Here is a 230,686-nt window from a genome sequence, read left to right on the forward strand (position 1 = left end):
ACAAAGATTAGATTCTCGAACTCATATTCTTCCTGTTCGTTCATCTCGGGACGATGGCTGTAGAGCCATCCACCAATGGTGTCCCACTCATCTGCATCCAGGCTGGACATAAACATGTCGTTCACCTTTGATAAGGAAACCTTGCCATCCATAATGACATAGTTCTCATTGATGACTTGGATATCTTCCACTTCGTCTGCGTCGAACTCGTCGCGGATCTCACCAACAATCTGCTCAAGCACATCCTCAATGGTTACAATTCCGGAAGTTCCGCCATATTCGTCGACTAGTACGGCGATATGTACGCCATCCTTCTGCATTTTCTTGAGCAAGTCCTTCACAGGAGTTGTTTCGTGAACAGCCGATACAGGCTGAATCAGGGAGGACAGATCGACAGGTTCATCGTTTCCGTAAAGCTCCAGGAAGAATTGCTTCGTATTAATGATTCCGATGATATCGTCTTTACTCTCATTGACTACCGGAAAACGGGTATATTGTTCTTCACGAATGATCTCCAGGTTTTCCTCGTTCGTTCTATTCACATAAAGGCAGACCATATCGGTCCGGGGTACCATGATTTCTTTGGCTAACATCTCATCAAAAGCAAAGATACGGCTTACATAACCGAACTCGGCTTGGTTGATTTTACCACTTTCAAAGCTTTCATTAATAATGATCTGCAACTCTTCTTCGGAGTGTGCATCTTCATGTTCAGAAGCAGGTTTGATTCCGAACAGTTTCACCAGTTGGTTCGCTGAGCCGTTTAACAGCCAGATAAAAGGATACATAATTCGGTTAAACCAGATGATAGGTGTAGACGTCAACAGTGCGACAGTCTCGGCTTTCCGGATTGCAATCGTTTTTGGAGCGAGTTCACCAACCACAACATGCAGATACGTGATGGAAGCAAACGCGATAACAAATGATAAGAATGAAGAAACCGCCTCAGGAATTTGCATGCTTTCGAACACAGGGTGGAGAATCTTCTCTACCGTTGGTTCACCCAGCCAGCCCAGTCCCAGAGATGTGATCGTGATTCCAAGCTGGCAGGCGGACAAATATCCGTCCAGATTGGCAACGGCCTGTTTAACAGCCAGCGCACGCTTGTTTCCTTCTGCAATCATTTGATCGATCCGGCTCGGACGAACCCGTACCAGCGCGAACTCCACTGCAACAAAAAACGCCGAAAGTCCTATCAAAAACGCAACCAATACTAAATTTAACGCATACCTCTCACTTTCCATTCACTGCTCTTCTCCTTTAGGTAATAAGTTTTTAACGAGTATTATATCTAATTTTACGTAAGAAGACCACCTTCTCATGAAGAAAAGAGGAAGAGTCTGGAAGGGGAACGGAGCAGATTGGCGTCACAATGCGGTTCTGCTTCGTGATAATTCTGATATGTAGAAGGTAACACAGTCAGAATATACAATCGATGCGCAGAAATTCGGATTACCAGAATCAAGTACTCCACGTGCTTATGTAAAGTTTTATCTAAGCAAACGTTACGAACAGGGGCTACATTGGGTATCTATGATTAGCTGCAGGCTTAATCGTCAAAGCTGTGTAAGTGAGAGAACGGCAAGGTCATGAAGCTTGCCACTTGAGGAGGAAGCCGAATGTTTTGGCTGGTCATTATATTAGTCGTATTTATTTTTCAGGCAGCCACGATTCTTTTGCTGGAATTTCGGAATCCGGCCAAAGCTGTGGCTTGGCTGTTTATTTTGTTCTGCGTGCCGCTGGTCGGTTTTGTGGTGTACTATTTCGTGGCCCAGGACTATAACAAACGCAAAAAACTTCGCAAAGGTGGATCACGGATCTTCCGGGAAATGAGGGAAACGATCTGGGAACAAGCCCACATCATTGGAGATGTTGAACAGATGCCTGGCAATCGTTACAACCACCAGCATCGATTGTTTAACCTGTTGTCTCATCTGTCGGAGAGCCCCATCACAGGTTGTAATCACAGCACGGTGCTCACGAACGGGGAAGAGGCATTCACTGCAATGTTGAAGGAGATGGAAAAGGCGAAGCATCATCTGCATGTGGAGTTTTACATCTTCCGGGACGATGTGATCAGTACGAAGTTTCAGGATGTCATGATTCGCAAGGCACAGGAGGGCGTGAAGGTTCGGTTTATCTGTGACGGTCTCGGCAGTCACAAGATGAGCTGGAGATTTATCCGCAAACTGCAGGATGCAGGTGTGGAGTTTCATTATTTTCTGCCGCCACTAATTGCAACGATTGACCGAAGAGTTAACTACCGGAATCACCGCAAAATTGTCGTTGTGGATGGACAGGTTGGCTTCGTGGGTGGCATTAATGTAGGTGATGATTATCTTGGGAAGTATCCGGAGATCGGTTTCTGGCGGGATACACATGTACAGATCGAGGGAGATGCCGTGTATTTCCTGCAAAGTACGTTCCTGAACGACTGGAAATTGGCTTCGGGTGAGCGAATTACTGAACCCCAGCTTGCGGAGTTGTTTCCACCTCATATCTGTAGCGGAGAAGAACGAATTCAGATTCTGGCCAGTGGGCCGGATCAGGACTGGGATGCCATTCAGGAAATGTGTTTTGGCGCCATTTCGGTAGCCTGTGACCGGATTTACATTACCACACCTTATTTTATCCCTGATCCTGCCCTGTACGAGGCACTCAAAACAGCTGCTGTCAGTGGGGTCGATGTGAAAATTATCATTCCTTATCAATCCGATTCCAAGCTTGTTCATCTGGCGTCACTTTCATACGTGGAGGAGCTGTTGCGAGCAGGTGTGCAGTTCTTCCAATATCGCAAAGGTTTTGTACATGCCAAAGTGATGATTGTGGATGAGTTGCTTGCAACGGTAGGCACGGCCAATATGGACATGCGCAGTTTTTTCTGTAATTTCGAGATGACGGCCGTATTGTTCGAGACCTCCCCGATTCATCGATTGGTTGCTGATTTTGAACGTGATCTCAAGGAATGCAGCAAGATCGACCTAAAGGTTTTTCAGGGGCGTTCAAGAGGACAAAAAGGCGCAGAAATGCTTTCTCGGATGCTTTCTCCGCTTCTTTAGCCGATTTAGGGCAGATTTCTGAAGATAAGTTCACTTTTTGTGAATTTATCTTCTTTTTGCTAAGTATTTTGCTCAAATTTGATCTTTTATGATATAATAGATATATAAATCATGTCTTGGCGAAGGAGGGGAGTCTGCGGGAAAACAGGCTCCCTTTTGCTCTCTTTTGAAAGTGTAAACCGGAATTAAGACAATCTTGAATCCATTTCATATAGCCTTTAGATGCTTGTGCTCGTACTGACAGGGTACGTATAGAATCGATCTTTGTGAACACGCACTTCTATATGTAGGTTCCCCCGTGGAGTATTTAAATGATTTATGAAATGGATTCACATACTGATCCAACGGGGGGGATACCATGTCCAATGTAACGGTTAAAGAACTGACATCCAAGCCTGACCGGGGCGTCAAAAGCTCGGTGTTTACATTAAAGCTGCTGCAACGTATTGTGATGATTCTGATCGGTGCTGCACTGATGGCTGTATCGCTTGAAGTGTTTCTCGTGCCAAATGGTGTTATTGATGGTGGGATTACAGGTATTTCAATTATGGTGTCGGAGCTTACACATCTGCCACTGGGAATATTCCTGACTTTGCTCAACTTGCCTTTCCTGATTCTGGGTTACAAGCAGATTGGTAAAACGTTCGCGTTATCCACGCTGCTGGGGATCGTGGTCATGTCCATCGGGACTTCATTATTGCACCATGTTCCTGCATTGACACCAGGGGAGCCATTGCTCGGAGCTGTATTCGGCGGATTGATCCTGGGTGTGGGGGTTGGACTCGTTATCCGGTCTGGTGGTTCACTGGACGGTACGGAGATTGTGGCCATCCTGCTTAGTGAGAAATCACCGTTGTCTGTAGGACAGATCGTATTGTTCATTAACGTATTTATTTTCGCGGGTGCAGGATTTGTGTTCGGCTGGCCGAATGCCCTGTATTCCATGATTGCATATTATATTGCGATGAAGATGATTGATATTGTGAATGAAGGACTTGACCAGTCCAAATCGGTATGGATCATCAGTGAGAAATATCGTGATATTGGTTCAGCTCTGACAGACCGTCTTGGCCGTGGTGTCACTTTCCTGGATGGAGAGGGTGGATTCAGCGGGGATGAGAAGAAGATCATCTTTGTCGTAATCACCCGTCTGGAAGAAGCGAAACTGAAGACCATCGTTGAAGATTGGGACCCGCAAGCCTTTGTGGCTATCGGTAACATCCATGATGTGAAGGGCGGACGTTTCAAGAAAAAAGGTATCCATTAGCGATTTATATACGCATGAATGATAATAGCCGACACCCTTGTAATGAGGGAGTCGGCTATTTTTTCTTCAAGTGCTTGAGAATGAGCTCCACCGGTTGGGGCTCAACGGCTGCGATCAGGTCACCGGTATCATTCAGGCGTTCAACAATGTTCATCAGATGGTAATCCTGGATGGAAACGTTGTTTCGAACCTCATCCCAGGTCAGTGGAGTAGAGACGGTGGCGCCTGATTTGGCACGTGGTGTATAGGGAGCTGCAAGGGTTTTGCCGCCGTAATGCTGGAGGTAGTCAAAATAAATACGGTCTCCACGGTCCTTTTTGAGTCGTTCCAGTGTGAACAGATTCGGGTGCTTCTGAGTGACATATTTACCAACAAAATAACCGATATCTCGCAATTCATCAAAGGTTATCCCTTGAATAATCGGAACGATGATCTGAACCCCTGTTGCGCCTGAAGTTTTGGGGATGGACCTCAGACCAAGGGAAGTCAGGGTTTCGCCAACGATGAGTGCAGCTTGCATGATCCGTGGTTCATGCTCCTGAGAGGGGTCCAGATCAATCATCCATTCACAGGGCAGATGGCTTCCCACGGTATGCAGAGAAGGGTGAAATTCAAGTGCAGCAAGATTGCCAAGCCATAACAATTCGGGGAGTCCATTCATGACCACATAGCGGATGCCGTCGTGTACTTCTGTCCGAACATAATCAGGGACAGGTTCAGGGGCATTTTTTTGATAGAAAAATGTTCCTCCAGCCCCGTGGGGATACCTTATGGTGGTGAGCAATCGATTACTTGTATATGTGAGCAGATAGGGAGCCAGAGCGGCCAGCTTTTGCAGATAGATGGCTTTGGTAACACCCGCATCCGGCCATAACAGCTTGTCCGGGTTCGTGACCGTTAGCTCGGTGCCTTCTATTATGATGGTTCCTTGGATCTTGGGGGCCATACGGAACACCTCCTATATGTCTAATCAATCGTTGAAATCAGGGGTTAAAACACGCTTGCAGCGATCTTTTCATCATTGAAGAAGCTGGTTCGCCAGGCAATCCTCGCGTGTTACATCCGCGAAGGTTTGAATACTGGGATGGCGTAGAGTGCGATGATGAGTCAGTTCCATATACTGCACTTTGACTCCTATTCGTGGTTCCACCCATGTGGTCTCTGCACTGCGCTCGGGTACATTGTGGAACGGTCTATCCTGCCTGATCAGAGGCTCCACTTGATGTGTGAGCTCCCGCCAGGTATTGGAGTTCAGCTTGCCCGTCCCGACATGACCAATATAGACAAAGTTAGGCCCGTCATATACACCAATCGCCACGGCATTCACAATACCACTTCGGTACGTGACTCCCCCGATCATGGCATATACATCATGCATGATTTTGACCTTCTGCCAGCGCTGGTCCTTGCCCTGAATGCCGTAGCTGCTGGTGAGATCCTTGCAGACGATGCCTTCCATCTGGTGTTCTCTCATGACCGTAAGCAGGGAAGCAGCATCAAGCGTATTGGTGACCTCCTGAACATGGGGAGCAGTGTTAAGAACCTCGTGCAGCAGGCGCTGTCGATCTGCCAATGGCTGATCTGTCACCCATTTCCCCTCATAGTACAGGATATCAAATACCATATATGTGATCGGAATCTGATGTATGGCCTGAGCGATGCCTTCGGGCCTACTCATACGATCCCGCCGTAGAACGTGATAAAACGAAGGTTTTCCGGTGTCCGGGTCCAGCGCAATCACTTCTCCATCCAAAATATAGGAGGAACCGGAGCACAGATTACGTGGTGTTACTAGTTCAGGATATTGTGCGGTTCGTTCATGTAATCTGCGATTCACCAGACGCAGCTCCTGCCCGTCCTCATAGGCAAGCATACGAACTCCATCCCATTTGACCTGGGCAATCCATTGCGGTCCTGTGGGCAGGGTATCCCGAGATATGGGTTCGAACGGAATCAACGGTTTGAACATGGAGAACTCCTTTCTCGTTCCAACCCGTTGGCACAGGTTAATTCGGAAGTTTGTTATATTTTTGGAAACGGGACTTCATGTGATGCACCAGTATGAGCAATAACGGAAGCGCTATACCGCAGGTCAGATCCCAGTCAATCCAATAGGGAATGATGACCTTGAGGTAAAAGTTCTCGTTCGGAGAGATCAGAATGGACATGGCGAGAATAAGCATCGAGCCCGGCAGGATCAGAGAACGGTGACTGGACAAGCGAAACAGGTGAGCGACGCCCAAGACAAAACTGTAAAAGAACAGTGCTGCTTTGAAGAAAACGGCAATAATCCAGACCGATGCCATGAAGGCTTCAATCCGTTGTATAAAGTTTCCGATATTGATCTGCTGTGAAAGGTTGAATGAGGCAAACCAGTGATGCTGGGTCATGAAGGGTCCCATGACGAGCAGACACATGCTCAGCGTCAGTGTAAGTAACAATCCACCAATGATCCCTGATAGCAGGATGTCCTTTTCCAGATGGGGCTCCTTTTTCGTATAGGGAAAGAGCATCATGAAGATGCACAGCTCGCAATAAGGATATGTGAGTACAGCAACAAAACCTTTGAGTGGACCAAGAAATCCCTGTGCAAGCACAGGTTGGATGTTGTTCAAATGGACTTGGGGGATGAGACACACCGTCAGAACAAGCAGAAACAAAACAATCAGAGGAAGAAAGACCTCAGCACCCTTACCGATGCTCTCCAGACCTGACAGAAGCCCCCAGACAAGCGCACATATAAAAACCAAATGCAAAATCATTAGTGGAGATTCCGGCAAGATCTGGGTAGACATAAAATCGCCAATTTCCCTAATGAACGTTGAGGTGCTGATCAGGAAATAAAAGAGATAAAAAGAGCTAAATAAGGCCCCAATCCAGGGTCCCAGTGTTTGAAGAGCGTTCTGTATCAGATTCAACCGGGGATGCAGTTTATAGGCAACAAGCATAATGAAGAGTATGCCGGAGCCGCCTGCGACTCCCAACAAGGCGGATAACCAGGCATCTTGCTGAGCGTAGGATGTAATCATGGAAGGAAAGACCAGAATTTGCTCCCCAATCGTGCACAGGAACATTAGTGAAGCGAGCTGCCTAACGGTCAAGCGCCCCTTTTCAATCATAGGTATCTCCTTAATGTATCTTGTCTGTGTATATGGATAGGATGCGCCAATTGTTCCAGTTTTATAAATAGGCAACCAAAAAGCCCGAGTAGATGACCTCTCTGTGATGTAGAGAACTCAGTTACCCGGGCTTGCTCATGTGACTTATGAGAGATTGAAATCGAATAATGCAAAATGCTGGATGTTAGGTAGAAATATACTTTAACGTGCAAACAAAATCAGTTTGCAGTGGTCAGACGGATACGGATATTCTGTGGATCTATTGTAAACCAGGTATCCTCCACTTGTGTAACGGCTGCGCCGGATCGACGCAATTGTTCAAGTGCCTGTTGTACTTCCTCCTTCGTGGCGTAAACAATGGTGAAGTAGTCAATTCCTGTAGCGTTATCCGGGTTAACAGGTGCGTTCACTCCCGCCCAGATATTGAGTCCCAGATGGTGATGATAGCCGCCGGCAGAAACAAATAGTGCAGACATGTTGGCGAAGTTACCTACGATATCAAAACCGAGTATGCCGGTGTAGAAGTTGCGAGCTTCTTCCAGGCTGCGGACGTGGAAATGCACGTGACCAATGACTGTGCCAGCAGGCAGACCCTGCCAAGGTTCATTCTCCGATATGGCAAAGAGACTTTCCACATCAACAGGATCACTTGCCATCACGTAATTATTGTCGCTATCCCGTTTCCAGGTGTCACGCGCTCGGTCAGCATAGATCTCAATCCCGTTCAGATCGGGATCGGAGATGTAGAAGGCTTCACTGACCAGATGATCTCCTTGGCCGATATCAATACCAGATGCAGCCAGATTACGCAGAGCAAGACCCAGGGACTTACGGTCAGGCAGCAGGATGGCAAAATGATACAAGCCTGCGTGTGAGCGTTCAGGCAGAGTAATTCCATCCGTCAGTTCTTCCAATCGCAGCAGAGACTGTTTTCCGTCCGCTGTTAACGTAGCCACTTTGCCAGTTCGCTCCAGCAACTTCAGTCCGACTACATCAGTATAGAACTGGATCGAACGGTCGAGATTCTTGATTCGTAGACTCACTTCACCCAGATGGGTTGTGGCAGGGATTTGATACGTTGTATTCATATTTATATCCTCCTGATAATGTGATTATAGATAATAGGGCTTAGCGTTTGATTGCATGTACGCGTTGAATCGAATTATTGGATTGCACTCGGTTGAAGCGAAAGTGCAACTTAACTGTATATTCATAAATAAGTTACTTTTCATAAGTTAATATAAAATATAAATCACCTTTCGTCAATCGTATTTTACGATTATAGCTGGAGTTTTATTGGCATGAATTGTTCCGATAGTTCTGTAAAAACAAAAAAATCCGACTGTAAAGCCGGACCTAAGTTGAATTCAATACATGAGGCAAAGCTTATAACGAAATCGTTCTTGCTTGGGCGACAATCAAACCTTTGGTTTGGGCGTGGCCTTTTTTCTTTTGGCTGGAGCAGGTGCGTCCGATTCTCCCCCGGCAACAGCTTGAGCAGACGTTTTTCGTGGTGCACGTTTCTTGGGCGTGGCCGTTGTTGTCCCAGGGTCAGCAGGAATGGGCTTCACGGCCTCGATGCTTGCCTGCAAGGCAGCCATCAAATCCATCACATTGGCTTCCGGTTTGGCTGGAGCAATCTTGATTTCTTCGCCTGCCACTTTGTGCTGGATAAGATCCAGCAGTTTGCTGCGATAGTCATCGGTGTATTTAGCGGGTTCAAAAGGGGTAGACAGTTGATCAATCAGCAGCTTTGCCATCGTGAGTTCCTTCTCATTCACGTTCTGCACTTCTGGCAAGTTGGGCACCTGGGAGACAGGACGAATCTCGTCGGGATAGAAAATCGTCTCCATGGAGAGGCAATCTTCCAGTACACGTATGGCAGCCAGACTGCTCTTCGAGCGGATGGAAATTTTGGCGATGCCAATCTTGCCGGTATCCCGCATCGCGTTCATCAACAGCTGGTAGGCATTACCCCCAGCCTGATCGGGCGAAAGGTAATATGTTTTCTGAAAATAGATCGGATCAATCTCAGTCAAGTCGACAAAATCCAGTATGGTAATGGTTTTGCTGGTGGAGTCATTAAGAGCTTCCAATTCATCTTTCTCAAAAAGTACGAATTTTCCCTTTTCATATTCATAGCCTTTGGTGATCTCTTCCCACTTCACGTCGACTTCACAGGATGGACATTGACGAACATAAGCGAGCGGGCTGCCGCAGACTTTATGGATGTAACGCATGGAGATGTCTTTGTCTTCGGTAGCCGAGAACATTTTGACAGGGACATGCACAAGGCCAAAACTGATTGCGCCTTTCCAGACGGTATGCATAGGTCGGCTCCTTTCAAAAGGGTACATTTTTATTCAATAGTATGGGCATCTGGTGCGAGGGATAATCGTCTTATGGACGAATGAATTCGTATGGTTCGGCGAGACTCGGGGATGATAACAGAAGTGATTTCGCAATGATTAAGCCGGGAGGTGCCGAAATGAGTAACAGACGGGATGAAGAGGAAGCGCATAAGCATGCTTTTACTCCGTATCCTCTTGCTGATGCCGAAAGCGCTGAAGAATTTTATACACCAGCTACAGCTGTGAATTGGGAAGCAGTCACTTCGGAAGAATTACCCCTTGACCGGGAGTCGTTCATGCTCGACATTGACCGGATGGTGAATGAAGGGTTAGGCGGGGGACAGGTTACGGAAGATAACGGTCATATTGGTGAAAGTACAACAGATAGCATGGTTCGTGAGTCACATGATGATCCGGAAGGGGAGTATGAATAAGATGATGGATGCAAAGCGCGCCAAAGCGATCTATGATTCCAAGGATACCATTGCTGTAACATTGGAAGGGGATCCGGTGTGGATTGAGAATGTGGATGAAGCCAATGGCATGGCGACCGTTCAGGTTGGCAGCAGGCCGGGAAATACCCAAACGGTACGTGTGGATCGGTTGGAGGAGTAGATACAGATAGAGCGTAGTGCTTGAGGAATTGGTGTGAAAAAAAGCTGGAATATGTACGTAAGATGGCCGGTACCGGGAGGTGCCGGTTTTTTGTTTTTCTAGAGGATGTCTGCAAACTCCGAAGGAAGCGAGTTTGTAGACATGGCCTAATAATGGACGTTTATATTTCCGCTTGTTTCCTTCGATGTTGCGGGGGAAGAAAGGGACCGATATAATAAGGTTCAAAGTGAACTCAGGCGGCTGGACCGCCAAAGGTGGGGCGAATATTGAATCAAACGCACGAGCAGTGGGTGTATGAATCCCATGGCATTGCAGATACAGAAGCGCTCGCGTCCGCACTCGCCAGACAGGCAAACGCCGGCATGGTGATTGCTTTGGATGGTGATCTGGGCGCGGGAAAAACGGCATTTTCACAAAAATTTGCCTGGCATTTGGGTGTACGTGATGTGGTGAGCAGTCCCACATTTACGCTAATCAAGGAGTACGAAGGGCGCCTGCCCTTGTATCACATGGATGTATATCGCATTTCGCTGGAAGAAGCGGATGAGCTTGGACTTGATGAATATTTCTATGGAGCCGGAGTCAGTCTGGTGGAGTGGTCAAGCATCATCCCCGAATTGCTGCCGCAAGAGCACTTGCATGTGCAGATTGAAACAACGGGCCTGGAGGATCGAACGATTACACTGGATGGGTACGGCGAGACTTATGCAGCCATGTGCCGACAGTTCAGACAGAATGGAGTCAAATGATGATGGAAGATTTACAAAAAGAGCCGCGTCAGCGGTTTTTGGCGTTGGATACATCCACCGCAGTGATGGCAGCTGCGATGATGGAGGATCATGCGCTTTTGGAAGAACGCAATGAACGGGCCGAGCGCAACCATTCGGTACACGTTGTACCGGTGATGGAGCAGCTGCTGGCCGCCAGCAGCACACAGCCTGGCCAGCTGGACGGCATCGCCGTTGGCGTTGGCCCAGGCTCGTACACGGGCATCCGCATTGCGGTGACCGCGGCGAAGACACTGGCCTGGGCGTGGGACATCCCCGTAGCCGGGGTGTCCAGCCTTCAGGCCCTCGCCTGGGGCGGCTGGCACAGCGGCCTCGCCGCCAAGGCAGAAGCTGCGGCAGAGGATGCCGCAGCAGGGGCTGGCGGAACGCCATCCGCGGACCAGGGCAGCACAGGTGCTGCCCCTGTCCACTGGATCGTTCCGCTTGTGGATGCACGGCGCGGTCAAGCGTGCACCGCGCTGTTTGCCTCCGCCGGGAGCGATGCGCCCCGGCGTCTGGCGCCTGATGCCATCCGCAAGATGGACGGATGGCTGGAAGCCCTCGCCGCCCGCATGGCGGAGGCGGCGCCGGAAGAGCGGCCCGCAGCCGTCTGGTTCGTCGGCGAGACGGGCCCTCATGCTGCGGCAGCGGCGGAGCTTCGCTGCCCCGCAGGAACGGCGCTCCAGCTCGTACCTTATGAGCTGGAAGGCCGCTGGGTTGGGCGCCTAGGCGCCGCCGCGCTGCTTGCAGGTCAGCGTGATGACGTGCATGCGCTGGTGCCGAACTACACCAAGCTGTCTGAAGCGGAAGCCAATCTGCTGCGCAAAGGCTAAAGGGGGAGGGGAAGCAGATGGACAACGTGGCGAATAATAAGCAGGAAGCAGCGCTTCAGTTCAGGTTCATGACACTCGCGGATATTCCCGATGTGATGGAGATTGAACATGAGGCCTTTACCCTGCCCTGGACAGAAGAAGCATTTCAAAATGAATTGACACATAATCATTTTGCTAAATATATGGTGATGGAATTGGAAGGCAAAGCCATTGGCTATGCCGGAATGTGGACGATCATGGATGAAGCCCATATTACCAATATTGCAGTCAGAGGTGCGTATCGTGGACGCAAGCTTGGTGAAAAGTTGCTGGACGAATTAATGAGTACGGCAGCTTATCTCGGGATGGAACGGATGACGCTGGAGGTCAGAGTCTCGAACAGCATTGCCCAGCGTTTATATCAGAAAAAAGGGTTTGAATCGGCGGGTCTTCGTAAAGGGTATTACTCCGATAATGGGGAAGATGCGATGATTATGTGGGCGAACTTGCCGTCTGCAGGCCGGAGCGGCGAAGAGGAAGGAAGCGTACTGGATTCATGAACGAACTCAATGAAAAAATAAATGCTGCACCCTCCTATATTTTGGCGGTGGAGACAAGCTGTGATGAAACATCGGTAGCTGTAGTCAAGGATGGACGGGAAGTGCTGTCCAATCTGATCTCAAGTCAGATCGAGACCCATAAGGCATTCGGCGGCGTTGTACCTGAAGTGGCTTCACGCAAACATGTCGAAGTGATTACGTTGATGCTGGAACAGGCCATAGAACAGTCCGGCATTCGTCCGCGTGATCTGAGTGCGATTGCTGTGACGCAAGGTCCGGGACTGGTCGGGGCATTGCTGGTAGGAATTGTTGCAGCCAAAACGCTGGCGATGGCATTGGGCAAACCGCTCATTGGCACACATCATATTGCCGGGCATATCTATGCCAACCGACTTACCCATGAGCTGCAATATCCGGCGATGGCACTGGTCGTATCCGGTGGACATACAGAACTCGTGCATATGGAATCCGAGGGCAAATTCAAACTGATTGGCCGTACGCGTGATGATGCCGTAGGCGAAGCGTATGACAAAGTAGCCCGTGCATTGGGCTGTCCTTATCCGGGAGGTCCGCATGTGGACCGGATGGCATATGAAGCGGAGGATGTGGTGCCATTACCGCGGGTATGGCTGGAAGCAGGTTCGTATGATTTCAGTCTCAGTGGTCTGAAGTCTGCTGTACTGAATGCGCTCAATCAGGCCAAAATGCGCGGCGAAACGTTGGAGCCATCTGCGGTTGCCCGTGGTTTCCAGGAAGCTGTCGTAGAAGTGTTGGTGGAGAAAGCCGTAAGAGCAGTTCGTGAATATGGTTCACGTCAACTGTTATTATGCGGTGGTGTTGCAGCTAACCGGGGGTTGCGCTCGGCGTTACAAGAGCGTTGTGCGAAGGAAGGGCTTGAACTATTAATACCGCCGATGGAATATTGTACGGATAATGCGGCCATGATTGGAGCGGCTGCGTATCTGAAATGGCAACGGGGAGAAATCTCTGAGTTTGATGCCAAAGCAGACCCTGGACTTTCTCTGGAGGAATGGTCCGTTCAGTCCTTATAGAGGTTGTTCAAAAAGCCCGCTTTTGATTACGAATGATGCCTAGCGGCATCATCAGCATCGAATATGGGATTCAGCCCAAATAAGCGGGAGGCTTACGAAGTATGTTTCCTTTGGAAACATTGTGGTTGCTCACGTAGTTTACCCTACGCTCCGCTACTCCATTTCTAGCTTCATCCCATCTTCTCGGTACTGAAAACCGATCTTTTTGAACACGCACTTTTAGTTTATATAAACAGGCAGTTTGAGATTAAGAGTTGACAGCCTGGATGTGAAGAATGTATATTAGTTACAAATTTAAACAGGAATTTATCTTCCTGAACTGATAAACGCAATGAACAGGAATAGTAAGGTCATTCCCGGTCTTAGAGAGCTGCGGTATGGTGCAACGCAGTCGAAGGAAACCTGAAACTCACCTGGAAGCGGAACGATGGAACACGGTGACTCCCCGGGAGAATCCGAAGGCCGATCATGGCCCAAAGTACATGGTTACGGGTTGCCTCCGTGAATGGGCCGTTGTCGGTAGGACCGTTATTATAAGGATCAACTGACGATAACTGAGGGGGCTTTCAGGCTGCTTCAAGTGATCCGGATATGCGAAAGCATTCAGGGTTGTCTTGAATGAACAGGAAGGAAGTCAACAAGAGTGGTACCGCGAAGGTGAACAGCCTGTCGTCTCTTGCATTATTGCATGAGGTGGCAGGCTTTTTTTGATTTTCAAAATAAGGATGAATGAAGTTAGGTCATATGATAAATGTGATGAACGGGAGCAGTAGAACGATAAAGCGCTCAGAGAGCTGCGGGGTGGTGCGACGCAGTGGCTGGAATCCTTCGAATCTCGCCCGGGAACGGAGTTGTGGAAGTGTGGGGACGATATCAATCGCCCAGTTGTCCTGATGGACAACGACATGTGTTACACAGCAACGGTTAACCCCCGTTATAGGGTGTTTCTCCGAATTCCAGTGGTGTCGTGCGTGCATGCACAATCCAGCGGATCTCGGGGACGACGAGGTGGATGGAGTCCGGCGCAAGCCTGGCCCATCAAGCGAGAGTGGTACCGCGGAGGGGATAATAACCCGCCGTCTCTTATATGAGATGGCGGGTTATTTGTGTTTGCTGCCGGCAGCAGGGTGGGCATGGGAAGAACCATATGGAGATTGAAAAGTGAGAAAGACAGGGTGTAAGTCGACGTACACCCTGTCACAAGCAAGCAGGATCAGCAACGACTAATGGACATCGTACATCAGGTATAGCCATTAGATATCCAGAAGGCACTATGGAGACCAAGACCAAGGACTAAGCAACAAACGACATACGAGTTACAAACAAAATATATAACAACAGTGATGGAGAACAACTGATGTTCTATCCTCGTGGATCGTAACAAAAAAGGATTATAAAATTTGATGGAGGTTGATGGATATGACAACAACTAATAACAAACGCATGATTGAAATTTTTGATACGACGCTGCGCGATGGAGAACAGGCACCGGGAGCGAGTCTGCAACCTGAGCAAAAGATCGAACTGGCACACCAACTGGCTTCTCTGGGCATCGACGTCATTGAGCCTGGATTCCCGATCTCCAGTCCAGGTGAGTTCGCGGCGGTTCAGGCGATTTCGAGACAGTTGCAGAACGTGGAAATCTGTGGATTTGCGCGTGCAGTCAAAGGTGATATTGATGCGGCCGTTCAAGCAACAGCGGATGCTGCACGACGCCGAATTCACCTGTTTATCTCTTCTTCGGATATTCATATTGAGCATCAACTGCGCCGCCCGCGTAGCGAAGTGGTGGCTACCGCTCGTGAAATGGTATCATATGCACGCCAGTTCACGGACATTGTAGAGTTTACCGCGATGGATGCGGCTCGGACGAAGATGGATGATCTGATCGAGATGGTCGAAGTAGCGATTGAAGCAGGGGCCAGCATTATCAACCTGCCGGATACCGTGGGTTATGCTCTGCCACATGAGTATGGCGAGATGTTCCGCCGGGTACGTGAGGGTGCAAGAGGCGGCGATCAGGTTCGCTATAGTGCTCACTGTCATAATGATCTGGGCCTGGCTGTAGCCAATAGCTTGGCTGCGATTGCCAATGGTGCTTCCCAGATTGAAGTGACCATCAATGGGATCGGAGAGCGGACGGGCAACTGTGCACTGGAAGAGCTGATTATGGCGCTGGAGACTCGGGGAGATGCGATTGGGGCGACATCCAACATCAAGCTGAACCAACTGTATGAGACCTCGCGTCAGATTAGTCGTGCGATGCACTTCCCGATTGCATACAACAAGCCGGTGGTGGGACGTAATGCATTCCAGCATGAATCCGGCATCCATCAGGATGGTCTTCTCAAGAACCGGAGCACCTATGAGATTATGGACCCGGAAGCGCTGGGTATCCCACGCAGCATGATTATTCTGGGCAAACACTCCGGTCGTCACGCCCTGAAGGATCGGGTTCGCAAATACGGTTTTGAGCCGGATGAGCAACAGATGGAGCAATTGTATGAGGTGTTCAAAGAAACCGCAGACCAGCAAAAGGTGGTCAGTGACGACCAGTTATTGCAGATGGTTAGCCAGACCATGAATATTCCTGCACAGGATTATGAACTGGTTGAATTGCAGGTGACGGCGGGTAGCATGACGGACCGAATGGCCGCCGTTCGCATTCGCACAAGCGCTGGAGAACAGTCCTACTCTGCCGTTGGCGGAGGACCCGTGGATGCAACCATTCGTGCAATTGGTCAGAGCATTTCCGATGATATTGCATTTGTTGATATGGAGATGCATGCCTTGAGTGGGGGAGAGGGTGCAAGTGCCGAAGCTGTAGTTACCGTGGAGCGTGCAGGACGTGAGTTCCGGGGAACGGCAACACATAATGATATCGTTATGGCTGCCGGTCTTGCTTATGTAGCGGCGTGTAATGCTGCCGGGCTGAAGGCCGAGTCTTCCGAACATAATGAACAAGAAGCACATGCGTAAAGCATCTTTGCCAGATCGCATCTACAGCGGCAATAGTAGCAATTGCAATTCGATGTAAATAGGCATGGCATATAGGTAATAAATGACGGGCAGGCCTTGAACGACAAAGGTCTGCTTTTGTCTTATTATGGAGGAACATTGAGGAGCGGGAGAATGCATTTGTCAAGGTGTGACTATAGTTATCCACATATCCAGTGTAATTTGTGGGTAACTACCGCAAAGTCAAACCAGTATAGTTTTCGAAACGAAAAGGGTTTAGGGGATAGAATGACTCCTTACTATCCACAAAGTTGTGGATAAAGTGGATAACTTGGTGGATAAATATGGTTTTTGTGTGTAAAAGGCTATTCTACCGCTGTATAATTAAGCTTATTAATGTGCTTGCTATCTTGCTTTCTTGTGGATAAGTGTGAGGAAAAGGGGGATAAAAATATTTCTCTTCATTCGAGTAAATTTGACAAAAGTCAAAACAGCTCCCGCTAACCTCCGTATGTTAGGTTCAATCTCAAGGAACATAAAGAACATAAGGATCGAAATATGCCTAGCTTCAATACTCATCCTCAACACACAAAAAGCTGATCCCAATAAGGAATCAGCCGGTGGTACAACTATACTTGTATGGACGCGATCAAGTCATGGTCTGAGTCTCTACTATTCGTACTATTCCATGGCTAGTTCTTCCCATTCTTCGTACGCTTTGGTAAGTTGTGCCTTGTGTTCATCCGACTGTTGCTGGAGTTCTTGAAGCTTCATATAATCCTGATAGATTTCAGGCAGAGCCATCTGCTCCTCAAGTTCTGTAATCTTCGTTTCCAACTCCGCAATCTGCTGTTCCAGAGCTTCCTGCTTGCGTTGACGGTTACGCTCTTCACGCTTCGCCTGTTTTTCCGCTTCGAATGAAGCAGCTCCAGATTTTTCGGTTGTGGATGTACTCAGATCGGATTTGGACGAGTTCTTGGACGAAGCCTGACGTGCCTCAGCAGCTTCGCGTGCGATGTCCTCAAGCTCCTGTTTCTTCTCCACATAATCATCATAATTTCCGAGATAGTGTTCCGTTCCACCTGGATGAAGCTCGACAATGCGTTCAGCCATTTTGTTGAGGAAGTACCGGTCATGGGAGATGAACAGCAGGGTGCCTTCATAATCCATTAATGCGGCTTCCAGCACTTCTTTGGCAAACAGGTCGAGATGGTTCGTAGGCTCATCCAGAATGAGCATGTTGGCTTCCTTCAGCATCAACTTGGAGAGAGAGACACGTGCTTTCTCACCGCCGCTGAGGGAGGAGATTTTCTTAAGCACATCGTCACCGCTGAACAAGAAGTTCCCCAGTACGGTCCGAATACGTGCTTCTTCCATCCCGGGATAGGCACTCCACAGTTCTTCCAGAACCGTGTTGGACGGAGTGAGCCCCGTCTGTTCCTGATCATAATAGCCAATCTGCACTTTTGTTCCCCATTGGATATCCCCGGTTACCGGACGTAAACTTCCGGTGAGACACTTCAGCATGGTGGATTTACCAATACCGTTTGGACCAATTAGGGCAACGGTTTCCCCGCGCCGCAGATCGAAGGATACGTTGCGGAACAATGGAGAAGCCTCGTCATAAGCGACGGACAGCTGATCCACTCGAAGCACTTCCTTGCCTGACATAACGGCGGTTTCGAAGGAAAAATGGGCTTTTTTCAAATCTCCCATCGGTTTATCAAGGCGCTCCATTTTGTCGAGGGCCTTGCGGCGGCTTTGCGCCCGCTTGGTCGTCGAGGCACGTACAATGTTTTTCTGAACAAAATCCTCCATCTTGGAGATTTCACCTTGCTGTTTCTCATATTGCTTCATCTGAGTTTCATACTCGGCAGCTTTGAGTTCCATATAACGGCTGTAATTGCCCGTGTATTTTTTGGAGCGGTGACGTTCGATCTCCACGATGGTGGTTACGAGTCGATCAAGGAAGTACCGGTCATGGGATACCACGAGCAGTGCGCCTGAATAACCTCTCAGATAATCTTCCAACCAAGTAAGGGTGGCGATATCGAGATAGTTGGTAGGCTCGTCCAGCATGAGCAGATCGGGTGCCTGAAGCAAAATACGAGCAAGCGCAAGACGTGTCTTCTGCCCGCCGCTCAGAGTAGCAATGGGGGTGTCTGGCGAAAATTCGCCGAATCCCATCCCGTGCAGTACGCTGCGAATGCGGGTTTCCATCTCATAACCGCCATGGTCCTTGAACCAATCGGAGCGTTTCGCATAACGTTCCAGCAGGTCAGCATACTTTTTCTCGTCTTCCATCTGGGCAGGGTCGGCAATATCGCGTTCCATCTGACGCAAATCGGCTTCAGCCTGTGTCAGGTGAGTGAAGACGTTCATCATTTCTTCCCAAATGCTGCGGTTGGATTGCAGCCCGCTGTTCTGAGCCAGGTAACCGAGCGTCGTTTCTTTGGATTTGAAAATCTGTCCTCCGTCATAAGACATTTCACCCGCCACGATTTTGAGCAAAGTGGATTTCCCTGCACCGTTTACACCAACGAGGCCGATGCGTTCACGTTCTAATATTTGTAAGTTCACGCCGTCCAGGATTGGATCGACACCAAAACGTTTGATAATTCCGGATACTTGCAGCAGCATAAAATTAAGTTCCTCCATAGGTCCAGTTCTTGATATGACAACTATATCCCAGTTTACATGAAATACAGAGCAATTGCACCGATTGGGAACGCATGGGGCATGTAGTCTTTTTGATCAATCAATGATAAACTGAAAGAAGGCATGTTATTACATGAGGATTTTGCAGAAAATGAATCATTTTAACCATTTCAACAAGATGACATCTGGTCATAACATATAAAATGTTTTTAATGAGAGCTTTTTTCTACCTTCCCTATCAACAGGAGGTTATTCAAGGATATGCAGGATCATGCGGAACTGAAAAGCCAGCTTCGATCCAGACTGAGACAGAGCCGCGACTTGATGGATGCGAGCATGCGTCAGCAGGCAATGACTAAGATTAATGCTGGAATGAAGCGGGAGTTGGAGCGCCTGAGACAGGCCAAGCGGAAGGTCGTGAACAGACCACTCGTTATATTCAGTTATTTGTCCTATGGAAGCGAAGCATCCACAGCGTTTCTGTTTCAAGAGGGCTGGAATCATGGAGATGTGATGTTAGCACCGAAGGTATTGGCGAATCCACCCCGAATGGAACTGAGGCAAGTAACCGGAGAACAGGATTTGGAGCCAGGCATATGGGGCATACCAGAACCCAAGGATGCCTGTGAAGTTCTTTCACCTGAAGATTGGCCGGATATCGATCTCGTTCTGGTACCTGGGCTTGGTTATGATCTACATGGAGGGCGCATTGGTTATGGCGGCGGTTATTATGACCGTTTTGCCGAGACGCTTGCAGCACAATGTGCGATGACGGACAAGAAACCGTTGATGGCTGCAATGGTATTGCCGGGTCAGCTACAGGATGAGATTCCGATGGACCTGCTCGATCTGCGGATTGATCTGTTGATAACAACCGAAGGTATATTACATATCGAATAAAGGGTTGTGATGTGATTGAGTTCAGAAGCGAATAACGGCCAGGCTTCCGGTGGCAAACTGACCCATTTTAATGAGCAGGGGCGGGCCCGGATGGTTGATATTTCGGGTAAGGAAATTACCGTACGTACGGCTGTGGCCGTAACGAAAGTGACGATGAATCCAGATACACTGGAAGCGATTCGGGAGGGCCGAATCGGCAAAGGTGACGTTCTGGCTGTGGCTCAGATTGCCGGGATTCAAGGCGCAAAGAAAACGTCGGACTGGATTCCGATGTGCCATCCCTTGGCACTGACGGGTGTGGATATTCGTTTTCATGATAACGGAGTGGATGAATTACACATTGAAGTCACTGTCAAAACGGAAGGTAAAACGGGTGTTGAAATGGAGGCGCTCACGGCTGCCTCGGCTGCAGCACTGACGGTCTATGACATGTGCAAGGCGATGCAAAAAGATATGATTATCGGTCCAACCATGCTGAATTCCAAGAGTGGTGGCAAAAACGGCGATTACAGCCGATAAGCAATATTTATTTTCATAGAGGAGAAGGGTGATCTTTATGGTGTGGAGAACAGCAATCCTGACAGCCAGCGACAAAGGAGCCCGCGGGGAACGTGAGGATACGAGTGCACAAGTCATTCGGGAACTGGTGGAAGAAGAGCTGGGTGGTCAAATCGTGGAGTATCGCATCGTTCCGGATGAACCCGATGAGATTATTGCGGCTTTGATTGAGATGACGGATTATTTTCACGCCGATCTGGTGCTGACTACCGGTGGTACGGAGCTGGCCATTCGTGATATTACTCCGGAGGCGACCCGTCGCGTGATTGAACGGGAAGTTCCTGGGATGGCAGAGGCCATGCGTTACAGTGTAATGAGCAAAAACCGTTCTGCCATGCTGTTCCGTGGTGTATGTGGTATTCGTGGACGCACGCTGATTGTCAATCTGCCAGGTACACCAAAGGGTGTGCATGAACATCTGGCTGCCATTATGGATCAGCTTCCGGAAGCGCTGCTCATGGTTACGGGGCAGTTCAAGCAATAAGCGGGTACGGACTCTTAGGCATTATATTTGACTAGACATAAATCGTTGTTGGTTGGAAAATGTGATATCTCTTATTTGTGAATATTGCGGGTTATGTAAGTGGTTACATCTGTGGTATGATGGGCTTAATTTAAGAACGCAGCAGAGACATCTATGACCGTATGGCCGAATATGCGCATCTTTGAACCTTGAAGACGAGGAGGAATATCAATGTTTAGTTCCATTGGACCAACGGGTTTTATTTTGCTGGCCGTGATTGCATTGTTGTTGTTTGGACCCAACAAACTTCCGGAACTGGGACGTGCAGTTGGGCGTACCTTCCGTGAATTCAAAGAGGGCGCTCGTGAGATTATCTCTGAGGATGACGCCTCCAATCGCAAAGAGCAGGAGAAAGCGAAACCGCTGGCGGCTGAGAGCACACCTGCAGACAAGCCTGCTGATAAACGCCTGCCGGAATAATCTTGACGGCAATGAAAGAGAAATCCCTTCCTGCCGGAAGGGTTTTGTATTTTAAGCTGGCAATAATGGGGGGCAGGCATGACGCAGCAAATGGAAGAAATGTCGATTACGGAACATCTGAGCGAGCTGCGGAAGCGGCTGATCTACGTATTAAGCATTTTTGTGCTGGGACTGATTGCAGGATTTTTCGTGGCGGACCCGGTATATCAATATCTGACCAAGTCAGAGTCGGCTAAAGGTTTTGTATTGCATGCTTTCTCGTTCTGGGACGGGATTGGCATCTACATGAAGATTGCTGGTTTGTTTTCACTTATCATTACGCTGCCGTTTACGGTGTATCAAATCTGGAAGTTTGTTAGTCCAGGGCTAAAGCCGCGCGAGCGAAAAGCAACGCTGAAGTATGTGCCCTATGTGTTTCTGTTATTTCTTATAGGTATGGCTTTCTCGTATTATGTCATATTTCCGATGGCACTCGCATTCACAACAGCGATTACGGAGAAGATGGGGCTTGTGGAGACCTACGGGATGAAACAGTATTTCAGCTTCCTGTTTGGCATTGTGTTGCCTGTGTCCCTGTTATTTGAGCTTCCTTTACTTATTATGTTTCTGACAGGACTGCGGATTCTGAATCCAATTCGTCTTCGCAAGATGCGTAGAGTCGCTTATTTTGTCTTGATCTTCATTGCAGTGGTTATTACACCGCCAGACTTCATATCCGATCTTCTGGTGATGATTCCCTTACTCCTGTTATATGAGATCAGTGTGCTTTTATCTGCAATCGTATATCGCAAGCAGCTTGCGGCCGATCAAGAGATTGAATCCCGCTACGTTCGTGCTGAGGATAAGAAGCATGCAGGCTGAATGAGGCTGATCTGCAATGTGCCCGGAAAAGACGGTCTGTTCTTATCCGGGCTATTTTTGTAGACTGTCCACACAAGGCAGGACAAGCAGGCATAATATGTTCAGCAATGGATACAATGGGAAAGGGACTGTCTGCTAACGTTGCAGAGGGGCTTAAGAATTTCGTAGAATAAGAGTAGCGAGTTGCAACATTTATCCAGGCACACCGGGTGTTATTTGGTTGTGTTGGTGTAAATTCAACGTAAATTCTCGCAGGAATTCGTCAAAAGGACTTGAAATCATGCTTCAAGTTGAGTATCATAAAGTTGGTTGTTAGCACTAAACACTGTCGAGTGCTAATACATATGGCTACAACCTACAATGTAACGTTATATAATTTCAAAAGGAGGCTATTTTTCATGATCAGACCTTTAGGTGAACGCGTATTGGTAGAACCACTGGAGCAAGAGCAAACAACTTCTTTCGGGATCGTACTCCCGGACTCCGCCAAAGAAAAACCGCAAGAGGGTAGAATCATTGCAGTTGGTGCAGGAGTATTGAAAGACGGCGTACGTGTGGCTCTGGAAGTGAAAGAAGGAGATCGCGTTATTTTCTCCAAATATGCCGGTACAGAAATTAAATTCGAAGGTAAAGAATATTTGATTATGAAAGAAAGCGATATTCACGCGATTCTCGACTAATTCAAATTTAATCGGATAACCGAACCATATAGCAGTACCATTTTCCAACAAAAACTAGGGAGGTTTTCTTAACATGGCTAAAGACATTAAATTCAGTGAAGACGCTCGTCGCTCCATGCTTCGTGGTGTGGACGCATTGGCTAATGCAGTAAAAGTAACACTCGGTCCTAAAGGCCGTAACGTGGTTCTGGAGAAAAAATTCGGAAGCCCGCTCATCACTAACGATGGTGTAACCATTGCTAAAGAAATCGAACTGGAAGATGCATTCGAGAACATGGGTGCACAACTGGTTAAAGAAGTAGCAACGAAAACCAACGATGTTGCCGGTGACGGTACTACAACAGCAACTGTATTGGCGCAAGCGCTGATCACAGAAGGTCTGAAAAACGTAACTGCAGGCGCTAGCCCAATTGGTATCCGCAAAGGTATCGACAAAGCGGTTAAAGCTGCGGTTGCTGAATTGCAATCCATCTCCAAACCGGTTGAAACCAAACAATCCATCGCACAAGTTGCAGCAATCTCTGCAGCTGACGAAGAAGTAGGCGAACTGATCGCTGAAGCTATGGAAAAAGTAGGTAAAGACGGTGTTATCACTGTAGAAGAATCCCGTGGATTCGCTACTGAGCTTGAAGTGGTTGAAGGTATGCAATTCGACCGTGGATACATCTCTCCTTACATGATCACAGATACGGACAAAATGGAAGCTGTTTTGGACAATCCGTATATCCTGATCACAGACAAAAAAATCTCCAGCACACAGGACATCCTGCCATTGCTTGAGAAAATCGTTCAACAAGGCAAACCGCTGGTATTGATCGCTGAAGATATCGAAGGCGAAGCACTGGCTATGCTGGTTGTGAACAAATTGCGTGGTACATTCAATGCTGTAGCTGTTAAAGCTCCAGGATTCGGTGACCGTCGTAAAGCAATGCTGCAAGATATCGCTGCCCTCACTGGTGGCCAATTGATCACGGAAGAACTGGGTCTGGACCTGAAATCCGCTGTTGTGGAACAACTGGGTACAGCTCGTCAAATCCGTGTAACAAAAGAAAACACAATCATCGTTGACGGTGCTGGTAACAAATCCGATATCGATGCACGTGTTAGCCAAATCCGTACACAACTGGAAGAAACAACTTCCGAGTTCGACAAAGAGAAACTGCAAGAGCGTCTGGCTAAATTGTCCGGCGGTGTAGCAGTAATCAAAGTCGGTGCGGCTACTGAAACAGAATTGAAAGAACGCAAACTTCGCATCGAAGATGCCCTGAACGCAACTCGCGCTGCGGTTGAAGAAGGTATCGTATCCGGTGGTGGTACAGCGCTCATGAACGTATATAGCGCGGTTGCGGCTGTAGCTCTGTCCGGTGACGAGCAAACAGGCGTAAACATCGTCCTGCGTGCTCTGGAAGCACCAATCCGCACAATCGCAGCTAACGCTGGCGAAGAAGGTTCCGTAATCGTGGAACGTCTGAAAAAAGAACAAACAGGCATCGGCTTCAACGCTGCAACTGGCGAGTGGGTTAACATGATCGAAGCTGGTATCGTTGACCCTGCGAAAGTAACTCGTTATGCATTGCAAAACGCTGCTTCCGTAGCAGCAATGTTCTTGACTACTGAAGCAGTTATCGCTGACAAACCAGAACCAGCAGGTGCTGGTGGCGGAATGCCTGACATGGGCGGTATGGGTGGAATGGGCGGCATGATGTAATAAAGGTGTAAAAACCTTTAAAGCATTATGTGCCTGGCAGAGTGAATTCTTGTTACGATGTGACGAGGATTTATGAAGCAGTCACTGATACAAACTATAATTATTACAAAAACCACTTCTTAATATCTATTAAGGAGTGGTTTTTTGTGTTGTTGAATATTCTTATAATCAAAGTCACTGATGTGGAGGATTTCTCATTTTCACTTTCGTAGTTTTGCGTTATCTATTGCATAGGGAATATTTGCAGTTGTATGATGAAGGTTAGTATTAAGAGATATGGAGGCATTATATCATGAAACATATTCAAAAAATGATAGTGGCAGTTTTAGTGTCTGCTGCTGTTATTATCTTTATTTATAATTTCACTTCCAATTCTGAAGGAAGATTTGTAAAAGCAAATGAACCGAGAAGTACTCCATCAACGACATTAACAGTAATTAATAATGAGGATTTTGCAGGTACAGCTAGCACGCATCGGTTTGATATTCCAGCAGGATTTGGATATGTAAAAGCAAGTTTTAAAAACACGGGTTCGAAACACTTCACGTTTACGATTAATGAAGGATCTACAAGTGGGACCACAATAACGTCTGGCATTGTCCCAGCAGATGGAGAAGAGCATACATATTTTATTGACAAAGCGTTGTCGACTGGTGGGTATTATGTGAACACCTCTTCTGCACAAGGGATGTCGGGCATACTGGATGTTTCTCTTGGAATTGATGTTAATTAAAGATTAGGGAATTCTTTCTAAATGCAGATTTGAAGCCCTGAGATTGAAACCTTGTTTCTATCATTTCGTATGTACAGTGATACATAGAAGGTTTATTAGGAACTATTTGAGGAGGAAATGATTTGAGAAAGGGTACGAAGTGGGTATTATGGATTCTGGGCTTGATGCTCGCTGCAATTTTTATCAACTTCTTTATGAATCTATATAGCTTCGCTTATGCACTAATTACCGTGCTTTTACTTGCCTTTATGGGGTGGGGATTCTTAGCAAAGTTAAAGAACGACGTTCGTCAGCATGAAGATCATCATAGAAGAGAGCATCAGTCTGCGAACGATGACATCGATAGATACACCAGGTAATAACTAACGAACGAACGAACGAACGAACAAACATATCATACTTAGCATCAAAGTTAAGTTACATGCAACCTACGCTGCAATAAGTAATGGCTCCCGTGAGGGAGTCTTTTTAATATTAATTTTTTTGAAAAAAGTACTGATATTTGCATCTATTGCTAAACAGACAGTTGTTAAGTAAAATAATCATATGAATGAGTGTTCATATATTTATACATAAATGATATTGGAGATGAGACATATGTATGATGTATTGGTTATCGGAGTTGGGCAAGCAGGCTTGGCAACAGGTTACTATCTCCAACAGTCGGGGTTAACCTTTTTAATCGTTGACGCTGCCTCATCTGTCGGAGAATCTTGGCGTAAACGATACGATTCCTTGCGTCTTTTTACCCCACGAATGTATGATGGCTTACCGGGAATGCCTCTTAGTGGTAATAAAAATAGCTTGCCAAGCAAAGATGAAATTGCAGATTATTTGGAAAGTTACGCCAAGCAAATGCATCTTCCTATAAAGTTAAACTGTTCAATCTTTCGTCTATCGAAGCAAGATGAGGTGTACTATGCCGAAACCAATGATGGAATGATCGAAGCGCGCAATATTATCGTTGCGACGGGACCTTTCCAGACCAAGAATGTCCCACCTTTTGCAAAGTCATTATCCGAGAGTGTAATTCAGCTTCATTCTTCAGAGTATAAAAATATCTCTCAATTGCTTCCTGGAACAACAGGAGTTGTAGGTGGAGGCAATTCAGGTGCCCAAATCGCCGTAGAATTAGCATCAGATGATAAACAGACCGTATACATATCCATAGCTCGAAATATAACCTTTAGGCCTGTGCATATCATGAAACGAAGTATATTCTGGTATTTTGAAAAGCTCGGAATATTACGTGCAAGTGCAGATCGTAAGGTTGGAAAATGGTTGCGAAATCAGCCTGAGTACGTATATGGCTATGAGTTAAAAGAATTGATGACCCAGGGAAAAGTTAACCTGCGCCCACGTGCCATTAATGCAATAGATGACCGCATCCTATATGAGGATGGTAGTGAGACACAAATAGACAATATTATCTGGGCGACTGGGTTTAAGCGAAATGACGGTTGGATCGATATCAATGCTGCTTTTGATTCCCAAGGTGTAATTATACACGAGAGAGGCGTATCACCGGTTGCTGGACTGTACTTTGTAGGACTACCTTGGCAAACATCCCGAGGTTCTGCATTGTTGGGATGGGTCATGTACGATGCTCAGAGAATCGTTAGCCATATCAAAGGTAAGTCACATTAAACTATATAAAGTGATTGAAAGGTTATTCTGTCATCGTAGTGTCTGTGTAAATAACTTTAGTTCAACTTATATAGATTAGATATCTGGAATGATTAGCAAATATCATAACTCACATTTTTGGGTATATTCCTAAAAGGAGGGATTTGATGAAATTATTTAAACTGCCAATGATTCTTTGTGTTATAGTGCTTATATCTATTGTCTCAGCTTGTGGTGCGGATGATATAATCCGCGGAAAGAGCGATAACTGGAATATATCTCTTCAGAGATCGACAGGGATCTATACTATAACCTACATCGGTGATGAAAAGCGTATAAAGGATTTTGTGTTTGACCTTACTGGCAACAATTTATCACAACAGGGGAAATCACTTGAAGAAGAAGGGGTACCGTTCACGATGTCGGGAACAATTACGGAGACGGAGAAAATCAAAAATCCGATTACCTTTAAAATGAGTTGGAACAATCAAAGCGAGATTGTAACTTTTGAATAACTCTCGCATGGTGGAGGTGTTCATCATTGGTTTGGTGGCAACTACATTCCTATAGTACATATCACACGTAAGGCCGTTCCTTCATAGAGCGGCCTTTTTACAATTGAGCCTCACTTCGCAACAGTTATTACAAAAGTAGAGTGCTCAGAATCCTGTACGCTGAAGCGATATTCCAATCCATTTCGAACTGTCGCCCCATCGAAATCACGCTGATTCACATCGCGATCCAATATACCGATATCCTGGATGACATTTTGTGCATCGTTATACGTGTATTCACTATTGGTTGTGAGAATTAGCGTGGCGATAGAAGTCAAAAGAATTCCACCCGTTGGTTCGCTCGTATCACCAGTTGCATATAACCTGACTTCCTGTATGCTCACATCTGCATTCACTGCACCAACCAAGTGCAATTCGTCATTGAATACATACTCGAAAGTGCCAGTGCCCTGCCCGGAAGAGTCTTTCATATCCAAGCGGGTAATACTCAAACCATTCAGTCGATATTTGCCAACGGCGCCATTAAACTTGTTTTTAAATTCATCGGTAGTCATATGGAGGCCAGAAAGTTTAATCTGGGGTGAAGAAGGCTGATCCATTTCAGGCTGAGTTGAGTTTGAAGATAAAGTCAGCATGCCATACAGCCCTATTGAAGCAATCGCAAAACAGGCCGTCGTTAGAAAAATGTATCTGATCGGCAACCTATTACCTTTGCGAATAGATAAGATCATCAGAACAAGAAATCCCAAGAAAGAAAGTAAGCCAAGAATAAAGATGACTGTAAAAAGGTATTGCACATGCTCACCTCGTAGTAGACGGGTATTTGGAATAGTACTGTATCAAATGCTTAATGGGTGTGTCTCAACATCTGTAGCTCAAAAGGATATATGTAAAATTGGGCCTATTCAGCTGGCACAATTCAATTTGTGCCCCATTCATTATAATGGTTCCATCAAAAAGTTCAAACTTCCAATATTCACTGCCCCAACAAAAAAAGCACTGCCGGCGTACTGCCAGCAGTGCTTGCTTGATGTTATACAGGTCTTACCGTAAAGGTGAAGTGATACGCGCGATTGGCTGGCAAGGTGTATTCAGCATGTGTGCGAGCACCCCAGCTGTCATCTCCACCGACACCCATTTGTTTGTAATTGATGCGTGCCACAGTCTGTTTGCTTTGAGGTAATTTGTACACATGGTCGTTTGCTTCCAATTCCTCAGGTGTCCACGGCAACGCATTGATCTCAAATGGTATGTTGGCTTCAACGTGTAAGCCACTTTGACCATCCGCTGACGTAATTTCAGCGTAGCGTACATCGGTTTTGTTACCACACTCCTGTGGTTTCAGATATGGAACAAATTGATCACGAACCGCACCCGTGTAATAGCCGAGACGTGCACTAGTTAGACGGTCTGCATAGTTGTCGTGTGGCCCTCTGCCGTACCAAGAAATGGTATCCAAGCTTTTATTCAGTTGCAGCAGCATACCGAATTCCGGTAGATCGGGAAGGCCTTCGCCTGGAATAAGGGTTTGACTGATATTCAATACACCGTCCGGATCGATTCGGTACGAGATGGACAGCGTACATCCCGGATGTTGATCCCACGTGTAATCGGTCGTCACGAGAATGCCTTGTTCGTCTACATGGTGCTCGAAGCGAATTAGTCTGCTGGTAGCATGAGCATCTCTCCAGAAGGCAGAACGCTCATTCAGTCTGTTCCCCATATCATTATCTGTCATGGCTCTCCAGAAATTCGGGCGGACAGGTGCGAGCAATTGCTCCTGATTGTTGATCTGATAGGACGTGAGCGTGCCAGTAGCTGGATTGAAGCTCAACGTGACTTGGTCTGTAGTCACTTTCAATTCATCTTGCAGGTCCTGTACCTGCGGTGCATTGTTTTGTCCTTGACGCATCGGTTGAATTGGACGCAATCGTGGAGATACCACGAACTGATCCCAGGCAATCTCATGACCTACTCCTGCCCATTTGGTTGCAACTTTCGTAACCAGAGATACAGTCAGCACCGCTTCCTTGAACAAATCGGACGATGGCGTGTATGGAATACGGACTTCAACCGATTCGCCAGGAGGTACTGCGATATCGAGCGTGCCGTTCTCTACGGATACACCATCGTGTGTCACTGTCCACACGAGTGAATATTCGCTCAGATCCGTGAACAGGAACTGGTTTCGGATGCGCAGCAGGCCATCTTTTATATCAATAGCTTCCATACGAACGTTTTGATAACATTTCTTCACTTCTTCCAGCTTCGGCGTAACCGTCTTATCGGCCAGAATCAGTCCGTTTCCGCAGAAATTGCCATCATGAGGGGATTCACCGAAATCACCGCCATAAGCGAAATATTCGACACCGTCTGCCGTAGTGGTACGAATGGACTGATCGACCCAGTCCCAGATGAATGCACCCTGCAACACATCATATTTATCGAACAAATCCCAATACAGATGCAGACCACCGCAGGAGTTACCCATGGCATGGCTGTATTCGCAGATAATATAAGGTTTCTTCGGTCCTTGCATGCGAGCATAATTCTCCACATTTTCAGGACTGATATACATCGTCGATTCAATGTCGCTTGCCGAATCGGAAGGGCGATAGTGGAAAGTCCCTTCATAATGAACCAGACGGGTTGGATCGACTTGTTTCAGATAATCGTACATGGCGATGAAGTTATCGCCGCCGAAGGACTCATTACCCAGAGACCAGATAATAACGGATGCATGGTTTTTGTCCCGCTGGAACATCGAGTTACAGCGATCGATTACGTTATTACGCCATTCCGGCTTGCTCGCGGGAATGTTATTCTCGTTCATTTCCTTTTGCCCATAGTACCACGTACCGTGGGTCTCCAAATTCGTTTCGTCAATGACATAGAGGCCATATTCATCACACAGTTCGTACCAGAGTGACTGATTCGGATAATGGGATGTGCGCACGGCGTTAACGTTATAGGACTTCATCAGTTCGATGTCACGGATCATGTCTTCCCGCCCAATGGCTCGACCGGTATCCGGGGAAAATTCATGACGATTCACACCTTTGAACACAATGCGTTTGCCGTTGATTTGCATCAGGCCGTCTTTCAATTCAAACTTGCGGAATCCAATGCGGCTGCGAACAGCCTCCAGCGTTTCGCCTGATTCGTTCTGAATGGACAGCACAAGTGTATATAGATGAGGGGACTCAGCGCTCCATAGAAGCGGTTGGATAACCTCTGCTGACAACTTAAATGAAAGTTCATCCTCGCCCTGGAACGTAACGGCCGCAGTAAGTGGCTGTTTCAATATAGTCTGTTGCTGTGCATCATAGAGCTGTGCATGAACGGACAATACGGCAGTGGTCTGCGCGGCATTATGATTAAATAATTTCATATCCAGCAGTAGCTCCGCATCCTGATACGCATCATCCAGTTCGGTACGAACAAAGAAATCGGCGATCTGAACTGGTGAAGGTGAATGCAGGTATACACCACGGAATATGCCGCTTAACCGCCAGAAATCCTGATTCTCCAGCCAGCTCGCATCACACCAGCGGTATACCTCTACAGCCAGCTTGTTCTCACCTTCCGTTAGATACGGAGTGATATCAAACTCAGCGGGTGTGAACGTGTCCTCGCTATAACCGACCAATTCCCCGTTGACCCATACATAGAAGGCAGATTCAACGCCCTCAAAGTGTAGCAGGACAGGCCGGTCTTTCCAGTCACCAGGAACCGTAAACGTACGGATGTACGAACCCACCGGATTATAAGTTGTTGGTGCAAATGGTGGCTTCAGTTCAGGCTCACGCTCGACCCACGGATACGTCATATTCGTATATTGGGGATAATCGTAACCTTGTAGCTGCCAGTTGGAAGGAACGGCGATCTCGTCCCAGTCAGTGGCATCATAGTTGTTCTCATAAAAGGATGAAATCCGTTGCTCCGGAGTCTCCGCAAAGGCAAACTTCCACAGACCATTCAGCGATTCGTACCACGGTGATGCACTGGATTCATTGGATAAGGCTTCTTCCACAGATGGAAACGCTACCATAGACGCATGTGCGGGTAGACGGCCTACTTGAAAAGTTTCGGGATTGTTGTTCCATTCCGGGTATCCATTCGCCGGAGGGGTATGTATTAGTTTCTTTCGCATAACAGCAACTCCTTCTGAAATGTTATAATATTGTCATTATAGAATTGAATTGATACTTAGAAAATAAAGAATATTGCCCATATATATCACAATATGAAACTAACGACGGAGAGAGTGGTGTACTGGATGGATACCCGGATTTTTTTTGGTAAAACAGAAGAAGCTGCTCGCCTGCCGATCTATATGACTACGGTTGGATACTGGGAACACCAATATGAAACTGAGCGTCCAGAGGGATTCCCGGATTATCAGATCCACCAGATCATTCATGGTCAGGGGAGACTAATTATACAAGACGAAGAGTACATCGTCGGACCAGGTGACGTTTTCGTGCTGTACCCTGATGTCCCGCATCGATATATGCCCATCAGTGACCGCTGGGAGCTGGCTTGGGTCTCGTTTCAGGGGAGAGAGGCCAGTCAGCTATTATCTTATGCGGGTATTACCGGTTCACGCGTGTGCAGACTCCGGACAGCCACACTGCTGCATGGACTGGAGCAACTTCTGGTTAGAGGTGAGAATGGCAGTGATACGGATTACGCAGATTACGATGTGGAGTGTTCCAAACAATTATATGCTCTGTTGCTGGATCTGAAGCCACTACTCATCGTATCTGCCAACTATAATGATGAACTGGAGCGCTTGAAGCCTGTGCTGCGTTATATCGCAGAGCATCTGGATCGTTCACTGTCGCTGAAGGAACTGGCCGATGTGGCGGTGGTGTCTCCTCAATATTTGTGCAGACTGTTTCAGAAGGCGCTCCATACCAGACCTGTATTTTACGTGAACCAGGAACGGATCAATCGGAGCAAACAGCTCATGTTCAGTGAGAGAGAGCTCCGAATCTATGAAGTTGCTGATCGGGTGGGCTACGAGAATGCCAGTTATTTCTGTGCGATGTTCAAAAGGCATACAGGCATGAGTCCGGAGCGTTTCCGCAAACTGCACGGACTGAATTGATGAAGTTACAATTTCAATGCTCCACTTGCGGTAGGAGCAACAGAGTACACCTCACTTAAATGACATGCCAGATACACCTTCATCCAACCCTCGGAATCGTTCAGATCAACACCTAGAATCTCTTCTATTTTGCGCAGACGCAGGTACAGCGTATTAGTATGAATATGCAGACGTTCGGCTGTGGTTTGCACAGAACGATTCGCGGCAATATAGGTTTTGAGTGTGAGTTCAAGTTCTCCTGACTTTTGCTGTTGAAGAGGAGACAGAATTTCGTGAATGTAGTTCTCGATATCGGACGGTTCCTGATTCAGAAACAGCCGATTGATCCCGATTTCTTCGTAGAGCATCAGGCCCGCTTTGTTTTGTTTCAGCAAAAAGGACAACGAGCGTGTAGCCTCGTCATTGCTTTTGGACACATATTCAAGCCCTTGATATAGCCCACCAATGCCAATGGATAGGGCAGGAGTCTTGGAGGTGGTCCATTTCTCCACGGCCGTTTCCAGCCTGTTGATGATCCAGTGTCTGACCTTTGGCTCGGATGCAGCAGCCAGAATCGTAATTTTGTGATGTGCACTGAACAATAGATGTTCGCGGGTGCCCAGCTCCTTTTCGATAAATCCAATCAACTTGCGCACCCAATTTTCAGTTGTTTTCATATCGGGATGGTCCCCATAGAGCTGCAATTGAGCGACGAACAAGGACTGATGGGCTGGCAACTGAAAGCTGGAAAGTCGGGCCTCCAACTGCTGAGGTTCTCTATACTGCACCAGATCGCTGAAGAAATCATGGTTTTTCCGATAGGACATCTCGGTGAGTGAGTAGGTATTCACCATCTCCAGCATCACAATAGCTCCGCCTTGTTCCAAAATCACATGATCCAACTGGCCTAAAGGATGATCTAATTGGATGGCAAAACAGCCAAGCACCAGAGATCCATTCACAATCGGATACAGGTAATAATCGCTATGATCCGCTTCACCGGATAAGGTGATAGGGTTAAACTGACTGTCCAGAACGGTATAGATATCGAGCTCACTTAGCAAGACACTTTCCGGGATGATCGGGTACCAGTCATTTCTCGCCATGTCCACATAATAGGTGGGGAGCTTCAGCATCGATCCAACCGTCTCAATGATATGTCCAAGGCTCACATGTTCAATGGAAAGTGCCGTGAATTGATTATGGATTTCATTGCGGCTAACGAGATATCGGTTCGTTTCCAGCAGTTCTGAATACATGGTGGCGTTGGAGATGGCAATGGCTGCCTGATCCGCAAACCCCTGCATTACATTCAGATCATGTGGGGCAAATCGTCTGTTTTGTTCAAATTGGTATACCAGCATTACACCGATTTTGTGAGTATTCATTGTCACGGGGACGGCGATAAGTCCTTTTGCCATAATACCGTCAGGCAGTGAACTTACAATGATATCTGCATTCTCCTGACTGACATTGCCCATATCTTTAAAGGCATCATCCGGCGAGCTATACATTCGGCCAATGCCTTCCTCGTATACTTTTCCCGTAATGCCCTCATCCAGCTCGCCCTGATATTGATACACACTATCCTGAAAACCGACCTTGGCTCTAGGAATCATCTTGCCAGAGTCCGGATCAACCATCATGAACAGTCCGCAGGAAAGGGAGGGGATGACATGCAACGCATTCTCCATGATTTTGAGTAACAAGTCGTTCAGCTCCAGGGAACAGGTCAGCTCCCGCAGTCCGGTCAACCATCGATCATTGTGCGCACGTTCCATCTCAATCTGCTGCTTCAGCAGTCCTTCCCGAATCAAAGACTCCAGACGTTCACTCTGTAGCAGAGTAAGTTGCTTCTGGGTATCGATAACCACACGAATGTTGATATTGGACAAAAAAACAAACGTATACCTGAGAATCTTCCAGGAAGACTCGATCTGCTCTTGATCTGTATATTCAGGTACCTCTCCTTCACGCAGCCAGTTATTCCACTGGAAATCATATTCATCCTTAATCCAGATTCCGTACGGAGCAGATCCAAAGACCTGAACCATAAATGAGCGAACCGCATCATGAATCATAGCAAACGTACCCCTTTCGTGTTCACATGGCAAAATGCTTACATATATAACATGATCTTCACTATGCTGTGTAATTTATATTCTATATTGTGTATATCAACATAATTGATATCAGAATGCTGTTGCTATCAACAATGACATTATACATTTGCAACTTATATAATGTCATTAACTTTAACACGATACAATTTCATCGTAGTACAACAGTAGAGAGGTGGAGTACAGATGAGTCAAATTACTGCTTTTGTAGGTGCATTGTTGATTGATGGACAAGGTGGAGAACCTGTTTCCGATAGTGTGGTTCTGGTTGAGAACGGGAAATTCATAGCTGCGGGCGCGAAGGCAACCGTTCCAATTCCGGAACATGCCGAGCTTGTTGATGTAACAGGCAAAACGGTAATGCCCGGATTAATTGATGCTCATGTCCATGTACACGGGGCCAAAAATCTGAATATGGCTGCGGTGGCGCTGGAAGCCAATGAACTTCAGATGGGGAGAGCACTTCAGGATCTGCCGAAGCTAATCAACGCGGGCTTTACAACCGTCAGGGATGTCGGTAGCCATGTTGCTGTATACATTCGCGATCTGATCAAGGAAGGTGTGGTGAAAGGGCCACGGATTAAAACTTCCCGTCATATGCTCTCTCAGACGGGTGGGCATGCAGATATCCATATGATTCCAACGGAACTGAATATCTTCACCGTGTGTGACGGCGTTCCGGAAGTCATTAAGGCAACACGCACGCAGTTCCGTGAAGGGGCGGATTTTATTAAAGTGTGCTCCACAGGCGGGGTACTTTCGGAGAAAGATGACCCTCGCTGGTCGCAATTCCGCATGGATGAGCTGAAGGCAATCGTGTATGAAGCGGAAGCGGTACAGTCTTATGTGGCTGCACATGCGCAAGGTGCACAGGGGATCAAAAATGCGCTGGAAGCGGGCGTACGCACCATTGAACACGGGATCTACATTGATGAAGAAGGCATTGGCATGATGCTGGATCAAAAGGCGGTTCTGGTTCCAACGCTGGCCATTGTACATCGGATCATCAAAGAAGGGCATAAATACGGTGTTCCCGAATTTGGCATCCGCAAAGCCAAAAGTGTATATCAGGAGCATATTGAGAACATGATTATCGCGCGTAAGGCAGGCGTAACCATTGCAGTAGGTACAGATTTCTGCACGTGTGCACCTGTTGAGCATGGCGGGAATGCGCTCGAACTTCGATTGCTTGTTGAAGATGTTGGATTTACGCCGATGGAAGCGATCGTAGCTGCAACGAGAGATGCGGCGAGAGCGATGCAGATGGAAGCGGAGATCGGTACGATTGAGCCTGGCAAAGCTGCTGATCTGCTGGTACTGAATGTGAACCCGTTGACGGATATTGGACTGCTCGAAAACACAGAGAATATCGAACAGGTCTATTTATCAGGTGAACGCTTGAAATAAAATAGATGGTTCTAGTGTACTGAACTGCACTGACAACATAGAGAATGGGGAGAAGCCACCATGTTTAGTCAACCGATATATATCGCCACAGTATTACTTGTTATTTTAGCTATAGGGGAACTGGTTTCGATCTGGTCCAAAGCGCGAATTCCTTCCTTGCTTGTTATTCTGATCGGATATTTGCTGCTGAACTGGGCGGGTTTATTTCCCAAAGGAGTGGTCTCCAGCTCTGCTCTGACGGCGTTCGGGGCTCTCATGGTGGCTCCGCTGATTGTACACATGGGGACATTAATACCGCTGAAATTAATACGTTCCCAATATAAAGCAATACTGATCTCATTGTTTGCATCACTCACGGCGACAGGTCTCATTTTGTTAATCGTATCACCGTTCTATGGTTATCCTACGGCTGTTGCCGGATCAAGTCCGGTTGTCGGTGGCATTATCTCTTATCTGATCACAACCACGAAGTTGCAGGAGATGAACCTGGGTCATCTGATTACAATTCCGGCTGTTATTCTGGGGATTCATTCCCTCGTGGGGATGCCGATTGCAACGAATATGTTGCGCAGATACGCGATAAAATTGCAGAAGCAGGGCGCTTTTGAGAACAAGGTTGCAGGAGAAGGCCAGGTAAACATTAAAGAAGCGAATGCCAAAACATTCCTTCCACAGCGTTTCCAGACCGCACCTATTCTGCTGTTGCTCTTGTTCATTATGGGCAGTCTCTCCATTTATCTGGGCAATGTAACCGGTCTTAGCTACAGTATCTGGGCTCTGTTACTTGGGGTTCTAGGACATCTGATCGGACTGTTCCCATCTCGTATTCTGGATAAAGCAAGTACATCGGGAATTGCGATGATAGGTCTGATCGTAGTCGTTATGACAAGTATGGAGTCGATCACTTTCGATGCGGTGGTGAGTTCCATTATTCCAGTGTTGTTCATTATCGCAATCGGTGTAATTGGGGTGCTGATCGGTGGATTTGTTGGCTCCAAGCTGTTCAAATGGGACCCGCTCAAAGGTCTGCCTGTAGCATTGACTGCACTATTCGGCTTTCCGGGGGACTACATTATCTGTGAGGAAGTAAGCCGTTCGGTTGGACGTGATGAAAATGAACGCAAAGCCATCCTCGATGAGATTTTAACGCCGATGCTGGTAGGTGGATTCACAACGGTCACAACAGCATCCGTGTTGATTGCGTCCATACTAATCAAGACACTTTAGAAAAATTGATGTTCTTTTCATCCCAATTTCAGTTTCCATTAAGGTTGTGAAGGTAAGATAAGTCTTGTAAACCCCTTCTCGTGTTAAATAGATGTGTGACTGGCCCTATCGGATTGTCCTCCGGTAGGGCACTTTTTTTCTTCATTTCTACTGTTGATGGTATGATAGATGAATACATAATGTGTAACCAACTCTAGTGATCGGAGGAGGAATTGTGGATCACAGCCTGCACCCGTTGTTTAAGCCTATTCAGATAAATGGAACGTATCCTAACAGTTATTATGTTGAGAAAATACCTGCTGCCAGCTTGATGGCTTATGTGGCCTGTTATTGGGAATCAGGAACTCTTCCGAACACGCATGCAGATGTTATTTGGGGAGATGGTCGAGAGCCATCAGTGACGAGTGTTCCTGCACGGGTATTGCCGGATGGTTGCACGGATATGCTGATTACATACGACCCGGTCTGTTCAGAGCACTCCTATGCTTACTGCGGCAATTATACACAGCCGTTCGCTGTACCTGAGCGATCCGATGATGGTTCGCCTGCTGGAGATTACACCTTCGGTGTCCGATTCTTTCCAGGTGGAGCGCATGTCTTTCATGGCATGCCTCTGGAATGGTTTACGGATAAGCGAATTGCCCTTCAGGATTGTTGGCCGGAGAAGCTAAACGAGCTTCAGGAGCGGATGGCCGAAACGAATCGTTTTGCAGAGCGGGTAGAGGTTATGAACGCGTACTTGAGTCCATTGTCTGTGCAGGCAAGCACATCTGAGAACGATCTGATGAAAAACGTGCTGCACCGCATCTTTATGGATGGGGGACGTATGACTGTCCAGGAGCTGGCGATGCGTGAAGTGATCAGTGAACGGCAGCTGCATCGCAAGTTCTCGGAGTGGGTCGGAATCAGTCCCAAACGATTCAGTGAGGTGGTTCGGTTTCATCGTGTGCTGAGCGATATTCATCAGGGGAACACGGTAGACTGGGCAATGCTTGCCCAGAATCACGGATTTTTTGACCAAGCCCATTTGATTCGGCAATTTCGCAAGTTTTATGGAGAGACTCCGTTGACGGCAGCCAGAGAGCATGGCAGGATGTTGTCCGATTTGTACAATAGATCTGTAGAACCGTCGGTTATACTTAAATCGTGAGAATAAAAGGTAAGGGAGACATCATATATGAATGGAACATTGCAGATTCGGGATCATTTGTTAAATGAGTTGGAAACAGGCGTACGGACGGGGGCTTCGTTAATTCGCTTGATCCGTTCGGAGGATTGGTCGTATCGTCCACAGGAGAATATGCGTTCATTGGTGGAGCTTGTGCATCACTTTATCCAGATCACGGCATCGGATCTTGCCATTATGCAGGAGAAAGGTGAAGCAGAGGTTGGTCTGGTGGAGAACAGCCTGTCCGGAATCGAGGATATCGAGAAGCTGGAAGCAACGTTGTGGAGCAATTTCGAATCCTACAAAGCATATATCACGGGATTGAGTGAAGAAGATTATTTAAACCGCTCTACCAAAGCTTTCTATATGGAACATGGTCATTTGCAGGCACAATGGCAGATTGAAACGTTAACGCATGTGTTCCATCACCGTTCGCAGCTGTATAACTACCTCAAGCAGCAGGGTCATGAACTGAACTTTTTCATGCTGTATGCCTAATTAAACCTGTAATATTAAAGTAAGCTTAGTTGGCTCCACCGGATGGTCCGGTGGGGCTTTTTTTGCGTACATTCGTCTATCAATCTATGGAGTCTATCAAAATTGGACATTATGACACTGGTAATTCACCGTTGCTTTAATAGATTTCAAGCATAGAATACCGTATCAAAGCAAAAGGAGGTGATTTCAATGGCCGTCCTTTTACCATTACAGTATTACAATCTTCCAGCTGGCGTAGGTAAGTCCTACTACGAAAACTTGGCTGGAGGCACGAATGCCAGCGCTACAGTGAACAACTTTGGACCTTTCCCGGTATCTCTCGTAATAACACGTGTTAATGAACCTGTAGTCACTTACGTTATTCCTGTAAACAGCAGCCTTACCATTTCTGCAGGTGGAGTTCTGGTTTTTGCATTATTAGCAAACCTTGGAGGCGCAGCTTCCGGAACAATTCAATTCGCCGTAGCAGATTTCTAATTGGTGTAATACAGTAGATTAGCCCCTGCCGGACCTGATGTCGGTAGGGGTTATTCTTTTTTTTGGTGGGATCATCTGGATTGAAAGTGATATTATACTAGGGTCTTTATACATATTTGTTTACCCTGCCGGTCATTCGATTAATTTAAGGTATAGGCGGCACGCAGACTTGTGTTGGCATACAGGAGGTTAGTGGATGATGAACAGAACAATCTTATTTGAAACCGAACGGTTGGAATGTGCGACGTGGAACGAAGGGGATCGTGCGCTGGCGTTTGCATTGTGGGGCGATCATGAAGTTGCCAAGTGGATTAGCAGCAAGGGATTTCTGAGCGAGGACGAAGTAGAAGCACGATTAACACAGGAGATTCAAAGGCAGAAGGAAGCGGGTGTGCAATATTGGCCCCTTTTTGAGAAAGAGTCGGAGGTATTTGTCGGTTGCTGTGGCCTCCGTCCATATTCACCAGAAGAGGATATCTATGAACTGGGATTTCATCTAACCCGGGATCACTGGGGGAAAGGGTATGCCCAGGAAGCAGCGCGGGCGGTGATTGAGTATGCCTTTGACGAAATGAACGTGAAGGCACTGTTTGCCGGACATCATCCGGATAACGAAGTATCACGTCACATTCTGATCAAGCTGGGATTTGAGTATACAGGTGACGAACGGTATGAACCGACTGGTAAGATGCATCCATCCTATGCGCTGCAAAGTCCTTAAATATCCTTCCAATATGGACAGGCTTAACATAACAACTTAACGTGAATCCGATCCAAAAGAGGTACGCGGTCCATACTGGATCAGCTCGCTTTTCATGCTTTTTTTATTTCGCTTTCAGCTTCTATTAAGGTAGCAGAGGTATGATAACTCTTGTAAACCCCTTCTCGTGTTAAATAGATGTGTGACTGACCCCGCCGGGCGCCGGTGGGGTATTTTTTTGTTTTATTTTCAAATAAACAAAACTAAACAAAAATAAATAAAAGTTTATTTCTGTGTTTATTATTGACTACCAAAGATAAACAAAGGTATAATGAATGTGAAAAAAGGAACTTACTATGTACGTGGCAAGCCATATTATTTTCAATATAAGGAGAGATTGATTATGAACGTGACCCTTACCAATGAAACAACGCAGGTTGCAGGTTTCCATATCCCATTTGTCCGTGAGATGGCCGAGATTACACAACATATGTGGAAAAATGGCTGGGATGAGCGTAATGGTGGTAATGTCAGCTATCTGCTGGAGGAAGAGGAAGTTGCCCAATATATCGATATCCATCATGTGATTCGCAAGATCAAACCGGCATTTTCGGTGCAGGAGCTGGCAGGCAAGTATTTTATCGTGACGGCATCGGGCAAATATTTCAAAAATGTACTCGCTGATCCCGAGAGCAATCTGGGGGTGCTGCGTGTATCGCAAGATGGACAGGAGTTGGAAGTGCTCTGGGGATTGAAGTCGGGGGCCAACCCAACAAGTGAGTTGCCTACGCATTTCATGAGCCATATTGAACGTTTGAGATTGGATCCCAACCACCGTGTTGTCATGCACAACCACGCCACTCATGTATTGGCGATGACGTTTATCCACGAATTGGATGAAGCAAAATTCACCAAGACCCTCTGGCAGATGTGCACGGAGTGTGTAGTTGTATTCCCGGATGGGATTGGCATTATTCCATGGATGATTCCTGGATCGAATGAGATTGGCCGCGAAACGGCTGAGAAAATGAAAGAATACCACGCGGTCATCTGGCCGCAGCATGGCATCTTCGGAACAGGTACAACGATTGACGAAGCATTTGGTCTGATCGAGACGATTGAGAAGGCAGCTCAAGTGTATATGTTGGTTGCTGGTCACGAGATCCGGCAGAGAATTACGGATGAGCAGCTGACCACACTGGCGCAAGCGTTTGGTGTCACCCCTCGTCCCGGCATTCTGGGCAGTTAAGGGAATCTGGATTGTTTTATAGTCAACGCATAGATCAAGGAAGTGGTCTTTGGTTCATTGAACCGAAGGCCATTTCCTTTTTTTTGACGAACAATCGTCATTTTGGTTCAAAAAAGTTCAAATTGCTGAACAAGAATGGCTTTGTTATCGATTATTGAATCGTAGAATGCATTATCACGCGCTGGCGAAATTCGGGTGAAATGACGTATTGTCAACGGCTCTGCGATTTTGCATAATAACAATGCTTCACAGATGAGAGACGGAAGGAAGTTATGATCATGCTTGGCAAAATGAAGAGAATCTTAATAGGCAAGCCAATGAAATCGGCTGAACTGGATGGAGAAAAATTGGGGAAATGGAAGGCACTCGCCATCCTGTCCTCGGATGCCCTATCGTCCGTTGCCTACGGTACGGAACAGATTTTGCTGGTGCTTGTTGCGGCCGGATTCGCCGCCCTGTGGTACTCTGTTCCGATTTCCATCGCCGTGCTGGGATTACTCGTCATTTTAATTTTTTCCTATCGCCAGACGATATTTGCTTATCCAACAGGGGGCGGCGCTTATATCGTAGCCAAGGATAACCTGGGTACAACATCCAGTCTGATTGCCGGAGGTTCTCTGCTGGTCGATTATATTCTGACCGTTGCGGTAAGTTCGTCCGCAGGCACGGATGCGATTACGTCGGCTTTTCCTATGCTGCATGACTACAGTGTTGTGATTGCACTCATTATGATTGTTTTTCTAACGATTATGAATTTGCGGGGAGTGACGGAGTCAGCGTCTGTGCTGGCGATCCCCATCTATCTATTTATCTTCTCGATTGCGGTTCTGATTATCTCAGGCGGAATCAAATTTCTTGCCGGGGGGATGGACGCAGCTGCACCTGAATTCGGAACAAGTCTATCCCATGTGAGTATCTTTTTGTTACTAAAAGCATTTAGCTCCGGATGTTCTGCGTTGACTGGCGTGGAGGCGGTAAGTAACGCGATCCCGAACTTCAAGCAACCTGCCGAGAAAAATGCTGCCGGTACGCTACTGCTCATGGGTTGTATATTGGGAGCCATGTTCATTGGCATCACGTTGCTGGCTTTCGGTTATGGGGTGAAACCTGATCCCCATGCCACGGTTATTTCCCAGATTGCCGAAGCCACATTTGGCAGAGGGTGGATGTATTTTATCATCCAGGGTGTGACGGCACTGATCCTGTTCCTGGCAGCCAATACGGCGTATTCGGCCTTCCCGTTGTTGTCCTTCATGATGGCCAAAGACAAATATATGCCCCATATGTTCATGGTCAGAGGTGACCGTCTTGGCTTCTCGAACGGGATTATTTTTCTCAGTGTGATGTCTGCGCTGCTGGTGGTCGGGTTCAAAGGGAATACGGAAAGCCTGATTCCGCTCTATGCGGTAGGGGTGTTCATTCCATTTACTCTGTCACAGCTTGGCATGATGATTCGCTGGATCAAAGTCAAACCATCAGGCTGGCAGATGAAACTACTCGTTAATACAGTCGGTATGCTGACTACATTATCGATTACCCTGATCTTTATTTTCACCAAGTTCACGCAGACATGGGTCATCTTTATCTTTTTGCCGCTCGTGGTCTATGTGTTCCTGCGCATTCACCGTCACTATTGCAACATTGCCGATGAGCTGCGGATTGATATTCAGGTCGATAAGCCAGCCAAAAAAGGCAATACCATTGTCATTCCTGTTGCAGGCATTACCCGGGTCGTCATGAATACGATCAGTTACGCCCAGACGATGTCGGATCACGTGGTCGCACTGTACATTGGATTCGATGATGAGGCCATACGCAAAATGGAGCAGAAGTGGGAAGAATGGAATCCAGGCGTTCGTCTGGTTGTGATCAAATCGAGGTACCGTAGCATTATGGGGCCGCTCAAGAAATTCATTGATACCGTAGAGTGGAAAACGGCCGAGACCGATCATATCACCATTCTGATTCCGCAATTCATCACCAAGCACTGGTGGCAAAATGTACTGCACAACCAGACCAGCTTCATGATCCGGGCTTATCTGATTAATTACAAAGACGTGATTGTCACCACGGTGCCATATCATCTTAATCGTTAACTCGAAGGATTAATCGCTTCACCTCGTTTGGAAGATTTACAGATTAATGTAAAATGAGTTACTTTCATTAATAGATAAACGTTCATATTCCATTTACACATAGAACCGCAGGGACATCTCCAAACAGGGGAGTTCTTGCGGTTTTTTGTCGTGAAATCCGATTTGGATTTCGCTTTCAAATTGATGCGCATTTGCGTAAAGCCCCTTGTCCATGATTAACGTTACGTTGATTCAGAACGGATTTTGCTGTGACATTCGACTCTTACACTAGATAACGTGGTGCTGAAGTGGATGTAACATTTCACACACTGAATGCGTGAAACAAGGGGGAAGAAAATCCGATGAGTGAGCTTGATAACCGGATCAGCTTGCCCGCCGCCAAACGGCGCGTATCCGGTACGAGTGAGCGCCGGACAGTCTCGCTGCGTGTGCAGCGAATGCGGGAGAATATGCTGGCCTATGGTTTCCTGGCACCATCGCTGCTTTTGTTTGCAGTGTTTCTGTTTTACCCGATGTTTAAGTCCGTGTACCTCAGTCTGCATTCCACAGATCCGACGGGGCAGATTGCGGCTTACGTGGGACTGGATAACTTCAAGGCGGTGTTCCAGTCGGGACTGTTTATGCAAGGGATGAAAGTGACTTTGCTATTTGTCCTGTTTACAGTGCCTACGGGTATGCTGGCTGCTCTGATTCTGGCTGCACTGACCCACAACCGATTCAAGGGAATGCGTGTGTTCCAATTTGTATTCTCTCTGCCGGTGGTGTTATCCGTCGGTTCGTCAGCGGTCATCTGGAAGTTCCTTTTCCATCCGACCCTGGGCATGCTGAATTATCTGCTTGGCAAAGTAGGCATCGATCCAATTCCTTGGCTTACCAGCCCGGATTGGGCATTGATCTCGATCTCCATCATGACGATCTGGATGAATCTTGGATTCAACTACATTATTCTATCCAGTGGTTTGGCGGGCATCCCGGATGAGATCTACGAGAGCGCCAAGATTGACGGCGCAGGACCATTACTTACGTTTCGCAAAATCTCGATGCCGCTACTGTCACCAACGTTATTCTTTGTTACGGTCGTATCGATCATTGGCGCTTTTCAATCGTTCGGTCAGATCAACATTCTAACCCGGGGTGGCCCGATGGACAGTACGAATGTTTTCGTCTATTCCATCTATCAGGAAGCCTTCGTTAATTTCCGCTTTGGTACAGGTAGTGCGCAGGCACTGATCCTGTTCGTGGTGATTATGCTGCTGACCCTGATCCAGTTCAAATGGGTAGAAAGGAAAGTGCATTACCAATGAGTGCGACATGGACCAAAACGCTGTTGTATGTATTACTGACGATCTGTGCAGCACTTGTGCTGTATCCGGTGATGTACACCTTTTTCATGGCCGTGATGACGCCGGAAGATGCGAGCGCTTATCCGCCGCATATCATTCCGAATTCAATCGATTTGTCCAACTTTAGCGAAGTATTCGATATTGTTCCGATCGGTCGATTTATCGGCAATACCTTTCTTGTCGCAGGACTGACGACGCTTGGTCAATTGATTACAGCGAGTATGGCAGCTTATGCGTTTGCGAAAATGCAGTTCAAAGGCAAAAACGTCATCTTCAGCATGTTTGTCGCAACGATGATGATTCCTTGGGAAGTAACCATGATCCCAAATTACCTCACGGTTCGCAGCTGGGGTTGGCTGGATAGTTATCAAGGGCTTACGGTGCCGTTTCTGGCAACGGCGTTTGGTACATTCCTGTTGAGACAGTTCTTCATGCAACTACCCAAGGAATTGTTCGAGGCTGCGAGGATCGACGGTTGTGGTCATATTCGCTATTTCATATCGCACGTCTTGCCATTGTCCCGTCCGGCACTTGGAACACTGGCAATCTATTCATTCCTAAGCATGTACAATTCGTATCTCTGGCCGCTGCTGGTGACAAATACACCGGAAATGAGAACCGCACAGATCGGAATCTCGATGCTGGAGTTCCAGGAATCCACAGCGTGGAATCTGGTATTTGCCGGAACAGCGATGGTCATTCTACCATCCTTACTGCTATTGATTTTCGGTTTGAAACAGCTTGTCCGCGGAATGGCCGCAGGCGCGCTGAAGGGGTGAGGAGAGAAAGCTTTACAAGTGTTTAAGTGAATGGAAGTGGAAGTTTAAAAGGTTTTGAATTAAACCTTGTATCTTCGAACAAGGTCTAAGGTTTGGATACCAGGAGCGAATAAACAAGGCTCGCCTATCAATAAGTCTTTGCAGAGCTGCAAAAGCAGTGAAGGAGAAGAATCGATTCTGAAGAAGCGAAGCTACAAGCTTTCTGCAAGAAAGCTACTTCGTAAGCATTAACTCGCCTTTATCACCGGATTTTCCCCTTTGAAAGGGAGAATGAAAAAAATCCGGGGGTAACAGCGATCAAAAGAACGATTCATATCCGGAACGGCCACCTTGTAGCACCCAAAGCACTTATGTTGAAGCGAGCCATATAAAAGGAGAGCGATTTCGTTTGAAAAAAAGAGGAACATTTGCATTCATGCTGGCTGCACTCATGTTGGTCATCTCCGCTTGCGGAACGAAAGCAGAAACAAGTAGCCCGGCAAGTGGCGCACCAGCAGAAGCGGCTGCAGCTGAAACAACACAATTGACGTGGTGGCACTCCATGTCTGGAGCAGGGGAGAAAGCCATTAATCAACTCGCTTCCGACTTTAACGCTAGCCATCCAGAGATTCAGGTGAAGCCCATCTATCAAGGGAAGTATGATGAAAGTCTGAACAAACTCAAAGCATCCATGGGCTCAGACAGCGGTCCAGACATTATCCAGGTCTACGAGATCGGTAGCAAGTTCATGATCGATTCGGGCATGATTACGCCAGTACAACAGTTCATCGACAAGGATCAGTTCGACCTGTCCCAACTGGAGCCAAACATCATCCGATACTACACGATCGATGGCAAATTGAACGCGATGCCGTTTAACACATCGAACCCGATTCTGTACTACAACAAGGATATGTTCAAAGCAGCAGGTTTGGACCCGGAGAACCCGCCGAAGACGTATGAAGAGTTTGAACAAGCAGCAAAAGCACTGGCGAAAGACGGTAAGCCAGGAGCATCCATGGCGATCTACGGCTGGTTCATGGAACAGTTCTTTGCGAACCAGAATGCAGATTATGTAAACAATGGAAACGGAAGAACCGAAGCAGCTACAGAGTCAATGTTGAACTCCGAAGCTGGAGTGAAGACATTAACGTGGTGGAAAAAGATGATTGACGAGAAAACCCTCTCCAATCTGGGACGTAGCACAGACGATACGACAGCAGCATTTACCGCACAGCAAATCGGTATGACCCTCGATTCCACGGCTGGCCTGCGCAAAATCGTAGAAGGTTCAGGTGGCAAGTTTGAACTGGGAACAGGCTTCCTGCCTCGTCCAGCGGATGCCAAAGAAGGCGGCGTTGTAGTGGGTGGAGCAAGCTTGTACATCATGAATAACAAATCCGAAGCACAACAGCAAGCGGCATGGGAGTTCATCAAGTACTTGGCTACACCAGAGGTACAAGCGAACTGGAGCGTTGCGACAGGATACTTCCCTATTACGACAGCAGCCTACAATGAGCAAGTATTAAAAGATAATATGGCGAAGTACCCGCAATTCCAGACAGCAGTCGACCAATTGCACGCTTCCGCGGATTCGACAGCAACATCCGGGGCATTAATGGGTGTATTCCCAGAAGCCAGACAACTTGTCGAAGGAGCAATTGAAACGGTCTTGAATGGACAAGGTACACCACAGGAAGCATTGGATGCCGCAGCCAAACAAATTACAGACAAGATTGCGCAATATAACAGTACGGTGAAGAAATAATTGTAAGGTAATTTCAAAATAAAGATGCGGCGATCAATCCTGATCGTCGCATGTTTGTGATTATGGTTATTTTAATTTGTAAGACTTAAGTTTGATTTTTTATCATGAATGGAGTCATAGGTGTTATCACAAAATGTCGAAAGAAGATATAGTACACACCATTAGTGTTAGTTTAACTAACATTAATTAGTTGTTTGTGCACAGGTATGGGAGATATAAGGTTCAAAAAGTCGCATTTAGGACCTATTATTAGTCCTATTTGAAAGAAAATGATATGATTTAGTTTATTTTTGTAATGTTTATGTTCTATTTTCTTTCATAACGAAGAAATATTGTTTACACCAGTCTGTTATTCAGTTATCTTATATTTGAACTAATGTACAAGCTGGCTGAACAAATGATTGCCAAGTTGAAAACATGGGGGTAGGACGAATGAACAACAAGCAAGTGAAACGTTGGGCACAAGGGTTTCTGGTTTTCGTTCTTGTCGTTACAGGTGCAGCACCAATAGGTGGATTAAGTAGCACCGTATATGCTGATGAGGAAAGTGTAGTAACGGAACAGCCGCAAACAAGTGATCAGGAGACCTCCACACCGGATGCTGTCCCAACCGAAGAATCGCCAGACCTGGAGGGGACAGAGTCACCGAGTAACGAAGATGATCATTTGGATGGAACTGAAAGTGAGGAACCAGCTGAGACGGATAACTCAGAAGTGCAGGAAGCAGACGGGAATGGAATCATATCCATTGCTGATGCGCGAGTCCTTGCACCAAATACAAATGTAGCCGTTTCAGGTGTCGTAACGTACAGTGAACTCTCCGGAGAATTCACGAATTATTATATTCAGGACGAAGAAGCTGGCATTGTAGTCCGAGCGAAGAATCAAGTTGACGTGGGGGATCGCATTGAAGTGTATGGTCCAATTACCCACTACAGCGGACTCGTCCAGATCGAGAAGGATAAGTCAGGTTTTACCGAAGGATACATGAAGGTAATTGAGCAAAATGTAACACTCCCCGGACCCAAAAATATGGTGTCCACAGACTTTGTCAGACCAGCAGATCAAAGTAACAAAGGTCCGGGCGAAAAGTATGAGGGAATGTTTGTCGAAGTAAGAGATATTCAGGTAACACGGGGCAGTAGTTCGACGTTCTACGCTACGGATAGTCATGGTGCTGAGATGACGATTTATGCCAAAAACTCTCCTACCGCGCTAACTGTCGGCAAAACCTACGAATATGTGCAAGGTGTTCTCACGTTCCATACAAACTATGGTTTGGAACTGATTCCGCGAACAGCAGCGGATGTTGTAGAAAATAGCCTGTCTGTGATGGCAAGTGTTCCATCCGGCGGGATTCCCCGTAACAATGAAGTCACATTAACCTCTCCAGCCAAGGGTGCGATTGTACATTTCACAACGGATAATACAGAGCCTACTTCTTCTTCCACCGTGTATAGTAGTCCATTAGTGATTGATCAAGACATTGTAATCAAGGCTGTTGCCATTCTTAATGGACAATCCAGTGCAGTGTACACCTTTACGTATCAAGTACTTCCTGATAAAGAAAACTTGCGTATCCATGATATTCAGGGCGCAGGACATACCTCTGTTTTTAACGGATACGATGTTAAGGATATCGAAGGTATTGTTACTTCCGTCAGTACAAGCAGTTTTTACATGCAAGAGCTTCCAGGTGAGATTGACGATGATGTTCGAACCTCCGAAGCCATTCAGGTATATAAACCGAGTCATGGGGTTATCGTTGGCAACCAGGTGAAGGTATCCGGCAAAGTTACGGAATATGGGGCGGTTAACGAATTAACCACCACGCAAATTACGGCAAATACCATTGTAAAAGTGCTAGATAAAGTTGACCTACCTGCACCCGTGAAGTTGGGTGTCAATGGACGTATCATTCCAACAGTCATTGACTCGGACTCTTTTGCAGAATTTAATCCCGAGACGGATGCGATAGACTTTTATGAAAGCCTGGAAGGCATGCGTGTTGAACTGGAAAAGCCTGAAATTATAGGTCCTTACTCCAGTCAACCGGGTCTGGCTGTTGTTGTGGACAATGGTGAGAACAATCCACTTCGCACACCTAATGGTGGTGTTATTCTGACTGATAACAAGAAAGATATGAATGAGAGTGATCTCAATCCACAGCGTCTGTTTATCAGCAAGAAACCTTCCAAAGCAGTAAAAACAGGTGACAAATTGGATGGTAATGTAATCGGAGTGATGACATACTCTGGCGGTAATTTCAAGGTGAGTCCTGAAGGGAATTTGCCAGCAGTCATCCTTGGAGAAACGAAACAAGCGACTACTTCCATTGAACTAGCGGCAGATAAACTGACTATTGCCACGTTTAATGTGGAGAACTTCAGCAAAAAAGATGCAACGCGAGCCAATAAAATCGGCAAGATCGTCGTGGATAATCTGAAAACGCCAGACATCATTGGCATTATGGAAGTTCAGGATAACGATGGCGATGCCGACACAGGTACAACAGCAGCTAATGAGAGTTTTCAGACGCTAATTGATGCAATTAAAGCAAACAACGGACCAACATATCGATATAGTGAGATCTCTCCGGAAAATAACAAGGATGGCGGAGCACCAGGTGCCAATATTCGTGTAGGGTTTCTGTATCAACCGAATCGTGTATCCTTGGCTACTGGTATCGGAAAAGGAAATGCTACGACAGCGATCACAGTCAAAGCTGACGGCAGTCTCTCCAATAATCCGGGGCGTATTGCACCAGGTGACGAGGCGTTCGCCAGCTCACGCAAACCGCTTGCCGCTGAATTTGAATTCAATGGTGAACGTGTAGTGGTGATTGCCAACCACTTCAATTCCAAAGGTGGAGACCTGAAACCTTTTGGAAGCATACAGCCTGCGATTCGAAGCAGTGAAGTTCAACGTGCGAAGCAAGCTGCGTTAGTGAATGGGTTTGTGAAGGAGTTACTGAACAAAGACCCTGAGGTCAATGTCGCTGTTCTCGGCGATTTCAATGATTTCCAATTCTCGAATACCTTGAACATTGTTGAAGGTAATGAGCTGGATAATTTGGTAAACGAACTGCCAGAAAATCAGCGGTATTCCTACATCTATGATGGAAACTCTCAGACACTGGATCACATTTTGGTGAGTAAAAACCTGACTGAGACGGCAGCCATTGAAGTGGTACATGTGAATGCCGATTTTGAGACAGCAGATGGACGAGTGAGCGACCATGATCCACTGCTTGCACAATTGAGTATTGGAGATCCAGTGGAAGAAGGGGACTTCAACCTGCGCGTACTACACACGAATGATACGCATGCACATCTGGATAACATCCCGCGCCGAGTAACGGCAATTAAGGAAGCACGCAATGATAATACCCTGGTGCTGGATGCAGGGGACGTATTCTCTGGTACATTGTACTTCAATCTGTTTAATGGTTTGGCTGATCTGGAGTTCATGAACATGATCGGATATGATGCGATGACCTTTGGTAACCATGAGTTTGATAAAGGTCCAAGCGTACTGAAAGCATTTATTGAAAAAGCAGAGTTCCCGTTTGTAAGTGCTAATATTGATTATTCAAAGGATGCGAGCTTGAGTGGTTTGTACAACAATAGCATCGGTGATCCGGGTGAGAAAGCCGAAATCTATCCGGCGATTATTACGGCAGTGAATGGCGAGCGAGTCGGTATTTTCGGACTGACGACACCGGACACGGTATCTCTTTCTTCACCGGGAGATGACTTGAAGTTTCTCGATTATAAGGCAAGTGCACAAGCAACTGTACAGATGCTGCAAAATGAAGGTATCAATAAAATCATTGCTTTGACTCACCTTGGCTACTCAGAGGATCTCAAATTAGCTGAAGCCGTGGAAGGGATCGATATTGTAGTAGGTGGTCATTCACACACCATTCTGAAGGAACCGATTGTTGTGGGCAGCCAAGATGAGCCAACATTGGTTGTGCAAACTGGGGAATATGACGTTTCTCTTGGTCAATTGGATGTTACGTTTGATGAAGCAGGTATATTGAAGAAGTGGAACGGCAAATTGTTGAGTCTGGATGCGAAAGATGCTGCCAACCAATTCATCTATGCTGATGACGTGGAAGCCGCAAACAAGCTGAAAGAATATGCTCCTCAGTTGGAACAGTTCAAGAAAACGATTATCGGTAAAACGAATGTCTTCCTGGATGGAGAACGTAGCACTGTACGGAAACAGGAAACCAATTTAGGAAACCTGATGACAGACGGTATGCTGGAGAAAGTGAAATCTATTGTGAAGGAAAAAGACGTCAAAGGATATGTCGCTATCCAAAACGGTGGAGGTATTCGGGCTTCACTCCAAAAAGGAGACATTACTCTGGAAAACCTGCTGAATGTTTTGTCATTCGGTAATAACCTGTCTGCTTTGAAAATGACAGGCAAGGAAATCACAGCAGCGCTGGAAAATGGCGTTAGTGGTGTGGAAACGGGAGAAGGGCGCTTCCCGCAAGTGGCAGGCATGCGTTTCTATTACGATTCCACGAAACCAGGCGAAAAAATTGATGCAACGACCAATACCGTGACCCAAGTGGGTCAACGTGTGGTCAAAGTTCAGATTAAGAATGCAGATGGTACGTACTCGGATATCGATCCGAACGGATACTATATCGTCGCTACCAATTCATTCATGGCTAACGGTGGAGACTTCTATCGTGCTATGAGAACGGCAAAAGATGATAATCGATTCTACGAATTGAATCTGGTCGATTATGAAATCTTCCATGAACATCTGGACCGTGTAGGTACAGTTGATCAAAAGACGGAAGGACGTAGTACGGATCTGAAGGGCACGACACTTCCGGGGGACGGAAATGGAAGCACTCCTGGTAATGGTGGCGGCAATAATGGAAGTAATCCGGGCAGTGGTAACAGTGGTGGAGGTTCTACAACACCTACTCCACCTGTAACTCCGACTACACCAACCAACCCTACAAACCCAACTACGCCAAGCGTTCCGGGTAATGGAGGAAATCCTAATCCAACCACACCGGTTGTAGACATGAAGGACATCGGAAATCACTGGGCAGCTGCTGCCATTGAGCAGGCCATTTCCCGGGGAATTGTGAACGGGTATCAGGATGGTAATTTCCGTCCGAATGCACCAGCCACACGCGCCGAATTCATTGTGATGTTGGGCAGAGCATTTGAACTTCCAGCCAGCAACAAGGCATTGACGTTTAAGGATGCTGCTGGGATACCTGCATGGGCGCAATCCTTTATTGCTCAGGCAGTGGATCAAGGCATCATTAGTGGATATACGGATGATACGTTCCGTTCATCAGGCAAAGTATCGCGGGTAGAGATGACAGTTATGCTCGTCAGAGCACTCGGTCTCCCAGTACAGTCGAATCCGGCACTGAGTTTCGCGGACGCCGATAAAGTACCGGCGTGGGCTGTTCCATATATCGCTGCTGCATATGATGCAGGACTGGTGAAGGGAACAGGGAAGAATATGTTTAATCCACTCGCCGAAGCAACCCGTGCTGAAGTGGTGACTATGCTATTGTCGGCAAGCGAATTACAAAAGCAATAAAACGTATAATACAGACGAAACAGAACAGCTTGCAGACTTCCATCTGCAAGCTGTTTTTTTCTAGGGCGTTTCTGAAAACTCCGAAGGAAGTAGATTTTGCCGAATTTTCGTTCCAAGCAAGGAAGTTTTCTGCAGGCGTGCCGGGGCACGTCAAGGGAAAGTGACGCAGCAGGGGGCGAAAAGGCGGTGAAAGATGCACTTCAGCGAGTTTTGAGATACGCCCAATTAATGCCTGTTAATTTTCGCCAAGTGAAGGTATAGTAGACAGGATTATATTGAAGGAGTGTTGACGTAATGCAAGAACAACCTGTTTTAATCGCACTATTTGCCATAGCGGCAGGGATTTTTAGTTTGCTCGGAGGAATCAACAACTGGGACTGGTTTATGAAGAGCTTTAGAGCAGGAATTTTTGTGAAGACTATTGGACGACAGGGCGCAAGAGTGGTGTATGGTATTCTCGGTGTTGTCATGATTGTCATTGGTGTACTACTGTTGCTGATCGGATAGTTGTTGGAAATAAACGAACTCACCAAGTATCATCTACATACGATGTTCATGAGCGAAGGCAAAGTAAGAGGATATGTGAGAAGAATCAAATGGAAAAAGCGTTTGAATGCTTAAGGTAGCCGTATGACCAAGATTAAATACGAAATCAAATTAGCATGTCTGAAAAAAATCATAGCCATAAGAAAAAGACCACCGAAAAATTTCGGTGGTCTTTTTTTTACCAAATTCAGGTTTATCCATCTCAATCTGGTTTAATTATCTTTTAAATCTTCAACAGAGTTGATATCCATGTAAGTTGGAACAACCAGACCTTGTTTGACTCCGGTCATACTTACAGCAATATCTTCAATCTGGTCTCCATACGTCTCCCAGTAGTCCCCATGTGTAAGCGGGAGCCAAACGGCTGGAGAAGCATCGATATCACCTGCTGCCAAGCCTGCCCACATGGGACCAGCTTCGACTTGTAGGGCTTTGACGGTGTAACCCAGATCCGTCTCAAGCACATACTTCATCAGGTTTGTACTCGCAATTTCCGAGTCCCATGCAACATAACCGAGACGTAAATTGTCACCTTTAACCGGGGTTAAACCCTTGGTCCATTCTTCAATTTGGTCCGGATGCTTTTCTGCATAAGACTTGGCAGCTTCTTCAGGCGAAACGCCCTTTTGAATGTCTACCATAATTTCACTCATTTGATCAGCAGTCCAGTTAAAACGAGAGAAGAACTCATAGGCAACGGGATGATCTTCCTTGATCCCCTTACGTCCAACCGTGTGAACTTCCTCTGCGTCACCGAAAATTAAGTCGGGATCGTCCAGATACTTCAGATCATACTGATTGAACATCCAGTGGGGTGTCCAACCCGTAACGATGATGGGCTCCTCATTTTTATAAGCTTTGTCCAGCGATGCAGTCATCGCGGCTCCAGAGCCTTCGATTAGATTCCAGTTAGACAATTCATAATGCTCAATCGCATTTGCCGTAGCTTTCATCAGACCTGCACCCGGGTCAATACCAACGATTTGGTGATTCACCTCTTCGCCGACATTAGCACTTGCCGATGGAGTAGAAGAAGTGGAACCTGTTTCCAGATCTGCAATCGAGTTTACTTCAGTCATGTAACTAGGAACCACGAGTCCTGTACGTACACCCGTCATGTTGGCACCCAGGTCGTCCACCTGGTCTTTGTAACGTTCCCAGTAGTCAGCGTGTGTCAATGGCAGCCAAGCTGCTGGAGAGGCATCTACGTCGCCTGAGGCAACACCCGTCCACATCGGTCCGGCTTCGACTTGCAGAGCGTTAACCTTATAACCAAGGTCGTTTTCCATCACATATTTCAGCAAGTTGGTACTTGCGATTTCGGAATCCCAAGCCACATAGCTCAGTTTGAACGCATCACCGTTCACTGGAGTCAGACCTTTGGTCCACTCAGCAATCTGATCGGCATGTTTTTCGGCATAAGCTTTCGCTGCTTCTTCCGGGGATGTGCCATCCTGGATGGCAGTCATCATTTCACCCATTTCATCCGATGTCCATTGGAAACGGGATAGGAATTCAAACGCAACAGGGTGATCTTCTTTCAGACCTTTACGGGCAATGGTGTGAATTTCTTCAGCATCACCGAAAGATTTCTCAGGGTCTTCCAGATATTTCAGATCATATTTGTTGAACATCCAGTGCGGAGTCCATCCTGTAATGATGATTGGGTCTTCATTTTTGATGGCTTTGTCCAATGTAGCCGTCATGGCTGCACCAGAACCTTCAATGAGGGTCCAATCAGTTAGTTTATAGTCTTCGATCGCTTTAGCTGTGGACTTCATGATACCAGCCCCGGGATCGATACCAATAATCTGATAGTTCACTTCTTGACCTATAGCATTGGCTGCTGAATTGTTGCCACCAGCGGAAGTCGTGCCACCAACGAAGTATTGTGAGAAACCAGCGACTAACACAAGGAATGTTGCCGCAGCAGTGATCCATGCTTTTTGCTTCGTTGTAATGCGTGAGGTCTTTTTGCGACCTGGCATAAACAGATTTTGTGTAAAACGGTCCAGCACAATCGCGAGTACGACAACAGCGAGACCAGCTTCGAAACCTTTACCGATTTGCAGCTGTGTTACCGCACGATATACTTCCGCACCAATACCCTGTGCACCGATCATGGATGCAATAACAACCATGGACAGCGACAGCATGATGGTCTGGTTAATACCGGACATCACGGTAGGCAAAGCGAGTGGAAGTTGTACTTTGAACAACTTTTGCATGGAAGTTGAACCGAATGCGTCGGCTGCTTCGACCAATTCGCCAGATACCTGTTTGATACCCAGGTGAGTCAGACGAATCGTTGGTGGAATCGCGAATATAACCGATGCGATAACACCTGGAACGACACCGAGGCTAAAGAATGTAACCGCAGGCAGCAAGTAGACAAATGCAGGCATTGTCTGCATGAAGTCAAGCAGCGGTGTGACGATACGCGCCGCAGTTTTACTGTATGCGAGCCAGATTCCGACAGGCACACCAAGCAGAATCGAAACCAATCCTGAAGTGATAACCAGGCCGAGTGTGTCCATGGATTGGGACCAGTACCCCAAGTTATCTACGAGCAAGAACCCGATAACCGTGAATAGTGTCAGTGGGAGTCGACCTACGAGGAACGCAAGAACACCCAATATCGCAATGAACAGGAGTGGATGTGGCAACATGAACAGCCCGGAGAAGAATCCGACCACTTCCTGAATAACAACAGAGATAACTTTAAACAATCCGGAGAGCGAGGAGCTCATCCAGTCAACGATGGATTCAATCCACGATGCGAGTGGTATTTTGGGAATCATTCACAAGTTCCTCCTTTACTGCAACTTCACCGCTAAGTGCACCCAGCAGGGCACCGCGGACGATAACACCTTGCAGACGGCCATTCTCACCAACAACAGCGAGCGGCACATGGGCAGAACTTACGATTTCGAACAATTCATGAATCAGGGTCTCAGGCGACACCGTCGGCCCGTCCGTGATCAGAATGTCGTTCAATACTTTGTTTTCGCGCATGGCACGAGTTGCATCTTCAGCTGTAATAACACCAAGCAATTTTTTCGAACGGTCAATGACAAACAGGTTGGAAATACCACGTTCGCGCATTAATTCGAGGGCAACACGAGGACCACGGTCAAGCGTAATTGTTTCAGGGCGACGCATTACGTGAGATGCTGTAAGGACCTTGGACAGATCCACGTCTTCGACGAAGCGGGCCACATATGAGTTGGCCGGTTGAATCATGATTTCTTCCGGTGTACCGATCTGCACGACTGCGCCGTCTTTCATGAGGGCAATACGATCGCCGATGCGCAGCGCTTCGTCCAAGTCATGGGTAATGAAAATAATGGTCTTTTTCATTTTATCCTGAAGCTCGATCAACTCATCTTGCATATCACGACGAATCAATGGATCAAGTGCACTGAAGGCTTCATCCATTAGTAGAACTTCCGGGTCATTGGCAAGTGCACGGGCCAAGCCGACACGTTGCTGCATCCCGCCACTGAGTTCATCTGGCATTTTGTCTTCCCAGCCTTTAAGGCCAACCAGCTCAAGTGAGGTTTTCGCCTTCTCACGGCGTACTTCCTTATCCACTTTTTGTATTTCCAGTCCATACTCGACATTATCAAGAACGGTACGGTGCGGGAATAACGCAAACTTCTGGAAGACCATGCTGATCGTTTTCCGGCGCACTTCGCGCAATTGTTCTTTGTTCATCTTACGTAGATCCTTACCATGGACCAAAATTTCTCCGGATGTTGGTTCAATCAGACGATTGAACATCCGAACCAGTGTGGATTTACCACTCCCGGACAGTCCCATAATAACGAAAATCTCGCCTTCCTTAATGTCCATGTTGACCCGGTTGACACCAACCGTTATCTGTTTTTCTTTGGCCAACTTTTCTTTACCCCAACCTTGCTCCAGTAATTGCAGACCTTGCTCGGTTTGGGGGCCAAACAATTTACTTACGTTTTTCACTTCAAGTATGGTCATGTTTTCACCCCTTCTGATGTGTTGTGCACTTCGAACGGCTTTCAGCATCCATAAGCCCATACACTTATGCGCCCAGCCACGAAATCCGGTAGTTGTTGCTTCGCTTCCCGTCTTTCTGGGTAACGTTTTGTATTCTAACAATACTTACCCCGTATAGCAACCGAATAAACAGTACATAATGTTTGTACAGTAAAAACTGTACAAAGTTTTCCTTCCATATGCTCCGTCATTCTCCTTATTCTGTCTAATAAGGTTCCTTTACATTTGATATCGCTTTTCCTACAATAGAAAATGAGCTGAATTGAAGCTGAATTTTTTGGTTAAAAGATAGTCATAGGCAAATGTAGCCTGGTAAAGTTCCCATTTTCATACATTGGGTGAAAGAAAGCCCTCTGGCATATAGGATGTCCGGCCGGATGCTTTCCCATGTAAGCAGGACTTTTAAAGTGTTGCAATTATTTTGCCAAGACTGTGGAATGTTCAGAATGGAGGTTGCAAGCATGGGCTTGGACCATTTACAAGAGGAACAGCAGGCAACCGTGCTGAGGATTCGTAAACGCGTTATTGAAGCCATTGGACGTAATATGGATCTTTACGGGGTTACGCTGTCTACGGGACACTTATATGGATTGCTATTTTTTGCAGACAAGCCAATGACCCTTGACGATATGGGACGGGAAATGGAAATGAGCAAAACGAGTATGAGTACAGGTGTACGAACACTGCTGGATTTGAAAATGGTAAACAAAGTATGGAGCAAAGGCTCCAGGAAAGACCTATATGAAGTAGAGTATGACTGGCACCAGACATTTACGGATTATTTTGCGATTAAGTGGAGAAAAGCCGTGGAGAGTAACCTTCAGATTCTGCGCAAATCGATTGAAGAACTGAATCGATTACTCGAAGATCTGGATGAGCAGGCAGATGCTGAACTTATCCACATTCTGATGGAAGACAAACATAAGGTTTTGCAAGCGGAAGCATACTACAAATGGTTGGATCGGTTGATTGATACCATGGAAGATGAAGAGATATACAAGCTGGTTCCGAAGGAAGAGATTAAGGAACATTCATAATTACATGTAAAGGGCCCTTTCCGTTATAGGAGAGGGCCCTTTGGCCTGTGCAATATCTTATTTAATTATAATGAAGGAATACGATGGGAAAAATAACACTGCACACCGGTCACTTCGTTGGATCTAATATTCACATCTAGTGTCCGATCAGTTCTGCCTGAGGAAAGACAACAGACTGCTGAGCAATCTGTTCCAGTTCGTTCATAATCTGCAGACGACCAGCCGGAGTCCAGCATAACAGATGCCAATTCGAGATATCATGAACGTTACCATGCAGCACGGCAGGTGATCGATGCCATGATGCCGTTTGCTTCATGCGTCGGAATACCTTTTCACTGGCAGGCTGAAGCGAAGTACGATGGATCAACAGATAATCCGTATCCAGCACAGGGATATTATCCGCAACATACTCATTTCTGGAACTTTCGGGAGACACAAGCTGGGCAGGATGGAGTTCCAATTCGGCATACAACAAGTGATTTAATGGATGCTCGCCATTCCCCTGTAATCGGATGAACTGATTCGTAATCTCCATCAGAGCCAACCGTTTTTGTCTGAAATAAGGCTGGAGGTTCAGTCCGGCTTCAAGTTTGCGGAACGCAAGTTCCTTGAAATTCAGCAACGCTTGCTTCTCGCGTCCGACTAGTTCGGCTATGCGAATATGGTTCTCTTTCCAGTCGTCAGTGGACTCCAAAATGATGGTGGGTGCAATACTTTTCAGGCGATCATAATAAGGCTTATGGTAAAAGTCACCGATGATCAAGTCTGGCTTCGCCTGCCGAAGTTGATCGAATTGTCTGGTTAATCGGCGTTCTTGTTCATAATCATCCGATTCTCGGTCAAGAACTCCTTCCAGCACAGCTACAGGGCGCAGTCCGAGCGAAGCCAGATTCTCGTGGAATCCCATGATGGATGCCGTAGCTACGCGAAGTTGATCTCTTTTCATATATACGCTGGGAGCAATGCCCAAGGTTTGTTTGAATTTACGGCTAAAATAATACTCATTGCCATACCCGACAGATATCGCGACGTCTTTGAGGACACATGTTTCCGCGGTCAGCTGTTTTTTGGCTTCGTCTATACGTAAACGATTCAGATAATCGGTCGGTGACATGCCCTTAGCTTTCTTGAAACTGCGAGAGTAGGAGCTGGGTGTGAGGCCAGCAATCTTGGCAAGCTGATCCATGCTGATTCCTTCACTCATGAAGCGTCGCATATACATAATGCTGCGCTCCAAGGCAGGGTCCACTTTCTCATGATTGGCTTCCAGTCGGTTCTCCGAGAGAAACTGCAGCAGTTCATGCAGCTGGCTATGTATGCTGATAAAGTGGTCTGGTTGAAGACCGCGATAGGTTTCATACAGTTGTTCCATACGTGATACAGCCTGCTGCTCGTGACGAACCAGCAATCTGCCTGTCTGCCAATCCAGCGGGAAGGCGGGTGAAGAGGTCATTTTCCATTCACCTCGCACTTGCTGCAATTGAACCGTATCCATGCTTAGCAATACAAATTCGGTCACATTCGAGCGTGCAGCGGCCTCGATGGTTGTACCTGACTTCAACACGAACAAGCTGCCCGCTTGCGCCGTATAGACTGTATCATTCAGGACCAGAACACCGTCTCCTTGCAAAATAAGACAGAGCATGGGCCGGGACACCGTCTTGCCTTGCACACGGAAATTCTCCCCACGACGCACACGGCACATGGAGGAGAGGAGCGGTAGAGATGAGGTTTCAGCAATGAAGGGAAACTGTTCAGTCATACGGACCATCCTTTTGTCTTATTTTCTTAATGATAACAATTATCATTCTCATATGGAAGATATTTTTGAAAAATAGTTTTCGACAACCAAAAAAGGACTACCAAGAGCCCGTAGGGCTCTTGGTAGTCCTTTTTTTTATGGACAAGTCCGATGAATAGGCTACACGCTTGATTCAACAGGATATGTTAGTACGGTGTCACCAATAGAATATTGTCGAGGAAAACGTCACTCATTACTTTTTTCCCTGTTCCACCCGTTTGCACGTGATACAAGCGATACTGATCTTTGGCATTGATGTAGAACAGGCCGGCAACATCATCTCTGATATGGAATGCATCCCATTCGTCACTGGTAAGTTTCGTTACCTTGAGAGCTGTATTGACCGAATAGAGACCGTTGTTGCCCGAGATGTATGCAGCCGTAGCTGTACCATTGGTCAATTGATTTGCAACATACGTTACATTGTTCAGGTTCAGGTTGGCGGACTTGGTCACTTTGTTGCCGGAGACCGTTTTGGCATAAGCCTTCTTGTCTGCATCAATAAGGACAACCTTGTCTGTACCTAAGGCACTTACTTCCCGGACGCTCTTGTTATGAAGCTGAAGCGTTTTGGCTGAAGTTGTTAACGCGAACGCTTTGCCTTTGGCATAATTGTAATCCTTATTAATGTCGAGATCGATTCCTTTGTTATACACGTAAAGATTATTTCCCCAACCACCGGAATATACAGCATTCACATCCAGTTTGGCTTTGGGATTAACAGCAGTTGCCTTGCCAGTGTTGTAGTTCACTTTATACATGACAACAGCATTGGTGGAATAGAAGTCCTCGTAGGGGTCTGTATTTACCATCAGTTGCAGTTCGTTTTTGGCTTGATTCGTAAAATAACGTCCTTCCACTGCGCCTGCGGCAATCCGCTGAACAGCTCCAGAACCGTTGGACGTTTTGGACACGATCCACGTGTTTCCATTAACCAGCGCATTATAGTAAGCACGCCCTTTGGCTACCAGGAGAAATGGAAAATCGGTATCGGCTTTGTCAGCAATCTTGGTGACAGCTGAAGCGTCACTATTGCCATTAGCGCGATAAATTGTACCTGTAGCATCCAGATAATAGATGAATCCGTTATCCGTGTAATAGCTCAGTACATCTGTAGCAAATGTTTCTGCCGCATCGCTGGACCCGTCATTCGGAACTCGAAGCAATGTTGTGGAAGAAGCGGTCTGAGTGTAGTAAAGATAAGAGCCTGCCGCGTGCAAGTCCACCCCTTGGAAATCAATTAATACTTCTGTCGTATTGCTGCCATCAGCAGATACTTTGTACAGGACGCCATCGGACTCATAATACACTGTGGATTGACTGAGTGAAGCTGCTTGGGCTGCGGTTCCGCCTCCCAATGTTACTGCTGCAATGAGTGTAAATAACAGTAATGTACAGATGGTGCGTTGTAAGTATGTATATCCTGTTTTCATTCTTTCATCGTCCCCTTCGTTCTATATGTATGTAATTAACGCCTTATGTTATATCGGTAAACTATGGAAGATATGTTAGATCTCGAACATGAAAAAAAGAAGAGAATGAAATTGAATTTCATACATTTTCAAACCTGAAATCGAATTGCGCATGATGCTGCCAATCCCGCCCCAAAGCATTCTCCGCCTGACTTGATCGTGATAACATTACACTCAACCAGAGCAGAGGAGTGAGCGATCATGATATTGAATATGGCGATCATCGGATTCGGAAACGCAGTGGTGAATTATCATTTACCTTATCTGGACAAGAAAGAAAATATCAAGGTGAAGACGATATACCGTCGGGAGGAAGATCGGGTTGGCGATACAGAGCGTGAATTACTCTATCCCGAGATTACTTTTTCGACGAATATCGAAGACATATTGCAGGATAATGAGATTGAATTGATTGTTGTTGCCACCCATGTGGATAGCCATGTAGAGTACGCCAAGCTGGCATTGGAACACGGGAAACATGTGGTGGTGGAGAAACCTTTTGCCTCTACTTCTGCGGAAGCCAAAGATATCTTTGAACTAGCCAATCGTAAACATCTCATCGCCATGGCGAATCAAAATCGCAGATTTGATGGTGACTTTCTGACATTGAAAAAAGTGATTGAGAGCGGCAAACTGGGGAATATTGTTGAAATCCAGTCCCACTATGATTATTTTCACCCACAGTACGCCAGAAGCGGATTTGGATTGCTGCATGGGTTGGCCGTGCATACCATCGATCAGTTAATCTCCATATATGGTGTAGCAGACCGAATTGATTATGATGTTCGGAGTTTGATCGCGCCGGGTGAATCTGATGATTATATCGATATTGATTTTCGTTATGGACGAATGAAGGCCACAATCAAATGCAGCCTGCTGGTGAAGATCGAGCATCCGAAATTCATTGTGCACGGGGATCGGGGAAGCTTCGTTAAATATAGCAGTGGGCACCAAACGAAAAGTGGAGATGGACGAACCAAAATATCCATTGAAGCTGATTCAGAGGATAACTGGGGTACGATTAGTTATGTGGACGATGAGGGAACATCACATACGGAGAAAGTTCCTTCGGAAGCAACGGACTATGGCATTTTATATGATCGACTGCTTCATGCCATTCGACATAACGGTGATAAACCGGTCAAGGATGAAGAGGTTTTATATGTATTGGATATTTTACATGACGGAATCGAAGCGGCGAAGAAAGCCAACTGATAAATCAACGACAGGAGCGAAACAATATGATGAATATAGCAACGATTGGTACAGGGTCCATTGTGGATGCCATTTTGTCCGCGATAAATGAACTTGAAGATGTTACGTGTACAGCGATGTACTCCCGGAAGAGAGAAACAGCACAGGAGCTTGCGGGTAAATATGGGGTAAGTACAATCTATACAGACCTGGACTCCCTATTTTCAGATGTGAATGTAGATCTCGTATATATTGCTTCACCGAACAGTATGCACTACGAACAGGCCTATCAGGCACTTCAACATGGCAAGCATGTCGTCTGTGAAAAACCGTTCACATCCACGCTTCAGGAAGCAGAGTCGCTGATTGCACTTGCGAAGGAAAAGAATTTGTTGCTGTTTGAAGCGATCTCCAACATTCATTTGCCGAATATTAAAGTTATACAGGAGCAGCTACCGAAGCTTGGCCCGATCAAACTCATCCAGTGTAACTACAGTCAATACTCGCGCAAATACAATGATTTGCTTGCAGGGCAAACACCGAATGTATTTAATCCACAATTCTCTGGTGGAGCGCTGATGGATATCAATATTTATAATCTTCATTTGGTTATGAATCTGTTCGGTAGTCCGAATGCTGTATCGTATACTGCCAACCAGCATGCCAATGGCATTGATACGTCAGGAGTTGTGGTTCTCAAATATCCGGAATTTATTGCGGAATGTGTAGGTGCCAAAGACACGAGCAGCATGAACTTTGTGCTCATTCAGGGAGAGAATGGTTATCTTCAGATTGTGGGAGGAGCAAACGGTTGCCGGGAGATCAAGCTTCAGATCGGGAATGAGCCTGCTGAGGAATATAATGCGCAGACCAAATCCAATTGGCTGTATTATGAGTGGGAAGCGTTCAGGGACATCCATGCAAGTGGTGACCACAAACGGTGTTACGAACTGCTCGAACACAGCCAGTCTGTGATGAGTGTACTCATGAGTGCGCGTAAGGATGCCGGGATTGTATTTGCAGCGGACCAGCGTTAATCGTTAATATGTATCGCTAATGCTGCTCATGTACAACATGTCGAAAATATAAAGTACGGAGACCATTGAAGACATTTTGGACAGTCTTAACTGTTCATTGTATCCATAAGCCAGCAGCGTTTCATCACAATGTCTGGACAGGGTTGAATGGTTGTTGCCTGTAACCGCGATGACTTTCATCTGTTTGCTACTGAGCACTTTGGCAGCTTCAATCATGGATTGATTCTCGCCTGTGTGCGAGATAACAAAAGACAGCGTCAGGCTGTTGGGATTCATCGTGTTCAAGTAATGCATGTTGGGACTATTGTGAGCAATCGCAGATATGCCGAGTTCATTCCACTTGGCACAAGCCTGTTGAGCCAGATAATAATTCATATCACTGCCATAGATATCGATACGTCCGGATTCTTTGACCCAATTAGCGATTCGTAGCAAAACAGGAGCATTTAACATCCGGCGCGTATCATCCAGCGCCTGCTGATACAGGTAAGGAACCGAGTCGATGGCAGCCAGCACGTTGCCTTGTTCTGCAATTGCATGATCCTGCGTCTGCAACGCGGAAGGTATCTGTTGGTATTCAAGAGCAAGCTTGAGCTGAAAGTCTGGGTACCCCTTGGTACCCAGCTTTTTGCATAGGCGAACAATGGTAGATGAGCTTGTATAGGTCTGCTGAGCCAGTTCATGGGCTGTAGAATCAAATACAACTTCGGGGTTGTTCAGGATATAGTTCACAATATGCTTCTCCTGTGCCGTTAATTGGGAAGCATATTTTAATTTTTGAAGTAGTTTGGATTCCATGCTGTTGTTCCATTCCTCTCTATAATCATCCCAATATACATGTCTCCACATCATAACCTGCGTTTGTTTATTTCTCAATCTGTTGAATTTCCTCGCTAAACTCCACATCATTCAGATCTGACTTTCCGCCAGTGGTTGATGACTATTCCATAGTGTGACGAGACGAAGCAGAACCAAACTTCAAAGGCATGACGAAAAAAGATGTATCTCTCCGTCAATAGTCCCGGATGGAGGGTGCACACTTCCCATCAATTCCACTTCAAATCGGGTCTATGGTTTGTTTTCACTATGGCCTGTACGATGTATCCTTATTTTAAGGGTAGAACATCCGTTTCATTGCTCTTCATAACGTGGTAATGAAAGATAAGGCCTTACGTCTCATGAATGTCTGAAATATTCATCTAACGCCGGTCTTGGTTATCCAGGGCCGGCTTGACGTGATGTTTTGGCGTACCTGTCACAGGAATGTCTGTTTTTAACGATTACATAATAAATTCGTCTAACACATCCATATGAATACATCGTATGGGTACATATTGTGTTTGGACGTAGAGGAAGGTGAGTGAGTCATGACAGCATCCAATGAATATCGTTTTCAAGTGAACCTGAGTGGTATGATCCAGATTTTATCCAATCATCTATATAGCAGTCCGAAAGTGTTCTTGCGCGAGCTGATGCAGAATGCGACTGATGCGATTACCGCAAGAACGGAGGCGGAGCCAGGGTATCAGGGTGAAGTGCGTGTGGAACTTACAGGAACAGGGGAGCAACTGACCATGATGGTGGAGGACAACGGCATCGGCTTGACTGAAGCTGATATCCATGAATTCCTGGCCATGATTGGACAATCCTCGAAACGAGGGCAGCAAGCGCTGCTGGATGGAGAGACTTCGTTTATCGGACGTTTCGGGATCGGGTTGTTATCCTGTTTCATGGTGAGTCATGAAATCGTCATGCTGACGCAATCCGCGAAGGGCGGACCTTCAATGGAGTGGCGGGGCAAGCCGGATGGCACCTATACGATTCGGCAGTTGGACACGCAGCTGTCCCTAGGCACCAAAGTATATCTGCGCTGCACACCAGACGCGGCTCACTACTTTGAAGCGGATTATGTGAAAGAGGCCTTGTTCTATTACGGAGCGTTATTGCCGTATCCGGTCACGCTGCATCATGACGGTGTGCAACATGTGGTAAATAGCGAGACGCCGATCTGGCTGATGGACCCTGCACTCGCACGTTCACGCAGAGCAGAAGTGTTGGCTTTTGGTGAACGTCTGCTTGGGGAGAAGTTCCAGGACTTCATTCCGTTGACGACGGCTTCAGGCCGTACTGGAGGTATTGCTTTTGTCCTGCCACACGCAGTTAATCTGAATGCCAAGCGTTCTCACCGGGTGTACCTGAAGCGAATGCTGATTTCCGAGAAAGCAGAGAACATTTTGCCAGAGTGGGCTTTCTTCGTGAAATGTCTAATTTGGACAGATGAGCTTCAACCGACGGCATCACGGGAACATTTTTATGAAAATGAAAAGCTGGAGGAAGTTCGCTCCGAACTCGGAGACGCACTTCGCAAGGGACTGGCTGACATGGCCGAGAGCCAGACGGAACGGCTACAGAAGCTGATTCGCCTGCATGCCTTGTCCATGAAGGCACTGGCTGTACAGGATCAAGCATTCTACGCGATGATTCACCGCTGGCTGCCATTTGAGAGCACGAGAGGCCACCGGGAGCTGGGTGAGCTGATCGATGAAGGAGAGACATTGTATTTCACGTCCTCTGTCGATGAGTACCGTCAGATTCATCATGTGGCATCGGCACAATCGATGCTGGTTATTAACGGTGGCTACATCTATGACAGTGAGTTGATGGCGACACTGCCGATGGCTGTGCATAATGTACGCACGGAACGGCTAGAGCCGGATCAGGTCTCGATGAGCTTCACGGATGTGCCACCGGCTGAGCGTAATCAGTATTATGATGCGTTGCGACTCGCCGATTCGGCTCTGCAGCGCTTCCGTTGTCGAGCAGAGGTGAAAGGTTTCAAGCCATCGGATCTGCCGGTGTTGTTCACTCTTTCGCAGGAATCCTCAACACTCCGTGCGCTGGAAAAAGCAAGCGAAGAGAGCACGGAATTGTTCTCATCCATCCTTGGCTCCTTATCCTCTGGAATCAGTTCGGCGGGATATTCAACTTTGTACCTGAATGTGAACAATCCGATTATTCAGCGTGTGCTAACGTCACCGGATGACCAAATGACGCCGATTGCCATTGAGATGTTGTATGTTAATGCATTGATGATGGGGCATTATGCGATGAACCGGCAGGAGTTGGAAGTGCTGAATCAGGGCATCGTTCGTTTTATTGATTGGGGTTTGCGTGCGAATACAGATCGTAAGGGGGATGTCTGATGAAGACAGAGATGGATTTTGAGGAATTGATGGACGAGGCCTACGGCTTGCCTAATGGTCCAGCAAAGCTGGGTATGCTGGAGGAAGCAGCAAGAGTCGCCGATGTGAACGGCATGGAAGAAGAAGCATATGAAGCAAGATCGGAGATTGTGGAGACAGCAACATTCTGCGGTTATCCGATGAAGGCACTGATTGCTTTTTCCTGGCAGCTGGGCAAGTTCGACCAACAGCCGGAAGAATATGATGAAGAAACGTTAATGTGGTCGTATAAATGGATTCTAGGCAAACTATCCAGTTTCCCGGAAGTATCACGCGATAAAATAATGGAGTTGCTTGAGGACTTCGGACAGCGTTTCAAGTCATTTGGCTACAGCGAACGTTCGTATTGGTATTATCGATTCCGCATCTCCATGGATCTGGGGGAGCTGGAGGAGGCAGGAAGCAGTTATGCCAAGTTCAGAACGATGGATCGAGACTTTATGAGTGACTGTGAAGCCTGTGAACAGGACGAGATGATGCGTTATTTTATTCTTACCGGTGACGACGAGAAGGTGCTTGAAATGGCAAAACCTATCCTGAAAGGCCGGATGAGCTGCGCGGAGATTCCACATCTTACGTTGTCGGAGATCTTGATGCCACTCTACCGTTTGGGGCGGACTGCGGAAGCAGACAAGCATCAACAAAAGGGCTACCGGTTAATCAAGGGTCAAAATGATTTTGTGAGAAGCTTTGCCGAGCAGATGGATTATCTTGCACGCACCAATCCGGCGAAGGGGATTGATGTGCTGGAAGAAAGTCTGGTGTTCGCGATGGATAATGAAGATCCATTTGCCAAAATGTTGTTTTACGCCAGAACGGCACCATTGTTACGCCGCTGGGCGGACGAATCCCCGGAATACCGATTACGTCTGCCTGCGTTCTTCCCGTATGAAGGAGATCCAGGAGATTTGCGTAAACTGGCGGATTATTTTGCGGGATATGCCCAAGCAGCGGCAGACAAGTACGACCAGCGTAATGGCAATCGTCATGTCTCTTCGTTGCTCGGATAGGAACGGATGTAACCCCGTAACAGATAGAATTATAAGTTAAGAAAAGTACAGAAATAGGCTTGTTCGAGAAGGATCTTACCCTTCCGAACAAGCCTGTTTGTTTTACATCATGAGCATGATAGATCTAATCGGTATGAAGATGTTTTATTTTTATTGTGCTGATGCTGGAGAAGGGACTGTCGCTGGTACAGGAACCGGCGCAGTTTCAGATGTCTCATCTGCAGGCTCAGCTCCTTCAGCAGGTTCTGCTTGTGGTTGCTGAGCCGCCATCAGTTCAGCGACGATTTGATCAGTTGGTTGTGTAAGCAGTGCATACATAATCGCAGCCTCTTCCTGACGAATCAGAGGTTTGCGGGAAAGGAAATCAACAGAACCATCCTCCAGTACCTTCACCTCAGGTCCGTGGATACCGAGCGTATACATCATCTGAATGGCTGGTACAGCCCATGTATCTGTGTGCCCCGCAAGTTTCACATCATTGAACAGTTCGCTAGGATATTGCAGTTGCATAACTCTCCACATCATGACCATTGCTTCCTGCCGGATAATCACTTGATCTGGCTTAAACTGCTGTTCGTCCGTGCCAGTAATCATACCTATTTCATATCCAAGTTGAATATATCCGGCTGCTGCATGGTCTGCCCAGTCGGTGCCAGCAGGAGGCGTAGTTTTGCTGGGTTTCAATCCACTCAGTTTAAGAGTGTTTTCAATAAATTCAGCTCGTGTCACAGCTGTTTTTGGTTGGAAAGACTTACTAGCATCATTCTCATAATATCCAAGAGATTGTATGGCATAGATTGCTTCAGCATAAGGACTGTTCTCACGAACATCCCGGAAGCCCATAGGTTGTTGTCCTTTTTTCTCATAGCCCATAGGGTTGAGGTAAGGTTCTTTCATGTATGTGGTGCCATCTGCATATTCTTTGAATGCTGTGAATTGACCAGTCAATTCATCCTTGAAGAGATTATCTTCCACTTGAATCAGGTTGCGTTGACCCAGGAATACATCGTTAATGCTCAGTTGTCCTGGCTTATCCCCGCCACCTTTCAAGGAACTTACAATCGTGCTAAGTCGAAGATCGGCGTACAATCCGGTAAAGCGTTGCAGCTCAGCTGCGGATTGCGGCGTGTATTCCTTAAACTGTACAGGCTCTGCATATTGTGGGAAGAAATTTTGTATGAATGCCGGGTAGAACAGATTACGAAGTGCTCCATTCTGATTATACGTCAGGAAGACGCCTGTATTTTGCTCAGGAATAAGGAAGAGATAAGAGCTGAATCCGGTCAGGTCGCCTGCTTTCGTAATAATTTTTGGACTACTTCCTGCTCCGGGAAGCTGAAATGCAGCTTCGAATCCATATGTGGTGTTCGGTAACAGTGGATGAATGGAGGAACGGTATTGTTCCATGCTTTTCACTGTGGATTCTTTGAGAATTCGCTCGTTGTCCTTCACGCCATCATTCAGGAACGCAATCATGAACTTCCCAATGTCCTCAGCGGTAGACAACATGCCACCTTGAGGCATTGGCGTTGGAGCGATGGTGTACAGATCAAGCGGGTTGTGTGTCGCATCGTAGCCTGTAGCTAGCTGCTTTTGGAACTTTTCGTCCAGCATGAAACTGCTGTTATCCATTCCAAGCGGTTTGAAGATATGTTGTTGCATATAGGATTCAAAGGGCTCACCGCTTACGTTCTCGACAATCATGCCGAGTAGCAAAAACGAGAAGTTATCGTACATGTAGGCGCTACCAGGCTCTCGAACGACAGGAGGCATGTGTTGCTGGGCGTAATCCTCCATCGCTATGTATTTGTCGAAATCAGTATGGATGTCTTCCTGCTGGGGATCACGGATCTCGAATCCGGTCGTGTGTGTGAGCAGGTTCTCCACAGTTACAGGTTTGTCATAGGGATTATCAAATTCGAGCCCTTTCACATAGGTCTGAAAATCAGCTTGCAGATCAACCTTACCTTGCTCCACCAGCTGCATTACAGCTGCTGATGTGAACGTTTTGGAGACAGAGGCTACACGGAAAGCAGTTTTTTTCGGATCGATAGCAGTTTTGCTCTCCACATCGGAGAAGCCATATCCTTTTTCTGCCAGAACTTTACCATCTTTCACAACAACAACGGAGGCTCCAACATAATGGGCCTTTGCCTCAGGTGAATCGAAGAATGAATCCAGAAAAGCTGTAGCCGATTCGGTTGTCAGCGCTTTCGACTTTCCTTGTTCAGCAGCTACTGGAGTTGGTGTCTCCGCTTGAACCGCGGGTACCCACAGACTAAGTGACAGAACCACAGTCATGAAGGCTCCTGTTAGGGAGGTAAACCTGAAGCGGGTGTTTCGTTTGGATAAATGCATGCAAACACTCCTTTATAAACATATTTACAAAATAGTTACTTGAATCAATTTCATAACTCACTAAAAATGGAATTTTGTAACTAGATATAGACAAAAAATCAACCGTTTTGATCTATATCTAGCCTTCATTGAAGCAGCTAAAGGTATTATGAAATTGATTCACTTACCCATGTATTACTGGTTACTCGCACGATAGGTTTCACGATAATAGATTCCGATGTTGGCAATCCAGATAATAGAGAGCATTACGATTGGGAATGGAGCGAAGGTAAATAGAACCGAATACAGCACCATGGACAACATGCCGACACCAAGCAATAGGTTCATCATTTGGAAAGAACGATAGGCTGCGCGATAGACGATCCATTTCTCACCTTCATCAAGTTTCTCGAAATGATCTTTCTTCATATTGCGCGAGTTCAGATCCAGTGCACGATCAGGGAAATAACGGTTATATCTTTTGAGCGTCAGACTTTGCAGTATCACGACGAGGAAAATGGAGATACATGCACCAATGAGATTCACGAGGTTAAACAGTTCTGGGAAATTCGGCATGTTTCTGTTGGATGCGTACAAGGACAAGGCCAGTGCTGCCCAGGTAAACGCAACAATAACACTGAATCCGCTTAGTATCATCGCTTTTCCAAGGGAACGCTCCGCGGGTGAGATTAGTGAATCAGACTCTCCATAAGTATCTTCCTCCATCGGAGGAACAGATGGCGTGTGGGAGAGACTGAATATGTTCCACAACATCATAATCACCACCGCAGCAGCTAGTAGCGCAAATAAAAGATCATAGTCATAATACACAGACAGCGTCCAGTTCAGGTCAGAAGGGACTTTGCGGACCCCGCTAGCTCCGATAAAACCAACTACAGCGCCACCTGCTGCATACAAGGGAAGACGCAACCGCTTCTTAATGGATGAGGATGATGAATGTTTCAATCTAATCTCCACCTTTCAATTCAAAGATTTTTTCGACTGGTTCACGAAAGACGTGGGCTATTTTTAATGCCAGGACCACGGATGGAGAATAATCTCCGCGTTCAATCAGGGCAATGGTTTGACGGGATGCGCCAATGAGCTTGGCTAGTTCCGCTTGGGACAGCCGATCTCTGGCTCGTAACTCCCGAACGTGATTGTGCAATTCTTCCACTTACTCACCTCCATGAACCTAATGTACATGATATTTAACTAAATGTAAACTATAATATACAAAATGTTTATGATAATTTACTTTTTAATAATGAAAATGGGCATAAAAAAGAGAGCCTGCTGGGCTCCCTTACATGATTATTTTGTTGCAGGAAAAGTGAAATCAAGATGCATCTGCACATGGTAGATGTTCATTCTGTTGCTCTGTGTTTCGAAGTAACATTCGGAAAAAGACGAGTGCTCCAAGCCCCATGAGTACATACAGACCAGCCATCGCATATGAAGGCAGAAAGGCTCCTATGGTTAGCCCAAGACTTCCGAGGAGGGCGGCTGCGTTATAGCTTAACCCGTCAGCAGCCATGTAGGCAGCACGGTCCGAATCGGGAATCATACCCGCGAGCATGACCTGACGAACAGGGGCGTACATCAATTCTCCAATGGTCAGCAGTATAGCGGAGAAGATAAGTAACCAGGCCCAGTTGCTGAAAGCAAGTACGGTGAAGCCTGCGGTATAGAGGAGCATGCCGACAGTCATGATAGATCGGGACGGGAAGCGACCGATCCATCTGGAGAATGGAATGGCAACCAAGGCGACCAGTACAGTGTTGATGACCATGATCAGGCTGAACATATGCAGACCTGAGATATCTGAGCCGAACAGATGAGCGGTGAATTCATTTTTTAGACGAACAGCGATGTATTTATCCAACTGAAATTCCAGGGAGACCGCAAGTACAGTGGCTGTGAAAAATATCATAAAACGTTTGTCCTGAAAGACCGCCCAGTACGTTTTCAGTATGTTTCTCTGGATTGGAGTATTGGCTTCCATTAGTCTGTTGGATGGATCTGAATCCTTGAATTGAGCGGTAGCACTGTTAGCGCGTTTATACATTGTTTCACGAATCATAAAAACCAAAATAAACAGGGTAGCCATACTTTCTAGACATACCAGACTAAACAATAGAAAACGAAATGACTCGAAAAATAGTCCGCCCATCAGTGCGCCAAAGGTTACAGCTACGTTTGTTGTCCAATATTGCAATCCATATACATAATGACGTTCATGTTCACTGCTTACATCGACAATCATGGCATTAGCAATAGGGACGGTGATCCCTGAACTGAGACTGCTGAGCAGAAACATGACACAACTGACGAAGATCGAATCCATCCACGGCGAGTTGGCGATGGCCAAGCATAGTAGAGCCACGACCTGGAGACTTTGTGCGATCACCATTAACTTCTTTCGTCCAATCCGGTCAGACCAATATCCTGCCCCCAATCCCACGATCATGGAAGCCACAATATTGACCGTCAGCAATAAGCCCGCCAAGCCTGCGCCAATCTGAACACTCAGATAGATTGCCATGAATGGAATGATGGACTTCTGGGTCAGATCGGTGAAAAAATCAGTAATGATTCGTATCCTGATGTTCGGGTGCAAATCGGCGTATTTCATAAGTTGTTCTTCTTCCTTCCCGCTGGTCATGTTGATGTTACTGAGTATAATGGAGGAAAACCTGAAGAAAAACTGTAGAAGAAACCGAATGGATTTCGTATTTTAGTAGATGGAGCTAAGTAGTTGAAAGATAGAATTTAGAACATAGAAGAAGTGAGGGCATAAATGGACGTATCAGAACATTACATTCAATTGCGATTGAAGTTTCTGCATGTGCATGATGAACAAGAAATACATACAACGGTAGGTGAACTCGCCCATCATTTGTGCTGCACCATGCGCAATATGAACCTCATTATGAACAAATTCAAGGAGAACGGATGGGTCATGTGGAACCCGCAGCGTGGTAGAGGCAAAAAATCGATACTTGTCTTTTGCGTCCCGCTGCTTGACGTGGCTCGTGAACGGTTTGACCATCTCCTGAATGGCAACAGGATCGAGGACGCCTATGAACTTGCCTTCACCTTACCAATTACGATGCGAGAACATCTGGTGCAGCAAATGCAGCATCAATTCGGTCTGCGTTCGAACGAGGGAGCCAGAGGGCGAATGGATACATTACGGATTCCGCAGAATACACCGTTTAAGACACTGGACCCAACCCAGACGGCGATGTGGGGAGAAGTTTTCATCATTGCAGAGGTGTTCGATCGTTTGGTTCGCTATAATGCTGAACGCCAAGTCTGCGAGCCAAGTCTGGCTATGGCATGGGAGAGTCATGCGGATGGAAGGGAATGGACCTTTTATCTGCACAAAGGCATACCTTTTCATCATGGAAAGATTCTGGATGCAGAGGACGTCAAGTTTACCTTTGATCGCATTATCTCTGACAGGAGTAATCCTTGCAGGGCGCTGTTTGACTCGATTGAGAGCATAGAGGCTTATGACCAGTTGACTGTACGTTTTGTGTTGAATAAGCCAAATTTCATGTTCCCGGATCTGATGAGCAGTATGTGTGCATCTATCCTGCCTAGAGATGTGGAGATGAACCCGCTTCATCCGATTGGAACAGGACCCTATCGATTGACTCGTCATGATTCGAAGCTGCTTGTGCTTGAGGTGTTCCTTGCCTATTTCAGAGGCCGGGCTTATGTGGATCGCGTTGAAGTGTGGCAGCTTCCCCACTCGGTAGAGGCAGAGTCCATCATCAAACATGATTTATTTCCGGATGCGCAACCTCGTGCCGTACAGCATGAGATGCAGGGCGGTGTGTATATGACGTTTAATATGCGAAAGGAAGGGCCGCAGCATGATGTGAATTTTCGCCGGGCTGTTCAACAGTTATTGAATGCGCATGAGTTGTCGGAAGCGCTCGGGAGCACGAACACGCAGGCTGCCTATAGTCTGATTCGAGGACGAGTTCAGAACCAGCATCTAATGGAGAGTCTGCATCAAGGGGAGCCGTGGAAAAAACGATCAGAAAGATTGGATCAACTAGAAGGTTCCCCCAAATCAGCAACTTTAATAGAGTCTTCACTGGCGCAGGCCTCAGCATTATTAAGCCGTAGCTCTTACCAGGGGCAGATATTAGATCTGTGGGTGGAAGAAGGAGAGAAGATGGAGGCGGACATGATCTGGTTTGCAGAGAGATGTGAACAGATTGGCCTACATATATGCATTATTCCGGGAGACCCGGTCCATGCAGTCTATCAAGATGGATTTAGCGATTGTGATCTGATCTATACAGGAGAAGTGTTCGATGATCATGTCGTGCTGAGTCTGTTGACGATGTATACATTCCAGAACACGTTATTCCTGATTGCGATGAATGATTACTGGAGACATGAACTGGAACAGGAATGCGGACTAGTGGTCATGATCCAGGAACCAGCGGAGCGGTTGAATAGATTGATTCGACTGGAAGATCGATTGATTCAGGAGGCGCTGCTTCTGCCCACCTACAGCTTCAAGGAAGAACATGCCCATCATTCTTCTCTGCGTGGTTATCATGTTGCGGGGCATGGACTGCCTGATCTGCGCCGATTGTGGGTGAAGAGAAGACCTGGTACCGCTGAAGAGGATACGAGTTATCCAGTGTATATTCCGTTGTGGTAGGTAGGATTGGCTACCACAACGGAATGAATCAGGTGTTCATTTACGAAACTCTGGTAAATTCAATAGGCTTCGTACCCGGCTCAAGCAGCAAAGGAATGGAGATGGATTGAGCGACGCCTGATAATTCATTCAGGGTGAACGTATATATGACCTTCAGACCGAATAACACGAATTCGACCGAAAACGTATCTTTTCCGGTGTATTCCATAAGCATTTCGATGGCGTTAAAGGTTGCCTGCAACCCGTTCGTTGTTTCCTGAATGGACATTTCGCCATAACCAGGATGCGTGTAAATACCCGCATAAGCACTGAGAGCACGATCATACGGAGCGACTGGAGGTTCTTCAACGTTTTCCTCAACAGCAGTTTCTGGGTGAATAGATAATTCCGAAGAATTCTCCGGATTACTCTCTGGTTCTGCCGGTTCTTTCCCCATCAATTTGCTCATTCTGGAACTCCAATTGACGGGTTCCAATCCAAGTAGTCGGTCCATGATATGAAAAGCAACCGTATACGGAATTATACTTCCGTGGGTATTGCTCAATACTACGATCCCGATCTGCTCCTCTGGCAAAAAGGCAACCTGTGATGCGAAGCCATCAATAGCCCCACCATGATGAATCATGGCATGCCCACGATACGGCTCAATCATCCAGCCCAGACCATATGTACTCACAGGCAGCTCTTTGCTGTTGAATGATGAATCACAAGCCATCTGAGGACTGTGCATAACCTTCATCTGTTCCTTGGAGATCAATGATTGTCCTTTCCACTCTCCTGAATGCAATTGGAACTGAAGCCATGCGATCATGTCGACCAGATTACTGTTAATGGAGCCGGCAGGGCCAACAGCGTCAATAGCTCGAAATGTATTCTTGTATACTGACCATCCTGTTCCATATAAGGACAGGCATAGTCAGGCTGAAGCTGCATCTCATCGACAGAGAACAGGCTTGAGTTCATACCTAGGGGGTCAAATAGAGACTTTTGAACAACCTCTTCCCACGAATTTTCTTTCAATTGTCCAACCAGATAACCTGCCGTCATGTACATCATGTTCTGATACTGCCATTTGTTTCGGAAATCTTGATTCGGCTCCAGATACTGTAATGTACGAACAAGTTCTTCTCTTGTACGTGGGGAGTTGTACCATACCAACTCATGTCTTGGAAGACCGGAACGATGACACAGCATGTCGCGAATGGTGAGACGTTCTGTTGCCACCGGATCGAACATCCGGAAATCTTTCATATAGGTCTTCACAGGTGCATCCCAGTCCAGTATCCCCTGATCCACAAGCAGAGCAGCAGTTGCTGCGGTAAAGGCTTTAGTACTTGAACCGATGGCAAACAGCGTATTGGAGGTAACTTCAAGTTTGGAATCCAGATCACGGTAACCGTAGCCTTTTTGCCAGATGACTTCATCCTTATGGATTACAGCCACCGCTGTGCCGACACCTTTCCATAGTTGAAGTTGATCGTCGATGAATTCATCCAGTCCTTCCAGTGATGCGCGAAGCTGAGTTGTCGTCATACCTTCCCCTCCCGATATTCAATGAAATGGATCGTTTCCTACAATCCACTATGCCTTTTCTGGATAAAGTTAACATCCTACCCGAGACTGATTTTGCGTAGCAATGCCGTATTAACTGACTTCACTGAATGCTTGTCAAACTAGTCCGCATATATCGAACAAGTCCCTCATAGACATGTACTAATCAAGTAGGGGTTCTGCTGCAAGCAAAATCCTGAAGTGAAAACATGTGCTAAAGGGGATGATGTCATGCGCCGAATATCATGGATGCTTGCCATGGTATTGGTCTTATCGGCCTTACTTGCCGCCTGCGGGAAGAAGGATGCGGCAGCTGTGGTCAAAGATCTGAACGAAGTCGTAGGAGAGATGGAAAGTTACCAGGGGGCAGGCGTGATGACGCTGCATACCGGAGATACGCCGCAGCAGTACAAGGTCGAGGTATGGCATCAGAAGCCTTCCTATTATCGTATTGCGTTAACCAATGCCAAAAAGGATGTAACGCAGATTGTACTGCGTAATGATGAGGGTGTGTTTGTTCTGACGCCTAGCCAGAATAAAAGCTTCCGTTTCCAGAGCAACTGGCCAGATAACCAAGGACAGGTATATCTCTATGAAACATTGATTCGGAGCATTACGGGGGATACAACCCGTCAGTTTGCGGACGAGAAGGAGAGCTATGTTTTTGATGTAGCTGCCAATTATAATACACATGCACTCGTCAGACAGAAGATCTGGCTGAACAAAAGTGATTACGCACCGAAACAGGTTGAGGTATCCGACTCCAATGCCAATGTGGTTGTGGATGTGAAGTTTGATTCCTTCAAATTCGGTGCTGCATTTGAGAAAGACGCCTTTGACATGCAGCGTAACATGACAGCCAATACAGAAGAAGGCGGCAAAACAGGAACGGACTCTGGTGTGGCTCCTGCGGAGCAAACAGGTAATGAGGGCGGTAAAGAACCTGCCAATCCTCAGACGGCGCCAGAACCAGACGGAGCTGTCACTGATGGACAGTCAGGTATAGGTGGTGACACAGAGCAACAAGGTACAGAGGGTGCTGCAACAGGTCAGGAAGGCGAAGAGCCGACACTTGCAGAACCGGAAGGGGCAGACAGCTTCGGCGTGATTCAGCCGACCTATGCGCCGGAAGGCGTGCAGCTCAAGGATGATCAGATTCTGGAAGAAGCGGGAGACTATTCGGTTATGCTTCGTTATGAAGGAACATATAATTACACGATATTCGAAGCCAGACCACAGGATCGAGCCGTATCGCTTGCTCCATCCAGTGTAGTGGATCTTGGATTCACACTGGGGATGATCAGCGGAGATGCATTGCAGACTCTGACATGGATGACAGATGGCATAGAATATCGAATCACCAGTGCCGACCTGCCTCAGAACGAAATGGTACGCATTGCAACATCGATGCAGGAAGAGTCAGGCAAATGATTTTTGAACAAATGAACGAATAGTAGCATAAACATAAGGAATGCTAAGAAGCATCGGAGACCCGTTCTCCGGTGCTTTGCTTTGATGTGAGACATGTGTACATCTGGGACCGTTTTTTCTTACTCCGAGCACCCAATAATGCAAAACGCGCTTCTACACATAGGGAACCGGGTAAATAATCGATATAAGCAGATTTTTGCTGGGGTGGAGATTGAAATTTTGCCCTGCCAATCTCGCTTATCGGTCTTCTTCTATGTTCGCATTTGTTCCTCAAACGGCGCACCTTGCATCTGTTTTTGAATGCGAAACTTCGGTTCATTTGACAGTCACATGCTGGAGCATTACGATGGAGTCTGACGTGAGCCGGATTAAGATGATTAGAGAAGGTGACTTAACGTGCAAGGACAATATCGGCCGACCCAAGCGGACATCAATTTGGATCATTTGTGTACTAACGTAGAAGCTTTCCGCGAGGCATTGCCTCAGGGCATGAAATTCCTCGCCTGTGTGAAGGCCAATGCCTATGGACACGGAGCGGTGGAGACGGCTAGAGAACTGGAACGAGTGGGTGTGGATTACTTAAGTGTTGCTTTTCTTGACGAAGCTCTGGAACTGCGACAACATGGGATTACGATTCCAATTCTGGTATTGGGTTATACGCCGCCGGAAGGAATCGCTGTTGCTTGGAAACATGATGTGACCATCACGCTGTTCAGCAGGGAAGTGCTTGATGCCATTCGACATCTGGATGCGAGCACATTCGCTAACCAACTGAAGGTTCATATTAAAATCGACAGCGGCATGGGCCGATTAGGTCTGTTGCCTGGCGATGAGGCATTGGCTTTCATACAGGAAGTGGCCTCCCTCGATCAGGTGATGCTGGAAGGTATGTTTACCCATTTTGCCAAAGCGGATGAAGAAGACAAAACCTATACACTGGAGCAGTATCGACGGTTCCAAAGCGTGGTTCATGCGCTCAGGGATCAGGGATGTGTCATCCCGATTATACATACGGCGAACAGCGCCGCTGCCATTGATACACCGGAATTATCCTATGACATGGTACGTGTAGGAATCAGCCTGTACGGATTGTATCCTTCGGCTCAGGTGAATCATCAGGTGGTGAAGCTGTCCCCGGTATTGACGCTGAAGACGAAGGCGGTTCTGGTTAAAACACTGCCACCCCATTGGGGGATCAGTTACGGAACCCGTTATGTTACACAAGGGCACGAACGAATAGCGACCCTGCCGATCGGCTATGCAGACGGATTCTCAAGAATGCTGACAGGTAAAGCACAAGTGCTTGTGCGCGGCCGCCGCGTTCCTGTCGTCGGTACGATCTGCATGGATCAGTGTATGGTGTCGTTACAATCTTTCGCGGAAGAAGCGGAAGAAATTCAAGTCGGCGAAGAGGTTGTCCTCATCGGTCATCAGTCTGGTGGCGTTATAACCGCAGACGAGGTGGCAATCCAGCTCGGTACGATTGCTTATGAAGTGATCTGCATGATGGCGCACCGCATTCCACGGGTCTACACCCGTGGGGGAGCAGAAGTCGCCAGAATCAATCCACTTTTGACATCCTGACAGGTAAACTGGACGTCATTACCAATAAACTTTTTTTCAGAACAGAAGGAAAACTGTCGGAGCATCTCGAATTATGTATGACGATAAGGATTTAAATCCTGAAATGAGATGTTTGGTCTGTACGAATATTGTTCCCCGTGTTTATAATGGAGTACAGCATACTTGATATACTCGGGGCATATATATTCCTTTGTATAAAAGTTCTGGAAAAACGTAATACTGGTTCACAATGGCGAAAGGTTTGTGGGGGTGGAAGAAAGGTGGCCAACTTGCAGAACACCAAGCGGATCATGATCAGTTTACCTGATTATCTTTTGCAGGAAGTGGATGGCATCGTAGCGCTGGAGAATTCCAACCGCAGCGAATTGATTAGGCAGGCTATGAAGCTGTATTTGACGGAGCGTAAGAAACGTTACATCCGTGAAACGATGCAGCGCGGATACATGGAGATGGCAAAAATTAATCTGACCATGGCATCCGAAGCCTTTCATGCGGAGGAAGATGCGGACAGCACTCTGGACCGCTTAGTTAGCGGGGTGTAGACATTGATCGTAAAACGTGGTGACGTTTTTTTTGCGGATCTTTCTCCCGTTGTCGGTTCCGAGCAAGGTGGAGTCAGGCCGGTTCTGGTGATCCAGAACGATATCGGCAACCGGTTCAGTCCAACTTGTATTGTGGCGGCTATCACCGCCCAGATCCAGAAGGCAAAGCTGCCAACGCATGTGGAAATTGATGCGGCGGCACACGGCTTTGACCGGGACTCGGTTATTTTGCTCGAACAAATACGGACGATTGATAAGCAAAGGCTGACTGACAAGATTACCCATCTGGACGAGGAGACCATGAAATTGGTCAACGAAGCCTTACAGATCAGCCTGGGTTTAATCGATTTTTAAGGCAGCAACCAGCGTCTTGTACGCTGTCCTGCCGTCCGTTGGCAATGGATGTTCCTGTGAGGGAACACACTAATTTCAGACTGTAACCAAAAGAGCGTATGACATCCTTCGGGCTGTTGTACGCTCTTTTGATTAAAGCTTGATGAAAGCGTAGAACATTGGCGATCTTTTCGTTATAATGGAACCTGAGAAACCGTTTACCCGAAAGACCTATATATAGAGGTGGAGGAGACATATGAGCATTTACATCAATCAAGAGAAACTTCAGTTTCATTTACAAACCCGTGAGGCCAGTTACGTATTTCAGGTACTGCCTTCAGGATATTTGGTGCATTTGTATTATGGCAAAAAATTGCGCAATACCGATCTGAGCTGGTTGCATGTTCGTACTGAACGAGCATCCTTTAGCCCTAACCCGGTTCCGGAGGATCGTACGATCTCGTTCGATACGTTGCCAGTGGAATTGCCAGTGTACGGCACGAGTGATTTCCGTAATCCTGCAATCCAACTGGAACTTGAGAATGGCTCAACGGTTTCGGAGTTTACGTATACAGGCCATCGATTGGTCAAAGGAAAGACAGCGCTTACTGGATTGCCAGCAACGTATGTTGAATCCGATGAAGAAGCAGAGACGCTGGTTATTGAGTTGGAAGACCACGTTGCAGGCATCAAAATCGAGCTTTCCTATACAGCCTTTACGGCATTTAATGCGATTACACGCTCCATGCGTATCGTTAATGAGAGCGCTACCTCAGTGAATGTGGTGCGTGCGCTCAGTTCTTCTGTTGATTTCCCGCATGCAGATTATGAATTATTGCAATTGTCAGGAGCTTGGACACGGGAACGTGATATCGTACGCAGACCGCTTGCTTCAGGCCTGCAAGGAATTGAGAGCCGTCGTGGTTCAAGCAGTCACCAGCAGAATCCATTTATTGCGCTGATGACACCAGGCACGGATGAAGATCAGGGTGAAGTCTACGGATTCAGTCTCGTCTATAGCGGTAGCTTCACTGCACAGGCTGAAGTGGATCAGTTCCACACCACCCGTGTATCGCTTGGGATCAACCCGTTCGAGTTCAGCTGGAAGCTGGAGCCACAGGAAGCGTTCCAGACACCTGAGACGGTTATGGTATATTCGGATGCAGGTCTGGATGGTATGTCTCAGTCGTACCATGAACTGTACCGGGAACGTCTTGCACGTGGTAAGTTCCGCAATGCAGAGCGTCCGGTGTTGGTCAATAACTGGGAAGCGACTTATTTTGGATTCAATGCGGACAAGATTGAACAGATCGCTCGCGCCGGACAGAAGCTGGGTATTGAGTTGTTTGTCTTGGATGATGGCTGGTTTGGACACCGGGACAGCGACAATTCCTCGTTGGGCGACTGGATTGTAGATAAGAACAAATTGCCACAGGGTCTGGATGATCTGGCTAACCGGGTAACAGGTCTGGACATGCAGTTCGGATTGTGGTTTGAGCCTGAGATGATCTCACCAGACAGTGAGCTGTACCGTGCGCACCCAGACTGGTGTCTGCATGTGCCAGATCGTCGCCGGACAGAAGGACGTCAGCAACTGGTCCTCGACTTCTCTCGTCAGGATGTACGTGATGAGATTGTACGCATGTTAACAGACGTACTTGGTTCTGCACCAATCACTTATGTGAAATGGGATATGAACCGGAATATGACGGAAGTGGGTTCTGCATTGCTTCCGGCAGACAGACAGCGTGAGACCGCGCATCGTTACATGCTGGGGTTGTATGACGTCATGGAACGAATCACTTCGGCATTCCCGAACATTCTGTTCGAGAGCTGTTCAGGTGGTGGTGGCCGCTTCGATCCAGGGATGCTGTATTACATGCCACAGACATGGACAAGTGACAACACCGATGCGATCTCCCGTCTGCGGATTCAATATGGTACGAGTCTTGTGTACCCGGTGAGCGCCATGGGATCACATATCTCAGCGGTACCGAATCATCAGGTGAACCGGATCACTTCTCTTGAGATTCGGGGACATGTTGCGATGTCGGGCAACTTCGGGTACGAGCTGGATCTGACGAAATTCACGGAGGAAGAGAACGAAATCGTGAAAGCGCAGGTTGAGCTGTACAAAGAGATCCGTGGAACGGTTCAATATGGAACATTCCGTCGCTTGCTCAGTCCGTTTGAAGGCAATGAGACCGCGTGGATGTTTATTGCACCAGACGGAAGCGAAGCGGTTGTATTCTACTTCCGCGTGCTCTCTGAGCCTAATGCGCCACTTCAGCGCCTGAAGCTGAAAGGATTGGACCCTAATGCGGATTACCGTCTGAAAGGCGGCTCGGAGACCTTTACCGGCGATGCCTTGATGTATGGCGGTATATCGGTGGGCAGTGCATCAGGAGACTATCTGAGCGAAATGTTCCGGTTCGAGCGCGTCTAGATAAGTGAACTACATTTTATTTACACGGATACTACGATGACAGAACAACCTTCCAATCGCTGTTATCCCCAGATTTTTTTGATTCCGTTTTCTCAAAGGGAAAATCCGGGGATAGCGTATGCTTCCGATGTAGCTTTCTTTCAGAAAGCTTTTAGGCGAAGTGTATGCTTTCGAAGTAGCTTTCTGCAGAAAGCTTGTAGCTTCGCTTTTTCAGGCTTTTTCTGTCCTCTCCGTCATCGTGTAAATGAGCAGTTTCACTTATTAGATTGCTATTGTATTTAAAGTTTTGAATAAGGAAAGACCGAGGAGCGTTGTGTTGACGTTTTTCGGTCTTTTTTTGCCGTAATGGGGAAGGCTGGAGGATGACATCATTCTGTCAGAACTTGTATGCTTGCGGATTGATGGAAATCTGGACGGGATTTTGTGATAATATAGGGTAGAGTGGAAGAAACAAATGGTTTAACAATACTGTAATTACAGCAGCAAAGCTGCCCTGAAATGATTGTAACGAACGATTCAGGAAGGAAAGAGGGATTTATTTTGTCTGAACAGGAAACGGTTCTGGAACCCAATGAAGAAACAATAAAGGCAGAACGCCATGAACGAATCATCAAACAGGTAGCCAAGGAACTGTCACTGTCCTTGAAGCAGGTCCGCACAACGTCGGAGCTTCTGGACGAAGGCAATACGATTCCATTTATCGCCCGCTACCGTAAAGAAATGACTGGAGAGCTGGATGAGAACCAGCTGCGATCGATTGAAGAACGCATTGTCTATCTGCGCAATCTTGAGGATCGCAAATTGGAAGTCATCCGTATTATAGAGGAACAGGGCAAGCTGACTGGAGAACTGAAGAAATCCATCACCCAGGCTGTAAAGCTGCAGGAAGTGGAAGACTTGTATCGTCCTTACCGTCAGAAGCGGAAAACGCGTGCCAGCGTGGCAAAAGAAAAAGGTCTTGAACCCCTTGCTGTTTGGATCTGGGGTCAACCGAAACAAGGAGATGTACTCCAGGAAGCTGCGCAGTATATCAATGCTGAACTGGGTGTAGAAGATGCGGAGTCGGCGCTTCAGGGAGCCAAAGACATTCTCGCGGAGAACATCGCAGACGATGCTGCCATTCGTGCCTGGATTCGTCGGTACACCTTGGATCATGGCATGCTGACTTCGGAAGCGAAAGATGCTCAAGAGGAGTCCGTGTACGAGAATTATTATGATTACCGCGAATTAGCCAAAAAGATGCCTCCACACCGTATTCTCGCGATTAATCGCGGTGAACGTGAGAGTATTCTGAAAGTCGGTTTGGACGTACAGGCAGAACCGGCCCATCGCCACATGGAAGGACAGATCATTCGTGGTGCTTCTGCCGTGCAGGATATCCTGCGTGATGTGATAGAAGATGCCTACAAGCGGCTGATTGCGCCTTCCATCGAGCGTGAAGTTCGTGGAGAGCTCACGGAAAAAGGTGAAAATCAGGCCATTTCAGTATTCTCGGCCAATCTGCGTAACCTGTTGCTTCAACCGCCGATTCATGGCAAACGTGTGTTAGGGGTCGATCCGGCCTACCGTACAGGTTGTAAACTGGCTGTAGTAGATGATACGGGCAAGTTGCTGGAAGTGGCTGTGACCTACCCAACGCCACCACACAACAAGAAACGTGAAGCTGCGGAAGTATTCCACCGGATGATTAAGCAATATGATATTGGACTGATCGTTATCGGTAACGGTACGGGATCGCGTGAAACGGAGCAGTTTGTTGCCGAGATTATTCAGGAGAACGGTGATGAAAGTCTCGTATATCTGATTGTTAACGAAGCAGGTGCAAGTGTGTATTCTGCATCCAAGCTGGCGCAAGAAGAGTTCCCAGATCTGGATGTAGCCGAGCGCAGTGCAGCTTCCATTGCTCGCCGGGTACAAGATCCGCTGGCGGAACTGGTTAAAATTGATCCGAAAGCTATTGGCGTGGGTCAATATCAGCATGACGTATCCCAGAAGATTCTGGAAGAAAGCCTGAAGGCTGTCGTTGAATCCGCAGTTAACCATGTGGGTGTTGACGTGAATACGGCATCGCCATCGTTGTTGTCCTATGTTGCCGGAGTTAACGCTACGATTGCCAAAAACATTGTGAAGTACCGTGAAGAGAACGGCCGGTTCACGAACCGCCGTCAGCTTCAGAAGGTACCGCGTCTGGGTGCCAAAACCTATGAGCAGTGCGTGGGCTTCATGCGTATTGGCGAGGGCGAGAATCCATTGGATCGTACACCGATTCACCCTGAGTCCTACAAGGTGGTTGATCAGCTGTTCAAGGAGCTTCAGGTTGCACTGGACAAGCTGGGCAGCAAGGAACTGTCAGTGTTACTGTCGGAGCAGCAACCAGAGCAACTGGCCGTGAAACTGGACGTAGGTGTGCCTACATTGCGTGATATTTTGGACAGCTTGCAGCGTCCGGGTCGTGACCCACGTGAAGAGATGCCATTGCCAATCTTCCGTACGGATGTATTGAAGATCGAGGATCTGGTGGAAGGCATGGAGTTGCAAGGAACAGTTCGGAACGTAATTGATTTCGGTGCTTTTGTTGATATTGGAATTAAGAGTGATGGGCTTGTCCATATCTCACAGCTCAGCAACGGGTATGTTAAACATCCGATGGACGTTGTGTCTGTTGGGGATAATGTAACAGTCTGGGTTATGAATGTGGATACCAAAAAAGGCCGTGTCGGCCTTACGATGAAGAAGCCTGCGTCTGCGCAACAGTCTTCCTAAGTAATAGGATTGGAGAACAGCCTTCCCTGACCGGGAAGGCTGTTTGTGTCGACAATAATGGTCCCGTTATCCGTTCCAATTCCTCTGGTAAGTACGATGGCTATGATCATGGGCTTTTGCTTAAAGTTCGTGTTCAAAAGTGGACTTTTTGAACAACCTCTTAAAGTTCGTTCTCCGCGCTGCGCGGTGTGCCATTTGCTGGTTTGTTGCGATAAAAGAACCAGCATTCGTTCAGCAACTTGATTTGCCGGCTGTCCTTTTTGTGAAATGCACGCATCAGTTGATTGCAAAGCCATTGAGGCAAGGGTATCTCCTCCTCTTGCATAATTCATCTGTACGTTAGCATATGTGGCAATAGCCTGGACTGTGCGGGTTAAGTGAAGGACACTGGCAAATCAATATTAATACCAAAAAGCACAAATCCCAATTCAGGGAGATGCGCTTTTCGTTTCTTGTCATTTTAAAATGAGATCTGGAGTGGATTAGAGAGCTTCCATCTCTTCTTCATACCATTGTTCCAATTGGGCCTGAAGCGCCCGGATTTCGGTAAGCAGAGAAATCAAAGGATAATGGCTTTCACGCAGTGCTGCAAAAGATTCTTCAAGCGCATTGATATAATCAAGGCCGCCGATAATGGAAAGATTTTCGTTCAGGAGATCCAGGTTGTCACATTCGGCAATCGCCCAAGGCAGAACAGGGACATCTGCTGCAGTGAGTTTATCTATCTCCTTGTGCAGGCGCAGATTGAGCGCACTGAGTTGATAGGCGTAATCCGCCGGCATTTCCACAAACTGCAATTGTTGTTCCTGCTGCAAGATGACATAGCGCATTGTAGGCATAACGAGTAATAATCTCCCCTCATACATTCTACTTGACAGTGTAGCCTACGAAACGGTTAAAATTCAAGTATTATGCGGGAAAAACAAATGCTCCGAGGGGGTGCAAGGAGAGGATACCGATGGAAAATGAGGAATTGCAACAATGGATTGAACAGGTATCACTGGATCATTTTGGAGTGCCGTTCACCCATGAAGCGTTGTTTAACGGTCGCCTGACCACTACAGGTGGACGATATATGCTCAAAAGTCACCGGATTGAGATCAATCCGCATCAACTCGAAGCCTACGGGCGGGATGAGGTTGAGAAAATTATCAAGCATGAGCTGTGCCACTATCATCTGCATATACGTGGACGCGGCTATCAGCATCGTGACCCGGAATTCAAGGCTTTACTGCAGAAAGTGGGCGGTTCGCGCTATTGCCAATCTCTGCCTGATGGCAAAGGCAGAAAACCTCTGCCCTATCGTTATAAGCTGGTGTGCAAGAGCTGTGGTACGGAATATTTGCGCAAGCGGAAAATAGATCCGAATCGTTACCGCTGTGGTCGTTGTGCGGGAAAACTGGGTCTTCAGAACATCTGATGTGTGCTTCATTCAATACGCTAAAGAAAGTGATGGAAGGCATGTTGACTTGGATTATTAATCATGATAAATTAAGTTAATCAAGATTAATTTTCCCTGATAGCTCAGTTGGTAGAGCACTCGACTGTTAATCGAGTTGTCACAGGTTCGAGCCCTGTTCGGGGAGCCATTTCTTGGAGAGATACCCAAGTGGCTATAAGGGGACCCTCTGCTAAGGGGTTAGACTGCGTAAGCGGTGCGAGGGTTCGAATCCCTCTCTCTCCGTTCTGAATTAAACTTCTCTGCAAAGGGATGAGAACCCTAAAGGTTCGTCGGAGCATAAGCTTCGTTAGCAATACTTCGCAGTCTCGAACGAAGTGAGAGTATCCCTCTCTCTCCGTTCTGAAACACCAAAAAAATCCTCTTCACTTTAGACCAGTTGACGGTCAGTGTGAAGGGGATTTTTTGCGTTCTCATCCTTGGTTGTCCCTCGTAGACGCTTCTGCTTAAAGTGAAATGCCCAACACCTCGTATAAACCTTTCTTGCCAGCTTCTGTTACTTCGACAGAGCGACTTCCTGTTTTTTGACGAATCCAGTCCAGTTCCAATAATCGATGTCTGAGTTGTTCCCCAAACATACCTGAAAGATGATGACGGCGTTCGCTCCAATCCAGACATTTACGAGCGATGGCCCGGCGTGACCCAGGCTTCACTTGAAGTTCAATGCCGAACGTAGTGAACCACTGCGTTCCTTTCTCTGTAATTTGATAATTCTTGCTGTGTGCCTCTGCGGGCTCTGAAAGATAACCCTTCTGTACCAAGGCCTCACAGAGCAAAATTCCTAATTTCCCGGCAAGATGACTATAACAAGTCCGTGCATAACTCAGTTGTTTGAGCTGATCGGATTGTTTGAGAGAGCGTATCTGTACAGGCGGGGCAATACTGGCCATGGTTTCAATCAGATTAGCAATTTCTTTACTTGCCAGACGGTAGTATCGGTGGCGTCCTTGTTGTTCGACTTCGAGTAATCCTCCCTCTACGAGTTTAGCGAGATGGCTGCTTGCCGTCTGGGGAGTGACGCCTGCCATATGAGCAAGCTCTCCTGCGGGCAACGCCCGCCCATCCAGCAAAGATGACAGAAAAATAGCGCGGCTTGGATCAGCGATTAACGATGCAATAACGGTAATATTCGGATATACATTCATACTTCGATCATATCTGAACTATTACTGTATTACAATTTTGTTCTATCGTCCTATACGGGTCAGATCAAGGTTATAAACTAATGGAATTGGAACAGGAGAGGTACAGGATATGAAAAAGATAACGAAACAGGACTTTGCTATAGAGCAGTTGTCCGAGAGTTCAGAAGTGATTCAACATGAAACGCTTAATCCCAGTGTTTTATATTATGGTACGCCCGTACTGCTGTTAAGCACATTAAACGAGGATGGGTCAACCAACCTGTCTCCACTGTCTTCATCTTGGGCGCTGGGGGATTGTTTGGTTCTTGGTCTAGGTATACAGGGCAAAGCCTATGAAAATCTGAGTCGACACCCTGAGTGCGTGATTAATTTGCCAGATGCATCTATGTGGAAACAGGTTGAGGCATTGGGTCGTTATACGGGAGTTACCCCGGTTCCTGAGGAGAAAAGGCGGATGGGTTATACGTTTTGCCACGATAAATTCACCGTAGCTGGACTGACATCTGAATCATCGGTTCAGGTGGCTCCAGATAAAATAGCTGAATGTCCGCTCCAGATTGAAGCGGCTGTACAACACATACGTATTCCTGAACACACACCGTTCATGGCGATTGTGGAAGTGAAAGCGGTGAAGGTGCACGCGCACACAAGACTAATATCTGGACCGAACAAAATCAATCCGGAGGAATGGCATCCGCTGATATATAATTTCAGACATTATTACGGATTGGGAGAGAGACAAGGTGGCAATTTTCGGGCAGAGAATTGACCAGAGTAGAGGTTTTTTATTAGTCAGGGAAAGATTGGGTAATAGTAAAGATAGACACATGTAAGCATATACATAATGAAAGAGGTGATGTGCATGGAAGTGGAATACTTGATGCGTGTACTCATAGCTGGAATATGTGGTGTGCTAATCGGATATGAGCGCAAGAATCGAATGAAAGAGGCGGGAATTCGTACTCATTTTGTGGTCGCCGTCGGTGCTGCCCTGATGATGATTGTGTCGAAGTACGGATTTCAGGATCAGGCCGGTTGGGACAATCTGTCCCTTGATCCATCAAGGATTGCTGCACAGGTTGTTAGCGGTGTGGGGTTCATTGGCGCTGGCATGATCTTCACGCAGCGGCATACGGTCAGAGGATTGACCACAGCGGCTGGCATATGGGCTACGGCAGGCATGGGACTTGCGGTGGGTTCAGGTCTGTATTGGACAGGTGCAGGCGTGACGCTGCTTATTGTAGTCGCACAGATGTTATTGCATAGACCCACACGCTGGCTGGTATCCGCCCGAACAGAGACATTAACCATCCACCTGCAAACGGAGGGAGAGGCTCTGAAGAGTGTTTTGGCACTGCTGGGACAGGAAAAGATCTCGGTCATCGGATTTAAAACAGAACAGCAAAAAAGCACAGACTCCGAAGAAGAGACTGTGCTTGAGTTCACATTGCAACTGCCCGGCTCATACCGGGGCGAGCAACTGATTATTTTGTTACAGGATGTGCCCCACGTTCGATCAGCTGAGTTGAAATGAATTGAACCAGCTTGGATCAAAAGACGACCAAGCTGGTTCAATGATTAATTCCGGGACGGGTTCGATTACTGCCCTTCTCCGACAATCGTTTCCGGACGGGACACCGGTTTGCCTTCAAGCAGGCACTCAATGGCATGTGCTACACCGTGCTCCACATTAGTCAACGTTATGGCTTTGGCTAATGCCTGAATTTCGGGTTCGCCATTCCCCATGGCGATGCCGAGTCCTGCCATTTTTAACATGGATACATCGTTGAAGTTATCTCCGATCGCTGCTGTATCTTCCATGGAGATGTTCAGGTGAGCCGCCAATTTGGTGAGGGCATTACCTTTGGATACGTCCGGGTGCTGCATTTCGAAGTTATGCTCAAAAGATACAACCATGGCTACATCGGATCGGGAAGCGAAGTGTTCTCGTCCTGCCTTTACTTTGTCCGGATTCATGGAGAAGGCCATAATATTGTAGATGCAGGCTTCTGCCGGAATTTCGAGATGGTTGTTTACGCGGTGGTAGTCTTTTTTGTCATAGTGCTTCTTGATGGCCCGAATCATGCGCGCAATGTCCTCACCAGGGTTCGAACCAAGAACACGTTCCATCTCGGCGAGCAAGGTTTCGTGACTGCTAAGCGGAGCATAGATACCTTGCTGCGTTGAGGCCTCATAATAGAAATCATGATCTTCCAGCCACTGCATGACGGAAGCTGCTGTGTCACGCTCAAGTGGAAGATGGAATAGACGTTCACCGTCGGCATCATGAATCGTCGCTCCGTTGGAGCCGATAATTGGGGTTTTGATTCCGCCTTCGCGGCTGATGGTCACCACATCGGAGTAAACACGCCCTGTAGCGATTGTAACCTTCATACCGGATTGCTGTGCTTTTTGAATGGCTGCTGCATTCTCCGGGCTAATCTGGCTGTCTCTGTTCAATAAAGTTCCATCTAAATCTGTGGCAAATAATTTCATATATTTACAACTCCTTATCATCTGTGGGTTCAGGAATGAGAATCTCAACCTGTTGTTCGGCTAGAAAAACAAGCCATTCTTTGGTTGGCCATTGATCCGTAATCAATACATCCACCAATGACCAGTCGGCAAAACGATAACCATAACGTCTATCAAACTTGGATTGATCGGCAAGAACAACGACTTTTTTGGCTGCCTTCATCATTTGGTGTTTAATTTTCCCTTCCTCTTCGGAAGCACTGAAGCCATCCATGGTGATACCGCCAATTCCGATAAAGGCTTTATCTACATAATAGTGGGAGAGAGTCTCGATAACAGAGGTACCGTAGACATAACGTTGTTCCTTATCCACTTTGCCGCCGAGTAAACGAATCTGGACAGCCGTGTGATTGGAGAGAAGATCAGCGGAATGAATCGAATTGGTAATGACGGTACAGGATTTGCCGTTCAAGTTCTCGGCACAGGCCTGCACGGTCGTGGAAGAATCCAGAATAATGATCTCGCCTTGTCTTACAATGGCCGCAGCGAGTTTGCCGATGGCTCTTTTTTCCTCAGATACATCGAGTAAACGGTCTTTGTAGGATCTGAATTCTTGTGGAGGAGGGGGGAGAATCGCACCGCCACGTGTTCGAATAATGGCATCCTGTTCCTCAAGCTTGATCAGATCCCTGCGTGCAGTATCCCGTGATACATCAAACAAGGTGACAATATCATCGGCTGAGATGCGATTGTGTTTGCGTAGATGTTCAACAATGAGCTGCATTCGTTCTTCTTGAAACAAACATGTCACCTCCGGTTGTATGGATGACCGTACTTATACTGATACTTTAATTATAAGTATTCTTAATGCGCTTTGCAATATTATAAGTGAACATAAGTTTTTGTAAGTGTTTTAATGGATGATTTACATTTTTCCTGCACAGTGATGACATTGGCATGAATAGGGGATATGGAGATTAACGGGTCTCTGAAGAGCAGTATCAACAGGTAAAAAAGGCTTGGGAAATAAATTTTAAAAAAAGTGTTGCAAGTTTAAAATGTCCTGTGGTATACTCATTCTTGTCGCCAAGAAAGACAACTTGTTATTAAGGCCCGTTGGTCAAGGGGTTAAGACACCTCCCTTTCACGGAGGTAACAGGGGTTCGAATCCCCTACGGGTCATATCTTCACCACCTCATGAGATCTATATTTTCGATGAGAAATCCTCAAAGTCATTGCTCTTAGAGACAAAAATGAAGCGTGGCACATCCGGTGAAGTTTACAGCAAGAGCCATTAGCTCAGTTGGTAGAGCACCTGACTTTTAATCAGGGTGTCGAAGGTTCGAGCCCTTCATGGCTCACCATTTTTACAATTGAATATGCGGTCGTGGTGGAATGGCAGACACGCTATCTTGAGGGGGTAGTGGGTGTATACCCGTGGAGGTTCGAGTCCTCTCGACCGCATCACAGCAACAACGTTATAAGATAGACTCTCATGATCATTCGTGGGAGTCTATCTTTGTGTTATTCGATATACCTCATTATATTCCGGGGATTTAAAGGCTGAGCATTCAGGAATAATGTGGTATAATTCAAGCAGATGAGTTGATTATTACGGTTGGAAGGCGGTTCTTGTATGCAGTCGATCTATGAGCGAATTGAACACCTGATTGCCGAACGAGGAATGACCAAGAAGGCTTTCTGCCAACAGCTGAAGATTAGCACAGGCAATCTGGGTGATTGGAAACGTGGCAAGTCTATTCCGAGTACGAATAAGTTAATTGAAATTGCTTCGTTTTTTGATGTGAGCCTCGACTGGCTCATGATTGGGCGTCCATCGAAGGAAGCGATGGTGCGGGAAAAACGGGAGGATTATTTTTTTGACGTGTTGCGGCAATTGAATTGCCAGGAAAGCGAATTATCGACTGTGGAACAGTCTTTTATCAGTGAATATATCGAGTTTACCCGTTACCGCAAATCCAAGGAAAGCAAAGATGCAGGCGACTATCGCTATAAGGCTGAGAACAAATCAGAGAACAATTCTGAGGAAAATGAAGCGTAAGTGGTATGAGCAACATCCATAGACTGAATATACAAAAACCTCTAGACTAATCCGAACATACTCGGAGATAGTTCAGAGGTTTTTTGTATTAATCATGTATGCTTCATGGGGTCAGTCCACATGCCTTTATTTACGAAAGACAAGAGTTTCTTTGCCCAGCAGATGGGGGCGGAGTGTGTTCCAGATCTGAAGACATTGCTCCTGAAGCTCCCAAGCTGCCATGCCAAGGAGTCGAACACCGATGCCTCCGGTTGCCAGCAAACTTGCACCTGCGAGCATCCGTCCATCTGGTGGCAGAGTGGATCTGACTTGTTCCAACTCCGCAGTACCCAGTCCCGGGGCAATCATCCACAATGCAGCCGTGTGAGTATAGTGAAGGAGAGACGCTGAGTGCTTGGGGTTATCGGTTTCCGGTGCAAGTCCGAAGCGATCCCAGACAGCCAGTTCCTCACCTTGCCATATCTCCGTCAAGCTGCGGTAACGCTCGAATTGGAACGCTTCTCCCCGATGAATCCGTCCGGCAGACCAGATATCTGCATAGGCCAGGATTGCCTGTTCTTCCAGCTCGAAGGTTACAGCGAGCGAAGAAGAACTGCCCTTGAAAGGAATGACGCATTCAGGAAAGTATTCCAGCGTGGCCCCTTTTCCCAACCGAAAGTGATGATTAACGGATGAGGGAATGGAAGGTGTAGGATGAAGTCTGGTAGCAGATGTGCTGCTCAGCATGACATGGGTGCCTTCACCTAATTCCCACTCGGAATGATAATGATCCCCGTTAAGGACTCCTGGAGAGACGTCTGACGTGTACACACATAATTCGTTTCCTCCTCCGGGAGGTCGAAAGGATCGGCTAAACCGGAGAGGTGCGCTGTAATAACGATCAGTCATGACAGTGCGCTCGCCTTGAAAGGCAAAGGTGGCCCGAAGCTCGCTGCGGCGCGTGACGGGCTCACCTGCACTTTCATTCCGATTCATCTCTGTTCCCGTGGGGACAGAAGATGGATTAATGTGAGTGAGTGCCATGCTCATGGCTGTGTGAATGCAGATGTGCAGCGGAAGCATCGTCATCCATGTATTGATGTTCAAGCCAGTGGACAATCTCGGATACACCTTCACCGCTCATTAGGTTAGACATGACATAAGGGCGGCCTTCGCGTACCCGCTCGGTATCATTTTTCATCACTTCCAGGCTTGCTCCAACGTAAGGGGCGAGGTCGGTTTTGTTGATTAACAGCAGATCTGAGCGGGTGATGCCGGGACCGCCTTTGCGAGGAAGTTTCTCCCCTTGGGCAACGTCGATAATGTAGATGAATACATCAGCGAGTTCCGGACTGAATGCAGCAGAGAGATTGTCGCCGCCACTCTCGATAAAGATCAGTTGCAGATCCGGGAAACGTTCAATCAACTCGTCAACCGCTTCGAAATTCATGGAGGCATCCTCACGAATAGCGGTGTGCGGGCATCCGCCTGTCTCGACACCGATAATGCGCTCTGGTGCCAGTGCATTCTGACGCAGCAAGATTTCGGCATCTTCCTTGGTATAAATGTCATTCGTGATGACAGCAAGGCTGTAACGTGTACGCAGTGCCTTGGACAGCTTCTCCACAAGGGCTGTTTTACCTGAACCTACCGGTCCACCAATTCCGATTCGCATCGGACGACTCCGATCAAATGCCTTGCGTTCCCACTCCGGATGATGCGTATGATTATCTCCTCCACACATAACAATTCCTCCTAGTTAGATAAAAGTTGTAGTTAAGACATAAACAGCCGCGCGGGTAAGGTCTCGTGCCGCATGGCGTAGATTTCCTGGGCGATTCCGAAGCTGTGCATGTCTTCCGGGTCATTTTCCCGAATGAGAGCCCATTCCGCTTCAATATCATCAAGCAGTTTCTGAATCAACATCTGCGCTTCGGTTTGTCCGATGGGCAGCAGGCGAAGTGCGCTGTTCACATAAGCGTTCACTGAGGTATACAGGTGCCCTGTAACGGCTTCGTCCAATCCGATCTCCAATTGATAGTTGATATAACCGTGAATGGTCGTGATGCCGCAATATGCGCCGTATTCCTGTATGGCCTTATCAATCAGGGAAAAGTCCATCCATGGATAGAGTGAACGGGCGAGCTTGAGTAGTCGCTTTCCCATTTTGTGTCCGCTTTCCCTGAGTTCCCGAGGGGAGCGCTGGACGTGGACACGTTTGTCATACAGAGCAAGTAGAGCGGCATCTTGTTGTTTTATGGCTTGATAGACGCCTTTGATGGCAAGACCATCTAGTCGTACGAGACTGGAATGAAGCTGGTTGCGAATAAACTGTTCAAGCTGCGCGGTATTCCGTACGGTACCATCGTGCGTGTAGGCTTCCAAGCCAAAGGAATGAGAGAAGCCACCGATGGGCAGGGCCGAATCCAGCAGCTGAACGTAACGGAGTAGCTTCGTGCCACTGTTCATCATGAGTGCCCCCTTATCAGCTAATCCGTATTCCTATCAAAACATAAAGTACCGCTGTGCCATAGGCAACTCGTCTGCGGGTTCGCAGGTGAGAAGCTCGCCGTCGGCGCGCACCTCATAGGTTTCGGGATCGACTTCGATGACAGGGGTTACGTCGTTATGAATCATGTCTTTTTTGCTGACCGAGCGGCAGCCTTTGACGGGTTCAACCCGTTTTTTCAGACCCAATGACTCTTTGATCCCCGCATCTGCCGCGGCTTGGGAGACAAAGGTGATTGATCCGCTGGCGATGGCGCTGCCATAGGCTCCAAACATCGGTCTGCCAAATACGGGCTGAGGTGTCGGGATGGACGCATTGGGATCACCCATCTGGGCGAACGTAATCATGCCACCTTTAATGACGATCTCTGGTTTAACACCGAAGTAAGCTGGTTTCCATATGATTAGATCTGCCAGCTTTCCAACTTCCACCGAACCGACGAGGTGTCCGATTCCATGAGCGATAGCGGGATTGATAGTGTATTTGGCGACATATCTCTTGATCCGATCGTTATCGGAAGGTGAGTTCGGGTTGAGTTCGAGTTTGCCGCGCTGTTTTTTCATTTTGTCGGCTGTCTGCCAGGTGCGAATAATGACTTCGCCCACTCGGCCCATGGCTTGTGAGTCGGAACTGATGATGCTGAACACGCCAAGATCGTGCAAAATGTCTTCGGCCGCAATCGTCTCGGGACGAATCCGGGAATCGGCGAAAGCTACATCTTCGGGGATGGATGGGTCCAGATGGTGACACACCATCAACATATCAAGGTGCTCTTCTACAGTGTTGCGTGTGTACGGTCGTGTTGGATTAGTTGATGAAGGGATGACGTATGACTCCCCAGCGGCCCGGATAATATCAGGAGCGTGTCCGCCACCAGCGCCTTCCGTGTGGTACGTGTGGATCGTCCGGCCGTTGATCGCAGCCAGTGTATTTTCGAGAAATCCGGTTTCATTCAGTGTATCGGTATGGATTGCGACTTGAACATCATGTTCTCCGGCGGCAGTCAGACATGCATCGATCGCGCTCGGGGTAGTGCCCCAATCCTCATGCAGCTTCAGGCCGATTACACCCGCTTCAATCTGTTCGACTAAAGGTGCGGTGGTGGAGCTGTTGCCTTTACCAAGATAACCAATGTTCATGGGAAAAGCTTCTGCGGACTCCAGCATCCGGTGGATGTGCCAGGCTCCTGGTGTGCAGGTGGTGGCTTTGGTTCCTGTTGCCGGTCCTGTTCCGCCGCCGATCATGGTCGTGACACCGGAGGATAATGCAGTCTGAATCTGCTGTGGGCAGATGAAATGAATATGGGTATCAATGCCGCCAGCAGTTACAATCATGCCTTCACCAGCGATGATTTCGGTGGAAGCACCGATGACCAGTGCGGGATGAACACCATCCATTGTATCCGGGTTACCGGATTTGCCAATGGCGCAGATGTGACCATCACGAATGCCGATATCAGCTTTTACAATGCCCCAATGATCGATAATGATGGCGTTGGTTATAACGGTATCAGGAGTGCCGTCACTTCGCAGAGCAGAGGTGGACTGGCCCATCCCGTCGCGGATAACCTTGCCACCCCCGAATTTGCTCTCATCTCCGTAGACGGCATAATCATGTTCAATCTCTGCCCATAGTTCGGTATCCGCAAGTCTGACAGCATCACCGGTTGTGGGTCCGAACATCGACGCGTATTGCTCACGGCTCATTCGTTTCATGAAGGTTCACCTCCATCTTGCATGGGAGGAGAGAACGTCTTCAGGAATGTCTCCAATTTCTGTGGATCGGGTGCTTGATCCGCAGAACCTTCGGTTAATCCGTTGAACCCGTGAATCTGGCGTTTTCCGCCAAAGGTCGTGAGTTCGACTGGCTTCTCTTCACCGGGTTCGAAGCGGACTGCTGTACCTGCCGGAATGTGCAGGCGATGTCCAAAAGCTGACGTGCGATCAAAGTCCAGTGCTGCATTAACTTCATAGAAGTGAACGTGAGAGCCGACCTGGACGGGGCGGTCGCCGCGGTTGAGGACAATGAGGCGTAGGGTTGAACGATCCGGATGACAGATGATGTCGTCATCTGGCTTCAAGCGATATTCACCAGGAATCATGGTTTCTCCTGCCTTTCTCAGCGTATAGGTTCATGTACGGTAACCAGTTTCGTACCGTCAGGAAATGTGGCTTCTACCTGTACTTCAGGAATCATATCGGCAACGCCATCCATACAGTCTTCGCGTGTCAGGATGGTGCCTCCGTATCTCATTAATTCGGCAACGCTCATTCCATCCCGTGCTCGTTCCATAAGTTCGGAGGTCAACAAGGCGATGGCTTCGGGAACATTCAACTTGAGTCCGCGTGCTCTTCGTTCACGGGCGAGGTTAGCGGCCACGGTAATCAGGAGTTTTTCCTTTTCCTGCTCAGTCCAGTGCAAGGCAATCCGACCTTTCGCTTATAATGTCTGACATGTTCATGGATCATGTTATATGTTAAATATACTCACACAGGGTGAATCCTTTGTCAATAAGCTTCAAAGCTTATTAGCAGTATGCATGAAACGAGTAGGCATGAAATAAAATTATGTAAGCTATATTGACATGAAGAGTGTAACACTCCATAATTTGGATCAACGAACATTTCGGACATAAATGACCTTAATGTTCGTCAATAGACTAAAAAAAGGGAGTGTAGGCTATTGAAGAAGAGGTCGGTCAAGTTATGGAGTATTTTGCTCGGTGCGGTCATTGTGATGACAGGATGTGTGGATGGCGCTGCGCCGCCTGAAGCTTCGGGTTCAGGTGGTACAGGAGAGCCGGCTGCATCCGGGGATACGATTAAAGTTGGCATTCTGCATTCCCTGAGCGGAACGATGGCAATCAGTGAGGTATCCGTTAAGGATGCCGAGATGCTTGCTATTGAAGAGATCAACGCCGCGGGCGGAGTTCTGGGTAAACAGATCGAGCCTGTAGTTGAGGATGGCGCTTCGGATTGGCCTACTTTTGCGGAGAAGGCTGGGAAGCTACTACAACAAGATAAGGTCGCTGCGGTATTTGGCGGGTGGACCTCTGCGAGTCGGAAGGCTATGCTCCCGGTGTTCGAACAGAACAAAGGTCTATTGTTTTATCCGGTGCAATATGAAGGATTGGAATCATCCCCAAACATTTTTTATACAGGAGCCACAACGAATCAGCAGATCGTTCCATCCGTAACCTGGTTACTGGAGAACAGGGGCAAGACATTTTATCTGCTCGGTTCAGATTATGTATTCCCGAAGACGGCCAATCAGGTCATTAAGGCGCAACTCGCGGCTGAAGGCGGCGAAGTGGTGGGTGAGGAATATACACCGCTGGGACATACCGATTACAGTACCATCATTAGCAAAATCAAGGCTGCAAAGCCGGATATTGTATACAATACGCTGAACGGAGACAGTAATGTAGCCTTCTTCAAACAATTGAAGGATGCTGGAATTTCCTCGGATCAGATGACAACACTGTCGGTGAGTGTGGCGGAGGAAGAAATCCGTGGCATCGGCGCAGACGTATTGAAGGGACATCTGGCTTCATGGAATTATTATCAGACAACGGATACACCTGAGAATGCGACATTTGTTGCCAAGTATAAAGAAAAATATGGTGCTGATCGAGTGACAGCAGATCCAATTGAAGCGGGATATGTAGCGGTTTATCTCTGGAAGGCGGCGGTGGAAAAAGCAGGATCAACCGACGTGGAGAAGGTGAAAGCGGCTGCCAAGGGTCTGGAGTTTGATGCTCCGGAAGGTAAGGTAACCGTGGATGGAGAGAATCAGCATATCTACAAAACGGTACGGATCGGTGAGGTGCAGGAAGACGGGCAGTTCAAGGAATTATGGAATTCTGGTTCGCCTGTCAAGCCGGATCCTTATCTGAAAACGTATGAATGGGGAGCTTCCCTCAGCGCTAAATAACATAGAAACCTCGATAACATAGAACCTCGCAATAAAACAGGCAACTCGCTTCAAAGCAGCCAATTCATAGACGAGGGTGTGACAACACATCCTCTCACCGCATTGCGGTAAAGCGTTACTGTGATGTGTTGCTGCCGCTAATGGATATCATGTGAAATATCGAGAGTCACGGTATGGAGGAGGGGATAGCGATGGATATGTTTATCCTGCAGATGTTTAACGGTCTGAGTATCAGTTCGATTCTGTTGTTGATTGCATTGGGGCTTGCTGTAACATTTGGGCTGATGAATGTGATCAATATGGCTCATGGTGAGCTGATCATGATCGGTGCGTATGCAACGTATGTAACACAAAATCTGTTTATGTCCTATGCTCCAGCGGCGTGGTTCGGTGCCTACTTTGTTGTGGCTCTGCCGATTGCGTTCATTGTAGCGGCTCTGATTGGCTGGTTGCTTGAAGTGGTGTTGATCAGGCATCTGTATGGCAGGCCGTTGGACAGTCTGCTTGCGACATGGGGTGTAGGCATGATGCTGCAACAACTGGCCCGTACAATATTCGGAGCGCCGAATGTGGGGGTATCCAGTCCAGCCTGGCTCAATGGGGGATTGGCAATCTCGGATGGCATTGTATTTCCGTATAAACGAATTTTCATTATCGCACTGGTTGCGGTTGTGCTGCTGTGCATGTACCTCTATATCTATCGAACATCTTCCGGAAGACGAATGAGGGCTGTAATGCAGAATCGGAGCATGGCGGGGTGTCTTGGGATTTCGACCCGGCGGGTGGATGGCATGACCTTTGCGATTGGTTCGGGAATCGCTGGAATCGCTGGTTGTGCGTTAACGCTCATTGGTCCGATTGGTCCTTCGCTTGGTACGTATTATATTGTGGATGCGTTCATGGTGGTTGTCCTGGGTGGTGTAGGGAAATTGGTCGGAACCGTGTTCGGTGCACTGGGGATCGGTATGTTCAACACGTTGTTCGAAACCTATACCTCGGCTTCCATTGGAAAGGTGCTCGTGTTCGTATGTATCGTTGCTTTTCTGCAATGGAAACCACGCGGATTGGTCGCGATGCGCACACGGAGTCTCGATTAACATGAAAAAAGGGGGTTAGTTCATGTCAGCATTACTCAAGACTGGCAGTCTGAAAATGAAGATCATCTGGGCGGTTGTACTGATCATGATGTGTCTCGCTCCACTGATCTCCACGGAGTTTCGTCTGAGTCTGTTAGCCAAGTTTTTGGCGCTGGCGATCCTGGCCATCGGTCTCGATCTGATCTGGGGTTATGGGGGTGTGCTGAGTCTTGGACATGGTGTGTTCTTCGGTCTGGGCGGGTACGCGATGGCGATGTATCTGAAGCTTCAGGCTAGCGGAGCAACACTTCCGGACTTCATGGGATGGAGTGGTCTCAGTGGTCTGCCATGGTTCTGGGAACCGTTTCGCTCTTTCCCGGTGGCACTGCTATTGGGGATAGCCCTCCCCGCATTGCTCGCCTTTGCTCTGGGCTGGTTTACATTCCGTAACCGGATTACCGGTGTATATTTTACCATTCTGACGCAAGCCCTGGTTCTCATTACGGTGACATTGTTTGTGGGCAAACAGGAATGGACGGGCGGAACGAATGGCATAACCGGGTATAATTCGATCTTTGGGTTTACACTTCATTCGGCAGGAACGACGATTGCTCTTTACTATATTACCTTGGCTGTTCTGGTGATCGCCTATGTCCTGTGTCGTCGAATGGTAAACAGCCGGTTCGGTCAGGTGCTGGAAGCTGCGCGGGATGGAGAGAATCGGGTGCGGTTCCTCGGATATGATCCGGCAGGATATAAAACGCTGGCTTTTGCTTTTTCAGGTGCGCTTGCAGGCATCGCGGGTATGTTGTTTGTTCTTCAGGTCGGTATTATCTCGCCATCGATGATGGGGATTGTGCCTTCCATTGAGATGGTCTTGTGGGTTGCGCTGGGTGGCCGCGGTACGCTTATTGGAGCGGTCATCGGAGCAGTGGTGCTGAATGCGGCCAAAACAGGCATAAGTGAGGCTTACCCTGAAGGGTGGCTGTTCGTTATTGGTGGGCTCTTTGTAACAGTAGTCTTGTTCATGCCAAACGGAATTGTAGGTGTGTATCGTCATATCGTTCGTTTGCTGAAGCGGAGAGGAGAGAGTGCGCATGTCCAAGTCACTCGGGAAAAACCTAAAGTCTACTGAGGAATCAGAGGTACTGGTAGCTGAGGATATTACGGTAGCCTTTGGTGGGTTCGTTGCTGTCAAAGGCATGAATCTGAAGCTGCATGAACATGATCTGCATTTTCTGATTGGACCGAATGGTGCGGGGAAAACGACGATGCTGGATGTGATATGCGGCAAAACCAAACCCATGTCCGGCTCGGTAAAGATGGCGGATGGTACGGAATTAACAAGACTGAAGGAGCACCAGATAGTTCGCAAAGGGGTGGGACGCAAATTCCAGGCGCCATCGATCTTCGCGGGTCTGACGGTGCAGGAGAATCTGACGCTGGCGGCGGAGACTCGCCGTTCTCCTCTAAAGGCCATCGGTATTCGTCGATATGGAAAAATGAGTGCTGCCATGGAGCATGTTACCCTCCAGATTGCTCTGCAAGACCGCATTAACGCCCGTGCAGGAGCATTATCCCACGGGGAGAAGCAGTGGCTGGAGATCGGCATGTTGCTTTTGCAGGAGCCACGTGTGTTGTTGCTGGACGAACCAGCGGCGGGCATGACGGATGAAGAGACACACAAGACAGGACGACTTCTGCAAGAGATTGCGCGTGAGCGCTCGGTTGTGGTGGTAGAGCATGATATGGAGTTTGTACGAGAGTTTGCAGCCAAGGTGACCGTGATGCATGAAGGGAAACTGCTGAAGGAAGGTACGATGGCGGAGGTACAGGCGGATCCGAAAGTGGCAGAAGTGTATCTGGGCAAAAGGAGGGATGACCATGCTGTCGCTGCAACGAATTGAATCCGGCTACGGGGAAAGCAATGTGCTTCGGGGTGTGAGCTTGGACGTACAGCCTGGGCAGGTGGTGTGTTTGATGGGCCGTAACGGTGTAGGCAAAACGACGTTGATGAAAACATTGATGGGGCTTCTCAAAACACGCAAGGGCAATATTCAGTGGCAAAATCAGGAGTTATCCACGTTGGATACAGCCAAGCGTGCAAGGGCGGGGATCGGTTATGTACCGCAGGGGCGGGAGATTTTCCCGCAGCTTACGGTGAAAGAGAATTTGTTGCTTGGTCTGGAGACAAGTGCACCAGGTGTGAAAATGTTCCCGGAGGATGTGCTGGCGATGTTCCCTGTGCTTGCTACGATGTATGGGCGGCAGGGCGGGGATCTGAGTGGTGGACAGCAGCAACAGTTGGCATTTGCCCGAGCGTTGGCTTCGCGTCCGGGGTTGTTGCTACTTGATGAGCCGACAGAAGGCATTCAGCCTTCCATCGTGGAGGACATTCGGCAGGTTATTTTACAGCTCAAGGCAAAGGGGAACCTCTCGGTTCTGCTGGTAGAGCAGAGTATTGATTTTGTGCGCAGTGCCGCAGATTATATCTATATCCTGGACAAAGGTACCATTACCCTGCATGGGACACCGCAAGAACTGGATATGTCCCAGTTTGAACATCATCTGTCCGTGTAGCTGAAAGTGAGTGTGTGGAGGGAAGAGAAGGTCAGGGTTCAGGAGCGCTTGTCCAGGATATTCGAGTATTTCGGATATAACCGCCGGATGCATTCCGGGCAGATGTCATGGGTGAATTCGGCGTGGGTATGCTTCTCCAGATAACTCTCGACGGAGTTCCAATGTTCCTCTTCGTCCTTGATTTGTTTGCAGACAGCGCAAATAGGCAGTAATCCGCGCAAGGTGCGCACGTCAGACAGAGCCTTCTTCAATTGGCGTTCTGTCTTTTTCTGTTCGGTAATATCCATGTGGGCAATCAAAGCGAGATCGGTATCCAGGTTTGGATTAGCATGAGCTAGAGGGGTGAGTTCCGCACGAAACCACCTCTCTTCGTTGTATACCGTATACACGCAGAGGTCATATGTATGATTTCGATGAAAGGGTGTTCCGCGTTCTTTCAAATTCTGTGCGACAAGTGCCATATTGGCGTTCTTGCCTCGTAATGCCCAGGCTTCCAACAGATGCAGGTAATGTCTATGAATGCTGTTCGCATCCGGGTTCGGTAATAGTTGACCGAGTTCCTGTTCCCAGGCGCGGTTACAACTGTGGATAATCCAATCGTGATCAACGATGATGAGCTGGTGAGTTATGGACTGGAACGACAGCCTCTCCAGATCGGATGTAACATGTCTCATGGATGGGGTCCTCCTTTGGCAGAAATCTTATCTCAGTTCATCTGGGATATCCAAAATATCAGCGACCAGGTGTCTGAATCTAGTTGCTTTGCGTGTGCCGTGAATGAGATTGGACAAGCGATAGGGTGGGATGTCGTGTTGTTCACAAAAGGTCTTCTGGTCCACTTGAAGTTCGGTTAGCCGTCGTTTGATGGCCCATCCGAACGGAGTCACTGGCTTTTTCTTGTTCAAAAGGGTTCACCCCTGGTTAGAATGTAGTATTCAGTCGCCCTTTCTTCATGTAGAATATATAGAAATGCGAGCTGTATATTTTATTATATACGTAAATCCGTCATCTAACAATTAAAAAAGACGGAAAAAAGTGTATTTTGTGATGTAAAATGGCGTAAATACGTTAAATAAACCAATAAAATGACAAAAAACACGTCGGCAAGGAGGTTGCCGCGTGTTTTTTTTGTTTGTCTGAATGAAGGGGACAGGTGTAGGAGGAAAAGGATTAGGCTCTGTAGGCATGAAGTCCAGCTCCAAGCATATGGAAACTGGGGAAAAACGATTTCATGGACATCGAGGTTGGCTGTGCCAGTCCATCCGCAGCCGAGGCGCTGACGGTATTCCATTCATTCTCCAGATCTGCGGCCAGGCGGACCATCAGATCCTTGGTGGTATCGGTGTTCAGGGGAATGACTTTGGAGGCTTCGGTTATGCAGGCATTCATGGCTGAATGCAGATAACCAAGAACCGCCTCCGGGGCCGGGATATCGAGGTGGTGGTTAATCCAGGCATGAACAGTGGAGAGGCAGCCAACCGAATCGTATTTGGCGAAGATCTGTTCGAGCTGACTGAAATCAATCCAGGGGTGCAGAGCGCGTGCGAGTCTGATCAATCGTTTACCCATGGTAGCAGCTTGTTCTCTGAGATCTCCAGGAGTTCGCTGAACATGGACGAGCTTGTCGATCAGAGCTATCCGCCAAGTGTCCTTTTGATCTGCTGCGGTATAGATGCCTTTGATGGCCATACCTTCAAGACGAACGATGCTGGGATGCAACTGACAACGCATGAATGATTCGAGATCTTCAGCATTACGAATGGTACCCTCCTTGATATGGATATCCATGCCGAAGGAATGGGTGAACCCTCCAACCTGAATAGAGGAATCAAGCAGTTTGACATAATCGAGCAGCTTATTCCCACGGTTCACAATCATTCGCCTCCTGTGTTCGTTAAATGTCACTTTAAGTAACATTTATATTTCTTTTTGTTTGCTTTATGTTTAAAAATCCGAATTATATGATAGTTATCATCCCATAAACGTCCGCTTTTTGTCAATAGTATGATTTATATTCAATGTATTAAATCTTTTATTCAATATTTGTGTTATTTTATATAACATTTAAAGTTAAATATTTGTGAAATATAGGGAGGACTATATATAAATGAATCAATAAGATCGGCTCTAGCAGGAAAGAGGGGATCGAATCTAATAATATGCAGTTCATGGGTAAAGATGACGAGAATATGCGATTTTTGATGAAAATGCCTAGTTGAAAAAGAAGTATTAAAAAACACTTTACTTTTAGAACAGAACCCGGTATAATCAATTCTGTTGCCAATTATTTACGACATGCGGTCGTGGTGGAATGGCAGACACGCTATCTTGAGGGGGTAGTGGGCGTATGCCCGTGGAGGTTCGAGTCCTCTCGACCGCATCATACGAACGATGAAGAAGAAGCTTTCCGTTATTGGAAGGCTTCTTTTTTTGTCTTTTTTGAACAGTCTGACATCGGGGTTGAAAAAAAGGCCATCCATTATCGGAGGTAATGGAGCTCTACCTTTCCGGCTACGGGTGGCCTGTGTATTATTTTTGGAGTAAGTTCTTGATATCTTCTTCAATCTTGTCAGGTGTTGTTTTGGGAGCATAACGTTTCAGTACCTGGCCGTTCTGATCTACGAGGAATTTGGTGAAATTCCATTTGATTGCTTTGGAGCCGAGCAGGCCAGGAGCTTCTTTGCTAAGGTGTTGAAAGAGAGGGTGAGCGCTTGAGCCGTTCACATCAATTTTCTCAAACATGGGGAAGCTCACGCCATAATTCATCTGACAGAACTCGGCAATATCGTCGGAAGAACCTTTTTCCTGTGCAAACTGGTTGCTTGGAAAACCAAGAACTTCAAATGGAGCATCTTGAAACTTGTCTTGCAGTTCTTGCAGACCTTTGAATTGAGGGGTAAGTCCGCAGGAGCTTGCCGTATTCACAATCAGTAGCACTTTGTCACGGTAGTCGGACATTTCAACTTCTTGACCGCGAAGGGTATTCACTTTGTAATCGTAGACTGTCATCTAAATCGCCTCCATTGGTATACTCTTATATCTTCTATTATATTGGTTGCAATTAAATAATGCAAAACTAATGTGGTGTTAAAAGAATCAAAACAGGCAAGTTGTGCAGAATACGTGAATGAATTGCGAAGTGATTTTCGTCAGAGTGAGAATTAGATAGCCTTGGAGAGATGGATAGAGTAAAACATTGTTGTAAGCGTTATTATGAATGAGTATTGGCAGAAATCTGCCGATTCGGTGATCTGTGCGGACTTTACACCGTCTTAACGCGGGTGTATGATTCATAACGTAATTTCAATTTAAACTAAATTGTACTTGAAAAACGAAACAAACGATAATATCGCTCGATCTTACTTTAAGATATACGAACGATGTTTTAATCGCTGAGTTTCCATTCATTGATGAGTGGGAAACGGGGGAACCAACGGAATGCACTGTCCAGGACAGTAGGCATTCATGGGGTGAATTTTCCGGTGACAGCCGGAAATAGGGCGACTCTCGCGCCCGAATCCGTCAGCTAACCTCGTAAGCGTTAAAGGGAGAGGCAACAAGCCGTACGCTGGTTCATGGTGTTTTCGCCATGGGTTATTTAAGAAGCGTTCGGGAGGCCTTGGTCCCCCACGCTTCTTTTTTGTTGTCTTTTCACGCCAAGGGAGGAACGAATGATGGATACTGAGATGATCTTAGTGACTGCTCCAAATGAAGCAGGACGTAAATTTATCAAATTGCTGATGTACAAAAAAATGCCGTTTGCCGTTCTAACCAACAGTGCAGGGGAAGAGCGGAGACTCCGCAGAATTGGGGTAGAGCATGTCATTCGCATGAATACGGCTGCAGCTCAAAAATGGTTTTTGCCGCAGGGTAGCGTAGGCAATGTGTTTATTTTCGAGAACAGCCTGAATCTGACCTGTCGTTATTTGCAGATCTGCCGTTCATGGACATCGAAATCCCTGTGCGTCATCACGGAGCAGAGTCATCCAAAGGGTATCTATCGCGGGATGGGCGCAGACCGGATTGTATATTCGCTCAATGGGGAAGTCGGCTTTCTCCTCAATGGTTAATGCCATAGCTTGTGATTGCTCAGGTGTAAGGTGCCTGTTATAATTGACTGTATTAGAATCAATTTCAGAATTCACTCCAGGTATTATGAGATTGATTCATCGATAAACGGAAATTTGAGGAGACTCATGCAGGATGGTGAGTCTTCTTTTTTATGCTTACAAGGAGGAATTGGCGTGCCGGATGTGAGTGGGTTAAAGTGGTTATTTTTTGATGTTGGAGATACGCTGGTGGATGAATGGGAGCCGGTTGATGATATTATCGGACAGTTCGTCCGTGAAGCTTGTGCTTTAGGGTATCCAGTGAAAATTGAGGCGGTACGCGAACTGTTCGCGAGCTGTTACCGGAAATATGAGCAATGGCCCATGAGAGTGGCTATTCGCACATTCATTGAAGACGAAGGCCACCGGAAACAGATTCAGGACAAGCTGAAGTTTCAAAAAGATCTTGAACGTCCTTTTCCTTCAGCGGATTCCGTTCTTCAGCAATTGTCACGGTATTATCGTATTGGCATTATTGCCAATCAGAGTCCCGGAACAGAAGAGAGACTGGAGAGTTACGGATTACGGAAGTATGTTGACGTTCTGGCCTGTTCGGCTGAAGAAGGGGTATCCAAGCCAGACCCTGAGTTATACGCTGTAGCCTTGAAACAGGCAGGCTGTGAACCGGAGGAAGCCGTCATGGTTGGGGATCGGATCGATAACGACATTATACCTGCCCGGAAGCTGGGCATGCGTACGATTCGAATTATGCAGGGTTACGGAAGATTCCAGCCAGACCGATCGGATGACGAACGTGCGGATTGGACCGTTGATTCATTGGATGAACTCCTGCCGTTACTGGTGCCCAATCAGGATTAGATAATTGTTTATTGGAGTTTAGCGTTTTACTATAAAAGGAAACACGTTGCTGTACTGCAACAATAAAGGCTGATCAACTTGGTATTGAATACCGGAGTTGATCAGCCTTTTTAGTATTTGGTCGATAAGAACGAGATTAGAATAACCGAATCGTCTGAATGATCAGATATACATTCAGCACAACAATAACAGCGGCAATGACCCATGAGATGATTTTTAGCCACAATTTGTTGGCGAATGCACCCATGCTCTTTTTATCACTCGTGAACATCACCAGGGGAATTACAGCAAAAGGTAATTGAAGAGAAAGCACGACCTGGCTCAAAATCAGCAGTTCTTCTGTGCCGTGTTCTCCTGCAATGGCTGTGACAATCACCGCCGGGATGATGGCGATCAGACGTGTGACCAATCTGCGCAGCCAAGCCGGAATACGAATGTTCAGGAAACCTTCCATGACAATCTGCCCAGCGAGTGTACCTGTAAGGGTAGAGTTCTGACCTGATGCTAACAGCGCGACACCGAACAGGATACTTGCAACCGTAGTACCCAATAGAGGGGTCAGCAGATGATAGGCATCAGCGATCTCGGCAACCTGTGTCATACCAGCACTGTGAAATACAGCGGCAGATACAATCAGGATAGCCGCATTGATGAACAGGGCAAGTGTCAGTGCGATTGTCGAGTCCATGGTCGAGTACCGAATGGCTTCTTTTTTACCCTGTGGTGTCTGTTCGATCTGACGGGTCTGCACAATGGAAGAATGCAGGTACAGATTATGCGGCATCACGGTCGCTCCTATAATACCAATGGCGATATAGAGCATAGCCGGGTTTTGCAGAATCTCGACATTCGGTACAAAACCATGGAGCACACCGCCCATATCGGGTTTCGCCAAGAACAGGTCGATCCCGAAGCAGAGGGCAATGGTTGCCATCAGCACAATGACGAGTGTCTCCAAAGCGCGGAAGCCTTTGTTTTGCAGGACGAGTATCAGGAGTACATCAACTGCGGTGATGATCACGCCGTATAACATGGGGATGTTAAATAGCAACTTCAACGCGATGGCAGAACCTATGACTTCAGCCAAATCAGTGGCTGCAATGGCAAGCTCACACAGAATCCATAACATCATGACGACGGGCATGCTAAAACGTTCGCGACAGGCTTGAGCCAGATCCCGTCCAGTGACGATTCCGAGCTTGCCAGCCAGCGATTGAAGTACAACGGCCATCAGATTTGAGAGCAGGATGACGGATAGCAAGGTATACCCAAACTGCGAGCCGCCTGCAATATCTGTTGCCCAGTTGCCGGGGTCCATGTAACCTACGGCAACGAGGTATCCGGGGCCTACAAAGGCGAGGAATTTCTTCCACCATGCAGCATTCTGCGGAACTTTCATGGAACTATGTGCTTCTCCAAGGGAAGGGGCCATGCCCGCAGTAGATAATGATTCTCTTGAAGGAGCGTTGAATGGATTTTTTTTACTCATACGATAATCACCTGACTTTGAAATATTGATGCGGAATGAACCGCTTATGATATATCTAAATTTTTATGTTTATTGTTACATTGTACTCCTTCAAATGTTTTTGTCTAGTGCAACTTTTATGTATCAGCACAAAATTCCGATTGCAGCTTGAAGATGCCCCTTCGTATATTACCCAACCTTAGAGAAAATACAGCCATGAAGTTGAAATGCATGAAAATAATAAAGATGTAAAAGCTGATAAAGATCCAAAATACGTTTCAAAATGAGCCAGAAGTTTAAATTGAAAGGAAGACAGTTAAAAATTATATTGATGAGGGAGAGATTCTTAATGGAAGCTTTATATACAGCAGTAGCGACAGTTAAAGGTGGACGTACAGGTTCAGTGACTTCTTCGGATGGTGTGCTCAAGCATGATCTGAAAATGCCCAAAGAGCTTGGTGGTTCCGGTGGTGAAGGTACCAACCCTGAGCAACTCTTTGCGGCTGGATATGGCGCCTGTTATGAAAGTGCTCTTGCCAATGTAGCACGCAAAGCGGGTGTGAAATTGGAGAATGTGGTGGTTACAAGTAACGTATCCATTGGTAAAGACCCTGCGGATGACGGTTTCCAGCTGTCTGTTCGTCTGGACGTTAGTATGCCTGGCGTGGATCACAGTCAAGCAGAGGATCTCGCCCGCAAGGCGCATGATTTCTGTCCCTATTCCAAAGCAACACGCGGTAACATTGATGTTGTGTTAAACGTGGTCTAAGATCTGACTCCCGGAAAGTAACGGGGAACATATAGAGCAGGGTATCCTGGATACCTGATGTTCAAGTACAAAGCCCTGCTGGCATTCGGCAGGGTTTTGTGTTGATTATAATATATGGACATGATGCAGGAGATTAGATGCCAGATCGCGTACTATTTTACATAATTGCACTCCCACTTCATGCTACACATTCCATAAAGGGGGAACGAAGATGAGTATTGAAGAGATGATCGAGCGGCGATTTGTGTGCACAAAATGCAGAGGCACGGATTGTAACATTAAGGAAGTTTCCATGTCAGGAGCAGGTCTGAGCAAGGTGTTCGATATTCAGCATAACCACTACCTGTTTGTGGGCTGTGCTTCCTGCGGGTATGTTGAAGTTTTTGATCCGGATGTGTTGAAAGGGAAAAAACAGGGGCAAGTCGGGACGATTCTGGATATTCTGTTTGGCGGGTAGACATGCGCGAGTTGACATTGATCTGAATTTTCTTTAATATAACTTAGTACTGAGTAGTGTCATTGCATGAACCAAATTTGAATTAAACAGGTGATATCCATGTCTTATAGACCGCGTATTGCAGATTTAGAATTAGCTTATGGTAACAAGGAAGACGGATTGTATGAATTCAAAATGAATTTGGTAGACGGTACAAAATGCCGTGTATTCTACACCCGTTCCCCGGAATGGAAGATGACCAATATCAGCCGTCTGCAGAAAACCCCTTGTCCAGTATGTCGCAAAGATTTCATTTGCAAATGTATGGACCAGTGGGCAAGTGACCTGCATCAACAGATGATCGATGACCAATGGATGGAAAAGGCAGTTACGGAGTAATTGTCGGACAGATACGAGCGTGGGCACAATGCCTGCGCTCTTTTTCTTTATATTTCCGATTAATGCTTGTTCAAAAAGAGCGGTGTTCAGTCTTTTTGAACTACCTCTAGAAATAAATTTAGAATTGGTGAACAAAGTGACTCAGATTGGGTAAGTTACTCTAACCGCAACAATAGGAGGCAGCCAATATGACAGCAAATCAAACAGATGTGCATCAGGGACATCCCATCGTACTGGTGGATGGCGTCTGTCACTTCTGCCAGGGCTTAACCAAGTGGATTATTAAGCGTGACCCGGAAGGGAAATATCATTTTGCTTCTCTTCAATCCGATGTAGCCAAGGAATTGCTGGAGAAAGGCAATTTGTCGACAGATAGTATGGACACCTTTGTTCTGATTGAAAATGGAAATTACTATACACGTTCGACCGCTGCGCTACGATTGGCGAAAGGTCTGAAGTTTCCTTATCCATTGTTATATGTGTTCATGATCATACCGAAATTTATTCGTAATGCAGTCTATAACTGGGTTGCGCGCAACCGTTATCGTTGGTTTGGCAAGGATGAAGCGTGCATGTTGCCTACACCGGAGATCAAAGATCGGTTTTTGTGATTAATAACGGGAATTGTTGGGTAATCACTACAGATCATATCTATTTTGGGAGGACAACAACTTGAAGAAGTGGACTACAATATTTATCGGGGCATTATTAGCAGTGAGCTTGGCAGCATGCGGTAACGACACAGATAATACGGCAACGCCGCCAGCGACTAACAACGAAACGTCTAACGAGGGCAATACACCTGCGGAGCAGGAAACAAAGATCCCTACCCTGGACGAGTTGATTACCAAAACCAATGCAGCTACCAAAGAAATGAAGAGCTTCACAACCGAAGCAAACATTGATCAGAATCTGAAACTGGATGCTGGTGAACAGTCCCAGGATCAACAGGTTAAAACATCGCTCAAGATGGATATTATTAAAGATCCAATGATGATCTATCAAGAAATGAATATGGAAATGTCCGGCCAGGAAGCACAGAACGTGAAGCAATATATCACTTCGGATAAAATCTACTCCCAAGTTGGGGATCAATGGGTTGCAATTCCTGAAGCTCAAACGAGTGAACTGATCGAGCAGATGAAAGCAAGCATGAATCCCGAAGGTGAATTGGAGCAATTCAAAAAGATCGAAGAAGATACTGAAGTGACCGAAGAAGGCGACAATTATGTAATTAACGCTGACGTATCCGGTGATAATGTGAAGGAACTGGCCAAAGCCGTGATGGAGCAAAATGGATCGGATGCCCAGATGCAAGCCATGCTTGATCAGATGAATATCACCAGCATGAAGATGAAATATATGATCAACAAAGAAACCTACCTGCCTGCAGGTACGGACGTAAACATGGTCATGGAGATGGAACAGAATGGACAGAAAATGACGATGGACATGAAGATGACGAGTACATTTTCTAACCACGATCAAGTGGAAGAGATCAAGATTCCACAAGAAGCATTGGATAGCGCTAAATAAATGGGCTATGCCCATTGATATGCTGAAGATCATTTAATGTGGCAAGCGAGCATCACTGTATGCCGTTTGCAGGGCACCTCTGAACTAGATCTGTGTAAGCCGAGAGGTTTACCCGATTGAATTCAGGGGTGTTTTTCTTTTTAACGGAGATTATGGTCAGGGTTCAAGGTGTTATAGTATAGTCATATTTAATTAGAGAGGGGGATATAAAAGATGATTGAATATGCACACATCCACCATGTTAGTCTGGCTGTACGTGATCTGGAAATCGCGAAGAAGTTCTATTCGGGTTTACTGGGCATGCAGGAGATTGAACGCCCAGCCTTCCGCTCTACGGGTACATGGTACGCTATCGGAAATCAGCAGCTTCATCTGCTTCAGCACCCGGAGGGTCACACGCTGCGCGAGGCTGGTATTGATACAACAGACGGTCACTTTGCGATCTGGGTCACCAGTTATTCAGGGACTATAGCCTGGCTGGAGCAGCAGGGGATTGAGTATGAAGCGAGACCTGACAGTGTGGCTGGATTCGCACAGATTTTTGTACTTGATCCTGACCGTAACATTATTGAGTTTGATTCACCCTATCAATCCTAAGGGAAAGGGTTAGAATAAATCCCTTGCTCCACCAGAAATTGTATGCTATATTATCCATACATTCATAGCACGTGACGGAAGCACCGTCCATATACTGCATACTTATGCGGTTATTGGACGGTGCTTTTTTGTGCTTTTTGACAGGGAGGGAAGGAGAAATTGATTGTACTGAAGGCAGTGCTGGTATCCAAAGACAGAGATTACATTAGTGCCTGGCTTGATTATGTGCAGGGAAATTCGTCTGGTCACCATGTGCGTTTCACGGCGTTCTCCCAATGGGATTCGTTCAGGGATCACATGAATGAGCAAGAGGGTCGGGAATTGCCGGATTTGGTTATTGCAGAACCGGAATTTCTGGATAACTGGCTACGCAACGGCGGAGAGGCATCGGGTGTACCTTGGTTGATGCTTAGTGAAGGGATGGATGAGGTGGATGAGGCCAAGCGGCTGATGAAATTCCAACCTTTGCCCACTTTGCTGGAGGCCGTGATGCATGCTTGTCGGCAGCCACGCCGCAAGAAGATGCATCGCCCGGGACAGGAGACTCTCTCTATCGGTGTAGTATCCGCTTCGGGTGGAAGTGGCAAAACGTCAGTGGCCCTGCATATGGCGAAGCAGTTGGGGCTCGCAGGTTATGCTGTTCTCTATCTAAATCTGGAGACGCTGGATAGCACGCTCCCGTTTCTGGAGAAGGGACTTTCCAGAAGTGGGCAGCATCACCCGGATGCGGAGACGGGGCTGTCACGTCTGCTATACGATCTGAGGGTAGGCAGAAAGGAATCTGGCAAGCAGCTACAGGTGCAAGCGAAGGCTGTGGATGGATATGTGATCCGGCATGAAGCGCTGAAATCCGATGTATTCTGGCCATTATCGAATCGGAAAGAACTGTTGCAGATGACTCGTGAGGATACGTTGAATCTGCTACGTTATTTGATTGAATGTGGACAATATGATGTGCTGATTCTGGATGGGGATTCCGGATGGGATGGGCGCAGTGAAGGGGTGCTGGATGCAGCAGATGCGCTCGTCTGGCTGGTTGAAGATGATATAGCTGCCATGCATCGATGGGGACAATGGTTACAGCATGCTGAGCGTACGAAGCCAGATCTGTACGAAGGTGTGCTGGACCGTTCACGCTTTGTGGTTAACAAATATCGGGACAATGTCGTCAATTCACTTCCACGGCCTGATCTGCATCTGGATGCAGTTTTACCCTATATTCCTTCATGGAAGCAGCTTAGTCAGGAGGAGGTCATGCTTAGTTCTCCAATCTTCCAACGCGAAGTGAAAAGATTATGTGCCCTACTGGTACAAGATGGCGAAGAAGAATTGAAGCAGACGGGGCGAATTCAGAAGCAGGATCGGTGGGCGTTATGACGGAGTCAGCCAATCGAATATTGGATCGTGAAGAACATTTTCAGATCATGCGCAGGGAGGTCAGGGCAGGCCTGGATTTAACCTCTTCCGCTGGGGATGATGAACTGTGGCAGGGGATAGAACGCAAAGTTCTCACTGACCCGAAGCTGGATGATTTGACCTCCGGAGAGCGTCATACACTGGTACAGCGATTGTTTGATTCCTTTCGTGGATTGGATATTTTGCAGCCGCTTGTGGATCATCCTGATATTACGGAGATTATGATCAACAGTCACAAGGAGATTTTTGTGGAGCAGGAAGGTGAAGTCAGCCAGATCACTCTAGAATTTGAGTCCAGGGAACGGCTCGAGGATATTATTCAGATGATTGTGTCCGGGGTAAACCGGATTGTGAATGAGTCTTCTCCGATCGTGGATGCCCGGTTAAAGGATGGATCGCGGGTCAATATCGTGTTGCCGCCCATTGCCTTGAAAGGTCCTACGATGACGATTCGTAAATTTCCGAGTGAGCCGATGAAGATGTCTGATCTGATTGCTAAGGGAGCCTTGCATGAAGAAGCCGCAGAACTGTTGCAACAGTTGGTACGGAGCAAATATAACATTTTCATTGGAGGTGGAACTGGATCGGGAAAAACGACCTTTCTGAACGCCTTATCTCAATTCATTCCTGCCGATGAGCGGATTATAACGATTGAGGATTCGGCTGAGTTACAGATTGTAACGGTACCGAATCTGGTATCGCTGGAAACTCGAAATGCCAATACCGAAGGCAAAGGGCAGATATCTATTCGAGATCTGATCAAGTCCTCCTTACGGATGCGACCGAACCGGATTGTCATTGGAGAAGTCAGGGGCGCAGAAGCTTTGGATATGTTGCAGGCTATGAACACAGGACACGATGGATCGTTATCAACTGGGCACGCAAACACGATCTCCGACATGATCAGCAGACTTGAAACGATGGTGCTGAGTGGTGCGGATCTTCCGATTGCGGTTGTACGACAACAGATTAGTTCGGCAATCGATATTTTCGTGCATCTGTCCCGGCTGCGAGACCGCTCACGGCGGGTGACGGAGATCAGCGAAGTGATTGGCATACAGGACGGTGAGGTCCTGCTGAATCCGTTGTTTCGTTTCCAGGAACAAGAAGAGCGTGAAGGCAAAATTATTGGTGGGTTAGTACAGGTTGGAAAGTTGAATCAGGTGGATAAAATTCAGATGGCGGGGCTTGGGGAATGGCTGGATGAATACATAGAACAATATAGTGTTGAATTAAATTCATCAGATAACAACGTGAATTGAAGTTATTGGAAGGTGATTAATGTTGGGTGAAGCCAGACAGATGTTGACGGATTACACCGTATATACGCTTTCCCGGAGACAACGAATGGTCTGTATGCTGATTAGTGGTCTGCTGTTCTTTGGAATCGGAATTCTGTTCTACCATCACTGGTTGGCTGGAGCAATTCTGGCTGCGGGCTGCATATGGGTACCAAAACATTGGACTAAGGTACTGCTGGAACGAAGAAGAATGACACTCAGTTTACATTTTAAGCAAGCGTTATATGCATTATCTTCGGCACTGGCCGCAGGTAAATCGGTGGAAAATGGATTCAAGGAATCGGTAGAGGATTTGCGGATGTTGAACCCGGAAGTGGATACCGACCTGATTCGTGAGTTCACGATATTGCGGACACGGATGGAGTATGGACAACCGATTGAAGAGGCGCTACAGGATTTCTCGGATCGGGCGCAGATTGAGGATATTACGAATTTTGCAGACGTGTTCATTACGTGCAAACGAACTGGCGGAGATCTGGTTGAGGTCGTCCGTCGTACATCTGCGGTAATTGGTGAGAAGCTGGACATTCAGCAGGATATTATGGTCGCGGTATCGCAGAAAAAGTTCGAATCGAAGGTGATGTTTGCCGCTCCATTTATTTTTCTGATATTTCTCAATCTGACCGCCAAGGATTTTATGGAGCCGCTATATAGCGGGATGGGATATCTCATCTCTAGTGGTGCATTGGCAGTACTGGCCTACTGTTATCTGTGGGTTACTCGAATTATGGATATCAAAGTATAAGGAGCTGAAACGATGCTGTTTCCCGTTATAGTCGTAGGGATGCTCGGAGCGGGATGGCTTGTGCTGGATCGAACCCGGGGACAGACCTACCGGCATCTGCGCAAGCTGGATATGGAAGGATTACGACTGAAGAAACTGCATGGTCCTTTCCTGTTTATATTGGACAAGTTCGAGATTGGACGCAGATTGCCTGTGCTCATGTTTCGGATGCAACATGCCATTCAGAAAATGTATGGCATACAGCACAGTGGAGAGAAAACGATGCTCTATTGCGCAGAAATGTTGACCTATACGTGGCTCATGTTGCTGGTAGGTTGTCTGTTAACACTCGTTGGAGATATGGGCATTGGAGGCATGGTAGGTGGACTTGCGTTGGGTATCGCGTTACCCTTTGCACTCTATAAAGACCTCCATACGAAGGTCCAGCGGAGAGATCAGGACATCCTCATGGAGCTGCCCGAGCTGTTGAACCGAATTGTTCTGCTGGTGGGCGCTGGGGAGACCGTTCAGCGTGCCATCGTTCACTGTGTGACAAGCCAGGGAGAACGGGCTCATCCGCTGTACAACGAACTCAGAAAGACCGTGGGGGATTGGAATAACGGTTATTCGTTTCAACAATCTTTTGAACAGTTCAGCCGCCGCTGTGGCGTGCAGGAAGTGACGATTTTCACGACGACGGTGCTGCTGAATTTCCGACGTGGAGGAGGTGACTTTGTATTGGCGCTGCGGGATCTGTCACATGTGTTGTGGGAGAAACGCAAGGCTATCAGTCGGGCGAAGGGAGAACAGGCTTCTTCCAAACTGGTGTTTCCGATGGTACTGATCTTTTTTACGATTGTGGTCATGATCGGTGCACCTGCTTTTATGATGATGAATATGTAGGAGGAATTGGGATGATGGAAGTGTTAAAAAACAAGGTAAGCGCATTTTGGAAAGAAGAGGACGGGCTCGGCACGTTGGAGCTTATTCTGATTATCGGGGTTATTATCATTATTGCTTTGATTTTTAAAGACCAAATAACGGCACTAATCAAGTCTCTTCTTAGCAAAGTGGATACAAAAAGTAATGAATTTTTCCCGGGTTAAGAGGCTGAAGAAGGAAGAAGGGAGCTTCACCGTTGAAGCCTCCCTGATCTTCCCTGTCGTGCTGTTTATTCTTGTGTTGTTGCTCTTCTTTACCATGTACATGTATCAAAAGACATTCCTGAATCAACACGCCTATGCAGCTTCCGAACGTGCAGCTTATAGCTGGGACAACAGCCGTAAGCAGGCGATGACGGGTGAATTTGTCGCTGGAGAACATGACAATCTGTACTGGAGATTGACGGATGATCGTATGCTTGGCGCACTGTTTGGCTGGGTGGGAGCGGATAATCAGGCTAGCGTTTCTATACCTGCTGGTGAAGGGGGTAGTCTCTCGGAACAGAAATTAGCACAAGCGGTGCAACATATGCCTTCAGCTATGAAAGGAACGATTGAGTATCAGAATTCTCTGATTCAGCGGAAGGTAACAACTAAGCTGGACCAGGTAATTTCTCTGCCTCTTCCTTCTTTTTTGTTGGATTCAGGTAACCGTGTTCTGACCCAGGGATCATCCGCCGTTGTTGAACCGGTTGAATTCATTCGAACGGTCGATCTGGTCCGTTACTACGCAGCCAAGTTTAAAGGTAAAGGCGGAGAAGCCACGAGTACTGCTGCGGAAGCAGGGCAGGTTGTGCAGCATTTTGGCAAAAGCAAAAAGTGAGAAAAGGAGGAGGGCGGAGCTGTTTAGAAAAAAAGACGGTGAGTCGGGAGCCGTAACCCTTTTTTTAATATTAATACTAGCCGGAGTCTATATGTTTGTAGCTATATTTATTGATTACGCTCGGATTGCTGCATTCAAGGTGCAGACCGAACGGATGACACATGCTGCGATGAGATCCGTCATGTCAGCCTATGACACATCACTCCGGGAGTATGGTTTATTCGGGTATGGCGATAGCAGTGGGGATGCCATTATGGCTAAAGTGTTGAATGATAGCGTGAAGCCTTCATCGGTAAAAGATGGATTTCCCATTCTGGATATTCAGTGGGATACCACTACGCTGAGCATGGAGCGTGAACTGGGCAGATACGATATATTTAATCGCCAGATTCAGGAGGAGATGAAATATCGGGCTCCGGTTGATTTTACCCTTGAAGTGATCAATCGGTTCAAACCGATGTCGGATGAGATGAAGGAAGCTGCACACACGGTAGACTTGCTGAAAAAATTACAGAAGTTATATGACAAACGTGAGGAATTACTGGATGAAGCCATTGCCAATCAGACGGAATCCGCAGAGAAACTGAAGAATCTTCCGAAGTTGATCATGGACCCGCCTTCACAGGCCATCTATGAAGAGATGCTGGAAGATACACCAGAGACAGCTGCGGAGGCAGCGGCACGTTATGCAGATTATCTGAACAAGAAACAGGCGGATGAGGGACTGCCGTTCAGAGAGCAACAATACATATTGGAATTGGCTCGTTATCGGACTGGTGTTAGTAATGTGGTGACAGGCATCAGTATGATCATACAACCGGCGTTACAGGCCCATCAAACAAAGCTGGATCAAGCACATTCTAAGATCGAAGAAGCGCGCAAGATTAATGAGGAAATGAAACGTGTGATCGCGGAGGGGGAGAACCGTTCACAGAATGCCAGCTATGACAACGTGGGCAACTCGAATCTGCCTGGAACGAGTCCTGCATCTACTGGATCAGGCAGTGAAGCCAAAAGCACGCGCTCCCTCGCCTCAGAGCTTGTGAGGGCAGATAGCCTATTTGATCAGTTGAAGGCACGAGTGGTTTCACAGAATACGGACTTCGACAACGTCAGAAGAGACAATATGGAATTGAATACACAGCTTCGTAGTGTCACAGGCATGAGTGGGGTTCCGATTAAACCGGCGGTCAGACAGGCAAGTCAGATTACCGAACGATACATGGACAGCTACGTACGCAACGGTCCTGCCAACCTCATTCAACAGAGTAAGCAGCAGCTGGAGAGTGGTCGTGGGTCGGATGCCCAGCGGAAAGCGAATGACAAAGAATCCAAAGGGAAATTGAAGGAAGTCAAACGAATCTTGTCGCAGATTCAGAATGGAAGTTCCGGTTCCATGGACGCTTTCAAGCAGTTGGAGGAATATTACAACGCTAATATTGCTTTTAACGAGGCTAGTCGTGAGGATGCCAAAAAGGCAGAGATTGCGGGTGATCCCTATGAATCTGGTGGCGACGCCATGAAGGGAATGGACAGTTTGTTTGGCGGGATGTCGGGTCTGCTGGACAGTCTTGGTGACGAATTATTTCAGAATGAATATGCTTTATCCTATTTCAACTCCATGGACTTTGGGCAGCTATTAACCTGGACTGAAGGTGGTGGAGATGCTGGTGATGTTTTCAAACTGGAGAATCAGGAACTGGAGTATATCGTCTACGGGTTTCATAACCCTTCGGGCAACATTGCTGCGGCATATGCGGAGATCTTTGGGATGCGACTGGCTATTCGGACGGCAGAAGGGTTAATTGAGCACAGTAAGCTGGGAAATCCTCTTCTTGTGTTATCGGCGGCGATCTTATACGGAATTACAAACGCCATTGCGGATATGGTGAAACTAGCGAAAGAGGGCAGTGTGGAGTTGTCCAAGTATATCAAAGTCAAACTGACGTACAGGGACCATCTCCGATTGTTTCTCCTGATGCATAGCAACAATGAACGCAAAATGTCCAGAATGCTGGCTCTGATCCGATTAAATACCGGTGTGAACCCGGATGAGAAACAGACGTATGCTTCGGGTAACATGCGCAGTAGCATCAAGTTGTGGTTTTTGCCTGGGGTGGTTAGAAGCATAGGTGCAGTTATGGGGAGTGCGGATCAGGTTGAAGATGGGCGATTTTTCATTGAGCGGAAGGCGGATTATTCCTATTGAATGATCGGGATCGTTTCGGTGGAGGGATTATGGATAAGCAGCAACAATATGAAAAAGAATGCGCACAATTACAGATTCGTTTAACACGAATAATCAGATTGCAACGTTTGAAGTCTCTGAATAAGCAGATATGTTCTCCGAAAAAGGAACAAGGCAGCATGGTTCTGGAAGCTTCACTGGTGTTACCTGTCTTTCTATTCTTTATCATGTTTCTCATCTTCATAGTGCAAATGACTCTAATCTCCACAGCGTTACAGAGCACGGCGGGTGAAGCGGTGAAGCAGTTTTCAACGAAAATATATCCCGTTTCCCTGGCATTCACACCTTCTGATTCTGCCGGCGGAGAAGGTTCTGGAGGGGGTTGGAAGATACCAGAGTTATCTCTGACGGAATGGGCAGAAGGTTATGCTTCTTCTCTACCCGAGCCATTAAGTGATTGGGTACGTTCAGCAGCGGCCAGTGGTGAACAGCCGCTACAGGAGATCAAGACATCGGTCTTCGAAACGGTGCTTGATCCGACGATCAAACCGTTGCTTCAACCATTTATCGAACCAACGCTGCTGAATATGGAACGTGTTCATGTGAATGGTATTTCGATACCTGATCTCAAAAACAAAACAAATCCATATTTCCGACTTGAACTGAGTTATGAATTGCCGGTAAAAGTCCCCTTTCTCAGTAAACCGCTACGGATTCAGGCTGCTGCGGCAGAACGGGTATGGATTGGAGATACCGGAGAAGGATCAGATGGTAGCGGAGGGGACGAGGATACTGCGGGTTCAGCAACGGTATTATCGAAGCCTGACCCGGCTTACATAGGTAACAATGCAACGATCAAGGTGAAGGTAGAACCAGGAGCGACAGCCAACTTAACGATATTTTACAAGTCAGGTGAAAGTTCTGCAAAGCACATCGGTTGGGCGACCGCAGATGAGAATGGAATTATTGAATGGAACTGGTTTGTTGGTACTCGGACAACAGAAGGAACATGGAGTTTTGTTGTCGAGACAGGGGACGGTGCCAAGACGGAGACTACGTTTAACGTGGCCTCCAGAAAATAAGTGAGGAGATGATGGAGGTGGAGTGGTTTTACATTGCCTGTGGCATCTACGTTATTGCAGCTTTTATTACAGATATTCGTTCCATGAAAATTCCCAATCGATTGACTTTACCCGTGACTGCCGCTGGCATACTGGCCCATATTATATGGGGAGGATGGGATGGATTCTTGTTCTCAGCTGCCGGATTTGCAGCAGGTTTTGGTATCTTGTTCCTGATGTATGCAATTGGAGCGGTGGGGGCAGGAGATGTGAAACTGTTTGGTGGGATTGGCGCATGGACCGGACTCGCTTTTGGCATGCATGTCATTGTTTATTCCGTTTTGTATGCGGGAGCAATTGGTCTAGTAATACTTCTATTCCGTAAAGATTCAGCCAAACGAATTCGAGGCATGGCAGGTAGTCTTGCAGGCTTTTTCATGCTCGGTTCTCTCAAGCTGGTAAACAAAGAGAAGACATTGAAGTTTCCGTTTATGCTGGCGGTGTTACCTGGATTTATCACGGTGCTTATCTCAGGAATTTTCCCTTAAGTGAAGGAGTCGAGAAATTTGGAGAATAACAGCGATCTGAACCTATATAGCAATGGAAAGAGAGGATTGGCATGTATGGACTAACGAGAGATTTTATCCGTAATGGCGGGGCTTTCATGGTTTTGGAGAAAGCAGACGGGTTACGAATGGAGGAATTGAGCCGCGTACAGATGGGGATGTTGTCCTCCAATCAGATTCCGCGACTTCTTCCTGTTCATGTTCGTGAAGTAGACCGAAATGTCACTTTGCAGTATGACATATCAGGCTACAAGATGTTATCCCAGATGTTAAAGTCAAGCAAAATCAAGTTGCGTGTTCTATATGGTCTTTTGTTCCAACTGGCCGATGCCTTCACGGAATGCCGACAATATATGCTGGAGCCTCGTAAATTATGGATTCATGAGGAGTACTTGTTTATCAATGGTTCATTTGAACAAGGTGAACTTGGAATGGTATATGTACCGATCATGGATACGGTTGAAGTCGATTCGACGCCTCAGCAATTCCGTGAACTGGTGATCAGGCTGATGGCCCATGTACAGGAACTGCAGGGAGAAGGCATTCAACGTGTTCTGCAACTATGCGACAATGAACACTGGGATATCAGACAGTTGAGAGAGCTTTTGCTGGAGTTGTACGCTGATGAGCAAGAGAGTGGAGGAAGCGCAGCATTCCTCTCGTCCAGAACGTCGGAAATGGGCGATGCTCCAAGAGCAAGAGGTGCTTCGCATTCGTCCATAACTGAGCGGGATAACATGCGAGCTACTGGTCATTCTCGACCATATCAACCCAGTGCTCCTGATCAAAATGATTCTGTAGAGCCGCAGCTACATTTACGTCAGCCGCAGAAAATGAGTGCTTCTGAGGTTGAAGACATTCCGGAGAGATCCCGAACCTTTCCAGGCAGACGCTCATCTGGACAATCTTCATTGGAGAGCTCTAACGCTATGGATAAGGGACTGAGTAACCCATATGATTCGCTAGAGCGTGTTGATATGGAAGTGGAGGAAAAGTCCGGATCGTCCAAAGTAACGTATATCATATTAGGCTGCATGGTGACTATGGCATTGGTATGGAGATTCATATACATGGAGCAACCTGGACAGACGCAGATGATTCTATCGGCGGTACTAAGCCTTGGTTTACTTGGTGTGGCAGGATGGACGTGGAAGCACAGCAGGAGGAACCCTGATATTGACAAAGAGACTAAGCGGTCGTTTTCATTCAGCCTAGGTAAGAACAAAGGCAAGCAAACGGAAGATGAAGAGGAACTATTTCAGGAGAGTTGGCGCTGGAATACAGCTGATCGGTCTGAGGAACGTGTAAACCAAGCGGTGGAATCAGCTTCAGAAGGTAGTGCGCATTCCCGTTTTCAAAATCTGCATATGACCACTGAACATTCAAAACCATTATTAGTTCAGCACCAGGATAGAACAATAGCTTCAACTTCGGAGTCGATCCGACATAATGCAGTTGCGGAAGCAACCGTAAACTTGCAGAATCTGGCTGGAGGTAATGTTATAACGGGAGGCCCAGTAGTACCTTCATTCTATCTAGAACGAAGATCCGGAAGCGGTGACCAACATGAACGGATGGATGTGCAGGGAGCGTCTTTTGTAATCGGAAGATCAGTGGACATGGTTCAGTGGGTGGATACAGCGACCGGTGTGTCCCGTGCTCATGTGGAATTGAGCCGGAACAAATCGGGCTATGTGATTAAGGATCTGGGTTCCGTCAATGGAACCATTCTTCAAGGCAATATTCTTGCTCCTTACAAGGAGTATCCATTGGCGGATGGAGATACATTTACCCTGGCTGAATCTGTTTACACCTATCGGTCGGTTAGGTAAGCAATGGGTCATTCCCGTAGTGCAATCAGTCCGATAAGCCACGGTGCTTCAGATCTTCAAGGGCCTGGGTTAATGTTGGGAAGGTGAACTGGAATCCGTGGTCGAGTGCTTTTTGCGGAATGACTCTCTGCCCTTGAAGCACGACAACGGATAGTTCTCCCACCAAGGTTTTTATCAGGAAGCTGGGTACGGGGAACCAGTGAGGGCGATGATACACCTTACCCACCGTGCGACCAAATTCATCATTGGTAACAGGGTTTGGTGAGGAAGCATTGACCGGACCCGATACTTGTTTATTTTGAATGCTAAAATCAATAAGTCTGACGATATCCATAATGTGTATCCAGCTTGTCCACTGCTTGCCACTACCGATCTTACCGCCAACACCCAGCATATAAGGCAGTTTCATTAATGGAAATGCACCTTTTTTATGTCCGAGTACCAAGCTAACCCGAATCTTAACGAGTCTTACATTTTTGATCGCATCTGCAGCAACTTCCCATTGCTCGGAGACCCGGGACGGGAAATTCATGGACTTTTGCGGACTATTCTCATCAAAGGTTTCGGTAGGGGAGGTACCATAGATGGCCATGGCAGAAGCTTGAACGACCACTTCCGGTTTTTGCTCCAGTGACTCCACCAATCGGGCTACCCGGGCCACGGTCGTTACTCTGGATTCAACAATCTCCAGCTTCGCCTTGGTTGTCCAGCGTTGGTTCAACGTTTCTCCGGCAAGGTTAACTAGCGCATCCACACCTTCTATCAATTGAGGTTGTTCTTCGACTTGTTCCCACGATATATATGTAAGATTCTTACTTGGATTATGCAAGTCAGGCAGTTTGCGTGTAATGACTTTCACATGGTGTCCGGCTTGCAGCCAGTAATCCACAAGTGCTCCTCCCACAAACCCGGTACCTCCACAAATGGCAATTTTCATATCGAACATCCTCTCTGTATTTTCACTGCGCTGACGTATACTCTCGAATCGACAAACAGCCCCGGACGGTAAGCAATGCCTGTTGGGAACGACTTACCTGACGGAGCATATCTGTATCTAATTAACCAAATCCATATATGGCTTAACTCATCTTTGTAATTTATTTAATCAAATGTTGATAAGGGGAATAATCAATTTTGTTTTTCTCCAAAAATTTTACTAAAAACTTATTATCCCGCTTCGGTGTGGCAATAATGTATCCTTTGATGCAATGATCTCTCGAGACTTCCGTGGCGTTGTCCTCAACTGCAATTTTACCAATCTCTGCAGCAATGGAATGTTTGGCGATGTCACGAAACGGCCCAGGCACAGGCTCCACAAGTTGATCCAAAAAAGCTTTGGCTTCATCGGTCCATAAGTGACGGCTGGCTTCAACCCAATAATTCTGCCAATCCAGTTTGGATCTTCCGTCCGCTTTTGGTAGCACTTTCAAAAACTTGCGCATCATAAAAAATCCACCGATACACATGCTGCCAAGCAATAAAAAAGTCCAGAATGCGATCGTATTCATAAACCAATTGCTGGGGGAACTGCTGGTCAGTATCATCGCGTAGGAGTCGAAAATCATTGCGGAGTCACCTCGGTTCATTGATTTTCACGGAAAGACGGATTACGCCCACCATGTTCCACATATTAGCTGCCAAAAATAGCCTCTATCCCGAATTATAGCGCATTTCTAGATTTATTTCGATAATCGCGTTAGAATAAGGGATAATTCAGATTAAGGGGGATCAATAATGCTGAAAATCGGCTCCCACGTGTCCTTTTCGGACAAGGGATTATTGAGTGCAACGAAGGAAGCGTCCTCGTACGGTTCCAGTTCGTTTATGATATATACGGGTGCACCACAGAATACACGTCGCAAGCCAATTGAGTCCATGTATATTGAAGAAGGCAAGGTTGCCATGCAAGAGGGTGGGATGGAAGATATCGTTGTCCATGCACCGTACATTATTAATCTTGGCTCGTACAAAGATAACACGTTTAGACTGGCTGTAGATTTCCTGCAGGAAGAGATTCGTCGGACACATGCCATTGGTGTGAAAAACATCGTATTGCATCCCGGCGCATTTACAGACAAAGATGCCCACTATGGGATCGGACGGATCGCAGAAGGGTTGAATGAAGTGCTGGAGGGTGTGAAAGAGACGGATGTGAACATCGCTCTGGAGACCATGGCTGGCAAAGGTACGGAGATGGGTCGCAGTTTCGAAGAGATCGCCCAGATTATCGAGAAAGTAACATATAACGAGCGTCTGACTGTGTGTATGGATACATGTCACATTCATGATGCCGGATATGATATCGTTAATGATTTTGACGGTGTACTGGAACAATTCGATCGCACGGTAGGACTTGACCGCATTGCCGTAATGCATATTAATGATAGTAAGAATGCTGTGGGTGCGCACAAGGACCGTCATACACCGATTGGCTCTGGCTGGATCGGGTTTGAGGCGATTAACCGCATCGTGAACCATGAGAAGCTTCAAGGACGTCCATTTATTCTGGAGACACCTTGGATTGGTAAAGAGGCCAAGACACAGCGTCCAATGTATGAAGTGGAGATTGCGCTGCTGCGTGGGGATGTTGCCGGTCGATTTGGCCAGGAATTCCTGACAGAAGTAGAACAGCTGCAACACTTTTTCAAAGCTAAAGAGATTGAGTCTCGTTCGTATATTCTGGATGTATGGACATTGCTCAAAAATGATGCCAAAGCCAAAAAGGCAGATCCGCGCGAGCCACTGGAACGCCTTTATGACATGGTGACTGAAGCTGCACTGTTCCCGCATTTGAATGAAGAACAACTGAATCATCGCTTGATTGCCTGGCTTGCGGGTTAACCCCCGCAGGTCATGGCTTAATTGAAGGAGGAAGAATAACCCGATGGAGATCCATGCTAAACAAGTACGCCCTGATTCTAAAAACCGCGCCGATCGTGCGCGCATGCTCATTTCCTGTCCAGATGGTCCAGGAATTGTTGCTGCCGTATCTCATTTCCTGCACCAGCATGGTGCAAATATTGTTCAGTCGGACCAATATACAATGGACCCTGCTGGCGGCATGTTCTTTATGCGAATCGAGTTCGATCTTCCGCAGTTGTTGATCAATCTACCGAAACTGGAAGCCGATTTTGCAGAAGTGGCAAGCCGTTTCCAAATGGAATGGACGCTATCTGCGGTTAGCCGCAAGAAGAAACTGGCTATCTTTGTATCCAAAGAAGATCACTGTCTGGTTGAATTGTTATGGCAATGGCAGGCAGGCGACTTGGATGCAGATATTGCTCTCGTGGTCAGCAACCATCTGGACATGAAGGACTATGTAGAATCATTTGGCATTCCATATCATCATATTCCGGTTACAGCAGATACGAAGAAAGAAGCAGAACAGCGTCAACTTGACGTCATCGGCAATGATGTGGATGTGATCATTCTGGCTCGTTACATGCAGATCATCTCTCCAATGTTCATTGAGCACTACCGCAATCGAATCATTAACATCCATCATTCATTCCTGCCAGCCTTCGTGGGCGGTAAACCGTATGCTCAAGCGTACAACCGCGGTGTCAAAATTATCGGTGCGACAGCGCACTATGTTACGGAAGAACTGGATGGCGGCCCGATTATTGAACAGGACGTGCAGCGTGTAAGCCACGGTGATGATGTAACCGAACTGAAACGTATTGGACGTACCATTGAGCGTGTTGTGCTAGCACGTGCCGTGAAATGGCATGTCGAAGATCGAGTTCTTGTTCATGAAAATAAAACCGTCGTATTTTAAACTCATGCTTTAATACTGCGCAAGGTTGATTCGGAACCACGTAATAGACTAACAAAAAGGCGACCCCAATTCGTTTACGAAGTGGGAGTCGCTTTTTTCGCATTGATATACTTTCCGCACAAGCCAAGCACAATGCCAAACAGCAGATGTCCAATAACCCAGTAGAGCATGGCTGCCACATCGTACAGGTCTGGCACACGTGAAGATAGTTGAGAGAGTGGGATATAGAGTAGAGACGAAACAGCACCAAGCAAGATTCCTTTGAACATGGGGCGGCCTGACCGTTGTACCCACCACAAATAGAAGATGGCGATGGCAACGGACACGATTAGGTGTAAAGAAAACTCAATGAACTCGGGTAAAGTTGGCGGAAGGCCAGGCATAAAATCGATATTCAGAAGCAGAGTATATACTTGTTCATCAGTGTAGGCCTGAATCATTTTAAGGAAAAATCCCAGGACAACTCCAGATAGAATACCGGTTAAAATACCGAATATCCAGGGTAATGAGTGCTTTAATGATGGGGATGGGTTAGCAGCAGGATCTGGCATGATCGCGACCTCCTATAGATTTTCGAATCCATATTCAGGAATATTATATGTGAATTACGGATGGATATCTAAAAAATGCATGGTTTTCGGCTTAGAGGTTATACTTCATGCGATGGATTTGCGAGGTTCCTTAAGTCTGCTTTTGGAATTTAGTACCTTGTACAGTACGATTTTTGCTTGATAGGCCAAGGATTTTTCATCACAAACAACCGACTTTTCCCGAACTTCTAAAAGAAGGTTATGGAAAAGCTTCACGCCAAGTGATACAATACAAAAGTGAATAAGTCAAAATGAAACACTCAAGCGGATTCACTTATTGTGAAATTCGGTTTGCTTGGTTGATGAGAGGGATTCGCTTGCGCACCCGACTTATCTAAAGACATGAGGAGGACAAACCATGACTGACAAGAACGAAGCGATTCAAAAAGACGAGAATACTACAATCGACAACCTGTCGATTACGACCGTACGTACTTTGGCGATTGATGCAATTGAGAAGGCAAATTCCGGACATCCGGGTATGCCTATGGGCTCCGCTCCAATGGGGTACCAACTTTTTGCAAAAACGATGACTCATAACCCGGACCACCCAACTTGGGTTAACCGGGACCGTTTTGTCCTGTCTGCAGGACATGGCTCCATGTTGCTGTACAGCTTGCTGCACCTGAGCGGTTATGATCTTCCAATGGAAGAACTGAAACAGTTCCGTCAATGGGGAAGCAAAACTCCGGGTCACCCGGAATTCGGACATACTGCAGGTGTTGATGCAACTACCGGCCCACTGGGTCAAGGTATTGCAATGGCTGTAGGTATGGCGATGGCTGAAGCTCAACTGGGCGCAACATACAATAAAGACAAATTCAACGTAGTTGACCACTACACTTACGCAATCTGTGGTGATGGTGACTTGATGGAAGGCGTATCCCATGAATCAGCTTCTCTGGCTGGACGTTTGCACCTGGGCAAACTGATCATGTTGTTCGACTCCAATGACATCACGTTGGATGGTAAATTGGATCTGTCTTCTTCCGAAAGCATCGCGAAGCGTTTTGAAGCTTATGGCTGGCAAGTGCTGCGCGTTGAAGATGGTAACGATCTGCCTGCAATCGAAAAAGCAATTCAGGAAGGTCAAGCAGATACGCTGCGTCCTACACTTATCGAAGTTAAAACGGTTATCGGTTACGGTAGCCCGAACAAACAAGGTAAAGGCGGCCACGGCGGTACTCACGGATCTCCACTGGGTGCAGACGAAGCTAAATTGACTAAAGAGTATTACAAATGGGTTTATGAAGAAAACTTCCACGTACCAGCTGAAGTTCGCGATCACTTTGCACAAGTGAAAGATCGTGGTATCTCTGCTAATAAAGCTTGGGACGAGAAATTTGCCGAGTACAAAAAAGCATTCCCTGAGCTGGCAGCTCAATTCGAAACAGCGATTAACGGCGACCTTCCAGAAGGTTGGGACCGTGATCTTCCTAAATATGCAGCAACAGACAAAGCGCTTTCCACTCGTGTAGCATCCGGTAACGCTCTGAACGGTCTGGCGCACAACGTGCCACAACTGACAGGCGGATCTGCTGACTTGGAAAGCTCCACAATGACTCACTTGAACAACCTGGAGAACTTCACACCTGAAGATTACTCCGGCCGTAACATCTACTTCGGTATCCGTGAATTCGGTATGGCTGGAGCAATGAACGGTATGGCACTGCACAGCGGTGTGAAAGTATTCGGCGGTACGTTCTTCGTATTTACCGATTACCTGCGTCCGGCTGTTCGTCTGGCTGCCCTGATGGGATTGCCTGTAACGTACGTTCTGACTCACGACAGTATCGCTGTTGGTGAAGATGGTCCTACGCACGAACCGATCGAGCAATTGGCATCCCTGCGTATCATTCCTAACCTGACGGTTATTCGTCCAGCTGACGGTAATGAAACTTCGGCTGCTTGGGCTTACGCGCTTGAGAACAAGAGCAACCCGGTTGCACTCGTACTCACTCGTCAAAACCTGCCGATTCTGGAAGGTACGGTTGAAGGTTCGCGTGAGAACGTGAAACGTGGTGCTTATGTTGTGTCTGATGCAAAAGATGGCAAAGCGGTAGCACAAATCATCGCTACAGGTTCTGAAGTGCAATTGGCTGTTAAAGCTCAAGCAGCACTTGCAGAACAAGGCATCCAAGTTCGCGTAATCAGCATGCCAAGCTGGGATCTGTTCGAGAAACAAGACAAAGCTTACAGAGAGTCCGTTCTTCTTCCGGATGTTAAAGCTCGTCTTGCAATTGAAATGGCTTATCCAATGGGCTGGGAGAAATATGTTGGAGATCAAGGTGACATTCTCGGAATCAGCACTTTCGGTGCATCCGCGCCTGGCGACCGTGTTATCCAAGAGTATGGCTTTACAGTGGACAACGTGGTTAGCCGCGTAAAAGCATTGCTGTAATAGCTTCATAAGCGCTGCTATGGTCGGGAGGGCATCATGCTGTCCTGATCCATGGCAGTAAGTTATTTCCGCAGAGATGGGCGGTAACTCGTTATGGCCCTGATCTGTTTTGCCTTTTGTTTTCATTAACTTCAGGGGAGCGGGTACGCATGTCACAATTCGATCAAGTCAGTGTAGTGAAAGAGGCCAACATTTATTATGATGGTCAGGTAACCAGCAGAACGGTTATTTTGGGGGATGGCAGCAAAGTGACTCTGGGCATCATGCTTCCAGGCAGTTATGAATTCGGTACGGATTCCCGTGAAATTATGGAGATTCTGTCCGGAGATCTGAAAGTATTGCTTCCCGGAGAAGAAGAGTGGCAAGAGATTCAAGGTCAAGCTACGTTCCACGTGCCTGCCGAATCCAAATTCAAACTGGAGATACGCAGCGTTACTGACTACGTCTGCTCGTACCCGGCGGAATAACATAAGAAGGGTAAGCAGAACCGCAACCCGCGGATTCGGTTTACCCTTTTTGCTTCTTGAATTCTAACGACAAAGTTCGAGTAGCAAGCTTGTCAGCCCCGTGGATTTGAAGTATCCTTAAGGCAAGTTGTTTAGAATGGAACACGCAGTATAACCGAAATCAGGAGGTTTTTGAGATCATGGCAAAAAAAGTGACATTTGACTATAGCACGGCATTGCAATTTGTAAATCAGCACGAAGTGGATTATTTCGCAGAACCGATTCGTCTCGCTCACGAGCAACTTCACAACGGAACAGGAACAGGCTCCGATTATCTGGGCTGGATTGACCTGCCAACGGCTTATGACAAAGAAGAGTTCGCACGCATTCAAAAAGCAGCTGCCAAAATCCAAAGCGACTCCGAAGTACTGATCGTTATCGGTATCGGTGGATCATATCTGGGTGCACGTGCAGCGATTGAAATGCTGACTCACTCTTTCTATAACAATCTGCCAAAAGACAAACGCAAAACGCCTGAAATCTATTTTGCAGGAAACAATATCAGTTCCACATATGTAACTCATTTGCTGGATCTGGTTGAAGGCAAAGATTTCTCCGTCAACGTAATCTCCAAATCCGGTACAACAACAGAGCCGGCAATTGCTTTCCGTATCTTCCGTGCAGCACTGGAAGAAAAATATGGTAAAGAAGAAGCACGCAAACGCATATATGCTACAACAGACAAAGCGCGCGGTGCACTGAAAGAACTGGCAAATGCTGAAGGGTACGAATCCTTCATTATCCCGGATGATGTTGGTGGACGTTACTCCGTTCTGACAGCTGTAGGTTTGCTGCCAATAGCAGCAGCTGGTATCAGCATCGAAGAAATGATGCAAGGTGCGGCTGATGCATCCAAGGAATACAGCAACCCGAACGTAGCTGAGAACGAAGCATATCAATATGCAGCTGTTCGTAACGCATTGTATCGCAAAGGCAAAGGCACTGAGATCCTTGTAAACTATGAGCCATCCTTGCACTTCGTATCCGAGTGGTGGAAACAGTTGTTCGGAGAGAGCGAAGGTAAAGACTATAAAGGGATCTATCCTGCATCTGTTGATTTCTCTACAGACTTGCACTCCATGGGTCAATTCATCCAGGAAGGTAGCCGGAATATCTTCGAAACTGTTATTCAGGTTACTGAAGTTGCGGAGCATATCTCAATCAAATCCGATCCGGACGATCTGGATGGTTTGAACTTCCTTGAAGGCAAAACCATGGATTTTGTTAACAAAAAAGCATTCCAAGGAACACTGCTAGCACATACGGATGGTCAAGTACCAAACCTGATTGTGAACATTCCAGATATGACTCCATATTCTTTCGGATATCTGGTATACTTCTTTGAAAAAGCATGCGGCATCAGTGGCTACCTGCTGGGCGTCAATCCATTTGACCAACCAGGTGTGGAAGCTTACAAGAAAAATATGTTCGCATTGTTGGGCAAACCAGGCTTTGAAGAAGAGAAAGCAGCGCTCGAAGCGAGACTTTCCGAATAATTCATCGGTCTGCTCATATAGTTAAATAAGGTAAAGTAACTCTATCCGGGAATCACTGTTTATGTAAGATGCAGGATTCCCAGATGTAGATAACCAGGGCAGTTCGTCCGCGTTCGCGCGGGGAACTGCTTTCTTGCAAAATGGAGTTGGACTCAGGAAAAGATCAGAAAGTTGGATTCGGAATGATTGAACGTTATCGCACGGTTCGAGGACCGGGCAATCTGGAAATTGTAATCAAGAAGTCGCGATTTATCGGTCATATTATGCCGGTCACGACAGAGGAAGAGGCGGTTGCCTTTATCGATGAGATCAAGAAAAAACATTGGAATGCGACTCATAACTGCTCTGCGTACATGATTGGGGAGCGCGATGAGATCCAGAAGCAATCCGATGACGGGGAACCAAGCGGAACAGCAGGGAAACCCATTCTTGAAGTAATCAAAAATCAGAAATTAAAAAATGTAGCAATTGTGGTTACGCGATACTTCGGGGGAATTATGCTTGGAGCTGGTGGGTTAATTCGTGCTTATACGGATGGAGCTGTAGCAGCCATTGAAGCCGGAGAAGCCATTACCAACGTGCTGCATCGTGAAGTGTTTGTTGAACTGGATTATACGTGGTTGGGTAAAGTGGAAAATGAGTTAAGGAGCCGGGAAGTCCGTACAGGTGAAACTGGATTCACCGATAAGGTTACGTTGACTTGTCTTCCGCCGGATAGTGAAACCGAGGCTTTTGTAGCCTGGATCACGGATTTGACGCAAGGGCAATCCCGGATCACGGAGGGACAGCGGCTTTATTTTATTGAAGGGGAATAAAATATATGGCTAGAAGAGCAGTCGAACAGGAGTTGTCGAGGGAGCGGATACTGGAGGCGGCGAGGCACCTTTTTATTACCAAAGGATACCGCGCCATTTCGATGCGAAGCATCGGCCAGCATCTGGGCTATAGTCATGGGTCGCTGTATTATCACTTTAAGGAAAAGGCAGAGCTGTTCTATGCCATCGTGGTTGAAGATTTTAATCATTTGGGGCATTTACTGCTGCAAGCTATGGTCAGGCCGGTTCGTGATGATGTGAGCAAGGTAGAGCACATTATGATGGAGTTTATTCGCTTTGGTCTGGAGAACCCATACCAATACGAAATTATGTTTATGATCAGGGACGAAGAACTGTTGTCTTATTGTCGTACCGAACAGGGACGCTGCTTCGAATTGTTCGCATCGATTATAAGGCAGTACATGAATGAAGAGAATTGTACAGAAGAGGACATTCAAAGGGTACCGCGTACGCTATTTTTGGCTATGCACGGATTCATTTCTTATTACATTCAGGACCGTTTAACGTTTGTGGAGATTGAATCGTCTGCGCTGTCTCATGTCAAAGTGCTGTGCCGCAATCTGGGTCAGCAGCCTGGCGTCCAATAATGGCGCTATTGTTGCACCCCTACACTTCAGGGCGGTGATTTGTCATAACTTTAATTCTTTATAACGTTGTCTCGCGAAAGTTTATATGCGCAGCAGACCAAGTCAGGCGGCTCCGACCCGAAATGAGGGTGGACCGCCTGTTTGTGTTTGCAAAATTGAACGAGTGGGTGGCAGGCCTGTTGGGCCGAATCTAACCTTCCATTATTTTGAGGAAGTACTCCCGCTCACGAGGTCCATCGAATTCGCAAAAGTAAATGCCTTGCCATCGGCCAAGCAGCAGTCTGCCTTCATGAATAATTACCGTCTGTGATGGCCCTGTTGTGATCGATTTGAGGTGAGAGGCTGTATTACCTTCGGCATGTCGATATTCGGGATGCTCCCAGGGATACACTTCGTCCAGGCGCAACAATACATCGTGTTTCACATCCGGGTCTGCATTTTCGTTGATGGCGATACCCGCCGTCGTATGTGGACAGTAGATAAGCACCGTCCCGTTCTGCACGCCGCTATTCTGGACAACCTGCTTTACGTCCCGTGTGATATCCTTCATTTCATCTCGTGTGGAAGTGGATATATTCTTCGTATATAACATGTTAAATCACTCCTTAGGATCTCATTTCTTACCCTCGATTGTACCTTAACCACTACATACCAAACAAACCACATATCAAGGTGAAAAAAGCAATTCGTATGATAACGGAGAGGGCAGAAATAACCTGAAGAAGCATAAGCTTCGCCTTTATCACCGGATTTCCCCTTAATAAAAGGGGATCAAAGAAATCTGGGGATAACAGTGATCGGAAGGTTGTTCTGGCCGCGCAGTGTGCAGTGCGATTTTAATTAATTGATCTCATATGTGGCCCAATTATATTCAATAAAAGCATTGACGATTAGCACTGCAAACTGGTAAAGTATCAGAAAAGCAAAACCAAGTAGACTAATGGGAATAATGTTAAAGTAATATAATCCAACTTAGGAAAATGTCGTACCGAAGCAGGGAGACTGCCGACCGGAACTTAAGCCGGAGGCTGGGAGGGAACGCAGCAATGAATACCGTTCTTCGTCATAAGGGATGGACTTGGGGATTCCGCAGTACCGTATTATTATATTTTATCGTACTTATTGTACTTCCAATCATCGGTGTGTACGTCAACTCCTTCTCGGAAGGATGGAGCAACTTCGCCCAGAGTATCATGGACCCGATCGCGTGGAAAGCCGTGCTGCTGACGATTCGGCTGGCCGTAATTGCAACGCTGATTAACGTGGTTCTTGGCACGATGATCGCCTGGGTGTTGACAAGGTATCGCTTTGTGGGCCGATCATTTCTCAACAGTTTGGTCGATCTTCCGTTTGCACTGCCAACAGCGGTGGGCGGCTTGATGATTATGCTGCTTTTGGGTCCGGTCAGTGCCATCGGGAAACTGGCAGAATCCATGGGATTCGAGATTGTGTTTCACCAGCCCGCAATTGTTATAGCGATGACCTTTGTCACATTTCCATTTGTGATCCGTGCGGTGCAGCCTTTGCTGGAAGAGATTGATCCTTCCGAGGAAGAGGCCTCCTACACGATGGGTGCTTCCAAGGCTCGCACATTCATGCAGGTGATTCTGCCTTCCATGGCACCTGGCATGATCAGTGGGGGGATGTTGGCTTTCTCCAGAGGACTGGCTGAATTCGGGGCTGTCGTGCTGGTGGCTGGTAACATTCCGGGAAGAACACTGACCGCTTCCGTATTTATCTACGGGGAGATTGAAAGTGATAATCCAACGGGAGCCGCTGCTGTATCCGTGTTGCTCCTGACGCTCTCCTTCCTGATCCTCTGGCTGATCAATCTGGTGCAGATGCGGGGGAGAAGACGATGAGACGACTCTTAATCGGACTGACGTTTGCGGTATTTATTGTACTGTTGATCATCCCGCTTGGACGCATTTTTATTGGCGCATTTGAAGACGGGGCAGGTGGATTCCTGAAAGGGTTAATGCGCCCTGAGGCGTTACATGCCTTGATGATGACCGGACTGGTTGTTCTGGTGGTCACCCTGTTAAATACATTGTTTGGCATCATGATGGCTCTGTATCTGGTTCGTGCCGGATGGCTGAGTGAACGGATAAAAGGGCTGCTGAACAGCATTGTAGACCTGCCTTATGCCGTATCTCCTGTCATTGGGGGCTTGATGATTGTATTGATGCTGGGACCTAACAGCATTATGGGCGCTTTTTTTGAAGGAATCGGATTCAATGTGGTCTATGCCTTCCCAGGTATGGTGATCGCAACGTTATTTGTTACCTTTCCACTGATGGTCAGAGAAGTTATGCCTGTTCTGCAGGAACTCGGTTCACAGCAAGAGGAGGCCGCATCTACACTGGGCGCCTACGGCTGGAGAACGTTCTGGAGTGTGACCTGGCCTTCAATCCGCTGGGCAGTGGTATACGGTCTTGTCTTGACGGTTGCGCGCTCGCTTGGGGAATTCGGTGCAGTGCTGGTCGTATCCGGTAATATTATGAACAAAACGCAGACAGCAACAACACTGGTATATCAGGATGTTGAAAATTTTAATGTAGCTGCCGCAAATGGTGTGGCATTGGTGCTGGTTACCTTCTCCGTCGGGCTGCTGCTCATGATGGAATGGGCCAAGAAGCGAAAGGAAGTGCATTGATATGCATGTAGAAGTCCGTGATCTGAACAAACATTTCGGTGATTTTCATGCGGTAAAAGATGTCTCATTCGATATTGCCAAAGGCCATCTGATCGGTCTGCTTGGACCCAGCGGAGGCGGGAAAACGTCCATTCTGCGTATGCTTGCGGGTCTGGAGAATCCGGGTTCCGGAGAGATTCGCTTTCACGGAAAAGTGGTGAATCATCTGCCTCCACAGGAGCGGGGCATCGGATTTGTATTCCAGAACTATGCCTTGTTCAAACATATGACGGTATTTGAGAATATTGCTTTTGGACTCAAGGTCAAAAAGACGCCAAAAGCCCAGATCCGTGATCGGGTTATGGAACTCGTTGAATTGACCGGGTTAAAAGGTTTCGAACAGCGCTATCCCCATCAGTTGTCTGGTGGGCAGCGTCAGCGTGTTGCTTTTGCCAGAGCACTCGCCCCTGAACCGCAGCTGTTATTGCTGGACGAACCGTTCGCGGCCATTGATGCCAAGATCCGTCAGGAACTGCGTTCATGGTTGCGGGAGCTAATCGAGCGGGTAGGAATCACTTCGATATTTGTAACGCATGACCAGGATGAAGCGATTGAAGTGGCGGATGAAATCATGATTATCAGTCAAGGTCGTCTGGAACAGAAGGGCACACCTTGGGATATTTACAAAAACCCGCAGACACCTTTTGTCGCTACATTTATCGGGGAGTCTACGGTTGTGGAGGATGCTTCACAGCTGAAAGGCTTCGAACATGCGGTTGAGGGTGAAGGTACACGAGCGCTGATCCGACCGGAGTACATTGAGATCGGTTTGAAAAACGAGTTCACCATGCTGTCTGCTACGGAAAAAGGTACAGTCAAACATCTTCATTTCCGCGGCAGTGAATGGATGGTAGAGGTGGAAGTACAGGGTCACAAGTTAATCACGTATCGTTCCCTGGAGAAAACGACATTGGAGATCGGTCAACAGATTAGAGTCCTTGTACACCGTGCATACTTGTTCAATGATTCCAACAGTTGGGTGGTTGAGAACCGACTGAAGGAAGATCCAATGCCGGTGATGATTTAGATCAAGTGGAAGAAAGGGGCTGCCCATGCAGACGAGGAAGAAGAAAGTCACACTTTTATATGTTGCCCTCATGCTTCTGCTCGTCTGCATGACCGCTGGATGCAGCAAGCAGGAGGAGTCAAGCGAACAGAACGAGCCCGCTGGTAACGATTCGTCCAATACGCTGGTGATCGGTGCTTATAGTGTAGCGAAAGACGCTGTAGGCGAGTTGCTACCCAAGTTCCAGGAGGAGTGGAAGGCGAAGACTGGACAGACAATTAACTTCCAGGAATCTTATGAAGCTTCAGGTACACAGGCAAGAGCCATCGTTGGTGGATTCGAGGCTGATGTGGCCCTGCTCGCGATGGAGAGTGATATCGATAAGCTGGTCAAAGCCGACTTGGTTAGCTCCGATTGGAAACAGACCCCTAATGAAGGCATGATTACTCGTTCGATTGTTGTTCTGGGAACAAGATCAGGCAACCCGCTGGGGATTCGTGATTTTCAGGATTTAACGAAGCCAGGCGTGAAGGTATTGTACCCCAATCCAAAGACATCCGGGGGCGCACAATGGGATATTAATGCCATCTACGGTGCAGGATTGAAACTGTCGGAGGAGCAAGAGGGTAAGAAAGACCCTGCCGCAGCCAAGGCTTTTCTCGAACAAGTGCATCGCAACGTTGAATCATTGGACAAGAGTGGTCGCTCTTCGATGGCGGCATTCGAGTATGGTGTGGGTGATGTAATCGTCACGTATGAAAATGAATTACTTGCCCGGATCGCCAAAGGTGTAGATTATGACATCGTCGTTCCGAAGAATACGATCTTGATCGAGAACCCCGCAGTCGTGGTGAATAAATATGCTGACAAACACGGGAATCGTGAACTGGCAGAAGCCTTTGTCGCCTATCTGCGTACACCAGAAGCACAGCGTATTTTTGCCAAGCATGGTTTTCGTTCAGTAGATCCGGATGTATTTGCACAGACGGAGTCCACATTCCCAACGCCAGAAGGACTATTTGATATCAATTATCTAGGGGGATGGGACGAAGTTCGCAGTACGTTGTACTCCAAGCGCGGCGTGTGGTATCAGGTGCTCGCGGGGCTGTAGTGGAATCGTACAGCATTGAAATGGCCTCTCCATGGTTAGATCATGTCTAACCATGGGGAGGCCATTTACGTGAACGGGAGTTAAAGCAAAAATGCTCTGGATTTATTCTTACAGCACTATTATTGCTGTTCTGGATTTAAGTCCATAAAATACAATTCAGCTTGAGTACTATCCTTGTCATATTCCATGCGAGTAAAGGTGAGATTATCTCCGAAATTATAAATAGGTGTATAGCTTCCTTCTTTTTTAATTACTCGTTGCTTATTGCCTGTGGCTAAATCTACAGCCATAATATAGGGGGATTGTTTGTAGATAAGCTGATTTTCAAATAAAAAAGGCGAGTATCCACCGAGCAGTGAGCTGTCGTGAGTAATGGAATAAATCAGTTTTTTTGTTTTTCGATCTAAGATTTCAGTAGTACTCTCCGCTGTTAATACAATCCATTGCTCATTTGCTGTGAAATCATAAATGTCTTCACGATCTTTAACAATAACTTCAGGTTCGGAATGATCTTTAGGATACAAAAGAATGTCAAAGCGTTTTACATTGTTTGCACCTTTATTTTCGAAAACCGTTTGTTGTATCAATAATCCCTCATCAATAGGCCTTTGTACATCAAGGAAAACACCATCTCTGTTCTTTTTATCTTGTTCATTTAGCAATTGTGTGGTTACCTTGGTCTTGATACTGCTTTTTACATTATAAATAAATGCTTCATTTTTAACGATGTGATTGGTGATCTTCTTCTCTATCCAGCTAATTTCATCTTGATAGGTTCTTAATACAGGGACGGCCATTTGATCTTCGCTAATGCCTTCGGCAAAAACGACAGGCATTGCCTTAAGATCATCTCGCTTCATCCGTAGAATTTGCCATGGTGTATTATTATCCGTTGCGTTAGCTGTGTTCTCTATCCAAAATAAGTCGTCTCCAACAGACACTAGAGTATTAATAATGATGCCTTTCGCAGCGCGGTAGCGAGAAGTATACGTATTCTTTTTCGTGTCAAACTGGATGATCTCCATCTCGGTTAATTCAGTTGTAGAAAAATCTCTGCTAAAAATGACACTGTCGTTGTCATCTTTGTAGCTAGCCACGACGGTATTACGATCTAAAACATCATTTTTGATGGTCACTGAATCCATTGTGAAGGGGAGTTTGAATGCAACGTCGGATTTAACCTCTGGCAGTTCTGGTGCAGTTTGATCATGAGATGAGTCTAGTAAATTGGTTTCAGGTGCAGTTTCCAATGTAGTAGATGACTTTTTAGGTATGTGCTGATCTGTAGTTGGATTGGCTGGAGTTGAATTGGTACATGCTGTGAGCAATAATGTAAGCATTAATGTGATATGAATAGATTTACGTCCATATTTCATATTTATGTTAGAGCCCCCTGTAGAGTAGTGAAGCAGGGAAGTAACCTTCCCTGCTTCTAGTCAATCTTTTATCTTACCATATTATTGCTTGTCTAAAGTGGTTTTGATTAGCCTGCCATACTTTTTCAAGACTGTACCACTTATTACCATGCGTTTTCCCTCTATTTCCTTGGTCGTAAGGGTCTGTGAGTCTTACTTTAGCATCATTTGTTCTAAAATCATAACCTGAGACATTTATTATATGACCGCTTACAGTTCCTATGTAATTTTCTAATTCATTTCCAGTTATTTTTAAATCTAATACAGCTGGATGGTAGTTATCGGATGAATACATGATGGCATACTTCCATGATTCAATTGGAAGTGACGTAGAGTAAGAATAAGTATATTTCGATTGTAGATTATTTAGAACATTGTCAACCACTGTAAAGTCAGTGCCATCTCTCGTAGTTCCTAATTTTTGGGCGTAGTAGGATTGTGATTCTGAACTGCCATTTAAGTAATTTAATACTTGCTTCGTTGTAGCAGGCCCGCACCAATAGGTCGTTTCTTGTTTGAATGGGGTAACACCCACCGTTCTTAAGTCACCAAGAGCCATGATGTGGTATTTGCTTTCAGCTCTTTCCTTATGAATCTGTAATTCTTTTAACTTTTTTGAAAGTTCTTGTTGTTGTTTTACCGTTGGAATGTCTTTCGTAGGTGTCGGATCATCACCGGTACCAGCTGCTAAAACACTCGATGCTAGCAACCCAGTGAAAATCAGGGTGAAAGTAGTGCTTTTTAAAATTTTTCCTAATTTCATGAAAAAACCTCCCTTAACAATGTGATTTTTTGAACTAAGTCCGGACAACTATATATTAGATTAATTTGTATATTATGTAAATATTTTTATTTTGTTCTATTAAAATATGATATTCACTTTTTCAAGACAATGAAATGAAACTTGAGATCTGAAGCTCACCCTTCATTTCAATGGAAGTAGAGATGGAGGTTTTTTTACTGCCAAAGGGATATAATAGAGTTATACTAGATCATGATGGTTACATAGTATCTGCAGGAAGGTGTGAGTTGAATGAGTTCAGAGATCAAATTATCCCAAAGTACAGCGATTCGACTGGAGCAGGCCCGCGGTAAGGGGATGCCTGAAGAAGAACTTTTAAAAGCCATTCAAGCGAAAGACGTTTCCGCTTTTGACGCCGTGTCTGAAGAGGAATACCGATATAACGAATTTTTCTCGTATGCGGACGAGCATGGTGAAAATTTGGAGGCAGCAGTGAAAGACGGGTACCGGATTACTTTTAACACGCGTGGTGGACTCGGAATCTGGTTGGAGAAGGCCTTTAAGGTGCAACCAGAGAAAGACTTCACAGTGGGTGAAGGAATCGTCACCGGATTGCAGTTGAAACCGGAACAGGCAGATGTGCTGGCGGAGCGACTTGCGGCAAACTGGGTCATTACAGACTCGAAGGAAGTACCTGCAGGTCGGGAACTGACATTGAAGCTGCGGGCACTGGTGTAGTTCCAGAGCTGGGTTAATGTGACTTAAATCAATCGGGTCATGGCCTGTGAAAAATGGTAAGGCCTGATCTTCATGCGGATGACCCAGCTGTGATGGGGCGCACCAGATGTGGATGAGCGCAAGCTCCCAATGGAGCGAAGCATGGAGATGAAGTCTGACGTTGAACGGTCAGACTACGGACTATCCCGAATTGCAGTGGAGAACTGCAGCGGGATGGTCTTTTTTTTGCAAAAACAAAGGTGTACGATTACAATCTACATATCATTAATTCAGGGGGAATGCGGATTGAATCAGCTAACATTTCTGGGCACTGGCGATGCGATGGGCGTTCCACGTGTGTATTGCGATTGCGACGTATGTACAGAGGCGAGGCTTACGGGAGAAAATAGACGGAAACGCTCTGCTGTTCTGATTGACAGTGGCGATGGTGCTAGCGAAGGATTCATGATTGACTGCGGGCCGGACTGGAGATCACAGATGGAGGATCAGGGATTGCGTATGGTGCATACGCTGCTCATCACGCATGCCCATTTTGACCATATTGGAGGATTGCCGGAATGGGCAGATGCGTGCCGCTGGCTTGGTGTAAAGGGACGTTTGTATGCACCACGTGAAGTGATTGCGACCATTCAGGGACAGTTTCCCTGGTTGGGGCGTCACATGGACTTTCTGGAAACGGATGATGATATTGAACTCGGCGGCTGGACGGTGCATTCCTGGAAAGTGTGCCATGGACATAACGGGTATTCGTACGCATATCGGCTGGATCGGGGCGGGTATAGCTGGGCGTATTGTTCAGACGCCATTGACCTGAAGCCATCCGAAAAAGAGCCGTTGCAGGGACTGGATCTGCTGGTGCTTGGAACAAGCTTTGTGCATGAGCTTGCGGAATTCTCGACACGTTCCGTGTATGATATGCGTGAGGCACAGGAGCTACTGCGCGAACTGAAACCGGGTCATACCTATTTTACACATATGTCCCATGACGTTGATGTACGGCAGAATTACAAGCTGGATCAAGGCATTACGATTGCTCTTACCGGGATGAAGGTGCCGCTTGGAACCTTATAGCTGGAAACGAATGCGTGACTCAACTTAATGAGCGTAACAAAAATAAATTCAGAAGAGCGTATCCTTTGGAGGAGGTTCTTCGTTTACATAGTGTAAGTCAAAATCAATCAGGAACCAGCAAAGGGGGGCCCCCAAGATGGCCTTTGTGAAGTCCGTGGATTGCAGAATCAACAGACCACATGATGATGGTAAAAAAGATAAATCCGATATTGAATCCGGTGGTAACGCCGGAAAAAATCAATTGAACCAAAGTATCCATGCCGTATTACCCGACCTGATGGGTTCGTTGTATGCGTATTGTTTATCGCTGACGAAATCAGTTCCAGACACGGAAGATCTGGTTCAGGAGACTTGTCTCAAAGTATTGTCGTCGAGTGTCGTTGGAACTTCCGGGATGAATAAAGATATAAACTGGGAAGCTTATCTGATCCGTATTGCACGCAACAGCTGGATTGATATCTTACGTCAGCGTGAGAGATTAGCATATAAACTGGATAGCTTGAAGCCGCTTCTGCACGAGATGGAGGAGGAAAGACGATTCGAGGAGTTGGAGTCTGCTGTTCAACTTCTTGTAGATAAACTACCACCGTGGCAGCGAGTGATCTATGTATTACGTGAATTAATGGGTTATAAGGCGGCAGAGACTGCGGAAATGCTGGATACGACAGAAGGCGCTGTGAAAGCGGCGTTAAGTCGTGCCCGATATGCCATAGCTGAAGTGAGGCACAGATTGGAACAATCGGACGCTGAATTGCAGTGTGAAGCAGGCACAGTGGAAAACAATCGGGAGGAACTGCGCAGCTATCTGCTGGCATTTCGTAATGGAGATACAGCTCGAATCATTGATCTGTGCCTGAATCGGACTGATGATCCGATGGCTGTGGCGGGTACTATTTTGCAGCAGACTTTGCCGTCTCCATCCATGCAGCCAATGATGTACGGGTACTCCACTTCTGGTATGAACTCGATGTCGTATGGAGGTGGGTACACGGTCAACATGGTTGCCTAAACCGAGGAGGCGACACATATGAATGTAGTGCCCTATGTGGTGGAACAGACAGCTCGCGGCGAACGGAGCTATGATATTTACTCCCGTTTGCTCAAAGACCGAATTATTATGGTGTCCGGAGAGATTGAGGATCAGATGGCAAATGCCATTGTGGCTCAGTTATTGTTTTTGACTGCAGAGGATCCAGAGAAGGACATCCAGATGTACATCAACAGCCCTGGTGGGTCGGTGACTGCGGGGTTCTCGATCTATGATACGATGCAATTTGTGAAGCCGGATATCTCCACGATCTGTACAGGTATGGCGGCAAGCTTTGGCACGATATTACTGGTGGGTGGAACAAAAGGCAAGCGTATGGCGCTGCCCAACAGTGAGATTATGATCCATCAGCCACATGGCGGTACGCGGGGGCAGGCGTCGGATATGCTGATTCATGCTAACCGCATCATTCAACACCGTCAGCGTCTTAACAAGCTGTTAGCCGATCATACAGGGCAGTCGATTGAGCGGATTGAGAAGGACTCGGATCGAGATTATTTCCTGACCGCTGCTGAAGCCGTCGAATATGGATTGGTGGATAAGGTCATATCCAGCACATAACAGTAGCCCGGAAGGTCATGTGACCTTTCGGACTTGATTAACCAAGAGGACGAACAGGAAACTGACGTCCTCTTTTTGACGTCCAGATTATTTAGCTAGCCGGTGTCTATGGATCGAATCAGAATAAGAAAAAATTAAATAAAAATTGACTAAGAGTAGGTATAGTGTATATATTATATATATACACTATACCTACTGAAAACTATGTAACATCATTGAGGTGAGAAAAGATTAACATTTTAATATCCAATGCATCAAGCGATCCGATCTATATGCAGATTTTAACTCAGATTAGGCAAAGCATTTTGAGCGGAGAATTGGTTGCTGGAGATAGTCTTCCCTCCATTCGGCAGCTCGCCAAGGATCTGCAAGTGAGTGTCATTACAACCAAACGTGTCTATGAAGAGCTGGAGAAAGAGAAACTGATCGATTCGGTTGTAGGCAAAGGGAGCTTTGTATCCGGAGCTAATCAGGACTTTATTCGGGAGCGGCGGATGAAACAATTGGAAGAGAAGATACTTGAAGTGATTCGTGAGAGCAAAGAACTGGGCATGAGTTCACAGGATGTAATCCATCATCTTACATTGTTGTATGAGGAGGAATAAGCATAATGAACGCTATCGAATTACGTAATGTAACCAAAATCTATCCCTTATTTAAAGTAGATAATGTATCTCTAGATGTGAAAAAAGGATATATCACGGGACTTATTGGTCCGAATGGGGCGGGAAAGAGTACATTGATCAAAATGATTACGGGCCTGATCCATCCCGATAAGGGGAGCCTCAAGACATTGGGCAGTGAGATGCCCAATCAGGAAGTTGACATCAAGCAACGCCTTGGCATTGTGTCCGATGAATGTTTTTACTATGAGCATCTAACGATCCGGGAGATGACACGAATGATCGCTCCTTTTTACACGAAATGGGACGATAAAGCGTTCAATGATTACCTGGATCAGTTCGAACTGTCTCCCAAAAAGAAGATCCAGGACCTTTCCAAAGGCATGAAGATAAAGTATTCTCTCGCCGTAGCTTTGTCACATGAAGCGGATCTGCTGATTATGGATGAACCGACATCTGGGCTTGATCCAGTGTTTCGGCGGGAACTGCTCGATCTGCTTGCGGACATGATACAGGACGAAACAAGATCCATTATTTTCTCGACGCATATTACGACGGATCTGGAACGTATTGCAGACTACATTACGTTTATTCATCAAGGAAAACTGGTGTTCAATGAAGCTAAAGATGATGTGCTAGAAAGGTATACGATTGTAAAAGGGGATATGGATCTGCTTGATTCCGATGTTCGGAAGCATTTCATCGGAATACGCGAGACAGCCGTTGGTTTTGAAGCATTGTCGGATCATAAGGCAGAGGCAGAACAGTTATTTGGCAGGCTTGCTCTTTTACAAAGACCTACGTTGGAAGACCTCATTTATTTTACGGCGAAGGGAGGACGCAAATATGCTTAACCTGCTTCGTAAAGACTTCATTGTGCTGAAAAGTTCATTGTGGACGATTGGATTATACCTGGCGGTATTTAGTCTCGCCTTTATACCACAGAGTGAAATGTCGATGTATTTTGTAGGCATCTACACAGCCTTTGGTTCGGTTATGCTAGCAACTATGATTGATATCAAGAACCATAATCATAATTTCCTGGTCACGCTCCCGGTTAGCCGCAAACAGATTGTGAAGGCCAAGTACCTCTCTGCTATAGTCTATGCATTTTTCGGGGTGCTCGCGTCGTACGGAATTCACGAGCTTGTGAACCTGAATTATCCTGAACTGAACAAACCGAATTATTCACTTATGGATATTGCCATTTCCGTAGGCATGGTGCTTGTGCTAGTCTCCATATACATGCCTCTATTCTACGGACTTAGCAAAAAAGGGGCAGGTATCATCAATGCGATATTCATGGTCTGCATGATTATACTGGCGCAACCCGTTGCGTACCTCATGAGTATGGTCAACGAGAACGGTATGATTACCACAACGACAATGGGATTGGTTTCCGTAGGCATTATAGGTTTGTTTTTAGTGTCCTATCTCATTACCATTCGCTTGTTTGCAAGAAAAGACCTCTAAGCACAGAGCAGGTGCAGGTAAAGAGTATAGAACACCAAAAGTAAAGTCGCCACAAGGCGACTTTTTTGATGTAGCAGGGTGAGAGGCCAATTGCACTTGATATTCTTCGGAGAGAAGTCAGTTCCAGTAAACCCAAACCCTATATTTCTTTCGCCAGCGTAATGAGCCTGCTCATGCCTTCCCGAATCTGCTGCTCATGGGCATAAGAGAAGGACAAACGCAGCTTGCGGTTAGCTGAATCGTCCGAAGAATCGAATACGGTTCCGGGGACAAAGGCAACGGATTGCTCCATGCATCGGTGAAGCAGTCGTCCTGTATCCACACCCTCAGGAAGCTCAACCCAAAAGTTGAGTCCACCCTCGGGGCGGGTCCACGTCCAGTTCGTTTCTAAAAGACATTGTTCCATCACTTCCATACGTAGCTGGATGGCGGTCCGCAGCTTGGACAGATGCTGATGCATGCGTTCTGACTGAAAATAACGTAGAAAAAGCTTCTGGTTCAGAAGTGCTGTTCCGTTATCTGTCAGTGATTTTACAGCCTGTAGTCCTGGCATGAATCGTTGACGGCATATGATGGCTGCAATTCGCAGCCCGGGTGCAACATACTTGCTGTAACTCCGAATATACAGGGTATGTTCGGTGGTGTCGTAGGTGAAAATGGGTGCAGGAGGTTTCTCCTTAAAATAGATATCATAGGTGCTGTCGTCTTCGAGCAGGAAACATCCATACTGTTCTGCAAGTTCCGGTAACTGCTTGCGTTGTTCTACTGGGACATTAACACCAGTCGGATTATGAAAGGTTGGTGTCGTATAGAATAAGCGTGGTTTCTCCGTTTTCATCAGATGCTCAATCTGCTCCAGATCATACCCATCTGGGTGAATATCCGTAAAGATGAGACGAGCACCTTGCTTGCGAAAAATTTCCATCGCAGGGCCATACGTGGGCCTATCCATCAGAACACGATCACCGGGTCTGACCAGACTGCGAGAGATTACGTCGATGGCCTGTTGGGCCCCCGAAGTAATGAGCACTTCGTCTGCGGAGAGATAGAAGCGTTCTTTTTTCGTTAGATGGCTTGCCAGCGCACTTCGCAATTCCAGATCTCCCTGAATTGTGGAATACGTTCCGAGCAAACGGGGATATTGATCGAGCAGATCACGCATCAGTTCTCCCCAATATCGGTTGGGCAGAAGAGAGGGATCGATTAATGATTTGGAAAACTGGTATTCTGCTTCAAGGGACTGTACCCGCGCTAGTGAATCCCAATGCAGCCAGGCAGACACAGCGGGATCATCCGCCTGATCCGTTACAGAAAAAGGGGTTGCTGGACTGACATAATAGCCAGACTTGTCCTTTACATAAACATTCCCACGTTCTTTTAACTCCTGATACGCTTTGAAAACGGTCAAGCGATGTACGCCGAGTAGCTCGGACAGGCTTCGTACAGATGGCAGTTTTTCATGTTCAGCCCACTCCCCCGCTTCTATACGCACAACGAGATAATGGATGACTTGCTCATATAGTTTCAGGCTGTTATCTGTCATCATCATGGTTTTGCCCACCCGGCTCACGCTCCTTTTGAACTCTATTGTAACAGCAAACGGAAGATAACTGTTCTGTTTTATTCATTCTGTTCTGTAGAGAGTGCTATATGATGGAGAACAGATGAAGGAGGGGCTAGCATGGTTGGGATCGCATTTACCGTAATGTGTCTTATTTTTGGAACAACGTTTCTGGCAATTAAAATTGGAGTGGAAGCAGGCATGCCGCCTTTTCTGTCAGCCGGACTCCGTTTTATTGTTGCAGGGGCTTTGATGTTTGCGTGGATGTGGATGAAAGGGAAGGTCAATATTTCCCTGCTGTGGCGTAAAGAAATGCTCATTACAGGTGCAGGACTGACGTTTGGTACGTTTGCGACCTTATATTGGGCTGAACAATATGTGAGTTCGGGCGTTGGTGCAATTTTGTCAGCTACAGGTCCACTTATGATTATGCTGATGCAGACAGCTTTGTTGCGACAAAAAACATCTGCACGCATGATTACGGGATGTCTGATCGGCTTTGCCGGAGTCGTGCTTGTCGTTCTGCCGGGTGTATCCATTGGTGGAAGTCCACTATGGCTATGGGGGTGTATTGCCGTTCTGGTGGGCGAAGTGTGTTATTCGGCAGGGGCAATATACTCCAAGAAGGTTATTAATCAGTTCAAAGAAACGAACCCCGTAGCAATCAATGCAGTACAGATGATGTATGGGGGGCTATTGTTAAGTTTGCTCTCAGCGGTGACAGAATCGTGGAATATGTCAGCTCTGGACTGGGTGCCTGCTGTCTCGTCGGTGATCTATCTGACCGTCGTTGGCTCGATGGTTGGTCATAGCCTGTTCTACTGGATCATGTCTCGTACGAATCCGCTGTTCCCGGCGACCTGGCTGTACATCTCCCCGCCGATTGCGGTTGGTCTGGGTGCCGTTGTCTATAATGAACATGTCAGCTGGATTACGTGGATCGGTGTGGCACTGGTGGTTGCAGGTCTCTTGGCAATGAATGAAAAAGTGATGGGTTGGTTAAAACGAGGTGGGCGCACAAATCCGTTGGTTCAGACTTCCAAAACTGTGGTAAAATAGGTTGCGTGTAATTCCGAACGGGGATGAGGAAGAAACCATGGATAACAGACAAAAACTTGGAGCAATATTGTTGTTTGCAGGTATTCTACTGTATGGTGCAATTCATATTGCGACCGTTATACACATGCCGAGCGTGATGGTTTGGTCTGATACGTGGGGGCAGTATTTTGCAGCCGTCTCTGAGACACATGGCTGGGTTGGTTATGCCTTGGCCATCCTGTTATTTCTCGTGGGGACTTTGTTGTTGTTGACTATTTTCTTTTCTGAACTTCCTAAGAGTACGATGATGCAAGAGATCAGGGAACGTGATCAGGAATTCGAAGAGAAGTACAGGAATGGAAGGCACTAGGCGAAAGTGATTGCAAAATAGTATCGGGTGGCATATTGATTGGTCTGATCATAATAACAGCCCTACACAAGCGAATTATCGCTGTGCAGGGCTGTTTATTTTGTGTTTTGTTCAAAACACATGTTAATGCAAAATGCACTTTTCTAAAATGCTTACTCTGCGTTCAATACAAACTTCTCGATAACCTCTTTTACGCCATCTTCGTTATTGCTCGCCGTAATGTAATCAGCCAGCTCTTTAAGAGCAGGGATGGCGTTACCCATTGCTACACCAAGTCCTGCAACTTCCAGCATCTCATGGTCATTCCAAGAGTCGCCAATGGCAATGCACTCGCTCAATTGGTGACCAAAGTGGTCTGCGAGGAATGTAAGAGCATGGCCTTTAGTTCCCTCATTGTGCATGATCTCGAGGAAGTAAGGTTTGGACTTTGTGATATGCACTTGTGGTCCAAGCAACTCACGCAGGTCAACGGCAACCTTATCCAAGTAATCCGGCTCATCGATGATCAGCAGTTTCGGCGTTTTTTGTTCAATTACTTTGATGAAATCAGATTCGATGTAATATTGTGTGCCGTTCAATTTGGCATAATCACGCAGTTTGTCGTTTTCTTCACGAGCATACAGCTTGTCATCAATGTACGTTTGAAGGTGAAGATTATTTTCCAGGCAATAATCGTACAGTTTGCGGGAAGCCTCCTGTGGAACGTAGCGCTCGTAGAGTACTTTTCCGTCTAGCAAGTTCTTCACCAATGCGCCTTGATACGTAATGATCGGCACATTAAGTCCGGTCTGACGAGCAAGCGCTTGTGCGGAAGCATAAGCACGGCCAGTCGCCAGCGTTACAGTTACACCATGGGCAACCGCTTGTTCCAGCGCCGTTTGCGTGGCAGGGGTTACTTCCTTGTTGTCGTTGATCAGAGTGTCATCAATATCGATTGCGATTAATTTGTAGGTCATCTGAGTTTCTCTCCTTTTTTATCTGTATCTATCTGGTATCTATACCCGACTTAATCTATATCAGTTCAACTAAACGTTTTACACGAGAACGGAGAGGACAGAAAAAACCTGAAGAAGCGGAGCGTTCGCCTGAAAGTTTTCTGAAAGAAAGCTACATCGGAAGCATAAGCTATCACCGGATTTTCCCTTTGAAGAAGGGAATCAAAAAAAATCTGGGGATAACAGCGATCGGAAGGTTATTCAGTCATCGGAGTGGCAGGTGTAAACATTCTTGAGTTGAACTTATATACCTACTCTTCCAGAAAAACAAGGCCGATAAAGTCTTCCAGCTCAAGGTTGCCGAAGTAGTGTTTTACATCCAGCCCCTCAAGTGCAGTACGCACCTCGGATTCCTCATAACGCTTGCCACGCAGCATATCTTCGATATCCGCCACATCGCCTACGCCGAAGAAGTCGCCGAAGATTTTGATATCTTCGATTCGTCCATCTTTGATGTTCATGCGCAGGTCAATAATGCCGACAGGGAATTTGCGGGTATGCTTCACATTGCTTTCCGGAGACAGACCATAGTTCCAGTCCCAGTTGCTATAACGCTCGGCAGAGATTTCCTTGATCTTGTCCCAGTCTTTCTCTGTGAGTGTATATTGCGGGACGTCTTGCGGCTCCATCCGGAAAATGTGACGCAACAGCTCATCGCGGAACTGTTCAATCGTGAGGTTGCTGTCGATCAGATCACGAATGTTGGCAACCCGGCTGCGCACGGATTTGGTACTCTTGGATTTGAATTTCTCGGGATTTACGTTCAGGGATGCTTGAACATGATCCAGATTCAGGTTAAACATCAACGTGCCGTGACTGAACATGCGTCCACGCGTGGAGAATTGGGCATTGCCTGAAATTTTCTTTTCTCCTACTTGCAGATCGTTACGTCCAGTTAGCTCGGCATTGACTCCAAGTTCCTGCAAGGCTTCAACCACAGGCTGGGTGAATTTGCGGAAGTTGTGGAAGGATTGACCGTCATCGGCTGTAATAAAACTAAAATTTAGGTTGCCGAGATCATGATATACCGCTCCGCCTCCCGAGAGACGACGGACAACCTGCACACCGTTATCCTGCACGTATTCGATATTAATTTCTTCAATGGTATTCTGGTGCTTTCCGATAATAATGGACGGGCGATTGATGTAGAACAGCAGATAACTGTCATCCTCCATTGGCAGATGCTTCAGAATATACTCCTCAATCGCGAGGTTTACAGACGGATCTGTAATGCCCTGGTTATCAACAAACAGCATGGTCATTCCTCCATTAATGTATGTGAGGGATCAAGATCCCTTATGTAGTGAACCTTGTAAAACAAACGAAACCGAAATTCCTCTTCTATTGTAAACGAATTGTGGTTGGGACACAAAGGAATTAGAAGGGGTACCGAAGGGTCGCCACGAACGAGCAACATACAGCCTCGCAGAAAGACTTTCAAAACGGGATTGACCCGTACCTCCCACGCCATCCATAATAAAAAGGACATGTAGAAAGGGTGACGGAAGTATGACCGGTTATATTGAAGTTTTCGGACATGGCGGTGACGTGGAGACGGCCGCATCCCGGTTTGGAGGGAACGCTGCGGATTTCCTCGATTATAGTGCTAACATCAATCCGTTGGGCCCGCCAAAGGAAGTGTTGGAGGCGTTGGAGCAAGGATTGATGTCGGTACTTCGTTATCCTGATCCGGGCCATCGAGGGTTCAAATCATTACTCAGTGAACGTTTGGGTGTGCAACAGGACCATATTTCGGTAGGCAATGGTGCTGCTGAAAGCATGGCTTTGATCTTGCTCGGACTTGCTCCGCAGAAGGTCGGCACCGTGGAACCCGGATTTTCAGAATATCGTTCTTTAGCGCGACAATTCGGTGCGGAAGTCCAGCATGTGGAGGGACGAGAGGAGCTGGAGTGGCGTGCTGAACCTGAGAACATTGAACGACTGATGGAACAGGTAGACCTGCTGTTTCTTGGTCAGCCCAACAATCCGAATGGCGTACAATATCCGGTAGAGATACTGCATCGTCTGGCTCGCAAAGCAGAGAAAATAGGTACTGTCCTGGTCATCGATGAGGCATTTATGGATTTCATACCTGAATCAAGACGACAATCTCTTGCACCCAGACTGGACGAATACTCACAGGTGATCATCATTCGATCAATGACGAAGTTTTACGCTATTCCGGGTCTACGTCTGGGGTATGCCTTGGGACGTCCGGAATGGATTCGTGCGATGACGGAGAAACAGGTGACCTGGAGTGTGAATGGACTGGCATTGATTGCAGGTGAAGCCTGTCTGCGCAGTGGAGAACGGTTCGAACAGGACACACTGGCACAGATTGCACGGGAACGCGCGCGTTTAACGGAAGGCTTGGAGTCATATGATTGTGTGGTAACACCGGGGGAAGCGAATTTTATTTTGGTGGGACTGCCAGAACCTTGGACTGCGGCATCCATGCAGGCAGCGCTGGGCAAGCGTGGCATTCTGATCCGTAGCTGTGCGATGTATCCGGGACTTGGTGAGCGACATGTACGCTTGGCAGTAAAAGATGAAGAGGCCAATGAGCGATTACTCGAAGTGTTAGGAAGTGTAATGGAGCAGCCACACCATAAGCGACAAATGATCGGAGCAGGGGGAACGTGCGATGACACTGGCGTTTTATAATTACTACAAGAATGCACAGGCAGACGAGAACGAATATTGTTCCTCTTCGTGGCCCGGGCTGAAGATTACGGCACACGATCAACATATTAGAGCTGCGAGTCCTGATGTTGCAAGTGCACTTTCCAGTGCGGTGTATGGTGGCGGGATGCTCGAACTGGATCGAATATTTAACATCTATGTGGACCGACATTATCGCTGTGATGATCCTCCTCGAGATATCGAACGTTCTCTGCATGAATGGAAGGAGCAGCTTGATCAATGTGCGGGACTGTTGACTGCGGTTCGACTGGAGCATACTTCCATTCAGGAATACACAAGTGAGGAATTCGGAATTTTGTGTTGTACAACAGCCGGGGTGTCCAATGCTGCGCGAGCAGGTTCCGCAAGAACTGTATTTGATACGGAGGGAAACGAGACTGTTGCCGTAGAGCCTTTAAAATCTACAATTAAATCTCAATTCATGAAGCCATATATCCCCGGCACGATTAATGTCATGTTATGGTTCAACGGACGAATGACATCGGGTGCGATGGTGAATGCGATTCAGACTGCGGTGGAAGCCAAAGCGGCGGCGCTGGCTGATTTTGGTGTTACGGATTCAGAAAATGGATTGCTGGCCACTGGAACGACTACGGATGCCATTGTACTTGCGGTGAGTCAGGTGCACGAGCACAAGCCGCTAATTGCTTATGCGGGAACGGCTACGGTTATTGGTGCGGCTATTGGCAGGTTGGTGTATGACACGATCACGGAAAGCCTGCAAGCGGGATAGCAGTGGAAAGAGAGGAACAGGGTGAAATGACATTTCAGATAGGGCAACTGGCCTCCTGGCCGTTCTGGACGGGAATGGCAGGTGCCTGGATTATTATAGGGGCATACATACTTGATCGATGCATCGGTGATCCGCGTTGGATTCCTCATCCGGTGATCGGCATGGGGAAGGCAATCTCTGCGCTAGAGCGTAGCATTCGTTCCCATGTGAGCACGGATTCCGGGCTGAAGAGGGCTGGTTTATTATTTCCGCTGCTGATTGCAGGTGGGGCGTTTGTAATTACCTGGGGGTTCGTATATGTGGTGGGTCTCATTCATCCCGTCGTAGCAGCAGTGGCTGAGGTAGTGCTTATTGCGACCACAATTGCTTCCAAAGGGTTGAAGGATGCAGGCATGGAGGTATATCACCATCTGATTCAGAAGGATTGGCCTACTGCAAGACGTTCACTTGGCATGATTGTTGGACGTGATACAGCTCATCTGGATGAACCGGAGGTCGTGCGAGGAACGGTGGAGACGGTAGCGGAGAATATTGTGGATGCCATCGTGTCCCCTTTGTTCTATGCGTTAATAGGTGGCGCACCACTTGCGATGGCCTATCGTGCCGTGAATACATTGGATTCCATGGTTGGTTATAAAAATGAGAAGTACTTGCATCTCGGCTGGGCTTCCGCCCGTTTGGACGATTGGGCAAACTGGATTCCCGCACGGCTCACCGCCATCCTGCTGATCGTAGGCGCATGGGTCATGAAACTGGATGCGAAAGGCGCAGCACGTATGGTGACCCGGGATGCCAGATTGCATCCAAGTCCGAATAGCGGTTTTCCTGAATCGGCGGTGGCCGGAGCACTGGGGATCAGACTTGGTGGACATAATGTGTACCATGGCGTAGCTTCTTTTCGTGCCTATATGGGTGAGGCAACACGTCCGATGGCAGCAGAGGATATTGTGCGAACGACACGTCTCATGTTCTGGTCAGCGGGTTCTTTTGTAATCCTGTGTACACTGGTAACGCTCGGAATATGGCTCGCTGGAGGTACGTTGTTATGGAAGTAACTGCAGGGCAGAATGGATCACAGCAACGAAATATCCTGTTTGTACGTCATGGCACAACCGCATGGAATGTGGAAAAAAAATATTTGGGGCATACCGATATCGCTTTGCTGCCGGATGCAGAAAGAGAACTGGCTTCGCTACGCGAGCAATTGAGCAACGTCTCGTGGGACTCGGTATACTGCAGTGATCTGCTCCGTTGTCAGCAGACGCTGGCAATAATCGGGCCTTATCCATTGGGACAGGTCAAGCTGGACCCGCGTTTGCGAGAGGTCGATTTTGGTCAATGGGAAGGGTCGACGTATGATCAACTCAAGGATAACCAACAGTACCGGGACTGGATCGATGCTCCGCAGGACGTCACCCCGCCCGAGGGGGAGTCATGGCATTCGTTCACTGCACGTATCGATTCATTTCTGCAAGAGTGCATAGGGTCGGATTGTCCGTCCATGCTCTCTCTTGAGTCAGGCGTGCCCACCATTATTGTGGTCACCCACGGCGGTGTAATCCGGTATGTATTATCTCGTCTCATTGCCAATCTGGAATTCTGGGATACGCAGGTGATTCCGGGGCAAGCGATACAGGTGCGGCTGGAACAACATAGAGATCAGTGGGTTGGCACGAGGGTGACTTTTCCGGGAATCGGGTTGTAAGGATGTGCAATATAACCTATAATCACAACAGAAGTGTGACATCAGCACCTGCAGTTACGTGTGACAGGCGATAATGCCTGAACATGAATGCAGATGGCTCACTTGAATGGGTTAATCCATATCAGCGACCAAGGGTCCCGCGTGCATGCAGTAATGGTTCATGGCTATATCCAGTCATGGATGGCATACGGGTGAAATAGGGAAGCCGGTGCAAGTCCGGCACGGTCCCGCCACTGTAAATCAGGAACAATTCCTGTAAGTCAGGTTACCTGCCCTGGACGTTCAAACCGGTGTTCCTTCGAGGAAAGGACAGCGTTTCGGGCAGTTCTATGTGCATGCACAACAATACGTTGAACATGCCATATCGCCATATGCGAGACGTCATCCCTGATCCTAGACGTAAGGATTAGGGATTTTTTATTGTTCATATAAGATGAACCAGACATTTACACGTTAACGAAGAGTGCAGAACCGATCTGAAGAAACGAAGTGTTCGCTTAAAGCTTTCTACAAGAAAGCTACATCGGAAGATGGTACTGCAATCGGAGTGGGCTTGTGTAACATGGATGGGTTTAACTTGTATAGGAACACCAAGGCATGGGTAGTAGAAGTTCGAGCACGATGCAACAAAATAGTACAAATAGAGAAGGGGAGAATAACAGAATGAATTTCAAAAATTGGAAAAGCGTAGCGTCTCTGCTGAGTGCAGCGGCACTGGCACTGGCTTTGGCCGGATGTGGCAATGCAACAACGAACGAGGGTACAGGTACCTCACAACAACCGGCACAGGAGCAGTCCCAGGGCCAGGCGCAGACGGATCTCAAAACACAATATCCACTTACCGTTACCGATGCAACGGGTGAGTCGTTCACATTTGAAAAGGCACCAGCCAAAATCGTATCTGTGTCTCCAGCTGAGACCGAAACACTATTCGCACTTGGATTGGACGAGCAGATTGTAGGGGTATCCGACTATGATGATTATCCTGAAGCGGCAACAACCAAAGCGAAAATGGGTGGTGTAACCAAGCCAAATGAAGAGTCCATCATTGCGGCTGAAGCTGATATTGTATTCACAGGTATCTCCATGAGCGAAGATGCAGTGAAGAAACTGCGTGAACTGGGCATTACCATTTTCAAAACGGATCCAAAGTCCATCGATGATGTGATGAACAATATTGAAACATTCGGTAAAATCACGGATCATCAAGAAAAAGCTCAGGAGATCATCACACAGATGAAACAGGATGTGACGGATGTAACTGAAGCAGTGAAGGCAGTTAAACCGGAAGAGAAGAAAAATGTATACGTTGAATTCTCCCCAGGCTGGACTGTGGGTAAAGGCGAATTTATGGATGAACTCATTACTGTAGCCGGTGGTAGCAATATTGCTTCGGACAAAGAGGGCTGGTATGAAATTAATGAAGAGAACGTAATTGCCTCCAACCCGGATGTGATTCTGTATGCCAACGATGTGATTGATGAGAACTCCAAAACACTGGATCAGATCATTAAAGCTCGCAGTGGCTGGGATCAAATCACGGCTGTGAAGAACGATGCAGTCATCGGCCTAGATGCCAATCTGCTCAGCCGTCCAGGCCCACGTGTAACCGAAGGTCTGAAAGAAGTAGCCAAAGCGATCTATCCTGACCTGTTCCAATGAGTAAAAAACTGGCCGTGTACGCATCGGCAGGGATCGCGCTGCTTGTGTTAACCGTGCTCATCTGCACGGGCATCGGTTCGGTTTCCTTGCCTATTCGTGACATTGCAGGTATTCTGCTTCATCACTTGCCATGGGTCGGAGACTGGATCACGCCGGACTGGAGTGCAGCAGCCGAACAGATTATCTGGAAAGTCAGATTTCCACGAGTACTGCTTGCTGTGCTCGTGGGCGCATCGCTGGCGATTGCCGGTGCGGGATTCCAGGGGGTTCTTCGGAACCCGCTGGCAGACCCGTTCACTCTGGGCGTATCATCTGGTGCTTCGGTGGGTGCAGCCTTCCTGATTTTCTTCGGATTGCAGTATGCACTGATCGGAATCTGGACGTTGCCATTGGTAGCTTTTTTGACGGGCGTACTAACTTTGTGGTTTGTTATGTCCCTGGCTCGTGAAGGGCGCAAAATACCAACACACAGTCTGATTCTGGCTGGTGTAGTGATGCAAAGTTTCTTGGGAGCGGTGGTTTCCTTCCTGTCGACCATGTCGAAACAGACCATTAATGAAATTATATACTGGACGATGGGAAGTCTGGCTCTGCGTGGGTGGTCGTATACGGCCATCCTTTTCCCGTATTTTCTGTTAGGGCTGATCTTTCTCTGGAGCCGTGCACGTTCCTTGAATGTTCTTGCGCTCGGAGAACGTCAAGCTGCGCATATCGGGGTTGGCGTCGATCGGCTGAAGTTGTCCGTGCTTGCTGTGGGAACACTTCTTACGGCAGGAGCGGTCTCCGTATCCGGTGTTATTGGCTTCGTTGGATTGGTGATTCCGCATATGCTTCGGCTGCTTGTGGGGCCTGACTATCGATTGCTGGTGCCTCTGTCTGCCATTGGTGGCGCCATCTTCATGGTATGGGCAGACACCATTGCCCGATCCTTACTGGCGCCAACCGAAATACCGCTTGGTGTGGTGACGGCCTTTGTAGGTGCACCATTCTTCGCTTATCTGTTACACCGGAACAAAAAACTGCAGAAGGGGATGATGCCATGAGTATTGATTCGGACGAACCGCTATTTGCAGTTACCGGGGCTGGTAAAATGTATGGCAGTCATCAAGCCCTGGATGCGGTGGACTGGCAGGTTACGGAGGGGGACTGGTGGGGTGTCGTTGGTCCAAATGGCAGTGGTAAGTCTACCCTGCTCCAGCTCCTTGCTGGAACGGAGCAGTCAAGCGCAGGCAGTATACGTATGGATGGCCGGGATATCACCTCATACAGTCGGAAAGATCTATCACGCATGATTGCCGTATTACAACAGGATGGTCTGCCTGCAATTTCCTATCCTGTGAGGGATGTCGTGGAGATGGGGCGTTATCCATACCAGAATTGGCTTGGGCGAGAATCAGCAGATGGAGCGGCTGTGGTTGACCGGGTGCTGGAAGAGCTGGGATTGACCGATATGGCTGAAAGGCCTTTGGATGCACTTAGTGGAGGACAGCGTCAGCGGGTGGCACTCGCCAAGGTCATGGCACAGGAACCACGGTTATTATTGCTGGATGAACCCACTACGTTTCTGGATATCAAATATCAATTGCAATTTATGGAGTTATTATCGACATGGCGGCAAAAAAACAGCATTACGATTGTGGCTGTGCTGCACGATCTGAATCTGGCTGCGCAGTTCTGTGACCACATTCTGGCGCTGCGAGAAGGCAAAGTGGTGGGGAATGGAACGCCACATACCTTGATGACTGAAGACAACATTCAGGACATCTTTCGCGTTAAACCTGCGATGGTGAATCATCCTGACAATGGAATCCCTCAGCTCTTGCTGCGGCGGGAGAAGGAATGAACGAAGCGGGGCAACCCATATTTTGATGAAGGAAGTGCTGGCTGTATGAATAATGAACAGGTGTTGGAACAGTTACTGGGTCGGATCGTGGGTCCTAATGAAGAAATTGCGGCAGAAGCCTCCGCACATGTGGATGCATTGACGAAACCACCCGGCAGTCTGGGTAAGCTGGAACAGCTGGTTATTCGTCTTGCGGGAATCACTGGCAAGGCTCGTCCGCGTTTGGATCGCAGAGCCGTCATTGTCATGGCCGCAGATCACGGCGTGGTGGCGGAAGGTATTAGTGCTTTCCCAGCCGAGGTAACGCCGCAGATGGTCCTTAATTTCCTGGCTGGAGGGGCTGCTGTCAACGTACTTGCCCGCCACGCCGGAGCCGATGTAATCTGTGTGGATATCGGGGTTAATGCCGATCTGGAACATCCTGACCTGCTCTCCCGCAAAGTACGTAAAGGTACGGCCAACATGGCAAAGGGTGCAGCAATGACTCGCGATGAAGCAATTCAGGCCATTCTTGCAGGAGTCGACGTGGTATCGGCAGAGGTAGCAAAGGGAACGCAGTTGTTCGTTACCGGGGAAATGGGGATTGGTAATACAACCGCAAGTGCAGCGGTGATGTGTGCATTAACCGGAACTGCACCTGCTTCAGCGGTTGGGCGAGGAACAGGGATTGATGATGCGGGATTGCAGCGTAAAGCCGCCGTGGTTAGCCAGGCACTGAGCGTGAATTCCCCAAATCGGGAAGATGCACTGGACGTACTTTGTAAAGTGGGTGGCCTGGAGATTGCCGGACTGACGGGTGTCATTCTTGCTGCAGCTGCGAACGGATGTCCTGTTGTCGTGGATGGATTCATCTCGACTGCGGCCGCATTAATTGCAAGACAGCTTGCTCCCGTGAGCACGGATTATATGATTGCTTCTCATACTTCACATGAAAGTGGACATGCAGCTCTGCTTCGTGAACTTGATCTGAAACCGATGCTGGATCTGGACATGCGGCTTGGCGAAGGAACCGGAGGTGTGCTCAGTCTTCATCTGATTGATGCAGCCTGTCTCCTCTTGAATGAGATGGCGACCTTTGCAAGTGCAGGGGTGTCCGATGGAACGAACAAGGTTTCGGATGCCGATGTGAGTGCAAGTGAGGGTGATGTAGCGGACTCTGATGTTACAGGTGCTTCGTCGGTTCAAGGAGAGGTCACGCTATGAGTGTGTTGGTGACGGGTGGAGCGCGCAGTGGGAAAAGTTCGTTTGCCGAGCGCTTATGTATGCAGCGTTCCTCAGAGGCTTGGTATGTAGCTACGGCTCAGGCGTATGATGATGAGATGCGCGAGCGTATAAGTCTGCACCAGAATCAGCGCGAGGCATCAGGTTATCTATGGCATACGTTGGAGGAACCACTTGCATTACCGGCACTCATTACACGTATGGGAGAAGACCATACGGGGACGTCTGCACCGACGATTCTGGTCGATTGTCTAACACTCTGGTTGACCAATGTTCTGCTCGCACATGAACACGAAGATGAGCAGGTTTTGCAAAATCATATGGATGCTCTGGTAGAAGCAATCAGGTCGTACCCGGGTCTGCTTGTGCTTGTCACGAATGAAGTGGGCGATGGTATTGTGCCGGAGTATGCGCTTGGCAGAAAATATCGGGATCTGGCGGGCATATTGAATCAGCGAATTGCAGCCATATGTCGTGAAGTGTTCCTGGTGACTGTAGGTATTGCGATTGAGCTGAAAAGCAAGGAGTATCGTTTATGACAGATCGCACTCATCCTCGTAAACATGCGGCTGCGGCCGCTTTTCAATTTTTATCCCGTTTTCCGGTAAAAATGCAGATTGATTTCGTCCCGCCATTACTGCGGGAAAGTGTCGTGTATTACCCGCTGGTGGGTGCTGCGATTGGACTATGCGTGTGGCTCGCAGGGGCCTTAACAGGTGTGGTACTTCCAGCCTTTCCTGCTGCCGTATTAACCTTAACGTTATGGGTATGGCTCACAGGCGGACTACATCTGGATGGCTGGATGGATACGGCGGATGGATTGCTCAGCTATCGTACCCGTGAGCGGATGTTGGAAATTATGAAGGACAGCCGTGTAGGCGCTATGGGTGTGATCGCCTGCGTCCTCCTGCTGATGATGAAAGCGGCTTTGATCGCCGATTTTATCGCACGTGGCAACTGGATCTATGGTGCGCTGTTGATCCTGCCCATGATCTGGAGTCGTTGGTTCATGGTGTATGCCATCTCAGCCTGGCCGAATGCACGTGGAGATGATGGTTTGGCAGTCTTATTCAAGGGATTGGGTGAGCGTAAGGAAGTCCAGCGTGCACGCAGCTCTGCGGTCGGACTGACTCTTCTTGCAGGTGTAATTACGTTTGCTGCCGTATGGATCTTCCGACCGGATATGGGTACTGCCGATGCCATGATGAGCAGCCTAGGAACATTGCCATGGTGGTTGTATCCTGTGTCGGCTGTCATTGTCGTACCTTTTGCGTGTTACATCATCGGTAAATTCGTTGCTGCACGCATCAGTGAAAGGCTGGGCGGACTTACAGGAGATACGTATGGAGCGATGAATGAGCTGTTGGAAGCGGCTTTGCTAACGGTGCTGAGTGTGCTTCAGGGACTCTTTTGGCTGTGAAAAACGAACGGAATGAGTAATGTGAGACATAACACGGAGACTGAGGTGAGGGTACGTGGAAGATACACCTGTGCAACAATTACAACAACCAGCGGCAGTACTCATGCTGCAAGGAACGGCATCGGATGTGGGAAAAAGCGTGATTACGACGGCGCTGTGCCGTATATTCAAGCAGGACGGCTTCAAGCCTGCCCCGTTCAAGTCACAGAACATGGCACTGAATTCTTACGTAACAGAAGACGGTAAGGAGATTGGCCGTGCCCAAGGCGCGCAGGCCGAAGCCTGTGGTATTGAAGCGACGACGGATATGAATCCGATCCTGATCAAGCCTGTGCGGGACATGCATTCGCAGATCGTGGTACACGGTGTACCTTTTGCCCAGATGAGTGCATCAGATTATCGCCAGAAGTTCCTGCCTGAAGCGAAGCAGACGGTGATGGATGCGCTGAACCGGCTACGGGATACCTATGATATTGTGCTGATGGAAGGAGCGGGCAGTCCTGCGGAGATTAATCTGAAAGACCGGGATATCGTCAACATGAATCTGGCAGGTTGGGCCGATGCTCCAGTCATTCTGATCTCTGATATTGATCGGGGCGGCGTATTTGCTTCTATTGTCGGCACTCTGGAGCTGCTAGAGCCACATGAGGTGGAGCGTGTGAAAGGTTTTATCATCAACAAGTTTCGCGGCGATCTGTCCCTGTTGCAGCCCGGACTAGACTGGCTCGAAGAACGGACAGGCATTCCAGTATTGGGTGTATTGCCTTACATAAGAGATATTCAGATTGAAGCAGAGGATTCAGTGGTGCTGGACTCGATGCGTCATGGTAAATCCGGAAAGACAGAGCTGGATCTGGCGGTGATCCGATATCCCCGAATTTCCAACTTTACAGACTTCGATGCCCTTTCCCGTGAACCGGATGTGAATGTGCGTTACGTGACCTCGCCAGAGGAATTGGGAAGTCCTGATGCTATTCTTCTGCCGGGTACGAAGGATACGATAGGGGATCTGGCGTTCCTGCGTGAGTCTGGACTGGAGCAAGCGATTGCCAGCCAGACTGAACGTAATAACGTTCAGCTCGTAGGGATATGTGGTGGATACCAGATGCTTGGAAGACATCTGAAGGACCCGTTTGCAGTGGAGGCGAATCAGATCCAGGAAGCGAAGGGACTTGGCTGGCTTCCGCTATCGACAACATTTCTTCAGGAAAAGCAGACAGTCAGGGCTTCCGGACGGGTGCAACCTCAGAATCCGATTCGTCTGTATGGTGAACCAGATGTGGAAACATCTCCACTACCTATTCATGGATATGAGATCCATATGGGTGTTACCGAGTGCCACGAGCCTGAACGTGTAACTGCACTATTTGAAATATCCCATCCAGGTGGTGAAGCATTCCATGAAGGCTGGGGCACAGTGGATGGCAGTGTGTGGGGAACTTATCTGCATGGTTTGTTTGAAAGTGATCAATTCCGACGTTCGTGGCTTAATGGGTTGCGTGAAGCAAAGGGACTAGCCCCACTTCAGGAGACATATAGTGCGCATGAACGTAAGGAGATGGAGTTCGATCGGGTAGCCGAATCGTTGCGGTCCTCATTGGATATGAAGCGTGTGTACGAGATAATGGGTGTCCAAGCACCCGAGTGAGCTGTTATACAAGAATACCCCCATGTCCGACAAACCGTTTTCTAGAAACGGAATGTTAGCGGCATGGGGGTATTGTATATCCTATGATTAAATGGCGTTTAAAACAGAGATTGATAGGTTAATGGTTAACCTGTTAGTTTATTTTGAAATTCTTCATGGCGGATTGCAGCTCTACAGCTTGTTCATGCAGATGCCGTACCGTATTCGAATGTGAATCCATCTCGCTGAGCTGAAGATCTGCTGTTGAAGCAATCTGTAGCATACTCTCACGGGATTTGGACGTAATCTGTGCCGTTTCTTCGACAGACGCACTCACTTCTTCTGCACCAGCGGATACTTGCTCTGTAGAAGCAGAGACAGTCTGGATGGTCAGATTGACGTTCTGGATCAGTTCATTCAGTTGTTGGAAAGCTGAACCTGCCTGTTGAACGACAGTTGTGCCTGAACCAATCTCTTTGGTTACACGATTCATGGCTTCAACCGAGCGTTCAGCGTCTTCACGAATGGTGCCCAGATAATCCGAAATTTCCTCAGTGGCTGTCTTGGATTGCTCGGCCAGTTTGCGAACTTCTCCGGCAACGACAGCGAATCCGCGCCCGTGCTCACCGGCACGCGCTGCTTCAATGGAGGCGTTGAGTGACAGCATGTTAATCTGTTTGGTGATTTCAAAAATGGAAGCAACAATGGTGCCGATGGCTACCGAACGTTCATTCATGGTCTCAACATACCGCAACGATTCGTTTGCTGTCTGACCTACACGTTCCATCTGCTCAACGGCATTCTGAGCCAGTCGGTTACCATTAACCGCCTCATTGGCTGCTTCGCCAATTTGCTCAGACACTTCAGCAGAAGAAGAAGCGATATGCATGATACCCTGCGTAATTTCTTCCATGGCTCTGGCGTTCTCGGATGCACTGGAGGCGATACTGATGCTGCCTTTTTCTGCATCTTCTGCGGAGCGGCTGGAGTTTCGAACCATACCAGACATCGATTCAACCCGCTGAAGCAGGTCGTTGGAGCCTGACACAACTTCATCGGATGTGGACAAGGCACGGCTAATCATTTCTTTCAGGTTATGCGTCATCGTTTGGAAGCTTGCGGCAAGCTGGGCAATTTCATCTTTGCCATTAATCTGGAGTTCGGCGGTCAGATCACCTTGAGATATTTGCTTGCTATGTTGGACGAGCTTGATGATTGGTTTAGTTACTCTTTTGATCATACTAGTAGAGATAAGCCAGCCGAGCACGAAGACTAATGCTGTAATTCCAAGACATAACCAGAAGACTTGGGTAATCTTGTCTTGAATGAACTGAGCGTCCATGCTTACAGCCATAATCATGTTACTTCCTGCGATTGGCATAAAGGCTGCTTTATGTACACCAAAGGAATCGGAGTAGACCTCACTGATTACCATTTCTTTGTTCTCGATCGCTACAGTCATTGTGGGTTCTACACTAATCTCATCCTGGGCTTTCATGCCTGAGGAAGAGTTGGCAACCACCACTTTGGCTGATCCATCTTGAATGGCAACAATGTATGCGGCATCCAGATTGTGCTCTTTTGCTTTGTCGGCCAGATACGATTCTACGGTCATTGCAGCACCTTCAGAACCGGCTCCGCCACTCTGTACCTGTAGAATTTTGGATGCAGAGGTATTCTTGTATATATCCTGAATGGACGTGTTAAGGACTTTGTCAAACTGCGGGAGCACGTAACTTTGAATAATATTCATCGATACGGCATAAAAACTGATACTGAACAACAGGGAAGCAACCAGCAGAACGAGGAACAGGGTGCCTCTGATTTTACCGGCAACGGTGCGATTACGAAACATATGATCATCCTTTCACGTCATGTTCACTAACATTGTCGCTTTTCCGTAATCATAAGACCTATCTACCAATGAAGAAAGACCTAAATTATACGTTGAGAAAACTTGGGAATAAGCGGATATACCTATATTACAAAATTAACCGGAGGTTGAATAGAACAATTTTCACGATTTGGTGTATTTTTTTCAGAAATAGATGAATCTGTTACATGCATATTACATAATATCAATTAATACCTACCAGAATAGTTTGTTATATGGTATATTGTAAAATGTCTTGTTGGTCGTATAAAAAATAGAAGAGAAAATCGGATAAGTTCCGGTTACACATGTTGAGGAGGATTTATAGTAATGGATACTTTTCTAGTCATTTTGAATGTAGTGATCATGCTGGCATTTCTGGGTGTGCTCTACTGGATGCAGAAGAAACACATTTCCTTTACGAAACGCGTATTTGCGGGTTTGGGTATGGGGGTTGTATACGGTGTAATTCTTCAACTGGTCTACGCGTCTGGCTCTGATGTCATCACGAAGTCAGTCGATTGGTTCAATCTGGTTGGTTCAGGATATGTTCGTTTGTTACAAATGGTCGTGATTCCATTGATTATGGTATCGATCATCTCAGCCATCATGAATCTGAAAGGCAAGCAAAACCTCGGTAAGATGAGTGTTTCGATTATTGCGATCCTGTTGATCACAACGGCGATTGCCGCAGGGGTCAGCATTGTAACGAGCCTCAGCTTCAACCTGACTTCGATTGAGATCGAGGGTGGAGATCGGGAGCTTGCACAAGGACAACGTATGGAGGAACGTCTTGTTGATGTACAGGATCAGACGATTCCACAGCAAGTGCTGGAATTCATTCCTTCGAATCCATTTGCGGATATGACAGGAGAACGTCGTACATCTACACTTGCGGTTGTTATTTTCTCCGCTTTCATCGGTGTGGCTGTACTTGGATTGGATCGCAAAAAACCACAGCAGGCGGAAACATTCCGAGGCATGGTTAATGCGGTCTATGCGGTAGTTATGCGGATTGTAACGTTAGTACTTCGATTGACGCCATACGGTATCTTGGCCCTGATTACGAAGGTAACGGCGACCACGAATCCAGACGAGATTCTGAAGCTGATCAAATTCGTTGTCGCATCCTATGTAGCGTTGCTCGTTATGTTCATCATTCACTTGATTATCATTGCGCTGTCTGGCTTCAACCCACTGACGTATCTGAAAAAGGTTCTGCCAACACTGGTATTTGCCTTTACGTCCCGTTCAAGTGCGGCAGCCATTCCGCTGAATGTAGAGACACAGACGAAGAAATTGGGCGTATCGGACGGGATTGCGAACCTGTCTGCAAGCTTTGGTGCTACAATTGGACAAAACGGCTGCGCCGGGATCTATCCGGCCATGCTGGCGGTGATGATTGCTCCAACGGTCGGCATCGATCCGCTGAGCTGGGACTTCATTGTGACTTTGATCCTCGTAGTTATGATCAGTTCGTTTGGTGTCGCTGGAGTAGGCGGCGGGGCAACCTTCGCTTCCCTGATCGTATTGTCCACCATGAACCTGCCAGTAGCTTTGGCAGGATTGCTGATCTCCGTTGAACCGCTGATCGACATGGGTCGTACAGCATTGAACGTGAACGGGTCCATGACTTCAGGACTTGTTACCAGCAAAATTTTGAAAGAAAATGATCAAGACACATTCAATGATCAGAGCCGTGAACTGGATTCAGCTGTTCAGGCGTAATACAGAATGGACTTGGTAGAGGCTCATATAAGAGCCAAAGCCATCTGCAGTTCAAACAAGTAAAGCCGCCCTTCGGAGAAATCCGGAAGGCGGTTTTTTTTGGCTGCAAATGCATTTTGCTGTGCATGGTATGCGAAGGCTTCTCCTTTTTAATACATGGGCCAAGATGCGTGGAGGTAGGAAAAACCGAGTATGGTCGAGAGGGACATAGGCGGAATATAGTAGAGATCGTAGTCTTCCAATCGGACTTGGGCTTATTTAGTGCTGTTCAAGGGACGGGAAATATGATAGAGTATTCATGTTTTGGCCCTGAGCCAAACCGCGGTTCGTAACCATCCCGCGTAATCAAAACTAGGAAGGCAGTGTATGTATTTATGTTTAACTTAGGGTGGGGAGCGGTATTCGTTCTCGTAACTTATGGATTTTTCCTGTTGTGTTACCGCTTGTTCGGTAAAAAAGGTCTCTATGCCTGGATTGGTGTGGCTACGGTTATAGCCAACATTCAGGTGACCAAAACGATAGATATTATGGGAATCGTACTGACGTTAGGCAACACGATGTATGTCAGCATGTATCTGACCAGTGACCTTCTCAATGAGAAGTATGGATCGGGTGAAGCGCGGAAGGCCGTATGGTTCGGATTTTTCACGTTGATCATGACGACGGTTCTGATGCAGATGGTGTTGTTCTTTGATCCGGCACCGACGGACTTTGCACAGGATTCGATGAAAACATTGTTCGGTCTGCTGCCACGTCTGGCACTTGGAAGTCTGACTGCTTATTTCATCAGTCAGTTCCTGGATGTGCGACTGTTCAGCTGGTTACGCAAGGTAGCACCTGGACGTAATCAATTGTGGATTCGTACCAATGGTAGTTCGATCATTAGCTCATTTGTAGATACACTGGTATTCTGCACGATCGCTTTTGCGTTCATCTACCCTTGGGATATCTGGTTGGAAATCTTCCTGACCACGTATGTCATCAAATTCGTACTGACTGCGGTTGGAACGCCGTTTCTGTATGCTGCACGTAGCTTTAAGTTTAAGGATGAAGCCTAGACCATATTCAAAGAGTATCCCTTAAAATCCCCCTCTGCACAGTCAATTGTAATTCGGACTCTGCAAGGGGATTTTTTATAGAAAACACATTTCCCCGAAACAAGAAAAATCCTTTTTACATTTTTATGAAAAAGTTATAATATAAGCGACCTGTCGTTATGAGCGTGTATCTTTAGCCAACGATGATTTCATACAAAGGGGAATCGCACATGTACTCTACACTGCGTTATACACTGGAAAGCAATGGCACAACCTACGAAAATGATAACATTAATGCCTCGTTATTGGTGGAGTTGATCACCAATCTGGAATTGCAGGAATACGTAGTACTTGGACCTTCGGAGCTGGTGGAGGGAAGTATGTATATGCAGGCTGCTGCGCTTGAGGAACCAGGGCAGATGGTGGCGGAGATTCGTTTGCAGGAAGGTGAGGACGGTTTCCGGCATTACAGCTACAGCACGGCAGATACGACTGTGATTATTCAATGGTTTCTAGATTACTGGGGGAAGCAACAGCTGCCACAGCTGGAATCCTGGCATGATATCACGCATGAGTTTGATTAACGGTAAATGAGTGAGCAGGAATAAGATCACGTAGAATGCAGACGGAGTAATGTAGGATATGCTTCGTATTAATTAAAATCCCGCAACCCATGATATTATGGGTTTGCGGGATTTTGTTTTTGACATAGATCCAATTGGATTAGTCGGTAAGGATTTGCAGCTCTTTAGGATATGTTGTCAGAACTTCGACACCCGTCTCGGTTACAATTACATCATCCTCGATACGAACGCCGCCTGCTGCGGTATATATGCCCGGTTCAATCGTGAATACGGTACCTTCATTCAGGATGTCCATGTTTTCTCCATGAAGGGAAGGATACTCATGCACGTCGATACCCAATCCGTGGCCTACTCTGTGCATGAAGCGCTCGCCATATCCCGCTTCTTCCGTGACCTGGCGTGCTGCACGATCCACTTCGGCGCAGGTGATGCCTGGCTTGACCACTTGGATGGCTGCTTCGTTCGCTGCGAGCACGGTGTTATAGATGGTTTTGAGTTCGGGTGAGATGTCACCAAAGGCGAATGTGCGTGTGATATCCGAGGCATATCCTCCAGCATAGACACCCATGTCGAACATCAACAGGTCACCATGTTGCAGTTTCCGTTCACCCGGTGTACCGTGTGGCAGACCAGTTTTGGGTCCCGTGAGCACCATGGTATCAAAGGAAGGGCCATCAGCACCCAGTTTCTTCATCTGATACTCCATCTCGGCGACAAGCTCGATCTCGGTTACGCCTGTGCGAACATGAGAGAGGCCTTGACGCAAAGTTTCTTCAATTAGATGAATGGCGTGACGAATGCGGGTTACTTCATCAGGTGTTTTTTTCACACGCAATGTGCGAAGTAAGGGGCCAACATCTTCAAAGCTGGCACCACCTAGCGCGGCGGTTAATTGCTCATAACGTGAGACGGTCACGTATTCTTTTTCGAGACCTACTCGGCCCAGACGGCCCTGATAACGTTCAAACAAAGCGTACGGATTATCCGTATCCGTGTGAGTGGCAATGTTGGATACCGAGGAAGCGGCTGCGGCGGCTTCAGCGTCGAGCGCAGGTACAATCAATAATGGTTCTTCGCCACGTGCGAGAACCAGACCAAGGAAACGTTCATGCGGATTGCTCGCAAAGCCAGTTAAATAGTAGATATGTTTCGGATCTGTGATCAGCATGGCGTCCAATCCTTGCCCGGACAGATCGGCTTCAAGACGAGATAAAGGGTTTTGATTCATGAGTGTATATGTCCACCTTTCCATTCATACTATCCTTCTATTATAAAAGATTATGGTGGAATTCCAAACTGCAGTGATTTCATGGCTCTCGATTCCCTTGAATTCGCCGTTTAAGTGGCTGGTATGAAGGGTAATACAGGGCGAAACCGCTTTACAGAATAATAATAGCACCACAACTATAGAGAATAAAAAACGATATGCGAAGGGAGATGTAATCATGAATAATCGAGTAACCGTTCCGCTGTATGCTTCATTATTAAGTGTGGCACTGTTAACAGCATCATGCTCTTCGGGCGATCCCTCTTCAGGAGGAGTGGAGCAGACGTCTCAGGGGCAGGGAACAGGTCAGGGACAGACAGCCAATGGAGGCAATGGTAGTGCGAGTGGAAACGAGAGTGGAGCGCAGGGAGAGGCGGTTATTCCGTATCAGGCTTCCGTTCTGGTTGAAGGACTGAATGCACCATGGGACATTGTGAGTGTGCCTGATGGTCGGATGTTTGTAACGGAGCGCCCTGGTGCAATTCGCATCATTGAGGATGGAAAACTTGCCCCTGAACCACTCATTGAATTCTCAGCTCCGTTTAATGAAGAAGGCGAAGGAGGCCTGTTGGGTCTTGCAGCAGATCCGGACTTTGAGGAGAATGGTTACTTGTATGCGTACCACTCCTATCTGGAAGGCGACGATATTGCCAATCGGGTGTTACGCCTCAAGGTGAATGGTGGCAAAGCCGTCATAGATCAAGAGTTACTTGGTAACATTCCAGGCGGAACGAATCATAATGGTGGGCGGATCAAGATCGGCCCAGACAAGCTGCTTTATATCACGACAGGTGAGCGCTATGAACCGGAACTGTCACAGGACGAAGATAGCCTTGGGGGTAAAATATTGCGGATTGGTCTCGATGGATCGATCCCTGCAGACAACCCATGGCCGAATTCGCCTGTATATAGTATGGGACACCGGAACGCACAGGGGCTGGCCTGGAACCCGGACAACGGTTATCTCTATTCGACTGAACATGGTCAGCGGAATCATGATGAGATTAACCGGATTGTGGCTGGTGAGAATTATGGCTGGCCCGAGGTGGAGGGAGACGACGATGACAACGGCGCATATCAGGCTCCGCTCGCACACAGTGGGAATGACACATGGGCTCCGTCCGGTGTAGCTTTTGTTGAAGAAGGACCATGGGCCGGATCGCTGATTGCTGCGAATCTGCGTGGAGAGCAATTGCTGAAGGTTACTCTTTCGGAAGATGGCACACAGGTGGAGAAGGTGGAACCGATCTTCGAAGATGAATGGGGTCGAATTCGTAATGTGAGTGCTGGTGAGGACGGGAATTTATATGTGCTTACTAACAATCGGGATGGACGAGGATCACCACGAGATGGGGATGACAAGCTGATAGTGCTTACTCCGGAGAGTTAAGTAGTGAGTCAAGTGAGATGAATCGGTGTTGAAGGACGGCTCGAACCGAATTGGTTTCCCCGTATGGTAGTGGATGGAGATAAGTTTAGAACTAACGGATTCCGCTTAACTTGAGTTTAAGTCCTGAATCGCGCTCTATTCTTTTTCTAACGAACCTGACACACCTTATATGAACGTTTAGAGGTCGATGAAGAATGTAATGAACCCAGCCACGTTATATCACCAAAATTCACTTGAAACCTGCGGAAAAACCAGTGAAACTCGTGAATAAGATTTCTGGAGTTCGTTAGAAAATCTTAATGCTCAAAATATAGCATATAGCGTGTCTCGGATTCGTTAGAGGATACTGTGGACATGTCGTGGTGCAATAGAAGATAGTGTGCACATACCGTGCGCAGTATAGGATAGCGTACGCACATCAGTGCAGAAGTAGAAATAGATGGATAATAATTAAAGGAGCTGTCCCCGTCAAGTTCATGACATTTGGGACAGCTCCTTGATTGTAATGTATGTGTCATCCTAATCTTGAATGAGCTACAACGCGAAGTGCCGTACTAAAAGAAACAGCGTTAATAGAATGCTTGTGTCATTCCAAAAAGACTCACAAGTCCGCGTTCTTTACTTACTCTGCGCTTTCCCCTGCCAGTGCGGCAATGCGTTGAGCCGGATCATTCGTGTACTCTCCACCGTGATAACAGAGAACCTTATTGAGCTTAAGGTCGGTCAGTTTCTTCAGGCTTCGCAGCGCTTCAGGCATGTCCGGTGTTGCGGGTGGCGCAGGACCAACCAGTTCATCATCGACCACACGAAGTTCATCGGCAGCGAGCAAGAACTGCTGCTCCCCGAAATACAAGCAGATATGACCTGGCGTATGTCCCGGTGTATGAATGACCCGTGTACCGCCTTGAAGGGGTAATAAGTCTCCGTCTGTCAGAGTTCTGCTAATGTTCACTTCAGGCAGTTGCAAGAGCAGTTGGTCTGCCAAAGCCAGAACAGGAGCAGGTAGCAGAGCACGACGTTCAGGCGTGAACTTGATCAAAGGTTTCTCACCGGTTACATACGGGATTTCATCGGCATGTGCCCAGATCTCTAGGTCGGGAATAGCATCCAGAAGAGCGCCTAGGTTACCGATATGATCGATGTCCTGATGGGTAATAATCACACGTTTGACGTCCGAGAGCTGAACGCCCTCTTGTTCCAATGCGGATTGAAGTTCGGCAAATTGTCCAATCATGCCCGTATCCACCAAGGTAACGCCATCTTCGTCACGAAGCATGACGGGAAATATGGGGCTGTTCCCGGAAGGTGTGGGAATCTGGAGATTTAGCACAGTAATCGAAGTTGTTGGATGGCTCATGGTTATCCGGACCGTAGTCCGGTACACCTCCTTTTCTTTTTTAGCGATGATCGTTGTTATTCAGGGCGATTGTATTTTAAATGTTTTCTATATTTTTTTACCGTATGGAGTAGTGCTTCAAACGTTTCTTCTTCATTACTACCATCCTTAACGATGGACACAAACGAGAAGTTATCATGAACGAGCTTGTTTCTCGTCTGAAACACCAGACTGAGGGCCTCAGCAAAATGTTCCTTTTCGGATTCCAGGGTAATGAATTCTTTACTCAATTCGGCCTGAATAATCTCCATATTGGAGCGTGCACGGTAGGCAGGAGTTTTCATCAGCTGGGTCGAATTAAACTTTTTCTGATATACGTCTCTGTACAGTTGATGTAACATTTGTTCAGTAATGGCACATAGTTCGATGACCAGTGAAGCATATCTTCGGTTTTTGCGTTTTCGGGTGAGCTCACGTGTTTCTTCATGGTCCAATATACCGTATTTTTCATACAGCGTAGAGTCATCTTTCTGCAAGATCTCCTGATATTCCTGTTCGAGTAGTGCGACTTCAAGTTTGGCTTGTTTTTTAACTTTTTTAAAATCTTCTTTTGTCAGCATACTTGTCCTCCCATGGAAACCGAGATGTGATCCTATCATTATCTCATATTGTCCGTCGTTGCGCCTCTAATTTCGGAACCTCAGGTTCAGAAGGGAAGTACCTCATGTCCAATCAGACAGCAATTGTAACAGGAGCCAACTCAGGTATGGGGTTGGCAACCACCATTGAACTTGCAAGACAAGGATATCACGTAATCATGGCATGCCGCAGTGAGAAGCGCGGACAGGAGGCTCTTCAGGAAGCTGTGCGTCAGTCCGGCTCTTCTGCGATTGAATTGATGCTGTGTGACCTGGGGTCACTCGAAAGTATACGCCAGTTTGCCCGCGCATTCCGCGAGCGTCATGATCGCCTTGACGTTCTGGTTAATAATGCGGGGGTAGTGATGGTCAAGCGGAAGGAAACCTCAGATGGGTTCGAACAAAGTATCGGTATTAACCATCTGGGGCATTTCCTGCTGACCTTACTTTTGATAGAACCTCTGAAAGCTGCGAAGCAGGGACGGGTGGTGAACGTTTCGTCAGGTGCGTACAAGGCTGGTAAAATTCACTTCGAAGATCCACATCTGCATAAAGGTTATAATCCGATCAAAAGCTACGCCCAATCCAAATTGGCTAACGTGCTGTTCACTCGTGTATTGGCCCGCAAAATGTCGGGTACGTCTGTGACGGTGAACTGTCTCCACCCTGGTGCGGTGGGAACGAGTATTGGCGTAGATCGCAATACCGGATTCGGCACACGCATTATGGCTTTTGTAGGCAAGCTTCCATTCTTTCTGTCCCCAGCAGAAGGGGCGAGAACGGCTGTTTATCTGGCCACAAGCCCTGAAGTTGTCGGAATCACCGGGCGTTACTACTATCAACAGAAAGAACAGCAGCTGAAGAAACATGCCGTAGATGATGCTTCAGCTGAGCGTTTCTGGACCTGGAGCGAAGAACAGGTGGGGCTAAAGCCTGACGAGAAGTTGTAATTTAACGCAAGCGATTGACTATAGAGTAGAGCCGCTAATTTTTTAGACTTTTGCCTTCACCGCTTGTTGGATCATTTCAATAAAAGCTTCAATACGTTGAATGCCTTGATCTCCCTGACCGTATGCACGGACAGAGGCGGATGAGGCATTTTTCTCATTCTCCCCAAGTACGAGTGAATAAGGCACTTTTTCCATCTGGGCTTCACGGATTTTGTACCCGAGCTTCTCACTGCGTAGATCTGTTTCTACCCGAATGCCCGCAGCCCGGAGCTGACTCTGTACTTGGAGCGCATAGTCGGCGTAATGATCTGATACAGGCAGCAGCTTCACTTGCACAGGTGCGAGCCAGAGTGGGAACGCTCCTGCATAGTGCTCAGTCAGGATGCCGATGAAACGATCGATGGAACCGTATATGGCACGGTGGATTACGACCGGACGGTGTTTCAGGCTATCCTCGCCAATGTAAGTGAGGTCGAATTTCTCCGGCATTTGAAAATCAAGCTGGATTGTTCCGCACTGCCAGCTGCGCTTCAGCGCATCGAGGATATGAAAGTCAATTTTCGGTCCATAAAAGGCACCGTCTCCTTCGTTAATGCGATATTCCACGCCTCGACGATCCAGTACATTTTGCAATGCACGTTCCGCCTGATCCCACAGCTCTTCTGATCCCATGGAATCTTCCGGACGAGTGGACAACTCAATCTTATATTCGAATCCAAAGATATCGTACATACGTCCGATCAGTGAGATCGCCTGATTGATCTCGTCCTCGATCTGCTCTGGCATGACATAGAGATGGGCATCATCCTGGCAGAATGTCCGCACACGCATCATGCCGTTCAGGGCACCTGAGAATTCATGACGGTGAACCTGACCAAATTCCATCATGCGAATCGGTAATTCTCGATAGGAATGGAGTGTATTTTTGAAGATCAGCATGTGCCCGGGACAATTCATCGGTTTCAGTGCAAAAGTCGCATCGTCCACTTCCGAGAAATACATATTGTCCTTGTAATGCTCCCAGTGGCCGGATTGCTCCCACAGCCGGTTGTTCATCATAAGAGGAGTCCGAACCTCCTGATACCCTTCCTGCAATTGCAGCTCACGGGAGAATTGCTCCAGTTCAGTACGAACAGTCATACCTTTGGGCAGATAGAAGGGCATGCCGGGAGCTTCCTCGGAGAACATGAACAGTTCAAGCTCTTTACCAAGTTTACGATGATCCCGTTTCTTCGCTTCTTCGAGCATGTGCAGATGTTCATCCAGCTGGGCTTTGTTCGGGAAAGCAGTGCCGTAAATGCGTTGCAGCATCTTATTATCCGAGTTCCCCCGCCAGTACGCACCAGCGACATTCAGCAGTTTGAACGCTTTGATCCGACCAGTGGATGGAAGATGGGGACCACGACACAGATCGAAGAACTCTCCTTGATCATAGATCGAAAGCTCAGCGTCCTCTGGCAAATCCCGAATGAGTTCAAGCTTGTATGGGTCTTGGATTTCTCCAAAGATGCGGAGGGCTTCCTCCCGGCTCACCACCCGGCGACTGATCTTTTCATTTTCCTGAATGATTTTGTTCATTTCCCGCTCAATGCCAGCCAGATCACTGATGGATAAGGCATGCTCCAGATCAACATCGTAATAAAAACCGTCTTCGATTACGGGTCCAATGCCCAGTTTCACTTGTTCCGCACCGTAGATGCGTTTGAGCGCCTGTGCCAGCACATGTGCTGCGCTGTGACGATAACGATACAGACCTTCCGCGCTATCCAAAGTAACGATGACGAGTTCGCAATTTTGCTCAAGCACCCAATCAAGATCGACATTCTGACCATCTACAATACCGCCAATGGCCTGTTTTCCAAGACTTGTGCTGATGGATGAGGCGACCGCCCCTACAGTGATGCCTGCTTCGTAAGAACGTACCGCGCCACCTTGCAGACGGACCTCAATGGAATGACTGGATTGTTGCAGATCATTTGCTTGGCTGTTTATTTCGTTACCTGATTTGTTGCTTGCTGAGTTACTGTTTTCTTGTTTGCTCATGTGAACCACTCTCCATTTCTTAAAATGAAAGCGCAAAAAACACCCGTCCCGGAAAAGGGACGAGTGCGCTTGGCTCGTGGTTCCACCCTAATTTGGTTATGGTGCACCCTGATCTCGACCAGCCGTCGTGAACAGGAAACAACATAACCCTCATTGGAATCCGTTATCGGGGATCAGACGGTGGACTCTACTGGCAGCATGCCGAACATCGGAGGGACGTCCGAAATGCTGAGGTTCGAGGTCACGGCTGCAGAGGGGTAATTCCGGTCCGTTCGCTGAAGAAGGTTTCACCAATCCCCTCTCTCTCTGGGCAGCACGCAAACGAAATCATGTCTCTGGTCATCGCCAAATATGTTAGATCAACTCATTAAAATTATCCTGAAATGTGTTGCATTCAATATCAATATATTGGAACAGGTGTTATTGAGTGTCGATTATATAGACTGAAAATGGAAAGGTCAAGCGGAACATTTTAATTGGTTTCGGATGGGTCATCCCATATTAAGCGAATGATCGTTCCTTCACCAGGCGTGGACTGTACCTCAATACGGCCTTTCATGGCTTCAATCAACCCTTTGGTTACGGCCATGCCCAGGCCTGATCCAACATCCGACGTGCCTGTATCTGTACCGCGATAGTATCGTTCAAATAACTTCCATACCGTCTCAGGATCCATACCTCTTCCGTTATCGGCAAATTGAATGCTGAACTCATCTGCCTGTTTACCTGAATGAACACTGACGATTAGGGTGGACTCGGGCGGATTATGGAGAAGGGCATTAGCGGTCAGATTATCCACGATTCGTTCAAACGATGGTATATGGACAAGCCCATATACAGGCACTTCGGAAGGTTGGAACAGGATGCGACCTTCGCCATATGCAGGATTCCGTTCCGCGCGCTGGATCAGATCATGAAGTAACGCATTTACGTCAGTTTCTTCCGTTACAGGTTGATATCCTCCACTACGTAATCGATAGGTCATGGCAAGGTCATTGACAAGCCTGTCCATATACATGGACTTATCAAGCATTATGCCTGCGAATTCCCTGACTTCTTCCTCTGTCCAGCTATACTTATCTGCCTCAAGCATATGGGCATAACCCTGGATGGAGGATAGGGGCGTCTTCAGATCATGTGTTATGCCGGCGATCCATTCCTCCCGTAAAGAATCCGTCTGTTTCCGAAGTTCTTCATCTTGCTTCAAAGTGTGAGACAGGGCCTGCATGGAGCGAAGCACTTCAGCATACACGTTGTATTTTCGCTTCCACTTTCCGTTACGACGCTGACTGCGAGGCACTCCAAAGGCTTCGGTAGGTTCCTCGTAATGTCCTCGTTCCAGACGCTGTAACCATTGGAGCATATGCAGCATGGGCGAGCCGAATCGATTGGCATACCAGAAGGCAAGCAAGATGAGCAGAATGATGATGGACACAATCAATACAACCAATGCCGGTTCCAGAATAAAACGGTAGGGATTCTGATCACCGCTCGCTGCTGGATCACCAGGGATGCTAATCAGCCAAGTGGTTTCATTCTGTTCGTCGTACCACGTGGCAATAGACTTCCCTGATCGACTTGGATAGCGAATTTGCAGAACCAATTCCTGAATGCTGTATTCGCTTGGTACACCCACAGTTGGTTTGTTAAAGGAGGAGAGTTCGCGTCCCGACGCATCCAATACTTGAAGATAGGCATTGGCAGCGCGAAGGGCTTCCTGTTGGCCCGGTTGAAGATTAAACTTCCCGTTGGTGAGAGTGAGATCCGAACGAATGTTATTCATTAAGGATTTGGCAGGGTTACTCTCGCCATACAACAAAGTGAAATTCTTCCCGTTCTTCTCCCGGATGAGCATGACAATCTGATAAGGGAAGGGCTTTTGATTTTCCCAGTATGCAATCAATTCCCCCGGTTTATAGTGAGTAGGGACATCGGCGGGAGTGCGGTAGTCATCAATGGCGTAGCCTTGTTCATCCAGCACTTGGAGCCAGCCTTGATATTTATCTACTTGCTTCAGCAATTCGGGGTCATACCGGATCGTATTATCCGGCAGGATCTCTGCTGTATTAATCAATTGGTCCAGACCGTTAAGGGCAAAATCATCGACCAGATTCACTTCATTTACCTTTTGCACGACCCAGTAGGTGGCTACAGACCCAAGCAGGATGATAAGAACGACTGCACCAGCAAGCATCCCGATAAACCGGGTCATTAACCTGCGACGAATACTCATGGACGTGACACATGTTCCGGCTGAATCAGTTTGTAACCCAGACCCCGAACATTGACGAGAAACACTGGATTGGAAGGATCGGCTTCAATGCGCTCCCGAATACGGTGAATATGCACCATAACGGTATTGTCATCACTAATGGCTTCAGAGCCCCAGACTCGCTCATATAGATCTGATTTGGTGAAAATGCGATTGGGATGTTTGCAGAAAAAGAGCAGCAGTTGGAACACGAGTGCCGGACAGGATACGGATTCTCCTTCAACCCGAAGCTCACCAGCCCATTCCAGCACCTGGAATCGTCCAAAGTCGTACACGCCTTCCGATGTGCTGAGAGATGACGTATTTACGTTAGTTGAGGCGTGGTCCGAGATCACTGCGGTTTTAGAAGGTAAATAACGCTTCAGTAATGATTTAATTCGAGCAACGACTTCCAACGGATTAAAGGGTTTAGCAACATAATCGTCGCCGCCGACGGCGAACCCGGTTAATTTGTCATAATCGGTTGTTTTGGCCGTCAGAAACAGGATGGGAGCATCGGTGACCTGGCGTAGGAAAGGACAGATTTCCAGTCCACTTTTGCCAGGAAGCATGATGTCGAGCACGATGCAATGGTACGTTTTGTTGTTGCAGGCCTCTATGGCAGCTTCGCCTGTTGTAACGGTATCAATATCAAGAAACTGCTCTTTGAGCAGAACGGTTTTGAGCATATGCAGAATAGCCTGTTCATCATCCACAAGCAGTAATGAGACGTTATCCATAGTTTAAAAATGACCTCCTGAGACTTCCGTTGTGTTTATTGCTAATCATACCATCCAAGAGGGCTGTATAGCGTATGAGCTATCTTAACGGAATCTTAATTATGCAGCGTCAGAAGGCATGGCAAGTTTAACTACATGTAAGATGGGGTTAGACGAAGGATAAGACTCATTCTGTACACTTAACTGGAACGTATAACGATTAACTGAAGGGATGTTGAGAATGAATAGAGAAGGTCATGTGAAATCAGAACAAAATACACATTCGAAATTACAGAATAGAAGAGGTTGGAAGGTGCTTGCGATTACCCTTGGAGCTTGTGTGATATTGTCTGCTTGCGGCAACAGCAACTCGATTACTTCCGACGAGGCGGAGCAACAGTCAGCCGAACAAACGTCCAATAATGAAGCGAGCGAGAACTCCAATCAGGAGCAGAACTCAAGTTCAGAGGTGAGCACGATGGTTACACCAGACAATTTCATAGATACGTTGATGAACGGTTCAAAGGATGCAATCTATAGTCAGTTTTCTCCGGAATTGAAGGGAACGTTAACGTTGGAACAATTCAAGGAAGCTGCTAACCAGTTTCTGGAGGGTGTGGAATCTTGGGAGCTAGTGGTAGATGCCGAAATGAATCAAATAACCGAGCATAGCTGGAAGGATCAAACTGGAACGAAAGGTGTTCAAGTTTATTTTTCTGAAGAAAATCAGATTGAGGGTCTCTTAATTCAGCCGCTGGAAGCTTATGAGGACACGGATGCCAAATTCACCAAAACAGAGTTCCAATTCCCCATGAAGGGGGAATGGTATGTATTCTGGGGAGGCAATGATGTGTTGTCCAACTATCATTATGCGCATGAAACCCAGCGCTACGCCCTGGATATTATTCGTACACAGAATAATTCAAGTTATCAAGGTGAGGCAACGGCAAACGAAAACTACTATGCTTTTGGTGAACCACTCTATGCTGCTGCGGACGGAACAGTCGTCGAAATCAAAAACGATATTCAGGACAATGTACCGGGTGTTATGAATCCGGAAGAGCCGGCGGGTAACTATGTAGTCATCGATCATGGAAATGGTGAATACAGCATCACAGGACATATCAAGGAAGGCAGTGTTTCGGTCAAAAAAGGAGATAAGCTCAAGCAGGGAGACCCTATCGGTGAGCTTGGAAATTCGGGGAACTCCAGTGAAGCCCATCTGCATTTCCAGGTATCGGACGGCCCGGATCTGTTCACATCTCATTCCATTAACATTCGTTGGGCAGACCAGAGCCAACAAATTACTCGTGGGAACACAATTCAAGGACTTCCAGAGTAATGCTATATATAAGTTAAAGCATTGAATTTACACTGGACCACTACGCGGTCAGAACCATCTTCCGATCGCTGTTATCCCCAGATTTTATTGATTCCCTTATATAAAGGGGAAAATCCGGGGATAAAGGCGCAGTGTATGCTTCCGAAGTAACTTTCTTGCAGAAAGCTTTTAGCTTCGCTTCTTCTGATTGGTTCTGTCCTCTCCGTTATCGTGTAAATATTTACTTAAACATATACAGATTTCTCTGTCAGAATGTTAGAGGTGACGAAAACTTCGCTTCTCCGTTATAATATCCTCTATGATAATAGTACGATCTGGAATGATGGAGGAGTAGCGATGAAGCTGGAAGATGTGCAGATTGAATATGCGCGCCTGGAGGACTTGCCGAGGATTGTGGAAATTTATAATTCCACCATTGAGAGCCGCATGGTGACAGCGGATTTGGAGCCGGTGACGGTGGAGCAACGTGTTCCGTGGTTCGAGGAACATTCACCGGATCATCGTCCGCTTTGGGTGATGAAGCAGGCAGGACAGGTAGTAGCTTGGGCAAGTCTCAGCTCGTTCTATGGACGCCCTGCGTATAATGGAACGGTGGAAGTTAGTGTATACGTGGATCAGCAATGCCGCGGGATTGGGGCTGGCGGACGTTTGCTCGAAACTGTATTTGCGGCGTGTCCTGCGCTTGGAATTACGACGATTCTCGGATTTGTCTTTGGTCATAATGAACCGAGTCTGGGGTTATTGCGCAAGCATGGTTTTGAACAGTGGGGGTATTATCCCGAAGTGGCTGTGCTGGATGGTGTGAATAGAGATTTGGCGATTTTGGGCAGAAAAATATAAGTGCTATGCTTATTTGTGAGATAAGAACGCTGAAAACCTCCAACCTAAATTAATAGGATTGGAGGTTTTTTGTCGTACATATATTCGTCGCTATGTGAAAGTGGAGGTTGGGTTTATACGCCAAGCTGATGCTTAATTCCTTGAATCTGTCCCAGATGGCGTTCCTCATGATAACTTGCAAAGTCAATCCATTGGGTAAGATCCATCTCACCGAATACGGGATGAGAAAAGGACTTGCTGCGTAGCAGGTCAGGGTCATGGTCCAATGCAAAGTTGTTTAGCGCTTGGTGGGATTCGTCCAGATCACTGCGTACGTCTGTGAGTGCTTCGGGCGCTGCTGGAGGCTGAAGATGGGGCGGTGCCTCAATGGAGCGGCTACGGTCCAATGTTAGTTCATAAGGTTTTTTGTCCACAGATACAGTTTGTTCCTTCTCCAGCGCAAGACGCGCTTGTTTCCCAATGACATGTTCCATCAGATTCAGATGACGCAGTACTTGCATGATACTCCATTGTTCGGGTGAAGGTTTTCGGTTCAGTTGTTCTTCTTCGAGTCCCGAGACGCTTTCCCAGATTTGGTTGCGTATATCGTCATTGCGAGTAAACATCGTGCAATCCTCTCCTTATATGGGTTCTATGATGCTAATAGTCTGTGTATGTCCATTACCCAAAATGTGGATGCTTATTCTATAAGCATAAAGAATGAGATGGGTAAATGCGAACAGTAGGCATGATTAACCTTGTTAGATGTAATTTGTGCAAAATAAAAAAAGCCGTTCTCCATGAACGGTTTATTTCAATAATTGCCAAGTCCAAAAAAAGATTGACGGGCAGACCCCGGCAAACTATAATCGGTAACAAGTAACTTGATATGTGAGGAGTCCTGACATGATATGTTAGTAATCGATGAGGTGTATCACCATACAGCATTGCAAATATCATCGTCCGATTTATTGTACCTTATCGAACGACTGAAGGTCAAAAAAGAAAGTGAGATCCAAACGCTCAAGCAGAAGATCGAACAGTTCGAACAAAAGCGTCGAGCGGAAGAGGTCGCTTATCAATCGTTGTCAACCGTACGCAAATGGTTCGCGGGACGCCCCGCATCCCATCATCAGGCGGTGGAATATATGGTTCAGGTGAAGGAACGTTTTCGCAAGATGGAACAGATTCGCAGACGCATACGTGAATTGGATCAGATCGCAGAACGAATTAAGCATCCGGACAGCATTGAGCGGGACGAGATTGAGCTTGCGCCCGATACAATCCGTGAACTCAGACAGCTTAGTGAAACGGAGGATGTACAAGCATGACTTTGGAGACGTTGAGCACCGGGATCGATACGGTCTGGGTCGTACTGAGTGCAGCGATGATTTTATTGATGGAGGGTGGATTCGCCCTGCTTGAGGCTGGCTTTGTGCGTTATAAAAATAGTGTGAACATTATTATGAAGGTTTTTGCTGATATTACGATCGGAACGTTGCTGTTCTATGCGATCGGTTTTGGACTGATGTATGGTTCGGACGTTGGCGGTTTTGCCGGAGTAACGGGCTTTTTCCTGAACGGGGATTTGTCACATCTGGATGTACCGGTATCTCTTGAGACATTCTGGTTGTTCCAGGCTGCCTTTACCATTGCCGTTATTTCCATCGTTTCAGGAGCAGTGGCAGAGCGGATCAACTTCCGTGCTTACCTCCTGTATATCATATTGATGACGGCGATCATCTATCCGATTGGTGGACACTGGGCATGGGGCGGCGGCTGGCTTAGTCAGCTGGGGATGCAGGACTTTGCCGGTTCGGCTGTCATCCATGCATTAGGGGGATTCTCAGCACTGGCTGCTGCAATTATCATTGGTCCGCGTAAAGGAAAGTACACGCCACTTGGCGTAAGTGCCATTGCGCTTCCGAGTAATCTGCCGCTCGCATCTGTAGGTGCATTTCTGTTATGGTTCGGCTGGTTTGGCTTTAATGCCGGCAGTACGCTGAGTGCGACGGATGTAAGAATCGGTCACATTGCGATTGTTACGATGTTATCTGCGGCTTCGGGTGGTGCGGTTACGTTACTGTACACCTTGTTCCGCTTCAATCGCTCGGATGCGCCATCGGTTATTAACGGTTCACTTGCGGGACTGGTCGGAATTACGGCAGGATGTGCTTTTGTTGGCGATGTAGCAGCCATATTCATTGGGGCAGTATCCGGTTTATTGATGATGGCTGCCACCAACTGGCTGGACCGTCGGCAGATTGATGATCCGGTCGGTGCATTCCCGGTGCATGCCGCATCGGGAATGTGGGGAACGATTGCTGTAGGTTTGTTTGCCACGGATGGTGGATTATTCATGGGCGGCGGCTGGAGGTTGCTGGGAGTTCAGGCACTTGGACTTACAGCTCTAGTCATCTGGGGATTCGCCATGACTTGGATCGGATTAAAGCTGATTGGCAAAATTGTACCTGTACGTTCGACGGAAGAAGAGGAAGACCTGGGTCTGGATATTAGCTATCATGGTGTGATGGCAGCCCACCAGGCCCATGAATTCCTGGATGGTGAGGAGCATGTGCGTGCTTACCAGGAAAAGTCTTCTGATCCAAATCGTTAAATGGAATATAGGATAAGGAAGTAGACTGACAAGGAGTGTCAGTCTCTTTTTTCTATATAAATTGAACTACATATTTACACGAGAACGTAGAGGACAGAAAAGAACCTGAAGAAGCGAAGCTAAAGCTTTCTGAAAGAAAGCTACTTCGGAAGCATACACTTCGCCTTTATCCCCGGATTTTTACCTTTGCAAAGGTGAATCTAAAAAATTCTGGGGATAACAGCGATCGGAAGGTTGTTCTGTCATCGGAGTGGTAAGTGTAAAATATTCTTAAGTTCAATTTATATAGAAGCAGGGAAAGACGTCCGGACGGAAGAATATACAGGTGTGAACCTGAATATGTCTCAGCATAGGTGTATTGTCAAAAGGGGAGGATCTATATGATTAAGCCAGAACAATGTGAACGTCTAACCAGAAAAGCCCGTAAAACACTTGAGGAATATGGTTTGGGAGTCGCTGCCGATCTGTTGTTATCTTCAAGCCGCTGGGGAATTCGCCTCGATGTATCCACAATGGACGAATATCGCAGAACAGGAAACTCACGTGTAGGTGGACATCCGGATTTGCCGAGTCGTATGGCGTGGCCGGTAACACAAGAAGGGGTTCCGATGACTTTCCTAGCCCAGTTGAACCTGGTGGATTTGTCACCGTATACGCCGAATGATGGACGCGGGACTTTGCCAGAACGGGGAATGTTATACTTTTTCGTTGGTACGGATGAATCGGCCTGTCCCATTGAACATCGTGTGATTTTTGAGCCAAGTGCCCATAACCTGATAAGGCGAGAGCCAGAAGGGGATACCGCGCTGGATGGAGCCCCATTTGTCGCACATTCGGTGACCGTACTGCCTAATCTTGAGTTTCCTACATATGCATATATCGACGCCAACGCGCTGAACGAGCTCTCACCTCCGCGGCAGGAGACCGATGAGACTGAGGCAGAAGTGGATCTGTATGACCGATACCTTGAATTCGAATCGAGTTGGAATCATCCGAGTACGCTGAATTGGGGTGGGATGTTTGGATATCCTGACGGGCAGCATCCGGATGCTGAGCATCGGGCCTTGTTACAGATTACGCTGGGAGAAGAGTACAGTTATAACGAGCAGGAATGTGAGAAGAAGCTGACCAAGCATTACGGCGGAGATGAGGATCGGACATGGCAGGAACTATCCGATACGCTGCTGCTGTTGAAGATAGATACGCATGATGCCATTGGTTTCCAATGGTGGGATTGCGGGGAACTGCAATTTTTCATTCGCAAGTCTGACTTGGAGGCTGGACGATTCGAGCAAACGTATTGTTCGTTATACTCAAGTTGAGCGAAGATTTGAAATTAAATAGGCAACAAAATGTCCTGAATCCCGTCTATATGAAGGAGGAAGGACTTTTTTGTTCGTAAATTGTTAGATTTGGTGTGTAGTTTGTTTATATATAAAGGAGGAATATCTTGGTTGATAACCGATCATATGTTCTGTATAATGGGATAAAAAGGAAGTGTATCTGTTGATTCAATCTGCGTTCAAACATATTGATGTGGCAGTAACATCGTTAATTGATATATGTGATCAGCTGTCTGAAGAAGATTTGGCTTTGACGCCAATTGAGGGCAAACGGCCTGTTGGTGAACTGCTGTCCCATCTGTCTGTGATCTGCCGAGCGGATGTCTATATTTCCGAAGGTGCATCGGAAGAAGAGATGGCTTTATTTTATGAGGAGAACCAGGTGAATTCGCTCGGTGAGATCAAACAGGCTTTGATCGATAACCAGATGTATCTGTACCAAAGATACAGGCAGTATAACACCGAAGAATTGCTGCATGTCACAGACTCGTACTGGGGAGCTTCCTATAGTCGGCTGGAGTGGTTGCTTGAGATTATGGGACATGTGTATCATCACAGGGGACAATTGTATACGATGCTAACCCTGACGGGCAAGGAGCCCAAATCAGTGCTTTTTAAATAGAAAGGTATTAATCACTACGAGACATACGATAATGATAGGAACGGATAGAATACATATAAGTACGTGTTCAAAAAGAACGGTTTTCAGTCCAACAATACTACAAGCTATACATAAAACATCAGAGAATTCCAGGGTCTTCTGTGGTATGAATTCAGCAGATGAGGCCGAAAGAGATACACGGGATGATGATCAAGTTTGAACGTGTCCGTGAGGATCAGGATATTTTCGCAGACGTATACCTCGGTGGTATAATTCGAGCAGGTAAGGAATTGTGGAAGAGAGAGGAATAATGCCGTGGCACAGCCAGCAACCATTCTGCTTGTGGATGACGAGCAGGAGATTATTAAACTGATGGAAATCTATTTTGGCAACGAGGGTTATCGGATTCTCACTGCGAATGATGGTCTTGAAGCGTTGGAACAATTGAAGAAAGAACCGATCGATCTCATTATTCTGGATGTCATGATGCCGAATATGGACGGAATCGAAGCTTGTATGAAAATTCGGGAAGAGCAGAAAATGCCAATCATCATGCTGTCCGCCAAAAGTATGGATATGGATAAAATCACAGGGCTAAGCATCGGTGCTGATGATTATGTAACCAAGCCGTTTAACCCGCTTGAACTTGTCGCACGGGCGAAATCCCAGCTGCGCAGGTATCATACCTTCAATGAAGGGCGGGAAAATAAAGAGCACGAATGGGTTATTGATGATCTGGTCATTAATACCGATACACATGAAGTTTGGGTAGATGAGCAACCGGTTCGTCTGACTCCGCGTGAATTTGCTGTTCTCGAATTACTGGCTCGTCACCAAGGTTCAGTACTCAGTATGGAACAGATCTATCGTCAGGTCTGGAAAGAAGAATTCATGGAGTCGAACAATACCGTTATGGTGCATATTCGCAAGATTCGTGAGAAGATTGAGCTCGACAGCAAACATCCCAAGTTCATTCAGACGGTATGGGGTGTGGGCTACAAGATGATCAAACCGCAATGAGCATGAATCTTCATGCATGCATACTCATTAGGATTTCATGTGACATGAACAACACAGGCAGGGAGTTTCTACAATGAATGCTAAGTTGATTAATACAGTCCGATGGAAATTTATCTATGCATTTCTGCTGAGCGGCATGTTAACTGCAGTTATTTTGTACGGGGGCAGTCAGGTGGGACAGACTATCCTCGAAGCTCAGACGTATCCGGATTATTCAATACCGGCCCAAGGAATCAGGTGGTTGGTGAACAACATCGGTTCGGTGCCTTTGATGATTGTGGTAGGTGTGCTCGGTTTTGTGCTGTTTTTTTTCCTGTTTTCTCGCAAGGTAATGCGGGTTCTGGATGAAATTACGGCAGGAATTCAGGAAGTTGCCAAAGGAGAGCTATCCCATCGCATCGAAGTGAAGACCTCGGATGAATTCGGAGTGGTTGCTGCAAGCATTAATCAGATGGCTGAACAATTGCAGTTGTCGCTTCAGGAGGAGCGTAATGCGGTCGCTGCCAAAAATGATCTGATTACCGGTATATCGCATGATCTGAGGACGCCACTCACTTCTATTTTGGGATTTCTGGAGTACATCGAGAAGGATCGGTACCAGGATGAGATTGAGATGCGCTATTATGTTAGCATTGCCTATGAGAAATCCCTGACTCTTCGCAAGCTGATCGATGACTTGTTCGAATATACGCGTGTAAGTGGTGGGAGCCTTCCGTTGTCTTTGCAAGCGTTGAACTTGAATTCGTTTCTGATGCAACTGGCTGAAGAGTTTGCTCCCATGCTGGAGGAAGCGGGTATGGAGTATAAGATCATCGGTGGGCAAGAACCACTATGGATTCAGGCGGCTCCAGGGGAGCTTGTACGAGCGTATGAGAATCTGTTCAGCAATGCGATCCGGTATGGTTCGCAAGGTAAACTAATGGAGATTGGGCTGGCCCTTGAAGGTGAAGAGGCCGTCGTTCGCATTAGTAATTATGGCGAACCGATTCCGGCACAGGATCTGCCGCATCTATTTGATCGATTCTATCGTGTGGATAAATCCCGTTCCCGGGATACGGGTGGCACTGGTCTTGGTCTGGCAATTGCCAAATCGATGATTGAATTGCATCGAGGAAGTATCGTTGCCTACAGTGAAAACGGCAGAACGGATTTTGTTACCCGATTCCCTATGATTGCTGCTCCGCCAAGTCATTATTCAGAGAAGTAAAAATTAAGAATTTGGTAAGAAGTTAACTACTTCTTCATTAAGAAATATTCGGTATTCTACCTCTATTACCTATGTATAGAGGAGGATGCCGAATATGAAGTCTCGATTCAATACCGTAAGACTCAGATACATATACATTGGAGGAGCAAGCGCGTTACTCAGCGCAGCGCTCCTGTTTGTCGTTTATCACGTGCTACGGTTTGCCCACAATCACGTCCTTCCAGATGCAGGATGGATCACTCGTATGATGAACTGGGGAATAAACCACATCGGCACAAGGCCGCTCTTTATCTTCATTGGTGGAGCCTTGTTTGCGATCTTTTTCTGGATTCGCTCCCAGAAGATTGCGGAGGATCTCAGTCAACTTGCGCGCGGATCAGCCAAACTTGCAAAGGGGCAGATTCCTTACCGTATTGATGTATTGAGTGGTGGTGAACTACGACTAATTGCTGACAACCTGAATGCGATTGCGTTTCTTATGAATAAGGAAAGGTTGAATGCATCAGACCCAGAAGATGGGTGGACAGAGACGGGGGAAGTGTCAACTGAGGATAATCGATCTGGCCTTACGCTACGTATAGAAGAAAATTTGGAAAATGATCCGTCCCAACTGACATCCACCCGATCCATTTTGCCAATAAAACTTACTCTCTACGGTATTCAAGCTTCTCTGGATGAGATCATCCAAGGGCGCTGCCGGGACGAGGTTGAGGTTCAGCACTGGGTCAAGTTGGCCTATGAACAGACATTGCTGCTCCAACATGCGCTGGAGAATACAGAACGTACAGAACGGGAACGTGGAGTTTCCATTGAACGGGTTCGTAGGGATGCCGAATGTTGAAACACAGGGGCAAGCGGTGGATTTATACCGTTTTTGATGCAGCGGTGTTTGTAGTTCTGATGTTGACCGTCTTCTATCTCTATCTGTTTTCTTATGGCGAACGAATGCTTCGCAATCATCCAGAGGCCATGCAGGTGGTCTCTTCCACCATTATTACGAATGCAGAGGGGAGAGAAATATCGAGGTTGCATACGCAGACCAAAGGGTATTCCGAATATGCAGACCTGAACGCGATGCCGGATATGTTGAAAATGGCTTTTTTGGTTACAGAAGATCGACGTTTCTACAACCATGATGGACTGGATTATATCGGACTCGGGAGAGCTATCGTGCAAGATATCATACATATGGATCTGAGTCAGGGAGGAAGCACCATCACGCAGCAATTGGCAAGAAATCTGTACTTGAACGGGGATAAGACATTAACCCGAAAGGTGAATGAGATATCGATTGCGATGGCTCTGGAGAAAAAGTTCAATAAGGATGAAATTCTAGAAATGTATCTGAATCAGATCTACATGGGACGTCAGCAGTATGGGGTAAAGGCGGCAGCTTGGCGATATTTCGGAATTAAGGATATGCACCAGTTGGAACTATGGCAGATCGCTACATTGGCGGGTATGCCCAAAGGTCCATCCATATACAATCCGGTAGATCATCAGGACCTTTCCAAACAGAGGCGTGCCGTGATCCTTGGCCTAATGCATGAACAGGGACTAATTACGCGAAAACAGATGCTCGAAGCCCGAAACGTCGATTACACGCCTCCTGACACTGTGTTGAGCGTAACAGCTACACCGGGCTTGAGCGAACCCGCATATGTGTCTGCCGTGGATGCTGTGATTCAGGAGGCTTCTCGGCTCACAGGCAAGAGTGAAGCAGAGATTCAAGCGGCAGGCTGGGTTATTCAAACCGGGTTGGCTCGTCAGGCACAACTTGGAATGGAAGAAACATTTGCAGACTCTACACGATTTCCCGACGATCGCCAAGACGAGCAGGTTCAGGCGAGTATGGTCATTATCGACCAGCATAACGGTGAAGTGAAAGCGATGATGGGGGGACGTAATCCCTTAAAAGGGGACATTAACCGGGCGATTATGGATGCAAGGCAGCCGGGTTCTTCTTTTAAACCGATTATTGCATATGGTCCTGCATTGGAGTCGGGGAAGTTCAAGCCAGAGAGTATACTACCGGATAAACGTATGCAATATGGCAGCTATCAGCCCAGCAATCTAGGTGGGCGTTACAGCGGTTCAGTATCCCTGTCCCTAGCGCTGCAAAAGTCCATCAATACGCCAGCCGTATGGCTGCTTCAAGAGACCGGACTGAACTACGCACATCAATTTGCCGCAAGGCTCGGTATAGAACTAGGGAAAGAAGACCTGAACCTCTCGATTGCCTTGGGAGGTGTTTATCAAGGGGTGTCACTAATGAAGATGGCCCAGGCCTACACCGTGTTTGCGAATAACGGTAAGCTGAATACAGCCCATCTGATACGCAAGATTACAGATTCCCATGGACGAACAATATATGCTCATAAATCAGAAAATAAGCAGGTAATCTCCCCAAGCACGGCGAATGCCATGACCAGAATGCTGCAAAATGTAGTCAGTCAGGGAACGGGAAGTCGTGCACAACTGGGTCAGCACAAGGTAGCGGGCAAAACTGGAACAACACAGGCTGCATTACCTGGTGTGGGTAGAGATGCCAATCGGGACTTATGGTTTGTTGGCTATACGGGTAACTGGACTGCGGCAGTCTGGATGGGATTTGATCACACGGATGCAGAACATCATATGAGGTCAGGAAGCGGTGTTGCAGCGGAATTGTTCGCAACGGTAATGAAACGCGCGATGCAATAGACGTCTAAGCAAGGGAGATCAAAGGACAGACGCCCCGTTCATCTTCTAAAATACACATATTCTAGATTTTAATGTATAATATGTTTTTTTATCTCGTGTAAAAGGAGGATGAAATGGGCCGTAAATACAGTAACTCGGATACAGATACGGATATGAACTCGCTGCAACCCAAAACCGGGATCAGACCGGAACGGCCTGGTATCTCCGGATTGGGTGGATGGCTTATTTTAATCCAGATCAGTCTTTGGCTTGCGCTAGTGTTTCTCATCTCGGATGTATCGCAGGTGAATGTCGTCATGGACCCTGCCAGATGGGAAGAAGGCCGTGGTGTCGATCCTCAGATCTACGCGGAGATGATCCGTCCACTCTTGTGGTTTGGCTTCATAAGCAGCAGCATTCTATTGATGATCGTTATCGTGAATCTCGTTCTTTTATATAAACGGAAGAGACAGTTTCCACGCATGATGATGGTGATGTATGTGATGAACGTGATTGTAAGCATCGTAACCTGGATTCTGATTGCGCGTAATGAGATCCCAAGAGAACAGCATGTGCTTGATGCAACTCCGGCTTTTCATCTGATCGTACGATCAATTCTGGTGTGCTGTATCTTCATTCCGTACTTCCTGAAGTCTATTCGGGTAAAGAATACGTTTGTGAAGTAACTGGCTTCAACCGTGACCTGGTAAAATTCAAACGAAAAGGCCCATGACATACCAAGCATTAAGCTTGTATACCGTGGGCCTTTTTGCAACCAAGATAGGGAATATAGTTGGAAGGTTCATTTGGATGATGATTTTGTCCGTAGTGATCCGGGAATTCGGCGTATCATCTGGTTCAATACCTCGGACAACACAAGGCCTACGGCAATGGCGCCGGATAACATGAGTGCCTTGGCGGCCATCTCCATGGCGGCACCGTAATCATTTTGCACAAAACTACGCATTGCATTATACGCCAGTCCACCAGGAACCAGAGGAATGATGCCTGCGACGCTGAAGATGATAACGGGTGCACGAAACATGCGAGAGAATACCTGGCTGATGACACCAACGGCTATGGTCGCTGCGAGTGTAGCAGGAACCGCATCCGCTGCATATTCGAGCACGATATAGATAATCCAGCCGATCATGCCGACGAATCCACCGTGGAGCAGCATGCGCCGTGGTGCGTTGAAGATGATCCCAAACGCGGCTGATGCGACAAAACTGGTCAAGGCTTGTTCAATAAAATGGAGCATATCCTGCATTCCTCCGTCTTACATAAAAAGTGAAAATACAACTGCAATGCCAGTACCTATGGCAAAGGCGGTCAGAAATGCCTCAGCTCCTTTGGATAATCCGGATACGAGATGTCCGGCCATCAGGTCGCGTACAGCGTTGGTAATCAGTAGCCCCGGAACCAGCGGCATAACCGAACCAATAATGATTTTGTCCCGTTCATGACCTACTCCCATGTAGATGAGGAAAAAAGCGAGTAGGCCAATGACGAAGGATGCCGTAAGCTCCGCAAAGAATTTGACCCGTACCAATCGGTGAAAGGCAATAACTGCTGCATAACCTATACCACCACAGATCAGCGCCGGAAGAAAGTCGCTCCAGCCCCCGCCAAACATAATGGTAAAACATCCACTGGATAACGCCGCAGCCGCAAGCTGCACAGCCGTTGAATAGGAGGAGGGCTTGCCTTCGATCTGTACCAACAGATCATGGGCTTCCTGAACAGTGAGTTCCCCTTGTCCGATGCGGCGGGAGACTGCGTTCACCTCGGATACCTTGTCCAGATCCGTCGTACGCTCGGAGATGCGAATCAGCTTGGCAGGTTCGGTTGCATCGACAGAGAAGAAGATACCTGTTGGCACAACGTAACTGTGCGAATGGGGTAAACCCAGCGCTGCGGCCATGCGTTTCATCGTATCTTCCACACGGTAGGTTTCACCACCGCTTTGCAGCATGATTTTGCCTGCGAGCAGACAGATTGCAATCACGCGGGATTGTTCAGTAGGGTTGTTGCCAATCATACCCGTCTCGGTCTGAGATACGGGTGATGAATCATGACGTATGTATTCCAACCGGATCAAGCTCCGTTTCATATGAGATAAGGCGTGGTGCCGACACCATTGTATCATATTTCACACGCCCGCAAGGAATCATACCGCACTGACGCTATGACGATAAAAAAGCTTCGCTCCCAAGACCTGAAGGTCACAGGAGCGAAGCTTCTTGAAGCGGGTTCGGATATAGACGCATAATACCAGCTACATCAACAGTGTAATAACCAACAATTCATACAGCACAAGTGGTAAAATCGTCGGTCCAAACAAGGCGCGCGGTTCAGGGTATCCATGCATCGGGGTAACCTGGAGATACAAAATTCCCCGGTCTGCACTGATGATGACTCCTTCCCATACCTGCCCATCAATATTCTGGACTTGCACCTTCTTGCCTACATGCTGCCGGGCTGTATGATGAAGCATATTCCGCACACTTTGCACGGATTGAAGCATCGGTTGATTGGCTTGATACACGACACGTGTGGATGGCGTGGATGTGGATTCAGACATGATGCACAACCCTTCCTCAAAATAAGTTCATACTTCAAGGTATGCATCTGCCTACAAAAGGTGATTACACAAACGCCATCTCCAGGTTCCCGCGTCCATTTTCATAAGTCACTTTGCCTAGTGCTCCATTCACAAAGGTTAACTGGGGCGGAATATGGCCGAGATCCACATCGTACAGTACTGGGACATCCAGATCCCCAAGCGCGGAGGATAGGGCATCGGTGAAATTGAAATCCGCTGTATCGGAATAACCCGCAGGTCGGCCGATCATGAAACCTTTCACACCTGCAAACCAGCCAGCCTGTTTCATTTGCCACAGATGACGGTAGATATCCCCCGCATTCATCTCACAGCTTTCCAGATACCAGATCGTTCCTTCGTCTGCGCAGTACTGATCCAGATACGATTGGACGGGTGCATACGGCGTACCAATCAGACTAGAGATTGTATCCATACAGCCGCCGATCAGCCGACCCGAGAACGACACAGAGGTATCTGCATCTTCCGAGTGGCCGAGCTGTTTCCAACGCGAAGGTGTATCCAGGTTAAATCCCGGTAGTTCCGGTTTCCAAGCTGATTGATAATGTGTGGAAGACGATTGTGTGATCTGTCCGCCGTATTCGGCCTGCAAAACATTAATCCAGCGTGCAGTCACCGGATCGAGGGCACTTGATCTTAAATCAACATAATTGGTGCCATGCGCTGTTGCTGTTCCGGTGAGCAGAGTGTAGGCAAACAGGAAGGTACTGATATCCGAATAACCCATGACCCATTTTGGCGGCAACGATTTTAAGGCTTCCCAATCCAGCAGGGGCAGGATATCCATCAGGAACTCTCCACCCCATGGAGGGATAATGGCCTGAATATTTGAATTGCGGAAAAATTCATTCATCTCTTCGGCGCGTTCCTCTTTGGAGGCACTCACACATTTGGTGTTGTGGCGGAGCGATGGGCTTTCCAACACGCCAAAACCAAGGCGCTCCATATTGCGTTTGCTTTCCTCAAGATAATGGTGCAGGGATTCGCCAACACCGCTGGAGGGTGCTGCCACACCGATGGTATTTCCCGGAGCGAGTGGCTGCGGATAACGGATGGAACGTTGATTCATGTCTAACCACACCTTCCCTATTAACATCTTTGTTTGTTTTAAAATGAATGTTTCCATTATATAGAATATTTAAGATAAACACAGCCTGCTGACGTAAGATTATGGGTTCACCGGAATATCCAATGTGAAAGGGGACTTCACTTTCATTGGATAGGTGGAGATGTGCATTTGAATTTCCCCCAGCATCTTCGCTCCATTTTCGATAGTAGAAGAAACAATCGTATGACTGTCATCCGTCCCATCGCCACTACTCCAACTGGAGCCAGTAACCTCAAATGACTTCCCTGCACTGTCTGTAACATTATCGAAACCTAGAACGAATCCGCCGTTCATACTACCAGCAACAGAAAAGTCGATAATTAGATCTTTGCCTTCAACCTTGCTGCCAACCATCTTCAATCCAGGTGGTCCACCTGTAATCTGGTGTGACTTCAGATCAAGGGAAAAATCCAGATCCTTTTTATCCAATCCGGAGAAGCCAGATCCTTGTAAGGTCAGCTTTTTCGGTATGGAGAAGTACATGCTTTCGAAGTAAATGGAGCGTTCATCTCCACCTGTCGAGGTATCTGTTCTCCACGCGCGACCTTGTTCGTCGACCAGTTGAAGATCGCTCAGGCCAAATACCTTCTTGGTATTCTTTGGATCAAAATTCACATCCAACACAAGACGGGTTGGATACAGAGTAGCCTCTTTCACATCAATACGCTGCCCATCCACCGTTAACGTCTGATTCACAGGAATAACTTTTTTCATGCCTTTGGTAAGATTCTTGTCTACCGGGAACGTCACTTTCCACTTTTCAGCACTCGCTGTATCTCTTGGCTTAAATACAACACTCAGCTCTTCGGGCGGAGAGGCTCCATCCGTGAAGATCACATCAATCATATTCTCATACACATTCTCGTCTGAAGTCGGCTTAGGTGAAGAGTAACCAAATGCAACAGGAAGATCTTTACCGTTCTCATCCAGCAAATCAATGTCGTAGTTGAATTTCTCAGGGTCTTTCATGCCTTTCATCGTGTAAAAAATAACCATACGTGACTCGTCTGTGATAATGCCTTCAACGGTCACGGAAGCACCATCATGCTCGTCGGTTACCCCGACTTTCTGTAAGAGGGACTTATCGATCGCCATCATTAATCCTTTGTCCTGGCGAATCATGCTCACAATGCCTTCCATGCCAGGCAATTGCTCGACGAAGGACGCAAAAGCGGGAGAGACACGGATACATCCCGTAAATAGCAGGATGAGGGCAGCTGCTGAGATGGAGCTCATATACCAACGCAGCCGGGACTTGCGCTTACGGGCAGCCTGGCGGATTCCGGACTGCACAGCCTGATATGCGGCGGCATCGGGTACAGGCATGGTTTCGTACTCCGTCTTGCGAGCATTCAGACGTTCTTCCAATGTCTCGAATGATTTTTGTTCATCCGTCATGAGGATGCATCTCCTTTCGTTTCAAGTTGATCACGGAGCTGTCCGAGTGCCCGATGTAATCGGGATTTTACGGTTCCGGTTGGGATTTCGAGAATATCGGCAACTTCAGTTAAGGAGAAACCTTCGAAATAACTCAGAATAATAATCTGTTTGCAATCCCGGTCAAGAGTGGATACGGCGGCAGCAAGGTCGGGGTCCGCAGGACGATCCCAACTGCTGGATTCATGAATCTCGGTGACGGGACTGAACCGACTTTTGCGTTTGCGTTCGTCCGCACAGTAGTTGAGCAGTATGCGGATGAGCCAAGTGCCGAAGTAAGAGGGCTCTTTTAATTTTCTGAGTTTGCGGAACGCCCTGAAGGTTGATTCCTGAATCGCTTCCAGCGCATCACCTTCGTTGTGCAGATACGCATAGGCGATACGGTACAGTCGGCTCTGATGCAATTCCATTAAGGCTGCAAAAGCCTCGGCATCCCCTTTTTGTGCGGCGATGGTGAGCTGAGTAGGGGTCACATGGCTCCTCCTTTCATGGATATGTTGAGTATTAGACCGCGTAAGGCGTCAAACGGTTCTTATTTCCTGAAAAAAATATGTAATCGAACAAGAAATAACCGTCAGACCTTCTTTTTGTACTCCAAAAAGAGTCCTGACGGTTATTCAAGGTATTGCTCACGTTATCTAATCATTGTTGCTGCTGCGCTACAGTGGCTGCTTGCAGACATGAAGCTGTAGACGTGTTACCACGTTCAAGTGCAATGTCCAATGCAGTTTGACCTGATGAGTTCAGTACACTCGGATCGGCACCATGCTGGAGTAACACCTCGATGAGTTCAGTTTGATCCGTATGAAATGCTGCGGAGTGCAACGCATATTGTCCATCGCTGTCCAGAATACTCGTGGATGCCCCATGTTCGAGTAAAAGTTGGATAACTTCTGGCGAACGTTCTCCGGCAAGTGCGGCATGTAGTGCAGTATTGGATGGAATAAAGGAAATCTTGGAATGAGAAAGGGCGTTAACATCTGCTCCATGCTCCAGAAGAAGACGAACTACTCCTGCTTGTCCATAATGAGAGGCATATCCCAGCGGAGTTAACCCATCCTGATTTTCAGTATTGGCGAATTCCGGGTCAGCATCAAGCAGTGACTTCAGTTTCTCAACGTGGCCGTCCTGTACCGCCTGGAATAGATCATTCATCTGTTCTGCATGATTCATAGCGAATACCTCCATCCGATGGAATATTAGAATTACAGGGATTCATTATATAGCTTCTTCACAGCTTCCAGCCCAGGTACGGCAAAGCAGGCGAGTGGAGAGGGCAGATCATGGAGTGGGAACCAGCCGATCTCACCAATGGCGCCGCCTTCTTCCAGATTACGAGCATGACCGCTAATCACCTTGGTGGAATAGAGAACAGATATCCAATGTTCCTTCTGCTCTGGCTGGATTGTCTCCGCCGTGCAGAGCAGACTGTCGATGGCGATATCCAGATCCACTTCTTCCTTGATTTCACGGATAACGGCGGTTTCCAGTGATTCATAGGGATCGACTTTCCCGCCGGGAATACTCCAGGTATGCTGTTCGGGCTGACGATTCCGCCAAGCGAGAAGCACTTCGCCCCGTTCATTCAGAATGACTGCGCCTACGCCAATGCGAGGCGAAACTTCAGATTCACCTTTTGGATCTAAGCGTAACTCCGAGATGGATAGCGCAGCTTGTTCGGTCGCATGACGCTGCGAGAAACCACCCGCTGTCATTTCCCCAGATTCAGAAGTACGAGTGGACTGGAATGACAATGGAAGCCGAGACTGTGCTGACCATTCTTCCGCAAGGATGCTCATCGAGATCAGGTCATAATGCATGCCATCCCGCAAAACTGCAGAACGCTGGCGACCCTCTTCCCGAAATCCGGCTTTTAGGTACGCACGTCTAGCCGCTTCATTGTACTCGATGACTTCCAGCGCAATTCGGTTCAGGTTCAATTCGTGGAAGCCATACCGAAGAATTAGAGCCAGGGCATCACTGCCGTATCCTTTACCCCGATCATTTTCTTCACCGATACCAATCGCCAGACGAGCAGACCGATTGTTCCATTCGATCCGATAGAGCGCGGTGAAGCCAATGAATCGATTCCCATCCAGTGTACGTAATGCAAATTCAAAACCGTTGTCTCGGCGGACAGACGAAGAACCCGTTTCATCCGGCGTTAACGGAATAGCGATATCAGTATCCATGTTGCGCAAATATTCATAATCATCCGTAAAGCGGGAGAGACGCATGCAATCTTCCGGGCATGGAGCCGCGAGCCTCACTTTGGAACCTTGAAAACCATTTAAATGACGTGGAGCCATGTTGCACCTCTTTTGTTCGATATGAAATCAATCGTTTCTCCCCATTATACTACGAACAGGAGCGGATACCGAAAAATGGCACCAAACGAGCTACACTCAGGGGAAAAGACCATAAAAAAAAGCAGCCATCGCGGGCTGCTGTACATTCATTATTTCAAATCATTCAGTAAATTTTTCATTTTTTTGTAGTGTCCACTGACCCGATCGACCATGTAGTTATACATGAGCTGATTCTCCGAAAGATTCGCCATTTCCTTGTCAATGTCAACGTTATTGTTGTTATTATTCATGGCTGTTTCGTTGTTCTCGACAATTCGGTACTGTACGATGGAAGAATTGGGATCACTGATAGGAAAGTGTTTGTCATGAGTCCGTTTCATGGCGAGCTGATCTGTTTTGCCATTTTCAACGATACGTCTAAGCTCTTCCTGAAACTCTACCGTTTTCTTTTTGTAGTTAGGCGTGTCTGCATTGGCAATGTTATTGGTGATGGCATTGTGTTGTGCAGTCAGTGCTTGTAACAGTGATTCATTACGTCTTGTCGTATTCGTTTCGATCACGGGCTCAGTCTCCTTCACTGTAGATTGATACAGTTACTTCTATAATAAGAAATAAAGTTGCACACTGTCAACATAACAAAGAAAAAGACAAGCCCATGCCGGAGGTCCCGTGAATAAAAGAACCCTGCCTTCATGATATCTTGTCTTAAACTTTGGCCTTATGAATCAGCCATTAAACAGCTGCTTAAGAGGGACGATTGATGTTTTTGCCGTAATAGATCTCATCCATCTCCAGCTTCAGCCACTCGGTGATTTCCTGTTGTTCCTTCTTGCTCAGCTTATCCTTGGTGTACCCAAACAGATAATTGTCGAGATCGAATTCCCTCAGTTTACACTTGGTGTGAAAAATATTCTCCTGATAGACGTTCACGTCAATCATGTCGAAGCTGCTCTTGATCTCATCCGGAATATAATTCTGAATCGAGCCGATCTCATGGTCAATGAACAGCTTGCGTCCGCTCGTATCCCGCGTGAAACCACGTACCCGGTAATCCATCGTCATAATGTCCGTATCGAAGGAGTGGATCAGATAATTCAGCGCCTTGAGCGGTGAGATTTCACCGCAGGTGGAGACATCAATGTCCGCACGGAAGGTACTGATACCTTCACTGGGGTGGAACTCAGGATAGGTGTGCACAGTGATATGGCTTTTATCCAGCTGCATAACAACGTTATCGGGCAGAGGGCCGGGAGATTCATCGAGTGATTCCTCGGGGATCTCCACGATTGGACCTTCCGAGACCAGCATCGTCACACTCGCACCTTGAGGCACGTAATCCTGCTGGGCAACATTAAGAACGTGGGCTCCGATGATATCGGAAACGTTGTTTAGAATTTTACTCAGCCGGGCGGCGTTATACTGTTCATCAATATATTCAATGTAAGCTTCGCGTTCGTCTTTGGTTTTGGTATAACAGATATCGTACATATTGAAGCTGAGCGACTTGGTCAGGTTGTTAAATCCATGCAGTTGAATGCGCTGCTCTGGCGTAATTGTCATGGTTGCAGTTCCCCTTATCCCATACGACATATCATCGCAGTTATAATACTACTTATACCCAACCTGCCTCGAAAAAAAACATATGTACGTCATTCAAAATACGATTCCCCTCTGATGAAAGCTATGCATGAATGGACTTCAGATGATCTACATTTTTTCAGAATGAAGAATCGTCAAAGTCGGCAATATCGTTCATACGCTCATCCTCAGCTACCGATTGAATATCCTCCGAAGTGACACTGATGATCGTATAATCCTCATTCTGCTGTTTCTTCACGGCTTTTTCCTTGACAAAACGGGGACTGCCTTCCCCGGCATCTTCGTCATAGACGAGCAGAAGCCCGTCGCTTTTGCGCAGCAACAGGTCATCCCGTGCAGTGAACTGCCACGGCCCGATATAAGGTTGATTGCTAATCGCACCGTAATAGTCCACACCCGAGAGGATGGAACGGTAATACTCCTGCTTGTCTTCTTTCCATTGTTCCTCCGGGTTCTGAAAGGCGGTGATGATCGACAGTTTCAGATGCGGATATGTCTTCTTCAGATCAATGACCACTTCGCAGGCCCACAAGTCCACACCGTATTGTCCCGGCGTCAACACCCATTCCAGACCCTCCTCGACAAGGGGAGTGAGGCGGGAGGAGATGGCCTTTTTGATAAAAGGAATACCTTCATGCTTCTGTCCAAAAATCTGCAATTCATGTGCCCGGTAACCGGTGATTAACAGGTTTTTCAGTGTCCGTTCCTCCTTTCAGGCAAGATCCATGGATCAGTGAATTTTCTATATACACACACTAAAGGTGCGGTTACTTCGCGGGTGGCGCATCTGTACGGAACGGATACAGGAATGGCTTCGGAATATCCGTCTCGAATGACATCAGCTCATCGGTTGTGGGATGAATAAATGAGAGTAAACGTGCATGAAGACCGAGACGGCCGAGGTCTCTTGTACGTGCTCCGTATTTTCTGTCACCGGCAATCGGATGTCCGAGATCTTCCATATGCACACGAATCTGATTTTTGCGACCTGTCTCCAGGCGCACTTCCAGCAGAGAGAACTCCCGGTTCGACTTCAGACGTTTATAGTGTGTAATCGCATGTTGTCCGTCATTTGGACGCGAGCTGGAGTACATTTTCAGCGTTTTGGTCTCTTTCAACCAGGAAGATATGGTTCCTTCTTCTTTGGCTACTGTTCCTTCAACAAGGGCAACGTAGACGCGGTCCTGCACGTTTTCTTTCCAGTTGTTTTGCAGCTTCTGTTGTACCTCTTCACTCTTGGCAAACATCATGACACCCGACGTATCCCGATCCAGACGATGGACGACAAAAATCCGGTTCAGCGGATTGGTGCGGCGAACATGCTCTGTCAGTTGGCGATAAGCCGTCAGGTCATCTGTCTTGTCAGTGGCAATGGACAACAGTCCGGCTTCCTTACGGATCACAATGATATCATCGTCTTCATGCAAAATGTTAATGCCTGTCAAGGACGGAGCAGCGACTGCACCTTCTTTTCTAATATATACAATCTGACCTGGCGTTAGCGCCTCATTAAACTTGGTTACGACCTTCTGATCCACGGATACCTGTCCACGACCCAGAATGGATTTTACCGCATTACGTCCCGACTTCAGATGTTGCAGCAAGAAATTCAGCAATTCATCCGGTTCGGTTACTTTGTACTGGCGTGGTGGTTCCTGCTTGCGATAATAGGAATTGCCGGGGCGTTTAGAAGCACTGCCATTTTTGGATTTGTTGCCTCCGGCTTTCTTGGGGGCGGCCGACGATTTCACGGCTAATGGCTTCTTGTTCTCCTCCGTATTGCGTGATGCGGAAGCACCTGATGATTTTGCAGATGAGAAGTTAGACTTGCCGGAACGTGCTGTAGATGAACCAGCGTATGTTTTCCCCTTGGCCGAGGCCGATGTTTTGCCCGTTGGACGTTTGCGTTTATTCATGAATAGTAATCTCCTTCTGAACAGCCTGTACCGCTTGTGTGCATACGATCCGTTCATTTCGTTATGCAGTTCAATATACCACTAACAGTCGACAAATAAAAATAGGTTCATGGAAACTGCTATACATCCAATCCGAAGAGTTGTGAGATTCATAGGATATGGTATCCCATAGCATTGGAGGTGTTACTCATGGGCGTGTTTCTCGATATGAGAACTTCGATGAACTCGGGAACCGTAGGACAGCCCGGTTTATCTTTAGGTCCATCCCCGGAAGCATTCGGCACGATTGGTCTTCAGACCCAGGGCGTGGTGAATCCCATTATTACGTTGAACGGGACAGTGGGCGTTACGGGAGAACTGGGAGATACCTTTGTGGTGGAGCTGGTACGGGGATTCCTATATGATCCCTTCTATGTCATCTACCGTGCTGAAGGGACGGTTGGACAGAACGGCGGTGCCGAATTTCATTCGTTCACAGCGCAGGATCTGTCTGCACCACCAGCACTGGAAAGTGTGTATACTTCGTTTATCTCGGGAGTGTCCACAGCAGTAAGAACCGGGCCAGAGATGTTATACGGTATTGCTGCAGCCAATGGCTAGTTGTGAAAGACCTAATGTGAACAGGCAGAGTGCTTTCATATCGCTTCGCCCAAGGCAGAGTTCGTTTCATACCCCAGAGACCCAGAAGTACAAGGCAATGTAGCGATAGGTTTCGACTAGCGCTCAGCATGAACCCCCCGGCTCAAGGAGTCGGGGGTTTTTGTCATACAAGTATCTGTACATCTCAATGTAGCTCACTCATCTGAAGGAGGTGTCCGTGTGGATTAGTTGGCACGTCCCTTCAGAATGATGTTGTTGGCTTTGCCAAAGTCGATGGCGACTTTACCGGCGAGTGCAGCTGTTCGCTCAGCAAGAATAACCGCGTTAACGCCGCAGGAGAAGAGAGCGACATCAAAGGTATCTTGATTCGTCTGAATCCACTCAAGCGTGTCCTGCATCTGATCATAGCTGTCGAAGGGTAGTGCAGTCACAATGTTTAGATAATACGGCTCACGTTCCAGCGTGGCACGCAGTGCCTCAATCTCTCGGGTAACGAGTAGCACGCGCTTGCCTGCAAGCATCCGCCAGAAACGCGGATTCTGCGCCAGCTCCCGATTGACACAGGCATGACAAGTCAGTGGAGGAGAGATGCCAAAGTGAGCAAACACCATATCGGTCAGGGGTCTTTTGAGATAATCCGGAGCGTTAATGGTGCTGTCACCGGGGGGAAGAATGCCAACGATATCCGCACGTTGCAATGATGCCGCGACCTCATCTCGTAGCTGCGGGTTGGGGAGGCTCAGTCCTTTTTGTCCTAAATTGGCTTTGATGGCCCAACGCTCCTGAAGGACCTGTTCTGTGGGCCATACGGTTTCTTGAGACATGACAATATTCTCGCCATCGCCGACTCGCACGAGAGAGAGAGGACGCTGTTCAAGAAGCGCCGCTTCAAGCTGATCAAGCACACCTTCCATTTCAAGATAGATCGAATTCATTCGAGTGGTTGCCCCCTTTGAAAATTGAACTGCTCTATTCTATGTTGCGGCGCCAGTAACGATATGTACGTTCGACCCGCAGGGCACCATCTTCAGGTGTATATCAATCTATTTCGTTGAAAGGTAGTACATCTGTCGTTACCGCTTCTATCAGCGATTCATATGTTATAGAGTGCTGGGTTGGCAAGCGGGATGTTTCTCGTAAGCAATCAGTCAGGTAGAAGAGGTTTTCGTAGAAGACGGTATCATCACGTTGAAAAAGGTCTGTATCCGGTAAACGGAATTTGCAGCGTTCATGAGGAGGAATGTTATGTCCAGGAAAGTTGTGATTGAGATTAACTTCAACAACTACGGGATGGACCCGCAGCGATTGACGCGGGAATGGCTGAAGCGTCGGGTGAGCATCTTCCGCACGTTCACATTGCATTGCCTGAAGGCACAGACGAATCAGGATTTTCTGACTGTGGTGAAGCTATCCAAGGAATCGGGGGACTTGATGCAGGACATTCTGGCAGGTCAGGAGCCGCTTCCTTCCAATATTCGTTTTGGAACCAATATCGAGAGTGTGCGTGCCATTCTGGCTTTTGCCAAAGGTGCGGAGCAACTCTATATTGCCCGTCTGGATTCGGATGATCTGTATCATAAGACTTTTGTACAACAGCTCTATGATATTCAGCCACAGCCGCAGACGATGGCCCTAATTAACCAGAACGGATATCTGTGGGATAGCGTGAATAACGAGATGGCGCCAGCATTTCATCGTTCTCCGCAATTCTATGTCTATTTATATCAAACGGCCGAATATGCAGCGGGGTACCGGGTCAAGCTTCCGGGCAGAGGTACACATGGCAATGTCATCGAACTGCCGCATGAGCTGCTTGCTCCGCGCAATTATGTCAACATCGTGCATTCCAATAATACTTCAGTCAAACGAGTACCGCCCAACGACCGGTTAAACCGGGATGAGATGGCACAGGTATTACGCGACTTCATGATCTGAGTTGGGAGGGATTCATCCATGATTCAAGGACAAACGATTCTGATTACCGGAGGAACAGGCTCCTGGGGTCAAAAGCTGACCGAGGTACTGCTGGAGCAGGACCCGGCTGAGATTCGCCTTCTGTCACGTAATGAATACGCCCAGATTGCGATGCAGCGTGAGTTTAACCATGATCCGCGTCTGCGATTCATCATTGGGGATATCCGGGATTATCGGGCAGTGGAAGATGCGTGCAAAGGCGTGCATGTACTCTTCCATCTGGCTGCGCTGAAGCATGTTCCAGTCTGTGAGGACCAGCCGGATGAAGCGTTCAAGACCAATGTGATCGGGACGCAGAACATTATTCGGGCTGCGATCCGCATGCAGGTTCCCAAGGTCATTGATGTGTCCACCGATAAGGCGGTAGATCCGATTAACGTATATGGCATGACGAAGGCCTTGGGTGAAAAAATGATGATCCGTGCCAACTGGCTGAGTGAAGGCACTCGATTTGTCTGCATCCGCGGGGGCAATGTGCTTGGAACCAGCGGCAGTGTCGTGCCCTTGTTCCGTCGTCAGATTGATGAAGGCAAGAGCCCGACCATTACGGACAAAGGCATGACCCGCTTTTTCCTGACGCGTACCGAGGCCATACATTTACTGCTTAAGGCGGCTGAGGCGGCGGTAGGCGGGGAGACGTTTGTGATGAAAATGAAAGCTTGTAAGATGACGGATCTGGCCTCCGTCATGTTGGAACAGGCAGGTCGTCCATCCTTTGACTATAAGGTGACAGGCATACGTCCAGGCGAAAAATTGCATGAAGTGCTGATCTCGCCCTATGAAGCGCCGCGCACGTACCAATACGATGCGCAGTATTATGTCATCCTGCCGGAGCATCAGGACAAGGGACTGACCGATCAGTACAGTAGCCTGCCTCGTGTAAACTTCTCCGAGTATCGTTCGGACAGTGCCATGATGAACAAGCCAGCGATTGCCCGCTTCTTGCGTGCAGGCGGCTATATCGACTAGGGCGTGTCTGAAAACTCGTTCGGAGTTTTCAGACACGCCCACCGAAGGGAGGTGGAGCGTTTGGAGGTGGAGGGTATGGAAGAGAATCATCAGCACGAGCAGCACGAAGGAAAAGAAGGGCAGCGGCAACATAATACACTGCAACACATCAATGACCGCTCCCTGAAAGCTGTTGTCGTCGGTCTTGGTTATGTAGGTTTACCCATGGCCGTGGAGATGGCACAGGCAGGTTATCAGGTACACGGTATCGATATCGATACCTCCAAGGTAGCCAAGCTGCGTGCCGGGCATTCGTATGTCATCGGTATAGAAGATGAGGTTGTTCAGTCACTGATGCAGGCAGGCTTATTCGCGGCAAGCACTGATTATGCAGCAGTGGCGCAGGCGAATGTCATTGTAATCTGTGTACCCACTCCGCTGACCGCCGAGCATCAACCGGATATCTCGTATATCTCGGCAGCGGTGGATGGCATGACTCCGTATTTGCAGGAAGGTAGCCTGGTTATTCTGGAAAGCACGACCTATCCGGGTACCACGGAGGAACGCGTAAAACAACCGATTGAAGCAGCAAACGGCTGGCGAGCTGGAGAACAGTTCTACGTCTGTTATTCTCCAGAGCGGGTAGATCCGGGCAGTGTGAATTATGGAGTGAAAAATACCCCGAAGATCATTGGTGGCTCCACACCCGCTTGTCTGAATTACGGTAAACATTTCTACGGCTCGTTTCTTAACGAAGTTGTTCCTGTCAGTTCAACGACGGTAGCAGAGACGGCAAAGCTGTTCGAAAATACATTTCGCAGTGTGAACATTGCACTGGTGAATGAGTTGACTCCTGCTTGTGAACAGATGGGTGTAAACATCTGGGAGGTGCTGGGTGCGGCGGCCACCAAGCCATTTGGTTACATGCCATTCTATCCCGGTCCCGGCATCGGCGGACATTGTATTCCAATCGATCCGATCTATCTGTCCTGGGCTGCAAATCGTCAGGGTTCGGAGTTGCAATTCATCCAGCTGGCGGATGAAACCAATCGGCAAATGCCAGCGAGAGTGGTGAAGCGTGCCGCGGAGCTACTAGAGCAAAATGGTGTATCTGTGGGGGGAGCACGTGTTGTACTCGCGGGTATGGCCTACAAAAAAGACATTGACGACCTGCGCGAATCACCTGCGTTGGACGTTTTCCGGCTGCTGAGCGCAGCGGGCGCAGATGTAGTTTTCACCGATCCAATGGTGCCTGTCTTCCGTAAAGATGACGGGACGATGCTCCAGTCTCGGCCTGCTGCGCCAGAATTGTGGACATGGGCTGATCTGGTAATCATCACGACGGATCATACGGGATTCGATTATCAGGAGATGGCGGATCATGCGAAGCTGATTTTCGATACACGCAATGCAACCGCCGGATGTCATGGGGGAAATATTGTGGTGCTGGGCCAACCTGTTGGTCATGGGAAGGGAATTCGTGAGCAACAGGAGATCGTAGCATGGGTAGGACAAAAAGAAGTGGCAGTCGAGGATACTGTAGCTCACCATGAAGTTGCCATCGATCCCGACAAGGATCAGGGAGATGCCTATGGCAAATCATGACCGGGTGAGTGAACGCTATTACGGCGAGATTAATTCGGAAGATTCTCATGAGGCGACCCGGACCCGCGTCCACTGGATGTGTCGCGAGACTACAGGTAAACGGATTCTGGATGTCGGTTGCAGTCAGGGTATTACGTCCATTTTACTGGCGCGTGAAGGTTTTCGTGTGACCGGCATCGATTTGGAAGAAGAGAGCATCCGATACGCGCAAGCCGAGCTTGCTAAAGAGTCCAAGCCAGTTAGGAACAATGTGGATTTTCGAATGTTGGACATTACGCAATGGAAAGTCAGAACTACCTTTGACACGGTGCTGCTTGGAGAAGTGCTGGAGCATTTTGCCCATCCGGAGACGTTATTGATCCAGATTCATCGACTGTTGCAAGAGAATGGGACGCTGGTTGTAACCGTGCCGTATGGCTTTCATCCGTTCTATGATCACAAGCAGACCTTCTATGCAGGAAATCTGGCGATGTCTCTAATGCCGTATTTCGAAGTCTTGAAACTGGAAGTTCATCATAAATATCTATGTTGCGTAGCCCGCAGACGGCGGAGAACGCAGCTGCATATGTCACCGACTTTGGATCAACTGATGGAGTGGATGGCGCTGGATCATGTCCATTTTGCCGAGGTGGAACATCAGCATCTACGCGCAATGAAGCAGCGCAAGAAGGCGCTGGACAGTGCGGTGGAGCAGGTGAAACGGCTTCGCCGTCAGGAGAGTGGGGGCTCGCTTTAGAGTAAAGGGATGAGGGTCTCGAAAGTCTCCCCTCTACGCGTCTCAGAGCTCTTAACAAAGCACTTATTAGATCACTTATCAGAATATTTAAATGGAGCATTTCTATTCCAAACTGCTGATAAGTGTGACAACAGAGTAACTCTATGTTCTAACGAATCTCACACGCCTTATCTTGGTGATTTGGGAGAGGGGAAGAATGTAACGAATCTCAGCGACGCTATTTCATCCGAAAGCTGCGATAAACGACGAATGGTTGCCTGAAATGCGAGAATAGCGCGCCTCAGATTCGTTAGATTTTCCATTTGGCTGAAATGCACCAAATAGCGTCACCTCAGTTCGTTAGCCACGGTGAAAATGATATGTGTTCTTTACTGAACTTGTGATTTGTGGGAATGCGAGTGTGAAAGCAGTCGCTTGTAGCGGTAGCGTTGACGATCCTGGGTTACATGATAATCGTACGTTTGAGGAGGCAATTAGAGTGGCTTAGTACATGCACCAATACTAAGTTCTAAATACCAATGCTAGTACTTTGTTCGAAGTACCTAGTCAATGAAAGAACAAATCCGTTATGAAATTTTGTAATACGCGTACGACAGGAAGGGGCTCAAAACGTGATCACCATCAGTCTGTGCATGATTGTGAAGAACGAGGAACGCACGCTGGCGCGCTGTCTTGATTCGGTTGCCGGCATCGCGGACGAGATCGTTATTGTGGATACCGGTTCATCAGATCGTACGATGGACATCGCTGCGCAATATACCGACCAGGTCTACACGTATGAATGGAAGGAAGACTTTGCCGCAGCGCGGAATGAGTCATTCGCCAAAGCCACGCAGGAGTATATCCTGTGGTTGGATGCGGACGATGTGCTGCTGCCATCGGAACGGGCGAAGCTTGCGGTGTTGAAGCAGCAGTTGCCGTCTGAGGGGGAGACGGCGGCTGTGATCTTGAACTACACGCTGGCCGAGGGGCCGGAGGGAAGTCCGCTCGTGACGGACCGACGCCTTCGCCTGGTCAAGCGGGATGCCGGGTGCCGCTGGCATGGCCGGCTGCACGAGCAGCTCAGCTTCCCGCCGAGCGGGGTCATTACGGCAGACATTGCCGTCACGCACCGCCGCGAAGCGGGACATCATTCGGCGCGAAACGTGCGCATCCTGCGCAAATGGATCGCCGAAGAGGGCGTAGCCCAAGGTCGCCTGCTGTTCTATTATGCAGGCGAATGTTATGACCGCAAGCAGTATGCGGCGGCGGCACGCGGGTACGCGAAGCTGCTGGAGCAGCCGAGCGGGTATCGCGAGGATCGGCTCATTGCCTGCGCACGACTGGCTGAATGTAATGAACGGCTTGGCGAGCCGGGCCGTAAGCTCGGTGCATTGCTGCAGTCGTTCCAATATGACCTGCCACATGCCGATTTCTGCTGCGCCATTGCGGTTTGCTTCCATGAACGGCAGGAACCCGTCTCGGCGATCTATTGGTATATGCAAGCCGTAGACGTGAGCAGCCGCGATCCGGGTCTGCGCCCGGTGCCCGTGGCATGTCGTACCTGGCTGCCACATGCCCGTCTTTCCCTTTGCTATGCCCATCTGGGCAACTGGGAACAGGCACTGATGCATAACACCAAAGCCCGTGAGTACTTGCCAAATGATCCCGGATTGCTTGCCAATCGGCAGAAGCTCGAAGTAGTGGTGCGTAGAGAGATGAAAGAGCGGGAAGAACGTGGTGAAGTGTCACCGCGTAAGTAGGGAGACGAACTGGGACAGATGAGAATAGAAGAGTTTGAAGCAGGATTAGGAAATAGGGGGAATAGATTGAAGTAGAAGTGAAATAACAACAAAAACTAATTCGTTGCTGGTAGGATGCGATAGGGCGGATCAGTGAAAATAAAGGTTGAGTGGAAATAGAGTGTAAGGCACAATTACGAGCAGGAGCAGAAGGTACTCAAGATTAAGCGGTATAATAGATGTAATAGAGAAAGTATGAGTTTGTCATGTGTTTTAAGTGCGATAACTACGATATTGTTAGTGTGAACGAGCATGTACAGACCACAATTTAGTATAAACAGATAAAGGGAAATATGTAGAACAAGAGCAGAGCAGGCCCGCTTGACCGAAGAAGTCGGTGAGCGGGGCTTGCTTTATGTTATGTACTTCACACTGCTTGTACCGTGTGAAGCTTCTGAAGCATGAATGAAGTGAGTACGACACACGCATCACGATGGTCAGCCATGTAGTCAGGATGTCATTTTGCGTCGAGATTGCTTTACTTTTCGGGTGCCAGACATCGTACATACTGGTCTTTCATCCGCAAGCTTTTGCACGCCCAGCCCCTGCCATCATATATTTCCTCATCAATGTTGAGGGTAATGGTCTCATCTGTGTACTCATTCCAGTTTTCAATCCGGAGTGTGTTTTCACTTTCCCATTCGAGATGATTATTTCCGTGGTGCTCGGCACGATAGATCGTTTTTACTATGGAGTCCTCAGGGGTATTCGTCTTCTTCACATCGACCCACATCGTAACCCCGCCTGCCGCACCACCATAGGGCACACCATAAATCTCGGCGGTATATTCACCGTTCCGGGAAGGCATGGAATAGCTCAATTCTCCTTTCTCAGAACGGTCAAACGTGGAGAAGTATGGACGTAGCCAGAAATACAGGAATACGGCGGCAAACAGTACAAGAATCAACAATGTAAATGTAGTGAGAATCGGGTGTCTCCGTATCCAAGGTTTGCAAGAATCTGTATGGGATGAACTTGAATTAGCTTGAGTCTTTGAATCCATAAGGTTGAACCTCCAATGGTAGCTTACAGAGAAGTTTGCTTTGCAGGAATATATATGTCCATTTCTCCGTAGTGGTCCTGAGCCAGACTGCCATCAATTCTTTCAAAATAGTATGGATCGCTCTTCTCATACCCCGAATGGCTCTGCCAATATTCATCAATAAATGTCCAGACACTGTCCAAGTGATCTATGTTGATCAGACTTGGATGAAAATCACAGACGAATTTGAATACAGCATACTGGTTGGCCGGGACCTCAATTCCGTCCAGCTCTTCAGGGATATGATCTAAACTGATTACTTCTACAGAGGGCTGGTATGTACTGTAATCTTCATTAATCTCATTGGTAAATCCAATATATACGTTGGGATGCAACACGTTAGGAATCGAATGAAAGTGTTTTTCAAAAAAGTTGTTGCCTGCTGAATTAGCTTCATAGTGTTCTTCATTGTCTGCATACCGAATATGGGATCGCTGCCCAATGAGTTTCATAGCCGGTTTTCGTACATATGTTGGTTTGAAAATATATCCATACGGAAGCATCGTGATCATGGACGAAGTCATGCGGGCTGTAAATTCAAGATCTCCAGCTCCCTGTTTGCGATATTGCAGAGGTGTGATGCCGAAGGCCTGTTTGAAAGCACGTATGTAGGATTGCTCATGTTCAAAAGAATAATGTCCGCTGATATCGATAATCTTCCAGTTCAGATTCACCAATTGCTCCAGGCTACGTGCCAATTTGCGTGAGCGAATGTATTCTCCAGGCAGTTGTCCGCTCACATGTTTGAACATGCGATGCAGGTGGAACTTGGATATATGAGTCACGGATGCCAGATGATCCAGCGTTAATTTGTCTTGAATATGGTCTTCTATGTAGTCGAATAGCTTATCCAATGTATTCAGCAAATCATGTTGCATAGCGATCTCCTTACTTCTGATAGTACTTACAGCAATAAATGTTCATTTTTTCCTTATTACCGATGATATCATAACCAAGTACATAATTTAATGACAAGATTGGAGAAACCATCCATGTTTGCTGACAAAAGAACATATACGACGTTAGGTATGCTAACTCGATTATGGACCTTAACGGGCAAGTACCGAATATTCATCATTCTGTTGCTTTTTGCCGCATTTATGGTCTCCCTGATTGAGGTCGGTTATTTGGAATCGATCCGAAGACTGGTCAAAGGCGCGACTGAAGCACAGTTTTCGTTACTCTACTCAGGGTTGATCATAGGCGTTAGCATTGTAGTATTACGATTGATTGTAACCGCATTCATGACGAGGGTCGAGACGTTATTCCAGCAAAAGACATTATTGTCTGTGCAGTCTCTACTGCTCTCATCCTTTAGCAACACAGAGACACGTGATCTGGCACATTATCATACGGGTGACCTAACCTCTAGGGTCTGGACTTCAGCCAAGGAAGCACAGAAGGGGATCAACCAACATGGCATTGAACTCGCGAAAAATATCATTCAGCTGATTCTTGCCTTTGCTTACTTCAGCTGGGTGAACTTGCCGCTGTCGTTGGCTATCATTGCATTCACGTTAATTTATCCTCTTGTAACGGTAGGGCTGGGTAAACGTTTACAAAAACAACATGATCAGTTGAATGCCAGTGCGGCGTCAAGAGATGAGATGCTTACTGAAATCATTCAAGCCCCAGTTGAGATCCGAAGCTATGGACTCGCGGGTTATATACACCATCATTTTAAAGATCGAATGCATCAAGTGTTCAGGCATACAATGTCCGTATCTGTGTTACAACGTCTTTCGGAGGCAGCCGGACAGGTCTCCACATATGGTGGCATGATTCTGATTCTCTATCTAGGCGGCATGCAGGTGTTGAATGGACATATGGATGTGGGAGGGTTGGCGGCATTTCTAGTGGCGAGCAGTCAGTTAACTCGTCCCATAGAGTCGCTGTCCGGGTTGTGGAATGATTTTATCGGTTCAGCTTCTCATGCGTCCAGAATTTTTGAAGTACTGGATCTGGAGAAAAAGAACACGGTTGCTAATACCAGTACAAGTACATATGTACGATCCGAACCAGGTTCAGGTGAACTTGAGAAGCAATCTAAACCGACTGGCATTAAGGTACAGCATGTGTCTTACAGGTATGCGGAACAAGAAGAAGTGCTAACGGATATTTCTTTTGTAGCCACGAAAGGAAAACTCACTGTAATCACCGGGCCAAGTGGATGCGGGAAGACCACGTTATTGAAATTAATAGCCGGATTAGATACACCTGTCACTGGTTCGATCCAGGTAATGAATCAGAAGAATACATTAAATGATATGAACGAAGTTAAGGCAGAGCATCTCAATCAGGTGTATGTTCCGCAACAAGTCTTTATTTTCAACGGCACAGTGGAAGAAAATATTGTTTTTGGACAAGAGGGGATATCTGCCGATCAAGTAGAGGTTGCGGCGCACATGACTCATGCACATGACGCCATTATGCGTCAAACGCTTGGCTATGCAACAGTGCTTCAGCCACAAGACGGGACGATGTCCGGTGGTGAGCTTCAGCGTATTGGTTTAGCCAGAGCAATGCTAAGGAACCCGGATATTCTATTGTTGGATGAACCAACGTCATCTCAAGACCCGTTGCATGAGCAACGGTTGAATGATCTGTTCGCCCGTGTCACTGCTGACAAAGGCACAACGGTTATTGCAGTTACCCATCGTTTATCACTGATTGAACGGGCGGATCAGGTCATCTACATGCAGAAGGGACTCGTCGAAGATACGGGGACTCATCGTGAATTGCTGGACCGTGCAAACGGATATCGAAGCTATATTACGGAGCAGGATGCGGAAGTGGAGGGACATCATGAGTAACAAGACTGAAAACGTAGCGTATGCCGATGAGGTTGAAATGAAAAGCAGTCATGAGAAAAGTGGAGCATATGAGATAAATGAAAATAATGAAAATGAAAATATCGAAAATGAAGCTCATCATCAGATGAACGAAAGTGATGTTCCAGATGACCCAAAACAAGCTGTATCATTGGCGACGGTATGGCCCGTCATTTTTCGCTGGATGAAGCCTTATGGATTAGCTGTAGCGATCTTGCTCATTTTTATCGCAGCAGATGCGGTGTTCGATTGGGGACTTGCCTTTGTACAAGGATTCTTCGTGGATGCTATTCATGATGGGGGACAGGAACAGCTTAATGCCACCGCGATGATTTTCATCGCCATTCTGGCAGGATTTATTGTATTGCTCGCGATGCATCGTTATGTACTAGTATGGCTCAAGGAGTCCATGTACAGAGACATGTCTATGGACTTGCTGAAGTTATTAAACAGGATGCCTTATGCGTGGGTTCGCAGACAGAAGTCCGGGGATGTGATGCTTCGCATCAAAGAAGACACCAAGCATGGTGCAGAAGTTGTGGAGGCTATTGCAGAGGGCGTTACGGTTGTGTTCATCATAGCCCTATCATTGGGATACTTGTATAGAGCAGATGCATGGGTTGCAGCTATCGCCTTAGTGAGTGCTGGGTTGATTTGGTTCACGGCGAGGTTGTATGATCAGCGAATCGTACATCTATCCGATGAGGTCGAATCAAGGGAAGGGGAGTCACAACAGCAGATTCAACAGTATGTTGAAGGAATCCCGGTGATTCAAGCCTATAATGCTTCACCGTGGTTTCTCGCACGATTTCGAACACAACAGCAATCACTGAATCGTGTTCAGGCCAAGTTACAGATGACCCTGAGCATGTCGGATAACGTGGCGATGGCGGTGTTTGGTTTGGCTCAATTGGCAGCGTTATTCCTTATTGCTTTGTCAGCGGCTAGGGGAACTTTGTCTCCGGGGATGGTTGTTGCAAGTAGTCTGCTGTTCGAATTGGTGGTGTGGCCAGTACTCGGCTTGTCCAGCCAGTGGAGTCAGATGCAAGCCAGCGTGGGTGCATTTGGACGTATCTCTGGATGGTTGAAATTGGCGGAGAACAAGAAAACAGACTCATCTAATTCTAAGCACGACGAGCTTGCAAAAGGAAGTTATGACCAAAATCAAGGGTATACACAACAAACAGCATATCAAGAGAAAGAAATTGCTATGCTACGTCTTCAACAGGTTATGGTAACCGATGATGACAGTGGTCGGAGGATTCTGGATCAGATTACACTAAATCTGTTTCCTGGTGAATTGGTTGCGGTAGTTGGTGCCAGCGGCGCAGGCAAATCTACACTGTGCCAAGTGTGTGCAGGGCTGATCGAGCCAACAAACGGAAACATATTGCTGGGTGATAAACATGTTGCAGAGTATATAGAGATGGATAATCAATCCAGACTGACGTATATGCCGCAGACACCAACTTTTTTTACAGGAACGATCGAAGAAAATATCCGTCTAAATATAGACGCTACGTTGGACAAGGTAAAGCTTGCGGCAGAGCAGGCAGGTTTGCATGAATTCATTGAGGCCCAGGAAGAGCAATACGCTGCGATGTTGCAAGAGAAAGGGGCCAATCTATCCGGAGGCCAGCAACAGCGACTATCGCTTGCGAGACTCTTTATGAGGTCATCCGATCTGTACATTCTGGACGAACCAACGTCATCATTGGATATTCAGACAGAACAGAACGTAATGAATCACTTGCTGAACTTTATGAAAGGCAGAATAGGATTACTTGTCACACATCGGATGGAGGTCGCTCGTCAGTGCTCTCGTATCCTTGTGATGGAGCATGGCCGAATTGCCGAGGATGGAACGCATGAACAACTGATGCAGAGGAAAGGATTGTATTATCGCATGAATGCAAAAGCAGCATTTGTCGATGAGTGAGCTTGTTCAAGATAATTAATGGACACGATATACTGAATTATATTTATCCTTATTTAACTTATGAACCTTGATGAGAGATGACATTTTAAAGGAACGAGATTGGAGTTCGTTAATTCATACGGATATCGAAGTGTATCCTGCAAATATATGCACCCGACATGGTATAATAGGAAGAAACGGAGTTGATGGTCAGATGTCTGATTTGCTCGATCCTCGAAACGATTTTGTTTTCAAACGTATTTTTGGCAGTGAGGAAAATAAAGATGTCCTGCTTGTGTTCTTGAACCGAACGTTTGCAGAGTCGGGTGAACAGCCACTGACAGAGATCGTACTACTTAACCCGTATACCGATAAAGATGCTCCTTTGGATAAACAGTCCATATTTGATATCTGGGCGAAAACAGCTGAAGGTAAGCTGATCAACATTGAAATGCAGTTATTTAATAAATATGACATCGAAAAGCGTACCCTATACTATTGGAGCAAGCGTTATTCGAGCCAGCTGCAGGAAGGTCAGACATACAAAGAATTGAAAAAGTGCGTCACCATTAATATTTTGAATTACTCGTTTATCGCGAATGAGCGTTATCATAATGTTTTTCATCTGAGGGAAGACCACACCGGACTTGAACTTAGTGATGATCTTGAAGTGCATTTCATGGAGCTGTCCAAACTGGACGATCAATCCGTTCCGATGGAAGGCGGGCTGATTAACTGGCTTTTGTTCCTGAAAGGTGCTGATAAATCCAATTGGGAGGTATTGCAAATGAATGAACCTACTTTGAAGAAGGCGATGGATACGCTGGAGTTCTTGAGTCAGGATCGGGAAGCGCGTCGTTTATATGAAGAGCGGCAGAAGTATTTGCATGACGAAGCTTCCATGATTGAATGGGCTACGGAAAAGGGCGAACGTAAAAAAGCTCTTGAAATAGCAAGAAACATGCTTTCTCTAGGAATTGAAGTTTCTGTTATTGCAAAGGCAAGTGGCTTGCCGGAATCTGAGGTAGAGTCGTTAAAAGATTAAAGTAAAGTTATAAGGTGTAGTAAGTTCACCAGATGAATGGGTACGGATACACTAGCGTGATATGAGCGTGGCACGTAAATATAAGTTTAATGCAATCGTTTTGTCCAACTAGGGCAGGGCGGTTGTTTTTATTTTGATGAAGTGAAACGTTTTACAGTAAAACGCGGTTGCTCATTCGGGGCTGGGCCGTTAAACTAAAGGGAGCGGCGTTTGCTTGACGGACAAGTCATGAGAACGCCATTTTGTTGTCAAGGATGCGGTATATGTGCCGCTTTCGGATGTCAGAATCGGATCGGACCAAGCTGGTGGAAGAACATCGGTGATAAGTAAGGAGTCTTTACATGAGTGTGCAAACACCTACATTAGAAGAAGCGCAGGGTCTCCTGCAAAAATATTATGGCTACCCCGACTTCCGTGAGGGACAGAAAAAGATTGTAGCCAGCCTACTGGAACGCGAGGATACGTTGGGTATTATGCCAACCGGGGGCGGTAAGTCGATCTGTTATCAGATCCCCGCTCTGTTGTATTCGGGACTGACGCTTGTCGTCTCCCCGTTAATTTCATTGATGAAGGACCAGGTCGATGCGTTGACGACCGCCGGAATTGCTGCCGCGTATATTAATAGTACACTTAGCGGCAAAGAAGTGAATGATCGCATCCGCGCGGCGCAGCGCGGTGAGTTGAAGTTGCTCTATGTCGCGCCTGAGCGACTGGAGCTGGATTGGTTCCGCGAGGAGATGGGCTATTTGCCGATTTCTTGCGTTGCTGTGGATGAGGCCCACTGTGTATCGCAGTGGGGACATGATTTTCGGACAAGCTACCTCGCGGTAGCGCCGTTTGTGGACAGTTTGCCGGAGCGGCCGGTGGTTGCGGCCTTTACGGCTACAGCGACGCCCGAGGTCATGGGCGATATTCTGCGTTTGCTGCGTTTGCAGGACCCGCAGACGTATGTGACCGGACTTGGGCGGGATAATCTGGCGTTTAGCGTGCTGCGCGGCGAGAGCAAGAAGGATTTTGTTCTGAATTACGCGCGCGAGCATGCCAGCGAGCCAGGCATTATATACGCCGCGACCCGTAAGGACGTGGACGATCTGCATCAGCGTTTGTTGCAGGCGGGATTGCCCGCAGGACGCTACCATGCCGGGATGACGGACGATGAACGGTCCCAGAGCCAGGAAGCTTTTTTGTACGATGATATCCGAGTGATGGTGGCGACCAATGCGTTCGGGATGGGGATTGATAAATCGAACGTACGTTACGTTATTCATAACAGCATGCCGAAGAACATGGAAGCATATGTGCAGGAAGCTGGACGTGCGGGTCGGGACGGTGAGCCAAGCCAGTGTATTCTGTTATTCGGTGCACAGGACATTATCACCCAGAAATTCTTGATTGAGCAGAATCCGATGGACGGCGACCGCAAACAGAATGATTACCGGAAGCTGCAGCAGATGGTGGATTACTGTTACACGACGCGTTGTCTGCGCAGTGCGCAGCTGGATTATTTCGGTGAGGTGCATGACGATACACCTTGCGGTACTTGTAGTTCCTGTACGGACGACCGTGAGTTGGTAGACATGACGATTGATGCACAGAAAATATTCAGCTGCATTCACCGCATGCGTGAACGTTATGGTGTATCACTGGTTGCTTCGGTGCTCAAAGGCTCTCGTGCCAAAAAGGTACTCGATTACGGCTTCAACTCTCTGCCAACCTATGGCGTGATGGGTAATCGGACAGAGCGTGAGATCTCGGAGATCATCAACGTGATGGTATCGGAAGGATATCTGATGCTGTCCGAGGGACAGTATCCGGTCGTTCGTTTGCAACCACTAGCGGTGGAAGTACTCAAAGGCCAGCGTGAAGTGATGCAGCGTGTGGTCCGCAAGACAGTGGCGACGGCTTCGGGTACGAACTACGGCGGACGTCGTGGACGCGATGCGATGCCATCTGCGGTCAACGAGACCGTATTCGAACAGTTGCGTCTGATCCGTCGTGATCTGGCAGCCAAAGAGCATGTGCCATCGTACATTATCTTCAATGATGCGACCCTGCGCGAGATGAGTGTGGTATGTCCACAGACAGAACGTGACATGCTGGATATCAAAGGGGTCGGTGAGGTCAAGTACCGCAAGTACGGACTGCCGTTCCTGGAGTTTTTCCAGAAGCAATCGGGCGAAGAAGTGGATACGGATGACGATGCATTTTACGAGTATGAGTGAGTTGAGTATGAATTGTTAATTTTCACTTTCCAATCTTTGAAGTTGGTTGTCGTGTCTCTGTAGAGTGGACAAATGGTGGTGAATTGTCTTTCAAAAGGTGGACATGGACGTTAGTATTGACCGACTGTCGTTTGTACAACATGTAGTCTTATATCGTGGAGTTCATCCTGTATGTTGTGGTTTTCGTTTGGCGGAGGGTATATGTCTTTTTGAAAAGAGTGTCCACTCTCTGAAAGACAAAAGTTGAATATGTCCATGAGACATGGAATGGCTAGTTCAAAAGAGGTTTAGGTGAACAGCATCCGGAGCAGGACGGCTGTGCAGCTTTCCTTTTACCAAAAAAAATATGGTCTGGGTGTCCAGGCAAAGGTTGTGAACCATGAAGGTTATTCTTTCTACATTAAATGCAAAGTACATCCATACCTCCTTGGCCTTGCGGTGTCTAAAGGCGTACAGTGAGAAGGATTTTGATATTGACCTGGCGGAGTATACGATTAAGGACCCAGTGATGAATATTGTGTCTGATCTGTATCAGCGCGGCGCGGATGTGATTGGTTTCTCGTGTTACATCTGGAACATCGAAGAGACGATTAAGGTCATTGATAACCTGAAAAAGGTTATGCCGAACGTGAAAATTCTGCTGGGCGGGCCAGAAGTGTCCTACGACACGGAATATTGGATGAACCGCATTCCCAATGTGGATTTCATCGTGATGGGTGAAGGGGAAGAGACGCTGCATCAGCTTTTGACGGAGCTGGAAGGAAGCAAGAAGTTCCACTTTGTCTATGGACTGGCGTATCGCAAAGGGGAAGAGGTCATTCTCATGCCAGGACGCCCGAAAGCGGATCTGAACGATCTGCCGTCACCGCACCGTTTTGATGAGGATATCCCGGAGCTTGGGAAACGGGTTGTTTATTTTGAGACCAGTCGGGGCTGTCCGTTCAGTTGTCAGTTCTGTCTGTCCAGTATTGAGGTTGGCGTGCGGTATTACGATATCGAACGGACGAAGTCGGACATTTTGTACCTAATTGAGAAGGGTGCGAAGCTGATCAAGTTTGTGGACCGGACGTTCAACATCAAGCGGGATTATGCGCTCGAAATGTTCAAATTCCTGATCGAGAATCATCAGGGGACGGTGTTCCAGTTTGAAATTACAGCGGATATTATGCGTCCCGAGGTGCTCGATTATCTGGCAGAGAATGCGCCACCGGGCACATTCCGGTTCGAGATCGGGGTTCAGTCTACGAACGATCCGACAAATGAACTGGTGAAACGTCGCCAGAACTTTACCAAGCTGAGCCGTACCGTGAACAAGGTGAAAGCTAGCGGCAAAATAGACCAGCATCTGGATCTCATCGCCGGACTGCCGGAGGAAGATTACAATACGTTCCGCAAGACATTTAACGATGTGTTTGCATTGGGACCAGAAGAGCTTCAGCTCGGATTCCTCAAGATGCTTCGTGGTACGGGTCTTCGTCTGGATGCGGAAAAGTACAATTACACGTATATGGATCACGCACCGTATGAGATTCTGGGTAGTGATGTGTTGCCGTTCAGCGACATCGTGCGCTTGAAGCGGCTGGAAGATGTTTTGGAGAAATACTGGAATGCACACCGGATGGACCATACGCTGAAGTATCTGATGGAGCAGGAGTTCAACTCGCCGTTTGATTTCTTCCAGGCGTTCGGGGATTATTGGGAAGGTCAGGGGTGGCAGAAGATTGGTCACCAACTGGAGGATCTGTTCACTCGTCTGCACAGCTTCTTGGAGTCACGGAACACGCCGCATATGGATATCGTGCTGGGCCTGATGAAGCTGGACTACTTCCTCGGCCACAAATACAAACCACGCAAAATCTGGTGGGAAGATCCGCTTCAGAAAGACCAGTGGGCGGGTTATATGAAAACGTTGGCTGAACGTCCGGAAGACGTTCGTCTGCCACGCGTTGCCGGCGCCGCAGGCACGGCATGGTTGGAAAGCAGCGGCACGGGTGCGAGTGCCGCTGGGGCAAGTTCGGCTGCTACCGGGGAAGACGCTGCCGCAGATGCGGCGGGTGTGATCGGCAGCGAAGCCGGGGGTGCAGCGTCGCTCACTTCGGGCGACGCAACAGGGTCCGCCGCGGATGGAGCGGCGGACATGGAAGACGGCAACGCTTCGCGTGCGTTGCCGATGACCTCGGCCATGACCGCACAGACGGTCATGGGTGCCCGTGCTTTCGCCGACCTTGGTCTCGGCGAAAAGGAACTGCAGAAGCACACCGTATTGGATGTGCTTCCGTTCCGGCTTGAGCGTGTGCTAGCTGGCGCCAGCCCGCTTGCCGCGAAAGGCCAGACGCTGCTGGTCGTTGTGTACCAGCAGCATGAAGGGCAGCAGGCGCAGTATTACACGCTGCCGCTGGGAGAAGAAGCCGCTGCCATGTAGATGCAGCGGCCTGAGATAAGCTGCATGGCTAATTGGTGCCATGCAGCAAGAGAAAGCGCCACGACTATGAGGTCGGGGCGCTTTTTTTACAACATCAAAGCTCTCATATTAAGGTACTGTAAAACCATAGAAGACACGGAGGCCACAGAATGGATCTGAAGACATATCTGGCAGAGCATTTTCCAAACCTGACCTTAGAACCGCCTCTTTTTTATAATTGGGATGTTGCAATACGATTCGAACTTGGCAATACACTGATGTTTGGAATGAATACGGAGCATTACATGGAACAAGTTTATCATCGATCACTTGAATTATTTAAGGCTCTTCATAATCAAGAAGATGAGGTCCTATTAATAACGCAAGCTTATTTTGCAGATATGCCTAAACACAAAGTGAAAAAATTGAACCTGTACAGAAAATATATCAAGAAGAAAGGGACGATTAGAGCCTTGAGCCTTGAGATATTTCCAGGTTTGGATTGTGAACCAGATGACATCCAAGACCCAAGAAACACCATGTATAGGTACTGGACTAGCTGTAGAGTTAAGGACTTGAAATATACTCAGTTAATCAAAGCTATATGTAATCATGATGTTGGAATTAAGCCAAAGATTTATCCTAGGGTGTATTTTATTAATATAAGTAAGAAAACGATATTTCACATCTATGATGATAGAGGTTGCGATGTTATTTCAGCATCAAGGGAAGAACTAATGGATATCTATAAAGAATATAACGATTGGATTCTAGATTATGATCGAGAGATAATTAACAATGTATTTCTAGGATAATGAGGTAAAACCTGAAATCTAATTCACAATTCCTGATAATTATAAAATTATTGGTAAAATGTTCTGGGTAGCTCCGAGAAGTTAGATACAAGTTATACTGTAATATTCATGCATTAGGCGATCCGTACTTAGTTTGGCTTGAGAAAAGCAAAGAAGCCGAGAATTTAACCACCCGGCTTCTTGTAAATGATTTTTTTGAAAAAGTTGCAATAAGAACATGCTATCCACACCAAAGAGTGTTGTAAGTTGTTAAGCTTATCATTGTTTTATTTTATCTAACGGTACGTTAATGCTTGCTGATTCGATTGGAGTTATAGTCGTTCCGTCTTGTTCAATTAAGGAAATGGTTATTTCTATAGAGTCTTGATTATCCAAATCTATAGAAATTGATCTACGTTGAAACTCATCTAAAAGGCCTTCTGTTTTAACAACGGTATCTTCTTCAAACAAATTACCATTTTCATCTCGGATCGTAACTTGGAAAATTCGATCTGGAATTTTTTTTGATTGATCCGGTTGATAGTCTCTTTTACTGTACCATAACCCAAATTGTAGTTTTTTTGAAGTTGGTAGGTAGTAGAGCTCTGTAAGATGTATATTTGGATTCTTTAAATCTTGATTCTGTTCTGTAAGCTGAATTGGTTCTTCATCGTTATTATATGGAGTATCCCATTGTAATGGCAATGTCGAACCAGTTTTGAGAGCAATTAGTTCCCTGTCAGCATACCAATAAATCCCAACTAGAATTATAATGACTGAAAAAAGTAAAAAAATTAGTTTTCTTTTCACATAACATCCCTACCATCTTTAGTTAATAACCTAACTGTCCTACTCCGTGTATCCAAGATTTAAATTGATTTAAAATCCCATTGTAGTTATTAATTTCCTTACTAGCAACTAGAGTGTTGGACTTATCTAAAACAGAAGTTTTCTGATGTTGATCGCGCAGGGAAAATGTATTATTTGAAATACAGGTTTGAAAAAAATTTAAGAGTGTTCAGATGTAAGAGTAAGGATTATGGATAAAAAAGAAAAGAAGTTTATCATTGTTATGATTGTACTTGCTGTAGTTGTATTAGGAGTTATATGGTACCTAAAAGTAGGCTATCTATTAAAGAAACCAGAGATGCCCGAGGCAAATATTGCAATTCAGACCCAAATGGTCGATGGTGGTGCGATTAGTTTACGAAATGCTGATTACACCGAAAATCAAATCAAGGTTGGATATGAAGTGAAAGGGTTCAGTTTGGAGGAATATAATATTGCCTGTGAGATTTATCATGACGGACATTTGATTTCAACTTCTGGCTCAACAGGTGGGGGTTTGATAGAACTGGACGAAAAGCATTATTACTTCATTGGTTATGAGAATATAACTCAAATGAATCTGCCTGAATCTATACATCTAAACGTGGAGATTAAAGTGATACCCAATGATTTTAGACAAAAATCGATAACTTCATCATTTGACGTAAGCCTTGATAAAGAAGTGCAATAGATTGAAGAGGGCAGCTATGTCCGCAAAGGTCACCGTTGTTTGATGAAACCTTAATTCAAATGGTATTTCTCCATAACGGAGTCACGGAAAGTTTCGTATTCTGATAACGCTTGTGCAGTGGAGGATTGAGGTAAACTATATTCGGTTATCCCTTCAAGGCTGAATTTGCCTAGGTTATAGTTGATTAATCCATAATCACCAAAGGAGTTTTTCATCAAGAAAAGCACACTTTTATCACCCTTCTGCAGTTCTACATAGTCATCAGCTGTATATTTAACGTCTCCTTCCAGACTAACGGGTTCGATAATCGTTAATTTGCTCTGATTTGAAGGGAAATCTTCGGGTTTCTTTAATATCTTTTCAATCTTGATGTTCGTATTGGTGCGAAAGGATTGCAGGGTTCCATCATCAAATGCAGTAATAACATGCTCTCGATCTCTGAAATCTTCTGTTGCATAACCAATAACGATCAGTTCGGCGAACGCATCCAGCTTATCTATTTCATGAAATGTTAAAGAGTTGGCTGAAAGGTTGACGACTTTATGAATGGGCACGTCCGATTTCGATTGACCATTTACGTAAGCGATTACACCAGCGGAGATAGCCGATACGAATAATACAGAGACTAGTATAACCTTCCCTTTGAAAAAAGACATGATCTCATCCTCTACGTTAGATTTTGGACATTAAAAATATTTCGTTTCATTTCTACTATACACATATCTGGAAATTATTGTAAATTAATTGTGTAAACCTAGTAGAATGTCACTATTGAATTCACAATCGAAAATTTAGTAGAACCCTTAAAAAGGTGGGAACGCTTGTACGTATGGATGGGTACAGGTAAAATATAGATATAATTAAAACTTGAAGGAGAATGACTCCAATGACATTACAAAACTTATTTCATGAAAAACCAACAAAACTATGGAATGAAAGAATGATTGAAGGCGGAGATGAGCTTTTCACAGAAGAGAGATTACTCATGTCTGATCAAGCCCTAGATACATATTTGCACCAATTAACAGCATTACAAGAAACGAAACATCCTGAGCATATTATGAAAGCCGTAGAAGAAGTTGTGGTTAGGTTTAATGAAATGAATGAGGCTAATGATTATTTCATAGAAACGATGGAACGTGAAGAATTGGCCGATTTTATAGACAAGGCAGCTAGGCTGGCTGGATTAAACATTCAGGAGGATGAAGATATTACGGAAGAATGGAGAGAGTGGTAATTCGGCCGAGTTGAAGCATTTTCCAATTTTATAGATAAGGGTGATGAATGTGGAACGAGGACTCATTATATTTTTGAACGGTACGTCAAGTTCGGGGAAGACGAGCATTGCGATGGAAATGAAGAATCAGGGAGATATTCCGTTTCATCATCTATCTGTAGATCAATTTTTGCATAATTATGATCAGTTTATCGACAATACATACCCAGATATGAAGCCAACAAGAGAAGTGGAACACCATGTGATGACAGATATCCTGTTCGCCCCCATCAATTCGTTGTACTGTGCAACCATTAAACTGTTTTCGGAAATGGGTTTGAATGTCATCGTGGATACGGTGATCAGCAATGACAAGTGGTTTAACGATTTTTATGATTTGCTTTCGGATTATCCGATATTGTTTGTAGGCGTGCATTGCTCAAAAGAAGAACTCACCAGAAGAGAGCAGAGCAGGGGAGATCGCGAGATTGGACTGGCCCATTCCCAGTTCGACTATATCTACTCCTATGATGAGTATGATCTGGAAGTGAATACGGAAGAGCTTAGCTCCGCTGCATGTGCGGAAAAGATATTAAGTTATATGAAGTCCGATCAGGAATACACGGCATTTAAGAAATTAAGCAGAAGAGAGGTAAAAACATCGTAAAAGAAATGAATTCAAGGCCAAGGCTGGTAGGCTGGCATTTTGATGATGAGGTGAGATCGGATCATCCGGAAGAATGGAATTGGATAGAGATCACAATGGATTTCACAGATGGTTCCAGACGATGGAGCATCTTATATACACCAGAACGTTTGCTAAATAACTTGTCACGACCAGACATAGACCCACCAGGTCTTCATATGCAGCAACTCATTGTTGTTAGAAGCTATGAAGTGCATGACATTGAGAGAGTACTGAACGTTTTTGATGAAGAAGATAAATTGATCGAGGCATCAAGGGAATATCCAGAGTAGCTTCGAATGGATGAGTTCTATATCAGATGTGTTAATACATGTTTTATGTTTTGAAAAGAAGATTGGAAGGGAGTCTGATTCTCTATGGAATAGAGAAGGGCCTTCCTCTTTTTGTTTTTAGAACTTTGTTGGACAAGGGGGAGAATTCTATGAATCCAGAAGATCATATTCAACACATGTTACAGGCAATCATTGAAAAAACAAAATCCATCATCAACGATAGTCATAAACAATCCTTCGGCTCTTTGGAATATTTCTTGGAGCACATTATAGCGTACCGGGATGAACAGCAATACATGTCTAACGAGTGGCATATCCGCACACCGCGCTGGCTAGGGGAGTATGGGAATACGCCGGAGGAAGAAGAGCTTCTTTCAGATATTTACCGACTGCAAGCGTATATCGCTGAGAAATTAAAGGGCGGATAAAAGGCTTGCCATGTCGCATTAGTCCGGCTCAAATGTCGCAAAAGTACATGGTAACGCAATGTGAAGATCGTATATACTCTCTTTATGTTTCGATAATGAAAATCATTATCAGTATTATACATAAGGGGGATTCACAAATGAAACAAGGAACAAAGGGGCAAGCGGCTGGTAGCAAAGCCTATGCTGCTCACAAATCACGATTATTCATGGGCTTGATGTTGGCCCTTATTCTTGTATTGACAGCTTGCGGTGCTGCAACAGGTACAGATAGCGGTAAGCAATCTGCAGCAACGCCAGCGGAGACACCTGCGAATGCGGAAACGCAGACGGACGGAGCTTTTCCCGTAACGATCAAGGGTATGAAGGGTGACATCACTCTAAACGAAAAACCACAGAAAATTGCAGTGCTTGATGTTAAGTTTCTGGATCAGATGTTAGCGATTGGCGAGAAGCCGGCAGGAAGTGTTATTGCAGGAGGGAATACCGATTTTCCAGAATATTTAGGAGACCAGCCGAATGGCGTAGAAGTTCTGGGTACACGAGACGAGCCGAACCTGGAAGCGATTGTAGCACTGGACCCGGATCTGATCATTATGACCGACTTCCAGGAGAAGCAGTATGAGAGTGTAAGTAAAATTGCACCTACACTCGTACTCGATTTCTACGAAGATTGGCGGGAGACTTTAGCTACAGTAGCTAAGATTACAGACAAGCAGGACGAGGCAGAGAAAGTGCGTACAGCGTATGAAGACAAAATTGCCGGGCTGAAGTCAAAATTGTCAGAGAAGCTGGGCGATGAAACGGTGGCGATCATTCGTCCACGAAAAGAAGGAATTCGTGTTCACGGTATTGAGCATCGCATTGGCGGTATTATGTACAATGACTTGGGGCTGAAAATGCCTGCTCTGGTACAGGAGATTAATGAAGATGGTTCAGTAGAAATCTCGATGGAAAAAGTGCCTGAGATCGGGGCAGATCGTTATTTTGTGTTGTCGGATGAGCTGTTTGCGGCAGAGGCAGAGGCTATGGTGAGTAATCCAGTGTGGAAGTCCCTTGATGCTGTGAAGAATAACCGCACGTATGACGTAAACTCCACACTGTGGATTGCATACTACGGACCGCTTGCGATTAATCTGATTGTAGATCAGGCATCGGAAGCCCTGCTCGGATCGAACTAATATGAACCCATATCTCTCGACAGACTTATGGAAAGAGACGGTAGAGGATCATTCGATTTTGCTTGGTGAGCCGCCTGAACATAGTGTCCGTACCATTGCTTTGAGTGAGCTGCATGACGAAGAGGCGTGTCGAGAGTATATCAACTGGTTTCAGAACTATATCGATGCGCCTGACATGAAAGTCGCAGCCTCCATGTTAGCCAAGCGGCTTGGCTATCTATGGACGACTCCGCTCGTGACCGCGATGACGTTTCATCATCAGCATGTAACCTTTCAGCTGGAGAACAGCTTTCTCTATCATCCGGCGCTCTCAGATCATGAGGGCGGCACACGATTTCCTTTTCTAGCGGTGAATGGGCTTCAGGCTGAAGAACTGACTGGAGACAGGAGCGTATGGCGGGCAAAGGTGCTCGAGGAGATGTTTGCGGTACAGCTTACACCTCTGTTAAAGACGCTTGCTGCGATTGCGCCTCTTTCGATGAGTATTCTCTGGGAGAATATCATGGTACGTATCGGCCGATTATTCGCTCCTGATGAAGCCGAGACTGAGCAGGAAAGTAAGATCATTCGAGAGGACTTTTCATATCTGACGCAGGTGGCATCCGGGGAAGTGTTTGGTGAGAGGAAGAATCCGTTAACCCGCTTCACCGATTGTAAGGACAATGTGCATGTTGCCAAAAGCGAGCGAATTACCTGCTGTTTCTATTACCAGATGTCCGGCGAATATTGTCTCAAATGTCCGAAAATTGACAATGAGAAAGAATCTCAACTAAAATGACAACAGCAACAATTTTACCATTGCTATTGTCAGGAGATGAGAGAAATGCCGCTGCAAGAACAGACAAGTCTATGGAGTGATACAACGATCAAGATGCTTGACGGGTATAGCGGTACTTTGCAGACAGGCAGCGTTTTACACGAAACGGATTTAACTTCAAATGTGCTACTGCTGGCATACGGAGGGGAAGGGGAGCTTGCAATGGATGGAGAGGGTAGCCACATTGGAGCTTCTTTTGCCTGTCATGTGGTGAAGGGAACATCCTTTACGCTGACGGCCAGATCAGACGAACTTTATTATATCGTAATTATGTATGAGGCTTCTTCCATGGAAGGAGCCTCCCATGCGTTGCCCTCGTATCGCAAACATCCGCTGCAAAATTCGTTTATTCAGAACCCTGTGACTCAGGCCGAATGGATTCAGAATGCGGAAAAAATCGTTGCCAAATGGCGTCGTGGCGAAGGATTGGAACGATTTCATGCAAATGCGTTGCTCCAGGGGATGATCTATGAACTGATCATGGAGTATGAACGTGGTCAAGGCGGAGCAGAGTCCGACATGGTGGATGTAGTCGTGTCATATATATCATCGCATTATCGCCAGAATCTGGAGCTTAAGGAGCTTGCAGCCCTCGCTGGATGCAGCGTAAGGCAGTTACAGCGACGATTCAAACAAGAGAAGCAGCTTGGACCGATGGAGTACGTCATCCAGCTACGGATGGAAAATGCATCGCGGATGCTACATCATACGGATGCGTCCATTGGGGAAATTGCTGACAAGATGGGCTACCGCGACATGTATTATTTCAGTAGGGCATTTAAGAAATATTATGGCGTCCCTCCTCTGCGTTATCGGCTTGATGCAGCTAAGGAAACAGATGCAAATTATGCTCAATCCTTGCTGCGGAATCGCATGGCTTCTTCGTACGAGTCGGACCAAGTCCCAGTGATATGCCATATGCGAGGTGAATATCCTGTCACCCGTTCTCCACTGCGTATCGCTGTACTCGATGTTCAATATGCGGATCATTTGCTTGCGCTTGGATTGTCTCCAGCAGGAAGTGTCGGATTGGGAAGTGGAACGTTCCATTTCCCGCAATATATCAGGGCAGGACTTCAGGGTACCGAGATACTCGGAACGTATGAGTACCCTGATCTGCTTGCTGTCGAACGACTGTCCCCGGATCTGATTATTTGCACCGAGGTGCATGATCAGTACTATGAACGGCTCAGCCGGGTGGCTCCAGTTCTTATGTTTAAGCGTAATGAGAGCTGGCAGACCATTCTTGGCCTGTTCGGTGAATTAACTGGTAAGCGAGCAGAGGCAAAACGAATACTTGCGGATTATCACCGACGAACCACATTACTGTCGGAAGAACTGGCTCCGGTACTGGCAGGTAAAAGTGTAGCCCTGATCCGTCCGCTCGATTCTCTCATTCGGGTTCACTCTGCCGCTCATCGTACAGGTGCTGTGTTATACCGTGATCTGGGTCTGCCTGTCCCGTTATTTGTATCCGATACCGCCGACACGGCCTATCATATCTCGGTTGATAGACTACCAGCTGTACAAGCCAGCCATTACTTTTTGCTCAGTAATGAGCTTATGCAGGATGGGATATCCGCGACAGAGCAACGTGTCTGGGGGATGCTTGATACGGATGAGCGACAGCAGATACACTCCGTAGATGCTGCGACATGGATCGGTTGTTATGGACCAACAGGCATCAATGGCATTGTGGATCAGATCGCGCAGGCTTTGTTGGCTTGAGCAGGTAGTTGCTGGCGCTAGCCCGTTTGCAGCGAAAGACGGTACGCTCTACTATTTAAAAAGTTGATATGTTCTTAAAACATCGGAAGGTCGTCAGATTCCCTATGGGATGAAGAGGGCCTTTTTGGGTTTATCACTATAACAAAAGGTTCCAACTGCATACTCACATCCTTTACAACCCTGCGTATATTAAGCGTATTTAAAACCTATTGGATCGATTGGATAAGGGTTTGAGAAAACTAATAATTTTCCCTTATTCGCCAATTCACCTTCGCAATTGTAACAATATGGGTTATCATATACGTAGTTCAGGCACTAGTAGGAGGTAATCCAATGAAAAAAAATTTAACAATAATCATACTAATGGTTGGATTGATAATAAGCATGTACTTCAACTATCAATTCAAAGCGTACAAAGACAATCAAGAAGTTAATTACACCAT

Annotated in this window: 212 protein-coding genes, 6 tRNA genes, 1 pseudogene, 2 riboswitches and 2 other annotated features (2 of these 223 cut by a window edge); of the genes and pseudogenes, 147 read left to right on the forward strand and 72 right to left on the reverse strand. The window is 47.2% G+C overall.

Features of this window, described 5'->3' with window-relative positions; translation table 11 throughout:
* A protein-coding gene (locus NYE45_RS06345) for a hemolysin family protein (protein ID WP_340016068.1) crosses the window boundary here: on the reverse strand, positions 1–1,244 show its 5' portion. It extends 118 nt beyond the left edge of the window; only the first 1,244 of its 1,362 coding nucleotides appear in the window; its start codon is at positions 1,242–1,244; its stop codon lies beyond the left edge, outside the window.
* A 375-nt stretch (positions 1,245–1,619) separates the two neighbouring features.
* Between NYE45_RS06345 and cls the strand changes: the two genes are divergently transcribed.
* Both cls and NYE45_RS06355 read left to right on the forward strand, forming a co-directional pair.
* Positions 1,620–3,059, forward strand: coding sequence for a cardiolipin synthase (gene cls, locus NYE45_RS06350; RefSeq protein ID WP_340016069.1), 1,440 nt, complete (start codon positions 1,620–1,622; stop codon positions 3,057–3,059).
* Between the two features lie 358 nt (positions 3,060–3,417).
* Entirely contained in the window at positions 3,418–4,326 is a 909-nt protein-coding gene (locus tag NYE45_RS06355; protein ID WP_062833061.1) for a YitT family protein, read from the forward strand.
* Between the two features lie 55 nt (positions 4,327–4,381).
* On the opposite strand, the gene ligD is transcribed toward NYE45_RS06355, so the two are convergent.
* From ligD to NYE45_RS06380, 5 genes are all read right to left on the reverse strand, one after another.
* Positions 4,382–5,272 carry a non-homologous end-joining DNA ligase gene (gene ligD, locus NYE45_RS06360; RefSeq protein ID WP_340016070.1) on the reverse strand — a complete coding sequence of 297 codons (891 nt, stop codon included), beginning with the start codon at positions 5,270–5,272 and terminating at the stop codon, positions 4,382–4,384.
* A 72-nt stretch (positions 5,273–5,344) separates the two neighbouring features.
* A complete protein-coding gene (locus NYE45_RS06365; RefSeq protein ID WP_340016071.1) occupies positions 5,345–6,295 on the reverse strand; it encodes an RNA ligase family protein in 951 nt (316 codons plus the stop codon).
* Positions 6,296–6,332: 37 nt separating this feature from the next.
* Positions 6,333–7,445, reverse strand: coding sequence for an endospore germination permease (locus tag NYE45_RS06370; RefSeq protein ID WP_340016072.1), 1,113 nt, complete (start codon positions 7,443–7,445; stop codon positions 6,333–6,335).
* Positions 7,446–7,663: 218 nt separating this feature from the next.
* A complete protein-coding gene (locus tag NYE45_RS06375) occupies positions 7,664–8,533 on the reverse strand; it encodes a VOC family protein (RefSeq protein WP_340016073.1) in 870 nt (289 codons plus the stop codon).
* 330 nt (positions 8,534–8,863) lie between these two features.
* The gene (locus NYE45_RS06380; RefSeq protein ID WP_340016074.1) at positions 8,864–9,775 is read right to left on the reverse strand and encodes a Ku protein; all 912 of its coding nucleotides are present in this window, start codon (positions 9,773–9,775) and stop codon (positions 8,864–8,866) included.
* Between the two features lie 158 nt (positions 9,776–9,933).
* On the opposite strand from NYE45_RS06380, the gene NYE45_RS06385 reads away from it, so the two are divergent.
* The 7 genes from NYE45_RS06385 (at position 9,934) to NYE45_RS06415 (ending at position 16,581) form a co-directional block, all read left to right on the forward strand.
* Positions 9,934–10,230, forward strand: a complete 297-nt coding sequence (locus tag NYE45_RS06385) for a hypothetical protein (protein ID WP_175623716.1) — start codon at positions 9,934–9,936, stop codon at positions 10,228–10,230.
* Positions 10,231–10,234: 4 nt separating this feature from the next.
* Positions 10,235–10,411 (forward strand): H-type small acid-soluble spore protein, encoded by a 177-nt coding sequence (locus tag NYE45_RS06390; protein ID WP_026081228.1) that lies wholly within the window; start codon positions 10,235–10,237, stop codon positions 10,409–10,411.
* 266 nt (positions 10,412–10,677) lie between these two features.
* Entirely contained in the window at positions 10,678–11,160 is a 483-nt protein-coding gene (tsaE, locus tag NYE45_RS06395; RefSeq protein WP_062833067.1) for a tRNA (adenosine(37)-N6)-threonylcarbamoyltransferase complex ATPase subunit type 1 TsaE, read from the forward strand.
* 2 nt (positions 11,161–11,162) lie between these two features.
* On the forward strand, positions 11,163–12,011 hold the full coding sequence (gene tsaB / locus NYE45_RS06400) for a tRNA (adenosine(37)-N6)-threonylcarbamoyltransferase complex dimerization subunit type 1 TsaB (protein WP_340016075.1): 849 nt from the start codon (positions 11,163–11,165) through the stop codon (positions 12,009–12,011).
* 17 nt (positions 12,012–12,028) lie between these two features.
* On the forward strand, positions 12,029–12,550 hold the full coding sequence (gene rimI, locus NYE45_RS06405; RefSeq protein WP_062833068.1) for a ribosomal protein S18-alanine N-acetyltransferase: 522 nt from the start codon (positions 12,029–12,031) through the stop codon (positions 12,548–12,550).
* Positions 12,547–13,602, forward strand: a complete 1,056-nt coding sequence (gene tsaD, locus NYE45_RS06410) for a tRNA (adenosine(37)-N6)-threonylcarbamoyltransferase complex transferase subunit TsaD (protein ID WP_340016076.1) — start codon at positions 12,547–12,549, stop codon at positions 13,600–13,602. The genes rimI and tsaD overlap by 4 nt, the downstream gene beginning before the upstream one ends.
* A 322-nt stretch (positions 13,603–13,924) precedes the next feature.
* Positions 13,925–14,282 (forward strand) — a binding site (T-box leader).
* Positions 14,283–14,349: 67 nt separating this feature from the next.
* Positions 14,350–14,689: a binding site (T-box leader), on the forward strand.
* A 332-nt stretch (positions 14,690–15,021) separates the two neighbouring features.
* Complete coding sequence (locus NYE45_RS06415; RefSeq protein WP_340016077.1) at positions 15,022–16,581, forward strand: 2-isopropylmalate synthase; 1,560 nt, start codon at positions 15,022–15,024, stop codon at positions 16,579–16,581.
* 660 nt (positions 16,582–17,241) lie between these two features.
* On the opposite strand, the gene abc-f is transcribed toward NYE45_RS06415, so the two are convergent.
* Positions 17,242–19,200: an ABC-F type ribosomal protection protein gene (abc-f, locus tag NYE45_RS06420; protein ID WP_340017321.1), complete on the reverse strand. Its 1,959-nt coding sequence runs from the start codon at positions 19,198–19,200 to the stop codon at positions 17,242–17,244.
* A 279-nt stretch (positions 19,201–19,479) separates the two neighbouring features.
* On the opposite strand from abc-f, the gene NYE45_RS06425 reads away from it, so the two are divergent.
* The 11 genes from NYE45_RS06425 (at position 19,480) to NYE45_RS06475 (ending at position 27,742) form a co-directional block, all read left to right on the forward strand.
* The gene (locus NYE45_RS06425; protein ID WP_340016078.1) at positions 19,480–20,118 is read left to right on the forward strand and encodes a 5-formyltetrahydrofolate cyclo-ligase; all 639 of its coding nucleotides are present in this window, start codon (positions 19,480–19,482) and stop codon (positions 20,116–20,118) included.
* 15 nt (positions 20,119–20,133) lie between these two features.
* Positions 20,134–20,637: a cyclic pyranopterin monophosphate synthase MoaC gene (gene moaC / locus NYE45_RS06430; RefSeq protein ID WP_303048966.1), complete on the forward strand. Its 504-nt coding sequence runs from the start codon at positions 20,134–20,136 to the stop codon at positions 20,635–20,637.
* A gap of 37 nt (positions 20,638–20,674) precedes the next feature.
* Positions 20,675–21,160, forward strand: coding sequence for a MogA/MoaB family molybdenum cofactor biosynthesis protein (locus NYE45_RS06435; protein ID WP_017690080.1), 486 nt, complete (start codon positions 20,675–20,677; stop codon positions 21,158–21,160).
* Positions 21,161–21,370: 210 nt separating this feature from the next.
* Positions 21,371–21,619: a twin-arginine translocase TatA/TatE family subunit gene (gene tatA / locus NYE45_RS06440; protein ID WP_340016079.1), complete on the forward strand. Its 249-nt coding sequence runs from the start codon at positions 21,371–21,373 to the stop codon at positions 21,617–21,619.
* Positions 21,620–21,697: 78 nt separating this feature from the next.
* Positions 21,698–22,480, forward strand: coding sequence for a twin-arginine translocase subunit TatC (gene tatC, locus NYE45_RS06445; RefSeq protein WP_062833073.1), 783 nt, complete (start codon positions 21,698–21,700; stop codon positions 22,478–22,480).
* A 398-nt stretch (positions 22,481–22,878) separates the two neighbouring features.
* Positions 22,879–23,160 (forward strand): co-chaperone GroES, encoded by a 282-nt coding sequence (gene groES, locus NYE45_RS06450; RefSeq protein ID WP_017690077.1) that lies wholly within the window; start codon positions 22,879–22,881, stop codon positions 23,158–23,160.
* A 73-nt stretch (positions 23,161–23,233) separates the two neighbouring features.
* Positions 23,234–24,868, forward strand: a complete 1,635-nt coding sequence (gene groL, locus NYE45_RS06455; RefSeq protein WP_340016080.1) for a chaperonin GroEL — start codon at positions 23,234–23,236, stop codon at positions 24,866–24,868.
* 292 nt (positions 24,869–25,160) lie between these two features.
* Positions 25,161–25,601, forward strand: a complete 441-nt coding sequence (locus NYE45_RS06460) for a hypothetical protein (protein ID WP_340016081.1) — start codon at positions 25,161–25,163, stop codon at positions 25,599–25,601.
* Positions 25,602–25,723: 122 nt separating this feature from the next.
* Positions 25,724–25,960 (forward strand): hypothetical protein, encoded by a 237-nt coding sequence (locus NYE45_RS06465; protein WP_169480155.1) that lies wholly within the window; start codon positions 25,724–25,726, stop codon positions 25,958–25,960.
* A 229-nt stretch (positions 25,961–26,189) separates the two neighbouring features.
* Complete coding sequence (locus NYE45_RS06470; RefSeq protein WP_340016082.1) at positions 26,190–27,248, forward strand: NAD(P)/FAD-dependent oxidoreductase; 1,059 nt, start codon at positions 26,190–26,192, stop codon at positions 27,246–27,248.
* A 146-nt stretch (positions 27,249–27,394) separates the two neighbouring features.
* Positions 27,395–27,742, forward strand: coding sequence for a hypothetical protein (locus NYE45_RS06475; RefSeq protein ID WP_340016083.1), 348 nt, complete (start codon positions 27,395–27,397; stop codon positions 27,740–27,742).
* Between the two features lie 110 nt (positions 27,743–27,852).
* Here the strand turns inward: NYE45_RS06475 and NYE45_RS06480 are convergent, their stop codons facing one another.
* Both NYE45_RS06480 and NYE45_RS06485 read right to left on the reverse strand, forming a co-directional pair.
* Positions 27,853–28,473 carry a hypothetical protein gene (locus NYE45_RS06480; RefSeq protein ID WP_340016084.1) on the reverse strand — a complete coding sequence of 207 codons (621 nt, stop codon included), beginning with the start codon at positions 28,471–28,473 and terminating at the stop codon, positions 27,853–27,855.
* A gap of 302 nt (positions 28,474–28,775) precedes the next feature.
* Positions 28,776–31,895: a glycoside hydrolase family 2 TIM barrel-domain containing protein gene (locus NYE45_RS06485; protein ID WP_340016085.1), complete on the reverse strand. Its 3,120-nt coding sequence runs from the start codon at positions 31,893–31,895 to the stop codon at positions 28,776–28,778.
* Positions 31,896–31,988: 93 nt separating this feature from the next.
* Between NYE45_RS06485 and NYE45_RS06490 the strand changes: the two genes are divergently transcribed.
* On the forward strand, positions 31,989–32,855 hold the full coding sequence (locus NYE45_RS06490) for an AraC family transcriptional regulator (RefSeq protein ID WP_340016086.1): 867 nt from the start codon (positions 31,989–31,991) through the stop codon (positions 32,853–32,855).
* Positions 32,856–32,860: 5 nt separating this feature from the next.
* Here the strand turns inward: NYE45_RS06490 and NYE45_RS06495 are convergent, their stop codons facing one another.
* A complete protein-coding gene (locus NYE45_RS06495; protein WP_340016087.1) occupies positions 32,861–34,915 on the reverse strand; it encodes a helix-turn-helix domain-containing protein in 2,055 nt (684 codons plus the stop codon).
* Between the two features lie 225 nt (positions 34,916–35,140).
* Between NYE45_RS06495 and NYE45_RS06500 the strand changes: the two genes are divergently transcribed.
* From NYE45_RS06500 to NYE45_RS06560, 13 genes are all read left to right on the forward strand, one after another.
* Entirely contained in the window at positions 35,141–36,361 is a 1,221-nt protein-coding gene (locus NYE45_RS06500) for an amidohydrolase family protein (RefSeq protein WP_145146444.1), read from the forward strand.
* Positions 36,362–36,421: 60 nt separating this feature from the next.
* Complete coding sequence (locus NYE45_RS06505) at positions 36,422–37,588, forward strand: hypothetical protein (protein ID WP_340016088.1); 1,167 nt, start codon at positions 36,422–36,424, stop codon at positions 37,586–37,588.
* A gap of 214 nt (positions 37,589–37,802) precedes the next feature.
* Positions 37,803–38,738, forward strand: coding sequence for a helix-turn-helix domain-containing protein (locus tag NYE45_RS06510; RefSeq protein WP_340016089.1), 936 nt, complete (start codon positions 37,803–37,805; stop codon positions 38,736–38,738).
* Positions 38,739–38,765: 27 nt separating this feature from the next.
* Positions 38,766–39,254, forward strand: coding sequence for a DinB family protein (locus tag NYE45_RS06515; RefSeq protein WP_264931893.1), 489 nt, complete (start codon positions 38,766–38,768; stop codon positions 39,252–39,254).
* A gap of 189 nt (positions 39,255–39,443) precedes the next feature.
* Entirely contained in the window at positions 39,444–39,731 is a 288-nt protein-coding gene (locus tag NYE45_RS06520) for a hypothetical protein (protein ID WP_340016090.1), read from the forward strand.
* A gap of 196 nt (positions 39,732–39,927) precedes the next feature.
* Positions 39,928–40,452, forward strand: coding sequence for a GNAT family N-acetyltransferase (locus NYE45_RS06525; RefSeq protein ID WP_082762680.1), 525 nt, complete (start codon positions 39,928–39,930; stop codon positions 40,450–40,452).
* Positions 40,453–40,834: 382 nt separating this feature from the next.
* On the forward strand, positions 40,835–41,680 hold the full coding sequence (gene rhaD, locus NYE45_RS06530; protein ID WP_340016091.1) for a rhamnulose-1-phosphate aldolase: 846 nt from the start codon (positions 40,835–40,837) through the stop codon (positions 41,678–41,680).
* A gap of 278 nt (positions 41,681–41,958) precedes the next feature.
* A complete protein-coding gene (locus NYE45_RS06535) occupies positions 41,959–43,776 on the forward strand; it encodes an APC family permease (RefSeq protein ID WP_145146449.1) in 1,818 nt (605 codons plus the stop codon).
* A 341-nt stretch (positions 43,777–44,117) separates the two neighbouring features.
* Positions 44,118–45,080: a sugar ABC transporter permease gene (locus NYE45_RS06540; protein WP_062833088.1), complete on the forward strand. Its 963-nt coding sequence runs from the start codon at positions 44,118–44,120 to the stop codon at positions 45,078–45,080.
* Positions 45,077–45,898, forward strand: a complete 822-nt coding sequence (locus tag NYE45_RS06545) for a carbohydrate ABC transporter permease (RefSeq protein ID WP_036669010.1) — start codon at positions 45,077–45,079, stop codon at positions 45,896–45,898. Before NYE45_RS06540 ends, NYE45_RS06545 begins: the two co-directional genes overlap by 4 nt.
* A gap of 388 nt (positions 45,899–46,286) precedes the next feature.
* The gene (locus NYE45_RS06550; protein ID WP_340016092.1) at positions 46,287–47,645 is read left to right on the forward strand and encodes an ABC transporter substrate-binding protein; all 1,359 of its coding nucleotides are present in this window, start codon (positions 46,287–46,289) and stop codon (positions 47,643–47,645) included.
* 432 nt (positions 47,646–48,077) lie between these two features.
* Complete coding sequence (locus NYE45_RS06555) at positions 48,078–53,234, forward strand: S-layer homology domain-containing protein (protein ID WP_340016093.1); 5,157 nt, start codon at positions 48,078–48,080, stop codon at positions 53,232–53,234.
* Between the two features lie 294 nt (positions 53,235–53,528).
* Positions 53,529–53,741 (forward strand): immunity 17 family protein, encoded by a 213-nt coding sequence (locus tag NYE45_RS06560; RefSeq protein WP_076216916.1) that lies wholly within the window; start codon positions 53,529–53,531, stop codon positions 53,739–53,741.
* A gap of 251 nt (positions 53,742–53,992) precedes the next feature.
* Here NYE45_RS06560 and NYE45_RS06565 read toward each other — a convergent pair whose 3' ends face one another.
* Positions 53,993–56,581 (reverse strand): glycine betaine ABC transporter substrate-binding protein, encoded by a 2,589-nt coding sequence (locus tag NYE45_RS06565; RefSeq protein ID WP_340016094.1) that lies wholly within the window; start codon positions 56,579–56,581, stop codon positions 53,993–53,995.
* Positions 56,547–57,776, reverse strand: coding sequence for a glycine betaine/L-proline ABC transporter ATP-binding protein (locus NYE45_RS06570; protein ID WP_076331983.1), 1,230 nt, complete (start codon positions 57,774–57,776; stop codon positions 56,547–56,549). The genes NYE45_RS06565 and NYE45_RS06570 overlap by 35 nt, the downstream gene beginning before the upstream one ends.
* 500 nt (positions 57,777–58,276) lie before the next feature.
* Here NYE45_RS06570 and NYE45_RS06575 point away from each other — a divergent pair, with 500 nt between their 5' ends.
* On the forward strand, positions 58,277–58,852 hold the full coding sequence (locus tag NYE45_RS06575; protein ID WP_076331984.1) for a GbsR/MarR family transcriptional regulator: 576 nt from the start codon (positions 58,277–58,279) through the stop codon (positions 58,850–58,852).
* A gap of 136 nt (positions 58,853–58,988) precedes the next feature.
* Here NYE45_RS06575 and NYE45_RS06580 read toward each other — a convergent pair whose 3' ends face one another.
* Complete coding sequence (locus NYE45_RS06580) at positions 58,989–60,614, reverse strand: helix-turn-helix domain-containing protein (protein WP_340016095.1); 1,626 nt, start codon at positions 60,612–60,614, stop codon at positions 58,989–58,991.
* 185 nt (positions 60,615–60,799) lie between these two features.
* Positions 60,800–62,086, reverse strand: a complete 1,287-nt coding sequence (locus NYE45_RS06585) for a DUF5050 domain-containing protein (protein WP_340016096.1) — start codon at positions 62,084–62,086, stop codon at positions 60,800–60,802.
* Between the two features lie 240 nt (positions 62,087–62,326).
* On the opposite strand from NYE45_RS06585, the gene NYE45_RS06590 reads away from it, so the two are divergent.
* Positions 62,327–63,340, forward strand: a complete 1,014-nt coding sequence (locus tag NYE45_RS06590) for a Gfo/Idh/MocA family oxidoreductase (RefSeq protein WP_340016097.1) — start codon at positions 62,327–62,329, stop codon at positions 63,338–63,340.
* Positions 63,341–63,369: 29 nt separating this feature from the next.
* Complete coding sequence (locus NYE45_RS06595) at positions 63,370–64,356, forward strand: Gfo/Idh/MocA family oxidoreductase (protein ID WP_340017322.1); 987 nt, start codon at positions 63,370–63,372, stop codon at positions 64,354–64,356.
* A 3-nt stretch (positions 64,357–64,359) separates the two neighbouring features.
* Here the strand turns inward: NYE45_RS06595 and NYE45_RS06600 are convergent, their stop codons facing one another.
* Positions 64,360–65,154 (reverse strand): MurR/RpiR family transcriptional regulator, encoded by a 795-nt coding sequence (locus NYE45_RS06600; RefSeq protein WP_340016098.1) that lies wholly within the window; start codon positions 65,152–65,154, stop codon positions 64,360–64,362.
* Positions 65,155–65,723: 569 nt separating this feature from the next.
* Here NYE45_RS06600 and NYE45_RS06605 point away from each other — a divergent pair.
* Entirely contained in the window at positions 65,724–67,559 is a 1,836-nt protein-coding gene (locus NYE45_RS06605) for an HSP90 family protein (RefSeq protein WP_340016099.1), read from the forward strand.
* Positions 67,559–68,608, forward strand: a complete 1,050-nt coding sequence (locus NYE45_RS06610; RefSeq protein WP_340016100.1) for a hypothetical protein — start codon at positions 67,559–67,561, stop codon at positions 68,606–68,608. Before NYE45_RS06605 ends, NYE45_RS06610 begins: the two co-directional genes overlap by 1 nt.
* Before the next feature lie 150 nt (positions 68,609–68,758).
* Here the strand turns inward: NYE45_RS06610 and NYE45_RS06615 are convergent, their stop codons facing one another.
* The 4 genes from NYE45_RS06615 to NYE45_RS06630 all read right to left on the reverse strand — a co-directional run bounded on the left by NYE45_RS06615 (position 68,759) and on the right by NYE45_RS06630 (position 73,580).
* Positions 68,759–70,966, reverse strand: coding sequence for a serine hydrolase (locus NYE45_RS06615; protein ID WP_340016101.1), 2,208 nt, complete (start codon positions 70,964–70,966; stop codon positions 68,759–68,761).
* A 174-nt stretch (positions 70,967–71,140) separates the two neighbouring features.
* On the reverse strand, positions 71,141–71,911 hold the full coding sequence (locus tag NYE45_RS06620) for a DUF3169 family protein (protein WP_340016102.1): 771 nt from the start codon (positions 71,909–71,911) through the stop codon (positions 71,141–71,143).
* A 1-nt stretch (position 71,912) separates the two neighbouring features.
* The gene (locus tag NYE45_RS06625) at positions 71,913–72,122 is read right to left on the reverse strand and encodes a helix-turn-helix transcriptional regulator (RefSeq protein ID WP_017690042.1); all 210 of its coding nucleotides are present in this window, start codon (positions 72,120–72,122) and stop codon (positions 71,913–71,915) included.
* A 162-nt stretch (positions 72,123–72,284) separates the two neighbouring features.
* Positions 72,285–73,580: an MFS transporter gene (locus NYE45_RS06630; RefSeq protein ID WP_340016103.1), complete on the reverse strand. Its 1,296-nt coding sequence runs from the start codon at positions 73,578–73,580 to the stop codon at positions 72,285–72,287.
* A gap of 165 nt (positions 73,581–73,745) precedes the next feature.
* Between NYE45_RS06630 and NYE45_RS06635 the strand changes: the two genes are divergently transcribed.
* Complete coding sequence (locus NYE45_RS06635; RefSeq protein ID WP_340016104.1) at positions 73,746–75,635, forward strand: ABC transporter substrate-binding protein; 1,890 nt, start codon at positions 73,746–73,748, stop codon at positions 75,633–75,635.
* A gap of 40 nt (positions 75,636–75,675) precedes the next feature.
* On the opposite strand, the gene NYE45_RS06640 is transcribed toward NYE45_RS06635, so the two are convergent.
* Positions 75,676–76,446 (reverse strand): serine hydrolase, encoded by a 771-nt coding sequence (locus NYE45_RS06640; RefSeq protein ID WP_340016105.1) that lies wholly within the window; start codon positions 76,444–76,446, stop codon positions 75,676–75,678.
* Entirely contained in the window at positions 76,443–77,168 is a 726-nt protein-coding gene (locus NYE45_RS06645; protein WP_340016106.1) for a serine hydrolase domain-containing protein, read from the reverse strand. The genes NYE45_RS06640 and NYE45_RS06645 overlap by 4 nt, the downstream gene beginning before the upstream one ends.
* 249 nt (positions 77,169–77,417) lie before the next feature.
* On the opposite strand from NYE45_RS06645, the gene NYE45_RS06650 reads away from it, so the two are divergent.
* The 6 genes from NYE45_RS06650 (at position 77,418) to NYE45_RS06675 (ending at position 86,285) form a co-directional block, all read left to right on the forward strand.
* On the forward strand, positions 77,418–78,617 hold the full coding sequence (locus NYE45_RS06650; protein ID WP_340016107.1) for a DUF4367 domain-containing protein: 1,200 nt from the start codon (positions 77,418–77,420) through the stop codon (positions 78,615–78,617).
* Positions 78,618–79,013: 396 nt separating this feature from the next.
* Entirely contained in the window at positions 79,014–80,201 is a 1,188-nt protein-coding gene (alr, locus tag NYE45_RS06655; protein WP_340016108.1) for an alanine racemase, read from the forward strand.
* A 260-nt stretch (positions 80,202–80,461) separates the two neighbouring features.
* Entirely contained in the window at positions 80,462–80,743 is a 282-nt protein-coding gene (locus NYE45_RS06660; protein WP_017690037.1) for a ribbon-helix-helix protein, CopG family, read from the forward strand.
* Between the two features lie 3 nt (positions 80,744–80,746).
* Complete coding sequence (locus tag NYE45_RS06665) at positions 80,747–81,097, forward strand: type II toxin-antitoxin system PemK/MazF family toxin (RefSeq protein ID WP_024630714.1); 351 nt, start codon at positions 80,747–80,749, stop codon at positions 81,095–81,097.
* Between the two features lie 235 nt (positions 81,098–81,332).
* On the forward strand, positions 81,333–83,522 hold the full coding sequence (locus NYE45_RS06670; RefSeq protein WP_340016109.1) for an alpha-galactosidase: 2,190 nt from the start codon (positions 81,333–81,335) through the stop codon (positions 83,520–83,522).
* Positions 83,523–84,062: 540 nt separating this feature from the next.
* A complete protein-coding gene (locus tag NYE45_RS06675) occupies positions 84,063–86,285 on the forward strand; it encodes a Tex family protein (RefSeq protein WP_340016110.1) in 2,223 nt (740 codons plus the stop codon).
* A 160-nt stretch (positions 86,286–86,445) separates the two neighbouring features.
* Here the strand turns inward: NYE45_RS06675 and cmpA are convergent, their stop codons facing one another.
* Positions 86,446–86,589, reverse strand: coding sequence for a cortex morphogenetic protein CmpA (gene cmpA / locus NYE45_RS06680; protein ID WP_017690033.1), 144 nt, complete (start codon positions 86,587–86,589; stop codon positions 86,446–86,448).
* A gap of 178 nt (positions 86,590–86,767) precedes the next feature.
* Positions 86,768–87,124 carry a hypothetical protein gene (locus NYE45_RS06685; protein WP_062833108.1) on the reverse strand — a complete coding sequence of 119 codons (357 nt, stop codon included), beginning with the start codon at positions 87,122–87,124 and terminating at the stop codon, positions 86,768–86,770.
* A gap of 119 nt (positions 87,125–87,243) precedes the next feature.
* Between NYE45_RS06685 and NYE45_RS06690 the strand changes: the two genes are divergently transcribed.
* The 3 genes from NYE45_RS06690 to NYE45_RS06700 all read left to right on the forward strand — a co-directional run bounded on the left by NYE45_RS06690 (position 87,244) and on the right by NYE45_RS06700 (position 87,969).
* A complete protein-coding gene (locus NYE45_RS06690) occupies positions 87,244–87,705 on the forward strand; it encodes a SprT family protein (RefSeq protein WP_340016111.1) in 462 nt (153 codons plus the stop codon).
* Between the two features lie 93 nt (positions 87,706–87,798).
* Positions 87,799–87,874, forward strand: a tRNA-Asn gene (locus NYE45_RS06695).
* Positions 87,875–87,880: 6 nt separating this feature from the next.
* Positions 87,881–87,969: transfer RNA gene (locus NYE45_RS06700), tRNA-Ser, on the forward strand.
* A gap of 221 nt (positions 87,970–88,190) precedes the next feature.
* Here NYE45_RS06700 and NYE45_RS06705 read toward each other — a convergent pair.
* On the reverse strand, positions 88,191–88,889 hold the full coding sequence (locus NYE45_RS06705; protein ID WP_340016112.1) for a winged helix-turn-helix domain-containing protein: 699 nt from the start codon (positions 88,887–88,889) through the stop codon (positions 88,191–88,193).
* A 109-nt stretch (positions 88,890–88,998) separates the two neighbouring features.
* Here NYE45_RS06705 and NYE45_RS06710 point away from each other — a divergent pair, with 109 nt between their 5' ends.
* Positions 88,999–89,658 carry a flavin reductase family protein gene (locus tag NYE45_RS06710; protein ID WP_340016113.1) on the forward strand — a complete coding sequence of 220 codons (660 nt, stop codon included), beginning with the start codon at positions 88,999–89,001 and terminating at the stop codon, positions 89,656–89,658.
* Positions 89,659–89,751: 93 nt separating this feature from the next.
* Positions 89,752–90,423, forward strand: coding sequence for an MgtC/SapB family protein (locus tag NYE45_RS06715; protein WP_062833112.1), 672 nt, complete (start codon positions 89,752–89,754; stop codon positions 90,421–90,423).
* 65 nt (positions 90,424–90,488) lie between these two features.
* Here NYE45_RS06715 and NYE45_RS06720 read toward each other — a convergent pair whose 3' ends face one another.
* A complete protein-coding gene (locus tag NYE45_RS06720; RefSeq protein ID WP_340016114.1) occupies positions 90,489–91,385 on the reverse strand; it encodes a Cof-type HAD-IIB family hydrolase in 897 nt (298 codons plus the stop codon).
* A 4-nt stretch (positions 91,386–91,389) separates the two neighbouring features.
* The gene (locus NYE45_RS06725; protein ID WP_062833114.1) at positions 91,390–92,166 is read right to left on the reverse strand and encodes a DeoR/GlpR family DNA-binding transcription regulator; all 777 of its coding nucleotides are present in this window, start codon (positions 92,164–92,166) and stop codon (positions 91,390–91,392) included.
* Positions 92,167–92,474: 308 nt separating this feature from the next.
* Here NYE45_RS06725 and NYE45_RS06730 point away from each other — a divergent pair.
* The 4 genes from NYE45_RS06730 to NYE45_RS06745 all read left to right on the forward strand — a co-directional run bounded on the left by NYE45_RS06730 (position 92,475) and on the right by NYE45_RS06745 (position 93,426).
* Positions 92,475–92,546: transfer RNA gene (locus NYE45_RS06730), tRNA-Glu, on the forward strand.
* A gap of 106 nt (positions 92,547–92,652) precedes the next feature.
* Positions 92,653–92,728, forward strand: a tRNA-Lys gene (locus NYE45_RS06735).
* 17 nt (positions 92,729–92,745) lie between these two features.
* Positions 92,746–92,828 (forward strand) — tRNA-Leu (locus NYE45_RS06740).
* A 172-nt stretch (positions 92,829–93,000) separates the two neighbouring features.
* Complete coding sequence (locus tag NYE45_RS06745; protein ID WP_340016115.1) at positions 93,001–93,426, forward strand: helix-turn-helix domain-containing protein; 426 nt, start codon at positions 93,001–93,003, stop codon at positions 93,424–93,426.
* A 126-nt stretch (positions 93,427–93,552) separates the two neighbouring features.
* Here NYE45_RS06745 and NYE45_RS06750 read toward each other — a convergent pair whose 3' ends face one another.
* From NYE45_RS06750 to NYE45_RS06775, 6 genes are read right to left on the reverse strand one after another with little or no spacing between them, the layout of a single operon-like run.
* Positions 93,553–94,512, reverse strand: a complete 960-nt coding sequence (locus NYE45_RS06750) for an urease accessory protein UreD (protein ID WP_340016116.1) — start codon at positions 94,510–94,512, stop codon at positions 93,553–93,555.
* The gene (gene ureG, locus NYE45_RS06755) at positions 94,430–95,149 is read right to left on the reverse strand and encodes an urease accessory protein UreG (RefSeq protein WP_338708034.1); all 720 of its coding nucleotides are present in this window, start codon (positions 95,147–95,149) and stop codon (positions 94,430–94,432) included. The genes NYE45_RS06750 and ureG overlap by 83 nt, the downstream gene beginning before the upstream one ends.
* A 32-nt stretch (positions 95,150–95,181) precedes the next feature.
* On the reverse strand, positions 95,182–95,874 hold the full coding sequence (locus NYE45_RS06760; protein ID WP_340016117.1) for an urease accessory protein UreF: 693 nt from the start codon (positions 95,872–95,874) through the stop codon (positions 95,182–95,184).
* Positions 95,875–95,910: 36 nt separating this feature from the next.
* Positions 95,911–97,629 carry an urease subunit alpha gene (ureC, locus tag NYE45_RS06765; protein WP_340016118.1) on the reverse strand — a complete coding sequence of 573 codons (1,719 nt, stop codon included), beginning with the start codon at positions 97,627–97,629 and terminating at the stop codon, positions 95,911–95,913.
* A complete protein-coding gene (locus tag NYE45_RS06770; RefSeq protein WP_340016119.1) occupies positions 97,626–98,015 on the reverse strand; it encodes an urease subunit beta in 390 nt (129 codons plus the stop codon). Before NYE45_RS06770 ends, ureC begins: the two co-directional genes overlap by 4 nt.
* A 17-nt stretch (positions 98,016–98,032) precedes the next feature.
* Positions 98,033–98,335 (reverse strand): urease subunit gamma, encoded by a 303-nt coding sequence (locus NYE45_RS06775; protein ID WP_062833121.1) that lies wholly within the window; start codon positions 98,333–98,335, stop codon positions 98,033–98,035.
* Positions 98,336–98,596: 261 nt separating this feature from the next.
* On the opposite strand from NYE45_RS06775, the gene urtA reads away from it, so the two are divergent.
* From urtA to urtE, 5 genes are all read left to right on the forward strand, one after another.
* A complete protein-coding gene (gene urtA / locus NYE45_RS06780; RefSeq protein WP_340016120.1) occupies positions 98,597–99,847 on the forward strand; it encodes an urea ABC transporter substrate-binding protein in 1,251 nt (416 codons plus the stop codon).
* Positions 99,848–100,038: 191 nt separating this feature from the next.
* A complete protein-coding gene (gene urtB, locus NYE45_RS06785; protein ID WP_340016121.1) occupies positions 100,039–100,944 on the forward strand; it encodes an urea ABC transporter permease subunit UrtB in 906 nt (301 codons plus the stop codon).
* 22 nt (positions 100,945–100,966) lie between these two features.
* Complete coding sequence (urtC, locus tag NYE45_RS06790) at positions 100,967–102,058, forward strand: urea ABC transporter permease subunit UrtC (protein WP_340016122.1); 1,092 nt, start codon at positions 100,967–100,969, stop codon at positions 102,056–102,058.
* Positions 102,021–102,830, forward strand: a complete 810-nt coding sequence (gene urtD, locus NYE45_RS06795) for an urea ABC transporter ATP-binding protein UrtD (protein WP_340016123.1) — start codon at positions 102,021–102,023, stop codon at positions 102,828–102,830. Before urtC ends, urtD begins: the two co-directional genes overlap by 38 nt.
* A complete protein-coding gene (gene urtE, locus NYE45_RS06800; protein WP_340016124.1) occupies positions 102,808–103,503 on the forward strand; it encodes an urea ABC transporter ATP-binding subunit UrtE in 696 nt (231 codons plus the stop codon). Before urtD ends, urtE begins: the two co-directional genes overlap by 23 nt.
* Positions 103,504–103,541: 38 nt before the next feature.
* Here the strand turns inward: urtE and NYE45_RS06805 are convergent, their stop codons facing one another.
* The 3 genes from NYE45_RS06805 to NYE45_RS06815 form a co-directional block, all read right to left on the reverse strand.
* Positions 103,542–104,177: a hypothetical protein gene (locus tag NYE45_RS06805; protein WP_340016125.1), complete on the reverse strand. Its 636-nt coding sequence runs from the start codon at positions 104,175–104,177 to the stop codon at positions 103,542–103,544.
* A 27-nt stretch (positions 104,178–104,204) separates the two neighbouring features.
* On the reverse strand, positions 104,205–104,408 hold the full coding sequence (locus tag NYE45_RS06810; RefSeq protein WP_169480108.1) for an XRE family transcriptional regulator: 204 nt from the start codon (positions 104,406–104,408) through the stop codon (positions 104,205–104,207).
* 265 nt (positions 104,409–104,673) lie between these two features.
* A complete protein-coding gene (locus tag NYE45_RS06815; protein WP_340016126.1) occupies positions 104,674–105,375 on the reverse strand; it encodes an urease accessory UreF family protein in 702 nt (233 codons plus the stop codon).
* A 425-nt stretch (positions 105,376–105,800) separates the two neighbouring features.
* On the opposite strand from NYE45_RS06815, the gene NYE45_RS06820 reads away from it, so the two are divergent.
* Positions 105,801–105,883 (forward strand) — tRNA-Leu (locus NYE45_RS06820).
* Positions 105,884–106,032: 149 nt separating this feature from the next.
* On the opposite strand, the gene NYE45_RS06825 is transcribed toward NYE45_RS06820, so the two are convergent.
* Complete coding sequence (locus tag NYE45_RS06825) at positions 106,033–106,512, reverse strand: glutathione peroxidase (protein WP_076330010.1); 480 nt, start codon at positions 106,510–106,512, stop codon at positions 106,033–106,035.
* Between the two features lie 371 nt (positions 106,513–106,883).
* A riboswitch (cyclic di-AMP (ydaO/yuaA leader) is annotated at positions 106,884–107,059 on the forward strand.
* Positions 107,060–107,177: 118 nt separating this feature from the next.
* Between NYE45_RS06825 and NYE45_RS06830 the strand changes: the two genes are divergently transcribed.
* Positions 107,178–107,573: a hypothetical protein gene (locus NYE45_RS06830; protein WP_017690008.1), complete on the forward strand. Its 396-nt coding sequence runs from the start codon at positions 107,178–107,180 to the stop codon at positions 107,571–107,573.
* A gap of 174 nt (positions 107,574–107,747) precedes the next feature.
* Positions 107,748–108,431, forward strand: a complete 684-nt coding sequence (locus NYE45_RS06835) for an HAD family hydrolase (RefSeq protein WP_340016127.1) — start codon at positions 107,748–107,750, stop codon at positions 108,429–108,431.
* 136 nt (positions 108,432–108,567) lie between these two features.
* Here the strand turns inward: NYE45_RS06835 and NYE45_RS06840 are convergent, their stop codons facing one another.
* Positions 108,568–109,863 (reverse strand): Nramp family divalent metal transporter, encoded by a 1,296-nt coding sequence (locus NYE45_RS06840; RefSeq protein WP_145149016.1) that lies wholly within the window; start codon positions 109,861–109,863, stop codon positions 108,568–108,570.
* 385 nt (positions 109,864–110,248) lie between these two features.
* Between NYE45_RS06840 and NYE45_RS06845 the strand changes: the two genes are divergently transcribed.
* The 16 genes from NYE45_RS06845 to NYE45_RS06920 all read left to right on the forward strand — a co-directional run bounded on the left by NYE45_RS06845 (position 110,249) and on the right by NYE45_RS06920 (position 124,488).
* Entirely contained in the window at positions 110,249–110,668 is a 420-nt protein-coding gene (locus NYE45_RS06845) for an organic hydroperoxide resistance protein (RefSeq protein ID WP_017690005.1), read from the forward strand.
* A gap of 211 nt (positions 110,669–110,879) precedes the next feature.
* A complete protein-coding gene (locus NYE45_RS06850; protein ID WP_340016128.1) occupies positions 110,880–111,125 on the forward strand; it encodes a zinc ribbon domain-containing protein in 246 nt (81 codons plus the stop codon).
* A gap of 99 nt (positions 111,126–111,224) precedes the next feature.
* Complete coding sequence (locus NYE45_RS06855) at positions 111,225–111,503, forward strand: hypothetical protein (protein WP_036610814.1); 279 nt, start codon at positions 111,225–111,227, stop codon at positions 111,501–111,503.
* 188 nt (positions 111,504–111,691) lie between these two features.
* The gene (locus NYE45_RS06860; RefSeq protein ID WP_340016129.1) at positions 111,692–112,114 is read left to right on the forward strand and encodes a thiol-disulfide oxidoreductase DCC family protein; all 423 of its coding nucleotides are present in this window, start codon (positions 111,692–111,694) and stop codon (positions 112,112–112,114) included.
* A 61-nt stretch (positions 112,115–112,175) separates the two neighbouring features.
* A complete protein-coding gene (locus NYE45_RS06865; protein WP_145146476.1) occupies positions 112,176–113,039 on the forward strand; it encodes a DUF6612 family protein in 864 nt (287 codons plus the stop codon).
* 213 nt (positions 113,040–113,252) lie between these two features.
* Positions 113,253–113,636, forward strand: coding sequence for a VOC family protein (locus tag NYE45_RS06870; RefSeq protein WP_340016130.1), 384 nt, complete (start codon positions 113,253–113,255; stop codon positions 113,634–113,636).
* Positions 113,637–113,795: 159 nt separating this feature from the next.
* Positions 113,796–115,013 (forward strand): ParA family protein, encoded by a 1,218-nt coding sequence (locus tag NYE45_RS06875; RefSeq protein WP_340016131.1) that lies wholly within the window; start codon positions 113,796–113,798, stop codon positions 115,011–115,013.
* Entirely contained in the window at positions 115,010–116,314 is a 1,305-nt protein-coding gene (locus NYE45_RS06880) for an ATPase, T2SS/T4P/T4SS family (protein ID WP_340017323.1), read from the forward strand. Before NYE45_RS06875 ends, NYE45_RS06880 begins: the two co-directional genes overlap by 4 nt.
* A gap of 19 nt (positions 116,315–116,333) precedes the next feature.
* Complete coding sequence (locus tag NYE45_RS06885; protein WP_340016132.1) at positions 116,334–117,098, forward strand: type II secretion system F family protein; 765 nt, start codon at positions 116,334–116,336, stop codon at positions 117,096–117,098.
* Between the two features lie 12 nt (positions 117,099–117,110).
* The gene (locus NYE45_RS06890) at positions 117,111–117,980 is read left to right on the forward strand and encodes a type II secretion system F family protein (RefSeq protein WP_340016133.1); all 870 of its coding nucleotides are present in this window, start codon (positions 117,111–117,113) and stop codon (positions 117,978–117,980) included.
* Positions 117,981–117,991: 11 nt separating this feature from the next.
* Positions 117,992–118,183 carry a Flp1 family type IVb pilin gene (locus tag NYE45_RS06895; protein ID WP_253431888.1) on the forward strand — a complete coding sequence of 64 codons (192 nt, stop codon included), beginning with the start codon at positions 117,992–117,994 and terminating at the stop codon, positions 118,181–118,183.
* On the forward strand, positions 118,164–118,841 hold the full coding sequence (locus tag NYE45_RS06900) for a TadE/TadG family type IV pilus assembly protein (protein WP_340016134.1): 678 nt from the start codon (positions 118,164–118,166) through the stop codon (positions 118,839–118,841). Before NYE45_RS06895 ends, NYE45_RS06900 begins: the two co-directional genes overlap by 20 nt.
* Complete coding sequence (locus tag NYE45_RS06905; RefSeq protein ID WP_340016135.1) at positions 118,822–121,050, forward strand: hypothetical protein; 2,229 nt, start codon at positions 118,822–118,824, stop codon at positions 121,048–121,050. Before NYE45_RS06900 ends, NYE45_RS06905 begins: the two co-directional genes overlap by 20 nt.
* Positions 121,047–122,111 (forward strand): pilus assembly protein, encoded by a 1,065-nt coding sequence (locus NYE45_RS06910; protein ID WP_340016136.1) that lies wholly within the window; start codon positions 121,047–121,049, stop codon positions 122,109–122,111. Before NYE45_RS06905 ends, NYE45_RS06910 begins: the two co-directional genes overlap by 4 nt.
* 11 nt (positions 122,112–122,122) lie before the next feature.
* The gene (locus tag NYE45_RS06915; RefSeq protein WP_340017324.1) at positions 122,123–122,638 is read left to right on the forward strand and encodes a prepilin peptidase; all 516 of its coding nucleotides are present in this window, start codon (positions 122,123–122,125) and stop codon (positions 122,636–122,638) included.
* Between the two features lie 71 nt (positions 122,639–122,709).
* A complete protein-coding gene (locus tag NYE45_RS06920) occupies positions 122,710–124,488 on the forward strand; it encodes a DUF6382 domain-containing protein (protein ID WP_340016137.1) in 1,779 nt (592 codons plus the stop codon).
* A 25-nt stretch (positions 124,489–124,513) separates the two neighbouring features.
* Here the strand turns inward: NYE45_RS06920 and NYE45_RS06925 are convergent, their stop codons facing one another.
* Together NYE45_RS06925 and NYE45_RS06930 are read right to left on the reverse strand one after the other, a co-directional pair.
* Positions 124,514–125,425, reverse strand: a complete 912-nt coding sequence (locus NYE45_RS06925; RefSeq protein WP_340016138.1) for a TIGR01777 family oxidoreductase — start codon at positions 125,423–125,425, stop codon at positions 124,514–124,516.
* Positions 125,426–125,585: 160 nt separating this feature from the next.
* The gene (locus tag NYE45_RS06930) at positions 125,586–126,053 is read right to left on the reverse strand and encodes a DUF2621 domain-containing protein (RefSeq protein ID WP_062833141.1); all 468 of its coding nucleotides are present in this window, start codon (positions 126,051–126,053) and stop codon (positions 125,586–125,588) included.
* A gap of 169 nt (positions 126,054–126,222) precedes the next feature.
* On the opposite strand from NYE45_RS06930, the gene NYE45_RS06935 reads away from it, so the two are divergent.
* Together NYE45_RS06935 and purU are read left to right on the forward strand one after the other, a co-directional pair.
* Entirely contained in the window at positions 126,223–127,329 is a 1,107-nt protein-coding gene (locus NYE45_RS06935; protein ID WP_340016139.1) for a deoxyribonuclease IV, read from the forward strand.
* A gap of 43 nt (positions 127,330–127,372) precedes the next feature.
* On the forward strand, positions 127,373–128,266 hold the full coding sequence (purU, locus tag NYE45_RS06940) for a formyltetrahydrofolate deformylase (protein ID WP_062833143.1): 894 nt from the start codon (positions 127,373–127,375) through the stop codon (positions 128,264–128,266).
* Between the two features lie 74 nt (positions 128,267–128,340).
* Here purU and NYE45_RS06945 read toward each other — a convergent pair whose 3' ends face one another.
* Positions 128,341–128,817: a hypothetical protein gene (locus tag NYE45_RS06945; protein ID WP_340016140.1), complete on the reverse strand. Its 477-nt coding sequence runs from the start codon at positions 128,815–128,817 to the stop codon at positions 128,341–128,343.
* Positions 128,818–129,214: 397 nt separating this feature from the next.
* On the opposite strand from NYE45_RS06945, the gene tkt reads away from it, so the two are divergent.
* The 5 genes from tkt (at position 129,215) to NYE45_RS06970 (ending at position 134,682) form a co-directional block, all read left to right on the forward strand.
* Positions 129,215–131,257: a transketolase gene (gene tkt, locus NYE45_RS06950; RefSeq protein ID WP_062833145.1), complete on the forward strand. Its 2,043-nt coding sequence runs from the start codon at positions 129,215–129,217 to the stop codon at positions 131,255–131,257.
* Between the two features lie 149 nt (positions 131,258–131,406).
* The gene (locus NYE45_RS06955; protein WP_017689983.1) at positions 131,407–131,724 is read left to right on the forward strand and encodes a pyrimidine/purine nucleoside phosphorylase; all 318 of its coding nucleotides are present in this window, start codon (positions 131,407–131,409) and stop codon (positions 131,722–131,724) included.
* A gap of 179 nt (positions 131,725–131,903) precedes the next feature.
* Entirely contained in the window at positions 131,904–133,259 is a 1,356-nt protein-coding gene (locus NYE45_RS06960; protein WP_017689982.1) for a glucose-6-phosphate isomerase, read from the forward strand.
* Between the two features lie 182 nt (positions 133,260–133,441).
* The gene (locus NYE45_RS06965; RefSeq protein WP_036610785.1) at positions 133,442–134,074 is read left to right on the forward strand and encodes a YigZ family protein; all 633 of its coding nucleotides are present in this window, start codon (positions 133,442–133,444) and stop codon (positions 134,072–134,074) included.
* Positions 134,075–134,079: 5 nt separating this feature from the next.
* Positions 134,080–134,682, forward strand: a complete 603-nt coding sequence (locus NYE45_RS06970; RefSeq protein ID WP_017689980.1) for a TetR/AcrR family transcriptional regulator — start codon at positions 134,080–134,082, stop codon at positions 134,680–134,682.
* A 190-nt stretch (positions 134,683–134,872) separates the two neighbouring features.
* Here NYE45_RS06970 and NYE45_RS06975 read toward each other — a convergent pair whose 3' ends face one another.
* Positions 134,873–135,274 carry a secondary thiamine-phosphate synthase enzyme YjbQ gene (locus tag NYE45_RS06975; protein ID WP_340016141.1) on the reverse strand — a complete coding sequence of 134 codons (402 nt, stop codon included), beginning with the start codon at positions 135,272–135,274 and terminating at the stop codon, positions 134,873–134,875.
* Positions 135,275–135,728: 454 nt separating this feature from the next.
* On the opposite strand from NYE45_RS06975, the gene cysT reads away from it, so the two are divergent.
* The 4 genes from cysT to NYE45_RS06995 are packed head-to-tail and all read left to right on the forward strand — an operon-like array spanning position 135,729 to position 139,494.
* A complete protein-coding gene (gene cysT, locus NYE45_RS06980) occupies positions 135,729–136,544 on the forward strand; it encodes a sulfate ABC transporter permease subunit CysT (RefSeq protein ID WP_145146488.1) in 816 nt (271 codons plus the stop codon).
* Complete coding sequence (locus NYE45_RS06985; protein ID WP_017689977.1) at positions 136,541–137,338, forward strand: sulfate ABC transporter permease subunit; 798 nt, start codon at positions 136,541–136,543, stop codon at positions 137,336–137,338. Before cysT ends, NYE45_RS06985 begins: the two co-directional genes overlap by 4 nt.
* A 1-nt stretch (position 137,339) precedes the next feature.
* Positions 137,340–138,404, forward strand: coding sequence for a sulfate ABC transporter ATP-binding protein (gene cysA / locus NYE45_RS06990; RefSeq protein ID WP_169480091.1), 1,065 nt, complete (start codon positions 137,340–137,342; stop codon positions 138,402–138,404).
* 25 nt (positions 138,405–138,429) lie between these two features.
* Complete coding sequence (locus NYE45_RS06995) at positions 138,430–139,494, forward strand: sulfate ABC transporter substrate-binding protein (RefSeq protein WP_340016142.1); 1,065 nt, start codon at positions 138,430–138,432, stop codon at positions 139,492–139,494.
* Between the two features lie 119 nt (positions 139,495–139,613).
* On the opposite strand, the gene NYE45_RS07000 is transcribed toward NYE45_RS06995, so the two are convergent.
* Both NYE45_RS07000 and NYE45_RS07005 read right to left on the reverse strand, forming a co-directional pair.
* Positions 139,614–140,870 (reverse strand): hypothetical protein, encoded by a 1,257-nt coding sequence (locus tag NYE45_RS07000; RefSeq protein ID WP_340016143.1) that lies wholly within the window; start codon positions 140,868–140,870, stop codon positions 139,614–139,616.
* Between the two features lie 73 nt (positions 140,871–140,943).
* Positions 140,944–141,672 (reverse strand): C39 family peptidase, encoded by a 729-nt coding sequence (locus NYE45_RS07005; protein ID WP_340016144.1) that lies wholly within the window; start codon positions 141,670–141,672, stop codon positions 140,944–140,946.
* Positions 141,673–141,942: 270 nt separating this feature from the next.
* Here NYE45_RS07005 and NYE45_RS07010 point away from each other — a divergent pair, with 270 nt between their 5' ends.
* From NYE45_RS07010 to NYE45_RS07040, 7 genes are all read left to right on the forward strand, one after another.
* A complete protein-coding gene (locus NYE45_RS07010) occupies positions 141,943–142,389 on the forward strand; it encodes a hypothetical protein (RefSeq protein ID WP_340016145.1) in 447 nt (148 codons plus the stop codon).
* Positions 142,390–142,674: 285 nt separating this feature from the next.
* Positions 142,675–143,460: an MBL fold metallo-hydrolase gene (locus NYE45_RS07015; RefSeq protein WP_340016146.1), complete on the forward strand. Its 786-nt coding sequence runs from the start codon at positions 142,675–142,677 to the stop codon at positions 143,458–143,460.
* Positions 143,461–143,596: 136 nt separating this feature from the next.
* A complete protein-coding gene (locus tag NYE45_RS07020; protein WP_340016147.1) occupies positions 143,597–144,469 on the forward strand; it encodes an RNA polymerase sigma factor in 873 nt (290 codons plus the stop codon).
* An 18-nt stretch (positions 144,470–144,487) separates the two neighbouring features.
* The gene (gene clpP, locus NYE45_RS07025) at positions 144,488–145,069 is read left to right on the forward strand and encodes an ATP-dependent Clp endopeptidase proteolytic subunit ClpP (RefSeq protein WP_036610761.1); all 582 of its coding nucleotides are present in this window, start codon (positions 144,488–144,490) and stop codon (positions 145,067–145,069) included.
* A gap of 230 nt (positions 145,070–145,299) precedes the next feature.
* Entirely contained in the window at positions 145,300–145,674 is a 375-nt protein-coding gene (locus NYE45_RS07030) for a GntR family transcriptional regulator (RefSeq protein WP_062833154.1), read from the forward strand.
* Between the two features lie 5 nt (positions 145,675–145,679).
* Entirely contained in the window at positions 145,680–146,546 is an 867-nt protein-coding gene (locus NYE45_RS07035; protein ID WP_062833155.1) for an ABC transporter ATP-binding protein, read from the forward strand.
* On the forward strand, positions 146,539–147,165 hold the full coding sequence (locus NYE45_RS07040) for an ABC-2 transporter permease (RefSeq protein WP_340016148.1): 627 nt from the start codon (positions 146,539–146,541) through the stop codon (positions 147,163–147,165). The genes NYE45_RS07035 and NYE45_RS07040 overlap by 8 nt, the downstream gene beginning before the upstream one ends.
* Before the next feature lie 139 nt (positions 147,166–147,304).
* On the opposite strand, the gene NYE45_RS07045 is transcribed toward NYE45_RS07040, so the two are convergent.
* Positions 147,305–148,726, reverse strand: coding sequence for a PLP-dependent aminotransferase family protein (locus NYE45_RS07045; RefSeq protein WP_340016149.1), 1,422 nt, complete (start codon positions 148,724–148,726; stop codon positions 147,305–147,307).
* Positions 148,727–148,846: 120 nt separating this feature from the next.
* Between NYE45_RS07045 and NYE45_RS07050 the strand changes: the two genes are divergently transcribed.
* Together NYE45_RS07050 and NYE45_RS07055 are read left to right on the forward strand one after the other, a co-directional pair.
* A complete protein-coding gene (locus tag NYE45_RS07050) occupies positions 148,847–149,785 on the forward strand; it encodes an EamA family transporter (RefSeq protein WP_340016150.1) in 939 nt (312 codons plus the stop codon).
* Positions 149,786–149,822: 37 nt separating this feature from the next.
* A complete protein-coding gene (locus NYE45_RS07055; protein ID WP_340016151.1) occupies positions 149,823–150,134 on the forward strand; it encodes a hypothetical protein in 312 nt (103 codons plus the stop codon).
* Positions 150,135–150,286: 152 nt separating this feature from the next.
* Here NYE45_RS07055 and NYE45_RS07060 read toward each other — a convergent pair whose 3' ends face one another.
* Together NYE45_RS07060 and NYE45_RS07065 are read right to left on the reverse strand one after the other, a co-directional pair.
* Positions 150,287–151,090, reverse strand: a complete 804-nt coding sequence (locus tag NYE45_RS07060; protein ID WP_340016152.1) for a Cof-type HAD-IIB family hydrolase — start codon at positions 151,088–151,090, stop codon at positions 150,287–150,289.
* Positions 151,091–151,380: 290 nt separating this feature from the next.
* Positions 151,381–152,385 (reverse strand): lipoate--protein ligase, encoded by a 1,005-nt coding sequence (locus NYE45_RS07065; protein WP_062833160.1) that lies wholly within the window; start codon positions 152,383–152,385, stop codon positions 151,381–151,383.
* A gap of 253 nt (positions 152,386–152,638) precedes the next feature.
* Between NYE45_RS07065 and cobD the strand changes: the two genes are divergently transcribed.
* The 11 genes from cobD (at position 152,639) to NYE45_RS07120 (ending at position 164,064) form a co-directional block, all read left to right on the forward strand.
* Positions 152,639–153,793, forward strand: coding sequence for a threonine-phosphate decarboxylase CobD (cobD, locus tag NYE45_RS07070; RefSeq protein WP_340016153.1), 1,155 nt, complete (start codon positions 152,639–152,641; stop codon positions 153,791–153,793).
* On the forward strand, positions 153,774–154,565 hold the full coding sequence (locus tag NYE45_RS07075) for an adenosylcobinamide amidohydrolase (RefSeq protein ID WP_340016154.1): 792 nt from the start codon (positions 153,774–153,776) through the stop codon (positions 154,563–154,565). Before cobD ends, NYE45_RS07075 begins: the two co-directional genes overlap by 20 nt.
* Before the next feature lie 74 nt (positions 154,566–154,639).
* Positions 154,640–155,620 carry an adenosylcobinamide-phosphate synthase CbiB gene (cbiB, locus tag NYE45_RS07080; protein ID WP_340017325.1) on the forward strand — a complete coding sequence of 327 codons (981 nt, stop codon included), beginning with the start codon at positions 154,640–154,642 and terminating at the stop codon, positions 155,618–155,620.
* Entirely contained in the window at positions 155,611–156,270 is a 660-nt protein-coding gene (locus NYE45_RS07085) for a histidine phosphatase family protein (protein ID WP_340016155.1), read from the forward strand. Before cbiB ends, NYE45_RS07085 begins: the two co-directional genes overlap by 10 nt.
* A 144-nt stretch (positions 156,271–156,414) precedes the next feature.
* A riboswitch (cobalamin riboswitch) is annotated at positions 156,415–156,562 on the forward strand.
* A gap of 371 nt (positions 156,563–156,933) precedes the next feature.
* The gene (locus NYE45_RS07090) at positions 156,934–157,932 is read left to right on the forward strand and encodes an ABC transporter substrate-binding protein (protein ID WP_340016156.1); all 999 of its coding nucleotides are present in this window, start codon (positions 156,934–156,936) and stop codon (positions 157,930–157,932) included.
* Positions 157,929–158,975, forward strand: a complete 1,047-nt coding sequence (locus tag NYE45_RS07095) for an iron chelate uptake ABC transporter family permease subunit (protein ID WP_062833165.1) — start codon at positions 157,929–157,931, stop codon at positions 158,973–158,975. The genes NYE45_RS07090 and NYE45_RS07095 overlap by 4 nt, the downstream gene beginning before the upstream one ends.
* Before the next feature lie 47 nt (positions 158,976–159,022).
* The gene (locus NYE45_RS07100) at positions 159,023–159,775 is read left to right on the forward strand and encodes an ABC transporter ATP-binding protein (RefSeq protein ID WP_340017327.1); all 753 of its coding nucleotides are present in this window, start codon (positions 159,023–159,025) and stop codon (positions 159,773–159,775) included.
* Between the two features lie 45 nt (positions 159,776–159,820).
* Positions 159,821–160,978, forward strand: coding sequence for a nicotinate-nucleotide--dimethylbenzimidazole phosphoribosyltransferase (cobT, locus tag NYE45_RS07105; RefSeq protein ID WP_340016157.1), 1,158 nt, complete (start codon positions 159,821–159,823; stop codon positions 160,976–160,978).
* Positions 160,975–161,535 carry a bifunctional adenosylcobinamide kinase/adenosylcobinamide-phosphate guanylyltransferase gene (cobU, locus tag NYE45_RS07110; protein ID WP_340016158.1) on the forward strand — a complete coding sequence of 187 codons (561 nt, stop codon included), beginning with the start codon at positions 160,975–160,977 and terminating at the stop codon, positions 161,533–161,535. Before cobT ends, cobU begins: the two co-directional genes overlap by 4 nt.
* The gene (gene cobS, locus NYE45_RS07115; RefSeq protein ID WP_340016159.1) at positions 161,532–162,416 is read left to right on the forward strand and encodes an adenosylcobinamide-GDP ribazoletransferase; all 885 of its coding nucleotides are present in this window, start codon (positions 161,532–161,534) and stop codon (positions 162,414–162,416) included. The genes cobU and cobS overlap by 4 nt, the downstream gene beginning before the upstream one ends.
* A 103-nt stretch (positions 162,417–162,519) precedes the next feature.
* Entirely contained in the window at positions 162,520–164,064 is a 1,545-nt protein-coding gene (locus NYE45_RS07120) for a cobyric acid synthase (RefSeq protein WP_340017328.1), read from the forward strand.
* Positions 164,065–164,197: 133 nt separating this feature from the next.
* On the opposite strand, the gene NYE45_RS07125 is transcribed toward NYE45_RS07120, so the two are convergent.
* Positions 164,198–165,898, reverse strand: a complete 1,701-nt coding sequence (locus NYE45_RS07125) for a methyl-accepting chemotaxis protein (RefSeq protein WP_340016160.1) — start codon at positions 165,896–165,898, stop codon at positions 164,198–164,200.
* Positions 165,899–166,246: 348 nt separating this feature from the next.
* On the opposite strand from NYE45_RS07125, the gene NYE45_RS07130 reads away from it, so the two are divergent.
* The 3 genes from NYE45_RS07130 (at position 166,247) to NYE45_RS07140 (ending at position 169,265) form a co-directional block, all read left to right on the forward strand.
* Positions 166,247–167,644, forward strand: a complete 1,398-nt coding sequence (locus NYE45_RS07130) for an L-cystine transporter (RefSeq protein ID WP_062833171.1) — start codon at positions 166,247–166,249, stop codon at positions 167,642–167,644.
* Between the two features lie 374 nt (positions 167,645–168,018).
* Positions 168,019–168,702, forward strand: a complete 684-nt coding sequence (locus tag NYE45_RS07135; protein WP_145146500.1) for a queuosine precursor transporter — start codon at positions 168,019–168,021, stop codon at positions 168,700–168,702.
* 209 nt (positions 168,703–168,911) lie between these two features.
* On the forward strand, positions 168,912–169,265 hold the full coding sequence (locus NYE45_RS07140) for a hypothetical protein (RefSeq protein WP_340016161.1): 354 nt from the start codon (positions 168,912–168,914) through the stop codon (positions 169,263–169,265).
* Between the two features lie 139 nt (positions 169,266–169,404).
* Here NYE45_RS07140 and NYE45_RS07145 read toward each other — a convergent pair whose 3' ends face one another.
* Complete coding sequence (locus tag NYE45_RS07145) at positions 169,405–170,493, reverse strand: Xaa-Pro peptidase family protein (RefSeq protein WP_340016162.1); 1,089 nt, start codon at positions 170,491–170,493, stop codon at positions 169,405–169,407.
* A gap of 217 nt (positions 170,494–170,710) precedes the next feature.
* Here NYE45_RS07145 and NYE45_RS07150 point away from each other — a divergent pair, with 217 nt between their 5' ends.
* A complete protein-coding gene (locus tag NYE45_RS07150) occupies positions 170,711–171,922 on the forward strand; it encodes a PQQ-dependent sugar dehydrogenase (protein ID WP_340016163.1) in 1,212 nt (403 codons plus the stop codon).
* 622 nt (positions 171,923–172,544) lie between these two features.
* On the opposite strand, the gene NYE45_RS07155 is transcribed toward NYE45_RS07150, so the two are convergent.
* A complete protein-coding gene (locus NYE45_RS07155) occupies positions 172,545–173,279 on the reverse strand; it encodes an MBL fold metallo-hydrolase (protein WP_340016164.1) in 735 nt (244 codons plus the stop codon).
* Positions 173,280–173,335: 56 nt separating this feature from the next.
* Complete coding sequence (locus tag NYE45_RS07160) at positions 173,336–173,878, reverse strand: hypothetical protein (RefSeq protein ID WP_340016165.1); 543 nt, start codon at positions 173,876–173,878, stop codon at positions 173,336–173,338.
* Positions 173,879–173,982: 104 nt separating this feature from the next.
* Between NYE45_RS07160 and NYE45_RS07165 the strand changes: the two genes are divergently transcribed.
* On the forward strand, positions 173,983–174,846 hold the full coding sequence (locus NYE45_RS07165; RefSeq protein ID WP_340016166.1) for an SDR family oxidoreductase: 864 nt from the start codon (positions 173,983–173,985) through the stop codon (positions 174,844–174,846).
* A 42-nt stretch (positions 174,847–174,888) separates the two neighbouring features.
* On the opposite strand, the gene thrS is transcribed toward NYE45_RS07165, so the two are convergent.
* From thrS to NYE45_RS07180, 3 genes are all read right to left on the reverse strand, one after another.
* Complete coding sequence (thrS, locus tag NYE45_RS07170) at positions 174,889–176,889, reverse strand: threonine--tRNA ligase (RefSeq protein ID WP_340016167.1); 2,001 nt, start codon at positions 176,887–176,889, stop codon at positions 174,889–174,891.
* A 472-nt stretch (positions 176,890–177,361) separates the two neighbouring features.
* A complete protein-coding gene (locus tag NYE45_RS07175; protein WP_340016168.1) occupies positions 177,362–179,122 on the reverse strand; it encodes a HAMP domain-containing sensor histidine kinase in 1,761 nt (586 codons plus the stop codon).
* A complete protein-coding gene (locus NYE45_RS07180) occupies positions 179,119–179,880 on the reverse strand; it encodes a response regulator transcription factor (RefSeq protein WP_340016169.1) in 762 nt (253 codons plus the stop codon). The genes NYE45_RS07175 and NYE45_RS07180 overlap by 4 nt, the downstream gene beginning before the upstream one ends.
* Before the next feature lie 220 nt (positions 179,881–180,100).
* Here NYE45_RS07180 and NYE45_RS07185 point away from each other — a divergent pair, with 220 nt between their 5' ends.
* Both NYE45_RS07185 and NYE45_RS07190 read left to right on the forward strand, forming a co-directional pair.
* Entirely contained in the window at positions 180,101–181,201 is a 1,101-nt protein-coding gene (locus NYE45_RS07185; RefSeq protein WP_340016170.1) for a peptidoglycan DD-metalloendopeptidase family protein, read from the forward strand.
* A gap of 336 nt (positions 181,202–181,537) precedes the next feature.
* Positions 181,538–182,041: an N-acetyltransferase family protein gene (locus NYE45_RS07190; RefSeq protein ID WP_340016171.1), complete on the forward strand. Its 504-nt coding sequence runs from the start codon at positions 181,538–181,540 to the stop codon at positions 182,039–182,041.
* Positions 182,042–182,154: 113 nt separating this feature from the next.
* On the opposite strand, the gene NYE45_RS07195 is transcribed toward NYE45_RS07190, so the two are convergent.
* Positions 182,155–182,646, reverse strand: a complete 492-nt coding sequence (locus NYE45_RS07195) for a DinB family protein (protein ID WP_340016172.1) — start codon at positions 182,644–182,646, stop codon at positions 182,155–182,157.
* 285 nt (positions 182,647–182,931) lie between these two features.
* On the opposite strand from NYE45_RS07195, the gene NYE45_RS07200 reads away from it, so the two are divergent.
* The 9 genes from NYE45_RS07200 (at position 182,932) to NYE45_RS07240 (ending at position 192,176) form a co-directional block, all read left to right on the forward strand.
* Positions 182,932–183,351 (forward strand): hypothetical protein, encoded by a 420-nt coding sequence (locus tag NYE45_RS07200; RefSeq protein WP_340016173.1) that lies wholly within the window; start codon positions 182,932–182,934, stop codon positions 183,349–183,351.
* Positions 183,348–184,637, forward strand: a complete 1,290-nt coding sequence (locus NYE45_RS07205) for an ammonium transporter (RefSeq protein WP_340016174.1) — start codon at positions 183,348–183,350, stop codon at positions 184,635–184,637. Before NYE45_RS07200 ends, NYE45_RS07205 begins: the two co-directional genes overlap by 4 nt.
* A 380-nt stretch (positions 184,638–185,017) precedes the next feature.
* The gene (locus NYE45_RS07210) at positions 185,018–185,959 is read left to right on the forward strand and encodes a YwqG family protein (RefSeq protein WP_340016175.1); all 942 of its coding nucleotides are present in this window, start codon (positions 185,018–185,020) and stop codon (positions 185,957–185,959) included.
* A gap of 175 nt (positions 185,960–186,134) precedes the next feature.
* On the forward strand, positions 186,135–186,602 hold the full coding sequence (locus NYE45_RS07215; RefSeq protein ID WP_235599351.1) for a DinB family protein: 468 nt from the start codon (positions 186,135–186,137) through the stop codon (positions 186,600–186,602).
* A gap of 294 nt (positions 186,603–186,896) precedes the next feature.
* The gene (locus NYE45_RS07220; protein WP_062833187.1) at positions 186,897–187,601 is read left to right on the forward strand and encodes a response regulator transcription factor; all 705 of its coding nucleotides are present in this window, start codon (positions 186,897–186,899) and stop codon (positions 187,599–187,601) included.
* A 73-nt stretch (positions 187,602–187,674) separates the two neighbouring features.
* A complete protein-coding gene (locus NYE45_RS07225) occupies positions 187,675–188,808 on the forward strand; it encodes a HAMP domain-containing sensor histidine kinase (RefSeq protein WP_340016176.1) in 1,134 nt (377 codons plus the stop codon).
* Between the two features lie 94 nt (positions 188,809–188,902).
* Positions 188,903–189,649 carry a hypothetical protein gene (locus tag NYE45_RS07230; RefSeq protein WP_340016177.1) on the forward strand — a complete coding sequence of 249 codons (747 nt, stop codon included), beginning with the start codon at positions 188,903–188,905 and terminating at the stop codon, positions 189,647–189,649.
* Positions 189,643–191,511 carry a PBP1A family penicillin-binding protein gene (locus NYE45_RS07235; RefSeq protein WP_340016178.1) on the forward strand — a complete coding sequence of 623 codons (1,869 nt, stop codon included), beginning with the start codon at positions 189,643–189,645 and terminating at the stop codon, positions 191,509–191,511. Before NYE45_RS07230 ends, NYE45_RS07235 begins: the two co-directional genes overlap by 7 nt.
* 113 nt (positions 191,512–191,624) lie before the next feature.
* On the forward strand, positions 191,625–192,176 hold the full coding sequence (locus NYE45_RS07240) for a DUF2569 family protein (protein ID WP_340016179.1): 552 nt from the start codon (positions 191,625–191,627) through the stop codon (positions 192,174–192,176).
* 116 nt (positions 192,177–192,292) lie between these two features.
* Here NYE45_RS07240 and NYE45_RS07245 read toward each other — a convergent pair whose 3' ends face one another.
* From NYE45_RS07245 to NYE45_RS07305, 13 genes and pseudogenes are all read right to left on the reverse strand, one after another.
* Positions 192,293–192,751, reverse strand: a complete 459-nt coding sequence (locus NYE45_RS07245; RefSeq protein ID WP_340016180.1) for a threonine/serine exporter family protein — start codon at positions 192,749–192,751, stop codon at positions 192,293–192,295.
* 18 nt (positions 192,752–192,769) lie between these two features.
* On the reverse strand, positions 192,770–193,531 hold the full coding sequence (locus NYE45_RS07250; protein WP_076331221.1) for a threonine/serine exporter family protein: 762 nt from the start codon (positions 193,529–193,531) through the stop codon (positions 192,770–192,772).
* Between the two features lie 237 nt (positions 193,532–193,768).
* Complete coding sequence (locus tag NYE45_RS07255; protein ID WP_047842070.1) at positions 193,769–194,074, reverse strand: hypothetical protein; 306 nt, start codon at positions 194,072–194,074, stop codon at positions 193,769–193,771.
* 64 nt (positions 194,075–194,138) lie between these two features.
* On the reverse strand, positions 194,139–195,182 hold the full coding sequence (locus NYE45_RS07260) for a S66 peptidase family protein (RefSeq protein ID WP_340016181.1): 1,044 nt from the start codon (positions 195,180–195,182) through the stop codon (positions 194,139–194,141).
* 99 nt (positions 195,183–195,281) lie between these two features.
* Positions 195,282–196,619 carry a DUF4179 domain-containing protein gene (locus tag NYE45_RS07265; RefSeq protein WP_340016182.1) on the reverse strand — a complete coding sequence of 446 codons (1,338 nt, stop codon included), beginning with the start codon at positions 196,617–196,619 and terminating at the stop codon, positions 195,282–195,284.
* Complete coding sequence (locus NYE45_RS07270) at positions 196,616–197,131, reverse strand: sigma-70 family RNA polymerase sigma factor (protein ID WP_340016183.1); 516 nt, start codon at positions 197,129–197,131, stop codon at positions 196,616–196,618. The genes NYE45_RS07265 and NYE45_RS07270 overlap by 4 nt, the downstream gene beginning before the upstream one ends.
* A 169-nt stretch (positions 197,132–197,300) precedes the next feature.
* A complete protein-coding gene (locus tag NYE45_RS07275) occupies positions 197,301–197,831 on the reverse strand; it encodes an ankyrin repeat domain-containing protein (protein ID WP_340016184.1) in 531 nt (176 codons plus the stop codon).
* Positions 197,832–197,863: 32 nt separating this feature from the next.
* A complete protein-coding gene (locus tag NYE45_RS07280; RefSeq protein WP_340017329.1) occupies positions 197,864–198,268 on the reverse strand; it encodes an NUDIX domain-containing protein in 405 nt (134 codons plus the stop codon).
* A 210-nt stretch (positions 198,269–198,478) separates the two neighbouring features.
* A pseudogene (locus NYE45_RS07285) lies at positions 198,479–198,967 on the reverse strand (GNAT family protein); the annotation flags it as partial.
* Between the two features lie 149 nt (positions 198,968–199,116).
* Entirely contained in the window at positions 199,117–199,527 is a 411-nt protein-coding gene (gene flgB / locus NYE45_RS07290) for a flagellar basal body rod protein FlgB (RefSeq protein ID WP_036610664.1), read from the reverse strand.
* A gap of 184 nt (positions 199,528–199,711) precedes the next feature.
* Entirely contained in the window at positions 199,712–200,527 is an 816-nt protein-coding gene (gene speD, locus NYE45_RS07295) for an adenosylmethionine decarboxylase (protein WP_036610662.1), read from the reverse strand.
* Between the two features lie 157 nt (positions 200,528–200,684).
* On the reverse strand, positions 200,685–201,263 hold the full coding sequence (locus NYE45_RS07300) for a DUF1273 domain-containing protein (protein ID WP_340017330.1): 579 nt from the start codon (positions 201,261–201,263) through the stop codon (positions 200,685–200,687).
* Positions 201,264–201,333: 70 nt separating this feature from the next.
* Entirely contained in the window at positions 201,334–202,482 is a 1,149-nt protein-coding gene (locus tag NYE45_RS07305) for an RluA family pseudouridine synthase (RefSeq protein WP_340016185.1), read from the reverse strand.
* A gap of 189 nt (positions 202,483–202,671) precedes the next feature.
* On the opposite strand from NYE45_RS07305, the gene NYE45_RS07310 reads away from it, so the two are divergent.
* Positions 202,672–203,082 (forward strand): hypothetical protein, encoded by a 411-nt coding sequence (locus NYE45_RS07310; protein ID WP_340016186.1) that lies wholly within the window; start codon positions 202,672–202,674, stop codon positions 203,080–203,082.
* 224 nt (positions 203,083–203,306) lie between these two features.
* Here the strand turns inward: NYE45_RS07310 and NYE45_RS07315 are convergent, their stop codons facing one another.
* A complete protein-coding gene (locus NYE45_RS07315) occupies positions 203,307–204,017 on the reverse strand; it encodes a GT-D fold domain-containing glycosyltransferase (RefSeq protein ID WP_340016187.1) in 711 nt (236 codons plus the stop codon).
* A gap of 310 nt (positions 204,018–204,327) precedes the next feature.
* On the opposite strand from NYE45_RS07315, the gene NYE45_RS07320 reads away from it, so the two are divergent.
* The 5 genes from NYE45_RS07320 (at position 204,328) to NYE45_RS07340 (ending at position 210,087) form a co-directional block, all read left to right on the forward strand.
* A complete protein-coding gene (locus tag NYE45_RS07320) occupies positions 204,328–205,017 on the forward strand; it encodes a glycosyltransferase (RefSeq protein WP_340016188.1) in 690 nt (229 codons plus the stop codon).
* Between the two features lie 18 nt (positions 205,018–205,035).
* Entirely contained in the window at positions 205,036–206,025 is a 990-nt protein-coding gene (locus NYE45_RS07325; protein WP_340016189.1) for a polysaccharide biosynthesis protein, read from the forward strand.
* A 66-nt stretch (positions 206,026–206,091) separates the two neighbouring features.
* Positions 206,092–207,609, forward strand: a complete 1,518-nt coding sequence (locus tag NYE45_RS07330; RefSeq protein ID WP_340017331.1) for a nucleotide sugar dehydrogenase — start codon at positions 206,092–206,094, stop codon at positions 207,607–207,609.
* Positions 207,596–208,345, forward strand: a complete 750-nt coding sequence (locus NYE45_RS07335) for a methyltransferase domain-containing protein (protein ID WP_340016190.1) — start codon at positions 207,596–207,598, stop codon at positions 208,343–208,345. Before NYE45_RS07330 ends, NYE45_RS07335 begins: the two co-directional genes overlap by 14 nt.
* 611 nt (positions 208,346–208,956) lie before the next feature.
* The gene (locus NYE45_RS07340) at positions 208,957–210,087 is read left to right on the forward strand and encodes a glycosyltransferase family 2 protein (protein WP_340016191.1); all 1,131 of its coding nucleotides are present in this window, start codon (positions 208,957–208,959) and stop codon (positions 210,085–210,087) included.
* 517 nt (positions 210,088–210,604) lie between these two features.
* Here the strand turns inward: NYE45_RS07340 and NYE45_RS07345 are convergent.
* Positions 210,605–211,036 (reverse strand): DUF5412 family protein, encoded by a 432-nt coding sequence (locus NYE45_RS07345; protein ID WP_340016192.1) that lies wholly within the window; start codon positions 211,034–211,036, stop codon positions 210,605–210,607.
* A 116-nt stretch (positions 211,037–211,152) separates the two neighbouring features.
* A complete protein-coding gene (locus tag NYE45_RS07350) occupies positions 211,153–212,046 on the reverse strand; it encodes a helix-turn-helix domain-containing protein (protein ID WP_340016193.1) in 894 nt (297 codons plus the stop codon).
* A 114-nt stretch (positions 212,047–212,160) separates the two neighbouring features.
* Here NYE45_RS07350 and NYE45_RS07355 point away from each other — a divergent pair, with 114 nt between their 5' ends.
* From NYE45_RS07355 to NYE45_RS07380, 6 genes are all read left to right on the forward strand, one after another.
* The gene (locus tag NYE45_RS07355) at positions 212,161–213,981 is read left to right on the forward strand and encodes an ABC transporter ATP-binding protein (RefSeq protein WP_340016194.1); all 1,821 of its coding nucleotides are present in this window, start codon (positions 212,161–212,163) and stop codon (positions 213,979–213,981) included.
* The gene (locus NYE45_RS07360) at positions 213,974–215,938 is read left to right on the forward strand and encodes an ABC transporter ATP-binding protein (RefSeq protein ID WP_340016195.1); all 1,965 of its coding nucleotides are present in this window, start codon (positions 213,974–213,976) and stop codon (positions 215,936–215,938) included. The genes NYE45_RS07355 and NYE45_RS07360 overlap by 8 nt, the downstream gene beginning before the upstream one ends.
* A 193-nt stretch (positions 215,939–216,131) precedes the next feature.
* Positions 216,132–216,962, forward strand: coding sequence for an Rpn family recombination-promoting nuclease/putative transposase (locus NYE45_RS07365; RefSeq protein WP_169479064.1), 831 nt, complete (start codon positions 216,132–216,134; stop codon positions 216,960–216,962).
* Between the two features lie 341 nt (positions 216,963–217,303).
* Positions 217,304–219,184: a DNA helicase RecQ gene (recQ, locus tag NYE45_RS07370; RefSeq protein ID WP_340016196.1), complete on the forward strand. Its 1,881-nt coding sequence runs from the start codon at positions 217,304–217,306 to the stop codon at positions 219,182–219,184.
* A gap of 379 nt (positions 219,185–219,563) precedes the next feature.
* A complete protein-coding gene (locus tag NYE45_RS07375; RefSeq protein WP_340016197.1) occupies positions 219,564–221,606 on the forward strand; it encodes a B12-binding domain-containing radical SAM protein in 2,043 nt (680 codons plus the stop codon).
* Between the two features lie 149 nt (positions 221,607–221,755).
* Positions 221,756–222,400, forward strand: coding sequence for a DUF3885 domain-containing protein (locus NYE45_RS07380; RefSeq protein ID WP_340016198.1), 645 nt, complete (start codon positions 221,756–221,758; stop codon positions 222,398–222,400).
* 258 nt (positions 222,401–222,658) lie between these two features.
* Here the strand turns inward: NYE45_RS07380 and NYE45_RS07385 are convergent, their stop codons facing one another.
* Positions 222,659–223,189 (reverse strand): hypothetical protein, encoded by a 531-nt coding sequence (locus tag NYE45_RS07385; protein WP_340016199.1) that lies wholly within the window; start codon positions 223,187–223,189, stop codon positions 222,659–222,661.
* Between the two features lie 229 nt (positions 223,190–223,418).
* Here NYE45_RS07385 and NYE45_RS07390 point away from each other — a divergent pair, with 229 nt between their 5' ends.
* Complete coding sequence (locus NYE45_RS07390) at positions 223,419–223,898, forward strand: hypothetical protein (RefSeq protein WP_340016200.1); 480 nt, start codon at positions 223,419–223,421, stop codon at positions 223,896–223,898.
* 50 nt (positions 223,899–223,948) lie between these two features.
* On the opposite strand, the gene NYE45_RS07395 is transcribed toward NYE45_RS07390, so the two are convergent.
* The gene (locus tag NYE45_RS07395; RefSeq protein WP_340016201.1) at positions 223,949–224,554 is read right to left on the reverse strand and encodes a hypothetical protein; all 606 of its coding nucleotides are present in this window, start codon (positions 224,552–224,554) and stop codon (positions 223,949–223,951) included.
* 230 nt (positions 224,555–224,784) lie between these two features.
* Between NYE45_RS07395 and NYE45_RS07400 the strand changes: the two genes are divergently transcribed.
* From NYE45_RS07400 to NYE45_RS07435, 8 genes are all read left to right on the forward strand, one after another.
* Complete coding sequence (locus tag NYE45_RS07400) at positions 224,785–225,135, forward strand: hypothetical protein (protein WP_340016202.1); 351 nt, start codon at positions 224,785–224,787, stop codon at positions 225,133–225,135.
* A 49-nt stretch (positions 225,136–225,184) separates the two neighbouring features.
* Complete coding sequence (locus NYE45_RS07405; protein WP_340016203.1) at positions 225,185–225,781, forward strand: AAA family ATPase; 597 nt, start codon at positions 225,185–225,187, stop codon at positions 225,779–225,781.
* A gap of 5 nt (positions 225,782–225,786) precedes the next feature.
* Positions 225,787–226,092 carry a hypothetical protein gene (locus tag NYE45_RS07410; RefSeq protein WP_340016204.1) on the forward strand — a complete coding sequence of 102 codons (306 nt, stop codon included), beginning with the start codon at positions 225,787–225,789 and terminating at the stop codon, positions 226,090–226,092.
* A 149-nt stretch (positions 226,093–226,241) separates the two neighbouring features.
* A complete protein-coding gene (locus NYE45_RS07415; RefSeq protein ID WP_340016205.1) occupies positions 226,242–226,520 on the forward strand; it encodes a hypothetical protein in 279 nt (92 codons plus the stop codon).
* 137 nt (positions 226,521–226,657) lie between these two features.
* Entirely contained in the window at positions 226,658–227,698 is a 1,041-nt protein-coding gene (locus tag NYE45_RS07420; protein ID WP_340016206.1) for an iron-siderophore ABC transporter substrate-binding protein, read from the forward strand.
* Position 227,699: 1 nt separating this feature from the next.
* Positions 227,700–228,476: an IucA/IucC family C-terminal-domain containing protein gene (locus NYE45_RS07425; RefSeq protein ID WP_340016207.1), complete on the forward strand. Its 777-nt coding sequence runs from the start codon at positions 227,700–227,702 to the stop codon at positions 228,474–228,476.
* 45 nt (positions 228,477–228,521) lie between these two features.
* A complete protein-coding gene (locus NYE45_RS07430) occupies positions 228,522–230,243 on the forward strand; it encodes a helix-turn-helix domain-containing protein (protein WP_340016208.1) in 1,722 nt (573 codons plus the stop codon).
* Positions 230,244–230,576: 333 nt separating this feature from the next.
* Positions 230,577–230,686, forward strand: partial view of an oxidoreductase gene (locus tag NYE45_RS07435; protein WP_340016209.1) — the 5' portion only. 496 nt of this gene lie beyond the right edge of the window; only the first 110 of its 606 coding nucleotides appear in the window; the start codon lies at positions 230,577–230,579; its stop codon lies beyond the right edge, outside the window.

The sequence above is a fragment of the Paenibacillus sp. FSL K6-1318 genome (assembly GCF_037976905.1).
Taxonomy (GTDB): domain Bacteria; phylum Bacillota; class Bacilli; order Paenibacillales; family Paenibacillaceae; genus Paenibacillus; species Paenibacillus amylolyticus_A.

Bases quoted from the DNA above. Each gene is read 5' to 3' on its own strand.
- NYE45_RS07150 (WP_340016163.1), top strand. From the start codon at position 170,711: ATGAATAATCGAGTAACCGTTCCGCTGTATGCTTCATTATTAAGTGTG.
- cobS (WP_340016159.1), top strand. From the start codon at position 161,532: ATGACAGATCGCACTCATCCTCGTAAACATGCGGCTGCGGCCGCTTTT.
- cls (WP_340016069.1), top strand. From the start codon at position 1,620: ATGTTTTGGCTGGTCATTATATTAGTCGTATTTATTTTTCAGGCAGCC.
- NYE45_RS07005 (WP_340016144.1), bottom strand. From the start codon at position 141,672: ATGAAATTAGGAAAAATTTTAAAAAGCACTACTTTCACCCTGATTTTC.
- tsaB (WP_340016075.1), top strand. From the start codon at position 11,163: ATGGAAGATTTACAAAAAGAGCCGCGTCAGCGGTTTTTGGCGTTGGAT.
- NYE45_RS06930 (WP_062833141.1), bottom strand. From the start codon at position 126,053: ATGATTTTCGACTCCTACGCGATGATACTGACCAGCAGTTCCCCCAGC.
- NYE45_RS07390 (WP_340016200.1), top strand. From the start codon at position 223,419: ATGGATAAAAAAGAAAAGAAGTTTATCATTGTTATGATTGTACTTGCT.
- NYE45_RS07415 (WP_340016205.1), top strand. From the start codon at position 226,242: ATGAATCCAGAAGATCATATTCAACACATGTTACAGGCAATCATTGAA.
- NYE45_RS07165 (WP_340016166.1), top strand. From the start codon at position 173,983: ATGTCCAATCAGACAGCAATTGTAACAGGAGCCAACTCAGGTATGGGG.
- NYE45_RS07430 (WP_340016208.1), top strand. From the start codon at position 228,522: ATGCCGCTGCAAGAACAGACAAGTCTATGGAGTGATACAACGATCAAG.
- NYE45_RS06375 (WP_340016073.1), bottom strand. From the start codon at position 8,533: ATGAATACAACGTATCAAATCCCTGCCACAACCCATCTGGGTGAAGTG.
- NYE45_RS07040 (WP_340016148.1), top strand. From the start codon at position 146,539: ATGCTTAACCTGCTTCGTAAAGACTTCATTGTGCTGAAAAGTTCATTG.
- NYE45_RS06475 (WP_340016083.1), top strand. From the start codon at position 27,395: ATGAAATTATTTAAACTGCCAATGATTCTTTGTGTTATAGTGCTTATA.
- NYE45_RS06580 (WP_340016095.1), bottom strand. From the start codon at position 60,614: ATGACTGAACAGTTTCCCTTCATTGCTGAAACCTCATCTCTACCGCTC.
- NYE45_RS07100 (WP_340017327.1), top strand. From the start codon at position 159,023: ATGTATGGCAGTCATCAAGCCCTGGATGCGGTGGACTGGCAGGTTACG.
- recQ (WP_340016196.1), top strand. From the start codon at position 217,304: ATGAGTGTGCAAACACCTACATTAGAAGAAGCGCAGGGTCTCCTGCAA.
- NYE45_RS06945 (WP_340016140.1), bottom strand. From the start codon at position 128,817: ATGCCAGATCCTGCTGCTAACCCATCCCCATCATTAAAGCACTCATTA.
- NYE45_RS07360 (WP_340016195.1), top strand. From the start codon at position 213,974: ATGAGTAACAAGACTGAAAACGTAGCGTATGCCGATGAGGTTGAAATG.
- NYE45_RS07000 (WP_340016143.1), bottom strand. From the start codon at position 140,870: ATGAAATATGGACGTAAATCTATTCATATCACATTAATGCTTACATTA.
- NYE45_RS06880 (WP_340017323.1), top strand. From the start codon at position 115,010: ATGACGGAGTCAGCCAATCGAATATTGGATCGTGAAGAACATTTTCAG.
- NYE45_RS07235 (WP_340016178.1), top strand. From the start codon at position 189,643: ATGTTGAAACACAGGGGCAAGCGGTGGATTTATACCGTTTTTGATGCA.
- NYE45_RS07420 (WP_340016206.1), top strand. From the start codon at position 226,658: ATGAAACAAGGAACAAAGGGGCAAGCGGCTGGTAGCAAAGCCTATGCT.
- NYE45_RS06890 (WP_340016133.1), top strand. From the start codon at position 117,111: ATGCTGTTTCCCGTTATAGTCGTAGGGATGCTCGGAGCGGGATGGCTT.
- NYE45_RS06960 (WP_017689982.1), top strand. From the start codon at position 131,904: ATGGCAAAAAAAGTGACATTTGACTATAGCACGGCATTGCAATTTGTA.
- NYE45_RS06645 (WP_340016106.1), bottom strand. From the start codon at position 77,168: ATGACGACAACTCAGCTTCGCGCATCACTGGAAGGACTGGATGAATTC.
- NYE45_RS06895 (WP_253431888.1), top strand. From the start codon at position 117,992: ATGATGGAAGTGTTAAAAAACAAGGTAAGCGCATTTTGGAAAGAAGAG.
- NYE45_RS07175 (WP_340016168.1), bottom strand. From the start codon at position 179,122: ATGAGTATTCGTCGCAGGTTAATGACCCGGTTTATCGGGATGCTTGCT.
- tatC (WP_062833073.1), top strand. From the start codon at position 21,698: ATGACGCAGCAAATGGAAGAAATGTCGATTACGGAACATCTGAGCGAG.
- NYE45_RS07335 (WP_340016190.1), top strand. From the start codon at position 207,596: ATGGCAAATCATGACCGGGTGAGTGAACGCTATTACGGCGAGATTAAT.
- NYE45_RS06690 (WP_340016111.1), top strand. From the start codon at position 87,244: ATGGAAAATGAGGAATTGCAACAATGGATTGAACAGGTATCACTGGAT.
- NYE45_RS06870 (WP_340016130.1), top strand. From the start codon at position 113,253: ATGATTGAATATGCACACATCCACCATGTTAGTCTGGCTGTACGTGAT.
- urtC (WP_340016122.1), top strand. From the start codon at position 100,967: ATGTCAGCATTACTCAAGACTGGCAGTCTGAAAATGAAGATCATCTGG.
- cysT (WP_145146488.1), top strand. From the start codon at position 135,729: ATGAATACCGTTCTTCGTCATAAGGGATGGACTTGGGGATTCCGCAGT.
- NYE45_RS07185 (WP_340016170.1), top strand. From the start codon at position 180,101: ATGAATAGAGAAGGTCATGTGAAATCAGAACAAAATACACATTCGAAA.
- cysA (WP_169480091.1), top strand. From the start codon at position 137,340: ATGCATGTAGAAGTCCGTGATCTGAACAAACATTTCGGTGATTTTCAT.
- NYE45_RS06915 (WP_340017324.1), top strand. From the start codon at position 122,123: ATGGAGGTGGAGTGGTTTTACATTGCCTGTGGCATCTACGTTATTGCA.
- groL (WP_340016080.1), top strand. From the start codon at position 23,234: ATGGCTAAAGACATTAAATTCAGTGAAGACGCTCGTCGCTCCATGCTT.
- cobU (WP_340016158.1), top strand. From the start codon at position 160,975: ATGAGTGTGTTGGTGACGGGTGGAGCGCGCAGTGGGAAAAGTTCGTTT.
- NYE45_RS06650 (WP_340016107.1), top strand. From the start codon at position 77,418: ATGCGCCGAATATCATGGATGCTTGCCATGGTATTGGTCTTATCGGCC.
- NYE45_RS06770 (WP_340016119.1), bottom strand. From the start codon at position 98,015: ATGATTCCTGGTGAATATCGCTTGAAGCCAGATGACGACATCATCTGT.
- NYE45_RS06925 (WP_340016138.1), bottom strand. From the start codon at position 125,425: ATGAAAATTGCCATTTGTGGAGGTACCGGGTTTGTGGGAGGAGCACTT.
- NYE45_RS06845 (WP_017690005.1), top strand. From the start codon at position 110,249: ATGGAAGCTTTATATACAGCAGTAGCGACAGTTAAAGGTGGACGTACA.
- NYE45_RS07195 (WP_340016172.1), bottom strand. From the start codon at position 182,646: ATGTTTACTCGCAATGACGATATACGCAACCAAATCTGGGAAAGCGTC.
- NYE45_RS06520 (WP_340016090.1), top strand. From the start codon at position 39,444: ATGGCCGTCCTTTTACCATTACAGTATTACAATCTTCCAGCTGGCGTA.
- NYE45_RS06840 (WP_145149016.1), bottom strand. From the start codon at position 109,863: ATGGCCCCTTCCCTTGGAGAAGCACATAGTTCCATGAAAGTTCCGCAG.
- NYE45_RS06365 (WP_340016071.1), bottom strand. From the start codon at position 6,295: ATGTTCAAACCGTTGATTCCGTTCGAACCCATATCTCGGGATACCCTG.
- NYE45_RS06480 (WP_340016084.1), bottom strand. From the start codon at position 28,473: ATGATCTTATCTATTCGCAAAGGTAATAGGTTGCCGATCAGATACATT.
- NYE45_RS06720 (WP_340016114.1), bottom strand. From the start codon at position 91,385: ATGAAATTATTTGCCACAGATTTAGATGGAACTTTATTGAACAGAGAC.
- NYE45_RS06615 (WP_340016101.1), bottom strand. From the start codon at position 70,966: ATGCATTTATCCAAACGAAACACCCGCTTCAGGTTTACCTCCCTAACA.
- NYE45_RS07320 (WP_340016188.1), top strand. From the start codon at position 204,328: ATGTCCAGGAAAGTTGTGATTGAGATTAACTTCAACAACTACGGGATG.
- NYE45_RS07325 (WP_340016189.1), top strand. From the start codon at position 205,036: ATGATTCAAGGACAAACGATTCTGATTACCGGAGGAACAGGCTCCTGG.
- NYE45_RS06485 (WP_340016085.1), bottom strand. From the start codon at position 31,895: ATGCGAAAGAAACTAATACATACCCCTCCGGCGAATGGATACCCGGAA.
- NYE45_RS06570 (WP_076331983.1), bottom strand. From the start codon at position 57,776: ATGACCATACTTGAAGTGAAAAACGTAAGTAAATTGTTTGGCCCCCAA.
- NYE45_RS07135 (WP_145146500.1), top strand. From the start codon at position 168,019: ATGTTTAACTTAGGGTGGGGAGCGGTATTCGTTCTCGTAACTTATGGA.
- NYE45_RS07310 (WP_340016186.1), top strand. From the start codon at position 202,672: ATGGGCGTGTTTCTCGATATGAGAACTTCGATGAACTCGGGAACCGTA.
- ligD (WP_340016070.1), bottom strand. From the start codon at position 5,272: ATGGCCCCCAAGATCCAAGGAACCATCATAATAGAAGGCACCGAGCTA.
- NYE45_RS06605 (WP_340016099.1), top strand. From the start codon at position 65,724: ATGACAGCATCCAATGAATATCGTTTTCAAGTGAACCTGAGTGGTATG.
- NYE45_RS07095 (WP_062833165.1), top strand. From the start codon at position 157,929: ATGAGTAAAAAACTGGCCGTGTACGCATCGGCAGGGATCGCGCTGCTT.
- NYE45_RS07400 (WP_340016202.1), top strand. From the start codon at position 224,785: ATGACATTACAAAACTTATTTCATGAAAAACCAACAAAACTATGGAAT.
- NYE45_RS06585 (WP_340016096.1), bottom strand. From the start codon at position 62,086: ATGAAAACAGGATATACATACTTACAACGCACCATCTGTACATTACTG.
- NYE45_RS06535 (WP_145146449.1), top strand. From the start codon at position 41,959: ATGCTTGGCAAAATGAAGAGAATCTTAATAGGCAAGCCAATGAAATCG.
- NYE45_RS07200 (WP_340016173.1), top strand. From the start codon at position 182,932: ATGTTAGTAATCGATGAGGTGTATCACCATACAGCATTGCAAATATCA.
- NYE45_RS06505 (WP_340016088.1), top strand. From the start codon at position 36,422: ATGTTTAGTCAACCGATATATATCGCCACAGTATTACTTGTTATTTTA.
- cobD (WP_340016153.1), top strand. From the start codon at position 152,639: ATGACCGGTTATATTGAAGTTTTCGGACATGGCGGTGACGTGGAGACG.
- urtB (WP_340016121.1), top strand. From the start codon at position 100,039: ATGGATATGTTTATCCTGCAGATGTTTAACGGTCTGAGTATCAGTTCG.
- NYE45_RS06595 (WP_340017322.1), top strand. From the start codon at position 63,370: ATGAATATAGCAACGATTGGTACAGGGTCCATTGTGGATGCCATTTTG.
- NYE45_RS07085 (WP_340016155.1), top strand. From the start codon at position 155,611: ATGGAAGTAACTGCAGGGCAGAATGGATCACAGCAACGAAATATCCTG.
- NYE45_RS07260 (WP_340016181.1), bottom strand. From the start codon at position 195,182: ATGAATCAACGTTCCATCCGTTATCCGCAGCCACTCGCTCCGGGAAAT.
- NYE45_RS07240 (WP_340016179.1), top strand. From the start codon at position 191,625: ATGGGCCGTAAATACAGTAACTCGGATACAGATACGGATATGAACTCG.
- NYE45_RS06555 (WP_340016093.1), top strand. From the start codon at position 48,078: ATGAACAACAAGCAAGTGAAACGTTGGGCACAAGGGTTTCTGGTTTTC.
- NYE45_RS07065 (WP_062833160.1), bottom strand. From the start codon at position 152,385: ATGCTGTTTGTTGATAACCAGGGCATTACAGATCCGTCTGTAAACCTC.
- NYE45_RS06355 (WP_062833061.1), top strand. From the start codon at position 3,418: ATGTCCAATGTAACGGTTAAAGAACTGACATCCAAGCCTGACCGGGGC.
- NYE45_RS06995 (WP_340016142.1), top strand. From the start codon at position 138,430: ATGCAGACGAGGAAGAAGAAAGTCACACTTTTATATGTTGCCCTCATG.
- NYE45_RS06640 (WP_340016105.1), bottom strand. From the start codon at position 76,446: ATGATCGCATGGCTTCAGTTCCAATTGCATTCAGGAGAGTGGAAAGGA.
- NYE45_RS06435 (WP_017690080.1), top strand. From the start codon at position 20,675: ATGGTGTGGAGAACAGCAATCCTGACAGCCAGCGACAAAGGAGCCCGC.
- NYE45_RS06390 (WP_026081228.1), top strand. From the start codon at position 10,235: ATGGATGCAAAGCGCGCCAAAGCGATCTATGATTCCAAGGATACCATT.
- thrS (WP_340016167.1), bottom strand. From the start codon at position 176,889: ATGAGCAAACAAGAAAACAGTAACTCAGCAAGCAACAAATCAGGTAAC.
- NYE45_RS07090 (WP_340016156.1), top strand. From the start codon at position 156,934: ATGAATTTCAAAAATTGGAAAAGCGTAGCGTCTCTGCTGAGTGCAGCG.
- abc-f (WP_340017321.1), bottom strand. From the start codon at position 19,200: ATGCTGCTGCAAGTATCCGGAATTATCAAACGTTTTGGTGTCGATCCA.
- NYE45_RS07355 (WP_340016194.1), top strand. From the start codon at position 212,161: ATGTTTGCTGACAAAAGAACATATACGACGTTAGGTATGCTAACTCGA.
- NYE45_RS07395 (WP_340016201.1), bottom strand. From the start codon at position 224,554: ATGTCTTTTTTCAAAGGGAAGGTTATACTAGTCTCTGTATTATTCGTA.
- NYE45_RS06380 (WP_340016074.1), bottom strand. From the start codon at position 9,775: ATGCATACCGTCTGGAAAGGCGCAATCAGTTTTGGCCTTGTGCATGTC.
- NYE45_RS06565 (WP_340016094.1), bottom strand. From the start codon at position 56,581: ATGATTCCCAAAATACCACTCGCATCGTGGATTGAATCCATCGTTGAC.
- NYE45_RS07380 (WP_340016198.1), top strand. From the start codon at position 221,756: ATGGATCTGAAGACATATCTGGCAGAGCATTTTCCAAACCTGACCTTA.
- NYE45_RS07230 (WP_340016177.1), top strand. From the start codon at position 188,903: ATGAAGTCTCGATTCAATACCGTAAGACTCAGATACATATACATTGGA.
- NYE45_RS06495 (WP_340016087.1), bottom strand. From the start codon at position 34,915: ATGATTCATGATGCGGTTCGCTCATTTATGGTTCAGGTCTTTGGATCT.
- NYE45_RS07155 (WP_340016164.1), bottom strand. From the start codon at position 173,279: ATGAGCCATCCAACAACTTCGATTACTGTGCTAAATCTCCAGATTCCC.
- NYE45_RS07035 (WP_062833155.1), top strand. From the start codon at position 145,680: ATGAACGCTATCGAATTACGTAATGTAACCAAAATCTATCCCTTATTT.
- NYE45_RS07410 (WP_340016204.1), top strand. From the start codon at position 225,787: ATGAATTCAAGGCCAAGGCTGGTAGGCTGGCATTTTGATGATGAGGTG.
- NYE45_RS07020 (WP_340016147.1), top strand. From the start codon at position 143,597: ATGGCCTTTGTGAAGTCCGTGGATTGCAGAATCAACAGACCACATGAT.
- NYE45_RS06385 (WP_175623716.1), top strand. From the start codon at position 9,934: ATGAGTAACAGACGGGATGAAGAGGAAGCGCATAAGCATGCTTTTACT.
- NYE45_RS06850 (WP_340016128.1), top strand. From the start codon at position 110,880: ATGAGTATTGAAGAGATGATCGAGCGGCGATTTGTGTGCACAAAATGC.
- NYE45_RS06760 (WP_340016117.1), bottom strand. From the start codon at position 95,874: ATGAACAGTGGCACGAAGCTACTCCGTTACGTTCAGCTGCTGGATTCG.
- NYE45_RS06630 (WP_340016103.1), bottom strand. From the start codon at position 73,580: ATGAAATACGCCGATTTGCACCCGAACATCAGGATACGAATCATTACT.
- urtE (WP_340016124.1), top strand. From the start codon at position 102,808: ATGCTGTCGCTGCAACGAATTGAATCCGGCTACGGGGAAAGCAATGTG.
- NYE45_RS07205 (WP_340016174.1), top strand. From the start codon at position 183,348: ATGACTTTGGAGACGTTGAGCACCGGGATCGATACGGTCTGGGTCGTA.
- NYE45_RS06575 (WP_076331984.1), top strand. From the start codon at position 58,277: ATGGGCTTGGACCATTTACAAGAGGAACAGCAGGCAACCGTGCTGAGG.
- NYE45_RS07425 (WP_340016207.1), top strand. From the start codon at position 227,700: ATGAACCCATATCTCTCGACAGACTTATGGAAAGAGACGGTAGAGGAT.
- NYE45_RS07180 (WP_340016169.1), bottom strand. From the start codon at position 179,880: ATGGATAACGTCTCATTACTGCTTGTGGATGATGAACAGGCTATTCTG.
- urtD (WP_340016123.1), top strand. From the start codon at position 102,021: ATGTCCAAGTCACTCGGGAAAAACCTAAAGTCTACTGAGGAATCAGAG.
- NYE45_RS07075 (WP_340016154.1), top strand. From the start codon at position 153,774: ATGACACTGGCGTTTTATAATTACTACAAGAATGCACAGGCAGACGAG.
- NYE45_RS06470 (WP_340016082.1), top strand. From the start codon at position 26,190: ATGAGACATATGTATGATGTATTGGTTATCGGAGTTGGGCAAGCAGGC.
- NYE45_RS06985 (WP_017689977.1), top strand. From the start codon at position 136,541: ATGAGACGACTCTTAATCGGACTGACGTTTGCGGTATTTATTGTACTG.
- NYE45_RS07120 (WP_340017328.1), top strand. From the start codon at position 162,520: ATGCTGCAAGGAACGGCATCGGATGTGGGAAAAAGCGTGATTACGACG.
- purU (WP_062833143.1), top strand. From the start codon at position 127,373: ATGGAGATCCATGCTAAACAAGTACGCCCTGATTCTAAAAACCGCGCC.
- NYE45_RS07130 (WP_062833171.1), top strand. From the start codon at position 166,247: ATGGATACTTTTCTAGTCATTTTGAATGTAGTGATCATGCTGGCATTT.
- NYE45_RS06830 (WP_017690008.1), top strand. From the start codon at position 107,178: ATGGATACTGAGATGATCTTAGTGACTGCTCCAAATGAAGCAGGACGT.
- NYE45_RS07265 (WP_340016182.1), bottom strand. From the start codon at position 196,619: ATGACGGATGAACAAAAATCATTCGAGACATTGGAAGAACGTCTGAAT.
- NYE45_RS06610 (WP_340016100.1), top strand. From the start codon at position 67,559: ATGAAGACAGAGATGGATTTTGAGGAATTGATGGACGAGGCCTACGGC.
- NYE45_RS06425 (WP_340016078.1), top strand. From the start codon at position 19,480: ATGCAGGATCATGCGGAACTGAAAAGCCAGCTTCGATCCAGACTGAGA.
- NYE45_RS07210 (WP_340016175.1), top strand. From the start codon at position 185,018: ATGATTAAGCCAGAACAATGTGAACGTCTAACCAGAAAAGCCCGTAAA.
- NYE45_RS06955 (WP_017689983.1), top strand. From the start codon at position 131,407: ATGTCACAATTCGATCAAGTCAGTGTAGTGAAAGAGGCCAACATTTAT.
- NYE45_RS07255 (WP_047842070.1), bottom strand. From the start codon at position 194,074: ATGTCTGAATCCACATCCACGCCATCCACACGTGTCGTGTATCAAGCC.
- NYE45_RS06745 (WP_340016115.1), top strand. From the start codon at position 93,001: ATGCAGTCGATCTATGAGCGAATTGAACACCTGATTGCCGAACGAGGA.
- tkt (WP_062833145.1), top strand. From the start codon at position 129,215: ATGACTGACAAGAACGAAGCGATTCAAAAAGACGAGAATACTACAATC.
- NYE45_RS06715 (WP_062833112.1), top strand. From the start codon at position 89,752: ATGGAAGTGGAATACTTGATGCGTGTACTCATAGCTGGAATATGTGGT.
- NYE45_RS07315 (WP_340016187.1), bottom strand. From the start codon at position 204,017: ATGAATTCGATCTATCTTGAAATGGAAGGTGTGCTTGATCAGCTTGAA.
- NYE45_RS06705 (WP_340016112.1), bottom strand. From the start codon at position 88,889: ATGAATGTATATCCGAATATTACCGTTATTGCATCGTTAATCGCTGAT.
- NYE45_RS07250 (WP_076331221.1), bottom strand. From the start codon at position 193,531: ATGATTGGCAACAACCCTACTGAACAATCCCGCGTGATTGCAATCTGT.
- NYE45_RS06545 (WP_036669010.1), top strand. From the start codon at position 45,077: ATGAGTGCGACATGGACCAAAACGCTGTTGTATGTATTACTGACGATC.
- NYE45_RS07375 (WP_340016197.1), top strand. From the start codon at position 219,564: ATGAAGGTTATTCTTTCTACATTAAATGCAAAGTACATCCATACCTCC.
- NYE45_RS06885 (WP_340016132.1), top strand. From the start codon at position 116,334: ATGTTGGGTGAAGCCAGACAGATGTTGACGGATTACACCGTATATACG.
- tatA (WP_340016079.1), top strand. From the start codon at position 21,371: ATGTTTAGTTCCATTGGACCAACGGGTTTTATTTTGCTGGCCGTGATT.
- NYE45_RS06855 (WP_036610814.1), top strand. From the start codon at position 111,225: ATGTCTTATAGACCGCGTATTGCAGATTTAGAATTAGCTTATGGTAAC.
- NYE45_RS06965 (WP_036610785.1), top strand. From the start codon at position 133,442: ATGATTGAACGTTATCGCACGGTTCGAGGACCGGGCAATCTGGAAATT.
- NYE45_RS07275 (WP_340016184.1), bottom strand. From the start codon at position 197,831: ATGAATCATGCAGAACAGATGAATGATCTATTCCAGGCGGTACAGGAC.
- NYE45_RS06600 (WP_340016098.1), bottom strand. From the start codon at position 65,154: ATGGAATCCAAACTACTTCAAAAATTAAAATATGCTTCCCAATTAACG.
- NYE45_RS07125 (WP_340016160.1), bottom strand. From the start codon at position 165,898: ATGTTTCGTAATCGCACCGTTGCCGGTAAAATCAGAGGCACCCTGTTC.
- NYE45_RS06710 (WP_340016113.1), top strand. From the start codon at position 88,999: ATGAAAAAGATAACGAAACAGGACTTTGCTATAGAGCAGTTGTCCGAG.
- NYE45_RS06685 (WP_062833108.1), bottom strand. From the start codon at position 87,124: ATGCCTACAATGCGCTATGTCATCTTGCAGCAGGAACAACAATTGCAG.
- clpP (WP_036610761.1), top strand. From the start codon at position 144,488: ATGAATGTAGTGCCCTATGTGGTGGAACAGACAGCTCGCGGCGAACGG.
- NYE45_RS06460 (WP_340016081.1), top strand. From the start codon at position 25,161: ATGAAACATATTCAAAAAATGATAGTGGCAGTTTTAGTGTCTGCTGCT.
- NYE45_RS06935 (WP_340016139.1), top strand. From the start codon at position 126,223: ATGCTGAAAATCGGCTCCCACGTGTCCTTTTCGGACAAGGGATTATTG.
- NYE45_RS07305 (WP_340016185.1), bottom strand. From the start codon at position 202,482: ATGAATAAACGCAAACGTCCAACGGGCAAAACATCGGCCTCGGCCAAG.
- NYE45_RS06975 (WP_340016141.1), bottom strand. From the start codon at position 135,274: ATGTTATATACGAAGAATATATCCACTTCCACACGAGATGAAATGAAG.
- NYE45_RS06900 (WP_340016134.1), top strand. From the start codon at position 118,164: ATGAATTTTTCCCGGGTTAAGAGGCTGAAGAAGGAAGAAGGGAGCTTC.
- NYE45_RS07010 (WP_340016145.1), top strand. From the start codon at position 141,943: ATGAGTTCAGAGATCAAATTATCCCAAAGTACAGCGATTCGACTGGAG.
- NYE45_RS07140 (WP_340016161.1), top strand. From the start codon at position 168,912: ATGTACTCTACACTGCGTTATACACTGGAAAGCAATGGCACAACCTAC.
- NYE45_RS07060 (WP_340016152.1), bottom strand. From the start codon at position 151,090: ATGACCTACAAATTAATCGCAATCGATATTGATGACACTCTGATCAAC.
- NYE45_RS07055 (WP_340016151.1), top strand. From the start codon at position 149,823: ATGGATAACAGACAAAAACTTGGAGCAATATTGTTGTTTGCAGGTATT.
- NYE45_RS06825 (WP_076330010.1), bottom strand. From the start codon at position 106,512: ATGACAGTCTACGATTACAAAGTGAATACCCTTCGCGGTCAAGAAGTT.
- NYE45_RS06500 (WP_145146444.1), top strand. From the start codon at position 35,141: ATGAGTCAAATTACTGCTTTTGTAGGTGCATTGTTGATTGATGGACAA.
- NYE45_RS06525 (WP_082762680.1), top strand. From the start codon at position 39,928: ATGATGAACAGAACAATCTTATTTGAAACCGAACGGTTGGAATGTGCG.
- NYE45_RS06515 (WP_264931893.1), top strand. From the start codon at position 38,766: ATGAATGGAACATTGCAGATTCGGGATCATTTGTTAAATGAGTTGGAA.
- NYE45_RS07350 (WP_340016193.1), bottom strand. From the start codon at position 212,046: ATGCAACATGATTTGCTGAATACATTGGATAAGCTATTCGACTACATA.
- NYE45_RS06670 (WP_340016109.1), top strand. From the start codon at position 81,333: ATGAGCATTTACATCAATCAAGAGAAACTTCAGTTTCATTTACAAACC.
- NYE45_RS06635 (WP_340016104.1), top strand. From the start codon at position 73,746: ATGGACGTATCAGAACATTACATTCAATTGCGATTGAAGTTTCTGCAT.
- NYE45_RS06805 (WP_340016125.1), bottom strand. From the start codon at position 104,177: ATGAGACATGTTACATCCGATCTGGAGAGGCTGTCGTTCCAGTCCATA.
- tsaD (WP_340016076.1), top strand. From the start codon at position 12,547: ATGAACGAACTCAATGAAAAAATAAATGCTGCACCCTCCTATATTTTG.
- NYE45_RS06370 (WP_340016072.1), bottom strand. From the start codon at position 7,445: ATGATTGAAAAGGGGCGCTTGACCGTTAGGCAGCTCGCTTCACTAATG.
- cobT (WP_340016157.1), top strand. From the start codon at position 159,821: ATGAATAATGAACAGGTGTTGGAACAGTTACTGGGTCGGATCGTGGGT.
- NYE45_RS06415 (WP_340016077.1), top strand. From the start codon at position 15,022: ATGACAACAACTAATAACAAACGCATGATTGAAATTTTTGATACGACG.
- NYE45_RS07225 (WP_340016176.1), top strand. From the start codon at position 187,675: ATGAATGCTAAGTTGATTAATACAGTCCGATGGAAATTTATCTATGCA.
- NYE45_RS06920 (WP_340016137.1), top strand. From the start codon at position 122,710: ATGTATGGACTAACGAGAGATTTTATCCGTAATGGCGGGGCTTTCATG.
- rhaD (WP_340016091.1), top strand. From the start codon at position 40,835: ATGAACGTGACCCTTACCAATGAAACAACGCAGGTTGCAGGTTTCCAT.
- groES (WP_017690077.1), top strand. From the start codon at position 22,879: ATGATCAGACCTTTAGGTGAACGCGTATTGGTAGAACCACTGGAGCAA.
- NYE45_RS06540 (WP_062833088.1), top strand. From the start codon at position 44,118: ATGAGTGAGCTTGATAACCGGATCAGCTTGCCCGCCGCCAAACGGCGC.
- NYE45_RS06560 (WP_076216916.1), top strand. From the start codon at position 53,529: ATGCAAGAACAACCTGTTTTAATCGCACTATTTGCCATAGCGGCAGGG.
- cbiB (WP_340017325.1), top strand. From the start codon at position 154,640: ATGGCAGGTGCCTGGATTATTATAGGGGCATACATACTTGATCGATGC.
- speD (WP_036610662.1), bottom strand. From the start codon at position 200,527: ATGACAATTACGCCAGAGCAGCGCATTCAACTGCATGGATTTAACAAC.
- NYE45_RS06590 (WP_340016097.1), top strand. From the start codon at position 62,327: ATGATATTGAATATGGCGATCATCGGATTCGGAAACGCAGTGGTGAAT.
- NYE45_RS07050 (WP_340016150.1), top strand. From the start codon at position 148,847: ATGGTTGGGATCGCATTTACCGTAATGTGTCTTATTTTTGGAACAACG.
- NYE45_RS07245 (WP_340016180.1), bottom strand. From the start codon at position 192,751: ATGCTCCATTTTATTGAACAAGCCTTGACCAGTTTTGTCGCATCAGCC.
- NYE45_RS07365 (WP_169479064.1), top strand. From the start codon at position 216,132: ATGTCTGATTTGCTCGATCCTCGAAACGATTTTGTTTTCAAACGTATT.
- rimI (WP_062833068.1), top strand. From the start codon at position 12,029: ATGGACAACGTGGCGAATAATAAGCAGGAAGCAGCGCTTCAGTTCAGG.
- NYE45_RS06860 (WP_340016129.1), top strand. From the start codon at position 111,692: ATGACAGCAAATCAAACAGATGTGCATCAGGGACATCCCATCGTACTG.
- ureG (WP_338708034.1), bottom strand. From the start codon at position 95,149: ATGTGTGGAGGAGATAATCATACGCATCATCCGGAGTGGGAACGCAAG.
- NYE45_RS06490 (WP_340016086.1), top strand. From the start codon at position 31,989: ATGAAACTAACGACGGAGAGAGTGGTGTACTGGATGGATACCCGGATT.
- NYE45_RS07145 (WP_340016162.1), bottom strand. From the start codon at position 170,493: ATGAATCAAAACCCTTTATCTCGTCTTGAAGCCGATCTGTCCGGGCAA.
- ureC (WP_340016118.1), bottom strand. From the start codon at position 97,629: ATGAAACGAATGAGCCGTGAGCAATACGCGTCGATGTTCGGACCCACA.
- NYE45_RS07160 (WP_340016165.1), bottom strand. From the start codon at position 173,878: ATGCTGACAAAAGAAGATTTTAAAAAAGTTAAAAAACAAGCCAAACTT.
- NYE45_RS06970 (WP_017689980.1), top strand. From the start codon at position 134,080: ATGGCTAGAAGAGCAGTCGAACAGGAGTTGTCGAGGGAGCGGATACTG.
- NYE45_RS07190 (WP_340016171.1), top strand. From the start codon at position 181,538: ATGAAGCTGGAAGATGTGCAGATTGAATATGCGCGCCTGGAGGACTTG.